Origin of the sequence: Nitratireductor sp., assembly GCF_017794765.1 — a bacterium.
Classification (GTDB): domain Bacteria; phylum Pseudomonadota; class Alphaproteobacteria; order Rhizobiales; family Rhizobiaceae; genus Nitratireductor.
The window spans coordinates 862357-1087747 of the sequence record NZ_CP051236.1; the positions used below are offsets into that span (position 1 = coordinate 862357).

The 225391-nt window shown below is 60.3% G+C and carries 213 protein-coding genes, 2 tRNA genes, 2 rRNA genes, 1 other RNA gene and 1 riboswitch (1 of these 219 cut by a window edge); of the genes, 128 read left to right on the plus strand and 90 right to left on the minus strand.

Annotated features, from left to right (window positions below):
• The 3 genes from HF949_RS04205 to HF949_RS04215 all read left to right on the plus strand — a co-directional run.
• Window positions 1–2556, plus strand: a 23S ribosomal RNA gene (locus HF949_RS04205) (it extends 317 nt beyond the left edge of the window).
• Window positions 2557–2791: 235 nt separating this feature from the next.
• Window positions 2792–2906: ribosomal RNA gene (gene rrf, locus HF949_RS04210) — 5S ribosomal RNA — on the plus strand.
• Between the two features lie 103 nt (window positions 2907–3009).
• Window positions 3010–3086: transfer RNA gene (locus HF949_RS04215), tRNA-Met, on the plus strand.
• 144 nt (window positions 3087–3230) lie between these two features.
• Here HF949_RS04215 and HF949_RS04220 read toward each other — a convergent pair.
• Window positions 3231–4229, minus strand: a complete 999-nt coding sequence (locus HF949_RS04220) for a dipeptidase (protein WP_292898446.1) — start codon at window positions 4227–4229, stop codon at window positions 3231–3233.
• The gene (locus HF949_RS04225) at window positions 4226–4909 is read right to left on the minus strand and encodes a helix-turn-helix domain-containing protein (protein WP_292898447.1); all 684 of its coding nucleotides are present in this window, start codon (window positions 4907–4909) and stop codon (window positions 4226–4228) included. The genes HF949_RS04220 and HF949_RS04225 overlap by 4 nt, the downstream gene beginning before the upstream one ends.
• Before the next feature lie 197 nt (window positions 4910–5106).
• On the opposite strand from HF949_RS04225, the gene HF949_RS04230 reads away from it, so the two are divergent.
• From HF949_RS04230 to HF949_RS04265, 8 genes are all read left to right on the plus strand, one after another.
• Window positions 5107–6618 carry an ABC transporter substrate-binding protein gene (locus HF949_RS04230; RefSeq protein WP_292898448.1) on the plus strand — a complete coding sequence of 504 codons (1512 nt, stop codon included), beginning with the start codon at window positions 5107–5109 and terminating at the stop codon, window positions 6616–6618.
• Window positions 6619–6690: 72 nt separating this feature from the next.
• A complete protein-coding gene (locus tag HF949_RS04235; protein WP_292898449.1) occupies window positions 6691–7608 on the plus strand; it encodes an ABC transporter permease in 918 nt (305 codons plus the stop codon).
• 10 nt (window positions 7609–7618) lie between these two features.
• Complete coding sequence (locus HF949_RS04240; RefSeq protein WP_292898450.1) at window positions 7619–8527, plus strand: ABC transporter permease; 909 nt, start codon at window positions 7619–7621, stop codon at window positions 8525–8527.
• 13 nt (window positions 8528–8540) lie between these two features.
• Window positions 8541–9551 (plus strand): dipeptidase, encoded by a 1011-nt coding sequence (locus tag HF949_RS04245; RefSeq protein WP_292898451.1) that lies wholly within the window; start codon window positions 8541–8543, stop codon window positions 9549–9551.
• Window positions 9548–10606, plus strand: coding sequence for an ABC transporter ATP-binding protein (locus HF949_RS04250; protein WP_292898452.1), 1059 nt, complete (start codon window positions 9548–9550; stop codon window positions 10604–10606). The genes HF949_RS04245 and HF949_RS04250 overlap by 4 nt, the downstream gene beginning before the upstream one ends.
• A gap of 1 nt (window position 10607) precedes the next feature.
• Window positions 10608–11591, plus strand: coding sequence for an ABC transporter ATP-binding protein (locus HF949_RS04255; protein WP_441338399.1), 984 nt, complete (start codon window positions 10608–10610; stop codon window positions 11589–11591).
• 38 nt (window positions 11592–11629) lie between these two features.
• Window positions 11630–12046 carry a tautomerase family protein gene (locus HF949_RS04260; protein ID WP_292898454.1) on the plus strand — a complete coding sequence of 139 codons (417 nt, stop codon included), beginning with the start codon at window positions 11630–11632 and terminating at the stop codon, window positions 12044–12046.
• 33 nt (window positions 12047–12079) lie between these two features.
• The gene (locus tag HF949_RS04265; RefSeq protein WP_292898455.1) at window positions 12080–12295 is read left to right on the plus strand and encodes a tautomerase family protein; all 216 of its coding nucleotides are present in this window, start codon (window positions 12080–12082) and stop codon (window positions 12293–12295) included.
• 79 nt (window positions 12296–12374) lie between these two features.
• Here HF949_RS04265 and HF949_RS04270 read toward each other — a convergent pair whose 3' ends face one another.
• A complete protein-coding gene (locus HF949_RS04270) occupies window positions 12375–13877 on the minus strand; it encodes an ABC transporter substrate-binding protein (RefSeq protein WP_292898456.1) in 1503 nt (500 codons plus the stop codon).
• 115 nt (window positions 13878–13992) lie between these two features.
• Here HF949_RS04270 and HF949_RS04275 point away from each other — a divergent pair, with 115 nt between their 5' ends.
• Complete coding sequence (locus tag HF949_RS04275) at window positions 13993–14610, plus strand: helix-turn-helix domain-containing protein (RefSeq protein ID WP_292898457.1); 618 nt, start codon at window positions 13993–13995, stop codon at window positions 14608–14610.
• 283 nt (window positions 14611–14893) lie between these two features.
• On the opposite strand, the gene HF949_RS04280 is transcribed toward HF949_RS04275, so the two are convergent.
• Window positions 14894–16066, minus strand: coding sequence for an OsmC family protein (locus HF949_RS04280; protein WP_292898458.1), 1173 nt, complete (start codon window positions 16064–16066; stop codon window positions 14894–14896).
• Between the two features lie 216 nt (window positions 16067–16282).
• Between HF949_RS04280 and HF949_RS04285 the strand changes: the two genes are divergently transcribed.
• Window positions 16283–17770: an aldehyde dehydrogenase family protein gene (locus HF949_RS04285; RefSeq protein WP_292898459.1), complete on the plus strand. Its 1488-nt coding sequence runs from the start codon at window positions 16283–16285 to the stop codon at window positions 17768–17770.
• A gap of 143 nt (window positions 17771–17913) precedes the next feature.
• A complete protein-coding gene (locus HF949_RS04290; RefSeq protein ID WP_292898460.1) occupies window positions 17914–21132 on the plus strand; it encodes a 4Fe-4S double cluster binding domain-containing protein in 3219 nt (1072 codons plus the stop codon).
• Between the two features lie 53 nt (window positions 21133–21185).
• Here the strand turns inward: HF949_RS04290 and HF949_RS04295 are convergent, their stop codons facing one another.
• The 5 genes from HF949_RS04295 to pobA form a co-directional block, all read right to left on the minus strand.
• Window positions 21186–22073 (minus strand): NAD(P)-dependent oxidoreductase, encoded by an 888-nt coding sequence (locus HF949_RS04295; protein WP_292898461.1) that lies wholly within the window; start codon window positions 22071–22073, stop codon window positions 21186–21188.
• Window positions 22074–22092: 19 nt separating this feature from the next.
• Window positions 22093–23028, minus strand: a complete 936-nt coding sequence (locus HF949_RS04300) for a Gfo/Idh/MocA family oxidoreductase (RefSeq protein ID WP_292898462.1) — start codon at window positions 23026–23028, stop codon at window positions 22093–22095.
• Window positions 23029–23050: 22 nt separating this feature from the next.
• Window positions 23051–23902 carry a class III extradiol dioxygenase family protein gene (locus HF949_RS04305; protein WP_292898463.1) on the minus strand — a complete coding sequence of 284 codons (852 nt, stop codon included), beginning with the start codon at window positions 23900–23902 and terminating at the stop codon, window positions 23051–23053.
• A gap of 9 nt (window positions 23903–23911) precedes the next feature.
• Window positions 23912–24322, minus strand: coding sequence for a protocatechuate 3,4-dioxygenase (locus tag HF949_RS04310; RefSeq protein WP_292898464.1), 411 nt, complete (start codon window positions 24320–24322; stop codon window positions 23912–23914).
• A 191-nt stretch (window positions 24323–24513) separates the two neighbouring features.
• Window positions 24514–25692: a 4-hydroxybenzoate 3-monooxygenase gene (gene pobA / locus HF949_RS04315; protein ID WP_292898465.1), complete on the minus strand. Its 1179-nt coding sequence runs from the start codon at window positions 25690–25692 to the stop codon at window positions 24514–24516.
• A 278-nt stretch (window positions 25693–25970) separates the two neighbouring features.
• On the opposite strand from pobA, the gene HF949_RS04320 reads away from it, so the two are divergent.
• Entirely contained in the window at window positions 25971–26765 is a 795-nt protein-coding gene (locus HF949_RS04320; protein ID WP_292898466.1) for a helix-turn-helix domain-containing protein, read from the plus strand.
• A 33-nt stretch (window positions 26766–26798) separates the two neighbouring features.
• On the opposite strand, the gene HF949_RS04325 is transcribed toward HF949_RS04320, so the two are convergent.
• Window positions 26799–28007 (minus strand): LysR family transcriptional regulator, encoded by a 1209-nt coding sequence (locus tag HF949_RS04325; RefSeq protein WP_292898467.1) that lies wholly within the window; start codon window positions 28005–28007, stop codon window positions 26799–26801.
• Window positions 28008–28184: 177 nt separating this feature from the next.
• On the opposite strand from HF949_RS04325, the gene HF949_RS04330 reads away from it, so the two are divergent.
• The 9 genes from HF949_RS04330 to HF949_RS04370 all read left to right on the plus strand — a co-directional run bounded on the left by HF949_RS04330 (window position 28185) and on the right by HF949_RS04370 (window position 37259).
• Window positions 28185–28919, plus strand: coding sequence for a PIG-L deacetylase family protein (locus tag HF949_RS04330; protein ID WP_292898468.1), 735 nt, complete (start codon window positions 28185–28187; stop codon window positions 28917–28919).
• A gap of 12 nt (window positions 28920–28931) precedes the next feature.
• Window positions 28932–29603 carry a 4-carboxy-4-hydroxy-2-oxoadipate aldolase/oxaloacetate decarboxylase gene (locus HF949_RS04335; protein WP_292898469.1) on the plus strand — a complete coding sequence of 224 codons (672 nt, stop codon included), beginning with the start codon at window positions 28932–28934 and terminating at the stop codon, window positions 29601–29603.
• Window positions 29596–30654, plus strand: a complete 1059-nt coding sequence (locus HF949_RS04340; RefSeq protein WP_292898470.1) for a 4-oxalomesaconate tautomerase — start codon at window positions 29596–29598, stop codon at window positions 30652–30654. Before HF949_RS04335 ends, HF949_RS04340 begins: the two co-directional genes overlap by 8 nt.
• Window positions 30651–31544 (plus strand): amidohydrolase family protein, encoded by an 894-nt coding sequence (locus tag HF949_RS04345; protein WP_292898471.1) that lies wholly within the window; start codon window positions 30651–30653, stop codon window positions 31542–31544. The genes HF949_RS04340 and HF949_RS04345 overlap by 4 nt, the downstream gene beginning before the upstream one ends.
• Before the next feature lie 49 nt (window positions 31545–31593).
• Complete coding sequence (locus HF949_RS04350) at window positions 31594–32607, plus strand: TRAP transporter substrate-binding protein (protein WP_292898472.1); 1014 nt, start codon at window positions 31594–31596, stop codon at window positions 32605–32607.
• Window positions 32608–32682: 75 nt separating this feature from the next.
• Entirely contained in the window at window positions 32683–33687 is a 1005-nt protein-coding gene (locus HF949_RS04355) for a TRAP transporter substrate-binding protein (RefSeq protein ID WP_292898473.1), read from the plus strand.
• 3 nt (window positions 33688–33690) lie between these two features.
• Window positions 33691–34203, plus strand: a complete 513-nt coding sequence (locus HF949_RS04360) for a TRAP transporter small permease (protein WP_292898474.1) — start codon at window positions 33691–33693, stop codon at window positions 34201–34203.
• Window positions 34193–35500, plus strand: coding sequence for a TRAP transporter large permease (locus tag HF949_RS04365; RefSeq protein ID WP_292898475.1), 1308 nt, complete (start codon window positions 34193–34195; stop codon window positions 35498–35500). The genes HF949_RS04360 and HF949_RS04365 overlap by 11 nt, the downstream gene beginning before the upstream one ends.
• Window position 35501: 1 nt before the next feature.
• A complete protein-coding gene (locus tag HF949_RS04370) occupies window positions 35502–37259 on the plus strand; it encodes a thiamine pyrophosphate-requiring protein (protein WP_292898476.1) in 1758 nt (585 codons plus the stop codon).
• A 62-nt stretch (window positions 37260–37321) separates the two neighbouring features.
• On the opposite strand, the gene HF949_RS04375 is transcribed toward HF949_RS04370, so the two are convergent.
• The gene (locus HF949_RS04375; protein ID WP_292898477.1) at window positions 37322–38113 is read right to left on the minus strand and encodes an IclR family transcriptional regulator; all 792 of its coding nucleotides are present in this window, start codon (window positions 38111–38113) and stop codon (window positions 37322–37324) included.
• Window positions 38114–38306: 193 nt separating this feature from the next.
• Here HF949_RS04375 and HF949_RS04380 point away from each other — a divergent pair, with 193 nt between their 5' ends.
• From HF949_RS04380 to HF949_RS04415, 8 genes are all read left to right on the plus strand, one after another.
• Complete coding sequence (locus HF949_RS04380; RefSeq protein WP_366931307.1) at window positions 38307–39878, plus strand: ABC transporter substrate-binding protein; 1572 nt, start codon at window positions 38307–38309, stop codon at window positions 39876–39878.
• A 100-nt stretch (window positions 39879–39978) separates the two neighbouring features.
• Window positions 39979–40830, plus strand: coding sequence for an alpha/beta hydrolase (locus tag HF949_RS04385; protein ID WP_292898479.1), 852 nt, complete (start codon window positions 39979–39981; stop codon window positions 40828–40830).
• Complete coding sequence (gene ggt / locus HF949_RS04390; RefSeq protein ID WP_292898480.1) at window positions 40827–42440, plus strand: gamma-glutamyltransferase; 1614 nt, start codon at window positions 40827–40829, stop codon at window positions 42438–42440. Before HF949_RS04385 ends, ggt begins: the two co-directional genes overlap by 4 nt.
• A 21-nt stretch (window positions 42441–42461) precedes the next feature.
• On the plus strand, window positions 42462–43436 hold the full coding sequence (locus HF949_RS04395) for an ABC transporter permease (RefSeq protein ID WP_292898481.1): 975 nt from the start codon (window positions 42462–42464) through the stop codon (window positions 43434–43436).
• 6 nt (window positions 43437–43442) lie between these two features.
• On the plus strand, window positions 43443–44375 hold the full coding sequence (locus HF949_RS04400) for an ABC transporter permease (RefSeq protein WP_292898482.1): 933 nt from the start codon (window positions 43443–43445) through the stop codon (window positions 44373–44375).
• Complete coding sequence (locus tag HF949_RS04405; RefSeq protein WP_292898483.1) at window positions 44372–45346, plus strand: ABC transporter ATP-binding protein; 975 nt, start codon at window positions 44372–44374, stop codon at window positions 45344–45346. The genes HF949_RS04400 and HF949_RS04405 overlap by 4 nt, the downstream gene beginning before the upstream one ends.
• Complete coding sequence (locus HF949_RS04410) at window positions 45343–46371, plus strand: ABC transporter ATP-binding protein (RefSeq protein ID WP_292898484.1); 1029 nt, start codon at window positions 45343–45345, stop codon at window positions 46369–46371. The genes HF949_RS04405 and HF949_RS04410 overlap by 4 nt, the downstream gene beginning before the upstream one ends.
• Entirely contained in the window at window positions 46368–47402 is a 1035-nt protein-coding gene (locus HF949_RS04415) for an AbrB family transcriptional regulator (RefSeq protein WP_292898485.1), read from the plus strand. The genes HF949_RS04410 and HF949_RS04415 overlap by 4 nt, the downstream gene beginning before the upstream one ends.
• A 137-nt stretch (window positions 47403–47539) precedes the next feature.
• Here the strand turns inward: HF949_RS04415 and HF949_RS04420 are convergent, their stop codons facing one another.
• Window positions 47540–48562: a LacI family DNA-binding transcriptional regulator gene (locus HF949_RS04420; protein ID WP_292898486.1), complete on the minus strand. Its 1023-nt coding sequence runs from the start codon at window positions 48560–48562 to the stop codon at window positions 47540–47542.
• A gap of 267 nt (window positions 48563–48829) precedes the next feature.
• On the opposite strand from HF949_RS04420, the gene HF949_RS04425 reads away from it, so the two are divergent.
• From HF949_RS04425 to cydX, 18 genes are all read left to right on the plus strand, one after another.
• The gene (locus HF949_RS04425) at window positions 48830–50161 is read left to right on the plus strand and encodes an ABC transporter substrate-binding protein (protein ID WP_292898487.1); all 1332 of its coding nucleotides are present in this window, start codon (window positions 48830–48832) and stop codon (window positions 50159–50161) included.
• 77 nt (window positions 50162–50238) lie between these two features.
• The gene (locus tag HF949_RS04430; protein WP_292898488.1) at window positions 50239–51186 is read left to right on the plus strand and encodes a carbohydrate ABC transporter permease; all 948 of its coding nucleotides are present in this window, start codon (window positions 50239–50241) and stop codon (window positions 51184–51186) included.
• On the plus strand, window positions 51183–52121 hold the full coding sequence (locus HF949_RS04435) for a carbohydrate ABC transporter permease (protein WP_292898489.1): 939 nt from the start codon (window positions 51183–51185) through the stop codon (window positions 52119–52121). Before HF949_RS04430 ends, HF949_RS04435 begins: the two co-directional genes overlap by 4 nt.
• The gene (locus tag HF949_RS04440) at window positions 52118–52345 is read left to right on the plus strand and encodes a hypothetical protein (RefSeq protein WP_292898490.1); all 228 of its coding nucleotides are present in this window, start codon (window positions 52118–52120) and stop codon (window positions 52343–52345) included. The genes HF949_RS04435 and HF949_RS04440 overlap by 4 nt, the downstream gene beginning before the upstream one ends.
• Window positions 52346–52348: 3 nt before the next feature.
• Complete coding sequence (locus HF949_RS04445; RefSeq protein WP_292898491.1) at window positions 52349–53446, plus strand: ABC transporter ATP-binding protein; 1098 nt, start codon at window positions 52349–52351, stop codon at window positions 53444–53446.
• The gene (locus tag HF949_RS04450; protein WP_292898492.1) at window positions 53439–54434 is read left to right on the plus strand and encodes an ABC transporter ATP-binding protein; all 996 of its coding nucleotides are present in this window, start codon (window positions 53439–53441) and stop codon (window positions 54432–54434) included. Before HF949_RS04445 ends, HF949_RS04450 begins: the two co-directional genes overlap by 8 nt.
• Window positions 54435–54446: 12 nt before the next feature.
• Window positions 54447–56069: a dihydroxyacetone kinase subunit DhaK gene (locus HF949_RS04455; protein ID WP_292898493.1), complete on the plus strand. Its 1623-nt coding sequence runs from the start codon at window positions 54447–54449 to the stop codon at window positions 56067–56069.
• Between the two features lie 304 nt (window positions 56070–56373).
• Window positions 56374–56570: riboswitch (cobalamin riboswitch) on the plus strand.
• A gap of 158 nt (window positions 56571–56728) precedes the next feature.
• Window positions 56729–57787 carry an LLM class flavin-dependent oxidoreductase gene (locus HF949_RS04460; protein ID WP_292898495.1) on the plus strand — a complete coding sequence of 353 codons (1059 nt, stop codon included), beginning with the start codon at window positions 56729–56731 and terminating at the stop codon, window positions 57785–57787.
• The gene (locus HF949_RS04465) at window positions 57784–58773 is read left to right on the plus strand and encodes an ABC transporter substrate-binding protein (RefSeq protein ID WP_292898497.1); all 990 of its coding nucleotides are present in this window, start codon (window positions 57784–57786) and stop codon (window positions 58771–58773) included. The genes HF949_RS04460 and HF949_RS04465 overlap by 4 nt, the downstream gene beginning before the upstream one ends.
• A 183-nt stretch (window positions 58774–58956) precedes the next feature.
• Window positions 58957–59964 carry a FecCD family ABC transporter permease gene (locus HF949_RS04470; RefSeq protein ID WP_292898498.1) on the plus strand — a complete coding sequence of 336 codons (1008 nt, stop codon included), beginning with the start codon at window positions 58957–58959 and terminating at the stop codon, window positions 59962–59964.
• On the plus strand, window positions 59961–60752 hold the full coding sequence (locus tag HF949_RS04475) for an ABC transporter ATP-binding protein (RefSeq protein ID WP_292898499.1): 792 nt from the start codon (window positions 59961–59963) through the stop codon (window positions 60750–60752). The genes HF949_RS04470 and HF949_RS04475 overlap by 4 nt, the downstream gene beginning before the upstream one ends.
• Window positions 60753–60945: 193 nt before the next feature.
• A complete protein-coding gene (locus tag HF949_RS04480; RefSeq protein WP_292898500.1) occupies window positions 60946–62265 on the plus strand; it encodes an O-antigen ligase family protein in 1320 nt (439 codons plus the stop codon).
• A gap of 171 nt (window positions 62266–62436) precedes the next feature.
• Entirely contained in the window at window positions 62437–63009 is a 573-nt protein-coding gene (locus HF949_RS04485) for a GbsR/MarR family transcriptional regulator (RefSeq protein ID WP_292898501.1), read from the plus strand.
• Entirely contained in the window at window positions 63006–64766 is a 1761-nt protein-coding gene (gene cydD, locus HF949_RS04490) for a thiol reductant ABC exporter subunit CydD (protein WP_292898502.1), read from the plus strand. The genes HF949_RS04485 and cydD overlap by 4 nt, the downstream gene beginning before the upstream one ends.
• On the plus strand, window positions 64763–66454 hold the full coding sequence (locus HF949_RS04495) for an amino acid ABC transporter ATP-binding/permease protein (RefSeq protein ID WP_292898504.1): 1692 nt from the start codon (window positions 64763–64765) through the stop codon (window positions 66452–66454). Before cydD ends, HF949_RS04495 begins: the two co-directional genes overlap by 4 nt.
• Before the next feature lie 46 nt (window positions 66455–66500).
• The gene (locus HF949_RS04500; protein ID WP_292898505.1) at window positions 66501–68078 is read left to right on the plus strand and encodes a cytochrome ubiquinol oxidase subunit I; all 1578 of its coding nucleotides are present in this window, start codon (window positions 66501–66503) and stop codon (window positions 68076–68078) included.
• Window positions 68079–68083: 5 nt separating this feature from the next.
• Window positions 68084–69241, plus strand: a complete 1158-nt coding sequence (gene cydB / locus HF949_RS04505) for a cytochrome d ubiquinol oxidase subunit II (RefSeq protein WP_292898506.1) — start codon at window positions 68084–68086, stop codon at window positions 69239–69241.
• A gap of 31 nt (window positions 69242–69272) precedes the next feature.
• Entirely contained in the window at window positions 69273–69392 is a 120-nt protein-coding gene (gene cydX / locus HF949_RS04510) for a cytochrome bd-I oxidase subunit CydX (RefSeq protein WP_065817381.1), read from the plus strand.
• A 43-nt stretch (window positions 69393–69435) separates the two neighbouring features.
• Here the strand turns inward: cydX and HF949_RS04515 are convergent, their stop codons facing one another.
• Entirely contained in the window at window positions 69436–70734 is a 1299-nt protein-coding gene (locus tag HF949_RS04515; protein ID WP_292898510.1) for a mechanosensitive ion channel family protein, read from the minus strand.
• Between the two features lie 118 nt (window positions 70735–70852).
• On the opposite strand from HF949_RS04515, the gene HF949_RS04520 reads away from it, so the two are divergent.
• The 13 genes from HF949_RS04520 to trmB all read left to right on the plus strand — a co-directional run bounded on the left by HF949_RS04520 (window position 70853) and on the right by trmB (window position 85802).
• Window positions 70853–72886: a hydantoinase/oxoprolinase family protein gene (locus HF949_RS04520; protein WP_292898511.1), complete on the plus strand. Its 2034-nt coding sequence runs from the start codon at window positions 70853–70855 to the stop codon at window positions 72884–72886.
• Window positions 72887–72979: 93 nt separating this feature from the next.
• Window positions 72980–75163 carry a malate synthase G gene (locus tag HF949_RS04525; protein ID WP_292898513.1) on the plus strand — a complete coding sequence of 728 codons (2184 nt, stop codon included), beginning with the start codon at window positions 72980–72982 and terminating at the stop codon, window positions 75161–75163.
• 61 nt (window positions 75164–75224) lie between these two features.
• The gene (tsaB, locus tag HF949_RS04530) at window positions 75225–75905 is read left to right on the plus strand and encodes a tRNA (adenosine(37)-N6)-threonylcarbamoyltransferase complex dimerization subunit type 1 TsaB (RefSeq protein ID WP_292898514.1); all 681 of its coding nucleotides are present in this window, start codon (window positions 75225–75227) and stop codon (window positions 75903–75905) included.
• Window positions 75905–76390 carry a ribosomal protein S18-alanine N-acetyltransferase gene (gene rimI / locus HF949_RS04535; RefSeq protein ID WP_292898515.1) on the plus strand — a complete coding sequence of 162 codons (486 nt, stop codon included), beginning with the start codon at window positions 75905–75907 and terminating at the stop codon, window positions 76388–76390. The genes tsaB and rimI overlap by 1 nt, the downstream gene beginning before the upstream one ends.
• 95 nt (window positions 76391–76485) lie before the next feature.
• The gene (locus HF949_RS04540; protein ID WP_292898516.1) at window positions 76486–77280 is read left to right on the plus strand and encodes a lysophospholipid acyltransferase family protein; all 795 of its coding nucleotides are present in this window, start codon (window positions 76486–76488) and stop codon (window positions 77278–77280) included.
• A 63-nt stretch (window positions 77281–77343) separates the two neighbouring features.
• Window positions 77344–78756 carry a tRNA (N6-isopentenyl adenosine(37)-C2)-methylthiotransferase MiaB gene (gene miaB / locus HF949_RS04545; RefSeq protein WP_292898517.1) on the plus strand — a complete coding sequence of 471 codons (1413 nt, stop codon included), beginning with the start codon at window positions 77344–77346 and terminating at the stop codon, window positions 78754–78756.
• 59 nt (window positions 78757–78815) lie between these two features.
• Window positions 78816–79784, plus strand: a complete 969-nt coding sequence (locus HF949_RS04550; RefSeq protein ID WP_404935017.1) for a PhoH family protein — start codon at window positions 78816–78818, stop codon at window positions 79782–79784.
• A gap of 13 nt (window positions 79785–79797) precedes the next feature.
• Entirely contained in the window at window positions 79798–80301 is a 504-nt protein-coding gene (gene ybeY / locus HF949_RS04555; RefSeq protein WP_292898519.1) for an rRNA maturation RNase YbeY, read from the plus strand.
• A 27-nt stretch (window positions 80302–80328) separates the two neighbouring features.
• Entirely contained in the window at window positions 80329–81384 is a 1056-nt protein-coding gene (locus tag HF949_RS04560) for a hemolysin family protein (RefSeq protein ID WP_366931278.1), read from the plus strand.
• 90 nt (window positions 81385–81474) lie between these two features.
• Window positions 81475–83058 (plus strand): apolipoprotein N-acyltransferase, encoded by a 1584-nt coding sequence (gene lnt / locus HF949_RS04565; protein ID WP_292898520.1) that lies wholly within the window; start codon window positions 81475–81477, stop codon window positions 83056–83058.
• 132 nt (window positions 83059–83190) lie between these two features.
• Window positions 83191–83604: a helix-turn-helix domain-containing protein gene (locus HF949_RS04570; RefSeq protein ID WP_229450153.1), complete on the plus strand. Its 414-nt coding sequence runs from the start codon at window positions 83191–83193 to the stop codon at window positions 83602–83604.
• Between the two features lie 184 nt (window positions 83605–83788).
• A complete protein-coding gene (metK, locus tag HF949_RS04575; RefSeq protein ID WP_292898524.1) occupies window positions 83789–85069 on the plus strand; it encodes a methionine adenosyltransferase in 1281 nt (426 codons plus the stop codon).
• 31 nt (window positions 85070–85100) lie between these two features.
• Entirely contained in the window at window positions 85101–85802 is a 702-nt protein-coding gene (gene trmB, locus HF949_RS04580) for a tRNA (guanine(46)-N(7))-methyltransferase TrmB (RefSeq protein ID WP_292898526.1), read from the plus strand.
• An 8-nt stretch (window positions 85803–85810) separates the two neighbouring features.
• On the opposite strand, the gene HF949_RS04585 is transcribed toward trmB, so the two are convergent.
• On the minus strand, window positions 85811–85975 hold the full coding sequence (locus HF949_RS04585) for a hypothetical protein (RefSeq protein WP_229450156.1): 165 nt from the start codon (window positions 85973–85975) through the stop codon (window positions 85811–85813).
• A 265-nt stretch (window positions 85976–86240) separates the two neighbouring features.
• Here HF949_RS04585 and rimP point away from each other — a divergent pair, with 265 nt between their 5' ends.
• The 10 genes from rimP to HF949_RS04635 all read left to right on the plus strand — a co-directional run bounded on the left by rimP (window position 86241) and on the right by HF949_RS04635 (window position 99211).
• Window positions 86241–86930, plus strand: coding sequence for a ribosome maturation factor RimP (rimP, locus tag HF949_RS04590; RefSeq protein ID WP_292898529.1), 690 nt, complete (start codon window positions 86241–86243; stop codon window positions 86928–86930).
• Between the two features lies 1 nt (window position 86931).
• Window positions 86932–88587, plus strand: coding sequence for a transcription termination factor NusA (nusA, locus tag HF949_RS04595; RefSeq protein ID WP_292898530.1), 1656 nt, complete (start codon window positions 86932–86934; stop codon window positions 88585–88587).
• Window positions 88588–88723: 136 nt separating this feature from the next.
• On the plus strand, window positions 88724–89359 hold the full coding sequence (locus HF949_RS04600) for an RNA-binding protein (protein WP_292898531.1): 636 nt from the start codon (window positions 88724–88726) through the stop codon (window positions 89357–89359).
• Complete coding sequence (gene infB / locus HF949_RS04605) at window positions 89356–91941, plus strand: translation initiation factor IF-2 (protein WP_292898532.1); 2586 nt, start codon at window positions 89356–89358, stop codon at window positions 91939–91941. Before HF949_RS04600 ends, infB begins: the two co-directional genes overlap by 4 nt.
• A gap of 137 nt (window positions 91942–92078) precedes the next feature.
• Window positions 92079–92483: a 30S ribosome-binding factor RbfA gene (rbfA, locus tag HF949_RS04610; RefSeq protein WP_292898534.1), complete on the plus strand. Its 405-nt coding sequence runs from the start codon at window positions 92079–92081 to the stop codon at window positions 92481–92483.
• The gene (gene truB, locus HF949_RS04615) at window positions 92483–93418 is read left to right on the plus strand and encodes a tRNA pseudouridine(55) synthase TruB (RefSeq protein WP_292898536.1); all 936 of its coding nucleotides are present in this window, start codon (window positions 92483–92485) and stop codon (window positions 93416–93418) included. The genes rbfA and truB overlap by 1 nt, the downstream gene beginning before the upstream one ends.
• Before the next feature lie 91 nt (window positions 93419–93509).
• Window positions 93510–95234: a sensor histidine kinase gene (locus tag HF949_RS04620; RefSeq protein ID WP_292898538.1), complete on the plus strand. Its 1725-nt coding sequence runs from the start codon at window positions 93510–93512 to the stop codon at window positions 95232–95234.
• A gap of 158 nt (window positions 95235–95392) precedes the next feature.
• The gene (rpsO, locus tag HF949_RS04625; RefSeq protein WP_007010185.1) at window positions 95393–95662 is read left to right on the plus strand and encodes a 30S ribosomal protein S15; all 270 of its coding nucleotides are present in this window, start codon (window positions 95393–95395) and stop codon (window positions 95660–95662) included.
• Window positions 95663–95969: 307 nt separating this feature from the next.
• Window positions 95970–98123 carry a polyribonucleotide nucleotidyltransferase gene (gene pnp, locus HF949_RS04630; protein ID WP_292898542.1) on the plus strand — a complete coding sequence of 718 codons (2154 nt, stop codon included), beginning with the start codon at window positions 95970–95972 and terminating at the stop codon, window positions 98121–98123.
• Between the two features lie 74 nt (window positions 98124–98197).
• Window positions 98198–99211, plus strand: coding sequence for a class I SAM-dependent methyltransferase (locus HF949_RS04635; RefSeq protein WP_292898544.1), 1014 nt, complete (start codon window positions 98198–98200; stop codon window positions 99209–99211).
• A gap of 20 nt (window positions 99212–99231) precedes the next feature.
• Here the strand turns inward: HF949_RS04635 and fabI are convergent, their stop codons facing one another.
• Genes fabI through fabA form a run of 3 tightly spaced genes read right to left on the minus strand, consistent with a single transcriptional unit; the run spans window position 99232 to window position 101844 of the window.
• A complete protein-coding gene (gene fabI / locus HF949_RS04640; RefSeq protein ID WP_292898546.1) occupies window positions 99232–100050 on the minus strand; it encodes an enoyl-ACP reductase FabI in 819 nt (272 codons plus the stop codon).
• A 10-nt stretch (window positions 100051–100060) separates the two neighbouring features.
• Window positions 100061–101281 (minus strand): beta-ketoacyl-ACP synthase I, encoded by a 1221-nt coding sequence (fabB, locus tag HF949_RS04645; RefSeq protein WP_292898547.1) that lies wholly within the window; start codon window positions 101279–101281, stop codon window positions 100061–100063.
• Between the two features lie 50 nt (window positions 101282–101331).
• Window positions 101332–101844, minus strand: a complete 513-nt coding sequence (fabA, locus tag HF949_RS04650) for a 3-hydroxyacyl-[acyl-carrier-protein] dehydratase FabA (RefSeq protein WP_292898549.1) — start codon at window positions 101842–101844, stop codon at window positions 101332–101334.
• A 263-nt stretch (window positions 101845–102107) separates the two neighbouring features.
• Between fabA and irrA the strand changes: the two genes are divergently transcribed.
• Complete coding sequence (irrA, locus tag HF949_RS04655; protein ID WP_292898551.1) at window positions 102108–102536, plus strand: iron response transcriptional regulator IrrA; 429 nt, start codon at window positions 102108–102110, stop codon at window positions 102534–102536.
• A 14-nt stretch (window positions 102537–102550) separates the two neighbouring features.
• Here the strand turns inward: irrA and HF949_RS04660 are convergent, their stop codons facing one another.
• Window positions 102551–103105, minus strand: a complete 555-nt coding sequence (locus tag HF949_RS04660; protein WP_292898553.1) for an SH3 domain-containing protein — start codon at window positions 103103–103105, stop codon at window positions 102551–102553.
• Between the two features lie 162 nt (window positions 103106–103267).
• On the opposite strand from HF949_RS04660, the gene HF949_RS04665 reads away from it, so the two are divergent.
• A complete protein-coding gene (locus HF949_RS04665; RefSeq protein WP_292898555.1) occupies window positions 103268–104269 on the plus strand; it encodes a 2-hydroxyacid dehydrogenase in 1002 nt (333 codons plus the stop codon).
• 278 nt (window positions 104270–104547) lie between these two features.
• On the opposite strand, the gene HF949_RS04670 is transcribed toward HF949_RS04665, so the two are convergent.
• The 10 genes from HF949_RS04670 to HF949_RS04715 all read right to left on the minus strand — a co-directional run bounded on the left by HF949_RS04670 (window position 104548) and on the right by HF949_RS04715 (window position 114753).
• Window positions 104548–105318 (minus strand): molybdopterin-synthase adenylyltransferase MoeB, encoded by a 771-nt coding sequence (locus tag HF949_RS04670; RefSeq protein WP_292898556.1) that lies wholly within the window; start codon window positions 105316–105318, stop codon window positions 104548–104550.
• A gap of 119 nt (window positions 105319–105437) precedes the next feature.
• A complete protein-coding gene (recF, locus tag HF949_RS04675) occupies window positions 105438–106607 on the minus strand; it encodes a DNA replication/repair protein RecF (protein WP_292898558.1) in 1170 nt (389 codons plus the stop codon).
• Between the two features lie 22 nt (window positions 106608–106629).
• Window positions 106630–107748 (minus strand): DNA polymerase III subunit beta, encoded by a 1119-nt coding sequence (gene dnaN, locus HF949_RS04680; RefSeq protein WP_292898560.1) that lies wholly within the window; start codon window positions 107746–107748, stop codon window positions 106630–106632.
• A 287-nt stretch (window positions 107749–108035) separates the two neighbouring features.
• Window positions 108036–109472: a chromosomal replication initiator protein DnaA gene (gene dnaA / locus HF949_RS04685; protein WP_441338400.1), complete on the minus strand. Its 1437-nt coding sequence runs from the start codon at window positions 109470–109472 to the stop codon at window positions 108036–108038.
• A gap of 970 nt (window positions 109473–110442) precedes the next feature.
• A complete protein-coding gene (rpsT, locus tag HF949_RS04690; RefSeq protein ID WP_292898564.1) occupies window positions 110443–110709 on the minus strand; it encodes a 30S ribosomal protein S20 in 267 nt (88 codons plus the stop codon).
• Between the two features lie 163 nt (window positions 110710–110872).
• Window positions 110873–111646 (minus strand): enoyl-CoA hydratase, encoded by a 774-nt coding sequence (locus HF949_RS04695; RefSeq protein ID WP_292898566.1) that lies wholly within the window; start codon window positions 111644–111646, stop codon window positions 110873–110875.
• Between the two features lie 32 nt (window positions 111647–111678).
• Entirely contained in the window at window positions 111679–112572 is an 894-nt protein-coding gene (gene mutM, locus HF949_RS04700) for a bifunctional DNA-formamidopyrimidine glycosylase/DNA-(apurinic or apyrimidinic site) lyase (protein WP_292898568.1), read from the minus strand.
• Window positions 112573–112942: 370 nt separating this feature from the next.
• Window positions 112943–113575 (minus strand): TadE/TadG family type IV pilus assembly protein, encoded by a 633-nt coding sequence (locus HF949_RS04705; RefSeq protein WP_292898570.1) that lies wholly within the window; start codon window positions 113573–113575, stop codon window positions 112943–112945.
• A 32-nt stretch (window positions 113576–113607) separates the two neighbouring features.
• Window positions 113608–114156: a TadE/TadG family type IV pilus assembly protein gene (locus HF949_RS04710; RefSeq protein WP_292898572.1), complete on the minus strand. Its 549-nt coding sequence runs from the start codon at window positions 114154–114156 to the stop codon at window positions 113608–113610.
• A 156-nt stretch (window positions 114157–114312) separates the two neighbouring features.
• The gene (locus tag HF949_RS04715) at window positions 114313–114753 is read right to left on the minus strand and encodes a pilus assembly protein N-terminal domain-containing protein (RefSeq protein WP_292898574.1); all 441 of its coding nucleotides are present in this window, start codon (window positions 114751–114753) and stop codon (window positions 114313–114315) included.
• A 312-nt stretch (window positions 114754–115065) separates the two neighbouring features.
• Between HF949_RS04715 and HF949_RS04720 the strand changes: the two genes are divergently transcribed.
• The 9 genes from HF949_RS04720 (at window position 115066) to HF949_RS04760 (ending at window position 124176) form a co-directional block, all read left to right on the plus strand.
• Entirely contained in the window at window positions 115066–115236 is a 171-nt protein-coding gene (locus HF949_RS04720) for a Flp family type IVb pilin (RefSeq protein WP_223019311.1), read from the plus strand.
• 142 nt (window positions 115237–115378) lie between these two features.
• Window positions 115379–115900, plus strand: coding sequence for an A24 family peptidase (locus tag HF949_RS04725; protein WP_292898577.1), 522 nt, complete (start codon window positions 115379–115381; stop codon window positions 115898–115900).
• Window positions 115901–116124: 224 nt separating this feature from the next.
• Window positions 116125–116940 (plus strand): Flp pilus assembly protein CpaB, encoded by an 816-nt coding sequence (gene cpaB, locus HF949_RS04730; RefSeq protein ID WP_292898578.1) that lies wholly within the window; start codon window positions 116125–116127, stop codon window positions 116938–116940.
• A 47-nt stretch (window positions 116941–116987) separates the two neighbouring features.
• Window positions 116988–118529, plus strand: coding sequence for a type II and III secretion system protein family protein (locus HF949_RS04735; RefSeq protein ID WP_292899990.1), 1542 nt, complete (start codon window positions 116988–116990; stop codon window positions 118527–118529).
• Window positions 118530–118558: 29 nt separating this feature from the next.
• A complete protein-coding gene (locus HF949_RS04740) occupies window positions 118559–119287 on the plus strand; it encodes a CpaD family pilus assembly protein (RefSeq protein ID WP_292898579.1) in 729 nt (242 codons plus the stop codon).
• 14 nt (window positions 119288–119301) lie between these two features.
• Entirely contained in the window at window positions 119302–120582 is a 1281-nt protein-coding gene (locus HF949_RS04745) for an AAA family ATPase (RefSeq protein ID WP_292898580.1), read from the plus strand.
• A 19-nt stretch (window positions 120583–120601) separates the two neighbouring features.
• Window positions 120602–122128, plus strand: coding sequence for a CpaF family protein (locus tag HF949_RS04750; protein ID WP_292898582.1), 1527 nt, complete (start codon window positions 120602–120604; stop codon window positions 122126–122128).
• Between the two features lie 41 nt (window positions 122129–122169).
• On the plus strand, window positions 122170–123183 hold the full coding sequence (locus HF949_RS04755) for a type II secretion system F family protein (RefSeq protein ID WP_292898584.1): 1014 nt from the start codon (window positions 122170–122172) through the stop codon (window positions 123181–123183).
• 3 nt (window positions 123184–123186) lie between these two features.
• Window positions 123187–124176: a type II secretion system F family protein gene (locus tag HF949_RS04760; protein WP_292898586.1), complete on the plus strand. Its 990-nt coding sequence runs from the start codon at window positions 123187–123189 to the stop codon at window positions 124174–124176.
• A gap of 73 nt (window positions 124177–124249) precedes the next feature.
• On the opposite strand, the gene HF949_RS04765 is transcribed toward HF949_RS04760, so the two are convergent.
• Entirely contained in the window at window positions 124250–125074 is an 825-nt protein-coding gene (locus HF949_RS04765; RefSeq protein WP_292898588.1) for a tetratricopeptide repeat protein, read from the minus strand.
• 121 nt (window positions 125075–125195) lie between these two features.
• On the opposite strand from HF949_RS04765, the gene HF949_RS04770 reads away from it, so the two are divergent.
• From HF949_RS04770 to HF949_RS04780, 3 genes are all read left to right on the plus strand, one after another.
• Window positions 125196–126575 (plus strand): leucyl aminopeptidase family protein, encoded by a 1380-nt coding sequence (locus HF949_RS04770; protein WP_292898590.1) that lies wholly within the window; start codon window positions 125196–125198, stop codon window positions 126573–126575.
• 98 nt (window positions 126576–126673) lie between these two features.
• A complete protein-coding gene (locus tag HF949_RS04775) occupies window positions 126674–127024 on the plus strand; it encodes a MarR family transcriptional regulator (RefSeq protein ID WP_292898592.1) in 351 nt (116 codons plus the stop codon).
• Window positions 127021–127875, plus strand: a complete 855-nt coding sequence (locus HF949_RS04780) for a C40 family peptidase (protein WP_292898594.1) — start codon at window positions 127021–127023, stop codon at window positions 127873–127875. The genes HF949_RS04775 and HF949_RS04780 overlap by 4 nt, the downstream gene beginning before the upstream one ends.
• Window positions 127876–127970: 95 nt before the next feature.
• Here the strand turns inward: HF949_RS04780 and HF949_RS04785 are convergent, their stop codons facing one another.
• The 7 genes from HF949_RS04785 to HF949_RS04815 form a co-directional block, all read right to left on the minus strand.
• Window positions 127971–128921: a 2-hydroxyacid dehydrogenase gene (locus tag HF949_RS04785; protein WP_292898596.1), complete on the minus strand. Its 951-nt coding sequence runs from the start codon at window positions 128919–128921 to the stop codon at window positions 127971–127973.
• A gap of 17 nt (window positions 128922–128938) precedes the next feature.
• A complete protein-coding gene (locus HF949_RS04790; protein WP_292898598.1) occupies window positions 128939–130570 on the minus strand; it encodes an ABC transporter ATP-binding protein in 1632 nt (543 codons plus the stop codon).
• Window positions 130567–131718: an ABC transporter permease gene (locus HF949_RS04795; RefSeq protein ID WP_292898600.1), complete on the minus strand. Its 1152-nt coding sequence runs from the start codon at window positions 131716–131718 to the stop codon at window positions 130567–130569. The genes HF949_RS04790 and HF949_RS04795 overlap by 4 nt, the downstream gene beginning before the upstream one ends.
• The gene (locus HF949_RS04800; protein WP_292898602.1) at window positions 131718–132830 is read right to left on the minus strand and encodes a microcin C ABC transporter permease YejB; all 1113 of its coding nucleotides are present in this window, start codon (window positions 132828–132830) and stop codon (window positions 131718–131720) included. Before HF949_RS04800 ends, HF949_RS04795 begins: the two co-directional genes overlap by 1 nt.
• A gap of 54 nt (window positions 132831–132884) precedes the next feature.
• Window positions 132885–134774, minus strand: a complete 1890-nt coding sequence (locus tag HF949_RS04805; RefSeq protein WP_292898604.1) for an extracellular solute-binding protein — start codon at window positions 134772–134774, stop codon at window positions 132885–132887.
• Window positions 134771–136651 (minus strand): extracellular solute-binding protein, encoded by a 1881-nt coding sequence (locus HF949_RS04810; protein WP_292898606.1) that lies wholly within the window; start codon window positions 136649–136651, stop codon window positions 134771–134773. Before HF949_RS04810 ends, HF949_RS04805 begins: the two co-directional genes overlap by 4 nt.
• Window positions 136652–136803: 152 nt before the next feature.
• A complete protein-coding gene (locus HF949_RS04815; RefSeq protein WP_292898608.1) occupies window positions 136804–137520 on the minus strand; it encodes a c-type cytochrome in 717 nt (238 codons plus the stop codon).
• 197 nt (window positions 137521–137717) lie between these two features.
• Between HF949_RS04815 and HF949_RS04820 the strand changes: the two genes are divergently transcribed.
• Together HF949_RS04820 and HF949_RS04825 are read left to right on the plus strand one after the other, a co-directional pair.
• Window positions 137718–138464, plus strand: a complete 747-nt coding sequence (locus tag HF949_RS04820) for a 3-deoxy-manno-octulosonate cytidylyltransferase (protein ID WP_292898609.1) — start codon at window positions 137718–137720, stop codon at window positions 138462–138464.
• Window positions 138461–139336 (plus strand): prephenate dehydratase, encoded by an 876-nt coding sequence (locus tag HF949_RS04825; RefSeq protein ID WP_292898610.1) that lies wholly within the window; start codon window positions 138461–138463, stop codon window positions 139334–139336. The genes HF949_RS04820 and HF949_RS04825 overlap by 4 nt, the downstream gene beginning before the upstream one ends.
• A gap of 17 nt (window positions 139337–139353) precedes the next feature.
• Here HF949_RS04825 and nudC read toward each other — a convergent pair whose 3' ends face one another.
• Window positions 139354–140298, minus strand: a complete 945-nt coding sequence (gene nudC / locus HF949_RS04830) for an NAD(+) diphosphatase (RefSeq protein WP_292898612.1) — start codon at window positions 140296–140298, stop codon at window positions 139354–139356.
• A 30-nt stretch (window positions 140299–140328) separates the two neighbouring features.
• Window positions 140329–140748 (minus strand): HIT domain-containing protein, encoded by a 420-nt coding sequence (locus tag HF949_RS04835; protein WP_292898614.1) that lies wholly within the window; start codon window positions 140746–140748, stop codon window positions 140329–140331.
• Window positions 140749–140878: 130 nt separating this feature from the next.
• Between HF949_RS04835 and ffs the strand changes: the two genes are divergently transcribed.
• The 6 genes from ffs to HF949_RS04865 all read left to right on the plus strand — a co-directional run bounded on the left by ffs (window position 140879) and on the right by HF949_RS04865 (window position 145701).
• Window positions 140879–140975: signal recognition particle sRNA small type (gene ffs, locus HF949_RS04840), an RNA gene on the plus strand.
• Between the two features lie 127 nt (window positions 140976–141102).
• Entirely contained in the window at window positions 141103–142938 is a 1836-nt protein-coding gene (locus HF949_RS04845; RefSeq protein ID WP_292898616.1) for a DNA polymerase III subunit gamma/tau, read from the plus strand.
• A gap of 17 nt (window positions 142939–142955) precedes the next feature.
• Window positions 142956–143279, plus strand: coding sequence for a YbaB/EbfC family nucleoid-associated protein (locus tag HF949_RS04850; RefSeq protein WP_229450204.1), 324 nt, complete (start codon window positions 142956–142958; stop codon window positions 143277–143279).
• Between the two features lie 48 nt (window positions 143280–143327).
• Entirely contained in the window at window positions 143328–143933 is a 606-nt protein-coding gene (gene recR, locus HF949_RS04855) for a recombination mediator RecR (RefSeq protein ID WP_292898619.1), read from the plus strand.
• 18 nt (window positions 143934–143951) lie between these two features.
• Window positions 143952–145184: a lytic murein transglycosylase gene (locus HF949_RS04860; protein WP_292898621.1), complete on the plus strand. Its 1233-nt coding sequence runs from the start codon at window positions 143952–143954 to the stop codon at window positions 145182–145184.
• Between the two features lie 256 nt (window positions 145185–145440).
• Window positions 145441–145701 carry a Kazal-type serine protease inhibitor domain-containing protein gene (locus HF949_RS04865; RefSeq protein ID WP_366931283.1) on the plus strand — a complete coding sequence of 87 codons (261 nt, stop codon included), beginning with the start codon at window positions 145441–145443 and terminating at the stop codon, window positions 145699–145701.
• 4 nt (window positions 145702–145705) lie between these two features.
• On the opposite strand, the gene HF949_RS04870 is transcribed toward HF949_RS04865, so the two are convergent.
• The gene (locus HF949_RS04870; protein WP_292898624.1) at window positions 145706–146371 is read right to left on the minus strand and encodes a GntR family transcriptional regulator; all 666 of its coding nucleotides are present in this window, start codon (window positions 146369–146371) and stop codon (window positions 145706–145708) included.
• Window positions 146372–146702: 331 nt separating this feature from the next.
• On the opposite strand from HF949_RS04870, the gene HF949_RS04875 reads away from it, so the two are divergent.
• From HF949_RS04875 to HF949_RS04900, 6 genes are all read left to right on the plus strand, one after another.
• Entirely contained in the window at window positions 146703–148160 is a 1458-nt protein-coding gene (locus HF949_RS04875; RefSeq protein WP_292898626.1) for an aldehyde dehydrogenase family protein, read from the plus strand.
• 15 nt (window positions 148161–148175) lie between these two features.
• Entirely contained in the window at window positions 148176–149435 is a 1260-nt protein-coding gene (locus tag HF949_RS04880; protein WP_292898627.1) for an NAD(P)/FAD-dependent oxidoreductase, read from the plus strand.
• Window positions 149436–149447: 12 nt separating this feature from the next.
• Window positions 149448–150449 (plus strand): 4-hydroxyproline epimerase, encoded by a 1002-nt coding sequence (locus HF949_RS04885; RefSeq protein WP_292898628.1) that lies wholly within the window; start codon window positions 149448–149450, stop codon window positions 150447–150449.
• A gap of 9 nt (window positions 150450–150458) precedes the next feature.
• A complete protein-coding gene (locus tag HF949_RS04890) occupies window positions 150459–151571 on the plus strand; it encodes a cis-3-hydroxy-L-proline dehydratase (RefSeq protein WP_292898630.1) in 1113 nt (370 codons plus the stop codon).
• Window positions 151572–151574: 3 nt separating this feature from the next.
• Complete coding sequence (locus HF949_RS04895; RefSeq protein WP_292898632.1) at window positions 151575–152603, plus strand: trans-3-hydroxy-L-proline dehydratase; 1029 nt, start codon at window positions 151575–151577, stop codon at window positions 152601–152603.
• Window positions 152604–152723: 120 nt separating this feature from the next.
• Window positions 152724–152927, plus strand: a complete 204-nt coding sequence (locus HF949_RS04900; protein WP_292898634.1) for a hypothetical protein — start codon at window positions 152724–152726, stop codon at window positions 152925–152927.
• Between the two features lie 103 nt (window positions 152928–153030).
• Here HF949_RS04900 and rpsU read toward each other — a convergent pair whose 3' ends face one another.
• From rpsU to cysG, 6 genes are all read right to left on the minus strand, one after another.
• Entirely contained in the window at window positions 153031–153258 is a 228-nt protein-coding gene (gene rpsU / locus HF949_RS04905) for a 30S ribosomal protein S21 (RefSeq protein WP_292898636.1), read from the minus strand.
• 295 nt (window positions 153259–153553) lie between these two features.
• Entirely contained in the window at window positions 153554–154075 is a 522-nt protein-coding gene (locus HF949_RS04910; protein WP_292898638.1) for a DUF934 domain-containing protein, read from the minus strand.
• A 10-nt stretch (window positions 154076–154085) separates the two neighbouring features.
• Complete coding sequence (locus HF949_RS04915; protein ID WP_292898640.1) at window positions 154086–154850, minus strand: phosphoadenylyl-sulfate reductase; 765 nt, start codon at window positions 154848–154850, stop codon at window positions 154086–154088.
• Window positions 154825–156495, minus strand: a complete 1671-nt coding sequence (locus HF949_RS04920; protein ID WP_292898642.1) for a nitrite/sulfite reductase — start codon at window positions 156493–156495, stop codon at window positions 154825–154827. Before HF949_RS04920 ends, HF949_RS04915 begins: the two co-directional genes overlap by 26 nt.
• Window positions 156496–156511: 16 nt before the next feature.
• Window positions 156512–156820 (minus strand): DUF2849 domain-containing protein, encoded by a 309-nt coding sequence (locus tag HF949_RS04925; protein ID WP_292898644.1) that lies wholly within the window; start codon window positions 156818–156820, stop codon window positions 156512–156514.
• Window positions 156820–158247 (minus strand): siroheme synthase CysG, encoded by a 1428-nt coding sequence (gene cysG / locus HF949_RS04930; protein ID WP_292898646.1) that lies wholly within the window; start codon window positions 158245–158247, stop codon window positions 156820–156822. Before cysG ends, HF949_RS04925 begins: the two co-directional genes overlap by 1 nt.
• Before the next feature lie 226 nt (window positions 158248–158473).
• Here cysG and HF949_RS04935 point away from each other — a divergent pair, with 226 nt between their 5' ends.
• Entirely contained in the window at window positions 158474–158920 is a 447-nt protein-coding gene (locus HF949_RS04935) for a host attachment family protein (protein ID WP_292898648.1), read from the plus strand.
• Between the two features lie 85 nt (window positions 158921–159005).
• On the opposite strand, the gene HF949_RS04940 is transcribed toward HF949_RS04935, so the two are convergent.
• The 6 genes from HF949_RS04940 to HF949_RS04965 form a co-directional block, all read right to left on the minus strand.
• The gene (locus HF949_RS04940; protein ID WP_292898650.1) at window positions 159006–159749 is read right to left on the minus strand and encodes an SDR family NAD(P)-dependent oxidoreductase; all 744 of its coding nucleotides are present in this window, start codon (window positions 159747–159749) and stop codon (window positions 159006–159008) included.
• Between the two features lie 75 nt (window positions 159750–159824).
• Window positions 159825–162056: a transglycosylase domain-containing protein gene (locus HF949_RS04945; protein WP_292898652.1), complete on the minus strand. Its 2232-nt coding sequence runs from the start codon at window positions 162054–162056 to the stop codon at window positions 159825–159827.
• Between the two features lie 111 nt (window positions 162057–162167).
• Complete coding sequence (locus HF949_RS04950; protein WP_292898654.1) at window positions 162168–162785, minus strand: ribonuclease D; 618 nt, start codon at window positions 162783–162785, stop codon at window positions 162168–162170.
• Window positions 162786–162800: 15 nt separating this feature from the next.
• Window positions 162801–164183, minus strand: coding sequence for a dipeptidase (locus HF949_RS04955; protein WP_292898656.1), 1383 nt, complete (start codon window positions 164181–164183; stop codon window positions 162801–162803).
• A gap of 127 nt (window positions 164184–164310) precedes the next feature.
• Window positions 164311–165303 (minus strand): BMP family lipoprotein, encoded by a 993-nt coding sequence (locus HF949_RS04960; protein ID WP_292898658.1) that lies wholly within the window; start codon window positions 165301–165303, stop codon window positions 164311–164313.
• Between the two features lie 276 nt (window positions 165304–165579).
• Complete coding sequence (locus HF949_RS04965) at window positions 165580–165891, minus strand: hypothetical protein (protein WP_292898660.1); 312 nt, start codon at window positions 165889–165891, stop codon at window positions 165580–165582.
• A 229-nt stretch (window positions 165892–166120) separates the two neighbouring features.
• Between HF949_RS04965 and HF949_RS04970 the strand changes: the two genes are divergently transcribed.
• Window positions 166121–166210: transfer RNA gene (locus HF949_RS04970), tRNA-Ser, on the plus strand.
• Between the two features lie 111 nt (window positions 166211–166321).
• Here HF949_RS04970 and HF949_RS04975 read toward each other — a convergent pair.
• The 11 genes from HF949_RS04975 to HF949_RS05025 form a co-directional block, all read right to left on the minus strand.
• Window positions 166322–167242: a DNA adenine methylase gene (locus tag HF949_RS04975; RefSeq protein WP_366931284.1), complete on the minus strand. Its 921-nt coding sequence runs from the start codon at window positions 167240–167242 to the stop codon at window positions 166322–166324.
• Between the two features lie 233 nt (window positions 167243–167475).
• The gene (locus HF949_RS04980; RefSeq protein WP_292898662.1) at window positions 167476–167763 is read right to left on the minus strand and encodes a helix-turn-helix domain-containing protein; all 288 of its coding nucleotides are present in this window, start codon (window positions 167761–167763) and stop codon (window positions 167476–167478) included.
• A 222-nt stretch (window positions 167764–167985) separates the two neighbouring features.
• Window positions 167986–169188, minus strand: coding sequence for a hypothetical protein (locus tag HF949_RS04985; protein WP_292898664.1), 1203 nt, complete (start codon window positions 169186–169188; stop codon window positions 167986–167988).
• A gap of 44 nt (window positions 169189–169232) precedes the next feature.
• On the minus strand, window positions 169233–170246 hold the full coding sequence (locus tag HF949_RS04990; RefSeq protein WP_292898666.1) for a succinylglutamate desuccinylase/aspartoacylase family protein: 1014 nt from the start codon (window positions 170244–170246) through the stop codon (window positions 169233–169235).
• A 54-nt stretch (window positions 170247–170300) separates the two neighbouring features.
• Window positions 170301–170645: a RidA family protein gene (locus HF949_RS04995; protein WP_292898668.1), complete on the minus strand. Its 345-nt coding sequence runs from the start codon at window positions 170643–170645 to the stop codon at window positions 170301–170303.
• A gap of 44 nt (window positions 170646–170689) precedes the next feature.
• Window positions 170690–172003 (minus strand): alanine racemase, encoded by a 1314-nt coding sequence (locus HF949_RS05000; protein ID WP_292898670.1) that lies wholly within the window; start codon window positions 172001–172003, stop codon window positions 170690–170692.
• Window positions 171996–172952 carry an amidohydrolase family protein gene (locus HF949_RS05005; protein WP_292898672.1) on the minus strand — a complete coding sequence of 319 codons (957 nt, stop codon included), beginning with the start codon at window positions 172950–172952 and terminating at the stop codon, window positions 171996–171998. Before HF949_RS05005 ends, HF949_RS05000 begins: the two co-directional genes overlap by 8 nt.
• Window positions 172949–173890: an ABC transporter permease gene (locus HF949_RS05010; RefSeq protein WP_292898674.1), complete on the minus strand. Its 942-nt coding sequence runs from the start codon at window positions 173888–173890 to the stop codon at window positions 172949–172951. The genes HF949_RS05005 and HF949_RS05010 overlap by 4 nt, the downstream gene beginning before the upstream one ends.
• The gene (locus HF949_RS05015; RefSeq protein ID WP_292898676.1) at window positions 173887–174852 is read right to left on the minus strand and encodes an ABC transporter permease; all 966 of its coding nucleotides are present in this window, start codon (window positions 174850–174852) and stop codon (window positions 173887–173889) included. The genes HF949_RS05010 and HF949_RS05015 overlap by 4 nt, the downstream gene beginning before the upstream one ends.
• A complete protein-coding gene (locus HF949_RS05020) occupies window positions 174849–176357 on the minus strand; it encodes a sugar ABC transporter ATP-binding protein (RefSeq protein ID WP_292898677.1) in 1509 nt (502 codons plus the stop codon). Before HF949_RS05020 ends, HF949_RS05015 begins: the two co-directional genes overlap by 4 nt.
• A 27-nt stretch (window positions 176358–176384) precedes the next feature.
• On the minus strand, window positions 176385–177422 hold the full coding sequence (locus HF949_RS05025) for an ABC transporter substrate-binding protein (protein WP_292899994.1): 1038 nt from the start codon (window positions 177420–177422) through the stop codon (window positions 176385–176387).
• 257 nt (window positions 177423–177679) lie between these two features.
• On the opposite strand from HF949_RS05025, the gene HF949_RS05030 reads away from it, so the two are divergent.
• Window positions 177680–178453: an IclR family transcriptional regulator gene (locus HF949_RS05030; RefSeq protein WP_292898678.1), complete on the plus strand. Its 774-nt coding sequence runs from the start codon at window positions 177680–177682 to the stop codon at window positions 178451–178453.
• A gap of 438 nt (window positions 178454–178891) precedes the next feature.
• Here the strand turns inward: HF949_RS05030 and HF949_RS05035 are convergent, their stop codons facing one another.
• The 7 genes from HF949_RS05035 to dctP form a co-directional block, all read right to left on the minus strand.
• A complete protein-coding gene (locus HF949_RS05035; protein ID WP_292898679.1) occupies window positions 178892–179476 on the minus strand; it encodes a TetR/AcrR family transcriptional regulator in 585 nt (194 codons plus the stop codon).
• Window positions 179473–180009, minus strand: coding sequence for a dihydrofolate reductase family protein (locus HF949_RS05040; protein ID WP_292898680.1), 537 nt, complete (start codon window positions 180007–180009; stop codon window positions 179473–179475). The genes HF949_RS05035 and HF949_RS05040 overlap by 4 nt, the downstream gene beginning before the upstream one ends.
• Window positions 180010–180096: 87 nt before the next feature.
• On the minus strand, window positions 180097–180996 hold the full coding sequence (locus HF949_RS05045) for a hydroxymethylglutaryl-CoA lyase (RefSeq protein ID WP_292898681.1): 900 nt from the start codon (window positions 180994–180996) through the stop codon (window positions 180097–180099).
• Window positions 180993–182270 carry a hydroxymethylglutaryl-CoA reductase, degradative gene (locus tag HF949_RS05050; RefSeq protein WP_292899996.1) on the minus strand — a complete coding sequence of 426 codons (1278 nt, stop codon included), beginning with the start codon at window positions 182268–182270 and terminating at the stop codon, window positions 180993–180995. The genes HF949_RS05045 and HF949_RS05050 overlap by 4 nt, the downstream gene beginning before the upstream one ends.
• 14 nt (window positions 182271–182284) lie before the next feature.
• Window positions 182285–183598 (minus strand): TRAP transporter large permease, encoded by a 1314-nt coding sequence (locus HF949_RS05055; RefSeq protein ID WP_292898682.1) that lies wholly within the window; start codon window positions 183596–183598, stop codon window positions 182285–182287.
• Window positions 183595–184098 (minus strand): TRAP transporter small permease subunit, encoded by a 504-nt coding sequence (locus HF949_RS05060; protein WP_292898683.1) that lies wholly within the window; start codon window positions 184096–184098, stop codon window positions 183595–183597. The genes HF949_RS05055 and HF949_RS05060 overlap by 4 nt, the downstream gene beginning before the upstream one ends.
• Before the next feature lie 63 nt (window positions 184099–184161).
• Window positions 184162–185196 carry a TRAP transporter substrate-binding protein DctP gene (gene dctP, locus HF949_RS05065; protein WP_292898684.1) on the minus strand — a complete coding sequence of 345 codons (1035 nt, stop codon included), beginning with the start codon at window positions 185194–185196 and terminating at the stop codon, window positions 184162–184164.
• 128 nt (window positions 185197–185324) lie between these two features.
• On the opposite strand from dctP, the gene HF949_RS05070 reads away from it, so the two are divergent.
• Window positions 185325–186734, plus strand: a complete 1410-nt coding sequence (locus HF949_RS05070; RefSeq protein WP_292898685.1) for an aminotransferase-like domain-containing protein — start codon at window positions 185325–185327, stop codon at window positions 186732–186734.
• A gap of 40 nt (window positions 186735–186774) precedes the next feature.
• On the opposite strand, the gene HF949_RS05075 is transcribed toward HF949_RS05070, so the two are convergent.
• The 3 genes from HF949_RS05075 to HF949_RS05085 all read right to left on the minus strand — a co-directional run bounded on the left by HF949_RS05075 (window position 186775) and on the right by HF949_RS05085 (window position 190238).
• On the minus strand, window positions 186775–187872 hold the full coding sequence (locus HF949_RS05075; protein ID WP_292898687.1) for a M24 family metallopeptidase: 1098 nt from the start codon (window positions 187870–187872) through the stop codon (window positions 186775–186777).
• A 91-nt stretch (window positions 187873–187963) separates the two neighbouring features.
• Window positions 187964–189550, minus strand: coding sequence for an ABC transporter substrate-binding protein (locus HF949_RS05080; RefSeq protein WP_292898689.1), 1587 nt, complete (start codon window positions 189548–189550; stop codon window positions 187964–187966).
• A 22-nt stretch (window positions 189551–189572) separates the two neighbouring features.
• A complete protein-coding gene (locus HF949_RS05085) occupies window positions 189573–190238 on the minus strand; it encodes a helix-turn-helix domain-containing protein (RefSeq protein WP_292898691.1) in 666 nt (221 codons plus the stop codon).
• 233 nt (window positions 190239–190471) lie between these two features.
• Here HF949_RS05085 and HF949_RS05090 point away from each other — a divergent pair, with 233 nt between their 5' ends.
• From HF949_RS05090 to HF949_RS05125, 8 genes are all read left to right on the plus strand, one after another.
• The gene (locus tag HF949_RS05090; protein WP_404933913.1) at window positions 190472–191548 is read left to right on the plus strand and encodes an ABC transporter permease; all 1077 of its coding nucleotides are present in this window, start codon (window positions 190472–190474) and stop codon (window positions 191546–191548) included.
• Window positions 191545–192441, plus strand: a complete 897-nt coding sequence (locus HF949_RS05095) for an ABC transporter permease (protein WP_292898693.1) — start codon at window positions 191545–191547, stop codon at window positions 192439–192441. Before HF949_RS05090 ends, HF949_RS05095 begins: the two co-directional genes overlap by 4 nt.
• Window positions 192438–193283, plus strand: coding sequence for an ABC transporter ATP-binding protein (locus HF949_RS05100; protein ID WP_292898695.1), 846 nt, complete (start codon window positions 192438–192440; stop codon window positions 193281–193283). The genes HF949_RS05095 and HF949_RS05100 overlap by 4 nt, the downstream gene beginning before the upstream one ends.
• A complete protein-coding gene (locus HF949_RS05105; RefSeq protein WP_292898697.1) occupies window positions 193280–194032 on the plus strand; it encodes an ABC transporter ATP-binding protein in 753 nt (250 codons plus the stop codon). The genes HF949_RS05100 and HF949_RS05105 overlap by 4 nt, the downstream gene beginning before the upstream one ends.
• A 12-nt stretch (window positions 194033–194044) precedes the next feature.
• Window positions 194045–194542 (plus strand): GAF domain-containing protein, encoded by a 498-nt coding sequence (locus tag HF949_RS05110; RefSeq protein ID WP_223004620.1) that lies wholly within the window; start codon window positions 194045–194047, stop codon window positions 194540–194542.
• Window positions 194543–194632: 90 nt separating this feature from the next.
• Window positions 194633–195964 (plus strand): histidinol dehydrogenase, encoded by a 1332-nt coding sequence (hisD, locus tag HF949_RS05115; protein ID WP_292898704.1) that lies wholly within the window; start codon window positions 194633–194635, stop codon window positions 195962–195964.
• Between the two features lie 169 nt (window positions 195965–196133).
• A complete protein-coding gene (locus HF949_RS05120; RefSeq protein WP_292898706.1) occupies window positions 196134–197306 on the plus strand; it encodes a transporter substrate-binding domain-containing protein in 1173 nt (390 codons plus the stop codon).
• A gap of 93 nt (window positions 197307–197399) precedes the next feature.
• The gene (locus tag HF949_RS05125) at window positions 197400–197978 is read left to right on the plus strand and encodes an AAA family ATPase (protein WP_292898708.1); all 579 of its coding nucleotides are present in this window, start codon (window positions 197400–197402) and stop codon (window positions 197976–197978) included.
• On the opposite strand, the gene HF949_RS05130 is transcribed toward HF949_RS05125, so the two are convergent.
• The 6 genes from HF949_RS05130 to HF949_RS05155 form a co-directional block, all read right to left on the minus strand.
• Complete coding sequence (locus HF949_RS05130; RefSeq protein ID WP_292898710.1) at window positions 197935–198624, minus strand: class I SAM-dependent methyltransferase; 690 nt, start codon at window positions 198622–198624, stop codon at window positions 197935–197937. The two genes, HF949_RS05125 and HF949_RS05130, sit on opposite strands and share 44 nt — an antisense overlap.
• A gap of 7 nt (window positions 198625–198631) precedes the next feature.
• Window positions 198632–199519, minus strand: coding sequence for an NAD(P)/FAD-dependent oxidoreductase (locus HF949_RS05135; RefSeq protein WP_292898712.1), 888 nt, complete (start codon window positions 199517–199519; stop codon window positions 198632–198634).
• Window positions 199520–199522: 3 nt separating this feature from the next.
• Complete coding sequence (locus tag HF949_RS05140; RefSeq protein WP_292898714.1) at window positions 199523–199966, minus strand: Rrf2 family transcriptional regulator; 444 nt, start codon at window positions 199964–199966, stop codon at window positions 199523–199525.
• A gap of 99 nt (window positions 199967–200065) precedes the next feature.
• Window positions 200066–200461, minus strand: a complete 396-nt coding sequence (locus HF949_RS05145; RefSeq protein WP_292898716.1) for a Fur family transcriptional regulator — start codon at window positions 200459–200461, stop codon at window positions 200066–200068.
• On the minus strand, window positions 200458–201279 hold the full coding sequence (gene znuB, locus HF949_RS05150; protein ID WP_292898718.1) for a zinc ABC transporter permease subunit ZnuB: 822 nt from the start codon (window positions 201277–201279) through the stop codon (window positions 200458–200460). The genes HF949_RS05145 and znuB overlap by 4 nt, the downstream gene beginning before the upstream one ends.
• Window positions 201272–202138 (minus strand): ATP-binding cassette domain-containing protein, encoded by an 867-nt coding sequence (locus HF949_RS05155; protein WP_292898720.1) that lies wholly within the window; start codon window positions 202136–202138, stop codon window positions 201272–201274. The genes znuB and HF949_RS05155 overlap by 8 nt, the downstream gene beginning before the upstream one ends.
• A gap of 154 nt (window positions 202139–202292) precedes the next feature.
• Here HF949_RS05155 and znuA point away from each other — a divergent pair, with 154 nt between their 5' ends.
• Together znuA and aztD are read left to right on the plus strand one after the other, a co-directional pair.
• Entirely contained in the window at window positions 202293–203348 is a 1056-nt protein-coding gene (znuA, locus tag HF949_RS05160; protein WP_292898722.1) for a zinc ABC transporter substrate-binding protein ZnuA, read from the plus strand.
• Window positions 203349–203522: 174 nt separating this feature from the next.
• Entirely contained in the window at window positions 203523–204746 is a 1224-nt protein-coding gene (gene aztD / locus HF949_RS05165) for a zinc metallochaperone AztD (RefSeq protein WP_292898724.1), read from the plus strand.
• A gap of 71 nt (window positions 204747–204817) precedes the next feature.
• On the opposite strand, the gene HF949_RS05170 is transcribed toward aztD, so the two are convergent.
• Entirely contained in the window at window positions 204818–205015 is a 198-nt protein-coding gene (locus tag HF949_RS05170; protein WP_229450304.1) for a CsbD family protein, read from the minus strand.
• Between the two features lie 166 nt (window positions 205016–205181).
• Between HF949_RS05170 and HF949_RS05175 the strand changes: the two genes are divergently transcribed.
• A complete protein-coding gene (locus HF949_RS05175; RefSeq protein ID WP_292898728.1) occupies window positions 205182–206555 on the plus strand; it encodes a cytochrome P450 in 1374 nt (457 codons plus the stop codon).
• Between the two features lie 731 nt (window positions 206556–207286).
• Here the strand turns inward: HF949_RS05175 and HF949_RS05180 are convergent.
• Both HF949_RS05180 and rsmI read right to left on the minus strand, forming a co-directional pair.
• Window positions 207287–207655: a YraN family protein gene (locus HF949_RS05180; RefSeq protein ID WP_292898730.1), complete on the minus strand. Its 369-nt coding sequence runs from the start codon at window positions 207653–207655 to the stop codon at window positions 207287–207289.
• The gene (rsmI, locus tag HF949_RS05185; protein WP_292898732.1) at window positions 207645–208553 is read right to left on the minus strand and encodes a 16S rRNA (cytidine(1402)-2'-O)-methyltransferase; all 909 of its coding nucleotides are present in this window, start codon (window positions 208551–208553) and stop codon (window positions 207645–207647) included. Before rsmI ends, HF949_RS05180 begins: the two co-directional genes overlap by 11 nt.
• A gap of 88 nt (window positions 208554–208641) precedes the next feature.
• On the opposite strand from rsmI, the gene HF949_RS05190 reads away from it, so the two are divergent.
• Window positions 208642–209859 carry a penicillin-binding protein activator gene (locus HF949_RS05190; RefSeq protein WP_292898734.1) on the plus strand — a complete coding sequence of 406 codons (1218 nt, stop codon included), beginning with the start codon at window positions 208642–208644 and terminating at the stop codon, window positions 209857–209859.
• Between the two features lie 3 nt (window positions 209860–209862).
• On the opposite strand, the gene hemW is transcribed toward HF949_RS05190, so the two are convergent.
• The 4 genes from hemW to rph are packed head-to-tail and all read right to left on the minus strand — an operon-like array spanning window position 209863 to window position 212815.
• Window positions 209863–211026: a radical SAM family heme chaperone HemW gene (hemW, locus tag HF949_RS05195; RefSeq protein WP_292898736.1), complete on the minus strand. Its 1164-nt coding sequence runs from the start codon at window positions 211024–211026 to the stop codon at window positions 209863–209865.
• Window positions 211023–211670: an RdgB/HAM1 family non-canonical purine NTP pyrophosphatase gene (gene rdgB, locus HF949_RS05200; protein ID WP_292898738.1), complete on the minus strand. Its 648-nt coding sequence runs from the start codon at window positions 211668–211670 to the stop codon at window positions 211023–211025. The genes hemW and rdgB overlap by 4 nt, the downstream gene beginning before the upstream one ends.
• Window positions 211667–212080, minus strand: coding sequence for a VOC family protein (locus HF949_RS05205; protein ID WP_292898740.1), 414 nt, complete (start codon window positions 212078–212080; stop codon window positions 211667–211669). The genes rdgB and HF949_RS05205 overlap by 4 nt, the downstream gene beginning before the upstream one ends.
• Before the next feature lie 18 nt (window positions 212081–212098).
• Window positions 212099–212815 carry a ribonuclease PH gene (gene rph, locus HF949_RS05210; protein ID WP_292900000.1) on the minus strand — a complete coding sequence of 239 codons (717 nt, stop codon included), beginning with the start codon at window positions 212813–212815 and terminating at the stop codon, window positions 212099–212101.
• Between the two features lie 176 nt (window positions 212816–212991).
• On the opposite strand from rph, the gene hrcA reads away from it, so the two are divergent.
• The 4 genes from hrcA (at window position 212992) to HF949_RS05230 (ending at window position 215863) form a co-directional block, all read left to right on the plus strand.
• A complete protein-coding gene (hrcA, locus tag HF949_RS05215) occupies window positions 212992–214077 on the plus strand; it encodes a heat-inducible transcriptional repressor HrcA (RefSeq protein ID WP_292898742.1) in 1086 nt (361 codons plus the stop codon).
• A 19-nt stretch (window positions 214078–214096) separates the two neighbouring features.
• Window positions 214097–214387 carry a putative quinol monooxygenase gene (locus tag HF949_RS05220; RefSeq protein WP_292898744.1) on the plus strand — a complete coding sequence of 97 codons (291 nt, stop codon included), beginning with the start codon at window positions 214097–214099 and terminating at the stop codon, window positions 214385–214387.
• A gap of 84 nt (window positions 214388–214471) precedes the next feature.
• Window positions 214472–215131: a nucleotide exchange factor GrpE gene (grpE, locus tag HF949_RS05225; protein WP_292898746.1), complete on the plus strand. Its 660-nt coding sequence runs from the start codon at window positions 214472–214474 to the stop codon at window positions 215129–215131.
• Between the two features lie 99 nt (window positions 215132–215230).
• Window positions 215231–215863 carry a trimeric intracellular cation channel family protein gene (locus tag HF949_RS05230; RefSeq protein ID WP_292898748.1) on the plus strand — a complete coding sequence of 211 codons (633 nt, stop codon included), beginning with the start codon at window positions 215231–215233 and terminating at the stop codon, window positions 215861–215863.
• On the opposite strand, the gene HF949_RS05235 is transcribed toward HF949_RS05230, so the two are convergent.
• On the minus strand, window positions 215855–216847 hold the full coding sequence (locus HF949_RS05235) for an adenosine kinase (RefSeq protein ID WP_292898750.1): 993 nt from the start codon (window positions 216845–216847) through the stop codon (window positions 215855–215857). The two genes, HF949_RS05230 and HF949_RS05235, sit on opposite strands and share 9 nt — an antisense overlap.
• Window positions 216848–217016: 169 nt before the next feature.
• Between HF949_RS05235 and HF949_RS05240 the strand changes: the two genes are divergently transcribed.
• Window positions 217017–217751, plus strand: coding sequence for a sulfate transporter family protein (locus HF949_RS05240; RefSeq protein ID WP_292898751.1), 735 nt, complete (start codon window positions 217017–217019; stop codon window positions 217749–217751).
• A gap of 16 nt (window positions 217752–217767) precedes the next feature.
• Here the strand turns inward: HF949_RS05240 and nth are convergent, their stop codons facing one another.
• Window positions 217768–218508: an endonuclease III gene (nth, locus tag HF949_RS05245; RefSeq protein ID WP_292898752.1), complete on the minus strand. Its 741-nt coding sequence runs from the start codon at window positions 218506–218508 to the stop codon at window positions 217768–217770.
• Between the two features lie 21 nt (window positions 218509–218529).
• On the opposite strand from nth, the gene HF949_RS05250 reads away from it, so the two are divergent.
• The 3 genes from HF949_RS05250 to HF949_RS05260 all read left to right on the plus strand — a co-directional run bounded on the left by HF949_RS05250 (window position 218530) and on the right by HF949_RS05260 (window position 220989).
• Window positions 218530–219015: a DUF2244 domain-containing protein gene (locus HF949_RS05250; RefSeq protein ID WP_292898753.1), complete on the plus strand. Its 486-nt coding sequence runs from the start codon at window positions 218530–218532 to the stop codon at window positions 219013–219015.
• 106 nt (window positions 219016–219121) lie between these two features.
• On the plus strand, window positions 219122–220006 hold the full coding sequence (locus HF949_RS05255) for a bifunctional helix-turn-helix domain-containing protein/methylated-DNA--[protein]-cysteine S-methyltransferase (RefSeq protein ID WP_292898755.1): 885 nt from the start codon (window positions 219122–219124) through the stop codon (window positions 220004–220006).
• A gap of 86 nt (window positions 220007–220092) precedes the next feature.
• A complete protein-coding gene (locus HF949_RS05260; protein WP_292898757.1) occupies window positions 220093–220989 on the plus strand; it encodes a ribokinase in 897 nt (298 codons plus the stop codon).
• Window positions 220990–221014: 25 nt separating this feature from the next.
• On the opposite strand, the gene HF949_RS05265 is transcribed toward HF949_RS05260, so the two are convergent.
• On the minus strand, window positions 221015–221956 hold the full coding sequence (locus HF949_RS05265) for a nucleoside hydrolase (protein ID WP_292898759.1): 942 nt from the start codon (window positions 221954–221956) through the stop codon (window positions 221015–221017).
• 114 nt (window positions 221957–222070) lie between these two features.
• Here HF949_RS05265 and HF949_RS05270 point away from each other — a divergent pair, with 114 nt between their 5' ends.
• From HF949_RS05270 to HF949_RS05280, 3 genes are all read left to right on the plus strand, one after another.
• A complete protein-coding gene (locus tag HF949_RS05270) occupies window positions 222071–222496 on the plus strand; it encodes an Hsp20 family protein (RefSeq protein WP_292898760.1) in 426 nt (141 codons plus the stop codon).
• A gap of 108 nt (window positions 222497–222604) precedes the next feature.
• On the plus strand, window positions 222605–222862 hold the full coding sequence (locus HF949_RS05275) for a DUF1150 family protein (protein ID WP_292898762.1): 258 nt from the start codon (window positions 222605–222607) through the stop codon (window positions 222860–222862).
• 250 nt (window positions 222863–223112) lie between these two features.
• A complete protein-coding gene (locus tag HF949_RS05280; RefSeq protein ID WP_292898764.1) occupies window positions 223113–224168 on the plus strand; it encodes a C45 family autoproteolytic acyltransferase/hydolase in 1056 nt (351 codons plus the stop codon).
• 53 nt (window positions 224169–224221) lie between these two features.
• Here HF949_RS05280 and ptsN read toward each other — a convergent pair whose 3' ends face one another.
• Window positions 224222–224686 (minus strand): PTS IIA-like nitrogen regulatory protein PtsN, encoded by a 465-nt coding sequence (gene ptsN, locus HF949_RS05285; RefSeq protein WP_292898766.1) that lies wholly within the window; start codon window positions 224684–224686, stop codon window positions 224222–224224.
• Between the two features lie 70 nt (window positions 224687–224756).
• Complete coding sequence (gene hpf, locus HF949_RS05290) at window positions 224757–225332, minus strand: ribosome hibernation-promoting factor, HPF/YfiA family (protein ID WP_292898768.1); 576 nt, start codon at window positions 225330–225332, stop codon at window positions 224757–224759.
• Window positions 225333–225391 lie beyond the last annotated feature (59 nt).

Below are 225391 nucleotides of genomic sequence, written 5' to 3' on the forward strand. Positions count from 1 at the left end.
GGGAACTGAAACATCTAAGTACCCGTAGGAAAGGACATCAACCGAGACTCCGCTAGTAGTGGCGAGCGAACGCGGACCAGGCCAGTGGCTATCGTTTAACAAGCAGAACCTTCTGGAAAGTTGGACCGGAGCGGGTGACAGTCCCGTATGCGTAATGTGAACGATAGTCCTCGAGTAGGGCGGGACACGTGAAATCCTGTCTGAACATGGGGGGACCACCCTCCAAGCCTAAGTACTCGTGCATGACCGATAGCGAACTAGTACCGTGAGGGAAAGGTGAAAAGCACCCCGACGAGGGGAGTGAAAGAGTACCTGAAACCGGTTGCCTACAAACAGTGGGAGCACGCAAGTGTGACCACGTACCTTTTGTATAATGGGTCAGCGACTTAATGTAACGTGCAAGCTTAAGCCGGTAGGTGTAGGCGCAGCGAAAGCGAGTCTTAACAGGGCGTTCAGTACGTTGCATTAGACCCGAAACCGAGTGATCTAGCCATGAGCAGGTTGAAGGTAAGGTAACACTTACTGGAGGACCGAACCCATATCTGTTGCAATAGATCGGGATGACTTGTGGCTAGGGGTGAAAGGCCAATCAAACTCGGAAATAGCTGGTTCTCCGCGAAATCTATTTAGGTAGAGCGTCGACCGAATACCCTCGGGGGTAGAGCACTGGATGGGCTAGGGGTCCTCACCGGATTACCAAACCTAACCAAACTCCGAATACCGAGGAGTACTAGTCGGCAGACACACGGCGGGTGCTAACGTCCGTCGTGGAGAGGGAAACAACCCTGACCAACAGCTAAGGTCCCCAAGTTATGGCTAAGTGGGAAAGGATGTGAGACTCCCAAAACAACCAGGATGTTGGCTTAGAAGCAGCCATCATTTAAAGAAAGCGTAACAGCTCACTGGTCTAATTAAGGGGTTTTGCGCCGAAAATGTACCGGGGCTAAAGCCATACACCGAAGCTTTGGGCTTGCTTTGCAAGCGGTAGCGGAGCGTTCCGTAGGCTGACGAAGGGAGACCCGTGAGGGCTCCTGGAGGTATCGGAAGTGCGAATGCTGACATGAGTAACGATAAAGGGGGTGAGAGACCCCCTCGCCGAAAGTCCAAGGGTTCCTGCTTAAAGTTAATCTGAGCAGGGTTAGCCGGCCCCTAAGGCGAGGCCGAAAGGCGTAGTCGATGGGAACCACGTTAATATTCGTGGGCCTGGAGGTAGTGACGGATTGCGGACGTTGTCTTTCCTTATTGGATTGGAGAGGCAGCCATGTGGTCCCAGGAAATAGCTCCTCCATATAGACCGTACCCGAAACCGACACAGGTGGACTGGTAGAGTATACCAAGGCGCTTGAGAGAACTCTGCTGAAGGAACTCGGCAAAATGCACGCGTAACTTCGGGATAAGCGTGACCCTTCGGTGGGCAACCATCGGGGGGTGGCACAGACCAGGGGGTAGCGACTGTTTATCAAAAACACAGGGCTCTGCGAAGTCGCAAGACGACGTATAGGGTCTGACGCCTGCCCGGTGCCKGAAGGTTAARAGGAGGRGTGMRAGCTCYGAATTGAAGCCCMGGTAAACGGCGGCCGTAACTATAACGGTCCTAAGGTAGCGAAATTCCTTGTCGGGTAAGTTCCGACCTGCACGAATGGCGTAACGACTTCCCCGCTGTCTCCAGCAGAGACTCAGTGAAATTGAATTCCCCGTGAAGATGCGGGGTTCCTGCGGTTAGACGGAAAGACCCCGTGCACCTTTACTATAGCTTTACACTGGCATTCGTGTCGGCATGTGTAGGATAGGTGGTAGGCTTTGAAGCGTGGGCGCCAGCTCGCGTGGAGCCATCCTTGAAATACCACCCTTATCTATATGGATGTCTAACCGCGGTCCGTTATCCGGATCCGGGACAGTGTATGGTGGGTAGTTTGACTGGGGCGGTCGCCTCCTAAAGAGTAACGGAGGCGCGCGATGGTGGGCTCAGAACGGTCGGAAATCGTTCGCTGAGTGCAATGGCATAAGCCTGCCTGACTGCGAGACTGACAAGTCGAGCAGAGACGAAAGTCGGTCATAGTGATCCGGTGGTCCCGCGTGGAAGGGCCATCGCTCAACGGATAAAAGGTACGCCGGGGATAACAGGCTGATGACCCCCAAGAGTCCATATCGACGGGGTTGTTTGGCACCTCGATGTCGACTCATCGCATCCTGGGGCTGGAGCAGGTCCCAAGGGTATGGCTGTTCGCCATTTAAAGCGGTACGTGAGTTGGGTTCAGAACGTCGTGAGACAGTTCGGTCCCTATCTGCCGTGGGTGTAGGAATATTGACAGGATCTGTCCCTAGTACGAGAGGACCGGGATGGACGTATCTCTGGTGGACCTGTTGTGGCGCCAGCCGCATAGCAGGGTAGCTATATACGGAACGGATAACCGCTGAAGGCATCTAAGCGGGAAACCGACCTGAAAACGAGTATTCCCTGAGAGTCGTGGGAGACCACCACGTTGATAGGCCGGGTGTGGAAGTGCGGCAACGCATGGAGCTTACCGGTACTAATAACTCGATCGGCTTGAATCATTCTCATTGCTTATGCTCATCTTGAGCGCTCACGCGAGCTTGCTACGCAAGCCGCTCAGCGGGCGCGGCGCATAAGCGCCGACGGCCAGTCGGCCTTGCGGCTTCGCCCGAAGGCGAACAATCAATGACCGGAAGGTCAACCAGCGAACAGTGAGGCTTGAGGCGCATGTTCTATTCGCCATTCGCTACTCACTATTCGCTTTTACCAGCTTCTCGATTACATGCGTTTCGCCGACCTGGTGGTTATGGCGGGGCGGCTGCACCCGTTCCCTTTCCGAACACGGCCGTGAAACGCCCCAGCGCCGATGGTACTTCGTCTTAAGACGCGGGAGAGTAGGTCGCTGCCAGGTCTGCTAAACGCATGGAAAGCTTCTCAAAACAAACMMAAMWCWSMAAAAGGCCGCAAAAGCGGCCTTTTGCCATGAAAACTGGCAAAAAACGCAAATAAATTGACGCGGGGTGGAGCAGCCCGGTAGCTCGTCAGGCTCATAACCTGAAGGTCGCAGGTTCAAATCCTGCCCCCGCAACCAAATATACAAAACCCCGCCAACCCCCGGTTCGCGGGGTTCTTTTGGCCCGCAAAACCACCCAGCCGCAAGGTCAGCCATGCGGCATTCAGCGTCAATCTGGTGATCTCCCGACCGCGCCGATCAAACGGCGCGGTCGAGGATCGTTCAGCTGCCCCAGATTTCCTTTAAAACGCGCATCCAGTTGCCACGCATGACCTTTTCAACCTGATCTTCGCTATAACCCCGCCTGCGCATAGCGTCCCAGATTGCGGGCGTGTCGGTCAGGGACTGAAAATCGGCGTTGAGCCGGGTCTCGTAGACATACCAGTCACCGAGAACACCGGTTATTTTCTGGTCCATGCCATTGGGGCCGTAGGACTTGTCCCACTTTTCCGGAGCAGGGCGCGGGGATTCCACCACATCACTCGCGAATGCCGCGTGATCGATACCGCCGACATTGATGAGGTGATCGAGGTGGTTGAGGTAATCGTCCATGGTCGGGCGCTCGTCGTGACGCACGGCGGGCGACCACATCACCGCGCCGATGAGACCACCTGTCTCGGCCACTCCGCGAATGTGCTCATCGGTTTTGTTGCGCAGGCTCGGGCAGACCACATAGGAATTGGCGTGGCTGATGACCAGCGGGCGCCCCTTACTTGCAGCGATGAACTCGCTGGTTGTTCGATGGCCGCAATGAGACAGGTCGACCACAAGATTGAGGCGGTGCATTTCTTCCAGCCATTCCCGACCGGCTTCTGTCATACCGGTATCTTCGGGACCTTCCTGTGGCGCCCCGCAGCCAAAACGGTTGGGTTTGTTGTAATTGGGTTGCAGAATACGCACGCCGAGCTGTTTGAGCGTGGCGAGCAGTTTCACATCCGCCTCGATCATCGTTGAATCCTGCGTGCCGATAATGATGGCGACGCGATTGGTTTCAGCGGCCTTGCGTATGTCCTCGGTCGTGGTGGCGATGAGCGCCACATCGCTCATTTCAGCCACCGTGTCACGCACATGCTCGATCTGCAGAAGACTGTCGGTCAGGTTGGCATAGGGGCGTGTGGTGGTGTAGTTGATGGCGTGTACGCCGCCCTTCAGCGTCTTCTCCATCTGCTCCCGGTTGAAACCGGCACAGTTCAGTCCATCAATTGCCCAGTTGGTGGTCATGGCAGATTTTCCCTCTCCTTGTTGATTTCATTGTTGCGCTTCACGGTGGTGAGACGCTCTGCATCCTGTGTGGACTGGTGGCGGAAGTTGGCCCAAAGAACCACCGCTTCCCGCTGGCCGGCGTTTCTGAAACGGTGAGGGCGGGTACTTTCAAAGGCGCAGGCATCGCCCTCGCCCAGAATGTGAACGCGTTCCTCCACCTCCAGCTCGAATCCCCCTTTCAGAACGTAACCGGCCTCCAGACCGCAATGGCTGTAGGGTGTGTCGCCGCTGGTATCGTTTGGCCCCATGCGGATCAGGAAAAGATCAAGGCCCCGTTTTTCGCCGTTGGCGGTCAGAAGGTCCTTGGTGAGACCGTCTGTGCCGAACTGGACACGGTCCCGTTCTCCAACCCGTGTGACGATGTTTTCGTTGTCGGTTCGGTCGCTGGAAAAGAAATCTGACACCCCCACTTTCAGCGCATCAGCAGTGACGGCCAGCGTCCTTACGGATGCTGAGGAAACCCCGCGCTCGATCTGGCTGAGATGTCCGACAGACAACCCGACCCGGGAAGCAAGTTGGCGCAGCGAAAGGCCCCGAACCTGCCGAAGATGCCTGATCTGTGCACCGACGCTTTGATCCGTAATGGACTTGCCCGGAAGCGCAATGGCCGATTTTCTTGATGATGGGGATTGTGGCACGATTACCAATTGTGAATTCGTTGCGATACGAAAAACATATATGTGAAATTCTATCTTGTAAATTCACTATCGCCATGCAAGACTAATATTCGTTCATTGTCTGGTGATGCGTGCAGGTCCCTATAGGGATAAAAATGAAAGCGCCGCCGGCACAACCGCGTGTTCCTTGTCTGGATCGCGCGACAGGGGAGAAAACCATGTTTTCACAGATCAAGCGCTCAATCGCAGCGGTTGCGCTGGCAGCGGTCCTTGTTGGGCCGGCGGCGGCAGAAACCTTGACCATTGCTCAAAATTTTGACCCGCAGACGCTCTGGCCGAATGGCACAACCGCTTCTGACAATCTCAATGCCGGTTCTGCGATGGTGGAGTCTCTTTTCTGGCAGGACCCGCGCAGCGGCGAAATAGAGCCTTTGCTGGCGACCGGTTTTGAATTGGAGACACCGACCTCGGTTCTTCTCGCGCTGCGTGAGGGAGTGACCTTTACGAATGGTGAGCCGATGAACGCCGATGCGGTGGTGCATTCCATCGGGGTCTTTATCGACAAGGAACTCACCCCGGCCTATGCGCAGGTGGCGCAGGCTTTTGAAGGTGCGGAGAAAGTGGACGATCTGACGGTGAGGATCACGCTCAAGAATCCATATCCGCCGCTCGCTCTTGCGCTCAGCCAGATTTATGTTGTGCCGCCGAAACACTGGGAAGAGGTGGGCCTGGAAGCCTTTGGTCAACAGCCCGTCGGAACCGGTCCGTTCAAGTTCTCGGAATGGGTGCGCGACGACAGGCTGGTGATGGAACTGAATGAAGACTACTGGGGGGAATTGCCGAAGGGAATTGACGGCCTTGTCTGGCGGCCGGTGCCTGACGATTCAGCACGTGTGGCCGGTCTGACGACGGGTGAGTATGATGTTGTAAAGGACCTCCCGGTCGCGGCCATTCCATCTCTGGAAGGGCAGGAAGGCGTTACGCTCGTTCCCGTGGCCAGTTATCGCATATACCAGATCGGCCTTTCATCCTTGCCACAGCATGAAAGCCCGCTTCAGGATAAACGTGTCCGGCAGGCACTCAATTATGCGGTCGATCAAAAGGCGATCATCGATGCCCTGTTCTTCGGAAAAGCCAAGGCATTGAACGGCCAGGTTCTCCGTGAACCCCAGCTCGGTTTCAACCCGCAGATCAAGGATTATCCCTACGATCCGGAAAAGGCCAGGGCGCTTCTGGCGGAAGCCGGTTATCCAGACGGTTTCGAGATCACCTTCAAGTTCCCCTCCGGGCGCTATGCACAGGACCGCGAGGTCTCCGAGGCGGTTGCCGGCATGCTGGGCAAGGTCGGCGTGAAAACCGAAATGATCGCGCTTGAACCGGGTGAGTTCCTCCGCCAGCTTCGGAGCAAGGAACTGGCGCCCATGTATTTTGTCGGCCTTGCGCCGCAGGACGACCCGGCATTTCAAGCCTCCCAGTATGTCTCCACGTGGCGTTACACAACGATTGCCAATGAGGAGCTCGACGCGCTTGCCGAGGCCGGGGCGAAAGAGATGGACCTCGAAAAGCGCCGCAGGATTTATCAGGACATGATGGCCCTGATGCATGATGAGGCCCCCATCATCTTCCTTTACCAGGGGCTCGATCTCTACGGCACCGATGCGAAGCTGAAGAACTTTCTGCCGCGTGGCGACGGGCGCATGTTCTTCTATGGCGTGACCTACGAAGACTGACCATCGTGAGTGGTGGCGGCGTTCAGCCGCCGCCCTCTTCGGCCCTGAGTACAAGATCCGGAGCGACGAGGAATGCTGAAATATCTTGCCAGAAGACTGATCCTGACCATTCCGGTCCTGTTCGGGATTCTGGTCATCTCCTTCCTCCTGACTCATCTGAGTGGTGATCCCACCGATTTGATCCTGCCACCGGACGTGACCGAAGAGGCACGCGACGCTTTCCGAAAGCGGCATGGGCTCGATCAGCCGATCTGGGTTCAGTTCGTCTCTTTCTCAACGCAGGCCCTGCAGGGAAATTTCGGCGATTCGCTGCGGTTTCACGAGCCAGCGCTCAAGCTGGTCATGGACCGCATGGCCGCGACGACTGAGCTGGCCGTGGCGGCCATGGCGCTGACCATTCTGATCGGCGTGCCAGCCGGTGTGGTCGCCGCTTACCGGCGCAACACGCCGGTCGATCTTTCAGTGCGCGGCACCACGCTGATCGGGCAGGCGATGCCCTCTTTCTATCTCGGCATCCTATCCATCATTATCTTCGCGGTCTGGCTGCGCTGGTTGCCGACTGGCGGGCGCGGTACCTGGTGGCATCTGGTGCTGCCCGCAACGACCCTTTCTTTTCAGCTTGTTGCGCTGGTGGCGCGTGTGACGCGGTCCTGCATGCTCGACGTTCTGGGGCAGGACTATATCCGCACGGCCCGGGCCAAAGGGCTTGGCGAGACCAAGGTGGTTTGGCTCCACGGGCTCCGCAACGCATTCATTCCCGTGTTGACGGTGATCGGCCTGCAGGTCGGCTTTCTCATGGGCGGCGTTGTGGTGACGGAGACGGTGTTCTCCTGGCCGGGGGTCGGGCGGCTCGCCATTCAGGCGATTTATGCGCGCGACTTTCCGGTGGTCCAGGCGATTGTCCTGCTCTTCGCGCTGATCTTCGTGGTGGTCAATCTGATCGTCGACCTTCTCTACGCGGTGCTCGATCCGCGCATCAGTTATCGGTGAGGCAGTGATCATGGCAACAGCCGAAACCCAAACCGTTCCAGAGGCAAAAAAGACGAGTGACAGCCAGCTTCGCCTCGTTCTGCGTCGGCTGTTCGGCAAGAACGTCGTTATCCTCAGCGTAGCGTTTCTGATCCTGTCGCTTCTGTGCGCGGTTCTACCGGGTCTTGTTGCGCCACACGATCCTTTTGAGCAGGATTTGCTGTTGCGCCTCAAACCACCTTCTTTCGTCGAAGGCGGGGTCCCTGGCTATTTTCTCGGAACCGATCACCTGGGGCGCGATACGCTGTCGCGTATCATTTTTGGTGCACGCATCACGCTGGTGGTGAGTGTGCTGGCAGTGGCCGTCTCCATGCTGGTGGGCGTCGCGGCCGGGCTCGCTGCCGGATTTTACGGTGGGCGCACCGATGCGATCATCCTGCGGCTGATCGATATGCAGCTTGCTTTTCCAGTCATTCTTCTGGTGATCGCTGTCGTCGCTGTCGTCGGCCCTTCGCTCACCAATCTGATCATCATCATGGGGCTATCGGGCTGGCCGCGTTTTGCACGCATCGTGCGCGGTGCGGTGCTTTCCGTGCGTGGGCTGGAGTATGTGGAGGCAGCACGCGCCATCGGCGCCGGACAGCTGCGCATCATGACCCACCACATCCTCCCCAATATCCTTTCGGCAATCATCGTCTATGCGAGTTTCGAGCTCGCGCGGATGATTCTGCTGGAAGCAACATTGAGCTTTCTGGGCCTTGGTGTGCAGCCGCCAACCCCGACCTGGGGCGGCATGATCAGCGACGGCAAGAACTACATTTCGATTTCCTGGTGGGTGTCGCTTTTTCCGGGGCTCGCCATCGGCGCGATCATCCTCGCTTTCAACATTCTGGGCGATGAGCTGCGCGATGCACTCGACCCGCAACTAACACACGAATGAGGGGCATGTGACAATGAGCGACAAGAACAAGAACGGTTTCGGGCCGGGGACCATTGTCGACGGGCTTTATTGCGCAACACTGACACGCGAACAGTTCGAGAAAACTCTCGCCGGCGGTGTGCGTGCGGTCAATCTGACCGCGACTGCGCCGAACACCGATCTGGCCGCTTGCATGTCGGCGCTGGCCAGTCTTTGTGCCATTGTCGAGGAGAATGTGGACCGTGCCCGTATCGTTACCTCGGCACGGGAGATGCGCGAAGCGGCACGAGACAATGTGCTTGGCATCATCATAGGCACGCAGGACGCGACCTTCCTCGATCATGACGTGACCTTGCTCCACATCATGAAGCGGCTGGGCATGCGCATCATCCAGCCCGTCTATAATGAGGAGAACCGTTTCGGCCATGGAGCGCTTGCGGACCGGGAGGGGCGACTGACCGGCGCCGGGCATCAATGGGTCGAACTGATGAATTCGCTGCGCCTGCAGATCGACCTGTCCCACTGCGGTTATGTCACGGCGCGTGACGTGCTGGCGGCATCGAGACGCCCGGTGATCTTCAGTCATTCCAACGCCCGCGCACTATGCGAAAGCCCGCGCAACATCCCTGACGATCTGGCGCGGAAGGCAGCAGAGACGGGGGGCACGGTGGGTGTGACGCTGTGGCCACCTCTACTGGGTATCGAGAAACGGCCAACGCTCGATGATTTCTGTGATCATGTGGAGCATTATGTCAATCTTGTCGGCATCGATCATGTGGCCTTTGGCAGTGATCTCTCCGAAGGTACGAAGACCGAAGAAAAATGGCTGTCGCTTTATGGACCGAAGCCGATCTGGCCTGAAGTCACCGGCATGCTGGGCGACTGGTACACCTATGAAAACAGGGCAACACCCGGTTTTGAAAGCATGGCGGAAGCTGGAAATCTACGCGATGCACTCACCAGGCGCGGCTATGGCGAAGATGCCGTCGACAAGATCATGCGAGACAATCTCCTGCGCGTCTATGAAGAGGTGTGGGGCGAATGATCTTTCAAGAAAGAAACGCGGTCACCCACCCGCCCGGACCGGCTCAGGACGAGATTCTACGTGTCAAAGGGCTGCGTGTGGAGCTGCGCGTCGAAAAGGGCGTGCTAGCCGCAGTTGACGACATCTCATTCAATCTGAAGCGCGGCGAAACGCTCGGCATTGTCGGGGAATCAGGTTGCGGAAAGAGCATGACCGCGCTTTCCATCATGGGCCTTCTTCCCAAGCCGATCGGGCGTATCGCACAGGGTTCCATTACGATCGAAGGCGTCGGCGATGTCGCGGCGATGAGTGAACGCCAGCGCATGCGGGTCCGCGGCAATCAGGTTTCGATGATCTTTCAGGAGCCGATGACATCGCTCAATCCGGTGTTCACCGTCGGCTTCCAGATATCCGAGGCGATCCGCACCCATGAGACCGTGGGCAAAGAAGCGGCGCGCAAGCGTGCTATCGAGATGCTCGATCTGGTGGGCATTCCCCTGCCGGAGATGCGCTATGATTCCTACCCGCACCAATTGTCCGGAGGCATGCGGCAGCGGGTAATGATTGCGATGGCGTTGGCTTGCCGTCCGCAGATCATGCTGGCGGATGAACCGACGACCGCACTCGATGTGACGATCCAGGCGCAGATCCTCAAATTGATGAATCGGCTGAAGGAAGAGATCGGCACCTCCATTCTCTTCATCACCCACGATCTCGGCGTGATTGCCAAGATGACACAGCGCGTCCTTGTCATGTATGCCGGCGTCATCGTTGAAGAAGCTTCGGTGCGCGATCTCTTCGCCAGACCGCTGCATCCATACACAGCGGGCCTCCTCCGCTCGATCCCGCGGGTCGACAAGGCGGCTGGCAGGCAGCGCCGGCTGCACACGATCAAGGGGGTCGTTCCCAACCTTCTTTCATTGCCACGCGGATGCCGGTTCTCCGACCGGTGTCCTGATGTGCACGAGCCCTGTCGCAAATGGGAACCCCCACTTGCCGAACCCGAGAACGGGTCGGGTGACGGCAGTCGCCGTGTCCGCTGCTGGCTTCACAACAGGCCACCTGCCCATGACTGACATGCAAACCACGAAACCGCTTCTCGAAGTGCGTAACCTGAAGCGCCATTTTCCGGTCGATGACGGCTTCTTTGTGCAGAGTCAGAAATCAGTGAAGGCTGTCGATGGCGTTGACCTTGCCATTGCGCCCGGTGAGGCGCTGGGACTTGTTGGCGAGTCGGGGTGCGGAAAATCGACACTGGGCCGCAACATCGTTCGGCTGGACAAGCCCACTGCGGGTGAAATCCGCTTTGAAGGCGTTGATATTGCACCTTTCGGTGACCGCGAGCTCAAGCCCTACCGCCGGCAGATCCAGATCATCTTCCAGAACCCGTTTTCTTCACTGAACCCTCGGCTGACCGTTGGCAACATGCTGATGGAGCCGCTCATGCTGCATGGCGAGGGCGATCGGGCAAAGCGTCGGCAACGGGCGCTGGAGCTATTGGAGCTGGTCGGACTGGGCGCGGATCATTTTGACCGCTATCCGCATGAATTCTCAGGCGGGCAGCGGCAAAGGCTGGGTATTGCACGGGCACTGGCGCTGAGGCCGAAGCTGATCGTTTGCGACGAGCCGGTCTCGGCGCTCGACGTTTCCATCCAGTCGCAGATCATCAATCTCCTGCGTGACCTGCAGGAAGAATTTCAGCTCTCCTATCTGTTCATCTCGCATGATCTGAGCGTCGTGGAGCATATGTGCGACCGGGTTGCGGTCATGTATCTCGGTCGGATTGTCGAGATCGCTTCGGCGAAAGCGCTATATGAGAAGACGTTTCACCCCTATACGCGCGCGCTGCTTTCCGCATTGCCGATCCCAGATCCGACAGTGCAAACGGAGGAAATTATCCTGGAAGGCAGTGTTCCGAGCCCGGTCAATCCACCGCCAGGCTGCCATTTCAGCACACGTTGCCCCTTCGCAACACCGAGCTGTTCGGAAAGCACACCAGAACTGCGTGAATTCGAGCCAGGGCATTTCGTGCGCTGCTCTCGGCTGGAGGAAATCCTTTGATGAGCCACGCGTTCAACAGACCGGAGACCTGAAGCAAAATGCCATTCATTACCTTCAAGATCGATGATGATCGCAGCGAAGAAACCTTCGAGAGACTGGCGAAGGCTGTAACGGATGCGGTGATGGCGACGCTGGGCTCGCAACCGCAATGGGTGACGATCGTCTTTGAGACCTATCCGCGCAGCCGCTGGTCGTCCGGCGGAGCGTTGCAGGATAGGGACAATGCGGTGGAGGGCAGCCGTCCCTTCATCTCGGTTAAGTTCCACAAAGGCCGGCAGGCCGACAAGAAGCGCCAGGTGGCGGCAGGTATCACGGATGCGGTGGTGTCCGTTCTTGGTGGTGAACGGGATTGGGTAACCGTCGTTTTCGACGACTATGCACAGGAAGACTGGGCAATCGGTGGCCGCCTTCAGCTTGACCGGCATGGGCCGGTGCCGCCGCCCGATCCTGTCTGAATTATCATTTGAACCTCAATGCAAGGAGAGCGCATGCCGTTTATTCGCATTACCCTCGACAAGGGCCGTTCGACCGAGAAGAAGCGCGCTGTGGCAGCCGCTGTAACCGATGCCATCGTGAGTACACTGGGTGGCGAGCGTGACTGGGTGACGATTGTCTTTGAAGATGTCGAACGGGAAGACTGGTCTATCGGGGGGCGGCTCCAGATCGACCGCAAGGGGCCTCTAAAGCCGGATGAACACGGTTAGCGGCAATCGACCAAAAAAACTAACCCGGCGGTTCTGAACCGCCGGGTTTTTTGTTGCCGGGTCGGAACTGCGCCAAAACCTATTTGGGCTCCAGCACGACATCGTAGAAGAAGTAGCGTTGGGCGGTGTTGGTCGCAAAATTCTTCAGCCTCTCGCTATGGCCGTAAAATTCGCGGCCGCCGAACAGGAACACGATGACGGCTTCGTCATAGATCAGTTTGCTGGCCTTGCGGATGATCTCCGCTCGCTCCTCCGGATCGACGGTTGAAGCGCTTGCATCGATCAGGGCATCGAGCTCGGGGTTCTGGTAGTAGGAATAGCGCCAGTCGGAGCGATAGACCGCAAGGCCGAAGCTTGGATCATCTGGAACGCCCAGACCCAGTATGCCCATGGGCGCATATTCCCGGTTCACCAGCTGACGGATGAACTCGCCTGATTCCAGTAGGGTTATGTTGGTCTTGATGCCCACCTTGGACAGCATGCCCGAGATCGCCTCGCAGGTCTCCTGCCCCTGCGGATAACGATTGGCAGGGCAGCGAAACTCAATCTCGATGCCATCGGCATAACCGGCTTCCGCCAGCAGTGCTTTCGCTTTTTCGGGATCATAGGGATAATCCCGCATGTCCGGGTCATAACCTGGCTGCGAGGGCAGAATCACCTGCCCGTTCAGCAGTTTGGCCTTTCCATAATAGAGTGCGTCGATGATCGCCTCTTTGTCGATGGCATGGTTGAGTGCCTGGCGAACTCGTTTGTCCTGTATCGGACCCTCGTGCTGAGGAAGCGAAGACAGGGTAAGCTGGAAAACCCTCGAAACATCGCCGGAGTAAATATCCACCCCGTCCAGGTTTTCAATTTCGATGGCGTCTACTGCCGGAATGGCGATGGCAAGATCATACTCGCCGGTTTTCAGACCCGCGGCGCGTGCATTGGCCTCCGGAACCGTCTTCCAGACAATCTTGTCAAAGCCATTGGGCGCTTCGCCCCAATAGTCGGGATTGAGGTCCATGACGATGCGATCGTCCTTAGACCATTCGGTGAGGACGAACTGACCGGTTCCTACGGGGTTTTGGCCAAAGCCTTTGGGGCCGACCTCCTCCCAGTATTTGGGTGGTATCACGAGAATCTGCGCCAGCAGAAGATCGACAATGGGGCTCGGCTTTGTCAGCGTCATCCGCACCGTATACTCGTCCACCACTTCTGCTGTGCCGACGGTGCTGGCGTAGATGCCGTAGGCGGGGACCGTTTTTGGATCGGCAAACAGTTTGATACTGTGCGCAACCGCCTCGGCATTCATCTTCTCGCCATTGGAGAATGTGACGCCTTCCCGCAGTTTGATAAGCAGCTCGGTGTCGGAAACCATTTGGTGCTCAAGCGCAAGAAGAGGCCTGATCTCACCGGTCGCGGGATCGTCCAGATAAAGCGATTCCAGTATCGGAAACATGGCATTGTTGGTTGAGCGGGTGCCATACAGATCGCTCGGATCGAAATCCTGCGCAATGGTCAGAGTTTGCGCTATGGTTGTATTTGGTGTCGTGAGGGAGCAGCCCAACGCCATCACGACAGCAGCAAGGGTCTTGTACATTTGTCTTCTTCCCCTTTATATAATTTAAAGATGCTATTAGCACATTGGTGAATTTACAAACTTTTTTTTCATGAATATGCAGTTGCGAGAGTCATGATTCAGCAAGGACCAGTGGATGCCGACGGATAGCCCGACGCCAGCACAAGCGAAGAACAACGGAGCTGCGCGCTCTACCGACCATATTGTGGGTGAGCGCATTCGTCATTTGCGCCAGGCGCGCAGCATGTCCATCAAGGAGTTAGCCTCGGGGGCTGGTTTGTCGATCGCCCTTATTAGTCAGATCGAGCGTGGCATATCCTCTGCTTCGGTCCGGGTGCTCGCCAAGCTTGCAGATGGGCTTGATGTGGCGATTTCTGATCTCTTCGAGCCCGCTCTGGAGGATGCGGTGAGTGACCGGATCGTTGCCCGCGTGCATGAACGGCGGCATATCGATCTGAACAGGACGGGAATACACAAGGAATTGTTGACACCTTTCGCCCGGCAGCCGCGGCTCGACCTGTACATGATGACAATAGAGCCTCACGGCTCTTCAAGTGACGAGCCGTTTGTCCATCAGGGCGAGGAAGCGGGTGTCGTTCTGGAGGGCGGCATCGAGCTCTATGTCGACGGTAAACGCTATATTCTCGGTGAAGGCGACAGTTTTCGCTTCGCGAGCGACCGTCCCCACCGTTACCTCAACGCCGGGTCAAAGACTGCCCGTGTGATCTGGGCGCTTTATCGCGAGAGTGAATAGCGCGCTTCTTCTGACGGCAAACAGCACAATGTGCCAATGGTGTTCTGGTAGTATTCGCTCAAGGAGCTTCGTGCCCACCTGGAGCGGGTGGCTTGACGTCGAGAGGTCGGCTGCTCGTCAAGACATTTCCCTTCGCTCGCCTTTCCCGATCGTGTGGATGAACGGTTGGCGGCAGCTTTTACGCTGACAGTATCCTTACTGCCGCTGTCTCGCTATTGAGGCCGCCCGGACCCTGTCACGTTCCCGACGGGACAGGTGTCCAGGGGCTTCTGAGTGGTTTCGCCTATTCACCCAAAGGAGAGATTGTAAGCTTGGCTTTCAAAGGGGTGCGGCAGAATGCATGGAGAAAACACGTCTGTTCCGCCACCTCGAGCATAGACTGGGCAAACGCGTCTGTTTCATCACTTCGAATGTGAACATGCGTCTCCAGTGGCGCTGCCTCGCCGGCCTTCCCGGTTTTGCCGGTAGCTCCCCCTCGCGAAAAATGAAAGTCCTGAATGATCTGATAGCTCTTGAGTGGCTTCTTGATCATCGCAGAGTAACGACCGAGCTGCGTCATAAAGCAGAATCCAATACCTGCGCTTATCAATGCCGCGGCTGACGGTGCTCTGCCCTCTTCATCCGAGGTGAAGTGAAAAACCGAACCGTGCGGATTGTAAACGTGCTGTCGGATCTTCACGATGCCGTCCGGCTGGCGCTTCGCATATACCCGCAGGTGAAGCATCCGATTTTGCGTTTCCGTCAATGCCCCGCCTGCAAATGTGGTGGTATCATTCATTATCGGGGAAGGTTGCCTCGTATGCTCAATAACACCTTCCCAGTTCCCATCCAGAATATCGAAGCTGTCTTCCTCGAAGGCAGGTAGAAGAGGATCAGAAATTTTCTTGCTGCCAGGTATATCGATCTCGGAACCGTTATGGCAAAGCCGGAAAAGACTTTCTTTCGCTCCCCTCATCAATCCGTTGAGTGGTGATGATGCAATAGAATCGAGGATCAGCGATCTGAGTGTGTCGGAATCGTGCCTGGAACTGATTTTGGCTTTCAGCTCGATGTCATGCGCAGATGCCTTCATTGTGCCTTTGGCAAATGAGCCATTCATCGAATAAAAATTGTCTTGTATGACTTCTATGTCATCAATCTCGATCTTGCGAATATCTGCCAGCGCGTGAATTTCATTCAGATAGGACGCCACCATTCCCGCAGAAAGATAAGCGAGCGGGGGAGGTGCTTCGTCATGGCCATTCAAATAAGCGCCCTCATCTGACAGGAGCCGCCAGGTCCGATCGGCGTTCGCCTCGGATATGAGCGCTTCCTTCTGCATCACTGTCAACGAACGCACAACAGTCCGCGTCGCGTTTCCCAGCCGGGGAGATGGAGGCCGAAGATTGCCTGGAGCAGACCGCAGCGGGATAGCCAGCGGGTGGTTTTGTTCAGCGATTACGTTGGCAGGTCTCATTTCAGCTGAAGTCCGTCTGTTGAACCATGGTCTGTTTTTGTAAGGCTGATTGTTGTGTGTCGTCAATGCCGAACGAGCACTTTCCCTGATCCAGGACGCGGCTCGCCACTCTTTTCCTGATTTTATGGACCATGGTCCAATAATTGTGTATGGCTTTGTTCCAAGCACGAAGGCCGCGAGGGCGGGTGTCTGATCTTGGTGCCGGGAGGAACGAATATGCGAAACGAGATAAACGTTGAAACAGGGTTGTTCATCGATGGTGTGGCTCGGTCCGCACAAGATGACCGAACCTATGCGATATACAATCCCGCTCGTCCTGATGAGCGTGTTGGCCATGCTGCAAGAGGTTCCGTATCCGATGTGGATGCGGCTGTCCGCGCTGCTCACACGGCGTTTCCGTCATGGGCCGAACGCTCCTATGAAGAGCGCGCCAGGTTGCTGAGGAAGATCGCTGAAGTTCTGGTCGCCGATGAGGACGATGTCGCTTTCCGATCCAGCCTGTTTTGCCGTGAGCACGGGAAAATTCTGAAGGAAACCCGGCTCGAGATGACGCGACTTGGTGACCGTTTCCTGCTTTCGGCATCCTATGCGGACCGGCTTCAGCAGGACGAGACGCTTCGCGGCCCTCCGTTTGACACGATCATCACGCGTCAGCCTCGCGGTGTCGCCGCGTTGATCGTGCCATGGAACTGGCCGCTCTCGATTCTCGGCGCCAAGTTGCCGCAGGCGCTCATCGCGGGAAACACGGTAGTCGTCAAGCCGTCACAGAATTCTGCACTGGCGCCGACGCTGACACTGCACAAGATGGCGGCGCTTTTGCCGCCAGGCGTGCTCAATGTGGTGACCGGAAGCTCAGGCGACATCGGCGACGCCCTGGTGGGGCACCCGCTTGTCCGACGGGTCAACTTCACCGGCTCCATTGAGGTGGGCAAGCATGTCATGCGTACGGCGGCCGAGCACCTGACCCCGGTGACACTGGAATTGGGCGGCAACGACGCGGGCATCGTGCTACCCGATGCGACGCTTGATAGCGGCGCCTTCATGCGCATGTATCTTGGCGCGTTCATGTCGACTGGGCAGATCTGCATGGCGCTCAAGCGGCTCTACGTTCATCGCTCGCGCTATGACGAGGTGGTGGACGGTCTTTCAGCAGCCTGCGCGCGGCAGGTGGTCGGCGACGGCATGCTGCCGGACACGACCATGGGGCCGCTGAACAACCGCAAGCAGCTCGGCATCGTGCAGGGCATGATCAAGGAGGCGCGCAGCGCCGGGGCGGAGGTTAAGGAGTTCGGCACCGTGCCTGACGCGGAACTCTACGCGAAAGGCTATTTCCAGAAGCCGACGCTGGTTTTCGGGCCGGAGCCGGGCCTCAGCGTCGTGCGCGACGAGCAGTTCGGCCCGGTACTGCCAATCATACCCTTCGACGACGAAGCGGAAGCCGTGCGGCTCGCCAATGACAGCGACTTTGGCCTCTGCTCTTCTGTTTGGACGGAGGATCGCGACAGGGCACTCGCCATCGCCCGGCAGCTTGAGGCTGGCTATACCTACATCAACGGACATGGTCCTACCGCGCAGGACAGCCGGGGGCCGTTCGGCGGGTTCAAGCAGTCGGGCATCGGCCGCAATCTGGGCTACGAAGGCGTGCTCGAGTTTCAGGGATATCATTCGATCTCGGCGCCCGCCGGCTGGCTGGACGGCGCCTGACGACATCCGCGCCCCTGCAGGCAAGAGACAGCCTGCAGGGGTATTGTTCACGCATTCAAATTTGTGGACCACGGTCCATTTTAATCAGAATGATGCGCTGCAGAAGATCAGAGGAGCGCGGCGCATCCATGGAGGAGACGTTCATGCGCCTTTTTTCTCACGCCCGACGCCCGGTTCATCTTGGCCCATATCCATCGGAGAGGCTGGGCCGCACGCAGGACATGCCAGACCTGACACGGGTGAGGGGCAACGGTACGCTGCGCGAAAGCTTCGACAACGATCCGCTGCATCTGGGCAAAACGGTCAGCGATTACATGTGCGCACTCGATGCCGTCCGTGATGGGGATCACAACCCGTTGCGCGCCGAAATTCCCGACAGCCCGCGCGAGCGGGCTCAGCATATGAAGGCGGCCGGCTATTTCCTTGACAGCGCTTTGGTTGGCATCTGCAAGATTGACGCCGCGCACCGGTTGGCCGAGCCTGTCGAGCACCCGCTGCTTCGCACCACCTCATATTCTCACTCCGAGGAAAAGCTCCGGCTGCGGTTCAATCCGGGTGCGGTGATCCGCCAGATGGGGCGGGCCCTGGAACTGGCCGACAGGCCGTTGGACCATCACACCGATGCGGTCGTCTTTCTGGTGGAATATCCGCGCGATCCCGGCGTCAATGAGCCGGGGGCCGGCTGGATCACAGATCTGCAGGAATGGCGCGCTGCCTTGCGCAGTGCCGAGACGGCGGCGGTGGTGGCGAACTACCTGCGGGTGCTGGGGTACGAGGCACGCAGCCATACGGCCACCACGACAAATTTCAACCTCAACCGGCTGGCGGTGTCGGCGGGTCTGGCGCAGGTTGGTCGTGATGGAAAGATCAGCAATCCTTTCATCGGAACGCGTTTCGGCCTGTCTGTCGTCACGACGACGCTGGAGATGGAGCCGGATGAACCGCTGAAGACGCAGAGCCTTGCTGATCGCATACGCGCCAAGGGTGCAGGCTGGTGGGTGGGCTATAGCAGTCCGAAAAACGCCCGCAACCAGATTGATTTCGCCAGGCGCAATTTCAAGGACAGCCGCTACCCGGTAGAGAAGCTGAAGCGTGTCGAGAAGACGACAACCTATATTGACGAGGAGCGAATTCCCCGCGTTCCCAAAAGCAGCGAGTTCTTTCTTCGTGCAGCCTTTGGCGATCTTGGCAAGGCCCCGATGGAGGCATCCAAGGACGGGTATTCGGTCGCAAAGGCACCGCTGGCGGCAGCGTTGCGCCTTGCACTCAATACCTATTCGCTGTTGCAGCGCGGCAAAGAAGCGCCGCAGCGCGCCGGCGGGTACGAAGATCCCAGGCGCAATGCGGACCTGATCAAGGCGACGATGCACTTCCTCGGGGCGGATATCTGCGGCATCTCGCGCGCGCCCGACTGGGTCTGGTACTCCCACCGTCAGGACGGCAGCGAGATGGAGGTTCAGCATCCACTGGCCGTTTCGGTGATGATCGATCAGGGCTATGAGACCATGGATGGTGCCAGCGGAGACGACTGGATTTCAAGTGCCCAGTCGATGCGGACCTATATGCGCGCCGGCCTTGTCTGTGGTGTCGTGGCACAGCATCTGCGGTATCTCGGCTTCTCGGCAACAGCGCATTCGGCAGCCGACAGCGATGTCATCCAGACACCGCTGGTGCTGCTGGCGGGCCTTGGGGAGGTCAGTCGCATTGGTGAAACCATTCTCAATCCGTTTCTCGGGCCCCGTCTCAAAACCGGTATTCTGACCACCGATTTCCCGATGGAGGTGGACCAGCCTATCGATTTCGGTCTCCAGAAATTCTGCGGCTCGTGCAACAAATGCGCCCGCGAGTGCCCGTCAGGAGCTATCTCATCGGGTCCGAAGGTTATGTTCAACGGGTACGAGATCTGGAAGGCGGATGTGGAGAAATGCACTCGCTACCGTGTAACAAATCTCGGTGGCTCCATGTGTGGACGCTGCATGAAGACCTGTCCATGGAACCTCGAAGGTCTCGTGCGCGAAGCGCCGTTTCGCTGGGCGGCAATGAACTTTCCCTCGGTGGCCAGGCTCATTGCCCGACTGGACGATGCTGTGGGGCGTGGCAAGATCAACCCAGTCAAGAAATGGTGGTGGGATATCGCCAGTGACGGAACCGGCAAGGTGGTGAAGGCGGTTGAGACCAACCGCCGCGACCTGAACCGCCACATCGACCTGAGATACGAGGATCAGACGCTTGCCGCCTATCCAGCCCCGCTGGCACCACCACCGCTGCCAATGCCCAATCCTGTCGACCGCGAGGCAGGCATCGCAGCTTACAGGGCACTGCTCGATCCCGATGAATACCAGGCGCGAGTCAAGCGCGGTGAGACGAAAAATCTGACCCCAGGCCTCACCAGACTGTCGGGACCGTCACCTGTCATCGTTGCCCGCGTCAAGCGGCGTTGGCAGGGTTCCGCGGATGGCAAGATCGACCTGTTCGAGATCGAGACCCGTGACGGCTCGCCGATGCCCGCTTTCACCGCCGGTGCGCATATCGATGTCACCGTTACCCCGCAGTTCATTCGCCAGTTCTCGCTGGCAGGCGACCCACAGAAGCTCGACACGTATCTTGTCGGTGTTCTGCGCGAGGACGAAGGGCGCGGCGGTTCGAAAAAGATCCACCAGATGCTGAAACCGGGCGTTCCGGTCGTCATTTCACAGCCGCGCAATCATTTCCCGGTCATCGCTGAAGCCAGACGGCATCTGCTGCTGGCCGGTGGCATCGGGGTGACACCGTTGATTGCCATGGGCCATGAGCTGCACAGGGCAGGTGCCGACTTCACCCTTTACTACAAGGCGCGGACACGCGCCCAGGCGGCCTTCATCGCGGAGCTGGAGGAAGTGCCATGGTTCGATCGCGTTCGCTTTCATTTCAGCGACGAGAACCGGCTCGACATCGCCGATGTTCTTGGCGACTATCGGTCCGGCGATCATCTTTACACATGCGGTCCTTCGCCCTTCATGGACGCGATCTTCGAGACGGCGAAGGCCAGGGGCTGGCAGGATGACGCTCTGCATCGAGAATATTTCTCCGTTCCCGACGGCATGGAATACGAAAACCACCCGTTCACACTGGAACTCGCCAGGTCCGGAGCGGTGATCGACGTGCCTGCAGGCCTCAAAGCGACCGAGGCGCTTGAGAAGGCTGGCTACGTCGTCGATGTCAAATGCTCGGACGGTCTGTGCGGCGTTTGCTCAACAGGCTATCTTGAAGGAGAAGTGGAACATCGGGACTTTGTGCTCAGCAGGGAGCAGCGAAAAAAGCGCATGATCTTGTGTTGCTCGCGCGCCGCTGCCGCCGAGGGGCGGATCGTTCTGGACCTTTAGGCACGAGAACGGCCCGGCTCACGTCATGCGGGCCGTTCTACAACAGCCAGGTATCAGCCGAGGCGCGCGAGGAGCTTTTGTGCAAGAAGCCGATAGTCGGCCTTTTCGGTCTCGCTCAGGTCGTCGATCTGCAAGGAACCGATGATCTTCTGCCATTCGGCAGTGGCCTGCGCCATGCGTCCCGACAGGCCGAGATCGGCGGCCGTCTTTGCGGCTTCCTCCATCTCGGCGGCGCGCCGCGTGCCATGCACCATGGCGCGCTCGAGCATGTAGGCCGAGCGCTCGGCCCAGCCGAAACCCGGAAAGGTTTTCTCAAGCGAAGAAAGAACCACCTCGTCGACGCCCTCGCGGGTCGCCGACAGAACGCATTCGAGCACCAGCGCCTCGATGCCCTTGACCATGATGCTGCGGATCATCTTGATCGCGGATGCCGTTCCGACCGGTCCCTCGGCCGGCGCCGGGCGCATGTCGAGAGTCTGAAGGGTGGCCAGCGCTTCCATGGCATGCGGGCCACTCACCAGGAGCGGTGCGTGATGGCGCAGGGGCAGAACAGGCGACATCACCGCCACATCGACATAGCGTCCGCCGGCAGTCTCGATTGCCTTTGCCGCTTCCCGCTTGGAGGACGGGGCACAGGAATTCATGTCGCAATAAAGGGCGCCAGCGCCGATATGTGCGGCCACCTCGCGGGCCGCATTTTGCGCCTGGTCGGCGGTTACTGTACTGAAAATGAGGCCGGCGCCTTGCAACGCTTCCTTGAGGGTTGGGCAGCCCACCACACCGGTGCGCCCGTAATCTGCGCGCTTGGCCGCCGCCACGCTCCCGATCGGGTTGTCGGTCTTGATGTCGAACGCCTTGACCAATTGGCCTTGGCGCGCACCCCATCCGCCGACGAAGGCGCTTGCCGCTTCGCCGAAACCGACAAAGGCTATGGTCTGCATGGTGTGTCCGTTTCCTGTTTCAGGGCTGGATAAGGGCATCAATACGATCGATGGCGCGCATGGCTGGCAGCACGTCGCCGATGGCCGATCGGACCGGTCCAACTCCGTTAATGGCGTCGATGAAGGCCTGATCCTGATCGAGAAAAGCCGCGCCGGACAACGGTATCGGCTGGCGCTCGTGATCCTCCAGCACATCGCGGAAGACATGGAATGTGCCGCTGTCGCCGATATAGCGATAGAATCCGCCGAACGGGCCGCGGTTGTTGAATGAGAGGGCGAGGGAGAGCAGCGGACCGCCGTGCGCCTTTAGCGCGACGCTCATGTCCATGGGAATGCCGAGTTCCGGATGCAACGGCCCCGCCTGGCCAAAGGCGCGGGGATCGGGATCGCCGGTCAGCCAGATAAACAGGTCGATCGTGTGGCAGGCATGATGCCACAGAAGATTGTCGACCCAACTGCGCGGTTCGCCATGCATGTTCAGATTGGTGCGCCGGAAGAAGAATGTCTCCGCCACAAGGTGCTGAAGTGTGAAAGAGCCATCGTCGATCCGCGCCTTCAGATGGCGGTGAGCCGGCGAGAATCGGCGGGTATGGGCTGCCATCGCCACCTGGTGGGGCCGGGAACCGGCGAGCGCGGCAAGCGCCTCGCAGGAGGCAAGATCAAGACCGATGGGGATCTCCGCGAGGACGTGCTTGCCGGCGTCAAGCGCCCTGGTCGCATGCTCCGGGTGGAGGGCGGACGGGCTGGCGACCATCACCGCATCGATGTCGTCGCGTTGCAGCACGGCGTCGAGATGGGGCGAGGTCGCAGCGATGTTCCATTTGTTGGCGAAGGCAGCCCCCGCCGTCGCCTCGCCATGGACCAGCGCCACGACCTCCACTCCGGCGATGCGCGACAGTGACTGCATATGCGTGTCAGCAATCGCGCCCTCGCCAATGACAGCGATCCGCACCATGTTTCGCCTGTTTGCCCGTACTCTACTTGTTGCGGTAACAGGCGAGGCCTGCCGCGGTCAGCGAAGCTGATACATGGTAGTGCTGATACACCTCCTCCACTTCCAGGTTCATGGCGCCGCGCGCTACAAGCCACATGATGAGCTCGGCGCCCTCATGGCCTGCTTCCTTCATGAAAACGCCGTTCGGGATCCTCGTCAGGGCCATCGGGTCGGAGACCATCTTGTCAAGGAACATGCGGTCGAAATTAGGCTGCATGAAGCCGGAACGCTCGCCCTGAAGCTGGTGCGACATGCCGCCCGTCCCCATGATCAGCACCCGCGTATCCTTGGGATAGGCATCGACTGCCTTGCGAATTGCCTGGCCCAGCTTGTAGCAGCGCGCCGCGAGCGGCAGCGGGAACTGGATGGTGTTGACGGTGATGGGGATGACGCGGGTCGGCCATTCCTCCACCTCGCCGGCGGGACCGCCGAAGAACACGCTCATGGGAACAGTGAAGCCGTGATCCACCGTCATTTCCTGGAACATGGTCATATCGAATTCCTGGGCAACCAGGTGTTCGATCAGATGCCAGCTCAGATCCGGGTCGCCCTGGAATGGCGGGATCGGGCGGGGGCCCCAGCCTTCGTCGCCCGACAGATATTGTTCGGCGGCGCCGATGCCGAAGGTTGGTACGCGGTCGAGGAATACTTCCAGTCCATGGTCGTTGTAGACGACGATGGTAACGTCAGGCTTTAGCTCCTTGACGAACTCCTTGGCTGGGAGATAGCCGTCGAACAGCGGCTTCCAGTAAGGGTCCTGCGTGATTCCGGTATCCATGGCGATGCCGATGGAGGGAACGTGGCTTGTCGTAACGGCGGCAATGATTTCAGCCATGGAAACCTCCTATTGATCCCGGTGGGCGTTGAGCTTGGCGCGGAATTCCTCAAGCGTCATGCTGTTCTGCTGCGCTCCCACATGCTGCATCGAAACATGGTCGATCGCCGCGAGCTTGAACACGTAGTAGATGTTGCCGCCGGAGCGGATCATGCCGATCCAGTCGCGTTCGAGAACCAGCCGTTTCGATTCCTCACTAAGGCCAAACCGGTCGCAATATGCGGCCTCGTCGGCTGCGAATGCCTCGCGATTTTCCTGTTTCGTCAGCGACATGCACATCTTGTTGAGCGGGTAGTTCTTCTGGCTGCGAGCGCCGTCGAACAGATACGTGCCTTCCAGCGAGCGGGCCAGCCGCTTGTCTTCCTCAATGCGTTCGGTGATCGATGGCGTGCTGCCGCTCTCTTCATTGGACGATGACATGAATGCCTCCTTGTTCGCACAGAAGCGGAACCTGTCGCTCCACACTGGCATCGGGGGAGCTGCAACTGAAATTGGAATTGCGCGCCCCATTATTCATTTCCTGCACAAGCCGTGATGCATCTCCCCGGAAAGCTTTTTGTTTTCCGCTAACAAGGCATTCATCGGCATTGATTTGTGTAGTGACTGCGAGTTCAATCCTCGAACGGAAGGCCGATATATTGCTCGGCAAGTGCTGCCTGCGCGCGCTCGGACACGCACAGATGATCGTAGTCGTTGATACGCACCTTCTTCTCGAACGGCGTTTCCTGCGGGAAGACGTGCAACAGTTTGGTCAGCCACCAGGAAAGCCGTTCAGCCGACCAGACGCGGCGCAGTGCCATCGCCGAAAAGCCGTCTAGATAGGCGTCGTCGCCTTTTGCGTAGTGGGTCTCGAAGGCTCGGGCCAGATAGTAAACATCCGAGACGGCCAGGTTGAGCCCCTTGGCGCCGGTCGGCGGCACGATGTGCGCGGCATCGCCGGCGAGGAACATGCGGCCGTAGCGCATCGGTTCGGCGACGAAGCTGCGCAGCGGAGCGATGGACTTCTCGATGGACGGGCCGGTGACGATCTGGTTGGACAGCTCGTCGGGAAAACGGATCTTCAGCTCTTCCCAGAAACGGTCATCGGGCCAGTCGTTCAGATCGGTGTCGAGGTCGCACTGGATATAGTAGCGGCTGAGCATGGGATTGCGCTGCGAAGCGAGCGCGAAACCGTTGTCATGCTGGGCGTAGATGATGTCGGGCAGGGGCGGGGTCTCCGACATGATACCGAGCCAGCCGAACGGATAGACCTGCTCGTAGGTTTTCAGAATATCGGCAGGGATCGACTGGCGACCGATACCGTGAAAACCGTCGCAGGCGGCGATGAAGTCACAGTTGATGCGTTCCTGCTTGCCGTCCTTGATGTAGGTCACATAGGGCTTGTCGCCCGTTAGGTCATGCAGCTTTACATCGGCGGCCTCGTCGATGATCTCCGCGCCCGCTTTCTCCCGTGCTGTGTATAGGTCCTCGGTGATCGCCGTCTGGCCATAGGCCATCATTGGCTTGCCCGTATATTTGACGGTATCGATGAAGAACGGATTGCGCCCTTCCCATACGATGTGGGTACCATCATGGAGATGTCCCTCGCGGTCCATGCGCTCCCCGAGACCCACGTCGCGCAGCAGCTTGATGGTTCCATATTCCAGCACGCCGGCGCGTATGCGCTTGAGCACATAGTCCTTGCTCTGCCGCTCCAGAACGATGCTGTCGATCCCCTTCAGATCGAGAATATGGGAAAGCAGCAGCCCGGCAGGGCCTCCACCGATAATGGCGATGCGCGTTTTCTTCATGGTTCGAAATACCAGTGTGGTGACTCTTGATGGCATTTGCCGCACCGGGGAGCCAGGCGCGACGGTCTGACCGGACAAACCGAGGCCGGAGGCATCAGTAAAGGCTAAGGTGACGGCGTTGTCAAGAAAATGAACTATGGTCTGTCTGGTGGACCGAAAGCCATCCAGTCTGGTCGGTTGCAAGCAAGGCAGATCGGACGCTGGCGATTTGACAGAATCGGATTTTTGGAAAAATCTCCCCTTTTTTCTCGCCACGATCCGGCGGGCATGGAGCTGGTATGATCGATACTGATGAAAAGTCTGCGTCGACAGGCGTACGGTCTTTGTTGCGCGGGCTTGAGATTCTCATTGCTGTGAATGAAAATCCGCCTGCTACGATTACCCGGCTCGTGACACTCACCGGGCTGCCAAAAGCAACGGTGATCCGTCTCCTGGCTACGCTTAGATCTGCCGGGTATGTGCGCCAGAACAGCGATACCGGGGCTTATGAGCCTCTGCCGCAGGTGCGACGTCTGGCCAGCGCCATGATGGTCGAAAATCCATTTCTCACCGAGGCGCGGCAGCGGTTGAACGTTTTCGGTCTGCAGGTTGGCTGGCCATCCGATCTGCTGATGGCCGAGCCCGATGCGATGGTGACTGCAGCCTCCAACCGCGATACCTCTCCCATCCATCTGCGCCGCTTCGAGCAACGCCGCTTTCCGATTTTGGATTCGGCTGCCGGTCTGGCGTATCTGGCTGCGCTACCGCAAGGGGAACGGCTTGAGATTGTCAAACGGCAGTGCGCTGCACTTGATGATGGCGGCAACGTTCAACAGCGCGTGGATGTGACATTGCAGGCGATTACCGAAGTCGGCAATCAGGGCTTTTCGATGCACGATTACAATGCGCCGATGGCGGGCACGCGGGCGGTGGGTGTTGCGGTGGTGTCGCAGGGCCGGCCCGTCGGTGCACTGGTTCTGATCATTCTCAAGGGAGCGGTCACGGACGGACAGCTGCACGAGCAGTATCTGCCGGCGCTGCAAGAGTGTGCTGCGGGTCTTGGTGCCGCCTATCATCTGCACAAGGGTGTTTAGAGAGCGCTTTCAGATGTCTGACCGCAAGACGCGTCAGACCTCTGCCACGATCGTTCTCAGGTGCTCGAGCAGTCTTTGCTGCGGTACTGAAGGCATCCACCCTTCGCGCATTGTGATGCCGATCGAACGCTCGCTGCCTTCGAGCGGGTACGGGACCTCGGATAACAGCCCCAGCTTGATCTCATAGTCCACCTGACGGGCGGAGATAATGGTCAGCCGGTCGCTGTTCATCAGCAAACCGCGCAAGACCGTAAGGGACCCGGTCTCTATTGGGTGGGCGTCCTCATTCGGCCGGTTCAGCGCGGCGTAAAAACTGTCGAAATAGTCTCTGGCAGGCGCTCCGGCGCGCGGCGCGATCCATGGAAACGCGGCCAGGCTCCGGCGCGTTATCGATTGTCCGGACAACAATGGATGACCGCTTCGCCCAACGATGATCAACGGGTCCACAAAGAGCTCTTCCTGCACAAGCTCTGGCGGCAACTGAGCACGCCGAAGCGCTCCGATGATGATTTCGATATCGCCGTGTCGCAGCGCTTTCGACAGATCCGCATAGGGGGCGTCGACCACGGTGATATCAAGCATCGGGTACTCGTCGGTAAGCCGCATGAGCGCGCTAGGCAGGAGGCTGGTCTTTGCCAATGGAAGGCAGCCGATGGCAAAGCGTCCGGCGAAGCTGCCCTTCCAGCCCTGGATGTCGGCTCGGGCTTGCGCGAACTCTCCGAGCGCCAGCTTTGAGAGCCGTGAAAATTCCACTGCCTGGCGGGTGGGCTTTATGCCTGCGCTGGTGCGTTCGAACAGGGCGCAGTCCAGTTGCGCCTCGAGTTCGCGGCAGGACCGATGAACGGTCGATTGTTGCACGGCGAGTTGCTGTGCCCCCAGGCGGAAACTCTCGTGCTCGACAACCGCGATCAGGGCTCGCAACTGGCTGAGCGTGAAGCGTCGGTGCAGGTGTGGCGGCGGTCTGTTGGCGAAGCGCGCCGCATACTCGCCGGCGCGCCGTAGATAATGCGTGCCGCGGCCGATGCGCTTCAGATAGACCTCTCCCGGTTCCGTCGTCAGCATGCCCCGCCGCCGGTTGAACAGCTTTACGCCGAGTTGCGCCTCGACCTTGGCGATCCCCTGTGTCAGTGCCGGTTGCGACAGGTTCAGGTGGTCGCAGGCGCGCGTGATGCTGTGGGTCGCAGCGATCGCTTCCAGTGCCTGAAGGTGCTTCAGATTTGGGATGTCGGCGTATGGGTCCAATGCAGGCCTCCGGATGATGGGTCGGTGCATAACGCGCATCTTCCCATAGCGCGAAATAGAAATTGCGCAAAATGAATAGTTCATCGAGCCCGGGGCAACATTCAAATTGGCGGATGCGCCGCGAATGGCGCTAGCTTTGCGAGCTGAAAGACACAACAGCAAGGTAGTGATCGCCCAATGGCCCACGACAAGACCGCTCTCGTAATCAGTGCCCATTCAGCCGATTTCGTCTGGAGGGCGGGCGGCGCAATCGCGCTGCATGCAAAGCTTGGATACCAGGTGACGGTCGTCTGCCTGTCCTATGGAGAGCGTGGCGAATCCGCGAAGCTGTGGAAATCTGAGGGCATGACCCTCGACAAGGTCAAGGCCGAGCGTCGCCGCGAGGCCGAAAACGCTGCCCGGGCGCTCGATGTTCACGATATCCAATTCTTTGATCTGGGCGATTATCCGCTCGAGATCGATCGCGATGCGAAGTACAGGCTGGTCGACGTGATCCGCGCCGTGCAGCCCCGTTTCATGCTTAGCCACTCGCATTACGATCCGTACAATCTCGATCATTCGCATGCCACGAAGATCGCCATGGAATGCCGGATGATCGCGCAGGCCTGGGGACACAATCCCGGCGAAAAGGTGCTCGGTGCGCCGCAGCTTTATCTCTTCGAGCCGCACCAGACCGAGCAGATGGGCTGGAAGCCGGACACGTTCCTCGACATCACCGACGTCTGGGACAAGAAAATGCAGGCCATCGAATGCATGGAAGGCCAGGAACATCTCTGGCACTTCTACACGAATGTCGCCGAGAACCGCGGCAATCATTTTCGCCGCAACTCGGGAGGTCAGTCGGGCGGCCGCCCCGCCAAATACGCGGAGGGCTTCCAGTCTGTTTATCCGCGCACCATCGACGAACTGTAGGGGCCTTTCCGCATGAATGTCGTGGTACAGAATATCGAGCGTGTGGATCCGGCAATCGTCGAGGGGCTCGGCAGATGCGGCGTTTCCACGGTGCATGAGGCTCAGGGGCGCAAGGGGCTCCTCGCCTCCTACATGCGGCCGATCTATCCGGGCGTACGGCTGGCCGCCTCTGCCGTCACCATTTTGGCGCCGCCCTGTGACAACTGGATGGTGCATGTTGCCATCGAGCAGGTGCGGGCGGGTGACATTCTGGTTCTCGCAACCACATCTCCGTCCGACGCCGGTTATTTCGGCGATCTTCTGGCCACGTCGATGCAGGCGCGCGGTGGCGTAGGGCTGATCATCGATGCCGGCGTGCGCGATGTGCGCGACCTTACCGAGATGCGCTTCCCCGTGTGGTCGAAAGCGATCTGCGCTCAGGGGACGGTCAAAGAAACGCTTGGTTCGGTCAATGTTCCGGTCGTGTGCGCTGGCGAGCTTGTTCATCCGGGCGATGTCATCGTTGCCGATGATGACGGTGTTTGCGTGGTGCGGCATGCGGAAGCGGCAGACGTGCTTGCAAAGGCCCGCGAGCGCGAGGCGAACGAGGACGCCAAGCGCGCCCGGCTGGCTGCAGGCGAACTCGGCCTCGATCTTTATGAGATGCGCTCGCGCCTGGAGCAGAAGGGGCTGAAATATGTCTGACGGCGTGCGCTGCATGTGGATGCGCGGTGGTACCTCGCGGGGCGGGGTCTTCCTCGCCGCCGACCTGCCCGCTGACACGGCTGCGCGCGACGCGTTCCTGCTGGGTGTGATGGGGTCTCCCGACCCGCGTCAGATCGACGGACTTGGTGGAGGCGATCCGCTGACCTCGAAGGTCGCGATCGTTTCCCCGTCCACGCGTGACGATGCGGATGTCGATTATCTGTTTCTGCAGATATTCGTCGATCAGGCGCTGGTAACCGACGCGCAGGGCTGCGGCAACATGCTGGCCGCCGTCGGTCCTTTCGCTGTAGAGCGAGGTCTGGTGCGGGCATCGAACGGCGAGACGCGCGTCCGGATCTATATGGAGAACACGGGCAAGGTGGCGGTCGCGCGGGTTGCCACGCCTGGTCGGAAGGTGACCTATCGCGGCGCGGCGCGCATCGACGGCGTTCCCGGTTCGGCGGCGGCGGTGCCGCTCGAGTTCCTCGACGTCGCCGGTTCGAGCTGCGGCGCGCTGCTGCCGACAGGCAGGGTGCTCGACATGATCGACGGGGTCGCGGTGACCTGCATTGACAACGGCATGCCAGTGGTAGTGCTCACCGCCAGCGACATGGGCATCACCGGGTATGAGACACGCGAGGAGCTTGACGCCAACACTGCGCTCAAGGCGCGCCTTGAAACCATTCGTCTGATTGCTGGTCCGATGATGAATCTCGGTGATGTCTCGCAGAAATCTGTGCCGAAAATGACTATGGTTGCGCCGCCCCGCGGCGACGGAGCGATCACGACGCGGACATTCATCCCACATCGCTGCCATGCCTCGATTGGTGTCTTTGGCGCTGTCAGTGTCGCGACTGCCTGCCTCCTGCCCGGTGCGCCGGCCGCCGCTATCGCGGTGGTGCCGGAGGGCTTTGACAAGGTGCTCCTCATAGAGCATCCCTCTGGCGCGACCCCTGCGATCCTTACAGTCGACGGGGAGGGTGTGGTGACCGGAGCCGGTATGCTGCGCACGGCGCGCAAGCTTTTCGATGGCGAGGTGTTCGCCCAATGACGATGGAAAAGACGATCATGACGGCCGAACCCCCGACTTTTCACCCGAACCCCTCGAAGCCGGCCTATGTGCCACCTGCGGGCGCGGTCGACGCGCATTGCCATGTTTTCGGTCCCGCGGCACGCTTTCCTTATGCGCCGGAGCGGAAATACACGCCCACTGATGCGCCCAAGGAAATGCTTTTCTCCCTGCGCCGGCATCTTGGTTTCACGCGTAGCGTCATCGTCCAGGCGAGCTGTCATGGCAGGGATAATGCCGCGATGATCGATGCGCTGGAGGCGGAACCGGAGACCACACGCGGCGTTGCTGTCGTCGCCCCTTCCGTTTCTGACGAGGACTTGCAGATGATGGACCGCGCCGGCGTACGCGGCGTACGGTTCAATTTTCTGAAACGGCTGGTGGATACCGCGCCGCGTGACGACTTCCAGCGCATCGCCGAACGGGTGGCTGAACTCGGCTGGCACGTCGTCGTCTATTTCGAGATGCAGGACCTGCCAGAGCTCGAACCCTTTCTGCGCGGCCTTCCGACGACGGTGGTCGTCGACCATATGGGGCGGCCCGATGTAGCAGCGGGTGTCGATGCTGCGCCGTTCCGTGCCTTTGTCGATATGCTTGAAGACGAGAAGTTTTGGGTCAAGGTCGGCTGCCCCGAGCGTCTGACGGTCGAGGGACCACCCTATCACGATGTCGCGCCCTTCGCGCGCAATCTCGTCGAGACCTATTCCGACAGGGTGCTGTGGGGGACTGACTGGCCGCATCCGAACATGAAAAGTCACATTCCCGATGACGGATTGCTGGTCGATCTCATTCCCTCGATCGCCCCAACCCCCGACCTGCAACGCAAGCTGCTCGTCGCCAATCCCTCGCGCCTCTATTGGGGCGAGATGTAACGGCATATCGGTTGCCGGTCAGGCTGCCGTCAGGAGATTGAAATTGAGAATGCGTCGTTTAACAACTATCCGTCTTGCCCTTGCGGCTGCCTTTGGCCTCGGACTGGTGGCAGCCTCGTCTGCCGCGGAACTCCGGCTGGCGCATTTCATGTCGCCGATGCACCACATGCAGAAGCGCATGATGCAGCCCCTCGCGGACAAGCTTGCCTCCGAGACCGACGGCGAGGTGACGATCCGGATATTTCCTTCGGGCGAATTGAGCAAAAGTGGCGCAGCCCAGTGGAGAACGGCTTTAACCGGTGTTGCCGACATCACCTTCGGGCTACAGGGCTATACGAGCGAAACCTTCCCACGCACCATGTTTGCCGTCGCGCCGGGCCTGTTTCACTCCTCGGCTGAAGCGACGACGGCGATGTGGGAGACTATGGATGCGCTGGCACCCGACTACGAACGCGCCAAGCTGCTTGCCATGTGGGCGGCGGAACCGGCGATCCTCATGACCAAGGATGTGCCGATCCGCACTATGGAAGACATGCAAGGGCTGAAGATCCGCACTGCGGATCAGGTGGGCGCCGCCATCGTGCAGGCGCTCGGCGGAACGCCCGTGCCGCTGCCCGCCAGCGAAATGTATACGGCGATCGACACCGGTGTGATCGACGGCATCATGAGCGATGCCAGCACGATCGAATCCTTCAAGCTGCATGAAGTCGCCAACTACTTCACGGTAGGCCTGCCTTCCAGTACCTCCGCTTATTTCCTCGTGATGAACCGCCGCAGTTTCGAGCGCCTGACCGCTGACCAGCAGGCCACGCTCGATGCATTGACCGGTCGCGAACTCAGTATGACGGCGGCGGGGTCCTATGCCACCGAAGCGGCGCGCGGCCTCGACATGGTGCGCGCGGCCGGCAAAACGATCATTGAGGTCGAGCCGGCGGTGCTCGAGGATTTCCATGCCAAATCGGATGCCGTCATGCAGTCCATGCTCAAAACAGCGGAAGCCGCCGGCGTGGATGGAAAGGCAATTGTCGAGGGGTTGCGCAACAGCGTCTCGACGACGCGATAAGCAGATTCGACTGGCTGGCGGGAGGGAGCCCGCTGGTGGCGCATGGGGCGCCGGACAACAACAGGGAGGAACGACATGAGACGTGCAGCAGCAGGATTTGCCGGATTGCTCGGCCTGGCACTCGCCGCGATGGCGGGGAGCGTCAGCGCTACCGAGTTGAAGGTGTCGCATTTCATGAGCCCGATGCACCACATGCAGGCGCGGGTTCTGGAACCATGGACCAGGACACTGACCGAAGAGGCTGGTGGCGAACTGACCTTCCGCATCTTCCCGTCGGGTGAGTTGAGCAAGAGTCCGGTCGCACAATGGAAAACCGCGCTGACAGGGGTCACGGATATCGCGTTCGGGCTGCCTGGTTATACGACCGAGAATTTCCCGCGCACCATGCTGGCTGTATCGCCCGGCATGTTCGAAACAGCGGCCGAGGCAACCAACGCCATCTGGGACAATATCGAAGATATCGCGCCGGATTATGAGCGTGCCAAACTGCTTGCGCTGTGGGGCAGCGAGCCGGCTGTACTGATGACCCGCAACAAGCCGGTCAAAACGCTGGCCGATGTGAAAGGCCTCAAGATCCGCACCGCCGATCAGGTTTCGGCGGCGATCATCGAAGCCTGGGGTGGGACGCCGGTCCCGCTGCCCGCGAGCGAGATCTACACCGCAATGGATACCGGCGTGATCGACGGGCTGTTCATCGATCCGAGCGGCGTTCCCTCTTTCCGCCTCGACGAGGTGGTCAACCATGTGACTCTTGGGCTGCCAACCCCGTCGTCGGCGTTCTTCCTGGTGATGAACCAGAATGCCTGGAATGGACTCAGCGAAGCCCAGAAAGCGGAGCTGGACAATCTTAGCGGCCGGCAACTCAGCCTGGATTCCGCAGCCTCCTACGCGAAGGAGGCCGAGCACGGCATGGACATTCTGAAGAAAGCCGACAAAGAGATCATTATGCTCGATGCCGAGGCGCAGGCAGAATTTGTCGCGGCGACCAAGTCCGTTAGCGACAAGCTCGTTGCCGAAGCTGAGGGGCGTGGCGTGGAAAACGCCGCCGACATTGCAGCAGCTCTCGACAACAAAAAATAGGTCATGACGACGATGATGCGTGCAAAGGAAACTAGACCGACGGTCGCCAGCCGTCTGGCGGACGGGTTCGGTCTTCTGGGCGGGATAGCGATCCTGTTTCTGGCCGGACTGGTCTTTTGTGATGTGGTCGGGCGAACACTGGGGTCACCGATTTTCGGTGCACGCGATATCATGGTGATGACGCTGGCGGTAATCGCCGCCAGCGGTTTTGCGAGCGGGGCGACACATGGAATTCATATTGCCATCGACGCCCTGCAGAATTTTCTGCCCCCCTGGCTAAGACGCGGTCAGCTGCTGCTGGCTGACTTCATCAGTTTAGCATTTCTCGCGATTCTCTCATGGCGCAGCTTCGTGGGTGGAATGGAAGCCGGGGATTTCGGTGAGCGGACGATGCTCCTGTCGTTTCCGCATGCTCCGTTCTACTTCACCCTGTCGTTCGGCCTGGGCCTTTATGCGCTTGTGGTTGCGTTCGATATCATCAAACAATTGAAGTCGGTGAGCAACGATGCCGAATGAACTCTATGGCCTGCTGGGCATCGTCGGCCTTGCGGTCCTCCTGATCCTGCGTGTTCCGGTTGCGCTCGCCATCGGCACGGTCGGTTTTGTGGGCATCACGGCGCTGAGCGGCGCCAACACCGCGTTCTACATGGCGTCGTCGGAAGCGTTCGCTACTGTCACGCAATACGAACTCGTCGTCATTCCACTGTTCGTTCTGATGGGCAACATTGCCAGCGCATCGGGGCTCAGCCGTGACCTCTACGATGCGGCCTTCGCCTGGATCGGCCGGCTGCGTGGCGGTCTCGCCTCGGCCACGGTGGTCGGCTGCGCGGGTTTCTCCGCCCTCAGCGGCTCGTCCATCGCTTCGGCCGTTACGATGGGACGTGTGGCCCTGCCGGAAATGAAGCGCTTTGCCTACTCCGATGCGCTGGCGACCGGGTCGGTGGCGGCCGGTGGCACCCTCGGCATCCTGATTCCGCCGTCGACCGGATTTATCATCTATGCAACGCTGACCGAGCAGTCGATCGGCCGTCTGTTCATGGCCGGCATCCTTCCGGGCATCCTGCTTACCACACTGTTCGTCGTTGCGATCTATATTGTCACGTTGCTCCGCCCGGCCGATGGGCCGGCCGGGGAGCCATTCACCTTAAAGGAGAGCATTCGCGCTGGCCTGCGTGCGTCGCTGATCGGTGGCATTATCGTCATTACCATCGGCGGCATCTATCTTGGCTTCTTTACCCCCGCAGAAGCCGCCGGCATCGGAGCGGTACTGACGTTGTTCGTCTCGTTCTTCCGCGGGCGGCTAAGCCTTGCGCAGTGGAAGAACGTGCTAATGCAGACTGTTCGTACCACGTCGATGGTATTCCTGATCCTCGTCGGCGCCAACATTTTCGCACCCTTTCTGGCGTTGAGCGACCTTCCGCACTTCATCAGCCAGGGGCTGACAGCTCTTGATGTCGGTCCCTACGGAGTGCTGTTCCTGATCCTGGCGGCATACATCATCCTCGGAACGTTTCTTGAGGGCCTGTCGCTGCTGGTCATCAGCCTGCCGATCGTCTTCCCCGCCATCATTGCTGCCGGCTTCGATCCGATCTGGTTCGGCGTCATCGCAGTGATCGTTCTTGAAATGGGGCTGATCTCGCCACCAGTCGGACTCAATGTCTTTGTCGTCGCCAGTATCGCCGACAACGTGCCGCTGTCGACGGTGTTTCGGGGGATCATTCCGTTCTGGATCGCGATGGCGGTCTGCACGGTCCTGCTGATCCTGTTTCCATCGATCGCCCTCTATATCCCGCAAACAATGATGGGAAACTAGCGTGACCGCGATTTCGCCGGTTCATTGCAACGTTTCCGCCAAAGCAAAGACTGCCTTCATGACCGATGCACTCGACAATCCAACAGGCGCCGATGCGGTGCTGTTCAGTCTCAAAGCCAACGGTGTTGACTATCTCTTCGCCAATGCCGGCAGCGATTTTGCGCCGATTATCGAGAGCTACGCCCGGCGTGGCGAGGATGGAAAACGCGCGCCGAAGCCGGTGATCGTCCCACATGAGGCGGCGCTGGTTGCTATGGCGCACGGCTACTATCTGGTTACCGGACGGCCACAGGCGGCCATGGTGCATGTCAATGTGGGGTTGGCCAACGCCGTCATGGGGCTGATCAACGCTCATGCCGACGACGTGCCCCTGATCATGATGTCCGGCCGCACGCCGCTTACCGAGCATGACCGGCCGGGCGCGCGCCGCACGCCGATCCAGTACGGGCAGGAACAGTTCGATCAGAGTGGCATGGTGTGCGAACTGGTCAAATGGAATTACGAGCTGCGCTATGCCGAGAACGCCGCCAACCTCGTATCGCGCGGTTACGCCATTGCCATGTCGGAGCCGGTTGGAGCGGTTTATCTGAGCCTTCCGCGGGAGCCGCTGTGCGAGCCCGCGCCAGCGCTGGGGGAGGGGAACGCGCCACTCCAGGTGGCGGCCAGCCCTACCGCTCCTGATCCACAGGCCATCGAACAGGCAGCCGCCTGGCTGGCGACTGCGAAGAACCCGCTTATCATTTGCCAGCGCGGCGATCCGGCGGGCAAGGTGGCGGCTCTTCTGGGAGCCCTGGCGGAGCGGCACGGCATTGCTGTCAGCGAAGTGTTTGCCACACGCAACGTCATGCCGAGCGATCATCCGATGCTCGTTGGTCCCAATCTGGCTGAGTTGCTGCCGGCTGCTGATGTCGTACTCGTTGTTGATGCGCCCGTTGCCTGGATTGAAAGTGCAGCGCAGCCGGCTGAGATGGCCAAGGTGATCCATGTTGGTCCTGATCCGCTGTTCGCGCGCATGCCGGTGCGCTCTTACCGCACTTCTCTTGCCATCGCGGGCAATACCGCACGCATCCTTGCTGCCCTGGACACTGCTCTGGATGCGCACCCGCCAGCAACGCGTATCCGGCGCGAAGCCGCGGTTGCCGACCATGAGGCCTACCGCGCAAGGGTGACAAAAACGGCTGAGGCGGGAAGTCGCGGAGCGGCCAGCAAGGCATGGGTCGCGCACTGCGTCTCCGAGATTCTAGGGGACGAAGGTATCGTCTTCAACGAAAGAGGAGCTCCCTCTCCCTTCTACACACTAAAGGCCGGCAACCGGTTTTTCGGCAACACGCCGGCAGGCGGTCTTGGCTGGGCGCTGCCCGCGGCATTGGGCGCTCAACTTGCTGACCGGGAACGTTTGGTCGTTTGTGTGGTCGGTGACGGCTCGTATATGTTCGCAAACCCCGTTGTTTGCCACCAGGTTGCAGAAGCTCACGATCTGCCACTGCTTACGGTGATACTCAACAATGGTGCCTGGGACGCTGTCAGGCTGTCGACACTGGAAGTCTACCCGGAAGGGTATGCCTCTCGCGCCAATGAGGTGCCGCTTTCCGACTTGTCTCCTGCACCCGACTACTGCGCGGTTGCCGCTGGTTCACGCGCCTGGACCTGTGTGGTGGAGGAAGCCGGAGAATTGCCCGCCGCCCTCGCTAGAGCAGTCGCGGTTGTTCGCGACGAGCAGCGGCAGGTGGTAATTGATGTGCGCGTGCGAGCCGAGTGACGGAGCGCGACCCCATTTTATCATACGTCTTTGACGGAGTGGATAAGCTCTGGCAGCGATGCCTAGGTCGGGAGATTATCCCTCCCACCTCGAATACCGTCCTCATCCGTCCACCCCAAAGCGCGGGATAGCCGCGCCGCCGATGATGTCGTCAGTCGGATAATGTGCTCCAGCTCGGATTCCTGAATCCTGAACGCAGGAGCCACCACATGCACCGTCGCCACGACCGAATTGTCCAGAGTAAAGACGGGGGCAGCGCACGAAACCTGATGGTCGCTCACCTCACCGCGACTGATACAAAAGCCCTGGCGGCGGATCCGCGTGAGCTCCGCGAGGATTGCCTTGCGGGAACGTGGCGTGTTTGCAGTGAGCGCGACGGGTCTCAACGGGACGCATTTATCGATGAATGCCTGTGACTGGAACGCCAGCAGGCATTTGGGCGATCCCGCGTAGAGGGGGCGACGACGCCCCACATTCGCGTGCACCCTCAGATCCCGTGAAGGCTCGGCCTTTGCGACGCACAGGGCTTCCATGCCGTCGATCGTCCGCAACTGTACGGTCTCGTTCACCCGCTGGCACAGCTCCTCGAGAATGGGCGTTGCAAGACGGATCATATCCGTTTGCGAACTGGCGGTGATTCCCAGAACCAGCATGGCGTCACCAAGACCATAAGCGCCATCTTTCGTCCGTTTGACGATCTGACGTTGTTCCATTGTGTGCAACAATCGATAGGCACGTGACTTGTTGAGGCCTGTTTTCCGCGCAAGATCCGTGACGCCGATATTCGGTCTCCGAGCGACTTCCATAAGAAGGTCTAAGGCCTTATCAACTGATTCTACTATATAATTTTGCATAGCGCTCTTAATCGAAGTCGATCTCTTTCAGGGCATTTTACGTGTTTTATCTGTCGAAACAAGCTCAGAATAAGTTTGACAGCCTCGTTCGAGCGACTGTTTACTCAGGCCTGTTGAAGAACACGCAGTTCAAAAATCACGGCCGCTCACAGGCTGCCGCGAAACAACCAGGGGGAAGAGATTGACCAAATACATGACCCGGCGGAATTTTCATGCTTCAGTGATCGCGCTGATCGTCGCTGGCGCCATTCCCGCATCTGCGCAGGAGGTCACGCTTTCAATCGGCATGGCTGCGCCCATCACCTCGCTTGATCCGCATGAGGATTCCAATTCACCGAACAACGCCACCAGCCGCCACATTTGGGACAGCCTGATCAATCGCGGCGGTTCGGCGGAAAACAAGCCCCAGCTCGCAACGGAGTGGGAGGTCGTCGACGACACGCACTGGCGCTTCACACTTCGGGAGGGCGTTACCTTTCACGACGGCTCGTCTTTTGACGCTGAAGATGTTGTGGCTTCGCTCATCAGGGCCCGGGACAAGGAAAGCCAGGCTTTCGCTTCCTACACCCGCAATATCGCCAATGTGACTGCCGAAGACGATCACACCGTTGTGGTTGAAACAACGGTTCCGGATCCGATGATTCTGAATTCGCTGAGCCGTATCCGCATCATCAGCTCGGAGTTTGCCGACGCGCCCGTCTCCGAATTCGAGAATGGCCCCGCAGCCGTTGGCACCGGTCCCTTCAAGCTGGTCTCCTACACACCGGGTGACCGGATCGAGTTGGAGCGGAATGACGAATATTTCGCCGGACCGGCGGATTGGTCCCGTGTGACCCTGCGCCTTGTGCCCGATGATGGCGGCCGTCTCGCGTCCCTTCTGGCTGGCGATCTGGATCTGATAGAGAACCTTCCTGCAGAGGGTGTGGCCCGCGTCGAATCCAATGATGATCTGAAGGTCATCCGCGGTCAGTCCACCCGCCTCGTTTATCTTGGTATGGATGTTTCGCGCGATCAAACACCCTTTGCCACCGCGAAGGATGGGTCGCCGCTGGACAGCAACCCCTTCAAGGATGCTCGCGTACGCAAGGCGCTGCTGATGGCCATGAATCGAGAGGCCATCGTTGATCGCGTCATGCAGAAGAACGGCACGGTTGCCCATCAATTCGTCGCCGAAGGCTTTTTCGGACATTCCGACGAGGTTGAGGAAGTCGGCTACGACCCGGAGGCTGCAAAGGCGTTGCTGGCCGAAGCTGGTTATCCGGACGGCTTTGCCCTTACCATTCACGGCCCGTCCGGGCGCTATGTGAATGATAGCGAAGTCTTGCAGGCCGCAGGCCAGATGTTCTCCCGCATCGGCATCGACACCAAGGTGGAAGTGATGCCGTGGTCGGTCTATTCAGGCAAATATTCCGATGGCGAGTATTCGCTCTTCCTTGGCTCCTGGGGCGTGAACACCGGAGAAGTCTCCAATCCGGCGCTGGCTCTTGTGGCAGCACGGAACGCTGACAAGGGCACCGGACGCTACAATGGCGGAGGCATCGATGTTCCCGCGATCAATGAACTCCTGGATCAGGCGACGTCCACGCTCGATGAAGAGGCACGAGAGCCTCTCCTTCAGAAAGTCTCGGCGGCGACATTCAACGATGTCTGGCTGTTGCCGATGCACTACGAGAATGTGGTGATGGGCGCGAAGAACGGCATCGAGTTCAAGCCGCGCGGAGACAAATACACGCTCGCTTATGAAGTGCACAAAGCAGGCGAGTGATGCACACTTTGCGGGAGGCGCCTGGATCGCCTCCCGCATACCTCTCCCAAAATAGGGCGTTCCTTCGGGCCCGCCTGCTTTAAACATCTCAGGAGTACACATGCAGGAGCTTGCATCCAGCGGTGCGGCTTTGCGCGCGCGCGCCATCTATGACTATGGTGAGACCGCAATCCTAGCGTCCACCATCGATCCCCGGTTCCACATGATGCTCTACGTGCCCCCGGCAGCCGCCGAGGGGAAAAAGGTCGATCTGCTTGTCGCAGTCCACGGAACAGGACGAACCTCGGCTTTCGAGTTTCGTGACGGGTTCGCCGAATTCGGTCTTTACAATGACTGTGCAATCCTGTGCCCGATCTTTCCGGTCAATGTGCGCGGTGATGGGGCTCGCTCGGGTTACAAGTACCTTCAGGAAGGTGACATCCGCTACGACAAAGTCCTTTTGTCGATGGTCGAAGAGATGGCGGGGAAATATGGGCAGGACTGGTCAAAGTTTGCGATTTTCGGCTATTCCGGCGGCGGTCATTTTGCGCACCGCTTCGCCATCCTCCATCCGGAAAAATTATGGGCCGCAAGCATCGGCGCGCCTGGCTCGGTGACGCTCCTCGATCCGGAGCGCGACTGGTGGGTTGGCGTGCGGGACGTGGCCGAACGCTTTGGCAAGCCCTTTGACGCATCGGCTCTGGCCCGTGTCGCCGTTCACATGGTTGTGGGTGATGCGGATCTCGAGACCTGGGAAATCGCCCACGCCCCCGGCTCGACATATTTCATGGAAGGCGCAAATGATGCTGGCGCCACCCGGCCGGAACGGCTGCGCAGCCTCAGGGCTTCATTCGAGGCGGTCGGAGTGAACGTGACTTTCGACGAGATTCCGGGCGTTTCGCATGACCGGATGAAATGCATCGGCCATACGAAAGCTTTCCTGACCCGCACTCTCAGGGAGATGCGCGCATGAACCGCAATGCTACGATTGTTGCTCCGCAGCCGGAGGCAGTGGAAGCCGGAGCCGAGGTACTGGAACGGGGCGGAAACGCCATCGACGCAGCACTTGCCTGTGCATTTGTTCAGGGCGTCGTCGACCCGCAGATGTGCGGTATTGGCGGCTTCGGGTCGATGCAGGTCTATATGCCGGGGCGTGGCATCCACGAGATGCTGGAGTTTTATGCGCTCGCACCTTCCGCGGCGACGCCGGATATGTGGCTCGACAAGCTTTTGGGTCAAAGCCGCGATGGATTTGGCTTTATTCTTGAAAACAATATCTCCGAGATCGGCTATCTGGCCTGTTGCACCCCCGCTTCGCTCAAGGGATATGAGCGCGCCCTGAAAGATTACGGCACCTGGGATTGGGGCGACCTCATCGCGCCAGCCATCAAATATGCCGAAGAGGGCTTCAAGATTCGTCCGCACATGCACTGGTACTGGACCAAGGACCAGACGAGCGACGGTCAGGTGAATACGCTGGACAAGCTGCGATACTCGCAAACCGGTCAGCGCGTCTATTTCCACAATGATGGCAGGCTTCGTGAAGTCGGCGAGATTCTGAGCAACCCTGATCTCGGACGCACGCTCCGGCGTATAGCCGAGAGCGGCTCGTCAGACATATTCTATCACGGTGAAATCGCCGAGCAGATTGCTGCGGATTTCGCAGCCAATGGCGGATTGATCGCACTCGAGGATCTGGCGCAATACGAGATCACCAAAGCGGCACCGGTATGGGGCAGCTACCGCGGTCGCCGGATTGCCTCCAGCCCCCCGCCGGGGTCCGGTTTCCCCATGATCGAGTTGCTGCACATTCTCGAAAACTTTGATCTCGCCGCGATGAAGCACGGCTCCACAGAGTATGTGCGCACGCTGTTCGAGGCGATGAAACGCATGACCATCGACAAGGACAAGCATATGGGCGACCCCGCCTATGTGGATGTTCCGGTAGAGCGACTGCTGTCCAAGGAGCACGCTGCGGAACTCGCCGCGCAGATCAAGCGGGGAGAACGGGCCAGTGTTGAGCGGCTGGATATGTCGCAGCGGGACACCACGCATATCTCGGTGGTGGACAAGCAGGGCAATGCCGTGGCTTTGACCCATTCGCTGGGCAGTCCCTCCGGCGCCATCACGGAGGGGTTGGGCTTCATGTATAACGGCTTGATGAGCCGCTTTGATCCGCGGCCGGGGAAGGCAGCATCGATTGCGCCCCGCAAGCGCAGGGCGAGTTCAGCAGCACCGACGATCGTGTTTGAAGGCGACAGTCCCTCGATCGTGATTGGCGCTCCGGGAGGCAGCTATATTGCGCCGACGGTCGCCCAGGGGATCATCAACATGATCGACTTCGACATGAACATTCATGCCGCGGTTTCCGCACCGCGACTGGTCGGTGTGTCCAACAGCATAGACATCTGCAACCGGATCCGGCGTTCAGTCGCTGAAGAGTTGCGCGGGCAGGGCTATGAAGTGCTGCGCTCGCCACAAGCTTATGCGTTCGCCGCGCTGCATGGTATCCGGATAACCGACGGGGTCTCTTCCGGTGCTGCAGATCCGCAGCGCGATGGTATGGCGATCAGCGTCGACTGAGCCGGAAAGCGACAACAAACCATGGTAACCACCCTCATACGGCGCATAATTCAGGCGGGGTTCGTCATTCTTGCGATGACGGTAATCGTATTCCTTGGTGTGAACGTCATCGGCAACCCGGTCGACATTCTCATCAACCCCGACCTGAACCAGGCGGAGCGGCTGCGCGTGATCGAGAGCCTGGGGCTCGATCGGCCGCTGTGGCAGCAATATCTGAGTTTCCTGCACGGTCTCACGGAAGGGAATTTCGGCAACAGCTTTGTCTATTCCAAGCCGGCGCTCGATGTGATTCTTGAGCGCTTGCCTGCGACGCTCGAACTGGCGCTCTGTGCGATGGTAATCGCAATCGTCGTGGGGCTGCCCCTGGGGCTTTATGCCGGCCTTTATCCGAACCGGGTGTCCTCACGGGTCATCATGACCGGTTCCATTCTCGGATTCTCGCTGCCCACCTTCTGGGTCGGCCTCATGCTGATCCTGCTGTTTGCCGTCCAGCTCGGCTGGTTGCCGTCCAACGGGCGCGGCGAGACCGCAATGTTGTTTGGCGTTCGCTGGTCATTCCTGACGTGGGATGGGCTGTCGCATCTGTTGCTGCCGGCATTGAACCTCGCCCTCTTCAAGACGTCGCTCATTCTTCGGCTCACCCGGGCGGGCGTGCAGGAGGTGATCATGCAGGATTACGTCAAGTTTGCCCGCGCCAAGGGTTTGCGGGAAAGCCGCATCATCCTGGTGCACATCCTCAAAAACCTGATGATTCCTGTCGTAACGATCATCGGGCTGGAGTTTGGCTCTTTGATCGCATTCTCGGTGGTGACCGAAAGCATATTTGGCTGGCCGGGCATGGGGAAGCTCATCATCGATAGCATCAACCTGCTCGATCGCCCGGTAATCGTTGCTTACCTGATGATGATGGTGGTGCTCTTCGTCTCGCTGAATTTCATCATTGATGTCTGTTATACCCTGCTGGACCCCCGGGTTCGGCTGGATGGCAAAGGCTGACGCGCCATGGAGTCGAAAATCGCTACTGAAGCTGAAAGCCCCACTGCGCAGACTGGTCGGAGTTCGATCGGCAGGCGCATCTGGCCCGCGCTGCGTCACTTCTTCTCGTCGCCGGCGGCACTTGTCGGATGCATCGGGCTGGTTGTCGTGCTGTTCACCGCCATCTTCGCGCCGTGGATCGCTCCCCAGAACCCCTATGATCTGCTGCAGCTCGACATTATGGATAGTCGTCTGCCCCCCGGTTCGGAGAGTTTCTCAGGCGTGCCCTACCTTCTGGGAACCGACGGCCAGGGCCGCGATATCCTTTCCGGCATCATGTACGGGCTGCGAACCTCGCTGATTGTCGGCATTGCGTCGGCATTCGCGGCCGCACTTATCGGCACCACATTGGGGCTCATGGCTGCCTATCTTGGGGCGCGCACCGAGAATTTCATGATGCGCCTGGTGGATCTGCAATTGTCCTTCCCCACCATTCTCATGGCGCTGATGGTGCTTGCGATCCTGGGCAATGGCGTGACGAATGTCGTGTTGGCAATCATCGTCGCGGAATGGGCAACCTATGCCCGCACCGCGCGAGGGACGGCGCTGGTTGAACGGGAGAAGGAATACATCGATGCGGCGCGCTGCCTGCGCATTCCCGGTCGTCGCGTGCTCTTGCGGCACCTCTTGCCCAACTGTCTTGCACCGATCATCGTGATAGCCACCATGCAGGTCGCCCGTGCCATCGGGCTTGAAGCGACCCTCTCCTTTCTGGGGCTGGGCGCATCGGTCACCCAACCCTCTTTGGGAATGCTGATCTCCAACGGCTACCAGTATCTTCTGTCTGGTCTCTACTGGATCAGTTTTTACCCTGGCATCGCCCTGCTCATCACGATCGTATCCATCAATCTTGTGGGAGATCGGCTTCGCGATGTGCTCAATCCGAGGAATGCCCGATGACCGCGCTGCTTGAAGTTCGCAACCTCGTCACCGAATTTCCCGGCGAGGCGGGAAACGGCCTGCGCGCGGTGGATGACGTATCGTTTCGTCTGGGGCGCGGTGAGGTGCTGGGGCTGGTGGGCGAGAGTGGTTCCGGCAAGAGTGTCACGGGGTTTTCCATCATGGGGCTGGTGGACTGGCCTGGGCGTGTGGCAGGCGGGCAGATCCTGTTTGATGGTGAGGATATCGCCAGGGCCGATGAGGAAACCCGCCGTTCCCTGCGTGGCCGGCGTATCGCCATGGTGTTCCAGGATCCGATGATGACGCTCAACCCGGTTCTCCGGATCGGCACCCAGATGACCGAGGCTTTGCATGCCCATGAGCGGATGAGCGCCACTGCGGCGCGTGAGCGGGCGCGTGATGCGCTGGGGCTTGTGGGCATACCCAGTCCGGAGGAACGCCTGGACGCCTATCCCCACCAGTTCTCAGGCGGCATGCGTCAGCGCGTGGCGATCGCTATTGCGCTGTTGCATCGACCCGATCTTATCATCGCGGATGAGCCGACCACCGCGCTCGACGTTACCATCCAGGCACAGATCATTTCCGAGTTCCAGAAACTGACGGAAGATCAGGGAACAGCGGTCATCTGGATTACCCACGACCTGGCCATTGTTTCCGGCCTCGCCGATCGCATTGCGGTCATGTATGGCGGGCGCATCGTGGAGACGGGCAATATCGAGGATGTGCTGGTTGCGCCCAAACATCCTTACACGCACGGTTTGATCCGCTCTGTGCCTTCACAAAACAGTCGCGGCCACAGGTTGGCGCAAATTCCCGGGGTGACACCAAGCCTCGCGCGGATGCCAGAAGGATGCGCGTTCCGCACCCGTTGTGAGCGCGCCACAGACGCCTGCACCGCGCGGCCGGGACGCTTTGGGGACGTGCTGGCCTACCACCGCTGTTTTCATCCCCACGAGGAGGCTCTGGTATGACGATGGCAGAGACAGTCGCCGGCGCCTCCACGCCGCTGCTTGAACTTCGCAAGGTGTCCTGCCGTTTTGGCGCGCGTCCTGACCTTGCTGCCCGGATTGCAATCGCACTCGGTGCGGCCAAACCTTTCCCGATTATCCATGCGCTGGACAAAGTGGATCTGACGATCCGCAAGGGGGAAGTGCTGGGCCTTGTCGGAGAGTCCGGTTGCGGGAAGTCGACGCTCGGCAGAATTGCCGCAGGAATATTGCCGCCTTCCGAGGGGCAGGTTTTCTGGAAGGGCGAGGATAGAGCCACGTTGCGGGGAAGCCGGCAGCGGGATGCCGATCTCGAAGCGCAGATGATCTTCCAGAATCCGATGGCAGCGCTCAATCCACGCATGACGGTCGAAAAACTGGTGGCCGAAGCCCCCGGCATCCACGGCCTGATCAAGGGCAGCACCGGCAGCTATGTGGATGATTACCTGACCAAGGCCGGGTTCGATCCGGCGATGAAGAAACGCCTGCCACACCAGTTTTCCGGGGGGCAGAGGGCGCGGGTCAACATTGCGCGCGCGCTTGCGGTACAGCCGGATTTTCTTGTCTGTGATGAGAGCGTCGCAGCGCTGGATGTGTCCATTCAGGCGCAGATACTCAACCTGTTTATGGATCTGCGAGAACAACTGGACCTGACCTATCTGTTTGTCAGCCATGATCTGGGGGTCGTGGAGCACATCTCCGACCGGGTTGCGATCATGTATCTTGGACGGGTCATTGAGGAAGCGCCTGTGGCCGAGATTTTCTCACGGCCAAACCATCCCTATACCCAGCAATTGCTGGCCGAGGTGCCACGCATCAGACCGGGAAAACGACGCTTTGCTGCAATGAAGGGGGAGCTGCCGAGCCCTCTCAATCCTCCGAAAGGGTGCCACTTTCATCCGCGCTGCCCTCACGCACATGACCGTTGCAGGATTGAAGTTCCGCAAAAGCGCGAAATTGCACCGGGGCATATTTCGGCATGCCATCTGAACGACAAGCAGGCGGTATGAGTGGAATAGGACGCATTCCCGGTTTCATCCTCGCATTGCTCCTCGGTGCTACCGGAGGCGCGCTCTTTACCTGGGTCGGGATGCCGCTTTCCTGGATGCTTGGATCGATGACCGCCTGCGGGCTTGCCTCGATCATGAGTCTACCGGTTCGTGGTTCCACCCTGGCTCGCCCGCCCATGTCGGCCGTGATTGGCACCATGCTGGGTTCCCAGTTCGGGCCGCATACTCTGGAGAGTGCAGCGATGTGGTGGCCGGCACTCCTTGCATTGGCCGGCTATCTCGCGGTGGCCGCCGTTCTGTGCAATGTCTATCTGCGCCGCGTCATACATCTCGATCGGCGCACCGCGTTCTTCTCGGCGATGCCGGGCGGGCTTGTCGATATGGTGCTGCTTGGGGCGGAAAAGGGCGGCGACGAGCGGACCATCGCATTGATGCACTCTTCGCGCATCTTTCTGGTTGTGTTGAGCCTGCCGCCTCTAATGACCTTGATCACGGGGGCTGACCCGGGAGCGCGTGTGGCGACCTGGCGGCCACTCTCCGACATGGGATCGGCTGATGTGGTCTGGTTCATCGCAACACTCGGGGCCGGGATCGGGTTCGGCAAATTGCTGCGATTGCCCGCGCCATATTTGATAGGTCCAATGCTGGTGAGCGCGGGATTGCATTGGACGGGTGCCTCCGGCTTTGTGGTCCCCAGTGCGGTGATGGCTGTTGCGCAAGTGGTTCTTGGAACCGTCGTCGGTTGCCGTTTCGCAGGTACTGCGCCAAAGCGAATTCTGCACATTCTGATGACGTCGGCCGGTGCCACGGCGATCCTGCTGTTGGTCGCCGTCATCTTCGCTTTCGCTCTCCATCGTGTCATCGAGGTTCCGGTTGAGGGCATTCTTCTGGCCTTCGCACCCGGTGGGCTTGCTGAAATGAGTCTCGTCGCGCTTGCGTTGAATCTCGAGGTGGCGTTTGTTGTGGTCAGCCATATCAGCCGGATAGGTATGGTTATTCTGGCGGCGGGCCTGCTCTCGTCCAAAGACTGAGCATGGCCCGGTTGCCGCCGACGTGCGGGCAGCGAAGCTGACGCTAGAGTATTTTGCAATCAGGCGGAAACACCTGACGTCAGCACAAATGCAGGAAATCAGACAGATAGAACAGGGCAGCGTTTCAGTGAAACGCTCTAAAGATTGTCTGCCAGCAATATTTCGATGCGGATCTTCTCCTGTGCGGCGAAGGGCTGGCGGCGGTCTCTGCGGGCACGCAGGATGCGCAAAGCACTACGTACGGCGTGGCCAGGGTTTTGAGCGATAATTGCGTCCAGCCGCTCGTCACGCAGCGCCTCCTCATTGAAGGGCGTGCGTTCGTGCGCCACCACGATCAGGTCGGTCAGGTCCGCGCAATGCGACAGCGCTTCCAGCGGAACCCGGCCTTCCGGGCTCATGATGTATGCTGCCACAATGTCCCGGTGGTTGGCGAAGGTCTGCTTGATGATGCGCTCCGCCCGCGCAGGATCGCCGTGGGTTTCGAGTGTTGGCAGGCAGGAAAGCGTGGGGAAATTCTGGTGGATCACGCGGTCGAAGCCCAGTCGTCGCTTGAGGCTGTCCTGCGCATGAATAGTCTCGGTGATGATGGCAATGGTGCCACCGCGCCCGGCGTTGAAACGGCCAATCAGGCGGCCCGCCGTGGCACCGGCGGCGATGTTGTCGATGCCGACAAAATCGTGATGTTCCAGATTTGCCTGACCCGAAAGGAAATGCACCACACTGATGTCGCGCTCGTTGAGGCGTAGCACGGCGTCGCGGGTCTGCGGCGATTCCGGAGCCATCAGGGCGACGCCGTTCACCTCATCGGTCTGAAGTGAGGATAGAAGGTTGGCGACGGCGTGAGGATCCTCGACATCGAGGCGCACGACCCCCACCTCTACCAGCTCGGATTTCAGGGGCGCGCGTGCCGAATCGATTTCGGCCAGCAGCTCAGACAGATACTGGTCACCGCGCTCGGGCAGGACGAACAGAAACCGATAGACCCTGTTGCGCGCCAGGTTAACCGCCGCGAGATTTCGCTCAAAACCGATACGCTTGATCGCATCCTGAACTTTTCGTACCGCGCGCGCGCTGACATTAGGCCGCTCGTTCAACACACGGTCCACCGTGGCCAGGCTGACACCGGCGGCTTTGGCCAAATCTTTGGTGGTGGGTCGCATCGGGCTCCGCGATCAGTGCATGAACAACGTCCTTATCGACCAGACAAGGGGGTTATGGCAAGGTAAATGAGGTGCGTACCTCAAAAATTACTTGATTTGAGGGGCGTACCTCATTTATGCCTAGGGATGAGAGGCAGCGTGGATAAGGCGCTGTCGGTCGCGTTGGGAGGAGAGGTTCCGGTTACCCGGTTCACCCGCGCAGATGAGGAGCGCCCGAGGGCGCACGCCACCTGTTTGCAGCAGGAGGCTTGGGAGGAGTGTATCTGCATGAAACATTCAATCTTGAATTCCGCGGCGATAGCAGGTCTGGCGATCGGCGCCGGTCTTGCGTCTTCTGCTTCCGCACAGGCGGACGAACTGACCCTGTGCTGGGCTGCATGGGATCCCGCCAACGCGCTGGTCGAGCTCTCGAAGGATTTTGAAAAGCAGTCCGGACACACGATGAAATTCGAGTTCGTTCCGTGGCCGAATTTCGCCGACCGGATGCTCAATGAGCTGAATTCGGGCGGGCAGCTTTGCGATCTGATGATTGGCGACAGCCAGTGGATCGGCGGCTCCGCCGAAAGCGGCCACTACGTCAAGCTGAACGACTTTTTCGAGCAGGAAGGCATCACCATGGATGACTTCATTCCTGCAACGGTGACCGGCTATGCCGAATGGCCCAAGGGCACACCGAATTACTGGGCGCTCCCGGCATTCGGTGATGTAGTCGGGTGGACCTACCGCAAGGACTGGTTCGAGAAGCCTGAGATACAGGAAGCATTCAAGGAAGAGTATGGCCGCGACCTGAAGGCTCCTGAAACCCTTGAGGAACTGAAGGACATTGCAGCCTTCTTCCAGGGGCGGGAAATTGACGGGCGCAAGGTCTATGGGGCGGCGATCTATACGGAGCGCGGTTCCGAAGGCATCACGATGGGTGTGACCAACGCACTCTACAATTACGGCTTCCAGTACGACAATCCGGACAAGCCCTACGAACTGGATGGTTTCGTCAATTCCGAAGGTGCCGTGAAGGGGCTCGAATTCTACAAGGAGCTCTATGACTGCTGTACGCCTCCGGGCTCTTCCGACTGGTATATGTCGGAGAACATCGATGCCTATAAATCCGGACAGGTCGCGCTTCAGATGAACTTCGCATTCATCTGGCCGGGCGTTGAGGCCGACCCGAATGTGGGCGGGGGAAAGTCCGGCTATTTTGCCAATCCGAAGGGGCCCGGCGGTCACTTCGCCCAGCTCGGAGGGCAGGGCATCTCCGTCGTCGCCTATTCCGACAAGCAGGATGCAGCGCTTGAATACATCAAGTGGTTTGCCCAGCCAGAGGTGCAGCAGAAATGGTGGGAGTCGGGCGGTTATTCAGCACTGAAAGCAGTGGTTGAAGATCCGGGTTTCGCTTCGAGTCAGCCTTATGCTCAGACGTTTCTCGACTCCATGGCCATTGTGAAGGATTTCTGGGCCGAGCCCGCTTACGCCTCGCTTCTTCTGGCGATGCAGGACCGGGTGCATGACTATGTCATCGCCGGAAACGGTACCGCGCAGGAAGCTCTGGACGCTCTGGTCGAGGACTGGACGGAAATCTTCGAAGACGAAGGCAAATACTAGCCGCCTCCCGGCTTTGATGGGCGATGCTGGCTCCTGTCAGCATCGCCGCCCTTACTCACCAGCGTGCAGGTCCGAAGATGTCCATCAAGCCGATCGAAAGAGCCGCTTCGGCCACGCCGCAGAGCGTTGCACGGAAAGTCCGCGGATTGTCGGACCGCGCCATCGCCTGGCTTTTCGTTGCGCCAACCATTCTGCTTCTGCTCGCCATCAACATCTTCCCGCTGATCTGGACGGTGCGGCTCAGTTTCACCAATTTCCGCGTGAACCGTCCCAACCGTGAGGCCGATTTCGTCGGCTTGCGCAATTATGAGCGCATTCTCACCGATGGCGACATCTGGGTGACCATGCAGGCCACCGCACATTTCCTGTTCTGGACCATCGTTCTTCAGGTCCTGATCGGTTTCACGCTCGCCTATCTGATCAACAAGAAGTTTCGCGGCAGCGATCTGTGGACCACCGTCATCGTGCTGCCGATGATGTTGTCACCGGCGGTGGTGGGGAACTTCTGGACCTTTCTCTACCAACCGCAAATCGGTCTGTTCAATTATGTGGTCGGCTTTCTGAGCGGCACGGATCCATCCGGATTTTCCATGATCGGCGAGGTCGCGCTTGCGCCGTGGGCCATCGTGATCGTCGACACCTGGATGTGGACCCCTTTTGTCATGCTGATCTGTCTCGCCGGACTGCGCTCGATTCCCGAAAGCATCTATGAAGCGGCCGAATGCGACCGTGCCAGCAAGTGGCGGCAGTTCTGGACAATCACGATACCGATGGTTCTGCCGTTTCTCATGCTGGCAGTCCTGTTTCGCGGCATCGAGAACTTCAAGATGTTCGATCTCGTGGTTCAGCTCACGGGTGGCGGCCCGGGCTCGACCACTGAACTGACCTCAATCAACCTGAAGCGCGAAGCGTTCGAGAAATGGCGGACCGGTTATGCATCGGCATACGCCGTCATACTCTTCGTGACGGTCTTCGGCCTCGCCTCGATCTATGTGAAGGCTCTGAACAAGGTGAAAGAGAGATGAGTTTCTCCGTAACGGAACCTTCCGCTCGTCAGAAGCTGTTCGCCGGCGTGCTGGTGTTGGTCTATGCGCTGGTCACCATCATGCCGCTCGCATGGATCATCGCCACTGGCTTCAAGACCCCGTCCGATGCCATCGCCTACCCGCCAAAGGTTGTCTTTGAACCTTCGCTTGAGGGCTATGTGAACCTCTTCACGACGCGGACGCGGGCAAGTGCGGAGACGCTTGAAAGTCTCGGTGAGCCACAGACCTGGTATGACAGCATTGTCCGCAAGAACGACATGGTGATCGTCGGTCCGTCCCGCTATGGCGAGCGCTTTCTGAACTCCGTCATCATCGGCTTCGGATCGACCTTCCTCTCTGTTTTTCTGGGAACCATCGCGGCTTACGCCTTCTCCAGGTTCAAGGTGCCGCTGAAGGACGATCTGATGTTCTTCATCCTCTCCACGCGCATGATGCCGCCCATTGCGGTCGCCATTCCCATCTTCCTGATGTATCGGGAGCTGGGGCTGAACGACACGCATCTGGGCATGATCCTGCTTTACACGGCGGTCAATCTTTCGCTCTCGGTCTGGCTCCTCAAAGGGTTCATCGACGAGATCCCGGTCGAGTATGAGGAGGCCGCGCTGATCGATGGCTACACCCGCTTTCAGGCCTTCTACAAGGTTGTGCTGCCGCAGGCGGCGACGGGCATCGCCTCCACCGCGATTTTCTGTCTGATCTTCGCGTGGAATGAATATGCCTTTGCGGTACTGCTGACCTCGGGCACCGCGCAGACGGCGCCGCCTTTCATCCCCACGATTATCGGTGTGGGCGGTCAGGACTGGCCGGCTGTTGCTGCTGGAGCGACGCTCTTCCTCGTGCCGGTCATGGTCTTCACCATCCTGCTGCGCAAGCATCTCCTTCGCGGCATTACATTCGGAGCGGTGCGCAAATGATCCTGTTGCAGACCAGGCCCACAGAAGGGGAAAGGGAGCGCAAGTCCACGGCGCCACGCCGCATATTCGTGCGCGGCCCGTGGGAAATGGGCGCCAGCATCCTGATTGGCCTCGGCGTTCTGATGCTGATGCAGCCCTTTTTCCTCTGGGCCTATACCTACAGCTTCATCGTGCTTCTTATTGGCACGGTCGGTTTCATCATCGTCTCACATTTTCCGGAGTAGGTGATGGCCAGGATAGAAATAAGAAATCTCCGCAAGGAGTTCGGGGATTTCACGGCAGTTCAGTCCTCCAGCTTTGTCATCGAGGATGGCGAGTTCTTCATGCTGCTCGGACCCTCGGGCTGCGGCAAGACGACCACGCTGCGCATGATGGCGGGGCTCGAACTGCCGACCTCGGGCGAAATTTTCATCGACAATGAAGAGGTGAGCCAGAAGCGCGCCAGCGAACGCGACATTGCCTTCGTGTTCCAGATGTTCGCTCTCTACCCGCATATGAATGTGCGCAAGAACATCTCCTACCCGCTTGTCAGCCAGGGCATGAAGCGCGCACAGGTGAAGGAGAAGGTGGCCGAGGTATCACGCATTCTCGGCATTGAGGACATTCTGGATCGTCCGGTCAGCGGTCTGTCGGGTGGTGATCGGCAGCGTGTGGCGCTTGGGCGCGCCATCGTTCGCGAGCCGAAGGCATTTTTCATGGACGAGCCGCTTGGCGCGCTCGACGCGGAATTCCGCGAGCACATGGCGCATGAGTTGCGCTCTCTTCACGACCGCATGGGAGCGACCACCGTCTATGTCACCCACGATCAGCTCGAAGCCATGCAGATGGGCGACAAGATTGTCGTGATGAACCATGGCGTTGTCGAGCAATTCGGCGTACCGCAGGATATCTATGACTGGCCGGCAACCATGTTCGTGGCCGATTTCATCGGCTCGCCCCCCATGAATTTTTTGAAGTTTGAGGGGGCGGTGGAAAAGGGGGGCACCAGCATCGACCTTGGTGGCGCCTTCGTAGAGGTCCCGCGCCTTCTGGAGGACGCGCGGGGACAACTGGCGCTTGGTGCGCGCCCTGAGCACATTCATTTTGATGATGCTGCATCCTATCGTGGCAAGATCACCGCGACGGAGTATCTCGGCACAACCCAGATCGTGTCCGTGGATACACCTCACGGTGCGCTCAAGGCGCGGCTTTCCTCCGAGCAGCCCGCGCGGGTCGGCGATGCTGTTGGTCTGCGCTTCGACAAGCGCACCCTGACCGTGTTTGACGCTGGGTCGGGTCGCGCACTCTTTTCCGAGGCAAACAGGGAGGTGCTTGGCCATGGGTGAGGTGATCCTGTCCAATGTCTCGAAAAGCTTCGGCGAAGATGTTGCCCTCGACCGTGTTTCCATGACGGTGCCGGATGGCGCGTTTGTTGTCCTGCTCGGTCCCACGGGTGCAGGCAAGACCACGACCTTGCGGGTTGTGGCCGGGCTGGAACGCCCCGACAGTGGTGATGTGCAGATCGCAGGCGTATCCGTTCTCGACAGAACCCCGGCGCAGCGCAATGTGGCAATGGTGTTCCAGCAATACTCGCTCTACCCGCATCTCACGGTCCGCCAGAACCTGGAGTTCCCGCTGAAATCGCCCCTGTTGCGCACACCAAAGGACGAGATTGAGCGCAAGGTTCGGGAAGTGGCCGAGGTGCTACGCATCGATCACAAGCTCGACAACAGGGCGACGGCGCTTTCGGGCGGAGAGATGCAGCGTGTTTCCATCGGTCGTGCTCTGGTGCGCAATCCGTCGATCTATCTGATGGATGAGCCACTGAGCTCGCTCGATGCCAAGCTGCGGGCCGAATTGCGCATCGAGTTGAAACGCATTCAGGCGCAGTCGGGCGCCACCCTGCTCTATGTGACGCACGATCAGGTGGAGGCGATGACCATGGCCACCCATGTCGGCGTGCTTGACCAGGGCCGGCTCGTGCAGTTCGGCTCACCCAGAGAAGTTTATGAGAGCCCGGTCAGCATCTATGCGGCAACGCGGCTTGGTCAGCCGCGGATCAATCTTCTGCCGGCGTCCGTTTTCGCCGACGCGCCCGAAGGGGCCAGGACCATCGGTCTGAGGCCGGAGCACATCGTGCAGGGTGAAGGGGAAGAGGGTTCGGTGGTTCGCGTTGAGCGGCTGGGCGACCAGACCCGCCTTCATCTCGACTTCAAGCAGCACGAAATTATCACTGTGACGGATCCCCACACCCCGCTCAAAACGGGTGATAGGGTGCAGATCCGTCCCCGCAACGCCTATTATTTCGACGCCGCCGGCGCACGCATCGTTTAGGAGAACCAGTCCATGACCCAGTTCTTGAATCGCAAGGAAGACGTCGTCACCGAGGCGGTGGATGGTGTTGTGGCCGCGTCTGGCGGAAAGCTGGCACGGCTCGATGGCTATCCGCATATCCGTGTGGTCGTCCGCAGCGACTGGACAAAGGACAGGGTCGCGCTGGTGTCGGGAGGGGGCTCGGGACATGAACCGGCTCATGCCGGGTTTGTTGGAAAGGGGATGCTGACCGCCGCGGTCTGCGGCGATGTTTTTGCATCCCCTTCGGTGGATGCGGTTCTTGCAGGAATTCTTGCCGTGACGGGCCCGGCGGGCTGCCTCGTGATCGTAAAGAATTATACCGGTGACAGGCTCAATTTCGGTCTGGCTGTCGAGCGCGCCCGTGCTTTCGGGCACAAGGTGTCCATGGTCATTGTCGATGACGACATTGCCCTGCCGGATCTGCCGCAGGCGCGCGGTCTTGCCGGCACTCTGTTTGTGCACAAGATTGCCGGCGCTCTGGCCGAAGAAGGAGCCGATCTCGATGCTGTGACGCAGGCAGCGGAACGCGTGATTGCGGGCGCAAAGAGCATAGGCATGTCGCTTGACACCTGCCGGGTGCCCGGTGCCGCGAAGGAAGACCGTATTCCCGACGGGATGGCCGAGCTGGGACTGGGCATTCATGGCGAGGCAGGTGTCGAGCAGGTCAGATTCGATAACGCGAGGGTGGCGGTTGATGCCATGTGCCAAAAACTCTCTTCTGTCATGACCGGGGATCGATATGTGGTGCTGTTGAACAACCTCGGTGGAACCTCCGCGCTGGAAATGGGGGTTCTGGCACATGAGGTGGCGCGCTCTTCGATCGGTGGCAAGCTGGAAGCGATGGTCGGGCCGGCGGCCATGATGACCTCCCTCGATATGCGGGGCTTCTCCATCTCGGTTCTGCCCGCGACCAAAGAGAATATGCGCCTGCTTGGCGCCTCGACGGAGATATCCGCCTGGCCGGGGGTCCGTGGCTTGTCCGACGTTGCGGTGGTGCCGCTTCCCGACGGGTTGAAACCGATAAAGCCACTGCCATCCGAGCATGCCCCGACACGCGCATTTCTCACCAGATGCTGCAATGTGCTCATTGAAGCCGAGGCGAAGTTGAACGCGCTCGATGCCAAGACCGGCGATGGCGATACGGGCTCGACATTGGCCGGTGCTGCCCGCGCTCTTCTGGATCGAATGGATCAATTGCCGTTGTCCGATCATACGCAGCTTTTGCGCGCACTGGGTCAGGAACTCAGCCAGACCATGGGCGGTTCATCGGGCGTGTTGCTGGCGATCTTCTTTGCGGCAGCGGGTGATGCTGCCTCCAGCGGCGAGCCGATGGGGGCCGCGCTGAAAACCGGGCTTGCGCGCATGCAGGAAATTGGTGGTGCAGGGCCGGGTGACCGCACCATGGTGGATGCGCTGGCACCTGCCCTTGAAGCCCTGCAGAACGGCCTTCCCGCCGCCGCTGAGGCAGCCCGTGCCGGGGCGCAGGAAACGGCCACGATGGCGCAGGCGCGCGCTGGTCGGTCTGCCTATATCAACGCCCAGCAACTGGAGGGAAATGTTGATCCGGGTGCGGAGGCTGTCGCTATATTGTTTGAGCAACTCGCCCGAGAATAGTACTGGCTCAGTGGCTGCCCGAATTGGATTCTGGGTGGCTCTGGTTATGGCAGTGACGATGTGCGCAATCGCGTTTATGAAAGCGTAGGTCAGTTCGGCTGTCAGCACTCAAGGAGCCTGGTTACCGGTGTGAACAAGACGATTGGCCATTCTGCCGGGGATATCCAGGCCCGCTTTAATCCAGTGTTCCCTGTTGTTTCTATGACATAACGCACATCCCGCCTGCGCCTGCTGACAATGTACGGTCGGAAAATCCGCATCATCCCGAAGGTCGAGTGTGTTGCGCTGCGTGCGCTTCGCCGGTAGGGTCGCTTTCGCATGCGGTTCCGCATCCTGCGGATGAAAAGGGAACCCGGTGCGATTTCCTTGCGGAATCAATCCCGGGGCTGCCCTCGCAACTGTAAGCGGCAAGTTCTTTCCAATGCCACTGGCCAGAGCCGGGAAGGCGGAGCGAACGTCCGAGCCGCGAGCCAGGAGACCTGCCTCATGCATTGACCATGAACGCCGGACGAGGTGCGCCGGCAGGAGGATCAGAATGCATGCAGGCACAGCCTTGCCGGCGATAAAGCGGCATTTCGTGTTCGAATTGACTCGATATGTTATATCATTTCATATAAGCATTTCAGGATTTCGTCGTCTGGTTCTGGCAGGTGTCCTGAATGCGCATTGATCTGGCTGGTTTTGCTCGGGAAGGGGTGTTGGGCGATCACTGCGCTCTTATGCGGCTCGTGGAACGCGCCGATACGCTTGGCTTCGACGGTATCTGGTTCAATGAATTCCACTTTTCCCGCGATACGCTGCCCTATCCATCCACGCTTCTGCTGGGGGCGGATATTCTGGCGCGGACCGAGCGTCTGCGATTTGGAACGTCGATCCTCGTTCTGCCGCTCTATCATCCGCTCCTTCTGGCGGAGCAGATTGCACAGCTGGATTTTCAGAGTGGCGGCCGGGTCGATGTGGGCATCGGACGAGGCACGGACCCATCGACCTTTAGCGCGCTGGGGGTCGCGCCGGGCGAGCTGCATCTGCGTTTCCGCGAAGCGCTGAAGATCATGATCGAGGCGTGGACAATGCCGCATTGCTCCGCCGATGCCGGCCCGTGGAAGTTCTCCAATGTCTCTGTGGGGCCGCGACCGGTGCAGCAGCCGCATCCACCCATCTATGTTGCGGGGGTTTCCGAAGAAACGGTCGACATCGCTGCGCGAAACGGGTTCCCGCTGCTCCTCAGCCTCGAGCCGAACGAGGCGCGGCAGTTGCCCGTGTTCGATGCGGCGCTGAATCGGCATGGCACCACCCGCGCCGCGCTGACCGCATCGTCGCTTTCACGCTACGTGGTGATCGCACCGACCCGGGCGGAAGCGGAGAGGTGTGTCGACGCGCTTCTTGAAAAGCTGAACACCCGTCGCGCCGAACGCGCGTTGGCGCGCGGAATGGCACCGCCACAGCCGCGCAGCCGCGCTGCGATGGTGGCTGATTTCACCATCTCGGGTACGCCGGAGGACTGCCATGCACAACTGTGCGCCCTTTCTGCACGCACGGGATCGCAGAGCATACGCTGTCTGTTCAGCGCCAATGGCCTTATTGCCAACGATGTGGCGCTCAGGGGCATGGAGCTCTTCGCCACAGAAGTACTCTCCGCTTTCCGGCAGCAACCCTCTTCTCCACCCCCATTCGAAAACGCCGTCAACAAGCCGGCTATCCAAGGAGTGATTTCATGATCCGTTCTCGCGGCTTTTCCGCGTTTGTTTTGGCAGGCATTTTCCTTGCATCAACATCTGTGTTCGCGGGCGAGCCCGGGTTTCCCCATACGGATGAGAACTGCGGGGTCACCACAGTCTATGAAGTGCCGCCGGCACGAGCCGTGACACTCAGCAACAACGCGACGGAGCTGATGCTGGCGCTGGGCCTGGAAGACCGAATGGCGGGCACCTCCTACATGGCGAACCTGAAGATCAGCCCACAGTATGAGGAGGCCTATAAAAAGATCCCGGTGCTTTCACCACTCGTTGCCACCACTGAGCAGCTTATCGAGGTCGAAGCCGATTTCGTCTATGCCGGCTATCCCGACGGGTTCAGCGAGAGCCGTCACACGCGGGACCAGCTGCACGATCTGGGCATGAAAACGCGGCTTAATACCGAGGGTTGCAATCTCGGCAGGTTTGGCTTCGATGAGCTCTACGCGGAGATCCGCTCTGTTGCAGCCATATTCGGTGTGCGTGAGCGCGGCGAAGCGCTGATTGCCGATATGGAAATGCGCCTCGCTGCAGTAGCAGAACAGCTGGAAGACGTAGAGGTTACGCCGGTCTTCATCTTCAATGGTGGCGAAGCCGCGCCTCGTGCAGTGCTTGGCAACACCATGCTGTCGCACGTCGTGTCGCGAGCCGGCGGCGAGAACATCTTCGGCGATGTCGCGAACCGCTATGGCCAGGTCTCGTGGGAACAGATTGCCGAGCGCATGCCTGAATACATAGTGGTCTATTATTCCGGCACTGCCGGCGGCCAGGTGGTGGGAGACCCGGCCGGGGAACTGGGCGAAGGGCGCATTGAGATCCTGAAAGCCAACCCGACCATCAGGGAGGTACCAGGCATTGCCAGGGAAAGATTCGTGACAATCGACTCCGTTTGGGGGCAGCCGGGGCCGAGTTCCATCGACGCGGTAGAAAAACTGGCGCGTGCTTTCCACCCCGATCGGATGGGCCATTAGCAGACCGGACGGAACCGAAAAATGCATGCGCCCGTCGCGAAACAAAACCAGCCTGAGAGCCACGAAGCGCTGCTGACAGTGCTTCGGTCAGCACCGCCAGTGCGAGGCACGGCACTTCGCTCCGTTGCGGCCCAGTGTGCCGCAAGCGGGGGGTCGCCGGGCTATGCTTTGGTTATTCTCCTCATGGTTGGACTGCTGCTGGGCGTGGCGATCGCAGGACTGATGTTCGGCTCAGTGCATATACCCGGGGAAACGGCGGTCGCCATACTCGCCAATCTGGTGGCCGGTGACGGTCTGGTGGAGCCTGGCTGGCGTGCGGTCTACGAGACGATTGTGGTCCAGACCCGTATGCCGCGCGTGGTGCTTGCCGCCCTTGTGGGCGCAAGCCTCGGAGTTACCGGGATGACGATCCAGTCCATCGTCCGCAATTCACTGGCGGGACCCGGCATTCTGGGAATCTCCTCAGGTGCGGCGACGGGCGCCGTGGTGGTGATGCGCTGGGGGTTTCTCGGCCTGGGCGTATTCACGCTACACATTTCGGCCTTCCTTGGCGGGCTCATAACATTGTTCGCTGTGTTCTGGGTTGCGCGAACGGGCGGGTTCATGACGCCGACGCGGCTCGTGCTTGCTGGCGTGGCGATGAGCGCGATCCTCAGCGCGTTGACAAGCCTGATCGTGCTGACATCGCCCGATCCGCAACTTGCCTCCCGGGTCCTGTTCTGGACCCTGGGAGGCTTCGGCACGGCGCAGTGGAAACTCATACCCATACCGCTTGCTGCACTGGCGATTGGGTTAGGTGTGATGCTGGTTCAGGCCCGGCGGCTGAACTTGCTGATGGCAGGAGATGAAAGCGCGGTCGCCCTGGGTCTCAATGTCCAGCGCTTCCGTCAGAGCATGTTCGTGCTGGCGGCAGCACTCACCGGGATCACAGTGGCCGTGGCCGGGGTCATCGGCTTTGTCGGCCTCATCATGCCTCACATCGTGCGTTTTCTTGTCGGAGCCGATCATCGTCGCGCCTTGCCGGCGGTAGCGCTTCTGGGGGCGAGTTTCACCATCGGCGCCGATCTCGTCGCCCGCACGGTAATCGCGCCGCTGGAACTACCAGTCGGTATCGTCACGGCGCTGGTGGGTGGGCCGTTCTTCATCTGGCTTCTGCGGCGCGATGCACGTGGGCTGGGTGGCGCGCGATGAGCATCCGGCCTGGCACGCTTGATCTGTGCTCCGTCACCTTGCTGGCCGGCGGCAAGGCGCTGGTGGATAATGTGACTATGAGCATTTCCGAAGGCGAGATGGTCGGTCTTATCGGACCCAACGGCGCGGGAAAATCAAGTCTGCTTCGAACAATCTATCGCATCAACAGGCCTACATCCGGCACGGTGCTCGTGAACGGAGAAGATGCGTGGCGGCAGCCCACCGAGTGGGTTGCGCGCAATGTCGGCGCGGTGCTTCAGGATATGCCCGCCGAGTTTCCGCTGACCGTGCGCGACGTTGTCGCCATGGGGCGTTCGGCTCACAAGAAGCTTCTGGAACCCGACACGTCGCACGATCACGCGTTGCTTGTTGCGGCACTCGCGCTTCTAGGGTTGACGCCTCTGCAGGACCGCGCCTTTCGCACGCTTTCTGGAGGTGAACGGCAGCGAGCCCTTTTGGCGCGCGCGCTGGTGCAGCAGCCGCGCCTTCTGGTTCTTGATGAGCCGACGAACCATCTCGACATCCATCATCAGCTTCAGCTTCTGCGATTCATGCGCGGGCTTCAAACCACTGTGGTGGCAGCCCTGCATGACCTCAACCTGGCAGCAATGTTCTGCGACCGTCTTTTTGTGCTTGATCGGGGCCGACTGGTGGCTGCCGGTACACCCGAAACGGTGTTGACACCGGATCTGCTCCGGAATGTCTATCGTATTGAAGCGACGATTGCGCGGCACCCTGAAACCGGCACGGTCTGGGTGATGCCATCGGTTGCTCCGCCCACCCGATAGCCGGGAAGGCTGGTGTAGGTTTCAAGCCTGACAGACAAGATGCTGATATAATTAACGCGGCCTTAAGCGCTCCCGCGCTTTATGGGGCAGGCGCAACAGGTTTCGGCTTCAAAATGACGAACGAAGCAGATTTTCCCGGATTCCATGGTAACAGTCTGCATGGCTTGTTGCCCGGTCGGGCATGCGAGATGCCATGAGCAGCCTTGCGGAACCGCGCTGGCCGGCTTCGTCATCCGTGGCGCGCATGGCTGCCACGGGGCAGCCTTCTACCGTCATCGCGGCCGTCCTGCTCACAGTGTTGGTGGTTTCGTTTCGGCCATTTCAGCCCTCAGGGCCGCAACTCGCCGGGGACGGCGGTGACATCGTCAATCAGCTGGGATTTGGCGCGCTGGGTGCAATCGCCGTGGCGTCGCTCCTCATGCTGGTCGACCGGCGGGTGCTGGTTTCGCTGCTCAGCCCGTGGTGGCTTTTGCTCCTGGGGTTTGTGGGCATCGCCACCCTCAACACGCCGGTTCCAAGTGACACGATCCGCACAGTCGCCTTCTCGATCATCGGCATTGTCACGGTGGGAGCAGTCCTGACCCTGCCGCGCGATGCGGATGCGTTTTCGCGTGTACTGACGTGTGCGGGTTTCGTGATTCTCGGGCTTTCCTACTTTGGTGTTATCGCCATGCGCGATGTGGCTGTTCATCAGGCCTATGATTTGGAAGCACAGCATGCCGGCCTCTGGCGGGGCGTCTTTACGCATAAGAATATCGCCGGACCGGTTATGGCCGGATTGGCGTTTGCCGGTCTCTATCTGTGGCGGCGTGGATGGCGTTGGTCCGGTGGAACGATGGCGCTTCTGGCGATGATCTTTGTGTTCCACACAGGGTCCAAGACAACCACTGCCACCGTACCGCTGGCGGGGATGCTGATCGCATTGCCCGGTATATTCGGCCTGCGGTTCCTGGTGCCCGTCCTGGTGGTTGCTGCAGTAAGTGCGTTGGCGGTCGCAACTCTTGGCATCGTCTTCATCGATCCGGTCAAAGAACTGGCCGCGACGCTTGCTCCTGATCTTACCTATACAGGGCGAACGCCGATTTGGGATTTCGCCGGCGACATGATCGTCCAGAGGCCGCTCTTCGGATACGGTTTCGACAATTTCTGGATGACGGAACTCGTTTTTACCTCAGACCAACCGTTCGACCGTCCATGGGATATTCGGGGCATTGTTCATGGTCACAACGGCTATATCGACATTGCTCTCGGGATGGGACTTCCAGCACTTGCCGTAGCCATTGCAACGTTTCTTCTCGTGCCGCTACGCGATTACATGCGCACACCGCACTATCGTGAAAACATCTTTCTCGCCGATTTTTTCATGATGGTGGTGACGTTCAGCATGTTCAACGCCTTCCTCGAGAGCTTTTTCTTTCGCCGGACGGACCCCGTGTGGATGCTCCTCGTGATGGGAGTGTTGGGGATGCGTCTTGTGTCACGCTTCAGGGTGCCCACGCATTCCGTACGCTGACGAGGTATGCACGCCTTTTAAGGTATGACGCTGCGCTGTCATCGAATGGCGAAAAGGTCGTGGCTTCCCTGCTGCAAAACCGCGCACCATCCAACACACGCTTGTCCCAGCGGTTCGGCACTCGTACATTGATTTCAGTAATTTCTGAAAACAATGTCAGGACCACTCATCATGAATCTCCCGCCACTCCTGCAATCCTTCGTGTTGCACTTTGGAGAAATGGGCAGCCGCTGGGGCATCAACCGCACGGTCGGGCAGATTTACGCGCTTCTTTATGCGTCTTCCAATCCGCTCTGCGCGGATGACATTGTCGAGGCGCTGTCCATCTCACGCTCCAATGTCTCCATGAGCCTGCGTGAGCTTCAGGCTTGGAATCTTGTCATTCTGAAACATATTCCCGATGACAGGAGGGATTATTTCACCACACCGGACGATGTCTGGCAGATCCTGCGGACGCTGGCCGAAGAGCGCAAGAAGCGCGAGGTCGATCCCACGCTTTCCGTCCTTCGCGAACTTTTGATGCAGACACCCGGCAGTGAGGAAGAGCGCCACGCGCAGGCACGGCTCGCCGAGATGCAGACCCTCATCGAGCAGTTGACGAAATGGTATGACGATGTGAAGCATCTGGAGACCGAGCAATTGGCGACCTTGCTGAACCTTGGCGCAAAGGTGACAAGACTGCTCGACGCCAAGGACCGAATTGTCTCGCTCGGCCGCAAGCGCACGGAGCCGAAGACGTCATGACAACGCTCGACGCCGGCATAGGACGACGACGCCCTCAGGCCGCCGGGCGCACCAGAGCGGCAATGCCGCAGGCGCATCCGGATGAGGTTGCGGACACGCTGTCTGCGCGCGGCGGGGTCAGCAGAGCCGTGGTGCTTCTGCAAACGACTGCATCGTTGCTCTGGCTTCCGCAGGCGGCGCTCCTGGCGCTGGCGGTCGGCGGCATCGCCGCCGGTAGCGACGCTTCCGCGGCATGGTTGCCGGCCCTCGGCATTCTTGTTCTCGGTGTCGCGCGCGCGATGATGGACGGTGCGGGCAATCGCCTGGCGTTTCGTCAGGCGCGGAGCCGATTAAGCGCGCTGCGCAAGGAGGCGGTGGCCGCCCTTGCCAAAACCTCGCCGCTCGATGCTACGCGGCCTTCATCTGGGCTTGCCGCAAGCACCCTTGCCGAGCAGGCTGAGGCCATTGTGCCCTATGTCGCCCGCTTCCGCCCGGCACGCTTCAAGGCGATGGTCGTACCATTGGCAATTCTTGCCTGCGTTCTGGCGTTCTCGTGGGCGGCAGCGCTTGTGCTGCTGATCGCGGCACCGCTGATCCCGATATTCATGGCGCTCGTGGGTTGGCGCGCCAAGCAGGCAAGCAAAGAGCAACTCGCCGAGATGGGCAGCATGAACGCGTTTCTCATGGATCGCCTGCGTGGACTGACAACGATCCGCAGCTTCGGTGCCGTGGATCGCACGGCAACGCAGCTGCGTGCCAGTGCCGAAGATCTTCGAGGCCGCACAATGGCGGTGTTGCGAATAGCGTTTCTTTCGTCCGCCGTATTGGAACTCTTTGCAGCGCTTGGCGTCGCCATGGTCGCAGTCTATGTGGGCTTCCACCTGCTCGGTGAGCTGAATTTCGGCGCATGGGGTAGCCGACTCTCCCTGGCGGAGGGGCTGTTCATCCTGCTTCTGGCGCCGTCCTTCTTCGAGCCGCTCCGCGACCTCTCCGCTGTCTGGCATGATCGGGCATCGGGCGAAGCTGCTTTCGATGCGTTGAAGAAGCTGGCCGCGTCGGGGCGAAAGACCGTGGCGGCGTCAGCTGCGAAGGGCAGTCGGATTGGGGCTCGCGGGGCGCTGTCGCTGTCAGTCGAAGGGCTTGTCTTCCGTCATACGGAAGAGGCTGCCCCGGTCTTCAACGATTTCGATCTTGAAGTGGAGCCCGGCGAGCGCGTCGCGCTTGTTGCACCAAGCGGCGAGGGCAAATCCACGCTGCTTGCACTCATCGCGGGGCTGATTGTGCCTGAGAACGGTACAATTCGCATCGGCGGAGTGGCCATGGATCGCGCAAATGTCCCGGACCTGCGCGCCTCCATCGCCTGGATTGGTCAGGATCCCCATATCTTTCCCGGCACGATCAAAAGCAATGTAACGCTGGGCCGCCCCGACGTGGATCAGGCCCGCGTTTCGGCGGCACTCGAGGTGGTAAGCCTCTCGGAACTTGCGGCTCGGCGCGGGCCGGCGATGATCGGCGAAGGCGGCTTTGGCCTTTCCGGTGGCGAAGCACTCCGGCTGGCGCTGGCGCGTGCCGCCGCGACACCGCAGGCCGGCCTTGTTCTGGCCGACGAACCGACCGCGCACCTCGACCGGGAAACCGCGCACGAGGTCACCGAAAGCCTTCTACGCATCAGCCGGGGAAAAACCCTGATCGTAGCCACGCATGATCCATTGCTTGCAGCCCGCATGGACCGCGTCATCACCCTGAAAGCACCAGAAACAGCCGGAGACGGGTCATGACCGGGAACAGCAGTCTTCGCGCCGTCGCTTCGCTTTTCTGGTCCGGCAACCGCAACAGGCTTCTCGCCGGCGCACTCCTCTCGCTCGCCACCGTTTTGTGCGGCATCGCGCTTCTGGGGCTTTCAGGCTGGTTCATCACGGCGACGGCCATTGCCGGGCTTTCGGTGGCGACGGCGCTCGCCTTCGACGTGTTCGCCCCGTCGGCAGGCATCCGCTTCCTGGCGCTCGCCCGCACGGCATCGCGCTATGGCGAACGTATCGTCACCCATGATGCAACGCTGGAAGTGCTTGCAGAACTGCGCGAAAGACTGTTTCGCGGCTGGGCGGTCGCGGGTGCTGCACGCGCCATGGCGGCGCGGCCGGCCCGTCTACTTTTCCGGCTGACCAACGATATCGACGCGCTGGACTCGCTCTATCTGCGCGTTCTCGTGCCGCTGTTCTCGGCAGCCGGTGCCGCTGTTGTCGCCGGGCTGGCGCTTGGCTTCATCGACATCCGGCTTGGCGTCGCTTCTTCGCTGTTCCTGCTGGCAGTTGGGCTCGGTGTGCCCACGCTAGCGGCGCGCCTTGCCCGAAAGCCGGCCCGCCGTCGCGCACATGCGCTGGAGGTTCTACGCGCTCGCAGCATCGACCTTGTCCGCGGGCAGAGCGAACTCACGATGGCCGGGCGGATCTTTGCCCAGCGCGAGGCAATTGCCGAGGCCGACCGGCGCCTGGCAGAGGCCGACGATGCAATGAACAGGACGGAAACAGGCGTCAGCATCACGCTCGGCATAGCCGGTGCAGTTCTGCTCGCCGCGATCCTGATCTTCGGTGCTGAACTTGCGGAACGTGGTTACATCAGCGCACCCGTTGCCGCATTGGCACTGCTCATCGGCTTGACTGCGACAGAACCGTTTGCCGCCCTGCGGCGCGGTGCTGTCGAGCTTGGACGCACGCTGACAGCCGTCCGCCGCGTCGGACCACGGCTGGGAGCGCAAGATAGCACGCCGGCAATCAATGCGCCGAATGCTGCCCGAACGTCGATATGCCTGAAGCATATCACCGCGGTCCATCCGGGATCGGTCCATCCCGCGCTCAAGGATGTTTCCCTGCAGGTCGGACACGGTGAGCGTATTGCGGTAATCGGGGCGAGCGGGGCCGGCAAATCGTCGCTTCTGGCAGCGCTTGCCGGTGAGATGATACCTGTCGGGGGCGCGGTCTCCAGCCTTCCCTCAGTCCTGTTCACGCAACGCACGGAATTGTTCAACGACACGCTGCGTGGCAATCTCGTGCTCGCCAATCCAGCGTCCCGCGACGGTCAGTTGCATGCCGCACTGGAAGCGGCAGGACTTTCACGACTGCTGGCTCGGTTGCCGGATGGGCTCGACACCATGCTGGGCGAGGGCGGTGCCGGGCTTTCCACCGGCCAGGCACGCAGGCTTGCACTCGCCCGGCTGGTGCTGCGGGACGCGCCGGTCTGGCTGCTCGACGAGCCGACTGAGGGGCTCGACCGTGAAACCGCGAACGATGTGATTGCGCGGGTCGGATGGTTCGCAGCCGGCAGAACCCTCGTGGTGTCAACGCACATCCGCCGTGAGGCCGAAGGCGCAGACCGCATCGTGCGCATGGCACAGGGCCGCATCCTCGCCGAAGCGCACCGCGGCACGGCCGAATACAATTCTTTGCTCGAAGGTCTGAGACCAGAATGAGCGCTTCCTCCCGACGACCAAAGGAGCCGGACAGCCGGATGGTACAATGGAACTGAACATCGTCGATCTCTCGCGGTTGCAATTTGCGATCACCGCGCTCTACCACTTTCTGTTCGTCCCGCTGACGCTTGGACTGTCGGTGCTGGTCGCCATCATGGAGACCGTATACGTCATGACTGGCCGCACCATCTGGCGGCAGATGACGAAATTCTGGGGCACGCTCTTCGGCATCAATTTCGTGCTCGGCGTCGCCACCGGCATCGTCATGGAGTTCCAGTTCGGTATGAACTGGAGTTACTACAGCCACTATGTCGGCGATATCTTCGGTGCACCTCTGGCCATTGAGGGCCTCATGGCTTTCTTCCTGGAGGCGACCTTTGTCGGCCTGTTCTTCTTCGGCTGGGACAAGCTCTCAAAGCTCGGCCACCTTGCCTCCGCCTGGGCGGTCGCCATCGGCTCCAATTTCTCGGCACTCTGGATCCTCATCGCCAATGGCTGGATGCAGAACCCCATAGGCTCCGCCTTCAACCCCCAGACCATGCGCATGGAAGTCACGGACTTTTACGCCGTGCTCATGAACCCGGTGGCGCAGGCGAAGTTCGTTCACACCGTGTCGGCCGGTTATGTCACGGCATCAGTTTTCGTTCTGGGCGTCTCCGCCTGGTACGTGCTCAAGGGCAGGCATCTGGAGCTTGCCAAGCGCTCAATGACTGTTGCTGCTTCTTTCGGCTTGGCAGCTGCTCTCTCGGTCGTGGTGCTGGGCGATGAAAGCGGCTATCTCGCCACCGAGCATCAGAAGATGAAGCTCGCCGCCATTGAGGCCATGTGGGAAACGGAGCCGGCGCCGGCTTCCTTCACCGCTTTTGGTTTCCCGGATCAGGAAGCACGCGAAACCCATTATGCCGTGCATATCCCCTGGGCCATGGGAATCATCGCGACGCGTTCGCTCGACACGCAGATTCCTGGAATTGAGGAACTGGTCGAACGCGCGGAAGAGCGCATCAGAAACGGTATCGTCGCCTATGATGCCCTGCAGAAAATCCGCGCCGCCGGCAGCACGGATGCCATTCCCGACGATGTGAAGGCAGCTTTCGAGGAGAGTGGCGCGGACCTCGGATATGCGCTGCTTCTGAAGCCGTATCTCGACGATCCGCGTGAAGCGACGGACGCGCAGATAACCCAGGCGGCAAACGACACGGTGCCAAACGTGCCGACGCTGTTCTGGACCTTCCGCATCATGGTTGGGCTGGGCTTTTTCTTCATCCTGCTGATGGCGGTGTTCTTCTATCTGTCGGCCCGGCACAGGCTGGATCGCTATCCCATTCTTCTGCGGATCGCAGTTCTTGCTATCCCGCTCCCATGGATCGCAGCCGAATGTGGCTGGATCGTTGCGGAGTTCGGGCGTCAGCCGTGGATCATCGAAGGCGTGCTGCCGACCGCCGTGGCGGTCTCGAACCTTGGTGCTTCCACGGTGCTGATGACGATCATCGGCTTCTCGCTGATCTATACCGTCCTCTTCATCGTCGAAATGACGCTGATGCTGCGCGCCATTCGCAAGGGGCCTGAACCAGACGAAGAGCCAGAGGCCGAGTTCGGCCCCCGCGCCTTCGTTCCGGCGGAGTAAGAACAATGATCCTGCACACTCTTATCGACTATGAAACGCTGCGTGTCATCTGGTGGGGACTGCTCGGCGTGTTGCTGATCGGCTTTGCCATAACCGATGGTTTCGACCTTGGAACCGGAACACTTCTGCCCTTCGTGGCGAAGACCGACACCGAGCGCCGCGTCGTGATCAATGCCGTTGGCCCCGTCTGGGAAGGCAATCAGGTCTGGCTGATCCTGGGAGGCGGCGCCATTTTTGCGGCCTGGCCGCCGCTCTATGCGGTGTCCTTCTCGGGCTTCTATCTTGCCATGTTCGCTGTGGTCTTCGCGCTCATCCTGCGCCCCGTGGCGTTCAAATACCGGTCGAAGCGCGAGAACCCCGCCTGGCGCGCGACGTGGGACTGGGCGCTGTTCATTGGCGGTTTCGTTCCGGCGCTGATCTTCGGTGTTGCGGTAGGCAATGTCCTTCAGGGTGTGCCGTTCCGGCTCGAAAATGATCTGCGTATTTTCTACGAGGGCACGACATTGTTCGAGCTGCTCAATCCGTTTGCGCTTCTGTGCGGCCTGCTTTCGGTGGCAATGCTCGTCATGCATGGCGCATCCTGGCTGATGGTGAAGACCGAGGGATCCGTTGCCGCGCGCAGTCGTACCTTTGGGAGCGTTGCTGCCACGGCCACCATCGTGATCTTCGCACTCGGTGGCCTCTGGCTATGGGCCGGTGTCGACGGTTATCGCATCACCAGCGCCATTGTCACCGACGGTCCGTCCAACCCGCTGGCAAAGACCGTGGTACAGGCGAGCAACGCCTGGTTTGACAATTATGCGGCGCACCCATGGATGATGATCGCACCGGGCCTCGGTTTTGCCGGTGCAGCCCTCGCGCTCGTTCTGTTCCGTGCCCGGCGTGAGGTGCCGACCCTGCTTGCCAGCGCGGCGTCGATCATCGGCATCATCTCCACTGTCGGCCTGTCGATGTTCCCCTTCATCCTGCCGTCTTCCATCGCACCCGGTGCAAGCCTGACGGTTTGGGATGCTTCGTCGAGCCATCTCACACTCTTCATCATGCTGGTTGTGACGGCGTTTTTCATTCCCTTGATCGTCGCCTACACGAGCTGGGTCTACAGGGTGCTGTGGGGCAAGGTCGACAAGAACGAAATCGAGCAAGGCAAGGGGCACGCTTACTGAGCGCTGCCGTGAGACAAAAGGAGTTCACGACATGTGGTATTTTGCATGGTTGCTTGGCTTCCCACTCGCCGCAGCTTTCGCTGTGCTCAACGCGATGTGGTATGAGCTGATGGACGACGCGGCGAAGAACAGAGAAGCCGGAAAGCAATGAATGTGCAGACGCCGGCCTTGTGCCGGCGTTTTGCTTTCGAGCTTCAGTCGGCGATCTGCCCGCTTGCCGGGCGTTTCATGATCACTTCGCGGTGTGGATAGGGGATCTCGACCCCGTTTTCCTTTAGCGTGTCCCACAATGCGAGCAGCACTTTGCCGCGCACATTGGTGAGACCCTGCTGCGGATCACGGATCCAGAAGCGCAGCACGAAATCGAGGGAGGATTCACCAAACCCCGTCAGCCAGCAGACCGGTCTCCGATCTGCATCGACACGACCAACACTCATGGCAGCTTCAATGGCGAGGGCCGAAACCTGATGCGGATCAGCCTCATAGGAAACGCCAAACGGCACGTCGAGGCGCACCATCTCGTCGCTGAACGACCAGTTGATCACCTGCTGGGTGATGAAGTCCTCGTTGGGGATGAGATACTCGCGCCCGTCTCGGGTGATCACGGACACGAAACGCGCCCGCAATTCCCGGATCCAGCCGAACGTGTCGCCGAGCGTGATCGTGTCGCCCGGTTTGATGGACTTGTCGAGCAGGATGATGATGCCCGAGATGAAGTTGGAAACGACCTTCTGCAGGCCGAAGCCGAGCCCCACGCCGACAGCGCCGGAAAACACCGTCAGCGCCGTCAGGTCGACGCCAACGGAGGAAAGGGCGATCGCGCCTGCGGCGATGACGAGCCCGATCTTGACCACCTTGCCGAGCAGCACGCGGATCGACGGTGTGAGTTCGTCGGAGCGCTGGACGCGCTCGTCGAAATAATTGCCAAGCACGACGGCAAGCCAGACAGTGCCGGTGAGCAGCACCGCGGCTTTCAGCAGCACCAGAGCGCTTAACCGTGTCGCGCCGAGCGGCAGGGCCAGCGTGTCGAGAAACGCTGCCGCCTCGTCGTCTATGCCGAGAATGACAATGGCCGCATAGGTCCACGCGATCCACCCAATGGTTCTGGCAAGCAGGCGGTTGCGGATGATGCGCGAGACAACCGACGTGAACAACCAGGCAAGTGAAAGCGACAGGGTGAGTGAAAGCAACAGGGTCCTGCTTGGCCATGTAAGCGAGCGCAACACCGTCAGTGCCGCGAAAAGAAGAAGCACAAACAGGATCCAGTCGGTGCGCCTCATCAGCGCCACGACAACGCGCAGAAGACCCTGATGACCCTTGATGCGCCTGGCGCGTGCCTCGAGCCGGCTTTCCAGTCCACGCGATGCCAGCTTTGCGATAAAGAAGAGCACCGCAATGATTGCGAACTGGTACAAGGTCCAGGGATCGGCGAGAGTGACGAGCTTGGCTTGCACCCAATTCGCAATCTCGATCAGAAGGTCCACGAACGCCATATCTGTAGTCTAGAGCAATTTCTGTCGGTGTGGAAACAGTGCGCGCCGCAAAAATGCGGCTAAAACAAGCAGATGGCGCTATGGTGCGAAACGCATTGCCGCGTGGCCGGGGCCTGTCATGATCCAAAAGGGGACATCGGACGAACCGCTATTGCTGGGTATAGACACCGGCGGCACCTATACGGATGCCGTGCTGTTCTGCGAGCGCTCGGGCGTTGTCGGCAAGGCGAAAGCGTTGACGACAAGGCACGATCTGGCAGAAGGCATTTCAGGTGCCGTCGATGCAGTGCTTGCGAAGGTGCCTACTCCCGTGGGCCGCATTGGCCTCGTCTCCATGTCGACGACACTCGCCACCAACGCGCTTGTGGAAGGTCAGGGTGGTCGCGTAGCGCTGGTGATGATTGGGTTCTCGGAAACCGATCTTATGCAGGCGGGACTGCGCAACGCACTGCGATCCGATCCGGTCGTTTTTTTACCCGGCGGACATGACGTGCACGGCAATGAAACGCCGCTGGACATGGGGCGGCTTGAAGCTGAGATTGATGCGCTGGCAGAAAATGTGACAGCCTTTGCTGTCTGCGCCTATTTTGCGGTGCGCAACCCCGCCCATGAGATTGCTGCCAGGGATTTCATTCGCACCCGCACCGATCTGCCGGTCACGATCAGCCATGAGCTTTCCGCCCAGCTTGGCGGGCCGCGCCGCGCTCTGACAACCCTGCTCAATGCGCGGCTCATCGCATTGATCGATCGCCTTGTGGTCGCCACTGAGAGTTTTCTTGAACAGCGTGGTATCCGCGCGCCGCTCATGGTGGTGCGTGGCGACGGCGCGCTTGTTTCGGCGGCGTTCGCCCGAGGCAGGCCGATTGAGACCATACTGTCTGGCCCGGCTGCGAGCCTCGTTGGTGCGCGTTACCTGACCGGCCTTGATCGTGCGGTTGTCTCCGATATCGGTGGCACGACCACTGACATTGCTGTCCTCGAAAACGGCCAGCCACGCATCGACCCGCAAGGCGCGCGCGTCGGCGGCCATCGTACCATGGTCGAGGCGGTGGCGATGCGCACTTTCGGGCTCGGCGGAGACTCCGAAGTCAGGATTGATGAGGGCGGGCTGAGCGGTCGCCTTGTGCTGGGACCACGTCGGTTGATCCCTTTGTCACTCGCCGCCCATCTTCATGGGGATCAGGTACTCGAGACGCTTCGGAAACAGCAGGACAGGGCGGTGTCCGCCCGGCTGGATGGGCGGTTTGCGTGTCGGAGTGGGATGCCGGAGCGCCACGCCGCGGGTCTCTCGCAGAGCGAGGCCGCGCTCTATGCCCGGCTGGAGCGAGAGCCGGTAGCGCTTGAGACGATCATCCTTTCCAACGCGCAACTGGCGCCGCTCGATCGTCTCGTCGCGCGTGGTCTGGTCTCCTTGATCGGATTTACTCCGACCGATGCCGCTCACGTTCTTGGACGGCAGACCGGATGGGATGTTGAGACGGCCCGCCTTGGCGCAGCGCTTTTCGCCAGACGCCGCGATGGCAGCGGGCAGCCGCTTGCGTTGGATGCGGAAGCGTTCTGCGAACGCGTGCTGGCGCGTCTGACCCGGTGTTCCGCAGAAGCCGTGCTCGAAACGGCACTGTGTGAGGATGGGCTGGACGGTGCATCGCTCGCCGAGCACGAGCTCATACGTCGTGCGCTCGACGGGACACAAGGCGTTGCAGGCTTCCAGGTTTCGCTAGACCGCGCTGTGATCGGCTTGGGTGCATCGGCGCCGCTGCATTTTTCCGGGTTGGGAGAACTGCTTCGCGGAGCCTGCGTGCTGCCTGAGGATGCGGATGTCGCCAACGCCATTGGCGCTGTTGTAGGTCGTGTGGGTGTGCGCAGCGAAGCGCATATCGGGCAACCGCGAGAAGGCGTCTATCGGGTGCGCGTTGCGGAAGAGCTGCGTGATTTTCCAGATGAGGAAGAGGCCTTGGCTTTTGCCGAGCGTGTGCTGAAGCGCGATCTCCGCGACAGGGCACATGAGGCCGGTGCCGATCAGGCCGAGCTCCACGTGACGCGCGACATCCGCGCTATCGATGTCGACGGCAGTCGCCGTTTTCTGGAAGCGCGGGTCGTGGTGCAGGCATCGGGACGCCCGCGTATGGCGCTCAACCACGATCGAGATTGAAACTTCTTCTCCATCCGGCGAATTGACCCCGTGCCGCTGGCATGGTGAAAGCAGTGCATCATTTCTGACATTGGGAAGAGGAGTGTCTGCCAAATGGAAAATCGCGTTGAGCTTCATGGGTTGAAGGTTGCGGAAGAGCTGCGCGATTTCGCCGTGAGAGAGGTGCTCCCTGGTACCGGCATAGAACCCGACAAATTCTGGAAAGCGCTCTCGGAGATCGTTCACGATCTGGCGCCGAAAAACCGTGCCTTGCTCGCCAAACGCGATGCCATGCAAGAGAAGATCGACGCCTGGTACAGGGAAAACGGCGCGCCTTCCGATCAGGAAGCCTATCAGGACTTCCTGCGCGAGATCGGCTATCTGCTGCCGGAAGGCGAGGCCTTCTCGGTCTCAACACAAAATGTCGATCCGGAGATTGCCAGTGTTGCCGGGCCGCAGCTCGTCGTGCCAGTGATGAATGCGCGCTACGCGCTCAACGCGGCCAACGCCCGCTGGGGTTCGCTCTACGATGCGCTTTACGGCACCGACGCCATTTCCGAGGAGGATGGGGCGGAAAAGGGCAAGGGCTACAATCCGAAGCGCGGCGAAAGGGTCATCGCCTGGGCGCGTGCCTTCCTCGATGGCAGCGCGCCGTTGGATGGTGCTTCCTGGGCAGACATTGCCGGCCTTTCGGTTGTCGATGGTCACCTCGTGGCGAAAACCGATGGCGGTGAAGCGCGCCTGAAGGATGCTTCGAAATTCGTCGGCTATCGGGGTGGGGCCGATCAGCCGACCGCCGTTCTGCTCGCCACCAATGGCATGCATGCGGAGATCGTGATCGACCGCAACCACCCGATTGGCAAGACCGACAAGGCGGGCATTGCCGATGTGGTGCTGGAATCGGCTCTGACCACGATCCAGGATTGCGAGGATTCCGTTGCCGCCGTGGATGCGGAAGACAAGGTCGTCGTCTATCGCAACTGGCTCGGCCTGATGAAGGGTGATCTTGAAGAGCAGGTAACGAAGGGCGACAAGACCTTCACGCGCCGCCTGAACCCCGATCGTGAATACACCGCGCCCGATGGCGGGACACTCACGCTTCCCGGTCGTTCGCTGATGCTGGTGCGCAATGTCGGTCACCTGATGACCAATCCGGCCATTCTCGACGCCGATGGCAATGAAGTGCCGGAAGGCATCATGGACGCGCTCTTCACTGCAGCCATTGCGCTGCACGATATCGGGCCAAATGGCCGCCGCATGAACAGCCGTGCGGGCTCCATGTATGTGGTGAAGCCGAAGATGCACGGGCCTGAAGAGGTGGCCTTCGCTGTGGAACTGTTCGGTCGCGTCGAGAAAGCCCTCGGCATGGCGCCCAACACCATGAAAATGGGTATCATGGACGAGGAGCGTCGCACCACGATCAACCTGAAAGAGTGCATCCGCGCCGCGCGCGAGCGGGTGGTCTTCATCAACACTGGTTTCCTCGACCGCACCGGCGACGAGATCCACACCTCCATGGAAGCCGGTCCGATGATCCGCAAGGGCGACATGAAGCAGGCCGCCTGGATCGCCGCCTACGAAAACTGGAATGTCGATATCGGCCTTGAGTGCGGTCTTTCCGGCCACGCCCAGATCGGCAAGGGCATGTGGGCCATGCCCGACCTGATGGCGGCGATGCTGGAGCAGAAGATCGGACATCCGAAGGCCGGCGCAAACACGGCATGGGTGCCGTCGCCTACGGCCGCTACGCTTCACGCCACGCATTATCATCAGGTGGATGTGCATGCCGTTCAGGCCGAACTGAAAAACCGCAAGCGCGCAGCGCTTTCCGATATTCTCTCGGTGCCGGTAGCGACGCGCCCCAACTGGACGCCGGAGGAAGTCCAGAAGGAGCTCGACAACAACGCGCAGGGCATACTGGGCTATGTGGTGCGCTGGATCGATCAGGGCGTCGGCTGCTCCAAGGTTCCCGATATCAATGATGTCGGCCTGATGGAAGATCGCGCGACATTGCGTATTTCCGCCCAGCACATGGCAAACTGGCTGCATCATGGCGTCGCAAGCAAAGAGCAGGTGATGGAAACGATGAAGCGCATGGCGGCGGTTGTTGACCGGCAGAATGAAGGCGATCCGCTCTATCGCCCGATGGCGCCGGATTTCGACAATTCCATTGCCTTTCAGGCGGCCTGCGACCTTGTGTTCAAGGGCCGGGAACAGCCCAATGGCTACACTGAGCCGGTTCTGCATGCACGCCGCCTTGAACTGAAGGCGCAAGACAGTGCAAGTAGAGCATCATGACCCGCTGATGGCGCATCGGATTCGCTGGCGGAACAACAACAGGTCGCCGGATTGTGCCTGAATGAAGATCCTTGCAATCGATACCGCGGCGGCGCTCTGCGCCGCCTGCGTTCTTGAAACCGATACGGATGAAGAGCTCAGTCGGCATGTGCTGGACCTGGGCAAGGGGCATGCCGAATACGTCATGTCCGTCATCGAAGACGCGCTGCAGACTGCCGGTCTCGGCTATGAGGCACTCGGAGCTGTGGCTGTCTCGGTCGGACCGGGATCATTCACCGGCGTGCGGGTCGGAGTGTCGGCAGCACGCGGCCTTGCACTGGCTCTCAATGTGCCTGCCATTGGCGTTTCCACACTGGAGGCGCTTGGCGAGGAGGCGCGCGCGGTGCTTCCCGGACGCATTGTTCTCGTGGCGCTTGGTCAGCGCGCGCCAAGTCTTTTCGCCGCGGGCTTCAACCGCGAGGGGCGCGTTCTTCTCGAACCTCAGAGCCAGCCAGCGGAGAGGCTGGCCGAATGGGCCTTTGCCGAGAATGCAGTCGTCTACGGCGTTGCCGCAGAGCTTGTAGCCGCGGCTGGCTCGCCGGCGCTCGACATCCAGCCAGCTGGCGCGACAGCGGATATTCTGACCTTCGCCCGGCTGGCGGCTGCGAAGGGGGCGAGTGGCGAGCTGCCGAAGCCACTCTATCTGCGCGCACCGGACGCCGCACCGCAGCAGAATTTCGCGCTCCCGCGGAAGGAAGGCTGATGGCGCTCTTTCCGAGAAAACGCGAGTTTGTCGTGCGACCGCTGGAGGTCGCAGACAGTCTTGTTCTGGCCGACATGCACGCCGAAGACTTTGCTCGCCCGTGGAGCGATGCGGAGTTTGAAGCACTCCTCACACAGGATGGCGTGTTCGGTTTCGCCGTTTCCGAAATCGGCAGAAAACCGCCGCAGCTTGCCGGGTTCGTGCTTGCGCGACAGGCCGCGGATGAGGGCGAGATCCTCACCATTCTTGTCGCCCGCAACCAGCGCCGTCACGGGCTTGGCCGTCAACTGATGGATGCGGTGCTTTTCAGAATGCATGGTGACCGGGTGGCGGCGCTGTTCCTCGAGGTGGATGAAACCAACACTGCTGCCATCGCGCTCTACCGTCGCCTCGGCTTCCGTCAGGTTGGAGGTCGGCCCGACTATTACCGCGATGCAAACGGCCGGCGCACCAGCGCTCTGGTAATGCGCCGCGACCTGCGTTGAGCTGGAGCCTGATGTTTCCCGCAAACGGAAAATGCTGTAGAGGGTCCATTCCTCGCAACGGGCCTCAAAGCTAATTCAGGGCTGATCAAAGGCTGATGTTCAGCACGCTACGTTTCGTCATCTCAATTCTGATTGTCGCGCTCTACACACTGCCGCTCATGGTGGTGCAGGAGATCGCGCTCAGAACCGGGTTTTTCAGCGACCGCATCGTGCCGCGCCTCTGGCACAGGCTCACCCTGCGCGTGCTCGGTGTGCGGGTGCGCATGGAAGGGCATCCGTCACGGGAGCGCCCACAGATGATCGTCGCCAATCATGTCTCCTGGCTCGACATTCTGGTGCTCGGGTCACTCGATGGCGTACACTTCATTGCCAAGTCAGAAATGCGGAACTGGCCCATCCTCGGCACATTCGCGCGGCAGCAGCGTTCAGTGTTCGTTGAGCGCGAGCGCCGCCGCACCTCGCCGGAGCAGGCGCGGGAGATTGCCGAGCGGCTTTCCGACGGGGATCCGATGGTGCTTTTTGCCGAGGGCACGACCGGTGATGGCAACAAGGTCCTGCCGTTCAAGAGCACGCTTTTCAGCGCCGCGCAGCTTGCGCTGGCGAGCGACCGGGCCGAAAGCGTCACGGTGCAGCCCGTGGCGATCACTTATCTGAGTAAGGGCGGGCTCCGCCTCGACCGGCGCGAGCGCGCCGCGCTGTCGTGGATCGGCGATACCGACCTCTTGCCCAACCTCATCACGGTTCTTCAGTCGCGGCCCGTCGATATTGTTGTGCGCTATGGCGATCCGATCCCGTTTCTGGCAAAAGGCGACCGCAAGACCGTCACGCGGGAAGCCGAGGCGCAGGTGCGCGCCATGCTCACGGCAGGCTTACGCGGCACCGAAATCTGACGGATTCATCACACAGCGAAGAATCGTCTGTTTTTTGACACGCAAAAACGTTAGGAAACCGGCATGGAACAGAATATCGCGCCGGAAACCGGCAGCTCCGAAAACACTGGCAACGCATCTGAAGTGCGCCCCGCCACCAAGAAGGTTTTCGTGAAGACCTATGGCTGCCAGATGAATGTCTACGACTCGCAGCGCATGTCCGATGCGCTCGCAGCCGACGGCTATGCGCCGACGGATCAGATCGAAGAGGCCGACCTCGTGCTTCTCAATACCTGCCACATCCGCGAGAAGGCGGCGGAGAAGGTGTACTCCGAGCTTGGCCGCATCCGCCAGCTCAAGGAAGCGCGCAGCCAGGCCGGCCGCGAGACCGTGATCGGCGTGGCCGGTTGCGTGGCGCAGGCCGAGGGGCAGGAGATCCTGCGCCGTGCGCCTGCCGTGGATCTGGTGATCGGGCCGCAGACCTACCACCGCCTGCCCAAAGTGGTGAAGCGCGCGCTTGGCGGCGAAAAGATCGTCGAGACCGAATACGCGATCGAAGACAAGTTCGAGCATCTGCCGCAGCCGCAGAAGCGCGTGGTGCGCAATCGCGGCGTGACGGCATTCCTCACCGTTCAGGAAGGCTGCGACAAGTTCTGCACCTTCTGTGTGGTGCCCTATACGCGTGGTTCGGAAATCTCCCGGCCCGTGGCGCAGATCGTTGCCGAGGCGGAACGCCTCGCCGAGGGCGGCGTGCGCGAGGTGACGCTGCTTGGACAGAACGTCAACGCCTGGCATGGCGAGGGTGCGGACGGGCGGGAATGGGGGCTTGGCGAACTTCTTTTCCGGCTGGCTGAAATCCCCGGTCTCGACCGGCTGCGCTACACGACCAGTCATCCGCGCGACATGGATGACGCGCTGATCGCCGCCCACCGCGATTTGCCCAAGCTGATGCCTTATCTCCACCTTCCGGTGCAGTCGGGATCCGACCGGATCCTGAAAGCAATGAACCGCAAGCATACGGGCGATGAATATCGCCGGCTGATCGACAGGATCAGAGAGGCGCGGCCCGACATCGCCATGTCGGGCGATTTCATCGTCGGTTTCCCTGGCGAAACGGATCAGGATTTCGAGGACACGATGCAACTGATCCGCGACGTGACCTATGCGCAGGCCTTCTCGTTCAAATATTCGCCGCGTCCGGGTACGCCGGGGGCGGATCTGGGCGGTCAAGTGCCGGAAGCGGTTAAGGATGAGCGGCTTCAGGCGCTCCAGGCGCTGCTCACCGAACAGCAGCGCGCTTTCGTTCAGAGCCTCGTCGGTACCGAGATGGACGTGCTTCTTGAAAAACCCGGTCGTCAGCCGGGACAGCGTGTCGGCCGGTCGCCCTGGCTGCAACCTGTGATTCTTGATGAAAAAGCCGGCGAAATCGGTGACATTATCAATGTTCGAATCACGCAGGCAGGCCCCAACAGCCTGTTTGCCGAGCCGGTGTCGTAAAGGAGAGGCGTTTGACCGCCAGCACTGAGTTGAAGAACATGCCCTCCGGGGCCTCCGACATGGCACACATCGTGCTGACCTTCGATGACAACAAGCTGGCCAGCGCCCTCTACGGGCCATTCGACGAGAATCTGGCCCAGATCGAGCAGCGGCTCGGCGTGGATATCCGCTCCAAGGGCAATCAGCTTACCGTCAAGGGAGAGAGCGTTGCGGCCGCACAGGCGCGCCGTGCGCTCGATTATCTCTACGATCTCCTCCAAAAGGGGACGGAGCTTGCCCCCTCCGATGTGGACGGTGCCGTGCGGCTGGCCATCGCCGCCGATGAACAGCTCACCTTCCCGACGATGGAGAGCAAGGGAAAGCTCGCCGCCGCGCAGATTTCCACGCGCAAGCGCACCGTGCACGCGCGCTCGGCCAATCAGGACGCCTATATGCGGGCGCTGGAGCGCTCGGAACTGGTGTTCGGCATCGGTCCTGCCGGCACGGGAAAGACCTTCCTCGCCGTAGCCTATGCCGCCATGCTTCTGGAGCGCGGCGCGGTGGACCGCATCATTTTGTCGCGGCCGGCTGTGGAAGCAGGTGAGCGGCTTGGCTTCCTGCCGGGCGACATGCGCGAAAAGGTCGACCCCTACCTGCGCCCGCTCTATGACGCGCTTTACGACATGATACCGGCGGAAAAGGTGGAACGCGCGCTGGCGGCAGACGTGATCGAGATTGCGCCACTTGCCTTCATGCGCGGCCGCACGCTGGCCAATTCAGTGGTCATCCTCGATGAGGCGCAGAACACCACGCCGATGCAGATGAAGATGTTTTTGACGCGGCTTGGCGAGAACGCCCGAATGATCGTCACCGGCGACCCGAGCCAGATCGACCTCCCGCCCAACACAAAGTCGGGCCTGGTTGAAGCGCTTGAGGTTCTGGGTGACGTGTCTGGTATCGTTACCGTCCGCTTCGACGAGAAGGACGTGGTGCGCCATCCGCTGGTGGCTGCGATTGTCCGGGCCTATGACAAGAAGGCGCGGGGCTGATCCGCGCGGGCTGATGGACGATATTCCTCCTGCCGGTACAAAGCCGGAAATCGTTGTTGAAGTCGCCATTGAGGCGGGTGACTGGACATCTGAAACTGCGCTTCAGACGCTGGCTGAGCGGGCCGTTCGCGCGGCTGTAGCCGTAATTGAACTTGAGCCGGATGAGGGTGGGGCGGTCAGCCTGCTTTTCACTGGCGACGCCGAAATCCAGGTGTTGAATCGCGAATGGCGCGGCAGGGACAAGCCCACCAATGTGCTTTCCTTTCCTGCTCCTGAGATGCTCAATCCGGGAGATGAATTGCAGCCCCTCGGGGACATTATTGTCGCCCACGAGACCGTCGCGAGGGAAGCTGCAGAAGAGGGTAAGCAATTCGATCACCATCTGACGCATCTCATCGTTCATGGATTTTTGCATATCATGGGATATGACCATGAAACCGATGAAGAAGCTGAAGAGATGGAAGAATTGGAGCGCAAAGCGCTGCAAACACTTGCCATTCACGATCCGTACGCCTAACTGAAGGGCTTAATTGAACAAACGGCCATGACAGAGAACACGATGATCGCGGCGGGAGATGTGCCCGCAAGCGAGACGAACTCCCCCGAGGAGGGGGAAGAGGGGTCTAGTAGGCCCCCGCAACGAAACACCGGCAGCCGCCTGTCCCTTTGGGAGAGAATGATGGCAGCGCTAGGCATTCGAAACGGCTCCTCGCTGCGCGATGATCTCGCGGATGCACTGGACGAGCACACCCACGACACGGCGGCCTTCTCCCCCGGTGAAAGGGCAATGCTGAAGAACATCCTTCGCCTGCGCGAATTGCGCGTCGAGGATGTGATGGTTCCACGCGCCGATATCGAGGCAGTGGATCTCAACACAACGCTGGGCGAGCTCCTGAACGCCTTCGAGCGGTCAGGTCATTCGCGCATGCCGGTCTACGGCGAGACGCTGGATGATCCGCGCGGGATGGTGCACATCCGGGATGTGGTGACCCACATCACCAAAACGGCCAGGGCCAAAAGAGGCCGGGCAAGAAAAACGCCTGAGCCTGCCGCGTTCGATCTAGGCAAGGTCGATCTTGACCGCACGATCGGCGAGTTGAGCCTGCCCCGTTCCATTCTGTTCGTACCACCTTCCATGCTTGCATCGGACCTGATGGCCCGGATGCAGGCGTCTCGCACACAGATGGCCCTTGTCATCGACGAATATGGTGGCACCGATGGTCTCGTTTCGCTGGAAGACATCGTCGAGATGGTTGTCGGCGATATCGAGGATGAGCATGACGACGACGCACCTCTCATCGAGCAGGTCGGCGAGGATGTTTTTGTCGTGGACGCCAAGGCGGAAATCGAGGATGTGGCTGAAGTGATCGGTGACGATTTCCACGCCGAGGAACATTCCGAAGATGTGGACACGATCGGCGGCGTCATTTTCAATGTTCTGGGGCGTGTTCCTGCGCGCGGCGAAGTGGTTCAGGCAATTCCTGGCTTCGAGTTTCAGGTTCTGGACGCTGATCCACGTCGGGTAAAGCGTGTGCGCATTGTTCACAACAGGGCGTCCGAACGTCGCAGAAGATCGGCGCGTGCCGGCGACAATTTGTAGCTCCTGACATCCAAACCCGCGATACGGTTTCAAAGCATGACAAACTACTGATACTGCTTGTCGTGTGATTCGGGTTTCACGGATGGGTGAATGGAACGCGTCGCCGAACGGGTGATTTTGCTGAGTGGATGGCGGCGATCGCTCGTAGCCTTCATCGCCGGTGGTTTCGCCGCGCTGGCACAACCGCCATTTGACTTCTTCGCCGCCTGTTTTGTGTCATTTCCTGTCCTGGTCTGGCTTCTGGATGGCGCGGTCGGAGATGGCCGCGGTCTGCGTGCGCTGGCGCTCCCGGCATTCAAGACGGGTTGGTGGTTCGGCTTCGGCTATTTTATGCTTGGGCTATGGTGGATCGGCAATGCATTGCTGGTTGACGCCGGAAATTTTGCTTGGGCTGTTCCTCTTGCGATTGTCGGACTTCCCGCGTTTCTGGCCATTTTCTATGGATTTGCAGCGCTTTTCGCACGATTTCTTTGGTCTGGTGGGATTCTGAGAATTGTTTCTCTAGCATTCTTTTTCGGTGTTTCTGAGTTGATCAGGAGCGTAATCTTCACGGGCTTTCCCTGGGGCTCCATCGGCTACGCCGCGATGCCCACACTGCTTAGTATGCAGTCGGCTAAAGTTTTCGGCCTGGTTGGCATGAATTTTCTGGCAGTTCTCGTGTTTTCGATGCCCGCATTGCTGGGTACGCGACGGCATCTCCTGGTCGGCAGTATTACGGCTATTGGCTTGGTAACAATACAGTTTACGTATGGTTATCTAAGTCTTTCGAGAGAAAGCGCCGCTGATAAATTTTTGCCTGTCCGCATCGTCCAGCCGTCTATCAAGCAGACTGAAAAATGGGATTCCTTAGAACAAACGCGTATCTTTAATATCCTGCTTGACCTTACCCGGCGTCAGGTCGCGGATGGCGGCGCGAAACCCCAATTGATTGTCTGGCCGGAGACTGCCGTTCCATTTCTGTTTACTGATCGCCCGGAAGCCCTGGTGCAACTGGGCGAAGCGCTGGATGAGGGGCAGATGCTTCTCACCGGCGCTGTCCGGGCCGAAGGCGGCGATGGCCTGGGGGCAACCCGCTATTACAATTCGGTTGTGGCGATAGCTCAGGATGGAACAATTGTTGACGCTGTCGACAAGGTGCATCTGGTGCCGTTTGGTGAATACGTGCCATTTGCCAACCTATTGAATAATATAGGTATAGAAGAAATAGTGCAGTCTGCAGGCCCGTTCACGGCGGGTGGTGCTCGACGCCCGATCACGGTTGAGGAGGGCACACGCGTGATGCCCTTTGTTTGCTACGAGATCATATTTCCGCATCTGGTCGCCGACGCGGCAGACCAGTCTGACATTCTTCTGAATGTCACCAATGATGCTTGGTTTGGGGTGTCGCCTGGCCCGTACCAGCATTTCCGTCAGGCCCGTGTGCGCGCGGTTGAAAGCGGTCTCCCGCTACTGCGTGCAGCCAACTCGGGCATCTCCGCTGTGATCGACTCATCTGGTAGGGTCGTCGAGGCGTTTGACCTCAATGCAGTGGGCAATCTGGATGTCCGGATGCCTATTCAGAAGCGAGAGAAACTTTATTTTGAGAATCCGGGAACCAATGGAATGTTTATTGCGTTTGGTTTTGGGGCCGTGCTTTTCGGTGCAAGTATTGTTCGACGTCTGAGAGCGAATTGACATCGTCCCTTTCGGCTACGCATAGTGTGTAAGCCGACTACATCGCAATTCGATTTGACAGGCTTGGGGCTCTGGGAGGTCGAAGAGGTAGATCGGTCAATGGCAACCCCGTGCCGGACGGCGAGGGAATATATGAACAAGAACAAGAAAAAACCGAATCCGATCGATATTCATGTTGGAGGTCGGATCAGACTAAGAAGAAACATGCTTGGCATGAGCCAGGAAAAACTTGGCGAAAGCCTGGGCATAACTTTCCAGCAAATTCAGAAATACGAGAAGGGTACGAATCGCGTCGGTGCGAGCCGGCTGCAGGCAATCGCGTCGGTTCTCAGTGCTCCGGTGTCGTTCTTTTTTGAAGGAGCGCCAGGCGAGGAAAGCGAGGCCGGAAGGGGGATGGCGGAGGACGGTGCGGACTTTGTCGTCGATTTTCTCAACAGCAGTGAAGGTGTTCAGTTGAACAGGGCGTTTGCAAAGATTTCTGATCCGAAGGTGCGTCGCCGCATCATCGATCTGGTTAAGGTACTGGCCGTCGAAAACCAGGACTGAGGGTTTGCCCACATAACGCTGAAAGCACTCCAGGAGCGCTGCTGAACAACAGGGAACGGGTAAATCCGTTCCCTGTTTTGCTTTGTGCTGCAACCGTTGTGCTTGACCTGACGCATCGAGCTTGGCTAACAGGGAGGCGCCTGTTGCCGACAGATTGATCGGCTTCTTCTCAGAGGGGATACCCGTGGCGCGCAAGAACTATCTCTTTACAAGTGAATCCGTTTCCGAAGGCCATCCCGACAAGGTCTGTGATCGCATCTCCGATGAGATTGTCGATCTGGTCTACCGGGAAGCCAAGAAATCCGGCATGGACCCATGGAAGGTCCGTGTCGCCTGCGAAACGCTGGCCACGACCAACCGCGTCGTGATCGCCGGCGAGGTGCGCGTTCCCGAGACGCTGCTCAAACGTGACAGGAAAACCGGCGAGATCGCAAAGGATTCGCAGGGCAATCCGCTCATCAATCCGTCGCGCTTCCGCTCGGCCGCGCGCCGGGCCATCCGCGCCATTGGCTATGAACAGGACGGCTTTCACTGGAAGACGGCGAAGATCGACGTGCTCCTGCACGGCCAGTCGCCGGACATTGGCCAGGGCGTCGATAACGCCGCCGACCGTCAGGGCGAAGAAGGCGCTGGCGATCAGGGCATCATGTTCGGCTATGCCTGCCGTGAGACACCGGACCTTATGCCGGCGCCCATCTACTACTCGCACAAAATCCTTCAGCTTCTGGCTGATGCCCGCAAGTCCGGGGAAGGCGACGCCGCAAAGCTTGGCCCCGATGCCAAGGCGCAGGTCACCGTGCGCTACGTCGACGGTGAGCCCTCCGAGGTCACCGAAATCGTTCTGTCCACCCAGCATCTGGATGCGTCGTGGAACAGCGCCAAGGTACGTCAGGTTGTCGAGCCCTATATTCACGAAGCGCTGTCTTCCGGTGGTATCAAGGTTGCAGAAAACTGCAACTGGTACATCAATCCGACAGGAAAATTCGTCATCGGCGGGCCCGATGGGGATGCGGGTCTGACTGGCCGCAAGATCATCGTCGACACCTATGGTGGCGCAGCCCCTCATGGTGGCGGTGCTTTCTCCGGAAAGGACACAACCAAGGTGGACCGGTCGGCAGCTTATGCCGCGCGTTATCTTGCCAAGAACGTGGTCGCGGCCAGTCTCGCCGAGCGTTGCACGATCCAGCTTTCCTACGCTATCGGCGTAGCGCAGCCACTGTCGGTCTATGTGGATCTGCACGGCACGGGTCGTGTCTCGGAGGAAGAGGTCGAGATTGCCATTCGTGAGGTGATGGATCTGTCACCGACCGGCATTCGTCGCCATCTGGATCTCAATCGCCCCATCTACGCCAAGACAGCTGCCTACGGTCACTTCGGTCGGAAGGCCAGCCGCGATGGTTCGTTTTCCTGGGAGCGCACCGATCTGGTGAAAACCCTCAAGCAGGCAGTCGCAAAAGCCGCGTGACGCGGCTTTTTATCAGTACCGGAACGTCCCTATGGCTGAAGAACGGCGCAAACGGGCTACCGAAGCCTTCTTCGGCCGTCGACATGGCAAGCGTCTGCGTCCAAAACAGGACGCGGCGCTTAGCGCTCTTCTCGATCACTCGCTGATAAAGCTCAATGTCGCTTCACCGGATCCTGCTACCTTGTTTTCCAAACCGGTCGAGCAGGTCAGGCTCGAGATCGGCTTTGGCGGGGGCGAACATCTGCTCAAAGAACTCACGCGCTTCCCGTGCACGGGTTTTATCGGGGTTGAGCCTTTCGTTAATGGCATGGCCAAACTTGCCTCCGCGGTAGACGAGGAGGGCGGTGTTCCAGCGAATCTAAGAGTGTACAACGATGATGCGACGGTGCTTCTGGACTGGCTTCCCGAAGCCTCCATTGCCGGAATAGATTTGTTTTACCCCGATCCCTGGCCCAAGAAAAAACACTGGAAACGACGCTTCGTGAACCGTGTAAATCTGGACCGGTTCGCCCGGGTGTTGAAACCGGGCGCGCGCTTCCGCTTCGCGTCAGACATCGACACCTATGTCGACTGGACACTGCAGCATTGCGAGGCGCATCCTGCATTCTGCTGGCAGGCAGAAAGTGCGGACGACTGGCGCCTGGCCTATGACGGCTGGCCTGGTACACGGTATGAGGCAAAGGCTATCCGCGAAGGCCGGACACCCGCCTATCTGACATTTCTACGGGTCTGAGCGGGGATTTACCGGCCGCTCATTCCATAAAACCGCTCGGGATCGATACCCAGCCGACGCAGATCGGCATCTTTCGCCCGACGGCGATTGCGCACTGCAGCAGAAACAGCCACAGCGCTTTCGATCACGCCGAAAAACTCTCCGATTCCTGAGATGAACTTGCGGGTAGACATCGAGTTACCTTTCATTGTGCAATGCAGCACAATCTACCGTAGCCCTCGGTTCCACAGAAGCGCCGTTCCAACAGGGCTGCTATGCATTTGTGCGTTGCATCATCACTCGAACCAAAAGCCTGCATAAGCTCCAGCTTCAGAACCTCAGCTCTTGAAAAGAAATGCCATCTCGGCTATATCCGGCTCAAATTCTTGGTCGCTACGACGGAGAGTGGGTCCAGCCGGTCCCGCTCTTTTTTGTTAGATGCGGCCGTCCGGAGGTTGGATGACGGCAGTTTCAGAAGACAGGAAGGGCGATGATCGCCTGATCCGCGAGAGCGGAATCGAGGCGCGTGTCGCTGCGATTATCATTCCTGTTCTGGGTGCAATCGGGTATCGCCTTGTGCGCGTTCGCATGACTGCGCAGGACGGCGCCACCTTGCAGATTATGGCTGAACGAACCGATGGCAGCATGACTGTCGAGGATTGCGAGGAAGTCAGCAGAGCGCTGTCGCCCGTTCTTGATGTCGAAGACCCGATCGACACGGCTTACCAACTCGAGATTTCCTCACCCGGTATTGACCGCCCGCTGGTGCGAAAGGCGGATTTTGCTGCTGCACAGGGGCATCTGGTCAAGATCGAGACTGCGGTTCTGCTGGACGGGCGCAAGCGCTTTCGCGGTTATGTGGTCGAAAGTGACGAAGCGACTGTCACGATCGAGCCGGAAACGGTCGAGGAAGAAGGGGACGAGGATGTCCTCTTTGGAATCCCCTTCGAGGCGATTGCCGAGGCGCGGCTTGTCCTGACGGACGAGCTGGTGCGCGACGCCCTGAAGCAGGAAAAGGAAGAGCGCCGCGAGCGCAATCGCAATCGCCGCCCTTCCGCATCGGAAAGGGCCGCTCAGCGGTCCGCCAAACAAAACGCAACTGAGCCGGCCGGGAACGAAGAACCCGGATCCCACGCCGAAGGAGAGTGACATGGCAGTCAGTGCGAACAGGCTGGAGCTTCTCCAGATCGCCGACGCGGTGGCCCGCGAGAAGTCCATCGACAAGCAGATCGTCATCGCCGCCATGGCCGACGCCATTCAGAAGGCCGCGCGGTCGCGTTACGGTCAGGAGACCAATATCCGCGCCGACATCAACCCGCAGACGGGTGAGATGAAGCTTCAGCGCTTGATGGAGGTTGTCGAAAACGTCGAGGAGCCGGCACGCGAAATTTCCGTCAAGGATGCACGCACGCGCAACCCCGACGCCCAGCCCGGCGATTTCCTTGCCGAGCAGCTTCCCCCCATGGATTTTGGGCGCATCGCTGCCCAGTCCGCAAAACAGGTTATCGTTCAGAAAGTGCGCGAGGCCGAGCGCGACCGTCAGTATGACGAATACAAGGACCGCATCGGCGAGATCGTCAACGGCACGGTCAAGCGCGTCGAATACGGCAATGTCATCGTCGATCTGGGGCGCGGCGAGGCGATCATCCGCCGCGACGAACTGATCCCCCGCGAGATCTTCAAATATGGCGACCGCGTCCGCGCCTATGTCTATGATGTGCGTCGTGAGCAGCGTGGTCCGCAGATTTTCCTTTCCCGCACGCACCCGCAGTTCATGGCGAAGCTCTTCACCATGGAAGTGCCGGAGATTTATGACGGTATCATCGAGATCCGTTCGGTGGCCCGCGATCCGGGCTCCCGTGCGAAGATTGCGGTCATCAGCCACGATTCCTCGATTGATCCGGTCGGCGCCTGTGTCGGCATGCGTGGTAGCCGCGTTCAGGCGGTTGTCGGCGAGCTTCAGGGCGAAAAGATCGACATCATTCCGTGGAACGAGAACGCCGCTTCCTTCATCGTCAATGCGCTGCAGCCGGCTGAAGTCGCCAAGGTGGTGCTGGATGAGGACGCAGAGCGTATTGAGGTTGTGGTTCCGGACGACCAGCTTTCGCTGGCCATTGGCCGCCGCGGTCAAAACGTGCGTCTTGCCTCGCAGCTTACTGGCTGGGACATCGATATCCTGACCGAGGAAGAAGAATCGAGCCGCCGTCAGAAGGAATTCACCGAGCGTTCCTCCCTGTTCATGGAAGCACTGAACGTCGACGAGATGGTGGGGCAGGTCCTGGCTTCCGAGGGCTTCACCAGTGTCGAGGAAGTCGCCTATGTGGAATCTGGCGAGATCGCGTCGATCGACGGCTTCGATGAGGAAACCGCCGAAGAGATTCAGACACGCGCCCGTGAATATCTCGAACGCATCGAGTCTGAGTTCGACGCAAAGCGTCAGGAACTTGGCGTCGAGGATGAACTGCGTGAAGTGCCCGGCATGACCACTGCCATGATGGTGGCTGTCGGGGAGGACGGCGTGAAGACCATCGAGGATTTCGCCGGTTATGCGGTGGACGATCTCGTCGGTTGGAAAGAGCGGAAGGATGGCGAGACGACGTTCGAGCCGGGGGTTCTTTCCAAGTTTGACGTGTCGCGTGCCGAAGCCGAGCAGATGGTTGTGGCCGCGCGTCTCAAGATGGGCTGGATAACTGAAGAAGACCTCGCTGCCGAAGCTGAAGCCGAAGAGGCTGCCGAGGGTGAGGACAGCGCGGACGTTGCCGAGGGGGCGCAGGCCTCCGAGGCTGCAGAAGGCGCGGAAGCCTGATATGGGCGTTGTCGAGCGCTTGGCTGTCGTCCCTGTGACGCCTGTGGTGCGCTCGACGGTCCTTGTTTCGCCGCATCCGTGCGGAGCTGCGTGATGGCATGCGGCAGCAGGATGCTCTGGAGTTGTTGTGGACGATATGAACGATCGCACATGCATTGTCTCGCGCAAGGCGCGGCCCGCGGAGGACCTGATCCGGTTCGTCGCGGGACCGGACGGCATGGTCGTACCCGATCTGAAGCGGAAACTCCCCGGGCGCGGTTGCTGGGTCACGGCTGACCGGGTCCATGTCGACAGGGCTGCGGAGAAAAACCTCTTCGCCCGCGCCCTGAAAACATCGGTCACGCCACCTGACAATCTGGGCGGACTGGTCGATGATTTGCTTTCAAAAGCCGCTCTGGGCGCTCTTGGGCTTGCGCGAAAGGCCGGAGCCGTGGCATTGGGTGCTGCGAAGGTCGAGGCATCGGTGCGCAGCGGCAAGGCCTATGGTGTGCTGCACGCTCGTGAAGCCTCGCAGGACGGGGTGCGCAAGATCACGGCCGCTCGTCATGCAGTGGCCCATCTGGGCGGACCAGCTATCCCGGCATACAAACTCTTTTCCGAAGAAGAAATGAGTTTGGCATTGGGGGCGACAAATGTGATACATGCTGCCGTGTTCGGGCGGGACGCGGGCAAGGCGGCGCTGAAACGCGTTAGTGCGCTCGAAGCTTTTCGAGGCGAATGCGCGGACAAACCGGCAGCGGTTGCAATGGGCACCGCAGAGGATGTGGAATGACGGATACGAAAACCGGTGACGACAAGACGCTGAGCGTCGAAACGAAGAAGACGCTGACGCTGAAGCGGCCCTCCGTTGAGCAGGGCACCGTGCGGCAGAACTTCTCGCATGGACGCTCCAAGTCTGTCGTTGTCGAAACGAAGAAGCGCAAGTTCTCGCGGCCCGATGAGCGCCCTGAGACGACACCTGCGCCTGCGCCGGCCCCCGCAGCGGCGAAGCCGAAACCTGCAGCGCCTCAGCCCGCGCCGCAGCGTCAGCGCGAACGTCCGCGCCCGGCGTCGGGCGGCAATCGATCTGGTGTGGTCCTCAATGCGCTCTCCAAGGACGAGATTGAGGCACGCCGCCGCGCATTACAGGATTCCAAGGTGCGCGAGGCGGAAGAACGCAAGCGCGCTGAAGAAGAGGCAAAGCGCCGCGCAGAGGAAGAAGCGCGCCGCGAGCGCGAGCGTGAAGAATCCGCTCGCCGCCAGGCCGAGGAAGAAGCGCGCCTGAAAGCGGAAGCCGAAGCTCGCCGCCAGGCGGAAGAAGAGGCACGTCGCCGCACACCGGCACCGGCTGAAATCAAACCGGAACCCGAAGTGGATGTGGACGATGAGGGACGCTCGAAGAGCAAGGGTGCGCCGGTCAAGCGCGCCGCTCCCAAGGCCGAGGTTCCGCGCCCGGCAGCCAAGCCTCGTGGAGATGAACAGCGTCGCCGCGGCAAGCTGACCCTCAATCGCGCACTTTCCGACGATGGCGAGACGCGCGGGCGTTCGCTGTCTTCGATGCGCCGTCGTCAGGAGAAGTTCAAGCGTGCGCAGCACCAGGAACCGCGTGAGAAGATCTCCCGTGAAGTGGTGCTTCCTGAAACGATCACCATTCAGGAACTCGCTCAACGCATGACCGAGCGCGCCGTGGACGTGATCAAGTTTTTCATGAAGCAGGGCCAGATGCTGAAGCCCGGCGACGTGATCGATGCGGATACAGCCGAACTGGTGGCCGAGGAATTCGGTCACACCGTCAAGCGCGTTGCTGAATCCGACGTCGAAGATGGCCTCTTCAATGTTGAGGACAAGGCGGAGGATCTGAAGTCGCGTCCGCCTGTCGTCACGATCATGGGTCATGTCGATCACGGCAAGACTTCGCTGCTCGATGCCATTCGCCAGGCAAATGTGGTCTCTGGCGAAGCCGGTGGCATCACACAGCATATCGGTGCTTACCAGGTCGAGCAGGGTGGCCAGACAATCACCTTCATCGATACCCCTGGTCACGCTGCCTTCACGGCCATGCGTGCACGCGGCGCTGAAGCGACCGACATTGCCATTCTCGTTGTCGCAGCTGATGACAGCGTGATGCCGCAGACCATCGAGTCCATCAACCACGCCAAGGCGGCGGGTGTTCCGATCATTGTCGCGATCAACAAGGTCGACAAGCCGGAAGCCGACCCGAGCAAGGTTCGCACCGAACTCCTTCAGCATGAAGTGTTCGTTGAATCCATGGGCGGTGAGGTGCTCGACGTCGAGGTTTCCGCCGTCAAGGGAACCAATCTCGACAAGCTTCTGGACGCGATCCTGCTGCAAGCCGAGGTGCTGGAGCTCAAAGCCAACCCGGACCGTTCTGCAGAAGGCGTCGTCATCGAGGCCAAGCTCGACCGCGGCCGCGGTTCGGTTGCCACGGTTCTGGTGCAGGCTGGTACGCTTCGCACCGGCGACATCATCGTGGCCGGCAATGAATGGGGCCGTGTTCGCGCGCTCGTGAATGATCGCGGCGACCAGTTGAAGGAGGCTCCGCCCTCCATGCCTGTCGAGATTCTCGGTCTTCAGGGCACCCCGCTGGCCGGCGACCGTATCGCGGTTGTCGAAAGTGAGGCGCGTGCTCGCGAGATTTCCGAGTACCGTCAGCGGTTGGCCCGGGAGAAATCCGTTGCTCGCCAGGCGGGTCAGCGTGGCTCGCTCGAGCAGATGATGTCGCAGCTCCAGGATTCAGGCCTGAAGGAGTTCCCGCTCATCGTGAAGGGCGACGTACAGGGGTCGATCGAGGCCATTGCCGGTGCTCTGGACAAGCTGGGTACCGACGAGGTCCGCGCGCGGATTGTCCATTCCGGCGCTGGCGCGATCACGGAGAGCGACGTTTCGCTCGCCGAGACTTCCGAGGCGGCGATCATCGGCTTCAACGTGCGTGCCAACAAGCAGGCCCGTGATGCGGCCGAGGCTGCCGGCATCGAGATCCGCTACTACAACATCATCTACGATCTCGTGGATGACATTAAAGCGGCCATGTCGGGCCTCCTTTCGCCGGAACGCCGCGAGACTTTCCTCGGCAACGCCGAAATTCTCGAGGTCTTCAACGTATCCAAGGTCGGCAAGGTCGCCGGCTGCCGGGTCACCGAGGGCAAGGTCGAGCGTGGTGCCGGTGTGCGCCTCATTCGCGATAGCGTGGTGATCCACGAAGGTAAGCTGAAGACGCTCAAGCGCTTCAAGGACGAAGTGTCCGAAGTGCCGGCCGGTCAGGAATGTGGTATGGCGTTCGAGAACTACGAAGACATTCGCCCCGGCGATGTCATCGAGGCCTATCGCGTCGAAATGGTCACACGCACGCTTTAGTGCACGCACGTCCTGGTTTCACGGGATGGGGCATCACATGCCTCATCCCGCATACCGGCGCCAGACGCTCCAATTTCCTTGATTTGCCGATATCCGCGATGCGGATACAATAGGGTTTTCCCGCAAGAAGGTGCTTCATGCCGTCTTCCGCCCCCTCTCAGCGCCAGCTTCGCGTCGGCGAGCAGGTGCGTCATGCAATTGCGCAGGCTCTCCAGCGCGGCGATGTGAGTGACGATGCGCTCGCAAACACCGTTGTGTCGGTGTCCGAAGTGCGAATGTCACCGGATCTGAAGATCGCAACCGCCTATGTCTCGCCACTCGGTGCCGCCGATAAGGAGGCAGTTGCTGCGGCGCTCAACCGTCATGCGCGTTTCATCCGCGGGCGGATCACGCCTGCTCTGCGTCAGATGAAGTACATGCCGGAACTGCGCTTCCGGGTGGACGACAGTTTTGAGAATTTCAACAAGATCGACCGACTCCTGAAATCTCCGGAAGTTGCCCGGGACCTGATGGATGACGATCAGAACGAAGGTGATGATTGATGGCGCGGCGCGGCAAGCGGAAGGGACGCCGTATCAATGGCTGGCTGATCCTCGACAAGCCGGCGGGAATGGGATCGACCAATGCGGTTTCAAAGATCAAATGGCTGTTCAATGCGGAGAAGGCGGGCCATGCCGGCACGCTCGACCCACTCGCCTCGGGGATGTTGCCGATTGCACTGGGAGATGCGACGAAAACCGTACCATTCGTGATGGATGGCGCGAAGGTTTATCGTTTCAAGGTGGCATGGGGCGAGGAACGCGCCACCGATGACCTGGAAGGCCCGGTGACAAAAAGCTCCGACGAGCGTCCCACAGAAGAAGCCGTTCGCGCTCTCCTGCCGAACTACACCGGCATCATCATGCAGACACCACCGCAATTCTCTGCCATCAAAATCGATGGCGAACGCGCCTATGATCTTGCACGCGAGGGCGAAACGGTCGAGATCGCCGCGCGTGAAATCGAGGTTGGGCGGCTCGATCTGGTATCTTTCACGCCCGATGAAGCGCTGTTCGAGATCGAGTGTGGCAAGGGCACCTATGTACGCAGCATCGCCCGGGACATGGGGCGCGACCTGGGTTGCTTTGGTCACATCGCCGAGTTGCGACGCACGGAAGTTTATCCCTTTCTTCCCGCGCAGCTTGTGGAACTCTCTACGTTGGAAGATGCGGCAAAAGAGGGAGACCGTGAGGCTGGCGATTTCGCGGCGCTCGACGAGTATCTTCTCAACATCGCCACCGCTCTCGAAGGTTTGCCCGAGGTGCCTGTGACTGACGATGCTGCGACCCGCATCCGTCTGGGTAATCCCGTGATCGTGCGCGGCCGTGATGCCCCCGTGGAAGCACCGGAGGCCTGGGCCAGCGCGCGCGGGCGTCTGGTGGCACTTGGGGCGGTCGAGGCCGGCATGTTCAAACCCAAACGGGTTTTCGCTGCATAAAATAATAAGGTGGTGATTTCCTGCGATCGGCGAGGCAACCCTTGGCCGTTTCGTGCATTATGTACGAGATGATCAACGGGACGGGTACTGAATGCAAGCGAGAGATGATGCGCTTTCGGGAACGTGGTCAGAGCGCATAAGGGCTTTCGCATCGGGCCCGAAGTCTATTGGCTTTTTTCTGTTTTTGCTGATCGCGGTGACCGTTATCCCCGCGATAGGTGTTTCTGTTGTTTTGCTTCAGCGAAACAATGAAGCGCAGCGCGAGGTCGTAACGACGCTTGCTGAAGCCATGGCCGGCTCGATCGCCGAGGCCGTGGACCGCGAATTGAGCGGTATGGCGACAACCCTGCGCGTGCTTTCGACAACCCCTTCGCTTTCCAGTGGCGACATGAAGGATTTCTACGACCGGGCGAGGCTCGCCCTCGCCGGAAGTGGCTCCTACCTGCGCGTGCTCGACGAGAATTACAGGCTGCTGATCAATACGGGGGTCCCGTATGGCGAACCGTTGGCCCCTCAAAAGGAGCCGGAGACGGCCAGGGTGGCGCTGGAGGGAGGAGTAACCATCACTTCGGGCGTGTTCTTCGGCCAGCTGGACGGGAAGTGGAGCTTCAAGGTCGTCAAGCCGTACTTCCCGGAGAATGGCCCACCTCGCCTCCTCGTCATGACCCGCAACGCGGATTCGCTGGTCGATGTTCTGTCTCAGCAGATGCTTCGCGGAGGCTGGAATGCTTCGGTCGTTGACAAGAACAACATTGTCGTCGCGTCGTCCCTGATGACATCGGACGTTGGAAAGCCCTTCTTTCTGGATCTCGAGGGGACCGGCATCTATCATGAGGCCGAGCCGGCTGAAGAACGCGAAGGCGGTACCTACACCACGATCGTCGATGAATCCGGTGTCAGTGGCTGGAAGGCTGTGGTCTGGGCTTCGACTGCGACGATAGAAGAGCCAATGCGCCATTCATTGCGCATGCTGCTTGCCGGAGGCCTCCTCGTGATCGCCATTGGCGCTTTTGCGGCCTGGTTGCTCGGTCGGCAGATTGCTGGTCCTGTCCGCCGTCTCGCACGCGATGCCCGTCGGCTGGGTGCCGGAGAGCCGGTTCATGCAATTGAATATCCGATCGCAGAGGTCGCGACCGTGTCGACCGCTCTGGCAGAAGCGGCGCTTGATCGCGAACAGGCGGAGAATGAAATCCGCCTTCTGATGCGTGAAGTTGCGCATCGCTCGAAAAACCAGCTTACGGTCGTGTCGTCGATGGCGAAGCAAACCGCTCGCAGTTCAAGGACTTTTGCGGGGTTCCAGGATGCGTTTCAGAAACGCCTGCACGGTCTTGCGCGCTCGACAGATCTGTTGATTGCCGGCGGCGCAGCAGGCGTGGAACTGCGTGAATTGCTGGCGGCACAAGTTGATCCTTTCCGGCCCGATGGTGCTGAGCGTTTCAAGATGAGCGGTCCCAAGTTTCGGCTGGCCAATCAGCCCGCGCAGACAATCGGCCTCGCCGTACACGAACTGGCAACCAACGCGTCCAAATACGGTGCGTTTTCCAGCGATAGCGGCAGTCTTGAGATTTCCTGGAAGATCAAGGACGATATGTTGACCCTGACGTGGCGGGAGTATGTGGTAAAGGGCCGTCGGCGCAATGTTCGTCGGCGCGGGTTCGGTACCGAGATCATCGAACGCATGGTCGGCGGCACGCTTGATGCCGAGATATCCCGTGTCTTCCACCGTGATGGGCTGGAATGCGTGTTCAAGGTCCCAGTCGACAGGCTTGTGCCGGATTTTCAGAAAAACGCCATGGGTGAGGAAGAGACCGGCTGACGGGCACAAGGTGGGGAATGTTTGGGCTGGTAATTCCATGCGTTTTCGCTTATATGCCGGCCATCATTGCGCTTTGAATGCGCTTTGTTGCATGGCCCCGGCTGGACGACATCCCGGCTGAGGGCGTCCCTTTTCCCCAAATTCGAGAAAGGAAGCCGATGTCGGTTACTGCAGAGCGCAAACAGGATTTGCTGAAAGAATTTGCCACCGCCCAGGGCGATACCGGTTCTCCGGAAGTCCAGGTCGCTATTCTGACCGAGCGGATCAAGAACCTCACCGAGCACTTCAAGGACCACAAGAAGGACAACCACTCCCGTCGTGGCCTCCTGAAGCTCGTCTCCCAGCGTCGCCGTCTTCTGGACTATCTGAAGAAGAAGGACGAAGGCCGCTACAAGACGCTGATCGAGAAGCTCGGACTGCGGCGCTAAGCTGATTTGGCCGGCGGATACCAACGGGTGTCCGCCGGTCTCATTTGGGCATGCGGTGTGTCCGTGTGCCCGACGGCTCGGGTAAGGTGCGAAAGTGAAAGCGGTTCCGCCGCCATCCCGCACCGGATTGCCGGATGCCGGGGCCCCATGGGCAGGTCATGGGGCAGGATTGCAGGATGCTTGCGGCCGCAGCGGCCGACCAGGAGCCTCCCGTTGTCTTGCCCGTGGCTCGTCCGACAAATGAAGCCAGACCGAAGGGGAAACGCCGCCAGACAATGGCGCGCCCTTCGGCGTAAAAGGACAAGATATGTTTAAAGACCACAAAGTTGAGATCGAATGGGGTGGGCGTCCGCTGACCCTCGAAACCGGCAAGATCGCCCGTCAGGCTGACGGTGCGGTTCTGGCGACCTATGGCGAGACGGTGGTTCTGGCCACGGTTGTTTCTGCCAAAGAGCCGAAGGCTGGTTTCGATTTCTTTCCGCTGACCGTCAACTACCAGGAAAAGACCTTTGCTGCCGGCAAGATCCCTGGTGGCTATTTCAAGCGCGAGGGGCGTCCGAGCGAGAAGGAAACACTGGTTTCCCGTCTGATCGACCGTCCGATCCGCCCGCTCTTCGTCGATGGCTACAAGAACGATACCCAGGTGATTGCCACGGTGCTCCAGCACGATCTGGAGAATGATCCGGACATCGTTGCCATGGTCGCTGTTTCCGCGGCGTTGACGCTTTCAGGTGTGCCCTTCATGGGCCCGATCGGCGCTGCACGCGTTGGCTATATCAATGGCGAATACATCCTGAACCCGCATGTCGACGAGATGGAAGAGACCAGGCTCGACCTCGTTGTTGCCGGTACCGGCGATGCCGTTCTCATGGTTGAATCGGAAGCTCAGGAACTCCCCGAGGACGTGATGCTCGGTGCGGTCATGTTCGGTCACAAGGGCTTCCAGCCGGTGATCGACGCGATCATCAAACTCGCTGAAGTTGCTGCCAAGGAGCCGCGCGAGTTCACGCCGCCGGATCTCTCCGAGCTGGAAGGCGAGATGTTGAAGATCGTCGAGAACGAGCTTCGTGAAGCGTACAAGATCACCGACAAGCAGCAGCGTTACGACGCCGTGGACGCTGCCAAAGCCAAGGTGAAAGAGGCCCTGCTGCCCGAGGGCGAAGAAGAGACCAAATGGTCGGCCGAGCAGGTCAACACCGTCTTCAAGAGCCTTCAGGCCAAGATTGTCCGTTGGAACATTCTTGACACCGGTGGCCGTATTGATGGCCGTGATCTCAAGACGGTTCGTCCGATCGTCGCCGAGGCCGGGATCTTGCCGCGCACCCACGGCTCCGCGCTTTTCACGCGTGGTGAGACACAGGCGCTTGTGGTTGCCACGCTCGGCACCGGCGAAGACGAGCAGTATATCGACTCGCTTACCGGCACCTACAAGGAGACATTCCTCCTTCACTACAATTTCCCGCCCTATTCCGTGGGCGAGACGGGCCGCATGGGGTCGCCCGGCCGCCGCGAGATCGGTCATGGCAAGCTCGCATGGCGTGCTATCCACCCGATGCTGCCGGCCGCGGACCAGTTCCCCTATACGCTGCGCGTCGTCTCCGAGGTGACCGAGTCCAACGGTTCGTCATCCATGGCGACCGTCTGCGGCACCTCGCTTGCTCTCATGGATGCTGGTGTACCGCTGGCCAAGCCGGTTGCCGGCATTGCCATGGGGCTGATCAAGGAAGATGAGCGCTTTGCCGTTCTGTCCGACATTCTGGGTGACGAGGATCATCTCGGCGACATGGACTTCAAGGTCGCCGGCACGGATGAAGGCATCACCTCCCTCCAGATGGACATCAAGATCGACGGCATCACCGAGGAGATCATGCAGATCGCCCTCGATCAGGCCAGGGACGGTCGCCTGCACATTCTCTCCGAAATGGCCAAGGCTCTTTCGGAGAGCCGCGGCGAGCTGGGCGAGTTCGCCCCGCGCATCGAGGTCATGCAGATCCCGACTGACAAGATCCGCGACGTGATCGGCTCCGGCGGCAAGGTGATCCGCGAGATCGTCGAGAAGACCGGCGCCAAGATCAACATCGAGGACGATGGCACGGTTAAGATTGCTTCGTCCAACGCCAAGGAAATCGAGGCCGCGAAGAAGTGGATCCACTCCATCACGGCAGAGCCGGAAGTGGGCGAGATCTACGAAGGAACGGTTGTGAAGACCGCCGATTTCGGCGCCTTCGTGAATTTCTTCGGTCCGCGCGACGGTCTGGTGCATATCTCGCAGCTCGCTCAGGAGCGCGTCGGCAAGACCACCGATGTCGTCAAGGAAGGCGACAAGGTGTTCGTGAAGCTGATGGGCTTCGATGAGCGCGGCAAGGTTCGTCTCTCCATGAAGGTCGTCGACCAGGAGACCGGCGAAGAGATCGTGCAGGAAAAGAAAAAGAAGGAAGAAGCCGAGGACGCCGAAGGCTGATCCCGCTCCCCTTCTGAATATCAAGCGGGCGCGTGCCTTCATGGCCGCGCCCGTTTTCACATCCGGAACCCGACATGAACGACACGCCGCTACCCACACTCCTCTTCCCCTTCGAGCGCGGGCTCATCGATCCGCCGGGCGAGGGGGAGCGTGTGCTTTTCCTCGGCGCGCCGGGAGCGTTGCATCTTCCTTCCGATTTTGCCGGTGACATGACAGCCGTCCAGGGCTATCGACCCGACTTTCTTGCTCTCCAGAGGGCAGGCGTCCCGGTCCTTCCCGAGGCGGAAGGAAAGGGCTACGACATGGCGCTCGTGCTGCTTGGCAGGCACCGGCGTGAGAACGAGCAGAGGCTGGCCGAAGCGCTGAAGCGAACCCGACCGGGCGCCTGCATTGTGGCCGCCTGCACCAAGAAGGACGGTGGCGGCAGCGTGCGCAAGCGCGTGGGCAACCTGATTGACCTCGAGGATCATGCTTCGAAATATCACGGTGTCGTATTGTGGCTGCGCCGCCCGGATACCGTGGACACAGTTCTTGGTGTACTCGAAGCTTGGGAAAGTAGGACGGACGGCTATACCACCGCAGCCGGTGGCTTCTCCGATGATGGCATCGACCCGGGCTCGGCTTTGCTGGTCGAGTGCCTGCCGGACAATCTATCGGGCGCGCTTGCCGATTTTGCCGCCGGCTGGGGCTATCTTTCTGTAGCAGCTTCCGAGCGTGTAACGGGCGTGAAGAGCATCGATCTTTACGAGGCGCATCACGCCTCGCTGGAGGCGGCCCGGCGCAACATGGCCGCCAGAGCACCGCAGATGCCGGCGCGCTTCTTCTGGCATGATCTTTTGGGGGAGCCGGTGAACGAGCGCTATGACGTGATCCTGATGAACCCGCCATTCCATCGCAGCCGCGCTGCGGAGCCGGATATGGGGCATGGCATGATCGCAGCGGCGGCAAAGGCGCTCAAGCCACGCGGGCGGCTCTTCCTTGTTGCCAACAGGCAGCTCCCCTATGAAGAGAGCCTTGAAAAGCATTTCGCGGCACAGGGTGAGCTGCGCCGCGACAAAGTGTTCAAGGTTCTATGGGCCCGGAAGTAGCGGGGCCCATCTGATCGATCTCAGTCGTCGCCGGTTGCAGCGCTCAGGCGCTTCAGCTCTTCCATGGTGGGCATGGAAACCGTGTTGTAGCCCGAATCCACATAGTGGATCTCGCCGGTCACGCCGGACGACAGATCCGAAAGCAGATACAGCGCGGAGCCGCCGATTTCGTCGATCACCACGGTGCGCCGCAGCGGAGCATTACGCTGCTGATAGGAGAACATGTAGCGCGCATCGGAGATGCCCGCGCCGGCGAGCGTGCGCACGGGGCCGGCTGAAATCGCGTTGACGCGGATGTTACGCGGACCGTAATCGCTCGCCAGATAGCGCACGCTTGCCTCAAGGCCAGCCTTGGCCACGCCCATCACGTTGTAGTTGGGCATGACGCGGGTGGAACCGGCATAGGTCAGCGTCAGCATCTGCCCGCCATTTTCCATCAGCTCCGCCGCCTTGCGGGCAACCTCCGTGAAGGAGTAGCAGGAGATCACCATGGTGCGCACGAAGTTCTCGCGCGTGGTGTTGGCATAAAGGCCCTTCAGCTCATTGCGGTCGGAAAAGCCGATCGCGTGAACGATGAAGTCGAGTGAACCCCACTCTTCCTTCAGCCCATCGAAGACGGAATTGATGGAACTGCTGTCTTCCACGTCGCACGGGAAGAGCAGTTTGGAGTTCACCTTCTCGGCCAGCGGCTTCACGCGGCGGCCAAAAGCATCGCCCTGATAGGTGAATGCCAGCTCTGCGCCGTGCTCGGAAAGCTTTTTGGCAATGCCCCAGGCAATCGAGTGATCGTTGGCGACCCCCATGATGAGGCCGCGCTTCCCTTTCATCAAACCGTCCATGGACCCTATTTCACCCTGCGTAACGCTGGAAAACGAGCGTGGCGTTGGTGCCGCCGAAGCCGAAGGAGTTGGAAAGCACCGTATCGATCTTTGCATTGTCGATCCGGCTGCGAACGATCGGCGCGCCCTCGAACTCGGGATCGAGCTCTGTGATATGGGCGCTTTCGCCGATGAAGCCTTCCTGCATCATCAGGATCGAATAGATCGATTCCTGCGCGCCTGCACCGCCAAGCGAGTGGCCAGTCAGCGACTTGGTTGAAGCGATGTGCGGCATTTTATCGCCGAATACCTGCCGGATGGCGTCGATTTCGCGGGAATCGCCCACCGGCGTCGCCGTTCCGTGTGTGTTGATGTAGTCGACATCGCCGGTCACTGTGGAGAGCGCCTGCTTCATGCAGCGCACAGCGCCTTCGCCCGAGGGAGCCACCATGTCGAAACCGTCGGAGGTAGCGCCATAGCCGGTCAGCTCGGCATAGATCTTCGCGCCGCGCGCCTTGGCATGCTCCAGCTCTTCCAGAACCAGAACGCCAGCGCCGCCGGCGATGACGAAGCCGTCACGTGTCGCGTCATAGGCGCGCGAGGCGGTGGCCGGCGTGTCGTTGTGCTTGGAAGACATCGCGCCCATGGCGTCGAAGAGGTTCGACATGGTCCAGTCGAGATCCTCATGGCCGCCGGCGAACATGATGTCCTGCTTGCCCCACTGGATCATCTCCGCCGCATTGCCGATGCAGTGTGCGGAAGTCGAGCAGGCCGACGAGATTGAGTAGTTCACGCCGTGGATCTTGAACCAGGTGGCGAGCGTCGCCGAAGCCGTGGAAGACATGGCCTTCGGCACGGCGAACGGTCCGATGCGCTTGGGCGAGCCCTTTTCGATGGTCGTCTGCGCCGCTTCAAAGATGGTGCGGGTGGAGGGGCCGCCGGAACCCATGATGATGCCGGTGCGCTCGTTGGTGATGTCGCCTTCCTCGAGGCCGGAGTCGGCGATCGCCTGCTCCATGGCCACATGGTTCCACGCCCCCCCCTTTGAAAGGAAGCGCATGGCGCGACGGTCCACGACTTCTGCGGGATCGAGCGTTGGTGCGCCCCAGACCTGACAACGAAAACCATGCTCGGCGAAATCTTCCGAAAACGAAATGCCCGATTTCGCTTCACGCAGTGAGGCGGTGACCTCCTTCGCGTTATTGCCAATCGAGGAAACGATGCCGAGGCCGGTAACGACGACGCGTCTCATGATGCTCTCCTTGGGCCACCTCAGGCGGCCGCCAGTCAATTGGTTGAAACTCAGGCTTCCTGCTTGGCCAGCCCGACACGGAGGTCCGTGGCAGTGTAAATCTGCTCTCCGTCAGCCTTCAGCCAGCCATCGGCCGTGCCTAGAACGAGGCGGCCCTTCATGACGCGCTTGAAGTCTACGCCGTATTCGACAACCTTCGTCTCCGGCGTCACCATACCCTTGAACTTCACTTCCCCGGTCGAAAGCGCCATGCCTTTTCCGGGAAGGCCGAGCCAGCCAAGGTAGAAGCCGGTCAACTGCCAGAGGGCATCAAGGCCGAGGCAGCCCGGCATGATCGGGTTGCCGGGGAAATGGCAGGGAAAGAACCAGTGGTCAGGCTTGATCGCGAATTCGGCACGAACATAACCTTTGCCGAACTCACCGCCTTCTTCCTGAATATCGGTGATGCGATCGAACATCAGCATGGGTGGAGCGGGCAACTGCGCATTGCCGGGGCCGAAAAGCTCACCCTGCGCGCAGGCCAGAAGGTCTTCGTAATCGTAGCTGTTTTTCGTTTGCGCCATCAATCGCCATCCCGTCGGAGGTCCGGATTGCTCCGGAGCCGTACTTTTCATTGTTCGAACTCCCTATCACAGCTTGTTTCTTGCTGGAAACCGCAGTTGTGGGAATTTGCGCTGCCTCTTTTGGCTGCCCCCGGAAATCTGCTGCCGAAAACCGGCGCTATTGATCGCTTTGAATGGAGCGAATATATGTCAGGAAGGAACGACTGCAGCGAGAGTCCCGCCGTGGGTCGGGATTCGGGCAACAGGAAAGACGGACGGATTCATTGTCGATCTCTAATGAAGCGCAGAACATTTCGCTCGAAGAGCGATTGAGGAATGCGGGCCTGCGTCCCACGCGCCAGCGTGTGGCTCTGGCCGATCTTCTGTTCGCTGCCGGTGATCGTCACGTCTCCGCTGAAGCACTGCACGAGGAAGCTCAGAATGCGGGCTTCTCTGTCTCGCTTGCCACCGTTTACAACACGCTGCATCAATTCACTGAGGCCGGCATGTTGCGCATCGTTCAGGTAGAGGGCGCGCGCACCTATTTCGACACCAATGTCTCGGATCATCATCACTTCTTTTATGAAGACGATGAAACGGTGTTTGATATCCCCTCAGGCCAAGTCGAGGTTCGCCACCTTCCGGAACCGCCAGAGGGCACGGAAATCGCCAATGTGGATATCGTGGTGAGGTTGCGCCGCAAGCGCCACTGAAACGGGTTTCGCCGCTAGTCCTTCACGGTCTCGCCCGGATATGCGCCCCAGATGAGCGATTGGTCTACCCAGCCGGAATGGCCTGCAAACTCCATTTCGCACCAGTCTCCATTGCAGGCCTTGATCGAGCCGATGGCACCGGGCTCGACACGAGCGACAAGGCGGGCATCCTCGCGGGGATCGGCTTTGAGTTCGATGTCGGCCTCTTTGCCCTTGAACCATGGAGCCGCGATCCCGGTACGCCGCCCGGAAAGAAGGGCCTGGTTGATCCAGCCTTCTGCCCCTTCGGCATCGCGTACCCGCCGCCAGTTATCATACTCCTGAATGATCTCCATCGGCAGACCGGATTTCAGATACATCCAGTTGACGGCGTAGTTGAGCCCCGGGCCGATGCGCATGTTCACGCGGCTTGATTTCAGGCTGACGAAACGCGGCAATGGAAGGCCGCTCGGGCCCACCTTCACATTCTGTTCGGTGTTTGCCTGCGCCTGTGTGGAAATCGGCATTGCGGTCAGCATTGCAGCGAGGAAGGTGGCAAACAGCAAGCGGAATGGCGCCTTGGCCGGCATTACAAACTCCCGGTAACCTTGTTCTGGCGGAACGAGCTCTTCCACCCTTTTTCTTTGTCTTGGCGGCCCCCGCTTGATAGAGAGAAGGCAGCCTGGCTCGGCATTGCAGTGTCGTGCATCTTGGTTAAAGAGGTATCAACAGGGCGTTATTTTGGAGACCATATGACCGTCAGGAAGAAGCCTCTCGTCGTTATCACCCGCAAACTGCCGGACCAGGTCGAAACGCGTATGCGCGAACTTTTCGATGCGCGTCTCAATCTCGACGATAAGCGCATGACGCAGCCCGAACTCGTTGCAGCGGTCAAGGAAGCTGACGTTCTTGTTCCCACAATCACCGATCGCATTGATGCCGCGCTTATCGCCCAGGCCGGCGAGCGATTGAAGCTCATCGCCAATTTCGGCAATGGCGTGGACAATATCGACGTCGCAGCGGCAGCCAGGAAGGGCATCACCGTCACCAACACGCCCAACGTGCTCAACGAAGACACTGCCGACATGACCATGGCGCTGATGCTTGCTGTGCCGCGGCGTCTCACGGAAGGTGCGGAACTCTTGCGCAGCGGCGAGAAATGGGGCGGATGGTCGCCCACCTGGATGCTGGGCCACCGTATCTGGGGCAAGCGTCTCGGCATTGTCGGCATGGGCCGCGTGGGAACTGCGGTCGCGCGGCGCGCCAAGGCCTTCGGTCTCTCGATCCACTACCACAATCGTCAGCGTGTTGCGCCTTCCATCGAAGATGAACTGGAAGCGACATACTGGGACAGCCTCGACCAGATGCTTGCCCGCATGGACATCATCTCCGTCAATTGCCCTTCGACACCCGCCACCTTTCATCTCTTGTCCGCGCGACGGCTGGAGCTCATGCAGCCGCGTGCCTACCTTGTAAACACCGCGCGCGGAGACGTCGTGGACGAGGATGCGCTGATCCGGCTGATAGAGGAAGGCAAACTCGCAGGCGCAGGGCTCGACGTGTTCGAGCACGAGCCTTCGGTTAATCCCAAACTCCTGAAACTTGCCCAGAAAAACAGGATCGTCATCCTGCCGCATATGGGATCGGCCACCATTGAGGGCCGCATCGACATGGGAGAGAAGGTGATCATCAATATCCGCACCCTCTTCGACGGCCACCGGCCACCGGATCGCGTTCTGCCCAGAAACGTATGATTGCCTCATCGGTTGGCTGATCGCGTGGCACGCATGATCCGGCGGCAGCTGTGTTGTGCGTGGTTCGACAAGCTCACCATGAGGGATGGTTGCGTCTGGCAGGGGCCGTTTCAGATACGGCGCTGATGTGCTTTGACGTCAACGCTGTCCTTCTTCCCACCCTTGTCATCTCTCAATGGTGAGCTTGTCGAACCACGCACTCCGTCAATGCAACAGGGCGGCGTGCGCCTTGGTCGCGGCGCGAACCAGGCTCGTCAGCCGCAGGCAAAAACACGCTCTCAGCCAGCGCGCCGCCTGTATTTCACGGTTTCAAAGCGGGCCGCCAGCGCATCATAAAGCAGCAGGCGACCGGTGAGCGGTTCACCAATGCCGGTGATCAGCTTGATGACCTCCATGGCTTCGAGCGTCCCCATCACCCCGGTCAGTGCGCCGACAATGCCCGCTTCCGCGCAGCTGGGCACTAGCCCGGTTGGTGGTGGCGCGGGAAAGAGGTCCCGGTAGCCGGGCAGCAGGTTGCCGTCGGCATCGGTTTCGAACGGCTTGAGCACGGTGAGCGACCCGTCGAAGCGGCCAACTGCCGCCGTCACGAGCGGTCGTTCCACCACTTCGCAGGTATCGGCCAGCAGGTAGCGCGTGTCGAAATTGTCCGACCCGTCTACCACCAGATCATAGGCGCTGATGATCCCGGCTGCGTTCTCCGCATCGAGCCTGACCGGGTGCGTTTCGACCGTCACATGCGGATTGATGCGCGCAATGCTCGCCCTGGCGCTCTCCACCTTCGAAAGCCCGACCCCGTCGGTATCATGGATCACCTGTCTCTGCAGGTTGGAAAGCGAGACGATATCGTCGTCGATGACGCCCAGCGTACCGATGCCAGCGGCAGCAAGATAGGCGAGAACCGGAGCGCCCAGCCCGCCGGCACCAATCACCAGAACACGGGCTTTCTTCAGCTTCTGTTGCCCTGCTCCACCGATTTCCGGCAGCACGATATGGCGGGCATAGCGTTCGAGTTCGCTCTCGGAAAGGGGGAGGGGTGTCATCTCGGCCATGGCGCGACCTTAGAGCATCGGTGGGAAATGTGGAGCCCGGTGTTTGGCCATTCTGGTACTCGACCGAAGAATCATATGGCTCGATCGACCTGGAAAGGTGAGGTTTGGCGAGAGGGCTTTCAATCTTGTCCGTGGACGGCGCCACCTGAGACAGACAGAAACTGGGCGCGGCCCTCAAGCGCCGAGAAGAGGTTGGCTTCCGTGCCTGTCATGAAGGCCTGACAGTTGAGCTCTTCGAGGATAGCGAAGAGTGCTGCCCGCCGGTCTGGGTCGAAATGCGCGGAAATCTCGTCCAGAAGCAGAATGGGCGCGCTTCCCGAGAGCTCGCCGGTCAGTCGTGCGTGGGCCAGTATCAGCCCCACCAGAAGCGCCTTCTGCTCGCCCGTAGAGCAGCGCGCAGCCGGCATGTCCTTTGGTACATGCCGGACCACCAGGTCACTGCGATGCGGACCCTCTAGCGTGCGCCCGGCTGCGCGGTCGCGCGGTCGCTGATCGCGCAACACGGCACGGAAACCTTCCTCGACGTCTATGGCTGCATTTTTTGCTATTGCCTCGTCGATGGTCCCCTCCAGCGCAATCTCGGCGGTGGGAAACGGACCGTTCTCAGGCAGTCGATCATTCATGGCTGCGAGGAGGCGCACCATCTCGGCGCGTGCGGCGGCGATCGCCACTCCGGTTTCGGCCATCTGCATTTCAATGGCCTCGAACCAGCTGCCATCGCGAGAATTTTCCGAAAGCAGCCGGTTGCGCGCGCGCATTGCCTTTTCATAGTCGAGCGCGCGGCGGCCATGCGCCGGGTCGATGGCAAGCACCAGGCGATCGAGAAAGCGCCGGCGATCGCCTGCAGGCCCCGTGAAAAGCGCATCCATGGCCGGTGTCAGCCACAGGACTCGAACCCATTCGAGCATGGCATCTACGGTGCGTGCGTTCTCTCCGTTGATGCGGAGGCGACGGCCACCTGTTTCCGTGCCCGGCTGCAAGCCGGCAGTTCCCGTTCCGATCTCGCATTCACCGAATGGGCCTTCGAGTTTTGCATGGATGGCAAAGCCCGTTTCCCCGCCTTCGCGCGCCACGTCGTCAAGCGTGGCGCGCCGTAATCCGCGGCCTGGTGACAGAAAGGAAACCGCCTCGAGCAGGTTTGTCTTGCCCGCACCGTTTTCGCCGGTCAGCACAACGGCTCCCGGAGAGAGATCCAGCGCCAGGGAATGGTAATTGCGAAAGTCGGTGAGGCTCAGCCTGGTAACACGAACCTGGGCTGCGGCCTGTCTGCCGGGTGTCTGGTGGGCCAAGGGAAAGCCAGGGCGGCGCGCTCTAGACGCGCATCGGCATCAGAACGTAGAGTGTGCTTTCGTCGCCTTCGTCTTGCACGAGGGTGGGCGATCCGGCATCAGCCAGCAGAAAGCGCGCCTCACTGCCCGATAGCTGGGCCGCCACATCCAGAAGATAGCGGGCATTGAAGCCGATCTCGATCGGATCTGCCTCATATTCGGCAGCGAGCTCTTCGGTGGCGGAACCCGAATCCGGGTTGTTCACCGTCAGTGTCACCTGGCCTTCGGCGATGCTGAGCTTCACGGCCCGCCCACGTTCCGATGAAATGGTCGACACGCGGTCGACAGCCGACGCGAAAGTCTGACGGTCAATCACCAGCTTCTTGTCGTTGCCGGTGGGTATGACACGCTGATAATCGGGGAAAGTGCCATCGATTAGCTTCGAGGTCAGGATGACGCTGCCGATGGTGAACCGGATCTTCGTGTCGGAAAGCTCGACGGTGACGGCCACATCCGGATCGTCAACCAGTTTCTGCAGCTCACCGACGGTCTTGCGCGGAATGATGATGCCGGGCATGCCCTCAGACCCCGCCGGTGCCTCCATTTCGGCGCGGGCAAGACGGTGCCCGTCGGTTGCTACGGAGCGCAGTTTGAGCTCGCCGTCGGCCTCGATCGTGTGCAGGAAGATGCCGTTGAGGTAATAGCGCGTCTCCTCGGTGGAGATTGCGAACTGGGTCTTCTCGATCAGCCCTTTCAGAGCTTCTGAATCGAGTCGGAAGATGTGGGAGAAATTTCCCGCCGAAAGCTCCGGAAAGTCGGACTGCGGCAGGCACTGGAGACGGAAGCTCGAGCGCCCCGCCACGACGGACATGGCGTTGCCGTCCTCATCGGTCTTCAGCATCACTTCTGCGCCATCGGGCAGCTTGCGCACGATGTCGTAAAGCAGGTGTGCGGGTACGGTCGTGGCGCCGGCCTGTTCGATGCTTGCACCCGCGGCCTCTGTCACTTCCAGGTCAAGGTCGGTTGCCTTCATCTGCAGGCTGGCGCCGTCCGCGCTCAGAAGCACGTTGGAAAGAATCGGAATCGTGTTGCGGCGTTCCACCACGCGGTGAACATGGTTCAATGACTTCAGGAGGGTGGAGCGTTCGAGAATAACACGCATGACCAATCAATCTCACTTGAATGAAGAAAAGCCCTGCAAACATGGCGCATGTTCAGGACAGCCGTGAACAGGCTTCGATTTCCGTCAAAATGACAGGAAATCGACAAGAAACGCAAGCCTTTCACGGCGTTACGTCCCGGTTCCACCGGGTTTTTGGGGAAAACAGGCGCCCCGATGGGAAGCAGGACGGGATGGCGACACAAAAAGACCGGCGAACTTGCCGCCGGTCTCTCAAAATCGCGCGTTCAGAGGTTCTGGCAACAAGGGATGCCGCAGCCTTGATCGCCTTAGGCCTGATCGCTGATGAGGCGTTTCAACAGCTCGATTTCCTGCGCGAGCTGCCTGTCATCATCGGTTAGCCCCTCGATCTTGCGCACCGCATGCAGCACCGTGGTGTGATCGCGCCCGCCGAAGCGACGCCCGATCTCCGGCAGGGAGCGTGGGGTCATGACCTTTGAAAGATACATGGCCACCTGCCGTGGCTTGACGATGGTGCGTGTGCGGCGGTTCGAAAGCAGCTCCGTCTTGGACACGTTGTAATGTCGCGCAACGATCCGCTGAATGTCCTCGATGCGGACCCGCTTGGGTTCTCCGGCGCGGCAGACATGGCCGAGTATCTCGTCGATCCGGTCTATGGTGATCTGCGGCTCGAAGGAATGACGGAAGAGCAGTTGATTGAATGCGCCCTCCAGTTCGCGACCGCTGCCGGTCACCGAGCGCGCCACATGCACGAGAATCTCTTCAGGAATTTCGAGCGAGCTATCCTCTGCCTGGGCGCTTGCAAGGCGCTGCTTGAGGATCGATAGCCGCATGGCGAAATCCGGCGCACCGATCTCAAGCGAAACGCCTCCATTGAGGCGCGACTTCACACGCGGCTCAAGCGATTCCAGTTCTGAAGGCGGGCGATCGGCCGCGACCACCACCTGCCGGGCGCTGTCGAGCAACATGTTGAGCAGATGGCAGAACTCGTTCTGGATGGACTTGCCCTGCAGGAACTGCATGTCATCGATGATGAGGAGGTCGATGTCGCGCAGTTGCTCCTTCAGGGTCAGAGCGTTGTTGTCGCGGATCGCCGTGGCGAAGCGCCACATGAAATACTCTGCAGTCAGATAGACGACGCGGGCCTGTGGCTTGCGGCGCAGCGACTCCGCAGCAATGGCCTGCAGCATGTGCGTCTTGCCCAGTCCGACCGAGGCATGAAGAAAAAGCGGATTGAAGCGAATTGCATTGGAATCCGACTCAGCCACCGTCCGTGCTGCGGCGCATGCGACACGGTTGGATGCCCCTTCAATCAGGGAATCGAACGTGTAGCGGCTGTCGAGCGGCGAGCCCAGAATGTTCGAACGCCCGTCCGTCTCGGGCATTTTTGCCGGATTTGCACGAGCAGATGGGTTGCCGGCGAGTGTGCCGGAAGCGAGCGCCGTTTGCGGCCGGCTCGTCACCTTGCGAGCAGCTGCCGACTTGCTTTCCTGTGTGGTCCGCACATTGCGTGTAGCGGTCCGCACCACGATCTCCACTTTCAGGGTGTCGGGCGCTTCCTGCTTCCACAGCTCGGTAATGAGGTCGAGATAGTGACCGTTGATCCAGGAGCGCAGAAATGCCGTAGGAACAGAAATCCGGACACAGCCCTTGGATGCTTCCATTAGCTTCATGCGGCCGAACCAGCTGGAGTAGACCTCGCTTCCCAGACGCGCACGCAGCTGCGTTTTCACGCGCTCGAAGATTGCATCGGATGGCCCCGCCTTGCTGTCGTTCTTTTTCGTCTCTGCTGTCTCTTTGCCTTCCTGCTGAGACATTTGCTCCTGAAAAGAAAATCCCCCCGTCGTTTCCCTTTCCGCGCCGCTTTGCATTCCTCGTGTCCCTGTCGTTTTGAGTGGTGTTTTTACGGATGGGTCCGCGCCTTCAGGCGATTTACCCCTACCCGATCCGTTTTTTTATGATGATTGTATGTCCGCCTGGCCTCTGCCTAAAAAATCTCCTTCGCTCTCTACAGCGCTAAGGTCGCTGTTGAAATACAATATTTCAATCACCGGTTGCTTTTCTTTTCCGGCGACGATGCCGCTCTTGCTCGTCTGACTTCGGCGCGAACGCGCCTCCACTGGGTCCCCGACAAACGAGCTGGCGAGGCTCCTTCGAGAGCGCACGAAAACCCCGCGCGGAAGAGAAAACCGCGTCGCAATGAGTGCCGATTTGGGCTTAAGTCGCCGGGCTTTTTCCTGCCCTCTCGATGGCCTGACATTACCGAAATCCTTGTGGAAAGGGCAAGGGCAAGGCTGCCGCTTTTTTCTCGAATCTGGTCTTGTGCGAAATTCAAAAATCGGTATCGCCAACGGGGCGGCTGGATAAGCCTTTTGGATTCAAAAGCCTTTTCCAGATAAACGCACTTCATGTGCGCATCGAAAAAAAATCATAAAAAAACGCTTGACATTTCCGCGTGCTTTCGGCGTCGACCGTGACATGAGCAACCTGTGGATAAACATTTGTAACTACATGAAAAATATAAGGAATATCGATCGGTGTACTAATTAACGCCCTGCTTATGTGACGAAAATAATACGATTCTCAAACACTTACGGTCGCACATCAAAAAAGGCCGCCCTGCAACAACACAGGGTTGTCGCCAGCCGGCCTTCTGAAGGGCAAAGAAAAACCCGGCTGTATGGCCGGGTTCTTCGAAACGTCTGGTGAGGCGTATTACGCGCCAAGCGCCTTTACGCGCTGGGCAAGGCGCGAGACCTTGCGGGATGCCGTGTTGCGATGCAGCACGCCCTTGCCGGCGGCGCGCATCAGCTCTGGCTGAGCTGCCTTGAACGCGCTCTCCGCTGCTTCCTTGTCGCCGGAGGCCAGAGCTTCTTCGACCTTGCGAACGAAGCTGCGCACACGCGAGCGACGGTTCTTGTTAACCGCAGTGCGGCGAGCAATCTTGCGCACCGCCTTCTTGGCCGAAGTCGTGTTGGCCATGTTTCCTCTCTTGTCTCTACAGATCCTGCCGCGATAAATGCCTCGCGGGCGCAAAACAAAAAGGGCAGCCGCAGGGCCACCACAGTCGTGGCGGCTTATAGTGGAGCTTTCGGACAACGTCAACGCCTATTGGCGTCTATCCGTCTGCTTCCCTCCAGGGCCGTCACCGATTTTTGAAATTGGCGGAGCGTTTCTCTGTAAATGCCGCCATGCCTTCCTTCTGATCGTCCAGCGCGAACATTGCATGGAACACCCGCCGCTCGAAACGCAGACCCTCGGCGAGAGTGGTTTCGTAGGAGCGGTTCACAGCCTCCTTGGTCATCATCACTGCCGGTAGAGAGAACCCGGCGATGGTTTCCGCTGCCTTCAGGGCTTCCTCAATCAGTTCTCCGGGGGGCACCACCCTTGAGACCAGGCCGGAACGTTCGGCTTCCTCTGCCTCCATGAAGCGGCCCGTCAGGCACATGTCCATGGCTTTCGACTTGCCCACGAAGCGGGTCAAACGCTGCGACCCCCCCATACCCGGCATAACTCCAAGCGTGATCTCGGGCTGGCCGAATTTCGCGTTCTCTGCGGCAATGATGAAGTCGCACATCATCGCCAGCTCGCAGCCTCCGCCGAGCGCATATCCCGCAACTGCGGCGATGATCGGCTTGCGCACGCGTGTCAGACCCTCCCATCCTGCGAAGAGGTCTTCCATATAGGCGTCAACATAGGATTTTGATGCCATTTCCTTGATGTCGGCGCCGGCAGCGAAAGCTTTTTCCGACCCGGTGATGACGATGGCGCCGATCCGGGGGTTCTCGTCGAAAGCCGCCAGTGCAGTGACCACCTCGTCAAGGACCTTGGAATTGAGCGCGTTCAGCGCCTTCGGCCGGTTCAGCGTGATCAGCCCGACGCGTTCCCGCGTTTCAACCAGAATCGTCTCATATGCCATGATCTGAATTCCTCTCCGTTGTTCGTGAATTGCTAACGCTGGCAGGTCGGACAATAAAAGGTCGACCGCCCGCTCTGCACAATGCGGCGAACGGTGCCGTCGCATTCATCATGAGCGCATGATTGTCCCTCGCGGCCGTATACCTTGAAGGAATGCTGGAAATAGCCCAGAGACCCGTCCGCTCTCACGTAGTCCCGCAGTGATGACCCGCCTGCCGCGATTGCCTCGGCGATAACGGCTCGGATCGAGACCGCCAGTCGTTCGCATCGTTCGGACGGTCCGCGCCGGGCAACGATCGTGTCGGCGCTGCGCTTCGGTGAGAGCCCTGCGCGCCACAACGCTTCGCAAACATAGATGTTGCCAAGCCCGGCGATCACCCTCTGATCCAGCAAAACGGCCTTCAGAGGCGCTCGCTTCCCACGCAGACGCTCGGCGAGCAACTCACCGTCGAGAGTGTTTCCAGTTGGTTCGATGCCGAGTGTGGCCAAAAGTGGATGGCTGTCCAGAGGCCCCTCGTCATGCAGAAGCATGAAACCGAACCGACGCGGATCATTGTAGACGACGCGAAGACTGCGCCCGTCGCCCGCCGTCAGGTGAAAGACCGCATGATCGTGCTTCTCCGCTTTGGAGCGCGGGTGATGAAACTCGCCAGGGGTGTGTTCCGTGCTGTCATCCTCATCAACACGAAATGAGCCTGACATTCCCAGATGGCACAACACCACCTCGGAGGTTTCCAGATGGATGAGGAGGTACTTTGCGCGCCGGCCAAGCGCGATGATCTCCTGTCCGCGAAGCCGTTCGGCGAACCCTCTGGGAAAAGGGAACCGCAGATCCGGACGCCGCAACTCCATGGAATCGATCTGCGCTCCCTCCATGATCGGCTGCAGTCCTCGGCGGACGGTTTCGACCTCGGGCAGTTCAGGCATGTCGGGAATGCTCACTAGGGAAAGGTTTGCCATGGGGCAGGGCGGGAACGGGCAGATGCTCCCGGATATGGGAAACCGAGCTGGGCCGGCGAGCGGCTATCGGTTTACCGTCGAGGCCTTTCCGGTCGTCCGGGGAAAGTCTTTCGCCGAAAAATTCCCTTACGAAAAGGAATGCGCGCACCATATCCAATCACCGTTGCTACCCTTCGCCAAAGACATAGAGCATTTTACGATGCGGTGGAATCACCCGATCTCACCATAGATGCGGACAAACCGGGAGAAAGAACGTTCCGTATGCATTCTTCGGATAGAAGGCGTGCTGGATTGCCCCTGGGTCGGGCTTTGAGCCTGTGCGCGGCCTCGTAGCCTGTCAGCAATCGTCGCAGGGGATGGTGCTGCTCATGCGCGGGCGCAGGTAGAACCGTTCGCTCATCTGCAGATTGTCAAGGCCCGCCATGGCCGTAAGGCCGGTGGATTTAGCGCCATCCTTCGACCAGGTAAGAATGGGCTTGTAGCCGAGCGCTGCGGTGGCGCGGATATAGAACGCCCCTTTGATGTTCAGTTCGGCGGGCAGCGTGGTGGTGCTGCCTTTGGGAAGGCCGGGGGAAGCCGTCCCATTTTTCAACTCGCGCGACCAGACCACCTTGATCTTCGGAGTTGTCTCGTCCGTAACCTCGATCGCGGTAAGTGTCATCGTCGGCATCGACCGATTGTAGGGCTTCATGATGGCGCTGCCGATCTTCATGACGGCATCGACCTCACTCGCGGTGATCGAAGGCTGCTGCGCTACAAGGTCACCTGCCATGTTGGCAGCACGACTGAGCTTCTTGTTGACGTCGATCGCCTGACCGAACTCCAAAGTCAGAAAGTACATCGCAAAAAGGATGGGCGCGATGATGGCGAACTCGATCGCAGCCACGCCCCGCCTGTTGCGCGCAAAGTCCCCTAGAGTGGACAAGAAGCCGGCTTTCACGGCGGTCGGTTTGTTTTGATCGATTGTCATTGCCTGGTCCCCCAACGACCTATTGCCAACAGTTAGAACGGCTCGTTTTGCCAGGTGTTTGATGAGAAAAGCAGAAGCTTGCCGTCAGGAAGCCGGTCCGCCAGCAGGTTTGTGAGCACCGGCCAGCGGTAGTAAACACGCATCATGTTCTTCGTCAGTGCGGGGCCCAGATCGGTTTTCGTATCGATACTTCCGTCGTCATTGAAGCCGAGGCTCGACTTGGCCGCGTCTTCGAAAGTGTCGAACTGCCGCAGATCGACCTCAAGGCCGGGACAGGTCTCCGACATTAGTATGGACATGCGGTCGCATAGCAGATCGCGCAGCTTCGTCTCGTTCAATTCACTGCTGCGCACCTGTCCGGTACGGAATAATCGCGCAACGTCGTCCGTTGCGTTCGCAAGCAGTTGTTGTGCCGCAAAGCCGATGCAGGCCTCCAGAATCACAAAGATCAGAAAGAAGAACGGAAGACCGAGAAAGGCGACCTCGATGGCCGCCACGCCCTCCTGGTTCTTGATGAACCGGCCCAGCACGCGGCGCCGGTTCGGCGCGCGGCACGCTTTGCCTTTTGTCTGATCGTCCATAACTGGCCCCTGAAGTGTGCGTTGTCAGGGAGGACTATAACCAGCCCCGGTTGCATTCCGGTTTTGACTGCAGGTCAAATTGCGGGGTTTTGGTTTACGCTTTGCAAACCTTGTTCGGCCTGTTCGAGCGCCGCCAGCCCCGCGTTCTCGCATGACTTACTGGTTGGCGCTGATCTCGGCTTCCGAGGCCCGCTCCGCATCAGTCTTGTATGAGCTCTCGCAGTAAGGCGTACAGGAAAGCGTCTGGACGTTCGCGCGGCGGTAAATGCGTACGGAACTGGCGGACTGCCGGCTGACCATGATCTGTTCATCGACTATGGGTTGGCCGTCAATGTCGAGGACGACGAGATTGGTGACACCAAACCCCTTGCCCGTGAGAACGATCGTCGTGGCGTCCTGTACGGCCGCGTCAGCGATCTCGGGGTTGCCGATAACGATCGTGTCGGCCTCTCGCGCGAGTTTGACGATTTTCGCCTGGTTCATCACGACTTCGATTGCCGCCTCATTTGCCGAGGTGATTCCCGGCAGTGCAACCAGACCGGCGGTCAGGCAGACTGTTTTCAAGGCAGTTCCGGTTTTGGAAAATACGGCGCGCATCACCCTGCTCCCCACGTCAAGCTGAAGAGAGTATGAACCTGATTGGTGAACCAAGGGTTAAGTGCCGGCCGAACAGGTGCGAAGGCGGCAGCATTTCCGATTATATATATAAAGTGTTCTGGCGAACCGCGTGCGGCCCCGTGCTTTATGAACATGTTAACCAACACCCGCGCTTTGAGGCGGCAAGGTTTTGGTAAGGGTGTTTCTTAAGCAGGTTGAAAGAGCTCCCTCGTATGGTCAGGCCATCCGATCAACACAACAAAAAACGTTGACGGTCTTGCTGAACAAAACGCGGAAGAGGAGTTTTCCCAAATGGCTAATCTGTTTGCACGTTTCATGAAAGACGAGTCCGGCGCAACCGCTATCGAGTACGGCCTTCTGGCTGCTCTGATCGCTCTTGGTATCGTTGCTGGCGCCACCGCACTCGGCGGCAAGCTGAGCGACACCTTCCAGGGCATCGCGGACGACCTGCCGGGCAACTAAGAACGTCCGACTGGATTGTTCCAGAGATTGGGGCCGCTTCTCTACTGGAGGAGCGGCCTTCTTCGTTTGATGTCACAATCGTCAGTTCATCAAGTTTTAAGCGGCGATCCGGATAATCCAAAGGAAACTGAGGTGTCATGGCATGCTTGAAGCAATCGTTCTTGTGGTGTTTCCCTTCTGTATGGTTTTTGCCGCGGTCTCGGACCTGTTGTCCATGACCATTGCGAACCGCGTGTCTGTATTGCTTCTCGCGACCTTCGCTGTCGCGGCGCCGATGATAGGCATGGACTGGGCGCAAATTGGAATGCATCTGGCAGCAGGCGTGGTTGTTCTGGCCGTGACCTTCGCCCTTTTTGCCTTCGGCGGCATGGGTGGCGGCGATGCAAAACTGATGGCGGCCACCGCCATCTGGTTTGGGTTCAGTCCGGTTCTCATTCAGTATTTTCTGACCGCAGCGCTCCTGGGGGGCGCCCTCACACTCCTGATCCTCAAATTCAGGAACTCGTATATCGGATACGTGTCGGTCAACAATCTCCTGTTGCGAAATCTTGCAGATCACAAGGCGGGGATTCCCTATGGCATTGCATTGGGCACTGCGGGCCTCTTCGCCTATCCCGAAACGCCTTTTGTCCAATGGGCGCTCGCCAGGCTGGCGGGGCTCTAGGGGCTCACTCCGGTCGCCCGAGACATCCAGCCCCGAAGCCTCCGGCAGCTCAAAACCGTGATAGCGCCCCGATTTTGGTCGGGGCGTTTTTGCGTTTCGCGCCTCGCGGGACAGTTCAACTTTGAATTAATCATTTTTGTAAGGTTCACGTTAACCATAATTTGACGATTGACGCTCCATTCTCCGCTTCACGCAACGGAAGTCCGAGTACAAGGGGCGGAGTCATGAGCAAATCCCGGATCGTCATCTTAGGTGTGGCCGTGCTGGCCGCCCTTGGCGCCGGTTATGTCGCCAAGAACCTGACGGCACCGGCTCCGCAGCAGCCAGTCGCGAGCGCAGGACCAGAAGAACCGGCAATCGATCTCGTCGATGTTCTGGTCATCGGACAGGATGTTCCGATGGGAACCGAGCTCGGCAGCGCCCTGTCCTGGCAGTCCTGGCCTGCGGACAACATCAACGCCAACATGATCACCAGGAACGAGAGCCCCGAGGCGCTGGAAGAGCTGCGCAGCTCCATTGCGCGCGTCGCACTCTATACGGGGGAGCCACTCAGGCGTTCCAAGCTCATCGGCGAGGGGATGAGCTTCATGTCTGCGATCCTGCCTGCGGGCAAACGCGCTGTGGCAACCCAGATCGCTGCTGATACGTCAGCGGGCGGCTTTATCCTTCCCAATGATTACGTAGACGTCATTATGACGCGCCGCTCGCAGGAGAACGGCACCGCGAACGGTTTCATCACTGAGACCATCCTCAAGAACATCAAGGTTCTGGCGATCGACCAGACGATCCAGGAAGACGAGGAAGGGCGCCGCGTCAAGGTGGGCGAAACCGCGACGCTCGAACTTACGCCGGAGCAGGCGGAGATCATCACGGTTGCACAGCAGATGGCTGATCGTCTCACGCTTTCACTGCGGGCAATTACCGATACGAACGAAACATCGGAGAATGACGGGTCCTACCTTGTTTCAGGCAGAGGCCGGGGCAACAGCGTCCGTCTGATCAAATCCGGTGAAGTCACCGAAGTGGGGACCCGGAAATGACGAAGCGCATGGATGAGGCGAAGGCCGTGAAACAGTCGGAGCGGGGAATGCGCAGCACTCTGAAATTGACCGCGCACCTACTATTGGGGTGCGTCACGGTGTTGGCTGCACAATCCGCTCTGCCGGATGGCGCGGCCTTTGCCCAACAGAACGTTGTCAAGGCGCGCGGCGGACCCAGCGTGAACCAGCGGGTAAAGCTTGGTCTCAACAAGTCGCTTGTGCTCGACCTGCCGAGCGACGCTTACGATATTCTGGTTGCAAATCCGTCGGTCGCCGACGCCGTGACCCGCACCGCACGACGCATTTATCTGTTCGGCAAGCAGGTGGGCGAGACCAACATCTTCGTGTTTGGCGCCAATGGTGAGCAGATCGCAAGCCTGGACCTTGCGGTGGAGCGAGATGTTGCCGGCCTTGAAGAGTATCTCAAGCGCTTCATTCCCAACTCCGCTATCGATGTTGAACTCATCAACGACAACGTCGTTCTCACCGGAACGGTTGAGACACCGCTTGATGCCGCCCGTGCCGCGCAGCTTGCGCAGATCTTCGTCACCGGTGGTGAGGCCACGACCGGCCAATACTCGCAAAGCGCGGCCGCACCGACAGATGGCGGCGGTGTAGCGATCAACAACCCCGACCAGAAGCGCCAGACGAGCCGGATCGTCAACATGATCCAGATCATCGGCGAGGACCAGGTCACGCTCAAGGTCACGGTGGCCGAGGTCAGCCGCTCCGTCATGAAGCAGCTTGGCGTGAACATGATCGGCTCGGGAAGTGCTGACGGCATCTCTTGGGGTGCCGTGGTGGACAATGCCTTCGGGCTCGGAAAGCCGCTTTCCCCCACACAGTTTTCGGTCGGTGGATCGCTGATTGACGCCTATATCAACGCCATGGAGCAGGCAGGCGTGATGAAGACGCTGGCCGAGCCGGCTCTGACGGCTGTCTCCGGCGAGAAAGCCACGTTCCGTGTTGGTGGTGAGTTCAACATCGTCACCTCGCAGGAAATCGACCCAGACACGAACGCGCTGAAATACGAGGTCGAAAAGATCGACTACGGCATTGGTCTGGAGTTCCTTCCAACAGTTCTTTCTGCCGGCCGCATCAGCCTGAAGATCCGCACTCAGGTTTCCGAACCCACCATGCAGGGATCCCAGACCTTCTTCTCTGGCATGGGGCGCGGCCAGCGCTACCGCAACGCTTCGAGCATGAACGCAATCTCGATCCGCAAGCGCCTGGCCGATACCACGGTCGAACTGCCCTCCGGCGGATCGATGATGATCGCCGGCCTCGTGCAGGATGACGTGCGCCAGGCGTTCAACGGGGTGCCGGGGCTCTCCAAGGTCCCCGTACTTGGTGCGCTGTTCCGCAGCCGTGATTTCGTTCGCAATGAAACGGAACTGGTGATCATCGTAACGCCGTACCTGTCCAAACCGACCGCGCGCAATGCATTGGCGAGGCCGGACGATAATTTCACACCCGCCAGTGATGGCGCGGGAATGTTCCTTGGCCGCGTAAACCGCGTCTACGGAAGCATGAAAACCAACCTGCCCAATGGCCGCTACCACGGCGTTGTCGGCTACATCTACAAATGAGCTGGGGAAAGGTTATGCCGGGGGTGGTCATGATGAAGAACACGACACGGAACACACATCGGGCCAGGCTCGCCGGCACGGCAATGATTGTCTGCGCGGCCGCGGTCATGGCCGGATGCGCCGCAAAACGGGATTCGGTCATTGTCGGTTCGATACCGGACGACTATCGCACCAATCATCCGATCGTCATCTCCGAGAAGGCGCAGCAAATCGATCTCCCGGTCGCCGCTTCCGCGCGGAAAATGTCGCGTGACCAGATGAGCACGCTCGCGGGTTTCATGAGCGGATATGACCGCCGCTCCGGCAGTACGGTTTCCGTACTCGTGCCGTCGGGCTCTACCAATGAACTCGGTGCGTCCAACGTCGCTTCGCAGATTACGCATCTGCTGCAGAAACAGGGCGTTCCGCCGGAGAGTATTTCGGTGATCTCATATCAGGCGCCTGCGCCGGATACCGCGCCACCGATCCGCGTCTCCTACCCGGTAGTCAAGGCATCCACCAGTCAATGCGGCAGCTGGCCGGCAGATATCCTGGATACGACCGACAACAAGCACTACGCGAATTTCGGTTGCTCCTATCAGAACAATCTCGCCGCACAGGTGGCCAATCCGAACGATTTCCTTGGGCCACGCAAACAGGGTGAGATTGATGCCGAGAACCGGATGGGTGTGATCGACAAATATCGTGGTGCTGAGAGCATTTATAAACCTGGTCAGGTATCCGAGGATTTCCGGGCCGCCAGAGAGATCGCATACTAGGCGAGGGGCATGACATGAGCAATCTGGCCTACGAAACGGACCACGAGGATCTCGCTCCCGAGGATGGCGCGTCGCCAGCGCTGCAGAAGTTGCGGCCGATCCCGAGGATCTCGATTCAGGCATTCTGCGAGACCGACAGCGTTGCCAATCCGATCGAGCGGGCAGGCGAAGACCGCCGCATGGCGAAAACCCATCTGAAGGTGCATATGGGCGGTGTGGCGACTGCCGTCGAGTTTTATCAGACTGCGGCCACGCCGAACCTTGTTATCGTCGAATCCTCCAGCGAGCCGCGAGAATTGCTGGCTTCGCTGGAACAGTTGGCGACGGTCTGCGACCCGTCGACGAAGGTCATCATCATCGGTCACTACAACGATGTCTGGCTATATCGGGAACTGATCCGCGCAGGCATCTCCGAATATGTGGTCGCGCCGATCTCGATGGCGGACATCGTCAGCGTGATCGCCAACATTTTCGTCGATCCTGAAGCTGAGCCGCTTGGACACTCTATCGCGTTTATCGGAGCAAAAGGCGGGGTTGGCTCTTCTACAGTTGCCCACAACGTGGCCTGGTCGATCTCCAGTCTGTTCGAAAACGAAGTCGTGGTGGCCGATCTGGATCTGCCTTTCGGCACGGCGAACATCAACTTCGATCAGGACCCCGCACAGGGCATCGCTGAAGCGGTGTTTTCGCCCGAGCGCATAGATGAAGTCTATCTGGATCGATTGCTGGCCCAGTGTGCGGAAAGGCTTTCCCTCCTGGCAGCACCCTCCACGCTCGACCGCGTGTATGATTTCGATCCGGAGGCATTCGCGCAGATCATCGACACCACGCAGCGCACGGCGCCGGTCCTGGTTCTCGACGTTCCGCATGTCTGGAACGGTTGGACCAAGACAACTCTTGCACAGGCCGATGAGATAGTCATCACGGCCACGCCCGACCTCGCCAATCTGCGCAATACAAAGAACCTAATCGATACTTTGAAGAAGCTGCGGCCGAATGACAAACCGCCAGTGCTGCTGCTCAATCAGGCGGGCATCCCGAAGCGACCGGAAATATCGCTGGAAGACTTTGCCGAACCGCTCGGTGTGATCCCGGCAGCGACCATTCCTTTCGAGCCGCAACTGTTTGGCAATGCAGCCAACAACGGGCGCATGCTGGGCGAGATGGACGCAAACAGCCCGATCGTCGAGACGATCAATGAACTCGCACATATCCTGACTGGTCGGCGTGATGTGAAGCCGAAAAAGAAGAGTGGCTTGTCCGGCATCCTGGGCAGGTTGAAACGCAAAAGCTGATACGGATTGGTAGCGTCAGATGTTCGGAAAGAGAGGGGCAGGCGTCCCGCATCCCACAGCGCCGCACACCGAAACCCCGAATTCCTTTTCGGGCGGCACCGACGTATTGACGCCGGAACGGCCGGCTCCTGCGAGCTCGCAGAACGCAGCGCCGGCGTCGCAGGAGCCCGCGCCGCGTCAGCGCACGGAGGCCCCCAGGCCCACGCCGTCCGCGCCGCCACCACCGCCGCCGGCGAGAACGCCTCAGCCCGCCCGGGCGCGCAGCGAGTCATACTACGACACCAAGAGCCAGGTGTTTTCGGCGCTGATCGAAACCATCGATCTTTCGCAGCTCGCCAATCTCGACCCTGATAGCGCGCGTGAGGAAATCCGCGACATCGTCAATGACATCATCGCGATCAAGAATTTCGCGATGTCGATATCCGAGCAGGAGGAACTGCTCGAAGACATCTGTAACGACGTGTTGGGCTACGGTCCGCTCGAGCCACTTCTGGCACGTGACGATATCGCCGATATCATGGTCAATGGCGCCGAGCATGTTTACATCGAAGTCAACGGCAAGGTCGAACAGACCGGCGTCCGCTTCCGCGACAACCAGCAGCTTCTCAATATCTGTCAGCGCATCGTCAGCCAGGTCGGTCGCCGCGTCGATGAATCGAGCCCGATCTGCGATGCGCGCCTGCCCGATGGTTCGCGTGTCAACGTCATCGCACCGCCACTTGCCATTGACGGCGCATCGCTGACCATTCGTAAGTTCAAGAAGGACAAGTTGACCCTCGATCAGCTTGTGCGTTTCGGAGCGATTTCCCCGGAAGGCGCCGAGATTTTGAAGATCATCGGTCGCGTCCGCTGCAACGTTTTGATCTCGGGCGGCACGGGTTCGGGCAAGACGACGCTGCTCAACTGTCTCACCAGTTTCATCGATCTTGATGAGCGTATCATCACCTGCGAGGATTCCGCGGAACTCCAGCTGCAGCAGCCGCATGTGGTCCGGCTCGAAACACGCCCCCCAAATCTCGAGGGCGAGGGTGAGGTCACCATGCGTGACCTCGTGCGCAACTGTTTGCGCATGCGCCCCGAGCGGATCATTGTCGGTGAGGTGCGCGGTCCGGAGGTTTTCGATCTCCTTCAGGCGATGAACACGGGCCATGATGGTTCGATGGGAACCATCCACTCCAACAATCCGCGCGAGTGCCTGAATCGTATCGAATCCATGGTCGCCATGGGTGGCTTCACGCTGCCGCAGAAAACGGTACGCGAAATCATCGTCGGTTCGGTCGATGTCATTATCCAGGCAACGCGTCTGCGCGATGGCTCGCGCCGCATCACGCACGTCACCGAGGTAATCGGCATGGAAGGCGATGTGATCATCACGCAGGATCTCGTCCTCTACGACATGAAAGGCGAGGACGCGAACGGCAAGATTATTGGCGAGCACGTGTCGACCGGTATTGCGCGGCCGCATTTCTGGGACCGTGCCCGGTATTATGGTGAAGAGCAGCGTCTGGCGAATGCGCTGGAAGCGATGGAACGGAAGACCGACTAGCGTGTCGATGCCTTTCTGTTTCGGTTTGGGCAGGTAAATCCATGTTTGGAATGGACATCACTCTGATAGCATTTGTTCTTCTGGCCGGTTGCAGTGCCGGGGCGGTGGCTTATGCGCTGATGTTCAACAACATTACCGCGGAAAAGAAGGTCGGGCGCCGGCTGGACTCCGTCAAGCGGGCGCAGACCGATCAGGTCTCCATCAAAGCCTCGCGGGACCGTGTTGCTGAAACGGCAAAGCGCCGCAAATCCATTCAGGACTCCCTGAAGGATCTGGAAGAGCGGCAGAAGAAGCGCGACAGCAGGGTTCGCAAGCCGCCACTCAAGATGCAGCTTAAACAGGCTGGGATGAGTGTAACACCGGAGCGGTTCTACATCATTTCGGCAATCTGCGGATTGGTGTTTACCGTGGCGGTTTTCGTCATGGGTGCTCCGCTGCTTGTGCTGCCGGGGGCGTTGATAGTCGGAGCTCTGGGCTTGCCGCGCTGGTTCGTGTCCTGGAGGCGTCGCGGCCGCGTGAAAGCGTTTCTGAACGAGTTTCCGAATTCGCTTGACGTGATCGTCCGTGCGGTGAAATCGGGCCTGCCGATCAATGATGGCATACGCTTGATCGCTAGTGAGTCGCAGGAGCCCGTGCGCACCGAGTTTCGCCGGATTGTGGAAGCCCAGCAAATGGGCGTTTCGACACCGGAAGCCTGCGTTCGCATGGGCGAGACGATGCCATGCCCGGAAGCGAACTTCTTTGGCATCGTCATTCAGATTCAGTCTCAGGCAGGCGGCAATCTCTCCGAAGCGCTGTCAAACCTGTCTCGCGTTCTTCGCAACCGCAAGAAAATGAAGGCGAAGGTGCAGGCGCTGTCGATGGAGGCCAAGGCATCGGCCGTGATTATCGGGGCCCTGCCTTTCGTCGTCGCTTTCCTCGTCTATCTCACCAGCCCGAGTTACATCATCCCGCTCTTCACCACCAGCGCGGGGCATCTGATTCTCGGCTTCGCTGCAATGTGGATGACGATCGGCATTCTCGTGATGCGGAACATGATCAATTTCGAGGTTTAGACAATGCCTTCAAACGTCATCGGAAGTATCATCGAACCCAGTTTCCTGATCGCGCTTCTGGTTGCGGTGGCGGTTTTCGCAACTGTTTTCACGCTTCTGCCGGCCTTCGGCGGAGATCCGCTGAAAGCGCGCATGAAAAGTGTTGCGCTTGAGCGCGAGGAATTGCGTGCGCGGCAGCGTGCGCGTCTTGCCGCCGAGGCCGACAAGCGCCGGCGGGGCCTGCGTGAGCATCAGTCAGAAGGCATGCGGGCGATCGTAGATCGGCTCGATCTGCGCCGTGCGCTGGCCGATGATGCGGCGGTAGCGAAGTTGCGCACGGCCGGCTTTCGAGGCCAGAACCCGCTCACGAAGTTTCTTTTCTTTCGTCTTATTCTCCCCTTCGTCACGCTGCTTCTCGCAATCGTCTATATTTTCGTCCTTGGTGGACTTCCCGAGCAGCCCCTGTTTGTGAAGCTTTTTGTCTGTGTCATCGCCGCCTATGCAGGCTTTTACGCACCCGTTCTGTATGTCAGCAATCTGGCTTCGAAGCGAAAGAAGTCGATCCAGATCGCGTGGCCCGACGCCCTTGATCTGATGTTGATCTGCGTTGAATCGGGCATGTCCATTGAAGCGGCTTTCCGGCGCGTGGCGGATGAGATCGGCATTCAGTCGGTCCCGTTGGCCGAGGAGCTGGTGCTGACGAATGCGGAACTCTCCTTCCTTCAGGAACGCCGTCAGGCCTATGAGAATTTTGCCACGCGTACAGGGCTGGAAACCGTGAAAAGCGTCACCCAGGCGTTGATCCAGGCTGAGCGCTACGGCACACCGGTAAGCCACGCATTGAGAGTGCTCGCGGATGAAAGCCGGGAAATGCGGATGAATGAGGCGGAAAAGAAGGCTGCCGCTCTGCCGCCGAAACTTACCGTCCCGATGATTCTCTTTTTCATCCCCGTCCTGTTTGCCGTGATTCTTGGGCCGGCAGGTATCCAGATCAAGCAGCAGGGACTGTTCTGAGCTCAACCCAGCTTGGCAAAAAAGGCCGCCTGAGGCGGCCTTTCCAGGGTCGGTCTACAAAGGGAAAGCGCTGTTACTGGCGCTTCTTCTTGTCTTCGTCCGCGATTTGGCTCCACGCATTCTGTTGCGCAAGCATTGAGCGAAGATATGCGACGTTGGCTTCGGCCTGCTCAGGCGAGAGTTCCTGCCGGGCCAGTTGCTCTGCTTCGCCAAAACGCCCCTGAAGCCCGACGACGAGGGCCAGATTTTGCCGCACGCGGCTGTCGGCACCGGAAGCCTGTACAGCTTGCCGCATATAATGCTCGGCTGATTTCAGGTCACCCTCAAGCAGATATGACATTCCCATGTTCGAAAGCACGGAGGGTTCACCCGGTTTGAGATTGAGCGCCTGGCGATAGAGGGTGCGGGCAGCTTCTTTCTGCCCGAGTTGATCCAGAATTGCGCCTTCGGCTGATTGCAGCCGCCAGTCCGGATATTCCGGGGTCTGGGCCCGGCGTACCGCGTCAAGCGCTGGCTGAAGCTCTCCGGCGGCAGCCAATGCCTTGCCGTAGGCGGCCAGCACTTCGCGGTCCTTGGGGTGGTCGATCGCAAGTTTGCGCATCACCGCGAGAGACTGGTCGACCCGCCCGGTCATCTGAAGAACAGAAGCGTATTGCAGTGCTGTGCCTTTGTCCTTGGTGTTCTGCGTGTAGGCGCGCCCGAGGGAATCGGCGGTGTTCCGCAACTGCGGTTCGCTCATGGTCGCAACATTGGAAACCGGTTTGGGCGTACTGCGGCTGATCGAACCGGTCGTGATCCGATCCTTTGCGCAGCCAGCGACTGACACCGCCATAACCAGCGCAATCGCTGTCATGGAGATCCTGTTTGCGGTTGCATTCGTGCGCTGTTCGGTAAACATCTGCGCGCGCCCTCCGGTTGGCTTCGGCCGCTGTCCGGCCCACTTTCAACAGAGAGAAATATTCTGTTAACCCTAACGGAGCGTTAAAACGCGCCGCAAAATGTAAACGAGGAGATACCAAATGCCCGTCACGCTCCTGAGCACGCCAAAAGCTTCATCCCTGCCGGTCTATCTGGTAGAGGCGGACGCCTTGGATGCTTGCAAAGCACCGAAGGCAGCCATCGGGTGGGCGAAGGCAAACGGCTTTTCAGGGGCCACGGCCACGGTTTTGACTATACCTGGTGACAATGGCGCAATCGCCGGCGCTTTTTTCGGGCTTGGCAAATCCGGTACACTCAACCCGCTCGCTGCAGGAGCGCTGGCGCGGCATCTGCCGGAAGGCGACTGGCACTTTGCCGACGCGCCGGAAGAAGCGGAACTAGCAACCCTCGGCCTGTTGCTCGGGTCATACGCATTCACACGCTATGGCAAGAAACCGCGCAATGCCCTTCGCTTCGCCGTTCCCCAAGGGGTCGACGTGAGCCGTGTTGAGCGGTTGGCCAATGGCTGCATTCTCGCACGCGATCTCATCAATACGCCTGCAGGCGATATGGGGCCTGATGCGCTTGAAGATGCCACCCGCGCACTCGCCTCGGAACATGGTGCGATGCTCTCAGTGACGCTTGGTGATGACCTCCTCAAGGAAAACCTGCCCATGATCCATGCGGTCGGCCGGGCAGCCGAGGCCGCGCCGCGCCTTCTCGATCTGCGATGGGGGCGGAACGATGCGCCGAAGGTCACTCTTGTCGGCAAGGGCGTCTGTTTCGATACAGGCGGCCTCGATCTAAAACCTGCGGCGGGCATGCTGCTCATGAAGAAAGACATGGGCGGTGCCGCGAATGTGCTCGGCCTGGCCTCGATGATCATGGCGGCAAAGCTCGATATTCGCCTTCGTGTCCTCATCCCGGCCGTGGAGAACGCTGTTGCAGGCAATGCTTTCCGCCCTGGCGATGTGTTGACCAGCCGAAAACGGCTCACTGTGGAGATCGGAAACACCGATGCCGAAGGTCGGCTGGTGCTTGCTGATGCGATGGCCCTGGCAGACGAGGAGGAACCGGAACTTCTGATAGACATGGCGACGCTTACCGGAGCCGCGCGCGTCGCTCTGGGGCCCGATGTGCCGCCATTCTACACCGATGATGAAGCGCTGGCGGGCGCGCTGGTGCAGGCCTCGGAGGCGGTCGCCGATCCGCTCTGGCGCATGCCGTTGTGGAAGCCTTATCTCTCACGTCTCGATTCGAAGATCGCCGACATAAACAATGTTTCGCTCGACGGCTTTGCCGGTTCACCGATTGCCGGTCTCTTCCTTGGCCGTTTTGTAGAGAAGGCGAAGAACTGGGCGCATTTTGACATCTATGGCTGGAACCCGGCCGACAAGCCGTATGCGCCGGTCGGCGGCGAGGCACAGGGTATCCGCGCCATCGAACGCGTGCTGACAGAGCGTTATGGAGCTGTATCCTAGCAAGAAGCAGCTGGCGCTTGCGCCTACCCGCCTTTCACGGCATGAATAAAACGGAGCCGAAACGGTTTCCGGCTTTATCCGCGAAGGCAGGTCCTGATATGTCCGTTCAGCTAAGGCCAAGCCAGGCGCTGCGTCTGTGGCAACAGGTCAGCCTTGCCGAGGTGCGCGGCAAGGCACCGGACCTCACCGAGCGCCAGCTGGCTGTCCTCCTGACGATCTATCTGGACCCGCCACCACACACCGTGCGCGGGCTGGCCGAGAAACTGGATGTCTCCAAACCCGTTATCACGCGAGCTCTGGACACGATGGGTGCCCTGAAACTCGTTTCCCGCCATCGCGACCCGAACGACCGTCGGAATGTCCTGATCAAGCGCACCGTCGAGGGCGCTCTGTTTGTGGAACGGTTTGGCGATGTGGTGGTGGCAAAGTCCGCGGAGCTTCCCTTATGACGACACTTGATCGCCGCCTAAATGCCCACCGGGCCGATCTTGCCGACGCCAGCCTCGAGGGCAGGGTAAAGGCGAACCGTTTCATCGCCGGCACACCCGCCCGCATTGGCGCCCCCATTGCCGACGTACACAGCGCCCCGCGTCTCGACGCCGGAATGGACACCCAGTTCCTCCATGGTGATGCGGTGCGTGTGTTCGAAAGGCGCGAAGGCTGGGCCTGGGTGCAGGCAGGGCACGATGGCTATGTGGGTTATGTGAATGCCGCGGCGCTGGCAGCGGAAGATTTCACGCCCACCCATCGTGTTCGCGCGCAGCGCAGCTTTGTCTACCCCGAGCCGGAGTTGAAGAAGCCCGCAATCGCCGCCCACAGCATGGGTGCGGCGGTCTGTGTGACGGAGACTGTCGAAAATCGGGGCACGCAATATATGCTTCTCGCGTCAGGCGGTGCGATGATTGCCGGCCACCTGCAGCCTCTCGGTGTGCATGCGGAAGACTACGTTGCAGTCGCCGAAACCTTCCTGCACACACCCTATCTGTGGGGCGGGACAAGCGGCTTCGGCATCGATTGCTCGGGTCTTGTGCAGCTTTCCATGCGCATGGCCGGAAAAACCGTCCTGCGCGATACCGACATGCAGGCCGACAGCATCGGCGACCTGATCAACCCCGCGGAAACCGCACTTAAACGAGGCGATCTCGTGTTCTGGAAAGGCCATGTGGCGATCATGCTCGACCCCGAGATGATGCTTCACGCCAACGGCAACACCATGAACGTCGCACGCGAACCGTTGAGCGATGCGATCGAGCGGATCGAACGGCTCTATGGCCGTCCATCACACTACCGTCGCCCTTAGAGCGGTTCACGGTTTCACGGAACGCCGCTCCGTTCAATCTGTCGGTTTTTCCGCCTTTTGCGGGTGTCAGGGATCCCACCTGACCGCAAGATGCTCTAGTAGCCCGCTTTCCGGTCGACGAGATTTTTCAACGCCTCGCCACGTTCAAACGCCTCCATCTGCTGCAGCATGAGAGGCGCCAGATGTGCCGGGTCTGAAGTGGCGGCCGCATGTGGCGTCACGAAAACCCGGGGATGCGACCAGAGCGGACTTTCCGGCGCCAGTGGCTCGCGCTCGAACACGTCGAGGCTCGCTTCCTTTAGCACGCCCTCTTCAAGCGCTTTGAGGATGTCAACCTCGCGCTGAAGGCCTCCGCGCCCCGCATTGATAAGGCAGGGGCCGCCCAGCGGGCCATCCTGTCGCAGCTGTGAGAGCAGTGAATAATTGACGATACCGTGGGTCGCGGCTGTCAGCGGCAACAATACCACAAGGATGTCCGTGGCGTTGAGGAAGGGGGTCAACCCGTCCTCGCCATGAAAGCCCCTGACCCCGTCAACGTCCTTGGGTGTGCGGCTCCAGCCATTCACTGAAAAACCAACCGCGCGCAGCGCCTGTGCGGCCCGTGTACCGAGCTGACCGAGTCCCATAACGCCAACCGAAACTTCGTTGGCTGGCGGTTGCCGCGGTTCGTGCCAGACCTTCCGGGCCTGTTGTTCCCGGTAGACGGAGCCCTGCCTGTGATGATCGAGCACACGCCACGTCACATATTCGCACATGTATTGCGTGAGATTGTCCGCCACCACCCGCACGATGGGCACATCTGGCACCTGGTCATCGGCGAAGATGTGGTCCACACCCGCTCCGATGGAGAAGATCACCTTCAGGTTCGGTAGTTTGGCGAGCACGCCCTTCTGGTGTTTCCACACGACCGCAAAGTCGATCGAAGGGTCCTCCGTGCTCTCGGGCTCCAGCACGATCTCCCTCTCCTTTGAGAGGAGGTCGTACCAGCGCTGGGGATTGAAACCGGTAACGGAAAGAAGGACGCGACCGCGTTTTGGTGTACTCATGGTTTGCCCCTCGAACTTTATTCGCTTACCACGCCTCCGGGCGTGGCTTCGATGTTGAATGCGGCTGCGATCAGCGCGCGTGTATATTCGGTCTGCGGCGCATCGAAAATCTGTTCCGCCGGACCGGCCTCCACCACCTTGCCCGCGCGCATGACGATCACCTCGTTGGCTAGCGCACGAACGACTTTCAGATCATGGCTGATGAAGAGATAGGCCAGGTTATGCCGCTTCTGCAAATCGCGCAAAAGGTCCACCACCTGCGCCTGCACACTCATGTCGAGCGCCGATGTGGGCTCGTCCAGCATCACGAAGCGCGGTTTCAGCACCATGGCGCGCGCGATGGCGATGCGCTGGCGCTGCCCACCGGAGAACTCGTGCGGGTAGCGGAACCGACTGCCGGGGTCGAGGTCGACCTCCTTCAGAACATCGACCACCATCGCGTCGCGCTCGGCTGCTGAAAGGCCGGGTTCATGAATGCGCAAACCTTCCTCGATGATCTCGGCAACCGACATGCGCGGGCTCAATGACCCGTAAGGGTCCTGAAACACCACCTGCAAGGCGTGCCTGTAGGGGCGCATCTGCCGGAACGAAAGCTGATCGATCTCTTCGCCGGAAAAGCGTATATGCCCCTCCGAGCCAATCATGCGGGCAAGGGCCAGACCGAGAGTCGTCTTGCCGGAACCCGATTCACCCACCACGCCGAGCGTCTGGCCCGCGCGCACCGTCACGTCCACCCCGTCGACACCCTTGATGTAGTCAACCGTGCGGCGCAGAAGCCCCTTTTTAACAGGGAACCAGACCTTGATCCCGTCACCTTTCATCACTGTTTCTGCAGTAGGGTCTGCTTTCGGCGGGCGGCCCTTCGGCTCGGCCTCGATCAGGTGGCGTGTATAGGCATGCTGCGGGTTGGTGAAGATATCCTCCGTCCGTCCACTCTCCACGATTTTCCCGTCGGTCATGACGCAGACCCGGTCGGCAATCTTGCGCACAATGCCAAGATCGTGGGTGATGAAGAGCATCGACATTGATTTTTTGCGCCGAAGATCAGCGAGCAATTCCAATATCTGCGCCTGCACCGTTACGTCGAGGGCGGTGGTCGGTTCATCGGCGATCAGGAGGTCGGGCTCGTTGGCCAGCGCCATGGCGATCATCACGCGCTGGCGCTGGCCGCCGGAAAGCTGGTGCGGGAAGGAATCAAGCCGCTTCTCCGGCTCGCGTATGCCAACCTGATTGAGCAGCTCAAGGGTCCGCTGCCGCGCCGCCTTGTCGCCCATGCCGCGATGCAGTTTGAGCACCTCGCCGACCTGCCGTTCGATGGTGTGCAGCGGGTTCAGTGAGGTCATCGGCTCCTGAAAGATCATGGAGATCTCGTTGCCGCGTACCTTGCGCTGTGTCGCTTCATCGGCGGCAAGGATGTCCACGCCGTTGTAGAAGATCTGGCCGGACGGGTGGCTCGCCGCAGGATAGGGCAGAAGCCGCAGCACCGAAAGTGCTGAAACGGACTTGCCCGACCCCGATTCCCCGACCAGCGCGACAGTCTCGCCGCGCGCGATGTCGAACGAGATGTGATCGACCGCAAGCGTTTCCTGAGCGCCTTGCCTGAAGGAGACGGAAAGATCACGGATCGAGAGGAGGGGGGCGTCACTCATTTGAACGTCTTCCGCGGGTCGAAGGCGTCACGCACGGCTTCGCCGATGAAGATCAGCAGCGACAGCATGATCGAGAGGCTCAGGAAGCCTGCAATGCCGAGCCATGGCGCGTTGAGGTTGCGCTGGCCCTGCCGGAGGAGTTCACCGAGCGAAGGGGAGCCGGGCGGCAGCCCGAAACCCAGAAAGTCGAGCGATGTCAGCGTCGTGATCGAGCCGTTCAGGATGAAGGGCAGGAAGGTGAGGGTGGCCACCATCGCATTGGGTAGAAGGTGGCGGAAGATGATCGTGCGGTTGGAAACGCCAAGCGCCCGCGCCGCACTCACATATTCGAAATTGCGCGCGCGCAGGAATTCGGCGCGCACGACGCCCACAAAAGCGACCCACGAGAAAAGCAGCATGATGCCGAGGAGGATGAAGAAGCCCGGCGGCAGAACGGCGGCGATGATCAGGATCAGATAGAGCACCGGGATTGACGACCAGATCTCGATGAAGCGCTGGAAGAGAAGGTCTGTCCAGCCGCCGAAATAACCCTGTATCGCGCCGGCGCTCACGCCGATCAGCGCCGAGGCGCCGGTCAGGATGAGGCCGAACAGAACCGAGATGCGGAACCCGTAGATCACGCGTGAAAGCACGTCCCGGGCCTGGTCATCCGTCCCGAGCCAGTTCCAGTTTCCGGGCGTACAGGCCGGATCGTCAACACCCTGCAGATAACGCCCGCAGCGTTCCTCCGTGGTGTACATCCATGAGGGCTTGGCGGGCGCCGCCTCGGGAATTTCGTTGTTCACCGTGCGGTAGGAATAGCGGATCGGCGGCCACACCATCCACCCATTGGCCTCGATCTCCTCGGAGATGATCGGATCGCGATAGTCCGTCACGGCGAGGAAGCCGCCGAACTTCTCTTCCGGGTAGTCCACCAGAACCGGAAACAGAACCTCACCCTTGTAATAGGCGAGCACTGGCTTGTCGTTGGCAAGAAACTCGGCAAACAGCGACAGCACGAACAGGATCAGGAAGATCCAGAGGGACCAGTAGCCGCGCCGGTTGGCGCAAAAGTTCTGCCAGCGGCGCCTGTTGATCGGCGAGAGCCACGGCCTTCTGCCGGGGCGGCGCACCGCTGCCACCTCGCTTTGCACCTGAATGTCGGACATCACACATCCCTCCGCTCGAAGTCGATGCGGGGGTCTATCAGCGTGTAGGTGACATCCGAGATGAGGCTGATGACCAGTCCCATCAGCGAGAATATGTAGAGATTGGCGAACACTACGGGATAATCGCGGTCGATAACCGAACGGAAGCCCAGCAGACCGAGCCCGTCGAGCGAGAAGATGCTCTCGATCAGAAGCGAGCCGGTGAAGAAGGCGGAGATGAACGCGCCGGGAAATCCGGCGATGATGATCAGCATCGCGTTGCGGAAGACATGGCCGTAGAGCACCTGTCGCTCCGAGAGCCCCTTGGCGCGCGCGGTCACCACATACTGTTTGCGGATTTCATCGAGAAACGAGTTCTTGGTCAGAAGCGTCGTCGTGGCGAAGGCCGATAGCACCATGGCCGTCAACGGCAGGGCAAGGTGCCAGAAATAGTCCAGTATGCGCTCCGGCCAGGAAAGGCTTTCCCAATTGTCGGAAGTCAGGCCGCGCAGCGGAAACCAGTCGAAGAAAGACCCGCCGGCGAACAGAACCATCAGGAGGATCGCAAACAGGAAGCCGGGAATGGCATATGCGACGATGACCACACCGCTGGTCCACACGTCGAATGCCGAACCGTCCTTCACCGCCTTGCGGATGCCGAGCGGAATGGAAATCCCGTAGGAGATCAGCGTGATCCAGAGGCCGAGTGAGATCGAGACCGGCATCTTCTCGAGGATCAGGTCGATCACCGAAATGTCGCGGAAATAGCTCTCGCCGAAGTCGAACCGCGCATAGTTCCAGATCATCAGGGCGAAACGCTCGAGCGGTGGCTTGTCGAAGCCGAACTGTTTTTCAAGCGACGCAATGAACTCTGGATCGAGACCCTGCGCGCCGCGATATTTCGAGGTTACGCCACTGCCTTCGACAGAACCGCCGCCGAATCCCTGATTGCCGAAATCACCGCCGCCACCGGATATGCGTGCATCGGCGCCGCCAGCCTGCCCGGTGATCTGGGCAATCACCTGCTCCACGGGACCGCCCGGTGCAAACTGCACGACGATGAAAGAGATTGCCATGATGCCAAAAAGCGTCGGGATCATGAGGAGCAGTCGACGGAGGATATAGGCGCCCATCAGTCAGCCACTCTCTTCACGTTTGGGATTGAGGAAAATTCTGCCACGCCGCCCTTACGCCTTGCCAATCGCTCTCGCCTTTTCTTCCTCGAACCACCACAGAGATTCCACCGGGAAAAAGTAATCCGGCTTGTTCTCGCTGTAACCGAACATGTCCCAGTGGGCCACGCGGTGATTCGTCAGGTGCCAATTTGGAATCCAGTCGCGCCTCGCACGCAAGACCCTGTCCAGCACCTTTAGCGTCACGGTCAGTTCGTCGCGGCTTTTCGCCCTGCCGGCAATTTCGATAAGTTCATCAACCACCGGATCGGCCGTGCCCGCAAAATTGTAGGTCCCTTCGACGCTTGCCGTTCGCGAATGGAATATCTGTTCGAGCCCGTTTGCATCCGGTGTGGCCGTCAGCCCGATCGCCATGGAGATCATGTCGAAATCGAACGCACTTTGCCGGCTCTGATACTGCGAGGCATCGACCACACGGGTGGACGCATCAATGCCGATGGCGCGCAGGTTCTCGCCGAAGCTGGCATCCTGACGCAGGAAGATTTCATCCCGCACCAGATATTCCAGTGTGAAGCGCGTGCCTTTCTCGTTGTGGAGAACACCATCGCGCGGCGTCCAGCCTGCTTCTGTCAAGAGCTGGCGCGCCCGACGCAGATTGTTGCGGTCGCGGCCCGATCCATCGGATGTCGGCTGTTTCACCGCATCTCCGAATGCTGCCTCCGGCGCTTCGCCGCGAAAGCGGTCGAGCAGCGCCTGCTCCTCGGGGGAGGGTTCTCCTTCGGCCATGTAAGGTGAGCGTTCGAAAAAGGAATGCGACCGCGTGTAAGCGTCGTAGAACAGGTTGCGGTTGGTCCATTCGAAGTCGAAGCACAGGCTGATGGCCTCGCGCACCCGCACATCCTTGAATTGTTCCCGTCGCTGGTTGAGCACGAGACCATAGAGCTGCGGGCGCTTTTCACCGGGTATCTCGGTCTGAAGCACGCGGCCATCGCGAATCGCGGGAAAGTCGTACCCTGTCGCCCAGACGCGCGACGTGAACTCCTCGCGCCAGTAGACGTCACCCTTCTTGAAGGCTTCGAAGCCGGCATTGCGGTCGCGGTAGAAGTCGATGCGGATCGTGTCGAAATGGTTGAAACCCTTGGCAGGGCCGAGGTCTCGGGCCCAATAGTCTCCCACTCGATCATATTCCACGTAGCGCCCGGCCGAAAAACGACCCACCTTGTATGGGCCGGAGCCGAGCAGTGGCACCAGCCGGGAGCTGCCGAAGCCGTTTTCTTCGACAAAGGACTTTGAGAAGATCGGAAAACCCGCAACGGTGAGAATGTTGCGGCGTGATTGCGCGCCGGAAAACCGCAAATTAACGAGATCGGTCCCGTCCGCATTGGCTTCGGTCATCTCGGCGAGTGGCAGTTGCAGCTGGGGGTGCCCCTTCTCCTTCAGCAGGTTGTAGGTAAAAGCCACATCTTCGGCGGTGACCGGCGAGCCATCATGAAACCGGGCCTCCGGCCGCAGTTTGAACATAAATCCGTTGCGGTCGTCGGAAAGAGTCACGCTTTCGGCCAGAAGCCCGTAGATCGCGTCGGGCTCGTCATAGGCCCGAACCATCAGGGAATCGAAGCATATCTCCATGCGCGGCGGTGCATCGCCGGTGCGCACAAAGGCGTTCAGCGTGTTGAAGGTCAGGACGTTCTGATTGAAAAACCAGTATCCGGGCTGAAAATTGAACGTACCACCTTTTGGTGCCTCCGGACTGGCATAGTCGAAATGGCTGAAGTCCGGGGCATATTTGAGATCGCCGAATGCCGAAAGGCCGTGTAGTGGCGTGCCGGTCCCGACACTGGCGAAAGCCTCGTACGGCAGCAGCGGCGCGGCAATTGCCGCACCGGCGAGCGACAGGAAGTCCCTGCGTGAAGGCTGCTGCGGAGGCTCGCTGCGCCCGCTCAATTCTGGCTCCGGTATTTGGCTGAAAGCGCTTTCTCGCGCTCCGGATCGATCCACCAGGAATCAAGGTCGACACCGGCATATTCGGGCTGCTTTTCCGGCATCCCGAACTTGTCCCAGTAGGCGATGCGAACGTAAGGCGCATGCCATTGAGGCACCCAATAATAATTCCACAGGAGTACTCGGTCGAGCGCCCGGCTTGCCGCGACAAGCTCCTCGCGGTCCTGCGCGTAGATGATCTTTTCGACGAGTGCATCCACGATGGGGTTCTTGACCCCGGCAAGATTGCGGGTGCCGGGGGTGTCGGCCGCTTTTGAACCCCAATATTCGCGTTGCTCGTTCCCCGGTGAAAGCGAGTTTACGAAGATGCTCGCGACCGCGTCGAAGTCGAAATTTCGGATGCGGTTCACATATTGCGACGGGTCGATAATGCGCAGCGATACGTCGATACCGATCTTGCGTAGTGCCGCCATATATGGCCCGGTCGTTATCTCGTCAGTGGGGCTGTTGCCAAGAAACTCGATGGTGAATTGCTGGCCGGTGCCGTCATTCGTCATCTTGCCGCCCTTGATGCTCCAGCCCGCTTCGGAGAAGAGCCTGATTGCTTCGCGCAGATAGGTCCGCTCCGCCTGCGGATTGTCGTAGACCGGGAGCTTGAACGCATCAGTAAACACTTCCGGTGGCAGTTTGTCCTTGAACTCCTTGAGAATCTCAAGTTCGCGCCCTTCTGGAAGGCCGGTAGCGGCCAGCTCGGTTCCCTCGAAATAGCTGTCTGTACGGGTATAGCTATCGAAGAAGAGTGTCCGGTTCATGTCCTCGAAATTGAACGCAAGTGTCAGCGCCTGCCGAATCCGGCGGTCCTGAAATTTCGGTCGGCGCGTGTTGAGGACGAAGCCTTGCATCGGCTCCGCTCCGCCGGTCGGAAACTCATTCTTGATGACGTCGCCATCCTTGACCGCCGGAAACGTGTATTCCGTCGCCCAGCGGCGAGAGCGGTTTTCCACGCGAATATCCTGCAGGCCACCCTTGGTGAAAGCGAGCCAGGCGGCGTTCTCGTCCTGAATGTAGGTGTATCTGCGGCGGTCGAAATTGTAACGTCCCACATGCACAGGCAGGTCGGCCGCCCAATAATCCTCCACCCGCTTCCAGACGATCTCGGAGCCGGGTGTAAAGCTCTCGATCATGTATGGACCGCTTCCCAGTGGGGGCTCGAGCGTGGGCTGCGTAAAGTCACGCTTTTTGCCCTCTGCGTCTGTGCCTTCCCACCAGTGCTTCGGCAGAACTGGAAGATCGCCCATAATGTGCGGCAGTTCCTTGTTGCCTGCCTGATCGAACCGGAATTCCACCTCGCGTTCGGAAAGGGCCACCGCCTCCTCGACGCTGGAAAAATATCGAGTGTGCTGCGGACTGTGTTTCTTGAGCATGTTGAGAGACCACACCACGTCTTCCGCTGTAATTGGTGTCCCGTCGTGCCAGCGCGCCTTGGGATTGATGCGGTAGGTGGCGGAGGAGTTGTCCTCGGGATGCTTGAAGGCTTCGGCAATGAGCGGATAGCTCGTGCTGGGCTCTGTCAGGGACTGCTGCATGAGCGTGTCCCAGAGAAAACCGCCGAAATAGTTGAGTCCGGCTGCCTGGGTGCCACGCACGATGAACGGATTGAAACTGTCATAGGTGCCGAGCGCGACGGAGTTCAGCGTCCCGCCCTTGGGCGCGTCCGGATTTACATAGTCATAGCGCTCGAACGTGCTCTCTTGGCTTTCAGACTTGATGAGTGACGAACTGGTGAGCCATTCGTCTTCGGCGCTTGCGGGATGGCTGGCGAACAGAAGAGCTGCGGCGAGGCAGACCGCCCTGGTTGCTGTCGCACCGATCACCCGCATGGCATTCTCCTCATATTGTTTTGGTTCCCAGTCGAAAGGTAGACCATCCCCCACGCATGGCAAGGGCCTAAGCTCTTTCCTGAAGCTTCTTTTGGGCAACAAAAAAGCCGGTCGAAACCGGCTTTTTCAAGCTTTGCAAAATTAAATTTTCGTTAGTTGCCTGATGACGCATTTTCGCCTTCAGCCGGAGCTTCATCCGTGGACGTTTCTTCCGCAGGAGCTGCCTCTTCTTCAGCCGGAGCCGTCTCGCCTTCGGTTACAGGAGCAGCCTCTTCACCTTCCGCCGGTGCCGCCGCGGCGTCGTCGTCATTCCCGGCCTCAGGGTCAGGCAAAGGAGCTGGGCTCGAAGCGTGCTGGCGCAGATAGGCGATCAGATCGGCCCGGTCTTCGATTTTCTTCAGACCGGCGAATGCCATGGCGGTTCCGGAAATGAAACCCTTGGGGTTCGCCAGGAAATGATCCAGGTTTTCATAGGTCCAGGTGACGCTGCCGCCCTGCGCAAATTCCTGCATGGCTGCCGAATAACCGAAGCCTTCATGGCTGGCGATCGGACGGTCCACGATCTCCCAAAGGTTGGGACCAACCTTGTTTGCGCCGCCTTCATCCACGGTATGGCACGCTTGACAGCGCTTGAAGATATTCTCGCCCTTTCCGGCGTCGGCGGAGGCGAGCAGCGGGGCAATGGGCTCCGGCTCGGCCGGTCCGTCGGATGCGCCGGCACCAGCGTCCTCAGTCACCTCGATCGCATAGCCCGGTGTGGCTGGCGGCGGCGAGGAGAAAATCGCGTCCGAGAGAATGCTGACCGAGAAGATTACGAAAACGGCGCCCAGAAGCGCGCCGAGGATTTTGTTGAGTTCGAACGAGTTCATACGCCCTGAGGCTCCCTATTCCGGACGCTCGCGGCGGCGAGAAGAAAGAAACTTCAGCGCCAGTGTCCCCCGCGTTCGGCCGTTGCCGGTAAAATCGCGCGGAAACTAGGTCTTTTGCTCCGCGCATGCAACACATATAAGGCACTTCCCAGTGAGACTTTTTGCCACTTTAGCAATTCAAAAGAGTTCCGGCCTCCATGTCCAGCCTGATCATAATTCCCGCGCGTATGGCCTCGACCAGATTGCCGGGCAAGCCTTTGGCCGATATCGCCGGTGCGCCGATGATTGTGCACGTCGCTCGTCGCGCAAGCGAGAGTGAAGCCGGCGAAGTGGCCGTCGCGACCGATTCGACCGAGGTGGCCGCGGCCGTCCAGAAAGCCGGTTTCACCGCCATCATGACGAGCACCGATCATCAGTCCGGTTCCGATCGCATCTTCGAGGCCCTGGACACCCTTGATCCGGACGGCCGCTTTGAGAACATCATCAATCTGCAGGGCGATCTCCCGACCATCGCTCCTGAGGACATCCGCGCCGTTGCCGGTCCGCTCAACGATCCGCAGGTGGACATCGCCACCCTCGGCGTGGAGATCCAGGATGAGACAGAGAAAACCAACCCGAACGTGGTGAAGATCGTGGGCGCCCCCCTGGATAGCGATTCGTCTCGCTTGCGGGCGCTTTATTTCACCCGCGCGACCGCCCCCTGGGGGGAAGGGCCGCTCTATCATCATGTTGGCATCTATGCCTATCGGCGCGCAGCGCTGCAGCGTTTCGTTTCCCTGCCCCCCTCTGTTCTGGAGACACGCGAACGGCTGGAGCAGTTGCGGGCTCTCGAGGCGGGAATGCGCATCGATGCGCAGATCGTCGCTGCGGTTCCGCTTGGTGTCGACACCCCTGAAGACCTGGAAAAAGCCAGGCAAAGACTCGCATTGAAAACGGACACATGATCATGGCAGCCAAGACAAACAAGATCGCTTTCCAGGGCGAACCCGGTGCAAATTCAGACACCGCCTGCCGCAATATGTTTCCCGACATGGAGCCGCTTCCCTGTCCGACCTTTGAAGACTGCTTCACCGCTGTCGAAACCGGCGGAGCCGATCTGGCGATGATCCCGATCGAGAACACGATTGCTGGTCGGGTGGCCGATATCCACCACCTTCTCCCGCGCTCGAAGCTTCATATCGTAGGGGAATATTTCCTGCCGATCCACTTTCAGCTCATGGTGCTTCCCGGTGTGAAGACCGAGGAAATCAAGACGGTCTACAGCCATATTCATGCGCTGGGACAGTGCCGGAACATCATTCGCAAGAACCGCTGGAAGGGCACGGTCGCGGGCGATACCGCAGGTGCCGCCCGCCTCGTGGCCGAGATGGGCGAGCGCTCCAATGCCGCGCTGGCGCCCCGGCTTGCCTCAGAGCTCTACGGCCTCGACATCGCCATGGAGAATGTCGAAGACACCGAGAACAATGTCACCCGCTTCGTCGTGCTCTCGAAAGAGCAGAAGCTGGCCGCGCGGACATCGCCTGACCAGTTGATGATGACCACTTTCATCTTCCGGGTGCGCAACGTTCCCGCCGCGCTGTACAAGGCCATGGGCGGTTTTGCCACCAATGGCGTCAACATGACGAAGCTGGAAAGTTATCAGCTCGGGGGGAAATTCTTCTCCACCCTGTTCTACGCCGATGTGGAAGGGCATCCCGACGACCGCAATGTCGCTCTGGCGCTTGAGGAACTCGGCTTCTTCTCGCGTGAAGTGCGCATTCTTGGTGTCTACGAGGGGCATGCCTTCCGCGCCACGCAGACCGAAGACGACGATTAGTCACCTGGGCGACATATTCACGCTGCGAACACCCAGTCGCGGATGAGCGTGTTGGCTATCGCGCCCGTGGGGGGCACGCGATAGCCCTCCGGATGCGCATCTTCCAGCATGAGGCGAACCTCGTCGCGGGAAAACCACCGGCATTCCTCCAGTTCGTTTTCGTCCATGGTGATCGCCACGCTCTCGGCCTTTCCATAACACCCGATCATCAGCGAATAGGGAAACGGCCAGGGCTGGCTGGCATGGTAGGCGACAGAGCCCACAGTTATGTTGGCCTCTTCCTGGGTTTCGCGGCGAACGGCAGCCTCGATGGTCTCGCCGGGCTCCACAAACCCGGCAAGACAGGAAACCATGCCGGGTGCGAAATGAGGGCTGCGGCCCAAAAGGCATTGCTCACCACGCACGGCAAGCATGATCACCACCGGGTCGGTGCGGGGGAAATGATCACGACTGCAAGCCGGGCAGTGCCTCTTGTAACCACCGTCGCGCATCACCGTCTCGTTGCCGCAGCGACCACAGAACCGGTGGCTGTCGTGCCAGGCAAGCAGCGCTGCTCCCTGCGCCAGCGCGCCAAGTTGAGACGGTTCCAGAAGTCCCTGCATATAAATGGAACGATAGTCGATCGCCTTGAGAGGTTCGGGCAGGGTTTCGATATCTGCCGTCGAAGGAACGGCCAGAATAGGTGTGCCGTTCTCATGGCCAAGAAGCACTGCGCCCTTCAGATCGGCTGCCAGGCGAGAGGCCGTTTCCCGAGTGAAGTATGGATCGAACGCATCGTCGCCTGCAACGCGAAGAAAAAGCCGCCCCTGTGCGAACAATAGCAGGCGCGCATCCGGGTTCTCCAGCGCTCTGTCGCCGGCATCGTCTGTGCGAGCCTCCGCCTGCCGGTCGATGCGGTTTCCGGAGAAAGCGACACGCTGGCTCGCCTCGTCGCGTATGTTGTCGAAAAATGGAAAGGTCATGAAGGGCGATCTATCGGGTTTCAAACAAACTCATAGCTTGCCGCGAATCGTCTCGGCAAACTGGTGCAGGTCTTCGCGTCGATAAGGTTCGCGGACACCGTATCCCCAGACGGGGCCGGGCCAGCCGGGGTCGTCCTCGCTGCGCGCAACCACATGTATATGTAACTGGCGAACCACGTTGCCGAGTGCGGCACTGTTGATCTTTGTGCAGCCCGTCATATCCTTGAGCATCTGCGCAACCATGTTGGTCTCGAAGCTGACCATGGCCTGATCGAGAGGCGTCAGGTCATGGATCTCCTCCGCGCCCGGGCGCTGCGGAACAAGAATGAGCCACGGCCATCGACTGTCATCACAAAGGCGTAGCTCACACAGGCCGAGCCACATCACATGGAGGCTTTCAGCCTCCAGCTTTGGATCAAGCTCGAAACCCTGTTTTGCGTCTGGCAGCATCGGCTTTCCTTATAATGTGCGTCAACGCTAGAGGGAGCCGACTGCACCTGCAAGCGAATGATTGGCCGTCGGCAGGAAAGCACATCTCTTCCCCTTGCATTTGTCCTCACAATTTCCGATATGGGGGCCGGGAGGTTGGTGGTGGACGCGCCACTCGCCAACCGGGTCAGGTCCGGAAGGAAGCAGCCCTAACGAGCCAGGCACGGGTCGCCGTGCCAGCCTCCCACCTTCTTCTTGCTTTCCTGGCCGCATTCATCGGATTTCAGCCTTGCAGTCCACATTGTCCATTGACGCAGAACCTTGTCCAAGGGGACACTGCCGGCGTCAGGACAAAACACGGAGCGCGAGAGGGCAATGACCGAGGCCGGCACCAGGACAAGCGACAAGGCCGGCGGCGCCTACCGGGTTCTGGCCCGCAAATACCGTCCCAGCGATTTCACCGGATTGATCGGCCAGGAGCCGATGGTGCGTACCCTCACCAACGCGTTCAATGCCGGACGCATCGCGCAGGCATGGATGCTGACCGGCGTGCGGGGTGTCGGCAAGACGACGACCGCCCGCATCCTGGCGCGTGCACTCAATTACAAGACCGACACGATCGACAAGCCAACCGTCGATCTGTCAGAGGAAGGCCAGCATTGCCGCGCCATCCTCGAAGGCCGGCATGTGGACGTTGTGGAGATGGATGCCGCCTCCCACACTGGTATCGATGATATCCGCGAGATCATCGACCAGGTGCGCTACGCACCAGTTTCCGCGCGCTACAAGGTATTCATCATCGATGAGGTTCACATGCTCTCCAACCAGGCCTTCAACGGCCTGTTGAAGACGCTTGAGGAGCCGCCGCCGCATGTGAAGTTCATCTTCGCCACCACGGAAATCCGCAAGGTTCCCATCACCATCCTCTCGCGCTGTCAGCGTTTTGATCTGCGTCGCATCGATGCGGCGATGATAAAGGCCGATCTCGGCCGTATTGGCGGGCTGGAAGGCGTGGAGGCAGAGGACGAGGCTCTGGCCATGATCGCGCGCGCCTCGGAAGGCTCGATGCGCGACGCCCAGTCGATCTTCGATCAGGCGATTGCCCATTCCTCAGGCAAGGTCACGGCGGAAACCGTGCGCGACATGCTGGGGCTGGCCGACCGTAGCCGCATCATCGGCCTGTTCGAACATCTGATGAAGGGCGATGTGGCTGCCGCACTTGCCGAATTCCGCGCCCAATACGATGTCGGCGCCGACCCGGCCACGGTGCTCAACGATCTGGCCGAGTTCAATCATCTGGTTACCCGCCTGCGCTTCGTGCCGGAAGCCGCCGATGATGCGGCGCTTTCGGAAGACGAACGCACGCGGGGTCTGGAATTTTCGAAGACACTTTCGGTGCGGGTTCTCTCGCGCACCTGGCAGATGCTCCTGAAAGGGATTCAGGAGGTGCAGTCTTCTGGCAGGCCCATGGCCGCTGGCGAAATGGTGTTGATCCGCATCGCCCACGCCGCCAGTTTGCCCACGCTTGACGAGGCGCTGAAGCGACTGGACGACCTGTCATCAGGTGCGGGCAACGGGCAGGGCCAGCCTCCGGCGCCCGGTGGGGTTTCACCGTCCGGCAATGGCGCCGGTGGCGCAGTGGCATCCGCAGTTGCGACCCAGCATGCGCCGGTCTCCGGTGGCGGTCAGACCATGCGTCTCGTCCAGCCGGAAGCAGCGCCCGTGGCGATGCAGCCGCCGGTGGTTGCCGAAGAGGCGGTGCCCGATGCGGTTCCGCTCAACTCGCTTGAGGACATCGCCAAACTCGCCGATGCAAAGCGGGACATGGCCTTCAAGGTGTTGCTCAAGCGGTGTGTGCGGCTTGTCTCCATTGAGCCGGGTCGCCTCGACATCAGCCTGACCGAGGATGCGCCGAAGACGGTGATGGGTGACCTCACCAATCGGCTGAAGGAATGGACCGGCCGTCGCTGGATAGTCTCGCTGTCGAGTGAGGCCGGAGGGCAGACCCTTGCCGAACAGGAAGAGGGTCGCCGTGAAAGCGCGATAGCCGATGCCAAGGCCGATCCGGCGGTGGCCGCCATTCTGGAGAGGTTTCCCGGTGCGAAGATCATCGACATCCGCATCCCGGATGCGACCGATCCCGATGCCGTCGAGGAAACTGAAGACGCCATTGTTCCGGTCGATCCGGACGATGATGACGACGATTTTTGAATGAACTGGAGATCAAAATGCGCGATCTGATGGGCCTCATGGGCAAAGCCAAGGAAATGCAGGCCAAGTTTCAGGCCATGCAGGAAGAAATGGCCGAAATGGAAATCGAGGGTCAGGCCGGCGGCGGCACGGTCAAGGTGACGCTGAGTGGCAAATCCGAGATGAAGGCTTTGAAAATCGACCCGTCGCTATTCAAGGAAGACGACGTGGAGATTCTCGAAGACCTGATCCTTGCTGCACACAACGATGCTAAAACGAAGCTCGAAGCGGCCATTCAGGAGAAAACCCAGGAAATGACCGCCGGCCTGCCGATCCCTCCCGGCATGAAGCTGCCGTTCTAGCAGCAAGAGTGGCCGGCCTCGTCTTGGCCATGTGTGGGCGGAACAGTCATGTCAAAATCCATCGCCGGACCGGAAATCGAACGTCTTATCCAGCTTCTGGCCCGCGTGCCGGGGCTTGGGCCGCGCTCGGCCCGGCGGGCGGCATTGCATCTGATCAAGAAGAAGGATCAGCTCTTCGCTCCGCTCACGGCGGCGATGGCCGAGGCAGTGGATAAGGTGCGGGTCTGCTCCACCTGCGGCAATGTCGATACAAGCGATCCCTGCACGCTTTGCACCGATCCGCGCCGCGATGGCAGCACGATCATCGTCGTGGAAGACGTGTCCGATCTCTGGGCGCTGGAGCGCGCCGGCGCCATGAATGCGCGCTATCACGTTCTCGGAGGCACGCTGTCGCCGCTTGATGGGGTTGGGCCCGACGATCTCAACATCAAGGGGCTGGTCAGCCGTGTGGCCGAAGGCGGTGTGTTGGAACTGATCCTCGCTGTCAACGCCACAGTGGAGGGACAAACAACGGCTCACTACATCACCGATCAGGTCGCGGGGATGGACGTGAAAGTCACGCGCCTTGCCCATGGGGTGCCGGTCGGTGGCGAACTCGACTATCTGGATGAGGGAACGCTTTCGGCAGCCCTGAAGTCGCGCACGAGTTTTTAAGGAAGCGGGAGAAACGTCATGAGATTTCGCCACACGATCCGCCTCATGGCCCTCCTGTTCATGTGCCTGATCGCCATCCCGGTGTCGGCGCAATCCGTCGAGGCGCAGTTCCGCAACTGGTTGACGAGTGATCTCTGGCCCGAGGCGCAGCAGCGCGGCATTTCTTCTGCCACCTTCAATGCAGCCTTTGCCAATGTCTCCCCCAATCTGAAACTGCCCGATCTCGTTCTCCCGGGACAGGGCAAGCCACGGAGCGACACCCAGCATCAGGCCGAGTTCCGTGCTCCATCCGCCTATTTCAAACATATTGGCGGCGTTGTTTCGGGTGGCCGCTCCCGCGCCGGTCAGCTTTCCGGCGTTCTTGCTGGGATCGAGAAACGTTATGGCGTTTCTCGCGGCATCCTGCTTGCCATCTGGGGTCGTGAATCCGGGTTTGGTCGCGCCAAGATCCCTTACGACGCCTTTGAGGTTCTCGGCACCAAGGCGTTCCTCGCCACACGAAAAGAGATGTTCCGACAAGAGGTTTTGGCGGCACTCGAAATGGTGGAGCGCCGGGGCGTTTCACCACGGACCATGCGCTCCTCCTGGGCCGGTGCGATGGGGCAGCCACAGTTCATGCCCTCGTCCTATCTGAAATACGCGGTGGATGGCGACGGCAATGGCACGGCCGACATCTGGAATTCCGAGGCGGACACGTTGGCGTCCATTGCCAATTATCTGGCTCAGCATGGCTGGGTGCGCGGGCGCGACTGGGGTTTCGAGGTTACCGTCCCGCAATCCGTGTCCTGTGCGCTTGAAGGCCCTGATCGTGGAAAACGCATAGCAGACTGGCAGGCGCTCGGCATTCGCCGGGTCGGTGGCAAGGCGTTTCCCGAGCACGAACTGAGGGGCGAAGGTTACCTGATGATGCCCGCCGGCCGCTACGGCCCGGCTTTCATAGTCACGCCGAATTTCTATCGCCTCAAGGATTACAATGAGAGCGACCTTTACGCGCTCTTCGTCGGCCATGCGGGTGATCGTATCATGTATGGCAAAAGCGAGTTTGCTGCATCCTGGGGTCGTTTCGGCGGGTTCACTCGTAGCGATGTAGCTGCGATGCAGCGCGGGCTCGAACGTCTTGGCTACGACGTAGGCGGATCAGATGGCCTCGTCGGATTCAAGACGCGCCGTTCCATCGGCGATTGGCAACAGAAGAACGGGATGTCACCCACTTGCTTTCCCGCAGGAGATACGATTCGTCGCCTGCGTTGAAGATGGGTCTTCTGTTTACGATCTTTGTACAACGGGATGGAATCGTTCCACAAATCGGCTAATCTGCTTTCGGGGATTGAGCGGAGTTTCCGCACCGAGAGTCGAGAGAGGGTAGACCGTGTTCATTGCAAAGATCGTGTCCCGGATGGGCGCACTCGCGGGCGCCGCGATTATTCTGGCGAGTTGTACCGTCGTGGTTGAGGAAGGCCCCAATCGTCCTCGTCCTCCGCGGCCGGATCGGCCACAGATGTGTACGATGGAATACAACCCCGTCTGCGCGCGACGCGGCGGAGAGCAGCGCACCTTCGGCAATGCCTGTTCGGCGCGCGCTCAGGGGTTCAGGATCGTGCGTCCGGGCACCTGCCGGCCTCAGTCGAACCGTCCAGGTCGTCCGCAGGCCTGCACGCGTGAATACAGGCCTGTTTGCGCCCGCAAGGGCGGCCAGCGTCGGACATTCGGCAATGCGTGCAGCGCGCGTGCTGCCGGCTTCCGGGTGGTCCGTCCCGGCCAGTGCTGACCATCTAGCCGCGCCGCTTTTCCAGTATCGCAAGGAGCGAGCGGCCGGCGTCGAGAATATGGGAGCGGGTGAGGTTCGCGGCCTCATCCGCATCGCCTTTCCTGCAGGCTTCGAATATCGCCAGGTGCTCCCGGTTGGCTCGCTGCACGCCATCCGTAAGGGTGAGCTGGGCGCGCAGATAGCGATCGACCCGATCGAGTGAGGAGCGAATGATCTGCAGATGATAGGGGCGGGCTGCCGCCTCATAGAGACCGTAGTGGAAGTTTCGGTTCGCCTCGCCCCAGCCGCCGGGATCGGCAGTCTCTGCGAACGCCTGCAGGTGTGCCCGGGCGATCTCCAGTCGCTCCTGTGTGAGCTCCGGAACGGCAAGCCGCATCATTTCGCTCTCCAGCAGCGCGCGAAACTCGAAGATCTCCTCGATTTCCGAGACCGAGAGTGCCGCGACCACCGTTCCCTTGAAGCGCTGCGTGGTGACCAGGCCGTCCTGCTCCAGGCGCTGGAATGCCTCGCGCACGGGAATGCGGCTGGTATTGAACATCTGTGCGATATGATCCTGCCGCAGATGCTCGCCCTCCGCCAATTCACCTTCGATGATGGCCTTGCGCAGAGCTTCAAAGACCAGATCGGTGGCTGACGCTGTCTGTCTTATGTCAACGCTGTCCAGCTTCATCGTTTCAATCCTGCCCGTGGCAATATCGGCAACCCTTGGCTGCGTACACGCGCTTTTGCCATACGCTAACGTTCTTCATGCCGCCGCTGATTTTATAATTGTATATTGGATCCAATATGAGTTAAAGACTTCGATACAATGTTTGTTCGGTTTCCCGTGGGCGTTTGGCCCGCTGGGCCAAAAGGCGTCTTATGTCCACAAGAGGCATCTTATGTGCAAATGGCAGGCTGGCATAACGAACCATCGCATGACTGGCAGGCCGCGTCTGCGTTAGGCTGCCCGTCGAATTGAAACGGCCAACTGAAACTTAAAAAAACGGGGTACTCCACAAATGGCGCTCAGCGAGACAGGCACCAACCATTTCAAGAATTACATCGCCGGAGATTGGATCGAGGGCGACAGCCAGGTTGAGAATATAAACCCGTCCGACACGCGCGATATCGTTGGCCTGGCAGCGCGTTCCGGTGCCGCCGATCTCGACCGCGCCATCGATGCCGCCCATGATGCCGCGCCCGGCTGGGCGCGTTCCACCCCGCAACAGCGCTTCGATATCCTCGATGCCGTCGGCAATGAGATCATCGCCCGCAAGGACGAGCTTGGCCGTCTGCTTTCGCGCGAGGAGGGCAAGACGCTGGCGGAAGGCATCGGCGAGGTGGTGCGTGCCGGTCAGGTGTTCAAGTTCTTCGCCGGCGAGGCTGTTCGCCTGCCGGGCGAGCGGCTCGATTCCATCCGCCCCGGCGTCGAGGTGGACATGCGCCGCGAACCCATGGGGGTTATCGGCATGATAACCCCGTGGAACTTCCCCATCGCCATTCCGGCGTGGAAAATCGCCCCGGCGCTCGCCTATGGCAATGCAGTCGTGCTGAAGCCGGCAGAGCTGGTCCCGGGCTCGGCCTGGGCGCTGGCGGAAATCCTCTCGCGCTCCGGCCTGCCCGAGGGCGTCTTCAATATGGTCGCCGGACGCGGCTCCGAGCTTGGCCCCCGCATGATCGAAAACCCGAAAGTGCGGGCCATCTCCTTTACCGGCTCCGTGCCCACGGGTCGCGGCATCGCGGCAGCCTGTGGTGAGCATCTGAAAAAGGTGCAGCTTGAAATGGGCGGCAAGAACCCGCTTGTGGTTCTTGACGATGCCGACCTCGATGCGGCGGTGGGCGTTGCGCTCAATGGCGCATTCTTCTCCACCGGCCAGCGCTGCACGGCTTCAAGCCGTCTCGTTGTGACGGAGGGCATTCACGATCGTTTCGTTTCTGCCCTCACCGAGAAGCTCAGGACCCTCGTCGTCGGCGATGCGCTCGACCCGAAGACACAGATGGGTCCCGTGGTCGATGAAAAACAGCTCGAACAGAACCTCTCCTATGTCGAGATCGCTGGGCAGGAAGGCGGAAAGCTCGCAATCGGCGGCGATCGCCTGACGCTGGAGAAGCCTGGCTTTTACATGGCGCCTGCGCTCTTCACCGAGACTGGAAACGATATGCGCATCAACCGCGAAGAAGTCTTCGGTCCGGTCGCCAGTGTTATCCGTGTCAGGGATTACGAGGAGGCGTTGCATGTCGCCAACGACACAAGTTTCGGCCTCTCCTCGGGCATCTGCACCACCTCGCTCAAATATGCGAGCGACTTCAAGCAGAAATCGCAGGCTGGCATGGTCATGGTCAACCTGCCAACCGCCGGTGTCGATTACAACGTGCCCTTCGGCGGCACCAAGGGCTCGAGCTTTGGCTCGCGCGAGCAGGGTCGCTATGCCGTCGAGTTCTACACGACGGTGAAGACGGCGTACACGCAGCCCTGATCTATCGGAGGGAACATGGGCAAAACCCGGCAGGGAGACAACTTGGATGTCGTCATCATTGGCGGCGGCATCATCGGCATCGCCACCGCGTTCCGCCTGGCGGAGACAGGCCGGCAGGTCGTGCTCATCGAGCGCGATGCGCCGGCCAATGCCGCAAGCCGGGGCAATGCGGGTGCATTCGCCTTTCCTTCCATTCTCCCGCTGGCGTCTCCCGGCATCCTCCTCAAGGCGCCCAAATGGCTGGTCGATCCGCTGGGGCCGCTCTCCATTCCACCGGCGCAGTTCCCATCGGTTCTGCCCTGGCTCCTGCGTTTCTTCCGCGCCTCCCTGCCAGACCGCGTCGAGGCGAGCACGGCGGCGCAGGCAGCGCTGAATAAACTCTCCGAAGCTGAAACCGCATCCCTCACGAAAGAAGCCAGTCTCGACCATCTGGTGCGCCACGATGGCGCTCTGGAACTTTACGAGAGCGAGGCGGCATGGCGCGCGTCGCTAAAAAGCTGGGAGCGCTGCGAGAGGGCCGGCATCGAGGTGGAGCATGTGGAAGGCGCGCGCCTTGTCGAATTGCAGCCGGGCCTCTCGCCCCGCCTGGTGAAGGGCGTGTTCCTGCCGCAATGGAAAACGGTCAGCGACCCGCGCGACTATGCGCTTGCCCTGCTGGAAGCAGCTCAGGCGCGGGGCGTCCACCTTGTCGAGGGAGCGGTCTCTCATCTGGCCGATAGCACCGAAGGCGTCATTGTCACCTTTGAGGATGGTCGAACCCTCAAGGCAGACCATGCCGTTCTCGCCGCCGGGCCGTGGTCGAACAGCCTCACTGCCCTCCTTGGCGACAAATTGCCCGTCACACCCGAACGCGGCTACAACACCACGCTGCCACCCGGCAGTTTCGATCTGAAACGTCAGGTTATTTTCCCTGCGCATGGCTTCGTGGTCACGCCTCTTGCCACCGGCATCCGTGTCGGCGGCGCGTCCGAGCTCGCGGGCTTCGATGCCCCGGTCAATTTCAGGCGCGCACAACACATGCTGGACAAGGCTGCCGGCTTCCTGCCGGGGCTGAAGCGCGAAGGCGGAACGGAGTGGATGGGCTCGCGCCCCTCCATGCCCGATTCGCTTCCGGTCATTGGGCGGGCCTCCTCCAGCCCCCGCATCCTCTATGCCTTCGGCCACGGCCATTTGGGGCTCACCCAATCGGCCGCCACGGCTCGACTCATCACTGATCTGATCCTCGAGCGAAATCCACCCATCGACATATCGCCCTTCCGGCCCGACCGGTTTTGACAGGAAAACACCATGGCGGTCAGCACCTTCACCTGCATCGACGGACACACCTGCGGAAACCCGGTTCGGGTCGTGGCCGGTGGCGGTCCGCAGCTTCAGGGCTCCACAATGCTGGAGCGCCGCGCGCACTTCCTCGCCGAGTATGACTGGATCCGCACCGGCCTGATGTTCGAGCCGCGCGGCCACGACATGATGTCGGGCTCCATTCTCTATCCGCCCACGCGGGATGATTGCGACATCGGCATTCTCTTCATAGAAACCTCCGGCTGCCTGCCCATGTGCGGGCATGGCACGATCGGGACCATCACCATCGGCATCGAAAACGGCCTCATCCGTCCGCGCGAGCCCGGCGTGGTCCGCCTCGACACGCCGGCGGGGCTCGTCGTGGTGGAATATGAACAGAATGAGCGTTTTGTTGAAAAGGTGCGCCTCACCAATGTGCCTGCCTTCGTGCATTCCACCGGTCTGACCGCAGAGGTCGAGGGGCTTGGCGAAATCACGGTCGATGTCGCCTATGGCGGGAATTTCTACGCTATTGTCGAGCCGCAGCCTGCCTTTGAGGATATGGCAAACCATACGGCGGGCGAGCTAATCGGCTGGAGCCCGAAACTGCGCGCCGCCCTCAACGCGAAGTACGATTTCGTCCATCCCGAAAAGCCGGACATCAAGGGCCTGAGCCACATTCTGTGGACTGGCAGTCCCACGCAGCCGCAGGCCCATGCGCGCAATGCGGTGTTCTATGGAGACAAGGCGATCGACCGTTCGCCCTGCGGCACCGGCACCTCGGCGCGCATGGCGCACTGGCATGCGAAAGGGCTCCTGAAACCCGGCGATAATTTCGTCCACGAAAGCATCATCGGGTCCGTGTTCGAAGGCCGCGTGGAGGCCGAAGCGCAGGTTGCAGGCAAACCCGCCATCGTGCCCTCGGTCGCCGGTTGGGCGCGTGTCACGGGCTACAACACGATCATGATCGACGACCGCGATCCCTACGCCCATGGCTTTGTTGTCGTTTGAGGAGAGACCATGAAAATCACTGCCATCCACGCCTATCAGGTCGACCTGCCGCTGAAGGAAGGGCGCTATTCATGGTCGAACGGAAACTTCGTTGAAGTCTTCGATTCCACCGTCGTCGCCATCGAGACGGATACGGGCCTCACCGGCTATGCCGAATGCTGCCCGCTGGGCTCGGCCTATCTGCCGTCCTATGCGCGCGGTGTGCGCGCGGGCCTTGAAGAGATCGCACCAAAGCTGATCGGCCTCGATCCCACCAATCTCGGTCTGGTCAACCGAACGATGGATGCCGCCCTCAACGGGCACCCCTATGTGAAAGCGCCGCTCGACATCGCCTGCTGGGATATTCTGGGCAAGGCGAGTGGCTTGCCGCTGGTCACGCTTCTTGGCGGCAGCGCGCAGGACGAGGTGCGCCTCTACCGCGCCATCTCGCAGGAAGACCCCGATCAGATGGCAAAGAAGATCGCCGGCTACAGGGCCGAGGGCTACACCAGGTTCCAGCTCAAGGTCGGCGGCAATGCGGATGATGACATCGCCCGCATCCGCGCCTGCCGCGAAATCCTCGACGACACGGACATTCTCGTGGCCGACGCCAACACCGGCTGGACGCGGCATGAGGCAGCACGCGTGGTCGATGCGGTGGCCGATCTCGATGTCTATATCGAGCAGCCATGCCCCACCTATGACGAGTGCCTGTCGATCCGCCGCCGCACGGCAAAGCCTTTCGTGATGGATGAAAACATCACCGGCCTGGATATGCTCGTGCGCGGTTTGGCCGACGACGCATTCGACGTCATCAACCTGAAAATCTCCAAGGTCGGCGGCCTCTCGAAGGCGCGCACCATGCGCGATGTCTGTCTCGCACACGGTATCCCCATGACCATCGAAGACACATGGGGCGGTGACATCGTCACCGCCGCAATAGCGCATCTTGCGCAGTCCACGCCATCCGACTTCGTCTTTTCGGCAACGGACTTCAATTCCTACGGCACCAAAACCATCGCCGCCAATGCACCGAAACGCGTCAATGGTGGCATGAAAGCGCCGTCAGGGTCGGGTCTTGGCATCGAGCCTGATTTCGAAACGCTTGGCGCACCGGTCCTGTCGTTTGGAAAAGGCGCCTGAGTCGTGCGTACCAGCCGGGCAATCCACATCGTTTCCTGTCATGCCGAGGGCGAGGTCGGCGACGTCATTGTCGGCGGTGTGCTCCCTCCGCCCGGGGATACGCTGTGGGAGCAGCGCAGTTTCATCGCTCGCGATCAAAGCCTGCGCAATTTCGTTCTCAATGAGCCACGCGGCGGTGTCTTCCGCCATGTCAATTTGCTGGTTCCGCCAAAAAACCCGGCAGCCGATATGGGCTTCATCATCATGGAGCCGGAAGACACGCCGCCCATGTCGGGCTCCAACTCCATCTGTGTCGCCACCGTGTTGCTCGACACTGGCATCGTGCCCATGACCGAGCCGGAGACAAAACTCGTTCTGGAAGCGCCGGGCGGTCTCGTTCACGTGGTCGCCGAATGCCGCAATGGCAAGGCCGAGCGTATCCGCGTCACCAATGTGCCCTCCTTCGCCGACCGGCTGGACGCACCGCTTGAGGTTGCGGGTCTCGGCACGCTGACTGTCGATACCGCCTATGGCGGCGACAGTTTCGTCATCGCCGATGCCGCCGCCCTCGGCTTCTCCGTCACGCCCGATGAAGCCCGCGATCTGGCCGAAACCGGGGCAAAGATCACACGGGCGGCAAATGAGCAGCTTGGCTTCTCCCATCCCGAGAATCCGGAATGGGATCACATCTCCTTCTGCCAGCTCGCCCTGCCGGTGGAGGAAACCGCGGAAGGTCTGATCGGCCGCAACACGGTCGTCATCCGCCCGGCCAAGCTCGACCGGTCCCCGACCGGCACAGGATGTTCCGCCCGCATGGCCGTGCTCCACGCGCGTGGCCGCATGAAGGTAGGAGGTCGCTTCACGGGCGTGTCGGTGCTGGGCTCGCGCTTTGAATGCCGGATCCTCGGCGAAACACTCGCAGGAGATAAGCCGGCTATCATGCCTGAGGTCGCTGGGCGAGGGTGGGTCACCGGAACGCATCAACTGATGCTCGACCCTTCTGATCCGTGGCCCGAAGGATACCGGATGTCAGATACCTGGGCTGATATCTAGAATTTTAGGAAAAGTTTACCCTGTTGCTCAAACATGGCCGAAGTGCCTCATTTCTCGGAACAAATCCTCATCTGGGGGTTTAACTCCATAAGTGCGATTTGAAACGATTGAGCAAGGACAATGACGCAACACGAAAAACGACAGGAGCGCCAGAGCGACGCAAATCGCGCTGACACTGCGCGCAGTGTCAGACAGCGTCTTGGTCACCCTGAAAACACGCGGTTTCTGAACAGAATGCCGCATTTCTCGCTGGATACCGACATGCCCGAGGAGTTCCATGACCTTCTGGGCAAGCTCGATGAAGCCGAGCGCCGTGCCGGCTGATCCATTTCAAACGAACCCGTGAATCAAGACAGGGACGGGGCCTGAGCCGCACCGTCCCTGTTCTCAAATCCAATAAAGCCAGGTTGAGCCTGGTCGTCAGCCCTCAGGCTGCGCGGCGCTTCTTCGGCAGAAGGCCTTCGCGCTGGGCCTGCTTGCGGGCCAGCTTCCGAGCCCGGCGGACAGCTTCGGCACGCTGACGTGCGCGCTTTTCCGAGGGCTTCTCATAAGAACGACGGGCTTTCATTTCCCGAAAAACACCCTCGCGCTGCATCTTCTTCTTGAGCACTTTGAGGGCCTGATCGACATTGTTGTCGCGAACGATAACCTGCAATGGACTTCCTTCTTCAGTTGGCGTTTCAATGGTTGAGCATGTCCAATGCGCTGGAAAGCGCGAAGAGCAGCTCTCGGTCAATCTTATTCTACATCGGTGCAAGGGCCTGGCATCAGCCGGCACAAAGATGCAAAAGCGCCCAAGCATAGGGCGACTCAAGATGGGGCGCACCATAACAGAAGTGGCACGGAATGCACCCCTTGGCAGAGATATAGGTCAGAACCGGAGGATTTCGAGATGAAATGACGCAGAGCGGAGCGCAAACCCCACAATTTCCTCGAATTTTCCGAGATAATCAGGCGGAAACACGCCTCCACGCATAGGATCCTGGGGCGGCCGCTGCCTTCGCTGCTGGTTGATAGTAGAGCGGGATGCCCGCTTCTTTTCCAGCCTCAAGCTGGCTGATCGTAAGGGGATTGACGATCTCAAGCGTCGAAAACCCGACCCGGAACATATGTGCGACCTGATCGATCAACACGTCGCCCGTTGCCCGGATTTCTCCTCGGTATCCGTGACGCGCGCGTAGAAGTTCTGCCTTGGAATAGCTCCGCCCGTCATTGAAAGCGGGAAAAGCCAGGGCCACCAGCGGGAGGCGTTCTAGGTACGGCAACAGTAGATCCAGCGCCTCACCTGGTTGTAGCTCGACACCAATGCGCTTCGCGGCTTCCTCGCGTGCTTCTTCCTCGAGTTCGAGAAAAGCAGCCAGCGGCAGGATAAAACGCTGGCCGTCGCCCGGCACTACAGCCTCTTCATGCTTCTGCCAGACATTCTTGCGGAATGCTCTGCCGTCCCAGAGCTTTGGCTGTGTATCGTTCATGATGCCACTCCTAGCGCGATGGGGAGAGCGCGGCCTCGAGGCCGGGCAGGTGGATACCGCATTCGATCTTGGCTTGCCCTGCCCAGCGCCCCGCACGGGGGTCTTCTCCCGGGCTGACAGGACTGGTGCACGGAAAGCAGCCGATGGAGAGATAGCCGAAAGCCACCAGCGGGTTCTGCCGCAGCTTATTCTGGCGCATGTAGCTGGCCTGGTCTTCGGTGGTCCAACGCGCAAGGGGGTTTACGCGAATCCGCGGGCCCACCGCCTCGAACACAGGCATCTGGGCACGGGTTGCAGCCTGGTTTCGCTTCCTGCCTGTAAACCACGCACGATATGGCTCGACCGCACGTGCCATCGGTTCCACCTTGCGGATGTCGCAGCAGAGATCCGTGTCGCGCTGGTGAAGGGTCCCATCCGGATCCTGCTCGGCGAGCGCCTTGGCGCGCGGAGCGACGATCTTGAGATTTGTCAGTCCGAGGTCGGCGACCAGCTGATCACGATAGTCCAGCGTTTCACCGAAATGCTGGCCCGTGTCCAGAAACGCCACCGGAATCCCCGGTTCAACTTTCGCGATTAGGTGCAGCAAGGCGGCCGAATCCGCTCCGAACGAAGAGGTCGCTCCGATGCCGCCCGCATCCCGAAACAGATCGATCGCGACGGCGATGATTTCTTCGGCAGGAAGATAGCCGTACCGATCGTTCAGCGTGACGGCAAGTTCGGTTGCATCGCCGTTGGCTGCGAAATCGCGGTCAAGCTGCCTTGGCTTCGTGGCCATAAAGAGCCTCCTTGAATGGTGCTGGACCAAGCCGGCGATAGGCGTCGAGAAAGCTCTCTTCGCGGCTTTCGCGTCTGGCGAGATAAGTGTCGACAATGGTCTCCACCGCGTCGGTGATCTCGTCCGGCTCAAAGCCGCGCCCGATGATTTCGCCGATGGTCGAGCCCTCACGCGCCGAACCGCCAAGGGTTACCTGGTAGAGCTCCGTGCCCTTCTTCTCCACACCGAGAATGCCGATATGGCCGACATGGTGATGCCCGCAGGCATTGATGCAGCCGGAGATCTTGATCTGCAGATCGCCGATCTCGTCCTGTCGGGCCTGGGAGGCAAAGCGCTGGGAAATCTCCTGCGCCACGGGGATGGATCGGGCATTGGCCAGCGCGCAGTAGTCAAGCCCGGGGCAGGCGATGATGTCGGTGATGAGCCCGGCATTTGAGGTTGCAAGACCGATCTCGACAAGTGCTGCATGCACCGCCGGCAGGTCGGCGCGCGCCACATGCGGCAGGATCAGGTTCTGCTCATGGCTGACACGGATTTCGTCGTTGCCATATTGCTCGGCAAGGTCGGCAATCGCATCCATCTGTGCGTCGCTCGCATCGCCCGGCACTTCGCCTATGCCCTTCAGCGAAACGGTCACGGAAGCATAGTCGGGGTTGCGATGCGTATGCGCGTTGCGGCGCAGCCAGTCGGCGAAACCCGGATTGGCCTTTACTGCCCTGCTCACCACCGCGTCACCCTCCGGGCGCGCCTTCAGTTTCGGCGGTGCAAAATATGTTTCGATGGCGCGGATGTCGGCGGCAGGCAGCTTCAGCTCGCTTTCGCGGAGTTCTTCGAACTCCTTTTCCACCTGCGCTTTCAGCTCTTCCGTGCCGGTCTCGTGCACGAGGATCTTGATCCGCGCCTTGTATTTGTTGTCGCGGCGCCCGTTCAGATTGTAGACGCGCAGGATCGCGGTCACATAGGTGAGCAGGTCTTCCTCTGGCAGAAAATCGCGGATCTTCTTGGCCACCATGGGTGTGCGGCCAAGACCACCACCGACAAACACTGCAAAGCCGAGCTCGCCCCTGTCGTTCTTTTTCAGATGCAGGCCGATATCATGCACCTCAATGGCCGCACGGTCGCGTGCAGCACCTGTCACCGCAATCTTGAACTTGCGCGGCAAATACGAAAACTCCGGATGCAACGACGACCATTGCCGCAGGATTTCGGCGTAGGGGCGGGGGTCTGCCACCTCATCAGCCGCAGCACCGGAAAAATGATCGGCTGTCACATTCCGTATGCAGTTTCCGGAGGTCTGGATGGCGTGCATCTCTACCTCGGCGAGCTCTTCCAGGATTCGTGGAATGTCGACCAGCTTTGGCCAGTGGAACTGCAGGTTCTGGCGCGTCGTGAAATGGCCGTAGCCCTTGTCATAGGTGCGCGCGATATGGGCGAGCTTCCGCATCTGGCGCGGTGACAATGAACCGTAGGGAATGGCAATCCGCAGCATATAGGCGTGTAGCTGCAGATAGACACCGTTCATCAGCCGGAGCGGCTTGAACTGATCTTCCGTCAGCTCGCCTGCGAGGCGGCGCTTCACCTGGTCGCTGAACTCCGCAACGCGGGCTTTCACGAAGGCTTGGTCGAATTCGTCATAACGATACATGGAACGTGACCTGGCTTTAGGCGGCGTTGAGCGCAGCGTTGCGCGCTTGCTTGCCGATCTCGGGATGAATGGAAGGGCCGCCGGCGCGAATGCGCTCGCGCAGGCGTTTGGGGAGAATGCGGCCTTCCACGATCTCCACGTCGACCAGCGTGACATCGACCACGATGTTGGCCGAGAGTGCCGCGTTTCCGGCCGCGGCAATACGGGCCTCGTCTTCGGCATCTTTTGCCACATGGGCGGCGTCGATCGTGTCGACCCAGCGCTCGCCGGCTCCCAGCCACACGGTTTCACCATCGGTCAGGCGATTGGCGGCTACAATCTTCATCACGCGCGCTCCAGCTGGTGCTTGTAGGTGGCGAGCGCCTCCGAGCGCTCGAAATTTGCGCCGGCCACCGCGTCGCCGATCAGCGTCATCACGGGGCCGGTCAGTTCGCTACGGTCGGCGAGCGAGGGCAGGTCATTCAGAGTTCCGTGCAGAAGCCGCCTGTCGTCACGGCTCGCATTCTCGATCACCGCCACGGCCGTATCCGGCGAGAGCCCGGCCTCTACAAGCCGACCTGCTACATCTGCAGCCACCGAACGCCCCATATAGACGGCGATGGTCGCACCGGAGACGGCAAGGCTCGCCCAGTCGGGCAGGGTGCGGCCCTTCAGGTCATGGCCGGTGGTGAACACGATTGAAGAGGCAATGCCGCGCAGGGTCAGCGGCAGTTCGAAATCGGCGGCGGCGGCGAAGGCGGCAGTGACGCCCGGAACAACTTCATAGGAGACGCCCGCTTCGCGGAGTGCTGCCATTTCCTCGCCAGCGCGTCCGAAGATCAGCGGATCGCCGGATTTCAGCCGCACGACACGTTTGCCATCGCGCCCCAACGCCACGAGCAGATCGTTGATCTCATCCTGGCTCTTGGAGTGGCAGCCCTTGCGCTTGCCCACGGAGATGCGCTCGGCATCGCGCCGGCCCATCGCCACCACGGCCTCCGGCACCAGCGCGTCATAGACAATGACATCCGCCTCCATCAGAAGGCGCTGCGCGCGCAGTGTCAGAAGGTCTTCCGCGCCGGGACCGGCGCCCACCAGTGCGATGTGGCCCGGAATGTCTTCACCAGCCGCCAGAAGGCTGGAGGCGCTGCGGCGGGCAGCGGCCACGTCTCCCCGCTCGACCGCGCGGGCTGTGTCGCCGGTGAAGAAGGCTTTCCAGAACCGACGCCGCGCTAGGCCGCGCGGCACCAGCCGGTCCACGGCATCGCGGTATTGTGTGGCGAGTTGGGCGAGTACGCCAAGCGATGGGGACAGCATCTGGTCGACGCGCGCCCGCACCATTTGCGCCAGCACCGGTCCGGCACCCTCGGTCCCGATGGCAACCGCAAGCGGAGCCCGGTTCACAAGGGCCGGTGTATAGAAATCGCAAAGCTCGGGCCGGTCCACTGCGTTGACGAGGATGGAGCGCGCCCGCGCATCCGCGACAATGACGCGATCCTGCGCCTCGTCGTCGGTTGCGGCGAAAACAAGCGCTGCGTTTTCGATGTAGCGCGGAGCATAGGGCGCGCGGATCAGATGGGCTCCATTTTCCGCCGCCCACGCGGCGAGCGCTTTCTCGGGCGCGTCTGCAACCAGCGTGAGTGCCGCTTTCGACTGGCCCAGCAACCGCGCCTTCGCAAGCGCTTCGTCCCCATTGCCGATAATGACGACAGCACGGTTCTCCACCCGCAGGAACACGGGGAAAGCGGCAAGCTTTTGGACCTTTGTCGTCATGGTTTACGAGCCTTCTCGAACGATGCCCGCAATAATGGCGGTTTGCAGCGTTGCCTGAGAAGAAACACACTCGCTGCCTCATGATTGTGACAAGATTGCTTTTTCGCCGCACCGCTTCGCGGCAGGAAATCCTTCCCCGGCCCTGCGCGGATACCCATATCCACTTTGTGGAACGGGAAGCGACAGGCTGCGTTTCCTCAGAACCATAGAAGCAATGGAGATTGATATGGCTGAGTTCCGGCTCGTACACGATGCTTGGGTTGTCGTCGCCGATGGTGAAAAGGCGCTGTTTCTTCGCAATGAGGGCGACGCGACCTATCCCAATCTTCAGGTGGTGCGAACGATCCATGAAGAAAATCCGCCAAGCCGTGAGCAGGGCACCGACAAGCCGGGACGCTTCAACGACGGCCACGGCGTTCACCGCAGCGCAGTGGACGAAACCGATTGGCATCGTATCGAGAAGGAGCGGTTTGCCGCTGACGTCGCCGAACGGCTCTACAAGCTTGCGCACAGGGGCAAGTTCAGCAAGCTGGTGCTCGTCGCCCCGCCGCTGGTGCTGGGTGAGCTGCGCAAGGAAATGCACAAGGAAGTGGAGGACAAGGTGATCGGCGAGGTCGCCAAGACGCTGACCAATCACACGGTCGGCGATATCGAGAAGGTGCTGATGCAGTAGATGATGCAGTGTTGGGCGGCGCCTGCAAACGCGCCGCCGAAACCCCGTTGAGAGGCGCCGCCAAAGTCAGCCCCGCTTGGAGGCCTTAAACGTGCTGTCCGCCGTTGATATGGATCTCCGCGCCAGACACATAGGACGACTGATCCGAGCAAAGGAAATAGATCGTCTCGGCCACTTCCGACGTCTGCCCAAGCCGGCGTAGCGGGATGGTTTCGACGATCTTTTCCGTTCCGGGCGAAAGGATTGAGGTTTCAATCTCGCCCGGTGCGATAGCGTTGACGCGAATGCCGTGCGGGCCGAAATCGGCTGCCATCTCGCGGGTGAGCGCCACCAGCGCTGCCTTGGAGGTTGCGTAGGCTGTTCCAGCGAAAGGATGCACGCGGCTGCCGACAATGGAAGTGACATTCACAATGGAGCCCTTTGCATTGCCGAGTTCCCTGAAGAGCCCGCGCGCCAGCATGATCGGTGCGAAGAAATTCACCTGAAACACATCGCGCCACATATGCATGGGCGTTTCGATGGAGTTCATCCGTTTGCCGCCTTCAAGCTTGGGCGAAATCGCAGCGTTGTTGACCAGCGCATCGAGCCGCCCGCCATTGGCCTCCAGCCGATGGCGGATTTCAGCGATGGCGTTGCCCACGTCTTCCTGATCGGAAAGATCGAGCTTGATGTGGTCTTCCGGTCCCGCAGGCCATGGACAATCCTCGGCAAAGGCCTGTCTTGAGCAGGTGATCACCCGCCAGCCTTCTCGGGAAAAGCGCTTCACTGTCGCGTGACCAATGCCCCGGCTTGCGCCGGTCAAAACCAGTGTCTTGCGTTCGTCGGCCATGCCCTGCTCCCTGTTCCGCTCCTATGTAAGCGAGAGCGCAGGGGAATGCGATAGGCAAAAGCGGAGCGTCCGGCTCTAATTTCCCAGAATGATGTCCAGAATGGAGGTCTGCTTCCTCTGCACTCCGCCACCCACATCGGCTGGCGGCACGGGGCGGCGAACCGAAGCGGTGTGATCCGGATCGCCGCCAGAGGGCACCGCAGCGGGTGGTGTGGGGTGCCCTTGCGGAGCCTGCGTCCCGCCGCCAACGGAAGCCTGCGGAACGGGGCGGGTCTGAGGCTCTCCTGCTGCAATGCCGGGCGCCGGAGCGCCGGGGCTCCAGGAGCCTGGCAACCGTTTGACCGGCCGTCCCTTCTCTGCTTCCTCCATGAAGGCTTTCCAGGCCGGAACGGGCAGGGAACTGCCGGTTGCCTTCGTCGCCTTGGAGGCGTCGTTGCCGAACCAGACGCCTGTCACCAGATCGGCCGTATATCCAACGAACCAGGCATCGCGCGATTGCTGGGTGGTGCCGGTTTTGCCCGCTGCCGGACGACCGATGTTCGCCGCGCGCGCACTGCCATATTCCACTGTTCCCTGCATCATCGCATTCATCATGCCGATGATCTCGGGGCTTGCCACCCGTGTCATACGCGGGCGGTCGTGCTGGTAAAGCACCTTGCCGGAGGATGTGGTGATGCGCTGCACGAAATAGACCTCTGGCCTGTACCCGCCGGTGGCGAAGGGCACATAGGCCGCAGTCAGTTCCAGCGGCGTCACCTCCGAGGTCCCAAGCGCAATGGAGGCATTGGCTTTCAGATCGGATTCGATGCCCATTCGGTGCGCGAGCTCGACAACGGATTTCGGTCCGACTTCCATGGCAAGCTGCGCGGCCACCGAATTGAGCGAGCGCGCAAGGGCTTCCGAAAGCGTCACCCGGCCATAATACTTGCCCTTGTAGTTTTCCGGCGTCCAGTTCCCGATCTTTACCGGCGCGTCATTACGCACACTATCGGGCCGCTTTCCTTGTTCCAACGCTGCCATGAAGACAAAGGGCTTGAAGGCCGAGCCCGGCTGCCTGCGCGCCTCGGAAGCGCGGTCGAACTGGCTGTTGGCATAGTCATAGCCACCCACCATCGCCCGCACCGCGCCTGTGGTGTCGATGGAGACGAGGGCACCCTGGCTAACGGCGAGCTTGCCGCCTTTCTCGTCGATCAGGCTGCGAATGGTCTTTTCGGCCTGTTTCTGAAGACGCAGATCGACCGTGGCCTCCACGATGATGTCGCTCTTCACGTCGCCGATCAGCGCCGGCAGTTCCTCCATCACCCGGTCGGCGAAATAATGTTCCGAGCCCGTCCAATAGGCTGCAGCGCGGGTGGCGGGCCGGCTCATGGCCGTGGTCATCTCGCTGTCGCCGATCATGCCCTGGTCGCGCATGGCGGTCAGCACCACCTGCGCCCGTGTTTCGGCGGCCTGGGGATCACGTGCGGGTGAAAGGCGCGAGGGCGCTTTCAGCAAACCGGCCAGAAGGGCTGCTTCCGAGAGTGTGACATCCCGTGCGGGCTTGTTGAAGTAGCGTCGCGAGGCAGCCTCCACGCCATAGGCGCCCGAGCCGAAATAGACCCGGTTCAGATACATCTCCAGGATCTGGTCTTTGGAATGCTTCTGCTCCAGCCACAGCGCCAGAAGCACCTCCTGCACCTTGCGCTCAATCGTCCGGTCGGGCTTCAGAAAAAGGTTCTTGGCGAGCTGTTGCGTCAGAGTGGAGCCACCCTGAGTCAGACGCCCAGCCATGACGTTTTCTGCCATGGCGCGTGCAAGGCCGATCGGGTCGACACCGAAATGCGAGTAGAAGCGTCGGTCCTCGATGGCGATAACCGCCTGTGGAATGTGTGGCGACATCTCATGCAGGCCCACCGCCTCGCCACCGGTCATGCCGCGATTGGCAATCATGTCCCCGTCAGCCGAGACAATCTTCACATTGGGTGGCCGGTCAGGAATTTCCCATGTGGTCGCCGACGGCATTTTGGCGCCATAGTATGCGGTGATGCCGGCAGCGGCGATGCCGCCCCACAGGGCCAGAACGAGCGACCAGTAGACTGCAGTGCGCAGGAAGCCGAAGAAACCGCCGCCCCCGCCACTCTTGCGCCGCGTGCCGGTGCGGCGAGCGCTTTTCGCCCCTTTGGCGCTTTTGCCCTTGCCAGGCCTGCGCCGCTGACGTGAAGGCACGACGCGATCGCTGTCACCGAGCTTCAGATCGTCTCCGCTCCGGCGCGCCGCTGGCGCGTCGAAAGTCGGCTCGATCCTTCGGTTTTTCGTCCTGCGCGCCATACGCTCACAAACCCCGCAACCCTGCACCCGCACATCTCATTGCGGGCACAGTAAGAGGCAGCGGTTTAAGGCGCAGTTAAGTCAAATTAAACAAAATCGGCCGGGCGGCGCTCAGCTATGGGCGAAAATGTCCGCCTCTTCCCAGCCCATCAGATCCAGTTTCGCCCGTGTGGGCAGGAAGCGGAAGCAGGCTTCGGCCTCGCGCGTGCGCTTCTCACGCGCCAGGCGTTCATTGAGCTTTTCGCGCAGCTGATGCAGGTAGAGCACGTCGGACGCCGCATATTCGAGCTGTTCGGGCGTAAGCTCTTCTGCTGCCCAGTCAGACGATTGCTGCGCCTTCGAAAGCGAGACGCCAAGCAGTTCGTTGCAGAGATCCTTTAGCCCATGCCGATCGGTGTAGGTGCGGGTGAGGCGCGAGGCGATCTTGGAGCAGAACACCGGCTCCGGCATCACGCCGAAGCTGTGATAGAGCACCGCCAAATCGAAGCGCGCGTAGTGAAACAGCTTGGTGATCTTGCGGTTCTTCAAAAGCGCGACGAGGTTTGGAGCCTTCTTCTGCCCGGCGTCGATCTGCACCACATCAGCCGTGCCGTCGCCCGGCGAGAGTTGCACCACGCACAGCCGGTCGCGGTGTGGTTTGAGGCCCAGCGTCTCCGTGTCGATTGCGACGGCATCGACATTGTAGTTGCTGAGATCGGGCAGGTCGTTCTTGTGAAATCGGATCGTCATGGTGCTTTTTCCGGCTTATTGCTTGCTCAGGGCGTCGAGAATGCGGACCCAGGAGCGCTGGCCGCGATGGAACGAATTCAAATCGTATTTCTCATTCGGCGAATGGATGCGGTCATCCTGAAGCCCGAAGCCGACCAGAAGCGTTTCCATATCGAGCATGCGGCGGAACTCGCCGGCAATCGGGATGGAGCCGCCCATGGCGATCGCCACTGCGGGCTTTGGCCATTCGTCGCTCAGCGCACCCTGCGCCTTCGTCACCAGCGGCATGTCATAGTCGAGCTGGAAGGCGGGCGAGCCGCCATGCGGATGAAATTCCACGCGGCAGTCGGCCGGCAGTCGCTCTTCGACAAAAGCGCGGAAGGCGGCGCGGATCTTGACCGGATCCTGCCTGTGAACCAGCCGGAACGAGACCTTGGCGGAAGCCTCAGCCGGAATGACAGTCTTGAAGCCTTCGCCGGTATAGCCGCCGGTAATGCCGTTCACTTCCGCCGTCGGACGGGCCCAGACAAGCTCCAGCGCCGAGCGGTCTTTTTCGCCAAAAAGCTTCGACAGGCCGATCGGACCGAGAAAGTTTTCGGTCGTCTCACCAAGACCTTCCCAGCTCTTCAGGATTTCCGCCGGTGTTTCCTCCACACCTTCATAGAAACCGGGCACGGTCACACGCCCGTTCTCATCATGCAGGTCGCCCAGAATGCGGGCGAGAACCGTGATCGGATTGGCCGCCGCTCCGCCGAAAAAACCCGAATGCAGGTCGCGATCCGCCGCCTTGATGGTGATTTCCTCGCCGACAAGCCCGCGCAGGCCGACACAGACGGCCGGCGTCTCCGGGTCCCACATGGCGGTGTCGCACACGAGCGCGTATTCGGCCGAAAGCTCTTCTCGGTTTTCTTCCAGGAAAGGACGCAGCGAAGGCGAGCCGGATTCCTCTTCGCCCTCAAACAGAATGGTGATCCTGCAGGGCAGCTTGCCATGCACCGTCTTATAGGCGCGGCAGGCTTCTACAAAAGTCATGAGCTGACCCTTGTCGTCGGAAGACCCACGCCCGATGATCGCCTTGCGGCCGGGCTCGATCTCCTTGACAGACGGGTCGAACGGGTCGTTCTCCCACAGGTTCAGCGGATCGACCGGCTGCACGTCGTAGTGTCCGTAGAAGAGCACGTGCGGGCCGTCGCCATCGTGATGCGCCACCACCATAGGATGGCCTGCCGTATCACGCACGCTTGCCTCGAAGCCGATTGTCTTCAGGTCTTCCACCAGCCACTCGGCCGCCTTCCGGCATTCGCCGGCGAAGGCCGGGTCGGTAGAGATCGATTTGATCTTCAGAAGGCGGAAAAGCCGCTCCAGACTCTGATCGATGGAACGATCGAGCTGATCGAGAACCGGGGCGATATCGGACATGGAAAGCTCCTGAAGACTGTTCGGAGAAGATGTTGAAGCGACCTAACACATACCGGCTGGGATGAGGAATGGAAAAAGGGCCGCACAGGCGGCCCTTTGGATCGGTTCTGACGAAAGCGGCTCTGCCTCAGTAAGGGCAGGCGTTGTCGCTGAGGTAGTCATGCACCTCGATTTCGCCGTCGATGATTTTCTGTTTGGCTTCTTCGACCGCCGTTTTCATCTCGGCGGTGATCAAAGCCTCATTGTGCTCGTCCACTGCGTAGCCAACGCCGTCCTCGGCCAGTCCCAAATTCTGCAGGCCATAGGAAAATTCACCGTTCTTGGCGTCCATGAAGGCATTGTAGACGGCGACGTCCACCTGCTTGACCATGGAGGTCAGAACATGGCCGGGATGCAGGCCGTTCTGGTTGGAATCGACGCCAATGCCGAGCTTGCCGGCATCCGCAGCTGCCTGGAGCACGCCAACACCGGTGCCGCCTGCCGCATGATAGATCACGTCCGCACCCTGGTCGATCTGCGTGCGGGTGATCTCGCCGCCTTTTGTCGGGTCGTTCCATGCGGACGGCGTGTCGCCCGTGTAGTTGCGGATCACCTTCGCGTCGGAGCGGGCAGCCTTGGCGCCGCCGACATAGCCGCATTCGAACTTGCCGATGAGCGGAACCTGCATGCCGCCGACGAAGCCGACCGTGCCGGTCTCCGAGGCGAGTGCGGCCAGCATGCCGACGAGATAGGAGCCTTCCTGCTCCTTGAAGGTCACGGAGCGCACATTGGGTGCGTCGACCGCGTCATCGATGATGGTGAAATCGGTGTCGGGATATTCCGGGGCGACCTTCTTCAGGTAGTCGACCCAGGTGAAGCCGGCCATGACGATGGGGTTGCGCCCGTTCTCGGCAAAACGGCGAAGGGCCTGCTCGCGCTGGGCATCGTTGGAGATTTCGAATTCGACATACTCGATCCCGGTTTCTTCCTTGAACCGCTCGGCGCCGTTATAGGCTGCCTCGTTGAAGGATTTGTCGAACTTGCCACCCAGATCGTAGATGAGAGCCGGAGCGATGTCTTCCGCGAATGCGTTGGCGGATAGTGCGGTGGCGGCCAGAAGGCCGAGAACAATACGCTTCATGTGATCCACACCCTGTCGGTTGTCTTGCGTTTCTGTCTGCGCCGCATGAACGGGCAGCCTCAAATGGCAGATCCGCTCAAGCGCTCCTGCGAGCGTCCCGCAACGGCCGTGGACCATCGGGAACGGCATGGAGAAAGTCTTCCGCTCTCCCCTTATGGGCACTCTTGCACGGCTGAAATGAAAATTCACGCGGAATTTTGACCGTTCGGAAAAACGACTTGAGATGGTCTTGCAGGCTGCGCTGCAACCGAAGCAGTGTCAGGCTCTTTGCTGCATTCAGACAAGAACAGTCCGTCGTCGCCGGTAGCCGGCGATGTAGAAAATGAGGGAAAGAGCGAAGAAGACCAGCCAGCCCGGAAAGGTCAGGATCTGAACGATCAAGGGATCCCAGATGAAGGGAAGTGTGTAGCGTTGGATAATCGCCTGCGACAGATTGAGGGTGTCGGGTGATGCTGCGTACCAGCTTTCGCCCAGTGGAGTGAACGTCAGGGCGTCAGCCGCGATGGAGCGTGTCGCGTCGATCACGGCCATGACGACGGCGATTGCAAGAGCAACAAGAGCCAGTATCCGAAAGAACAGACGAAACATTCAGGCCTCACCTCTGTGCCGCTGCCGGCATGGATCGCCAAACAAAAAACGAACCGTGCGAGACATAGGCCCGGCGGCCAGACTTGGCAATCGCCTTACAGAAAGTTGAGCGTATTGGAGGGCTGTGCGCAGGAAAGTGCGGCAAATTGCAAAACTGTCACAGACTGGACTTGGCATTCTCGATCAGATCGACTAGATGACCCTCGCGCGGAAGATAAAGCTGCGCCGTGGAGAGGTGGCCGAGTGGTTGAAGGCGCACGCCTGGAACGCGTGTATACGGGAAACCGTATCGAGGGTTCGAATCCCTCTCTCTCCGCCATTTCCTACCGGGTCTGTAGCCGGTCGCCGCTTTTTGGATTTTTGTCAGCGCTTTTTAGACCAGCCACAACTCTTTGAAGCCCCCTCAAAGGGTGTTTGAAGGGGCTTCTGATCAACCTTGATCTTCGGCCGAGAAAATAATCAGTTCCTTCGCCCTCGTACCGTTGCCGGCTGAGATGGAATAGGTCAGCTCGGCGCCCTCCATATCAAACCCTGAGAACAGTTCCCGGATCTGCGGCACATCGTTGATCGAGAGGATGAACCGTCCCTTAAGCTGGCCGAGCCGATCGGCCATGAGGGCGAACTGGTCGCGGTCGAACAGGGCGCGGCCGTAGTCGCCCTCCGAGCCGTAATAAGGCGGGTCGAGATAGAAGAGCGTATCCGGCCGATCATAGCGCTCGATGAAGTCCAGCCAGTCCAGGTTCTCGATGATCACGCCCGCAAGGCGCTCATGCGCCTCCTCCAGCATGGGAGCGAGCCGCGTGAGGTTGAAGCGCGACGGGCCGTCCCGGTTCACGCCAAAATTCTGCCCGGCCACCTTGCCACCGAACGCCAGGCGCTGGAGGTAGAGAAAGCGGCCGGCGCGCTCCAGATCGGTCAGCGTTGCGGGGTCGCTCGCCTTCAGACGTTCGAACTCGCGGCGTGAGGTGATCTGGAAGCGAAGCGTGTCCATGAACTGCGGATAGTGGCGCTGAAGGATGCGGAAGAGATTCACCACTTCGCCATTGCGGTCGTTGATGATCTCGGCGTGGGGCATCAGCTTCCTGCGGAAGAAGACGCCGCCCATACCGACGAACGGCTCCGCGTAAAGTGAATGAGGCGTAGCGGCGATGCGCTCGCACAGACGGCGGGCGAGAGCGTATTTGCCTCCGATGTAGCCGGCGACGGGCCGGACGGGAGCGACGGTTATGCTTATATGCTGTCGGGCGGGATTGGTTGGGCGACTTGACCCGCTGCCGGGGCTTTCCGGCCCCGTTTCACGATGAAGAGTTGATTTCGACTTGTGTCCCCTGGAATTGAAGAGATGGGACATGAGATGTGCGTCCGACGTTCACCTTGACATGCTTCTGCATGTCGAATTTCCATTGCGTTTTAGACATTGCCGAGACCGGCTCGTTCCGAGAGGACCGGTGTTTGGCGCTGACGTCGTGCAAGCGGCTGACCGCGGGCGCGGACATGTCTCGTAAGAGTGCGTTCTCGCGTTGCCGGTACGCATGACCGGATAGCAAAGGCCAGAGCAGCCTGGCGAACCGCCAGCGCCACGCATCACGCGGTTTCCTTCCGTTGGGCGGATGAAGGCTTGCCGCGCGAAGACGCATATTCAGCTTTGAGGATGCGGTTGCGGGTTATCGGGTACCGATCCGCAGAGACGTTTTCGACGGGCTGGCCGATGAAATCGGCAATTGCCCTTTCGGCTCTCTCGTTCGGCCGCGTCCAGATATTCTTGACGCTGGAAGCGGCAAACCCATAGTGCGTCGCTAGGGCGGCGAGTGTCATGCCCTCTCGTCGTAGATGGGCAAGGATTGAATGACGGTCCCAAGCGGGATTGGTCATCGGCTTTTCCTCAAGAAGCGTGCGCTGCAACATCAATTTGATTTGGTTGCTATCCGGGGTGATGGAGAGTTGCTAAGCAACGCAGTAAGCCTGCAACCACACTCGCTGGACGATTGGATTATTTAAAGACGGGCCTCGGTCGTTACCTCGACCTACGAGACTGCTCAGATCCCAATCTCTCCAGAAAATGTAGCGGTGGAGGCTTCCCGCCTGTACAATGTCCTAGTTACGATCAATCCCTTGCGAAACGCGATCCCGTGCAAAGCGCACCCAATCGAGCCGCTTTTCCGGAACAAGGCCGTAATTGTAGAAGTTCACTGCATTAGCGCCTGCGGTAATAGCCGCATCGACCCGCGCTGCAAGGGCCGCAGCGTTCTCCATCTCGGGGTAGTAAAGACGCAAGCCGACACCCAGGAAACTGTCGGTGGGTACGACGCTGCGCGCATTCTCGAAAAGCGTCCTCACTGTTTCGGGCGCCATGGAATAGCAGCACAGAATGACCCCATCGCAAGCGCGAACTGCATCATGCAGGTCGACGCCACCAAGCCATCCATCGGCCAGATCGATCAGCAGAACACGCGTTTCCGGATGCGTGGCCTCCCGGATTTCGGCAATCAGTGAGGTTACGGGTTCGCTACGCCAGTCGAGGAAGGCCCGGAGATCGGCATGAGCGTTGAATGCATCCAGACCAAGCTCGGGAAAATCAGGAAACTGCTTTTCGGGAATCTCACGCGCGCACATCTCGGCTATGAAGCCGGCGACTGTTCCACGTGCGGCCTCGACATTGATCCCTGCCGACTGTGCTCGTGCCGTGCAATGCCGGCAGAAACACAGCGACAGCAGGAAGTCGTCCTCCGGATTGAGGCCGACACCATCCTTCTCGTGGTGATACTCGTGCGCGAACCCCATGAAGTTCGGGCTCTCAAGTTCGATCATGTCCGGCCGATACCGCGCGCTGACGTCCCGGACGAGCGTCGTTACATAGGTACGCGCCGCCGGGCTGGAAGGGCAAAGATTGTAGTAGTTCGGGTTCCCGAAGGCATTGCGGGTAACATGCTCGGGATGCGCCGTGCCCAGGCGCGTGTTGTGCAGACAGACTGTCCAGCACGAAACCTTGACGCCTGTTTGCTCGCGCGCGCCGATAAGTGCACTGAGGATGTCGCCCCTCTCGGCAACATTCCGCGCCACGAGCGGTCTGATCTCCATGTCGGCCCATAACGCCTCGTTCGGCTCGAAGTAGATTGTCCCATCCTCGGGAAAATAGGCCTTCTGGTGCGGACTGCGCGGCTGGAGAAAACGGCCGGCATGATAGGAGGTTGCAAGGCTGATCGTGTTAAGCCCTGCGCGGTCCCGCAGATCAGCAATGGTGCGCTCTACCCCCTGATCCTGAACGTCCCACGGATAGGTCCACATCGAAAGGTGCATTGTCGATCCTCCATATGTTTCGGTAGTGACTGCCCAAAGCGTGTTCAGGACTCCAGCGTCTCGGCTACCTGCATCAGGCAATCGCCTGCCTGACTGTCGCAATGAAGGCGATGGGAGATGACGACGCCCGCCTCGGCGAAATGCAACGCTTCCTCGGCCATGTCTATCCGTTCGAGGTCGTGGTACCAGCCGGCGAGATCGCCCGCTGCAACGCGCGCGCCGAGTCGGACGGCGGGTTCGAACCAACCGCGGCGCGTGGCATGGATGCCCTGACTGTGACGTGACAGCGAAAGAAACTGGAGCGGAGGGGTTTTGTCTTCAAGCGGGGTGGAAAGCACCGGAGCGGAGACTAGGCCGAGCGCAAGAAGGAGGCGGTCGATTGCTCCAGCGGTAAAGGCCATGCTCTCGGGCGTGACCGTGCCGCCACCACCGAACTCACCGGAGAGGCCGATCGCCCCTGCTCGACCCGCCGCGCCCATCGAGGTTGGCGCGGCTTGCCCGTTGTCGGCGACGAAGGCGTGGGCGGCCCCCATCCTTCGCATGAGATCGAGCGAACGCTCGAAACGCTTGGTCTCTGCCTGCCGCTCCATCAGGAGGCACGGCAGATGCGCCATGGACGTTCCGCCAGAGTGCAGATCGAATACCACGTCGTGACGCGGGAACAGTTCGTGCTCGAGAAAATGAGCGATCCGCTCGGTCGGCGTTCCCGCTGGATCGCCTGGAAACGCGCGGTTGAGGTTCCCCCCGTCGAGTGGCGAGCAGCGGCGTGCAGCCATGACCGCCGGCCGGTTCACAACCGGCAGCACGGTCACGGTTCCGCTGATTTCAAGCGTCTGCAATCGACGCATGAGCCGGGCAAGCTGAAGTTCGCCCTCATACTCGTCGCCATGATTGCCGGCCATCAGGAGCAGACTCGCACCCTCTCCCCTGCGCACCCGCAGATAGGGAACGCGGATCTGGTAGTAGGGCGACCGGTCCACCGAGTAGGGAACCGACAGAAAGCCAGGCTGGACGCCCTCGGCCTCAAAATCGATGGAATGAAAAACGCCCGTATGCATGGCTGGTCTCCGGTCGCCAGATCTGAAGCCGGCGCGCGAGCCGCCGGCCGGTTGTTAAACTGCGGCGACAGCCGTCATTTCGACGCGCAGGTCAGGGTCGGCAAGACGTGCCTCCACGCAGGCGCGGGCCGGCGGGTTCTCAGGGTTGATCCAGGCATCATAGACGCTGTTCATCGCATCGAAATCAATAATCGAAGGCAGGAACACATTGACGGCCAGAAGCCTGGAGCGGTCGGTGCCGGCTTCAGCCAGAAGCGCATCCAGCTTCCGCAGAACATCTGCTGTCTGATCCTCGATGCTCGCCTTTCGGTTATCGGGCACTTGCCCTGCAATGTGGACTAGACCGCCATAGACGACGGCCTGGCTCATTCGAGATCCTTTCTGGTAGCGCATGATCATTCTTCTAAAATTCCTTCTTTGCTTGGGTAAGGGTTTGAACCGTTTCAGCCGAAGTTGGTGAGATAGGCCGCAACCACGCAATGATCGTCGTCTAGACCGTACACGATTGCGTGCCGGTCAAGGCAGGTGCAGGGATGCGAGATGCCGAACTCCACCACATCACCGACACGCAGATCGACGCCACCTCCCAGAGAAACGAAGGCATGCTGATCGTTGAGCGCGGTGACGTGAACCGTGTCGGCGAGCGCCGTATTTGTACCGTCGCGATAGAACGCCAGCGGGCGCGGCAGGCCCTGATCGGCCGCCACATCGCGCAGGCCCATTCCGCAAACGGCAAGCCCTGGCTCTGGCCGCGAAAGAACCTCGGCCCAGACGCGAAGCGCGGGGCGAAAACCGCTGGTCGCCGAAACCGCTTTGCCGCCAATCACGAAACCGGAGCGGTCATCGAGACCGGTGAGGCCGCGTTCATAAATACCGTGATCATGAAAGAAGATTGCGCCGCTGCGCAAGACCAGAACCGCGTTTGGGTCTGCAACGATCGCCGATTTCAGGCCGCGAACCACCATGTCGAAGTAAACCGATCCGCCGGCGGTGACGATCATCGGGCGCTCCGGTCCGAGCCGCTGGCGCAGGGCAGAAATGAGCGTTGCCGAGCGTTCGACCAGAGTCGAAATGCGCAGCGCCGTCTCAGCCGCATCGGGCGTTGCAGCAACGCCTTCATAAGCCGCGACGCCGGCAAGCCGGAAGGTAGCGGTTTCGCGTTCGAGAATGGCGTCTGCAAGTTGCAGCGCGGCCTCGCTGGAGCGGAGTCCGCCGCGGGCAGCGCCCAGCTCGACCAGAAGTCCAAGCGGCGGAAGATCAGTTGAAGTCGACCACGCAGATGAGAGCGCCTCCATCATCTCTAATGAATCGACGAAGATCGAAACGTCAGCATCGGGATAGGCGGAAAGCAGGTAGGCGAGCCGTCTCGCCGCGGCCCGGCCACCGATCTCGTTTGCAAGGATCAGGCGGCGGAAGCCCCCCTTGAGCATGACCGAGGTCTGACGAATGTCGGCGACCGTGACACCCGATGCCCCGGCTTCAACGAGACGGGCGGCGATGGTCGGCGACATCGGCGTCTTGGCATGCGGTGCGATCTCGACCCCCTGCTCGCGCACATAGGTCATCATCAGATCAACATTGCTGGCGAAAGCCGCTTCATCGAGCGAGATCAATGGCAATGACATGTCGCCATCGAAGGGTTTCCAGCCCTGTCCGGCGATGGCGCTGAGGCGAAGACCGGGATGGCCTGCGGGATAGCCGCGAACGCGGTCATCGATGACGGGATCGCTCGCATTGGTGAGCGTGGCGTCAGACATGGGTAGGGTCCTGTGAAGTCTGTGAAGGCGACAGGTGGAGGCGATAGATGCGGTTTGCCGTCGAGAAAAACAGGGCCTCCTGCTCATCTGGCGAAAGGCTGGCGGCAATGGTTCTGAACGCGTCGTAAAGCGCATTGAAGTCCGCATGCAGACCCGCAACGGGAAAATCGCTGGCGAACATGGCCCGCTTCGGCCCGAAACAGGCGATACAGTGGTCGATCACCAGGCGCAGACTTTCGACCGTCCAATCGTGATCATAGGCCACGGGGTTGGAGATCTTGATTACGATGTTCGGCGCGGCAGAAAGCTCTGTAAGCCCGTCGCGCCAGAGCATCATGCCTTCTTCGCTGCGATCCACCGGACTACCGCAATGGTTGAGCACGAATCGGGTGTCAGGATAATCAGCGATCAGGCGCAGGGCCTCCTTCATCTGCCATGGGAAAAGCAGAAGATCGAAACTGAGGCCGAGCTCGGTTGCTCTGGAAAGCCCTTCGCGCCAGCGCCGGTCGCTCATAATGCCTTCTCGGGAGGCAAAGCTTTTTTTCGGATCGGGATGCCAGCTCACGATATCGCGAATGCCGACCACAGCCTGGTTTTCGGCCTCCCGTTCAAGCAGGTCCGGTGCTTCCTTCGCCGACAGCGGCACGCGCGCCACATAGCGGGCAGCGACACCGAGACGCCTGTCGAGACTGTCGAGCCAAGAGGTTTCCTCAAGCGGAAAGTCATCCGACCAGCCGGCCTCGACATGAACGGAGGCAACGATGTTCTGCCCGGCCGCGTCGCGCAGGTACTCGCGTACGCCGTAATTGCGCCGGATCGGCGCTATGTTGCCGAACACCATTTCGTTCTCGCCGGCCTCCGGCGGCGCAAGCCATGGATGCCGGCCGAGCGACAGATCCCACAGATGGTGGTGCGGATCGATGATCGGCCCCCCGTAACCACAACTCATCGCCGCGCCTCACGACCCGAGATCAACAGCAGGCCCAGAATGAGCGAACCGAACATGATCGACCGCCAGCCGGGCGAAGCATTTACGACGGTGATTAGCGCTGTGGTGGTCACCAGAAGGATCGCGCCGGGTATGGTCCCCGCATAGGTACCGCGGCCGCCGAGAATAGACGTGCCTCCAAGAACGACAGCGGCAATGGACGTCAACAGATAGGGGGCGCCAATGCCCACATAGCCCTGACGGTTCATGCCCAGGATGAGTATACCGGCGAGCCCGGCAAAGAAACCCGACAGAGCAAATACGAGCAATGTGTTGCGCCCGACGCTGACGCCCGAAAGCCGTGCGGCGAGCGGATTCGCGCCCAGCGCCAGAAAACGCGCACCGACAGGCATGCGATGGATGATGATCAGCATCACGATCGATACGACCACCCACAGGAGCACGCCTGCGGGAACTTCGAAAGGACGTGCCTGTCCCAGCCAGATAACGGCGGCATTGGTTACCGATACCGCGCTGCCGCCAGCGATAATGACGAGCATGCCCTGCAGAAAGGTCGCCATCGCCAGAGTCATTATGATTGGCGGCACCTTGAGATAGGCCGCGCCCGCACCATTCAGCAGACCGATGCCCGTGGCGATACCCAGGGTGAGAACGATGCCGACAAGCCCGGTCGGATCCGCCTCCGGTGAAATAAGTGGCAGCAGAATGGCCGTCACAGTGATGATCGCACCGACCGAGAGGTCGATACCCCCCATGAGGATCACGAGCGTCTGGCCGGCGGCAACGATGCCGATCACCGCGGAAAGCTCCAGGAGATAGCGCAGATGGCCATAGGCACCGAAGCCGCGCAGCGTGAGGCCGGCTATGATCCAGACGAGGACGACGAGGATCAGTGTGAGAAGCGGCGGGTTGCGGAGCGCTGCTTTGATGGCGTTCAAGGCTTCGCCCTCCACTGACTGGTCAATTGCGGAACCGCAACCGCGCCGACTATGATGAGGCCCTGCGCGACATACTGGGCGACGGGCGGAAAGCCAAGAAAGAACATGACATTGATCATGACCGAGAGGAGCAGGCTCCCACAGATAACGCCACGCATCGTGCCTCTTCCACCCAGAAACGCGACACCGCCAAGCACGGCGCCCGCAATGGAATTGAGCGTGAAGGGTGTGCCGATCACCGGATCGCCCGAGCCGGTTTGCGCCGCCACAAACAGGCCGGCCAGAGCCGCCAGCAGACCCGACAGCGCAAATGCGAAAACCTTGACGCGCTCGACGGGAACACCTGAACGATACGCCCCGACGGGATTGTTTCCCGCAGCATAGATTCCAATGCCGAGCGGTGTCGCGAGGTAGACTTTCCAACCGATGAGGAACAGGACCAGAAGACCAAAGGCGACCGGCGTATGCCCGGCAAGCAGATCGGAAAACCAGTCGGGGATGTAGCCGCCCGGACGCGGCAGGAGAAGCAACGCGATACCCGTGATGATGAACGAGCCCGCCAGCGTGACGATGATGGCGGGCAGGCGCAGATAGGCGACGATGCCGCCTGTCGCGGCACCTATAAAGAGGCCGGCGGCCGAAACCGCCAGCAAACCGCCAAGAACGCCCAACGGCCCGCCCATCGTGACCGCGGCAATGACAGCGCCAAGGCTGACCAGCGGACCGATCGCCAGAGAGATGCCACCATTCAGCATCATCAGCGCCTGCGCCATTGTCACCAGTGCGAGCGGGAACCAGTTCTGCGTGAACTTGGAAAAGCCGCCAATGGTGAAAAGACCAGGAAACAGGATCGCGTACACCACCAGGAACGCAGCAACGACCAGATAGAGACCCGTAAGGCCGCGATTCCGCCGCCGTTGGACGGCGGTATAGAGATTTGCTGGAACCCGCGTGACAGTCATGCCGCTGCTCCTTTTGCCGAGAGGCCCATGGCAGCGCCGACGATCGCTTCTTCGGAGATTTCGGAGCGTGGCAGCATGGTCGCGAGCCGCCCTTCGCGGAACACGGCCACACGATCGCAAAGGTGTACAAGTTCGGGCGTGTCCGAACTCAGGAGAATGACCAGCTTTCCTTCACGCGCGAAGGATTGCAGCATCAGGTAAATCTCACGCTTCGTCTCGATGTCGACGCCGCGGGTCGGATCGTTGAGCAACAGCACAGACGGATCGAGCGGCAGCCATTTGGCCAGCGCCACCTTCTGCTGATTACCGCCTGAAAGCGCCTGGACGGGCCGGCCCACATCGCCCTTGATGGTAAGGCGTCTGGTGAGATCGGCGACCCGTTTGCGCTCGGCAGCGCGATCACGCAGACCGTGCTTCACAAGATCCCCGAGCGAGGGGAGAAGCAGGTTGGATGCGATCGAATGAGGCAGCACCAGCCCCTCATGTTTCCGATCAGCAGGCACATATGCCAGACCGGCTCCGTTTGCTGCCTCGACGTTCTTGAGTGGCCTGTGGCGACCCGCGATCTGCGCCGTTTCGGCGGAAGCGGGTATTGCGCCGTAAAGACCAAGCAGGAAATCTTCCTGCCCTTGCCCCACCAGGCCGCCAATGCCCACGATCTCACCGGCGCAGGCCCGGAAATTCACATCCCGCGCCATGCCGGCAGAGAAACCTTCGAGGCCAATCAGTTCGTTTCCAACGGGATTGTCCTGCCAGGCCGGAAAAAGATCGCCCGCATCGCGCCCCACCATCAGACGCACAAGGCCTTCGTCATTGACGCCCGCGAGGGGCTGGTCTGCGGTGACCACCCCGTCCTTCAGAACGGTCACATGGGAGCAGAGCGCCTGCACTTCGTTGAGGCGGTGGGAAATATAGAGAAGCGCTATCCCTTCATCACGCAACTTGCGGATCAGGCCCGCCAGAATACCTGCTTCATGGGCGGACAGCGACGACGTCGGCTCGTCCAGGATCAGCACGCGTGGTTTGCGGAAGAGCGCCTTAGCAATCTCAACCATCTGACGGCGGCCAAGCGAAAGATCGCCGACGGGCATATCGAGCGGCTCGGTCAGGCCGACCCGCTCGCAGACTTCCGCCACAGCGGTCGAAAGCGCCCGGTAATCGATAAGTCCGAAGCGTCGCGGCAAGGCCCCCAGGCCGATATTCTCGGCGATGGAAAGTTCGGCTGCGAGACTGAGCTCCTGTTGAACGACTGCAATCCCCGCCTCGCGCGCTGCGGCAGGGGAGAAGCGCAAGACCGGCTGGCCATCCACGACAACATTGCCCTTGTCGGGTTGCAACGCACCCGAAAGCAGATTGATGAGCGTCGATTTCCCAGCACCGTTCTCCCCCAGAAGGGCGTGAACACGTCCTGGCTCAAGGGCGATGTCAACGCCCTTGAGCACCGGATTGCCGAAAAATCCCTTGAACACCCGCCTGGCTTCAAGCAGGGGCTTGGTTTTCGTCATCGGGAACTGACCTTTTCTCTTCGTGTTCTACTGAGCAAGAAGCTCGTCGAAGAGTGCGCGGTCGTAATCGGAGTAGATGTATCCGTCGGCCGGGAACTGCTCGGCGCGCGCCAGGTAGCTGTCGATGGTGTCGTCGCTGATGACGGGCAGCGGGACCTTCACGAAAGCGGGAACATCCTTGCCTTCAAGTGCCTGCACTGCCGTGTAGACCGACAACGCACCTAGCCAGTTAGGCTGCATAGTTGCCCAGCCCTTCAAGCCCTTCTCATTCCAGAGCTCAAGAAACTGGCGTGCGTTCTCGCCTGTGGTTGGTACCTGTTCGCGGCCCTGACGATCGAAGGCGAGAATGGAACCAGCCGAAAGTGCACCGCCTAGCGAAAGAACGCCATCAATCTCCGGATTGGCGAACAACAGGCTGGTCATCGCCTCCTGCGCAGGGGCAACATTGTACTCGGTGTTCGTCTCGGTGAGTATTTCGATGCCGGGATTGGCGTCCAGAACCGGTTGCGCACCCTTGCGGCGATCATCGCTTACCGAAATGCCGGCGGGACCATTCATGACGATGACCTTGCCCTCACCGCCAAGCTGATCAACCATCCACTGTGCGGCGGAAGCACCCCATTCGCTGGAATCCGTATTGATCTTCGCGGTCACTTTGTCGGTATTGACCAGACTGTCGAAATTGACGACCGCTATGCCCTTGTCACAGGCATCCGAGATCACACGGTCAAGCGCATTGGATGAGCCAGCGATAACAATGACGGCGTCAACATCGGCATCGATCATCGACTGGATGTGCTGAATCTGCGTCTGTGCATTGCCCTGGGCGTCGGTGATCATGAGCTCGTCGACTAACCCTTCCTTCTTCAACCTCTCCACCTCGGCAGCAATCGTGCCTTCGGTCTGTTTCATCCAGGTCGGTACAGAATAGATGTTCGCCCAGCCGATCGTGTACGGCGCCTCGCGATCGCCCTTGATGCAATTGGCAGCCGCCGAAGCAGTGCCGCTCCCCGCGGCCAGCATGGCCACAACCCCTGCGCTCACCATCAGGCTGCGGTGGCGCATTGAACCTAGAAACTTCATGATTTCCTCCCTCAACACAATTGCGATGCGACAGAGGTTGTCGCTCTTGCATGTCCATTATAACGAACATATGATCCTTATAACGGATATGGATCCTATCAACTTTTCTCCATCCCGCAAGCCGCCATTGCCGGATTACCCAAATCACGGCGGTCGGCGAAATTGAAGGTGGTGGAGATTGACAGGGCGCGGGCAGTTCAGAAGAAGAAGAACGTTGCCCGAAGTTATGGAGCAGGTCCTTGGAAGCAGCCGAAACGAATTTGACCGCCAAGCGCGCTCGCGGACTCGACCGTGCATTTGAGATTCTCGAGTTTCTCCGCAATCAGAAGAATCCGATGCGTCCCAATGAGATCGCCAGCCAGATTGGCGCGCCGCGCTCTTCGGTGTACGAGCTCGTCAACCTGCTGCTGCGCAATCAGATTCTTGAGTTTGCCGACGGCGATGGACGCGTCTATCTGGGCCGCAAACTCTATTTTCTGGGCGCAGCCTATGAGAAGCAGTTCGATTTCACGCGGGAATGCGAGAACGCACTTGAAACAATCGCACGTGAAACGCGTGAAACGGCTCAGTTCTGCATGTTGGACGGCAACAAATACACAGTGGTGCGCATGAAAGAGGGGGCACGACCATTCCGCATTTCTTCCGATGTTGGGCAGTCCGTCCCTATACCATGGACTGCATCGGGGCGCTTGCTGGTGGGGCATATGTCGGATCAGGAGATCCTCGATTTCATTCCTTCACAGGACTTCCAGTTGCCAAATGGCGAGTGGCTCGATCCCAAAGAGTTCCTGCGCGAGGTTCGGGACGCTACTCAACAGGGCGAGTTCACGTTCGACAGTATTGTCGACAGTTTCACCCATTGCTTCGCGGTGCCGGTCGTGAATGCGGAGCACCGGTGCGTGGCGACGCTCTGTCTCGTCTCTCCGCGGGAGGACGGATTAGCAAACAGGGAAAAATACTTGCAATGCCTGAAGAAAGCAGCATCTGCACTGGGTTTCCCAGCCCCTCCTTGACGTGGTGTCGCCATGAGACGCTCGCTCTGTGTTTCTGGAGGTGTCGCAGTACTCAGTGCAATATTGATGTTCATGACCCGACGGCGACGTTCTCGAACCAGTCAACCTGACGATCTCGTCGACACCGTCAAAAGCATGAATTCCGTACCGATCTAGCGATGAACTTCTACCGGCGAGTCTCAGGACTAAGGCACGACGGGATCGCAGCCCGGACGGCCAACCTGCCACAACTTCTATGTCGCACGGGAGCGTGAAGGCGTATACCGGGATCGACGTTGCTGACGAAACGAAAGCCCGAAGGGTAGCCGCTCATTCGGTGGAGAACGTTTGATCCCGGTTCGACCCCCTCCGCCATTTGCCGCCGAATCCAAGCTGTCGACCAATATTGATTGGTAAGCCGCGACGCTCCTTGCAGCCGGCGTCTCCGGAGCGGGCGCGCTAGGCGGGATCACCTTTCAGAGATTTCTCAAATGCCGCCAGAAGTTCGGAAAGTCCGCATTCGAAGTCGTCGAGCATGGCTTCATTTGAGCGCTGATGCCCTGCGTTTCCATCTCGGCTGGCCACCGCGAGAGCCGCACCATGCGTATAGTCGACGAGTATGTGCGTCCAAAGCAGGGCGTTGTTGTGTCTGCTCAACAGTCGGGTCAGTTCATCGGTGATCCGCCGGGCGTGCTCCGGAAAAATGGCCGGCTGGGCAAATATCGCCAGGGTCAGTGCCGGATAATGGACAACCTTGGAGTAGTAAGCCGTGAGGAGAGCTTGCGCGCGCGCAAGCGCTTCACCCTTCTCAGGTGCGGCCACGTCCGCATAAGCACGCTCTGCCAGAGCCCTGATAAGTCCATCCCGATCTTTGAAGTGGTGATATATGGTCATGGGATTGATGCCCATGCGCGTTGCCAGAGCACGCATTGTCAAGCCGGTGAGGCCCTCGGCATGGAGTATTTCCAAGGCTTCCGAGAGAATGCGATCAGGAGAAACAGTCCTTCCGTCGGCGGGTGGCCGACCGCGCCGCCTTGCGATCACTTGATGACCTCATAGTGAGACTGAACCAGTCCGGAAGGGAAAGACCTTGTACCCTTGTGTGCGAGGGCCACATCGCGGGGACCACCGCCAAACAGAGGCCGTCCCTTACCCAGAAGGATCGGCACGCGCGTGATCACCATGTCGCTGATCATGTCGCGTTCGAGAAAGGATTGAATGACCTGCCCGCCATCCACATAGGCGCGGCGTACACCCTCGGACGTCAGCATCGCCATCGCTTCCTCAGGGGATTTGTCCGAAAAGCGCACCTTTCCGCTGAGTTCATGCGGCATGTCTTGTGGCGCAAGCCGTCTCGAAAGAACCAGCACCGGACGGTTGTAAAGCCACGCGCCCATGCTTCGGACTGCTTCATAGGTGCCACGCCCCATCACGATGACGTCGATGTCTTTTATGAAGTCGTCATAGCCATGATCTTCGTTAGCCTGGTCGTGCTTGAGCAGCCAGTCGATATCCCCGTTTTCACGGGCAATAAAGCCGTCGAGGCTGGTGGCAATGAATACGTGACCAGTGACCATTCGAAAACTCCATAATTATACGGTGTATAAATAAAGGAAGTTCCATATGTGTCAATCAGCCCGCCTGGATCTGCTCTCCCGTTCAACTCAGGAATCGGCAGAGCGCAGCGCCTTGTAGACTCTGCTTGTTGGGGCAATGCCCATCGTGTTCGCGCAGAAAGCGACGGCATCCAGCAGCGGATCGAGCGCGATGCCGGTTTTTATGCCCTGGCCATTCAGAAGATAAACCACATCCTCTGTCGCCACATTGCCTGCAGCGCCGGGCGCGAACGGGCAGCCGCCAAGGCCCCCCGCCGCCGCGTCCACGGTGCGGATGCCCAACCTCACCGCCTCCCAGACATTGGCGATACCCATGCCGTAGGTGTCGTGGAAATGCGCTGCCATCTCGTTTATCGGAACGTCGCTTGCCACCGCTTCAACCACGGCGGCGATGCGCGCAGGCGTCGCCTTTCCCAGTGTTTCGCCGAGAGCGATTTCCTGGCAACCCATGTCGCGCAGCGCTTTGGCCACCGGCGCAACGGCCGTGGGGTCCACCGGGCCGGCATAGGGACAATCGGTGATGGTGGAGACGTAGCCGCGGACGAAGACACCCGCATCGCGCGCCCGCGCGACGATGGGCGCGAACCGTTCGAGGGAGGCGGTCACGGTAGAACCGATGTTCTTCTCGGCGAAAGCATCGCTCGCCGCGGTAAAAACGGCGATGGCACGCGCGCCTTCTGAAAGCGCCTGTTCGAGCCCGCGTTCATTTGCCACCAGCACCATGTCGCCGGCGTGTCGTGAAGCGCTCACGGCCTGCATGACCTCCGCCGTGTCCGCCATGCGTGGCACACGCTTTGGCGAAACGAACGCGCCCACTTCCATCCGTGTCACGCCGGCGCTGCGCAGCCGCTCGACCAGTTCGATGCGGTGGGCGGTTTCGATATGCTCGTTGCGCGCCTGCAATCCGTCGCGGGGAGCCACCTCGACGATGGAGACCTGTGTGCTCACCGTTCGCCCCGAATGCGGTTGAGGATCTCTTCGGCCAGATCCTGTCGCACCTTGCCGAGGGCTTTGAGTTCACTTGCCACCAGATCGATCTCATTACCGACCGCACCGACCATCAGGGCGACATTCTGCGCATGCAGCGCCATATGGCCCTTTTGAATGCCGGTCGTGGCAAGCGCGCGCATAGCGGCAAAATTCTGAGCAAGACCGATGGAAACGATGATGCGTGCGAGTGCGTCGGCGGTTTCGACGCCCAGCAGTTTCAGATGGGCCTGCGCGGTCGGGTGCACCTTGGTGGCGCCGCCGATCAGGCCGACCGCCATCGGCATTTCCAGTATGCCGACCAGGTTGCCGTCCTTGTCCTTTTCCCAGCGCGACATGGAGCGATAGCGGCCCTCGCGTGCGGCATATGCATGTGCGCCGGCCTCGATCGCGCGGGTGTCGTTGCCGGTCGCCAGCACGACAGCGCTGACGCCGTTCATAATGCCCTTGTTGTGGGTCGCCGCGCGGTAGGGGTCCGCATCGGCAAAACGATAGGCGGAAAGCATATCGTCGCGCACCTGCGCGCCGCCGATCTCGTCGAGTGTCCACACCGCGCGTGCACGCGCTACGCGACGGTCTGCCAGATTGGTAAGAATGCGCAGCAACGTCCGGGCGCCGGTCCATTCGGCGAGCCTTGGGGCAAGCGCCTCGGCCATGCTGTTGACCGCATTGGCGCCCATCGCGTCGCGCGTGTCGACGATGATGTGCACGATGGTCATAGGCCCTTCGTCGCTGTCGATGACGCGCACGTCGATGTCGCGGAAACCACCGCCGAATTTGACGAGAAGCGGATCGGTTTCGTTGCAGATCGCCCGGATTTCATTGATCTTCTCATAAACCTTGAGACGGACATTCTCGGGGTCGCTTGCGCCGAGAAGCTGGATCTGCGCGGCCATGACGGGTCCGCTGCCCGATGTGAAGAAGCCGCCGGTGGAACGGCATCGCTTGGCCGCGTTGCAGACGGCGGCCACGACGGAGGATTCTTCTGTCGCCATCGGCACCAGAACTTCGCGCCCGTCAACGATCATGTTGGTGGCGATGCCCACCGGGATGGCCATGGTGGTGATGGCGTTTTCGACGAGACGATCAGCAAGCTCGATTTGTCCCTCGGCTGCTGCCGCGAGGTTCGATAAGGCCTCGTTGCCGAGCTGCGCCTGTCGCGCAACGGCCTGAAGCCGCTCCGCAGGTGTCATCTTGTGAAGGCCTTCAATACGGGACGATTGGACGTCGCTCATCATGTGTCCTGTGGTTACTGAATCATGGTTTTGGGAAGCCAGAGCACAAGCTCCGGGAACAGTGCGCAGATCAGGATGCCGAACGCCTGGAGCAGCATGAACGGGATGATGGCCCGATAGACCGTCCCCATGCCGATCCCGGCCGGCAAAACGCCTTTCATGTAGAAGAGCGTGTAGCCGAAGGGCGGCGAGATATAGGCCATCTGCGCGGAAACGAGGAACAGAATGCCGAACCAGAGCCGGTCGAAATCCAGAAAGTCGATGACCGGCAGGAAGACGGGTACGCAAAGGAGGATGATGCCGATCTCGTCAAGGAACATGCCGAGAAAGAACAGGATCGCCAGCATGACGGCCAGAACGATCCAGCGATTGGCCTCCATGTCCTGAATGAAGCCGAGCAGGAAGTCGGCACCGCCGGTGCCGGTGAAGATCGCGACAAAGGCCCGCGCGCCGATGGTGATCCAGAGGATCATGGTCGTGACCTTGACCACATCCATGCCGACCCCGCGCAGCAGTTCCCAGCCGAAACGGCGCTCGATCAGGGCGGAAACGAAGGCCAGCGCCACACCCACGGCGGCAGCTTCGGTCGGTGTGGCAATGCCCATATAGATGGTGCCCAATACGCCGACGATGATCAGCATTGGCAGGATGAGCGACTTCAGCGCCGCGATGCGCATCGCCCAGGTGATGTCTTCATTCTCTTCCGGGCGCGGCGCAATAGTCGGGTTGAGTGCGGCCCGCAGCACGATGTAACCGATGTAAAGCGAGGCGAGCAGAAGGCCGGGCACCACGCCGGCGATGAACATCTGGCCGATCGAGGCTTGTGCGGTGACGGCATAGACGATCGTGATGACGGAAGGCGGAATAAGGATACCGAGTGTGCCGCCGGCGCAGATCGTTCCGATGGCAAGTTCCGGCTGGTAATTGCGCTTGAGCATGGAGGGCAGGGCGAGCATCCCCATGGCGGCCACGGCCGCGCCGACAATGCCGGTCATCGCCGCGATGATCGTGCAGATGGCGATGGTGCCGACGGCAAGCCCGCCGGGCAGGCGGCGCGACCACAACTCCATTGCCTTGTACAGACTTTCGATCACGCCGGAACGCTGCAGCACACTGGCCATCATGACGTAGAGCGGAATGGCGAGCAGCGATTCCGACTGCATCGTGTCGAAGAGGTTGAGGACGGTAACAGAGAGGGCTGCCGGTCCCCAAAGGGTGATCGTGAAGACAAGGGCGAGCGCGCCCAGCGTGAAGGCGAGCGGAAGGCCGGTCAGAAGAAGCCCGACCAGGCTTGCGAACATGATGACCAGAACGAGTTCGGAGCTCATGGGCGCGCCTCCGCGCGTGCATCATTGCGCAGGGCCGACACTGCCTCGACCAGCGCCTGTGCGCACAGCATGACAAACGCGAAGGGCACGACAAATTTCAGCCACCAGATGGGTGGGTTCCATGCAGAAAAGCTTGTCTCTCCAAGCGACCAGGCGTTTATTGCCAGTGGCCAGCTCACGGCCGCGAAAACTGCCGCGAAAATGGCGATCACGAGAAAGGCGAAGACATCGAGCATGCGGCGCGCCGGTGCGGGAGCCTTCTCGCTCACAATGTCGACCGCCACATGGCCGCGCAGATGCAGAAGGTAAGGTCCGGCCAGCATGAAATGGGGGCCGAAGACAAGCGTGCTCGCTTCCATGGCCCAGACGGTGGGCGCATCAAAAGCATAGCGCGCGATCACCTCGTAGAGGAGCATCGGCACGACCGCGAAGATGATCACCGCGGCGACAACGAAAAGAACCCGGTTCACACCGGTGACAAAGGCGCAAACTGCCTGCATGGAACTGATATTCAGCCTGGGGTTGGTAGCGGGCGGCGTTTTGGCCGCCCGCCTGATACAAGGTCAGATGAGACCGAGCGACTGCATGAAGCCGATCTGGCTGTCGACGATCTTTGTCGCCAGCGGATCTTCCTTCGTCGCAGCTTTCCAGGAAACAACCGCCTTGGAACGGGCCTCGGCCACATCCGCCGGGTCGAGATAGATCACCTCGACCCCCTGTTCGCGGTATTTGTCGAGCACCTGGCTGTTCTGCACGATGATGCGCTGGCGCAGGGACCCGGAAATCTCGCGGGCCGCGACGGCGAGAGCCGCCTTGTAGTTGTCCGGCAATGCGTCATATGCCGCCGAATTCGCGACGTAGCTGGTCGCCGTGGTCGGCTGGTGGACACCGGGTAGAATGATGAATTTCGCGACTTCTGCGAGACCGGCCTCATAGTTGGCCGTGAGGTCGCCGCGGTCGGCGAAGTCGATCAGGCCCTTTTCGAGGCCGGAATAGACTTCCGCCGTCGCCATCGGCGTCACCGCCACACCGAGATCCCCCATCACGGCGGAGGCGAGGCCGACAAAACGGCCCTTCTTGCCGGCCATGTCTGCAATGCTCTCGATCTTGACGGTCGAATGCATCGGCTCTTCGCCATAGACAGTTGGCGCGACGTAGGTAAGACCGGCCTTGCCATAGGCTTCACGGGCCATGTCCAGGCCGCCCAGTTCATAGAACCAGGCTTCATACTGGTCGGGGTCCGGGAAGCCGAACGGGATGGTCGAGGTAAAGGCAAAGGACGGAATTTTTCCGGCTTCATAGCCGTCAAAAGTCTTCATCATCTGAAATGCGCCGCTGCGGACCGCATCGAAGGCCTGATTGGCCGGCACGAGTTGCCCTGCCGAGAAAAGCTTGATGTCGAACTTTCCTCCGGTAAGTTCGGCAACACGCTCGACGAACTTCTTCTCGAACTCAAAGGGTGTGGTTCCGCCGTCCCACAGCGCTTGCATGCGCCATTGCACGGACTCCTCTGAGCGTGCCACTGCCGGCATTGCCAGCGTTGCTGCGCCACCCAATGCAGAAGCCGTCAGAAAACGGCGCCTCTTCAAATCTGTCATTGCTTCCTCCCAAGACAGCAAGTTTGATCGTAAACCCAAATTGTCATAAAATTAATTGGGACAATCAAGGGACAGTTTGGCCCAAATTGGCGATGACTGTCCCGGTAATGTAAATGGGACAATACGCGATGACCGCAGCCGATACACGCCTCTCCCGTGTCGATCGAATTGTCCAGCAGGTGAGTGGGCTGCTCGCCGCCGGTGCCTATAAGTCGGGTGAACGGTTGCCCTCCGTGCGCCAGGCTGCCCGGGAGCATGGCGTTTCCAAGAACACCATGGCGGAAGCCTATGACAGGCTCGTTGCACGGGGGCTTCTTGAGGCGCGTCCGGGGTCTGGCTATTACGTTGTCCAGTTTCAGCTCGACCGGCCTTCGCCTCCCGCCCCGCATGTTGCTGCGGCGGTGGACGTGGTTTCTCTCCTGCGGGAGCAGCTTGACCAGCACTATGAGGTGCGGCCGGGTGATGGCAGGCCGCCGGCATCGTGGATGGAGGGCGCGGAACTCAAACGATACTTTTCCAGCTTCAGGACGGCAGACGTCGACACGGTGGATTTCGGTTATGGCAGTTCCTGGGGGTATGCGCCCCTGCGCGAACGTCTGCGTGTCTTGCTTCTGGAGCGGTCGATCACCGCCCAGCCCGACGGGCTTCTCCTCACGCACGGGATCAATCACGGGGTCGACCTGATCATCCGGCATCTCATTGAGCCGGGCGATACGGTGTTTGTCGATGATCCGGGCTATTACCCGCTTTTTGCAAAGTTGACGCTCGCCAAGGCAAAGATCATCGGCATCTCCCGTGGTCATGACGGGCCGGATCTGGAGGACCTGGCAGCGAAGCTGGCGCTTCACAGACCAAAGGTGTTTTTCACCCAGTCGCTGGCGCACAACCCCACCGGCAGCACCTTGTCCCCGGCGGTTTCGTTCGGCCTCATGCAACTTGCCGAGCGCTGGGGGTTTTTGCTCGTGGAGAACGACGCTCTGGCCGATATTCTGCCCGCGACACTGCCGCGCCTCGCATCCCTCGATCAGCTCAACCGGGTTCTGTATGTCGGCACCTTCTCGAAAACGCTTTCAGCCAGTCTGCGTTGCGGCTTCGTCGCCGGCCATCCCGCGATCATTGGCGCTCTTGGTAATCTGAAAATGCTGACCACGGTGGCCACCTCCGACTATGTCGAGCGTTTCGTGTTTCATCTCATCCAGGGCGGCCAATATCTGCGGCATCTGCGAAAGCTGAAATCACGTGTCGAGGAAGCGCACAAGACCTCGCTTGCGCGGCTCGAGGGGCTGGGGCTGACGGTCCGCAAGAGTGTCTCGCCGGGTTTTTATCTCTGGGTGGAGTTTCCCGATTCAATTGACGAGATGGCGCTGTGCCGCGCGGCTTCGGAAGAAAGCATTTTCCTTGCGCCCGGCAGCGTCTTCCGTCCGGGAAGGCCGGCGAATGGCAAGGCGGCGATCCGGGTGAATGTTGCCTATGGCGCGCATCCGCGCTTCCTTGCCTTTCTGGCGGAGCAATTGAGAAACGCGCCCCGGGGGGGCTAGAGGCGCGTCAGGTAGAGTGGCAGGGGGCTGTCCCGCGGAGCTAACCCCGGATCTGCACCGTCCGTGGCATGTCCGAGAGGATCTCCGCACCGTCGGCACGCAGGATGACGATCTCTTCCAGCCTGAGCCCGAATTTTCCGGGCAGGTAGATACCGGGCTCGATGGAAAACACCATGCCTTCGTCCAGAATGGTCCCGGAGGTGGCGGTCAGGTAGGGCGGCTCGTGAATGTCGATGCCAAGCCCGTGGCCGGTGCGGTGGGTGAAGTATTCGCCATAGCCGGCTTCCGTGATCACGTCGCGCGCGGCCTTGTCGATGGCCTTTGCGGTGACACCGGGCTTGGCTGCATTCAACGCTGCGGTGACCGCCCGCTCCACGATGGCATGGACCTTCTCAAACTCCGCATCGGGCTTTCCATAGAAGCCAACGCGCGTCATGTCGGAGGGGTAGCCGTCCAGCCGCCCGCCGGTGTCGATCAGCACCGCATCGCCTTCTTTCAGCTTCGTCGCGCCGGTGTGGTGATGCGGAAAGGCGCCATTGCCGCCAAAGCAGACGCTGGTGAACACCGGCACCGCACCCGCCGCCTTGTAGACGTCGCGGATCGCGGCGGCCACTTCCAGCTCTGTGATGCCCGGCTTCAGCGCATCGAAACCGGCCATGGCGGCCCTGTCGTTCAGCACCGCGCTTGCCTTCAGGCGTTTGTACTCGTCTTCGTCCTTGCGGGCGCGCAGATGGCCGACCGTGTCGTCGGTGAAACGGCGCTTTGCGCCCGGCAGCGCGTCGAGCAGAAGCAGCGCGAAATCGGCGCGCATCGTCTCGTCGATCACGACGCTCGGGGCCTCCGGCAGGTTCGATGCCTTCAGAAGCTCCGCAAGCGCGGCGTCCGGGCCGTCATCGTCGCGCCAGGGGAAGAATGGCAGGTCGGTCTTCTGGCGCGAGCTGTCGACATTGAGCGCGGGCATCAGGAAGCCGGCATGATCCTTCGAGACCAGCAGCATGACGGGGCGTTCGTCACCATGCGGATCGAGGCCCGCCACATACATCATGTGGCTAGACGGGCCGATGGCGACGAGATCGGTGCCGGTTTCGCGCATGCGTTCGCGCAGGGCCTCAAGCCGCCGGTTGGAGGTGGTGGACATGGACAAACTCCAGAAATGAGAGAGAGAGGCGCTTTGAAAAGAAAAGAGGCCGCCACGACTGGCGGGACGGCCTCGGATGCTATGGCGTTTGTCAGTCTTTCGTGACGAGCCGGTAGTAGACGAAGTCGGAGGTGGCGCCGTTGACATAGCCGTTCACCTTCTTGTCCATCGCCACCTGGTAGGCGGCCTGGAACATGATGATGATCGGTGACTTGGCCTGCACGTCCTTCTGCAACTCGACGTACATCGCATTGCGCGTGTCGGCGTCGGATTCGGCAAGAGCTGCCGCCGTGCGGTCGTTCATCTCTGCCGGCACGGCCCAGGCGTTCCGCCACGTGGTGGTGGCCTGGTAGTTGTCGTCGGAATTGTCGCGGTTATAGGCGAATGCCTTCGCGTTGGAGTGCGGATCCATGAAATCCGGACCCCAGTAGAGCAGCATCGCCTCGTGGCTGCGCTCACGGTACTTGGTGATGACCTGCGAGCCCGTGCCGGGGATGATGTCGAAATTGATGCCGGCTTCCGCAAAGCTCGCCTGCAATGACTGCGCCATGTCGGTGAACGGCGTCGAGTTGATGACATCGAGCGTCACGTTGATCGGCGTTTCCACACCGGCATCGGCGAGGATCTGCTTCGCCTTCTCCGGATCGTAGGTGTAGGGCGTTTCGTCATAGGAGCCGGGGAAGCCCTTCGGCCAGAAGGCCTGGTGGATCTCCATCTGTCCCTTGAGGAAGCTTTCGGTCATGCCCTCGTAGTTGACGAGGTAGCGTGCGGCCTCCCAGACCGCTTCGGGCTGCAGAGCTTCCGTCTTCTGGTTGAAGGAGACGAAATGCACGGCGGCCTGCGGATAGGTCTCGACCTTGATGTTTTCGGCGCTGATGCCGTTGATCTGGTCCGGCGTCAGGTTGCGGGCCATGTCCACATCGCCCGACTGAAGCAGAAGCTGCTGGGTTGCTGCTTCCGCCACGTGACGGATGATGACGTTCTCGACCTTCGGCGCACCCTTGAAGTAGTCGGCATTGGCGCCCATGCGTACCAGCTCGCCGGGGCGATAGGCCGTCAGCTTGAACGGGCCGGAACCGGCGGAGTTCGAATTGAGCCACTTGTTGCCCATGTCGCCGTTTTCTTCATGCTCCATGACCGTCTTTTCATCAACGATGGAAGCCGGGCGGGCGGCCAGAACGTTGAGCACGAAGGCAGGCGAGAAGTCGCCCTCGTATTTCACGACAACCCTGTTTCCGTCGACGGTGACCATCTGGTCCACATTCTCCGCCGTCCAGCCGAGCTGGGCGAGGATGAAGGCAGGGGTCAGGTTCAGCTTGATGACGCGGGCAAAGGAAAACGCCACGTCTTCCGCGCGCACCGGGTTGCCCGAATGGAAGGTCGCGCCGTCGCGCATGGTGAAGGTGATGGTCTTTGCTTCCGCATCGGCTTCCCACTCGGCTGCAAGGCCGGGAGCGAGCACCGTCGGGTCTTCGGCGTCGTACTGCACGAGGCGGTCATAGATGTTGGTGACCAGCTCGCCCGACGAGAACTCGTAGGCCTGAGCGGGATCGATGGCGACGATGTCGTCGATGTTCTGCGCGACGACCAGCACATTGTCCGGCGTGGCTGCGAGCACATGCTGCGAAAGCGGCATGGTGAGGGCGGCGGCAAGGAGCGCCGTTTTGAAGAGCTTCATCTTGTTCTCCTCCTTTTCTGGATCAGGAATTGCTCTTGGTTTTTCTTGGTGGTTTGCCGGAGGCCTTGTCCGGCGAAACCAGTTCGATGCGATTGTTGGCCTGGCCATTGGCGCTGAACACGGTCAGCGTACCGGTCCACAAAAGGCGGGCCGGCATATCGGTGGTGTTCTTCCAGGCATGCGGGGTGTTGCCGCGATAGTGCAGGCTGTCCCCGGCCTTCATCACCATTTCCTCTCCGTCGAGATACTGGGTGATGGTGCCTTCGAGAATGTAGATCAGCTCTTCGCCTTCATGGCTCACCGTCTCTGACGAATAGCCCGGCGGCACTGTCAGCACGAAGGAGGAAAGCTGGCTTCCGGGAAACTCTGTCCCGAGCCGCTCATAGATGATCGAGGAGCCGGCAATTGAGAATTGCTGGCGGCTTTCAGCCCGCGTCAGCCCGTCCTCGGCGCGGGGCTGGGCGACGAAATAATCGAGCCCCACACCCAGCGCGCGGGCAATGCCGGCAAGCGAACCGAGCGTCGGCGTGGCGTTGTCGCGCTCCACCTGGCTCAGATACCCAACGGAGAGGCCTGAAGCCTTGCCGAGCTGTTGCAGGGTGAGGCCGAGCTGCCGGCGGCGGGCGCGTATCAGCACACCAATTCTGGTGTCTACATCGGGCGTGGCACGGGCCGGCTGCGTACTCAAAGATTTTTCCCCCACAAAAATTTTTTTGATGTAACCAGATTTTTTTGTATGATCCAAGCTCTTTTTTGGAGGTATTGCAGGGCGCGAGACGAGCTTTGGCGCCGCAAAACCGCATGAAATCAGAGTGTTGGCTTCTTGGTGGTGCGTGCGCCGCCTTGCAGGTCAGCCAGGGGAGAGGGGCGCGCTTTTGGGGCATCCATTCAACGAAGCAGCAGCCAGAGAGCGAAAAAGCCATGGCGTTTGAACCATCCGCAGGGGCTGCCACCGCCCGCATGGGCATGCTGGCCGGCCGTGCCTTCGAGGGCGTTGCGAGCGTTCTGCGTTTCGCCATCGTCGTCGCCGGCACTTTTCTCGGCCTTCTGGCCATCACCTTCTTCATCGGTCGTGTCGTGCCGATCGATCCCGTGCTTTCGGTCGTTGGCGACCGGGCGACACAGGAAGTCTATGAGGCAGCGCGTCAGGCCATGGGCCTCGACCGCCCGCTCATCGTGCAGTTCTTTTCCTATGTGGGCGACGTTCTGACGGGCGATCTCGGCATGTCGATCTCCACCGGGCGCCCGGTGGTCGACGATCTGGCACGCGTTTTCCCCGCGACGCTGGAAATGGCCACCATCGGCATCATCATCGGCGTCGTATTGGGCGTGCCCATGGGCGTTGTCGCCGCCACGCATCAGGGCAGCTGGATCGACCAGGTCATCCGCGTGCTCGGCCTGCTCGGCTATTCGGTTCCTGCCTTCTGGCTCGGCCTTGTAGGTCTCGCCGTGTTCTATGCCGGGCTCGGCTGGGTTGCCGGTCCCGGCCGCGTCGATATCTTCTATGACGGCCTGCTCGATCCCGTGACCGGGCTCTATCTCATCGACAGCGTGATCGCCGGCGAGTGGGACATTTTCTGGAACGCGCTCGACCACCTGATGTTGCCGGCATCGATCCTCGGCTTCTTCTCTTTGGCCTATATCGCCCGCATGACGCGCTCCTTCATGCTCGACCAGCTCGGGCAGGAATATGTGACGACCGCGCGGGTCAAAGGCGTATCGGAGCGCCGCGTCATCTGGCGGCATGCGTTCTATCCGATACGCATCCAGCTCATCACCGTGATCGGCCTGTCCTATGCAGCACTCCTGGAAGGATCGGTCATGATCGAGACCGTGTTCTCGTGGCCGGGCATCGGTAATTATCTCACGACCGCGCTTCTGACCGCCGACATGAACGCCGTTCTCGGTGCGACGCTGGTGATTGGCGCTGTCTTCATCATGATCAACAAGATTTCCGATGTGCTTTACCGCATCCTCGACCCGAGGGCACGCCGATGATTGACTGGCTTCTCGACGATTCGCCCGCCTCGCGCCTGCAGGCCAATATGGGCCGCGCATGGCGCGTCTGGACCGCACTGTTGCGCAATCCGCTCGCCGTTGTCGGCGCGCTGATCGTGCTGGTGCTGGTCGTCATGGCGATCTTCGCGCCGCTGATTGCACCCTACTCCCCCGTTGGGCAGGATCTCGCAAACCGCCTCATGCCGCCCTCCGCCGAACACTGGATGGGCACGGATGAGCTTGGCCGCGACATCTATTCACGCGTCGTCTACGGGGCGCGCATTACGCTTCTGATCGTCACCATGGTGGCCGTCATCGCCGCCCCCATCGGCCTCGTGGTCGGTGCGGTGTCCGGCTATTTCGGCGGCTGGGTCGACCGCGTCCTGATGGGCGTGACCGATATCTTCCTGTCGATGCCGAAGCTCATTCTGGCGCTTGCCTTCGTGGCAGCACTCGGGCCGGGCATCGAAAACGCCATCATCGCCATCGCCATCACCGCATGGCCGGTTTATGCGCGCATCGCTCGCGCCGAGACGATCACCTTTCGCGATTCGGAGTTCATCTCGGCGGTCAGGCTGCAGGGCGCTTCGGCAACGCGCGTCATCCTGCGTCATGTTCTGCCGCTCTGCGCGTCCTCGACCATCGTGCGCGTGACGCTCGACATGGCGGGCATCATCCTCACCGCAGCGGGCCTCGGCTTCCTTGGCCTCGGGGCGCAGCCGCCTTTGCCTGAATGGGGGGCGATGATCTCGCGCGGGCGCAACTTCATCCTCGATCAGTGGTGGGTCGCCACCATGCCCGGCTTTGCGATCATCCTTGTCAGCCTCGGCTTCTGCTTCCTGGGCGATGGTCTGCGTGACGTGCTCGATCCCAAGCAGGGAGAAAAGCAATGAGCGCACCGCTGCTTGAAATCGAAAACCTGACCGTCACCTTCCCCACATCCCGCGGACCGGTCGACGTGGTGAAGGGCATTTCCTTCTCGCTCGGCCGCGAGCGTCTGGGCATCGTCGGCGAGTCCGGTTCCGGCAAGTCGATGACGGGTCGCTCCATCCTGCGGCTCATTCGCAAGCCGGGCCGCGTTGCGGCGGACCGGATAACCTTCGACGGCATCGACCTTCTGTCGCAGAGCGAACGGCAGATGCGCGAGCTTCGCGGCGCGCGCATCTCCATGGTGATGCAGGACCCGAAGTTTTCGCTGAACCCGGTGATGACCATCGGCGAGCAGATCGGCGAGGCGCTGCTCACCCACAGGAAGCTGCCGCGCAGCGAGCTGAAGGCGCGGGTGCTTTCCATGCTGGAAGCCGTGCGCATCAATGAGCCGGAGCGGGTGGCGAACCTCTATCCGCACGAGGTGTCCGGCGGCATGGGCCAGCGCGTGATGATTGCGATGATGCTCATCCCCGAGCCCGACCTTCTGATCGCCGACGAGCCGACGTCGGCGCTCGACGTTTCGGTCCAGGCGCAGGTGCTCGACATTATCGACGATCTCGTGACCGGCAAGGGCATGGGGCTGATCCTCATCAGCCACGATCTGAACCTCGTCTCGCGCTATTGCGACCGCATCCTCGTGATGAACAGCGGCGAGATCGTTGAATCGTGCAAGGCCAGCGATCTCAACAAGGCGACGCACCCCTATACAAAGGGCCTACTTGCGGCCATGCCGCGCATGGACGAGGAGCGCGACGAACTGCCGGTGCTCGACCGAAGCACCTGGACCACGGGAGCCGGCACATGAAGAACGCCGCCATTCATCTCGAAAACCTGTCGATCAGCTACGGCACGACGCCGGTGGTGTTCGATGTCGATTTCTCGGTGTCCGAGGGCGAGAGCTTCGCGCTGGTTGGCGAGTCAGGTTCCGGCAAATCGACCATCCTCAAGGCGATCAGCGGGCTTGCACCCGACTGGAGCGGTCGCATCTCCGTGCTCGGAAAGCCGCGCGGCCACAAACCTGACCGGGAATTCGCAAAAACCTGCCAGATGGTGTTTCAGGATCCGTATGGATCGCTGCATCCGCGCAAGACGGTGGACGATTGCCTGGCCGAGCCGCTTGCCGTGCACGGTATCGGCGGGCGCGACACGCGTGTGAAGGACATGCTCGACGCGGTCGGTCTCGACCAGCGTTTCCGCTTCCGCTTTCCGCACCAGCTTTCGGGCGGCCAGCGGCAGCGCGTGGCGATTGCCCGTGCGCTGATGCTGGAACCGCGCGTGATGCTGCTCGACGAGCCCACCTCGGCGCTCGACGTCTCGGTGCAGGCGGAAATCCTCAACCTCCTGAAGAAGCTGCGCCGCGAGCAGGGGCTCACCTATCTGATGGTGACCCACAATCTGCCCGTGGTCTCCTTCCTCTGCGACCGGATGGCGGTCATGCGTCATGGCCGCGTTGTCGAGATCGCGGAGGTGGATGCGCTGAAGACGGGTCGGCTTTCCGATCCCTATTCGCGCGAACTCTACGCCGCCAGCGGCGGCACGCTCCAACCCGCATAACAGAGACTGAAAATGACCGACTACACCGGCCCGCTGGCCGAATTCGACCGTGCGCTTTCACGCGCCACGACCCCGGATGCACCCTTCGATGCGCTTCTGGAGCTGACGCGTGCCGTGGTCGGCACGAAGCTGTTCACCTTCATGACCGCCGACATGAAGACGGAAACGGCAAGCCGTTCCTACACCTCGCATCCGGAAGAATATCCCGTCTCCGGCACCAAGCCGATCCATTATGACCGCTGGTTCGAGACCGTGCACAAAAAGCGCGAATGCTTCGTCGCCAACACGCTGGCCGACATCGACACCGTGTTCCCCGACGCCACGCTGATCGGCAAGCTCGGCTGCGGTTCGGTCATCAACCTGCCGGTGGTGCTGGGCGATACGCTGGTCGGCACCGTCAACATGCTCGATGTCGAGCACCACTACACGCCCGAGCGTGTGGCGCTGGCGAAGGCCTGGCTCTCGGTGCCGGCAAAGGCAGCCTATCTCGCCAGCCGGGCTTTGGGCTAAGCCGTTTCCCACCTTTGCCTCGGGAGAAAATAGGGTATACGTGCCGCGGGCGGCGAAGCCGCCTGTCGCACAACCCGAGGAAGAGCAAAGATGTCGAACCGCGTTGCCTGGCATGAATTGTCCAAACTGTCCGCTGACGAGCGTAGGACGCTGCTGACGCGAACGGAAGACGATCTCACCCATTTCCTCGAAAATGTCGCCCCGATCATCGACGCGGTTCGAGAAGAGGGCGATACGGCTCTATCCCGTTTTGCGCGCCTGTTCGACAAGGCACAGGTGGAGCCTCACGAGATCGCGGCGACGGAAGACGATTTCGATGCCGCCTTCAGGGCGCTCGATCCAGAAATGATCGAGACGCTGGAATTCTGCGCCGACAATATCCGCCGTTTCCACGAGGCACAGCGGCCGCAGGAAATGTGGATGAAGGAAATCCGCCCCGGCGTTCTGGTCGGAGAACGGGCCACGCCCATCGACAGCGTTGCGCTTTATTCGCCGCGCGGCAAGGGCACCTTCCCTTCGATGACGCTCATGACGGCGATCCCCGCCGTGGTGGCCGGAGTGCCCCTGCCCATCGTGCTCACACCGCCCGGACCCGATGGCAAGGTGGATGCCGCAACGCTGGTTGCCGCGCGCATTGCCGGCGTCAGGCACGTCTACAAGGCCGGTGGTGGCCAGGCCGTCGCCGCCGCCGCCTATGGCACGGCTACGGTGCCGCGTTGCGCCAGGTTCGAGGGGCCGGGCAGCCCGTGGATCGCCGCTGCCAAGCGTCTGCTGCAAGGCCAGATCGCCTCGCGCCTTCCCGCTGGTCCTACAGAAAGCATCGTGCTTGCCGACGAGACAGCTGATCCCGAAATCGCAGCGCTCGATCTCTTGGTCGAGGCCGAACACGGCAGTGACAGCTCCAATTTCCTGGTCACCTGGTCGCGCGACGTGGCGGAAAAGGTGCGCGATGCGCTGCCGAAATACTGGGCCGAGATGAATGCCGAGCGCGTGCGCTATTCTTCCGATGTTCTGGGTGGAACGAGCGGTGGCATCGTGCTCGCGGACACGCCCGAACAGGCGTTCGACTTCATTAATGACTACGCACCGGAGCATTTGCAGATCCTCTCGAAGACGCCGTTCGAATATCTGTCTCGGGTCCGCAACGCGTCCGAAATCCTGCTTGGTGAATATGCACCGGGCTCCATGGCCAATTACGCGATGGGCCCCAACGCGGTTCTGCCCACCTCCGGCATGGCGCGTGCGCACTCGCCGCTTGGCGTTCATGATTTCATGAAAACGGCGTCCATTGGCCATGTGACGGCGGAAGGTTATGCCGAATTCGCCCCCCACACCCTGCGCTTTGCCCGCTATGAAGGTTTCGACGCGCATGGAAACGCGGTGACCAGGCTCAGGAACAATCACGTGGAGAAGAAGGGGTAGAGCAGGCGCTTCGGCAGCCAAGCTGTTGGCTGAACCGGCTTCGGAACGCTTCTGTGGACGTCATGAACTGCCCCGGCCCGGCAACAAACGGCAAAAACCGATTGTAAAGGTCTCCGGGTCATCCTCACTGCATCCCGTGGATTAACACCGGTACAAACAGGAGGGGTTGATGTATTGGAGGGGCGGCCATCCGTTTCAATACTGCGCAGTTGACGAGGCGGTCAGAACGTTGCTTCGCAAAGCGCTATGGCTGGTCCGGTATTGCCTGCTCCCGGTTCTGCTGTTGGTGCAGCCTGTTGTTGCGCAGGAGCCTGCCCCGGAAATCGTCCCCCAAGCTGAGATCGCCTCCCAAACTCAGATAGGCATCTTTCAAAGTCCTCCCTTTGTTTCCGGCACAGCCGGCCATTATGAGGGGATGGCTATTGAACTCTGGGAAATGGTGTCTACGGAACTTGGGCTGACGCCACGTTACACAGCCTATCCAACCCTGCGCGAACTGGTTACGGCGGTCAGTAGTGGTGAGGTCGATGCTGCGGTCACCAATCTCACCATTACCCGGCGGTGTGCCGAGGCAGTTTCATTCAGCCAGCCCTGGTATGATTCGGGGATGCGCATCATGGTTCCCGACGAGGGAACGTCCAGCTTTGGAAGCGTCGTGTCGGGCTTGCGCAATGCGGGCCATCTACGTGCCTACGCATGGCTGGCGTTGGTGATCGTGGTGTCCACCATTCTGTTGACCCTGTTCGACCGCCGTTTCGACAAGGATTTCCCGCGTCGATGGCGGGAAGGGATCGCAGAGAGTTTCCATCATGTGATGTCCATTGCCACCACGGGCAAGGCTTCACGAAAAAACCTGTTTGGTTGGGTGGGGCGGATCTGGTCCGCTCTCTGGCTGGTCTGCGGCGTGGCGGTTGTTGCATATATTACATCGTCCGTAACGAGCGTCATGACCGCCGTTTCTCTCGAACAGCAGATTGATTCCCTGGCCGATCTTCCCGGGAAAACCACAGGTGTCATTGCCGATAGCTCGGCTGAGGACTATCTCGCCGAACTCGGCATTGCGACACGACCCTATAAAGACCTCGACGCAGCGGTTGCGGCGATGAAAAGCGGCCGTGTGGATGCGATCGTCGGCGATGCTCCCGTGCTGGAATATCATGCGCACCACAATCCGGACGACCAAATGACGGTGGTGGGCAGTCTCTTCCACCCCGACAAATATGGCTTCGCTTTCCCCCACGATAGCGCATTGGCGCGGGAGGTGACGCTCAAGATACTCGCATTGCGGGAAAGCGGAGAATTGGAAGAACTGCGCCTCAAATATTTCGGCAGCACTCCCTAGGTCGGCCGGGCCTTATTGTGCGCATCCAACGGGGTTGACATTGCCAGGAGCAAGGCGCATTTCAGCCGCCCCGCGCAACTCACCGGTGATCCCATGCAGCCTCTTGCTTCGCTCGGCGAGCGGATTGTCATTCTCGGCCCGTCCAACGCTGGAAAATCAACGCTGGCTGTCGCCCTGTCCGCAAAACTCGGTTTGCCGGCGGTTCATCTCGATCAGTTGCAACATCTGCCCGGCACCGACTGGCAACCGCGGTCGGAGGCCGAGTTCAAGGCTCTGCATGATGCAGCAATCGAAAAAGACCAATGGGTGATGGAGGGCAATTATTCCCGCCTCATGCCGCAGCGGCTGGCCCGTGCCACCGGCATCATTCTCATCACATCCAGTCCGTGGCTGCGCATCGGTCGATATCTGAAGCGCACCCTGATCAACCGGGCTGATCGCGCCGGGCATCTTGAAGGTGCCCGGGACAGCATCAAGTGGGAGATGATCCACTGGATCCTCGTCAAAACCCGCGGCAGCGACAAAAAATATGCGGAAACTGTCCGTGCCTCGGCTCTTCCGGCAATTGAATGCCACACGGCCCATGCACTGAACGAACTTTACCGCGTCTGGGGACTGTCTTCTTCGGTCATGAAACCGGAAGCGCGCGGCATACCCAACCCCGGAAGCTAAAGGCCGCATAGAACAGCTCCACATCTCCAAAGCCCGCTTCCTGAAGCAGGGCTTCGTCTTCTTCGGGTGGCAATGCCGGCAAGCTTTTTCGCATGGCTTCGATCTGCGCCATGACCCGGTTTGACGCTTCCCCCGATGCGGCGTGAAAGCGGGCATTGCGCCTTAGCCATCGTTCGCCGGCAGATGTATCGATGGGAAAGGAGTGATGCGCCACGACAAGAGGTGCTCCGGGTTTGAGCCGGTGGTGCAGTGCCCGTAACGTGTCGAGCCGGGCTGCGCGCGGCAGGAAGTGAAGGGTTAGGAAACAGGAAGCCCCGTCGAAACGCTTCTCGGGTGCATCCTCGATGTAGCCGTGGTGGAAGGTCACCCGCTTTTGGAGATCGCCAAGCGTGGTATGGGCCAGCGCCAGCATATCGGCGGAGGGGTCAATTCCATCGAAGCGCCAGCCGGGATAAGCGCGAGCGAAGTTGCGTAACTCCAGCCCGCCACCCGCGCCGAGGACGAGAACCCGTCCGTACTGAGGAACGTTCTCCGCCAGAAGAATGCCTGCCATGCGGTGCATGTCGGCGAGGCCCGGCACCTGCCGCGTCACGCGCTCCTCATACCCTTCCACCGGAGTAGTGGCTGTCATGCGTGAAGGAGGCATGTATGTCCTATCCGGGCCAGACCAGCGAGCGGTGAACCTGTGCGCCGGCCATCGCCCCGTCCGCCACGGCAAGCGATACGGAATGCGGCGCCAGCGCGACATCGCCACAGGCAAAGACGCCGGGAATGCTGGTTTCCTTGGATGCATCCGTTTTGATTTGCGTCCCCATGGGCGTCTCCTGAAGCGCGCAGCCGAGCGCCACCGGAAGGTCGCTTGCAGGCTCTACACGCGGCGCGACAAAGAGACCGGAAAAGGAGAGCTTCCGACCATCTGTAAGTTCCACATCCGCTTGCCCGGCAATCCGTGAAATTCCGGCGGTTTCGATGTTCACGCCGCGCTGTACGAGCCGGTCGCATGTTTCAGCGTCCAGCGTCAGCGCATCGTTGGGCAGGAAGGTGACGGCCCCCCACTCGGTCAGAAGCTCTGCCTGATGGGCAGACATCGCCCCGCTGCCGATCACGCCGATACGGCCCCGGTTCAACTCATAGCCATGGCAATAGGGGCAATGGAAAATGCTCCGGCCCCAGCGCTCCGCGATACCTTCGATGGCCGGCAGATGATCCCGCACACCTGTTGCAAGGATCACGCGGCGGCCGGGGTGGTGCGCTCCATCAGCACATTCGACCACGAAATGGTCGCGTTCTCCGGAAACGGCAGTAGCGTTTCCGGTTACAACGCTGATTGTGGAATAGGCTTCAAGCTGCCGCCTGGCTTCGAGTGCGATCTCCGCCGCGCCGGCACCGTCGCGGCTCAGGAAACCGTGGGAGTGGTTGGCGGTTCTGTTTCGTCTTTGGCCCGCATCCACGATCAGAACCCTGCGTCGTGCTCTTGCAAGCTGAAGTGCTGCAGCCATGCCTGCATAGCTGCCGCCGATGATGATGACATCCTGATCCATCGTCTAGCGTCCTTGTTTTCGGTGCTCGGCGTATCGGCGCGAGAAATCGGCGGCGAGATCGGCGAGCGAAATTTCTGAAAAGCGTTCCAGAAGCAGCGCTTCTGCCTTGATGAACGTGTCGTCGAGTGCTGCGTTGACTGCCTGTTCCACCAGGCATTCGGGCGTCTCGTTGCGGTTTCCAATCGCAAAGAATGCCGGTTCCCCAAGGGCTGAATGGAGCTGGCGCAGCGTCACGGTGCTAAGATCGACCGCAATACGCCATCCGCCAGCATGCCCGCGATCCGACGTCACGATCCCTGCTTCGCGCAGAAGCCCCATTGTACGCCGCACCACGACGGGATTGGTGCGCAGACACTCGGCAAGCTTGTCGGATGTCATTGGTCCGTCCTCTTCGGCCATGTGAAGAAGCGCGTGCAGAACAGAGGAAAGGCGGCTGTCTCGTTTCATGTAACTTATGTAGTTACGATTCGAGGCGCGCGTCAAGAAGCGGGATCTGAAATACGTTTAGAAAATGTTTGAAGACGTGAGCAGCTTGTGTGACGGAGATCAGGCCTTGCCCACACACCCGCCACAATTTCCGCGGATCTCGATCGTCGTCTTGGCCGGTCTGAAACTGTGCGCGCGCGTCCAGCCGTCGAGCCGGTCCTTCACCACCTCGTCGGAGAATTCTTCCACCTTGCCGCAGGTCTCGCAGATGGCGAAGGCGATCAGTTCCTGCTGATGGCAGTTCGGGTGTGCACAGGCGACAAAGGCGTTGAGACTTTCGAGCCGGTGCACCAGTCCCATCTCCGTCAGCTTGTCGAGCGCGCGATAGACCTGCAGCGGCGCGCGCAGCCCGTCATCGCGCAGCCGGTCGAGGATCGTGTAGGCACTGAGCGGCGCCTCGGCGCCCGACAGCGTTTTCATCACCAGCGTCTGGTTACGGGTCAGATCGGCACTCATGGTTTGGTCTCCGCAGAGGACGTTTCCGTTTTCAACACGGGCGAGGGCGCGAGGCTGAGCACAAAGAGCACGAGCGCCGCCACCACGATGGACGGACCCGAAGGTGTATCGAATTGCAGCGAGGCCGTCAGCCCGCCGGCCACCGAAATTGCGCCGATCAACGCGGCAAGCGCGGCCATGATTTCGGGACCGCCCGCAAAGCGGCGCGCAGCTGCGGCCGGGATGATCAGCAATGCCGTGATGAGAAGAATGCCCACCAGCTTCATGGCAATGGCAATCACGGCTGCCATCAGCAGCATGAAGATGAGTCGCGAGCGTTCTGGCCGTAGCCCTTCGGCCTGAGCGATATCGGGATTGACGGTCGCAGCCAGCAATGGTCGCCAAAGCCAGACGAGCAGGGCAAGAACGATGGCGCCGCCGCCATAGATGATCGCGATATCCGTCTTCGATACGGCGAGGATGTCGCCGAACAGGAACCCCATAAGGTCCACCCGCACCCAGGTCATGAAAGCGACCATGACAAGACCGAGCGCAAGGGTTGAATGCGACAGGATGCCGAGCAGAGCGTCCGTGGAAAGCGCGCGACGGCGTTCCAGAAGGATAAGCGCCAGCGAGGCAAGTGCAGCCACCAGAAAGACGCCGACCATGAGATTGATCTCCATCACCAGCGAGAGCGCCACGCCCAGCAGCGCGGAATGCGCCATGGTGTCGCCGAAATAGGCCATGCGCCGCCAAACGACGAAACAGCCGAGCGGACCCGTGACAAGGGCAAGCCCGACACCGGCTACAAGCGCACGGATGAAGAAATCGTCAAGCATCACGGCCTCCATTTGCCGGCGTCTCGGCGGCCTCATGGTCGTGGTGGTGACCGTCATCCTTGTGGCAGTGCGCGGTTATCGTCCCATCGGCATGGCGCACACGGCCATCGGCCAGATGCGTGTGGTCATGATGGTGGCGATAGAGCGCCAGCGATTCTGCCGCGCGTGTGCCGAACAGTTTTCTATATTCGGGACTGTCCATCACGCTTTGCGGTTCCCCGCGGCAACACACATGGCCGTTAAGGCAGATCACCGTATCGGTGTCGGCCATCACGATGTGAAGATCGTGCGAAATCATCAATATGCCGCAACCGGTCCGGTCCCTGATGTCGCGGATCAGTTCGTAGAGCGCCACTTCCCCGGTAAAATCCACGCCCTGTACCGGCTCATCGAGTACCAGAAGATCAGGCTTGCGCAGCATGGCCCGCGCCAAAAGCGCACGCTGGAACTCGCCGCCCGAAAGCGCCGCCGCCTGACGTCCCGCCAGATGCGCCACACCTGCTGCCTCGAGGGCCGTAGTAATCTCGCTGCGGCTTGCCGGTGCCGTCAGTGTCATCAGCCGCTCCACGCTGAGGGGCAGCGTCCAGTCGAGCGCCACTTTCTGCGGCACGTAGCCGATAGTCAGGCCTTCCGCGCGATGCACATGGCCTTCGCTCGGTTCGATAATGCCGATTGCCGTCCTGGCCGTCGTGCTTTTCCCGGATCCGTTGGGACCGATGAGCGTGACGATTTCGCCACGGCGGACCGCAAGGTCAACGCCGCGTACCAGCCAGCGCCCACCGCGGTTGACGCCGGCATTGTGCATCTCCACCAGCGTATCGCTGGATGGTTGAGCGCGTGGTTTTGATTTTTCCAGCATGTGATTTTTTCCGACTTGTCAGCGGATATGGCACACGTTATAGCGTAACGCAAGGATATGTAATGTCATAACATTCAAGCCAATCCGGACCCGATGGTCTGAGTGTTGTGGCTGCGCATCCATCTGTTCGTTCGACATCTGACAGGAGCCAGCCATGAGATCGTTTCGCCTCTTATTCGCCGCCGCCGCATCCTCCCTCGCGCTGCTGGCGCCAGCCGGCGTTGGTGGCGCTGCAGCGGTCGGCCAGGCAGTGGTGGCTTCCATCAAGCCGGTGCACTCCCTGCTGGCCGGCGTGATGGAGGGCGTCGGCGATCCGCAGCTCATCCTGCAGGGCGCGGGCTCGCCGCATACCTATTCCATGCGCCCGTCCCAGGCGCGCATGCTCGCTGGAGCTGATGTCGTTTTCTGGGTTGGGCCCAACATGGAAGTTTTTCTGGCGAAACCTCTTGAAACCCTGGCCAGTGGGGCAAAGCTGGTGACGCTCTCCGAAAGCGAAGGCATCACACTGCTCGACATGCGCGAGGGTGGTGCGTTCGAGGCGCATACCCATGGCGATGAAGGCGATCATGAAGATCATGAGGCGTATCACGACCACAAAGATGGCCATGATCATGAGAAGGATGAGAAGGAGCATGCCCATGAGGGCGGGGCTCAGGATCACGGAGCACATGAAGGCCACGATCACCATGACCATGGTCCGGACGCGCATATCTGGCTTGATCCCGAAAATGCAAAAGTCATCGTCAATGCCATTGCCGAGACGCTGAGCGAAACCGATGCAGAGAATGCATCGACCTACGCAGCCAACGCGGCGAAGCTGAACGAGCGCATCGACGCGTTGAGCGCCGAGATTGCGGAAGAACTCGAGCCTGTCAGGGATCGCCCCTTCATCGTTTTCCACGATGCCTATCAGTATTTCGAGAAGCGCTTCGGTCTCGCCGCTGCCGGTTCCATCACCGTCAGCCCGGAAGTGATCCCCGGAGCACAGCGCGTCGATGAGATCCGCACAAAGGTAGGCGAGCTCGACGCCGCCTGCGTTTTCGCCGAGCCCCAGTTCGAGCCGCGTCTTGTAGAGGTTGTCACCGAAGGCACCAACGCCAGATCCGGTGTTCTCGATCCGCTTGGCGCCGAGATCGCCGATGGCCCGGATCTCTACTTCGAGCTGCTGCGCGGCATGGCGGCGTCTTTCAAGAACTGCCTCGCCAGATAAACGGTAAGCCAGCGACCCGCGAGCTAAGCCGCAGTGCGTCTCTGGCGCGGGCTCCAGAGCTGTTGTCAGTCTGCCCGCCAAGCACGCTGACCTGGCTGCCACGGCAGGCCTTCTAGACAAGACCAGAACTCTCACAACCAAAATTGTAATGTTATAACAAAAAGGAGAATTGGAATGCGACCGTTCAGTTACCTCATGAAAACGGGCGCGCTCGCCCTTGGCACGGCGCTCGTCGCATTGCAGCCCCTTCACGCAGATGAAAAGGAAGTCTGGCGGCTTTTCATCGCCGACCACAGCGAACCGGTCTTGCGCGCACTCGACGCGGAGAAGGGCGCGGTGCTTGAAACCTTCCCGCTCGAGTCTCCCGCGCGCCTCTATGCCACTGAAAGCAATGAAACCGTTTTCGCCGTCCAGCGCGACGCCAACACGATTACCGCCTTTTCCACTGGCATTCACTTCGATGATCATGGGGATCATGCGGATATGGAGGTCACCGAGCCCAAGGCGCTGGAAGGCTCCGTAGATGGCGATCGGCCGGTGCATTTCGTGGCGCATCATGGCGAGATAGCACTCTTCTTCGACGGCGAGGGGGTTGCGCGGCTGGTTTCGGAAAAATCCATCTCGGAGGGAAAACCCGATATCCGGGAAATCAGGACTCCGGCCCCTCATCACGGCGTTGTCATCCCCTATGGCGCACACGCGATCGCAACGGTGCCCAACAGCAAGGACCCGAGCGAACTCCCGGAGGGTGTTCAGGTGGTGGATGCAAAGGGCGCAGCCATCGGCGAGCCCGCTGCCTGCCCCGGTCTGCACGGTGAGGCCACCTCCGGCAACATCACGGCAATCGCCTGCGACACCGGTCTTCTTCTCATCACGGGCGGCCGCAACGATGTCCCGAAAATCCGCCACATGGCCTATTCCGATGGTCTGCCGGATGATCTCAAGGTCTCCACGCTCGCCGGTGGCAAGGCGTTGCAGTACTTTCTCGGAAACTTCGGCAAATCTAACCTCGTGTTGATCGACCCGGAAGACGAAGATGCCTTCCGCCTGATCGAGCTGCCGGTTCGGGCTGTCCACTTCGTGGTTGATCCAGTAAGGCCCAAATTCGCCTATGTCTTCACAGAGGATGGCAAGCTCAACCGCATCAATGTCCTGTCCGGCAAGATCGACCAGTCGCTTGAGCTGACGGCGCCCTATTCCATGGACGGGCACTGGTCCGACCCGCGCCCGCGCATTGCCGTCACCCATGACGAGATCATGGTCACCGACCCGCTCAAGAGCGTTGTCCATGCCATCGATGCGGCAAGTTTCGAGAAGGCCCGCGACATCGCGGTGGAAGGCATGCCCTACAATATCGTCGCGGTTGGCGGTTCTGGCGAAAGCCACGAAAATCACTGATTGTGGCCAGCCTCTCAAAAACAAGCCCCGCTGTTTCCGGCGGGGCTCTTCGTATTCATGCCAGGGTTCGATCAGTGGCGTGAAAGCCAGTCGTCGATCTCGCGCTCGGCCTCTTCCTCGGCCTTGCCATAACGTTCCTGCAGCTTGCCGGCGAGCTCTTTTCGATTGCCGCGAACGACATCCAGGTCATCATTGGTGAGCTTGCCCCACTGCTGCTGGACCTTGCCCTTGAACTGTTCCCAATTGCCTTCGATCTGATTCCAATTCATGTCGGTATTCCTTCCGCATTTGAAAGGAGTGCACTCCGGTTGAGGTCATCGGCCTAGGTGCCTCGATAATGCATGAACAATGATGTGGTTCCCGCCTTGTTTTCGCCATCAGCGGATTTGAACGTCGGGTCTCCCGCGCCTAGATTAAGCGGGAAAGGAAAACCTCATGGAAAGCCAGCCTGCGCCTTTCGTGCCGCCAGCGCCGCGCCCGCGCACCAGCCCGCCTTCCACATTTGAGATGATGCGCATTGTCTATCGCAATCCGCTCGAACTGTGGGGTGAGCCCTCCTACAACGAACCGTGGATTTCCATCGACAACACGATCGGCGGCCCGCTCGTCATCGCAAATGATCCGGGCCTTATCCGCCATGTCCTGGTCGACAATGCGAAAAACTACAAGATGGCCCGCGTGCGCCAGAAGATCCTGCGGCCCATCCTGCGTGACGGGCTCCTGACGGCGGAGGGCGCGGTCTGGCGCCGTTCGCGCAAGGCCATGGCGCCGGTCTTCACTCCGCGCCATATTGCCGGCTTCGCCAGACCGATGCTTGAGCGCACGCAAGCCTTCGTCGCGCGATACGAAAACGTGAACCAACCCGTCGATGTCTCCCGCGACATGACGCTGCTCACCTTTGACATTCTTGCCGAAACGCTCTTTTCCGGAGAGATCGCCGGCGAGCCCGGCAGTTTCGCGCATCAGGTGGATCGTCTGTTCGAGACAATGGGCCGTGTCGACCCCCTCGATCTTCTGGGCGCACCCGATTGGCTCCCGCGCATCACGCGCCTTATGGGCCGCAATTCGCTAAAGTTCTTCCGCGACATCGTTGCCGAGACGATGGCCATGCGCCGGAAAAAGATGGCATCCGGCCACGACGTGCCGGAAGATTTCCTCACGCTCCTCCTGCGCGCCGAAGGGCCGGAAGGCCTCACCCGCGCGGAGATAGAGGACAACATCATCACATTCATCGGTGCCGGCCACGAGACCACGGCGCGTGCGCTGGGCTGGACGATCTATTGCCTCGCCTCAGCCCCATGGGAGCGTGAAAAGGTGGAGGCAGAGATCGACGCGGCGCTGGTCCACGAACCCGACCCGGTGAGATGGCTCGACGCCATGCCCTTAACCCGTGCCGCTTTCGAGGAGGCGATGCGGCTTTATCCGCCAGCACCCTCCATCAACCGCGAGGCGCTGTCCGAAGATCGCTATCAGGATTTCACCATCGTCAAGGGCGCGCAGGTGCTCGTCATGCCCTGGACGGTGCATCGCCACCGGCTTCTGTGGGACGAGCCGGACGCCTTCATGCCCTCGCGTTTCCACCCTGAAAACCGCGAAAAGCTCGACCGGTATCAGTATCTGCCCTTCGGTGCCGGCCCGCGCGTCTGCATCGGCGCTACCTTTGCCATGCAGGAGGCGGTCATCGCGCTCGCGGTCCTCCTCTCTCGCTTCCGCTTTGAGACCTTGCCGGAAACGAACCCCTGGCCGGTTCAGAAGCTCACCACCCAGCCGCAGGGTGGCCTGCCCATGCGCGTCTCCCACCGCTCCTGAATCCGTTCAGTAAAATCGCACCAGTGTCGAAGACCCTTGTCGCCACATCTCACCCGGCTCCTTCGTCATCATCTCCCCACACCTTCGTTATCCTCGGACCTGATCCGAGGATCCATGCCGGGACGCCGGGGATAAACTTCGACCCGTCCTGGGCACGTACATTTTTTCTCACCCGCACCCCGTCACCACCGCAACGGCATGGATCCCATGGTCAGGCCATAGGATCACGAGGGAGTTGAAGCGCGTTCCCTACTCGCTATTCGCTACTCCCTATTCGCTCTTTTCTCCCCACCCTCAAAACCTCCGCTACACTTCCCCCATCGCCCCTGTCGGGAACCGGGTCCGGAGCCGGGGATCAGGAGGGGCGACGGCAGCCTCCCCCTCGGGTTCGGTAACCCGGGGCCTGTGAGGGCCCGCGAAAGGCCGGCGGCCGGCATCATGCCGGTTGCGGAAAAGCCGCTAGGGCACAGATCGCCCGAGTGACCGGCCGGCAGACGGGACAGCGGCCGGCGGGGCGCGCTTTTCGCGCCACTTATTTCACAACAGAGAGGCACGAAAAACGCGCCCCGTTTCCCGAACGATCCAAACCCCGGCGGCAACCCCGCGCGGCAACGATGGAGCCTGTCTTGAAATGCCCGCGCCACACCACCCCGTCATCCCAGCCTGTCATCCCGGAAGCCGCAGGCTATCCGGGACCCATTGGCAGAATGCGCAGGAACATGGCCCGGTGTTCAACCACGCCCCTGGAAGAAATTCTCCACATGCACCGGCCATCGGCGGGGGAGGATGGCGACAAGATCGAAGCGCAGCGAGAGCCGTGCGTGATCGGGTTGGCGGGCAAGCCACAGGTCAGCCGCGCGTTCGATACGGCTCTGCGCATGATAGGCCACCGCATCCATCGCCGCTTCCACAGTCGGGCGCGCCTTCACCTCGACAATCGCCACCAGATCGCCGCGCCGGGCGATCAGGTCGATCTCGCCAAGCTTTGTGCGATACCGCCGGGCCAGAATGCGATAGCCCTTCAGCCGCAGCGCCATGGCCGCCAGCCACTCGCCGCGATGGCCGAGGCGATAGGCTTTCTGCCGCGCCTCAGCCGGCATCACTCTTTGCCTTCAGATCGAGAAGCCGCTGATAGAGCTCGGACTTGCGTCCGCCCGTCATGCGTGCGGCTTCACCCGCCGCCTTGGAGGCGGACATCTCATCGGAGAGCGCTATGAGTAGCCGATCCACATCTTCCGCGCTTGTCTTTTCTTCGCTTTCCGGCGGCGCAACGCACACCACCACTTCGCCCTTGGGCGCACCGGTATCGGCATAATGCGCGGCCAGATCCGAAAGCGCGCCGCGGCGCAGCTCCTCGAAGGTCTTGGTGAGCTCGCGCGCCACACAGGCCTGCCGCTCCCCGCCAAGCACGTCCGCCATCGCGGCAAGACTGTCGTCGAGACGGCGTGGCGATTCGAAGAAAACCAGCGTCGCCGGGGTCTGGCGAAATGTTTCGAGCCGCGCGCGGCGCTGCCCGTCCTTCACGGGAAGAAAACCGGCAAACAGAAATGCATCCGTCGGCAGGCCGGAGGCCGAGAGCGCGGCAAGAACCGCAGAGGGGCCGGGAATGGGCACAACCCGCAGGCCCTTTTCGATTGCTTGGTCCACAAGACGATACCCGGGATCGGAGACGAGCGGCGTTCCGGCGTCGGAGATGAGCGCAACGCTCTGGCCCGCTTCGAGAGCGGCGAGCAGACGCGGTCCGGCCTTGTCCGCATTGTGCTCGTGATAGGCGGTGAGGCTCTGGCCGATGCCGTAGCGCGCAAGAAGCACGCGCGAAACGCGGGTGTCCTCGCAGGCGACGATATCCGCCCCGGCAAGCACTTCGAGCGCGCGCAGCGTGATATCGCCCAGATTGCCGATGGGGGTTGCCACCAGATAAAGCGCCGGCTCCAGCGGCCCGGCGCCAATACGGGCATTGCCGACGACGAAACTTTTCTCTCCGCGCGGGTTTTCCATAACTCTTTGATCCTTATTCGCTCATCTCTTTGACATGGAGGCATGTGGGTTGCAAAGTCGCGCGCTGAATTTGGGACGGATGCGACGTATGAAATTATCGACATCGCCCGGTCGCAGAACCGGGATCATCTCACTGGCGCTGGCCGGCCTTCTGGCGCTCGGTGGCTGCGTGGGGGCTGACGTGCCCTATGGCATGCCGCAGCCCGTCGACCAGTCCATCGCCACACGACCCATTGCGGAAACTGCGCCGCGTGTAGCGGCCACAGGTGAGGTGATCGGTACAGGTGAAACGCGTGTGGCGCTGCTCCTGCCGCTGACCGGCGAAGGCAATGCCAGCCGCATCGCGGCCGAGCTCAAGAACGCCGCGCTGCTTGCCATGGACGATGCTGGCTTGAACGCGCTGGAAATGGTCGTCAAGGACACGGGTGGAACCACGGAGGGCGCTGCAGTCGCAGCAGGACAGGCATCCGCCGAAGGTGCTGCCGCAGTGCTAGGCCCGCTCTTTTCGGCCAATGTGCGCGCTGCTGCGCAGGCGCTGGGCACGTCGCAGACACCGATGATCGCGTTTTCCTCCGACCGTGCGGCGGCGTCGCCTGGCGTCTACCTCAACTCCTTCCTGCCGCAGGGCGTGGTCCAGCGCACGCTTTCCTACGCCGCCCGGCAGGGGGTGCGCACCGTGGTTGCTATCCTGCCTGATGGGGCTGCCGGCGATATCGCCGAAGCCGAAGCGCGTCGCACCATGCTTTCCATGGGGGGCGAAGTGACTGCAGTGGCCCGCTACGCTTATGACAACATGTCGGTTTTTGAGGCCGTGCAGCGCGTCGCCGATGCAGTGCGGGGGGCTGATGCGGTGTTCATCCCCGATGGCGGCACGAGCCCGGCGACCATCGTCTCGACGATGACGGAAGCGGGCATCGACATTTCCGGCAAGAAGCTGCTGGGAACGGGGCAGTGGGCGAGCGCCAATCTGGCAGATCCTGCGCTTCAGGGCGCGTGGTTCGCCGACACGGACCAGGGTCGCGTCAGCACTTACAAGCAGCGCTATCAGGCACGGTTCGGCGCCGAGCCGTCCCTGACTTCAGCGCTTGCTTATGACTCGGTTGTGCTCGTCGCCAACATCGCCAGGGGCGGCGGCGGAATCCCGCGACATGCCTTGGAAACGCCAGTCGGGTTCAATGGCTATACGGGCCTGTTCCGCTTTCTGGCCGACGGCACGACCGAGCGCGGATACGCGATCTATGAAGTGCGTGGCGGCAAGGCCGAAATCATTGACGCAGCCCCGTCACGATTTGGTGGAGGCAGTTAGGTCCTACCGAGCCAGATCGGCGACCACGGCATCCAGCACGATCATGCCTTTCGGCGTCGCGCGCAGCCGGGTGTTGCCAACGGGCTCGACAAGGCCTTCTTCCTGCAGGACCGCAATGCGGGCGTTGGAAAGGGCCTTGCCTGAAAGCGCTTCATAGCGCGGCAGGTCGATGCCTTCGACGAGCCGAAGCCCCATCAAAAGGAACTCATCGGCTTCCTCGTCGCGGGTCAGAACCTCACCGCCGATCACGCCATGGTTCTGCGTCTCGACGCGTTCGAGCCATGTCTCAGGCATCTTCTCGGTGAACGTCACATGGCGACGGCCATCCTCGATGAACCGCCCATGGGCTCCGGGGCCGGCGCCGACATATTCGCCATAACGCCAATAGACGAGATTATGCCGGCTCTCCGCACCCGGTCGGGCGTGATTGGAGATCTCGTAGGCGGGGAGACCGTGCGCCGTCGTCACCTCCTGCGTGATTTCGTAGAGACGCGCGGCATGATCTCCATCCGGCATGGCGAGCTTGCCGGCCTCATGGAGAAGCTGGAAACGTGTGCCTTCCTCGATGGTGAGCTGGTAGAGCGAGAGATGATCTGCTGCATGCCCGATGGCCTGTTCAAGCTCGCTGGCCCAGGCTTCCTCGCTCTGGTGCGGACGGGCATAGATCAGGTCGAAAGAGAGACGCGGGAAGATTTCTCGGGCAAGTCCGATCGCCTTCAGCGCTTCGTCAACATTGTGCAGACGACCGAGAAATCTTAGATCCGGGTCGTTGAGCGCCTGAACGCCGAGCGATACACGGTTGACGCCGGCCGCGCGATAGCCGCGGAAGCGGTCTGCTTCCACCGAACTCGGATTGGCCTCCAGCGTCACTTCGATCCCGTCCGCAACGCTCCAGTTGACCGCAACGGCATCGAGCAGCGCTCCGACTGTTTCGGGCTCCATCAAAGAGGGGGTTCCACCACCCAGAAAAATACTGGTGACCGTACGCGGGCCGGTGCGGGCGCGCATGGTTGCCAGTTCGCGCCGAAAGGCGGCGGCAAAGCGCTCCTGGTCCACCGGCTGGTGGCGTACATGGCTGTTGAAGTCACAATATGGGCACTTGGCTGCACAGAACGGCCAGTGCAGATAGACGCCGAACCCCGGAATGTTGTCAGGCGCGGAAATCACGCAGCGCCCAGTCTGGCGCGGGCGAATTTCTGGAAAGCGCGGGCGCGATGAGAGAGGGCATGGTCTTCGCCCGGCTTCCAGCCATGCTTTTGCTCAGCCGTCATCTCGCCAAAAGTGATGTCATAGCCGAGCGGTTGAAATACGGGGTCATAGCCGAAACCATCCGCGCCGCGAGGCGGCCAGACCAGATGGCCTTCTGCTTCACCGCGATAATACTCGGTCTCCCCGTCAGGGAAGCAAAGGCAAAGCGTCGCGACAAAGCGGCCGGTGCGTTTCTCCGGTGTGTTGGCCCCGTTCTCCGAAAGCAGCTTCTCGGTCTTCTCCATCGCCATCATGAAGTCGCGGCTGCCGTCGTCCTTCGTGGCCCAGTCGGCGGTGTAGACGCCGGGCGCGCCATCCAGCGCATCGACGCACAGGCCGGAATCGTCGGAAAGCGCCGGCAGGCCCGTTGCCTGGGCGGCAGCCAGCGCCTTGATGCGGGCGTTCTGTTCAAATGTCGTGCCGGTTTCTTCCGGCTCAGGCAAGCCGAGTTCAGCAGCGGAACGCACCGTATAGCCGAATGGAGCCAGGAGGTCTGAGAACTCCCGCAGCTTGCCCTTGTTGTGGCTGGCGAGCACAAAGGTCTTGTTTTCGATCGGTCTCAAGTCAATCCCCAGATACGTGGCTCGGCGAATTCGAGCGAATTACCGAAAGGGTCGCGAAAATAGATGGAGCGGCCGCCGTTCGGCCATTCAAAATCCGCTTCGATGGCAATACCAGCCGCGTCGAGATGTGCCTTCCAGCGACCGATCTCTTGGGCGGTTGCAGCAAAACAGAGATGCCCCGGCCCCTTCGCTCCGTGCGGCGGAACGGGAAGCCGTGCGTCGGGAGGGGGCGGCTCGGCCGTTGCTGCGGGATCAAACAGCAAAAGCACTGCCTGCCCGCAGCGGAAGAACACATGCCGACCCTCGATTTTCGCGATCCTCTCAAGCCCGAGCGTCTCGCCGTAGAAGCGCTCGGCTTGGTCAAGATCGCTCACATAGAGCGCGGCTTCGAGAATTGCCGAGGGTCGCATGGTCCGCTTTGCGTCGGTTCAGGAGATGGCCATCTTCTGCATGTCTATGAGCTTGGTGATACCCTTGCGGGCAAGCCCCATCAAGGCCGCGAACTCTTCCTCGGAGAAAGGTTCGCCTTCCGCAGTGCCCTGAATTTCGACAATGCCGCCCTTGCCGGTCAACACGAAATTGGCATCGGTCTCTGCGGCCGAGTCCTCGGCATAGTCGAGATCGAGGACCGGGGTCCCCTGGTAGATGCCACAGGAAATGGCGGCGACGTGATCTTTCAGAACCTTGTCGCGGCTCACCATCTGGCGCGCTTCCATCCATGAAAGGCAGTCCGAAAGAGCGATGAAACCACCCGTGATGGCTGCCGTGCGTGTCCCGCCATCGGCCTGGATAACATCACAGTCGATGGTGATCTGCTTTTCGCCCAGGGCCTGCAGGTCGACTACCGAGCGCAGCGAGCGGCCGATCAGGCGCTGGATTTCCAGTGTACGGCCGCCCTGCTTTCCGGAGGAGGCTTCACGGCGCATGCGGTCGCCGGTGGAGCGCGGCAGCATACCGTATTCCGCCGTCACCCAGCCCTGGCCGGAATTGCGCAGCCATGGCGGCACACGCTCCTCAAGGCTTGCGGTGCAAAGCACGTGGGTATCGCCGAAGCGCACCAGACACGACCCCTCCGCATGCTTTGAAAAGCCGCGCTCGAAACTGACAGCGCGCATTTCATCGGGTTCGCGTTTGGAAGGGCGCATGAGCAATTTCTCCAGTGTCATTCAATGTTTCCGGCCAGTCTTGCCGGCTTGTAGCTTTCCGCATTCATGAACGCAAAGGAATTCCGGAAAACGAGGGGAAACCGCACATATGGCCACCAACAACACTGTTGTTTTCCCGCCGGCGGCGCTTATATTCAGGTGATCAGAGGTCGCGAATGACGAAACCGGTCTTGGACAGAGAATTTCAGGAACACGCGCTGCAATCGCTGGATAGTCGTTCCCGCGAGATTTTTCGGGTCATCGTCGAAACCTATCTGAGAGATGGTGAGCCACTCGGCTCGCGCAATCTTTCGCGTATTCTGTCGACACAGCTTTCCCCGGCCACAATCCGAAATGTGATGAGCGACCTGGAGCATCTGGGGCTCATCTATGCGCCGCATGTTTCTGCCGGCCGCATGCCCACTCAACAGGGGCTGCGGTTTTTCGTCGATGCATTCATGGAAATCGGTGATCTTTCCGACAATGAACGCCGGATCATCGAAACCCAGGTGAAGGCGTCGAGCAGTGGCCATTCGCTGGACCATATGCTGACAGAGGCAAGCCAGCTTCTCTCAGGCCTTTCAAGGGGTGCCGGCGTGGTCCTTGCAACCAAGTCCGAGGCAGCGCTCAAGCACATCGAATTCGTCCAACTGGAACCGCGCAAGGGGCTGGCTATTCTTGTTTCGCAGAACGGTGACGTGGAAAACCGCGTGATCGACCTGCCCGAAGGCGTCACCATATCGCAACTGCATGAAGCCTCGAATTTCCTGAATGCGCATATCCGTGGGCGCACACTGGCCGAAACGCGTGCCGAGCTTTCGCGTTTGCAGGAGCAAACGCGTGCCGCGCTCGACACGCTATCGCAGGAACTCGTGGAGCAGGGGCTCGCCGTCTGGGCGGGTGCAGAAAGCGGCCAGCCGGCACGGTTGATCGTACGGGGGCGGGCCAATCTGCTTGAGAACCTCACGGCGGAGGCTGATCTGGAGCTCCTGCGGCGCCTGTTTGAAGATCTGGAGACCAAGGAAGGTCTGATTCAGCTTCTCGACATGGCAGAAGAAGGCTCTGGGGTGCGTATCTTCATCGGTTCGGAGAACAGGCTTTTCTCCTTGTCCGGTTCTTCATTGGTCGTGGCCCCCTATCGCGACCAGGAATCGCGCGTGATCGGCGCGCTGGGCGTAATCGGTCCGACGCGGCTGAACTATGCGCGCATCGTGCCAATGGTGGATTATACTGCGCAGATTGTCGGGCGTTTGCTTCGATAATTTTTCAATGGGGGGATCAATGTTTGGCCTTATCGGCAAGATGCGAGCGCATCCGGGCAAACGCGACGCGCTGCTCAACATACTCTCGAAAGGCACCAGGTCCATGCCGGGTTGCCTGAGCTATGTGATTGCTCTCGATCCGGAGGATGCGGAGGCGATCTGGATCACAGAAGTCTGGGACAGTGAGGAAAGCCATAAGAGGTCTCTCACCCTGCCATCGGTTCAGGCGGCGATCGCTGAAGCCCGGCCCCTTATCGCCGGTTTCGACAGCAGCGTGCGAACCGAGCCGGTGTATGGGATCGGAAACTGAAACCGTCTCCCCTTGATTTTGCCGTCGCGAACCTCGATATCGGGCGCAACATCCGAAGAATTCTAAAACCATAGACGGACTGACATGACCAATCAGGCTAAGGACAACGAACAGGCCAGAACCGAAGCGGCAGAGGACCCGAACGTGAAGGCGTTTGAAGAAAATGCCGGCGAAGAGCCGATCTCGGAAGAAGACGTCCTTGTACGACTGGCCAAGGAGAATGAAGAGCTGAAGGAGCGCGCCCTTCGCCTCGCGGCGGAAATGGAGAACCTGCGCAAGCGCACGGCGCGCGATGTCGCCGAGGCGCGCAGCTATTCCATCGCCGGCTTTGCACGGGACATGCTTACGGTTTCGGACAACCTGCGCCGCGCGCTCGAGGCAGTTCCCGCGGAAGCCCGCGCTGCTGGAGATAGCGGGCTTGCGTCCCTCATGGAGGGTGTCGAAATGACAGAACGCGCCATGCTGTCCACGCTCGAGCGTCATGGCGTTAAGCAGATCGACCCTAAGGGCGAGCGCTTCGATCCGCATTTCCATCAGGCAATGTTCGAGGTGCCGGATCCCGAAACCCCGGAGAACACTGTCGTTCAGGTGGTGCAGCAGGGCTATGTGATCGGTGAGCGCGTTCTGCGTCCGGCGATGGTTGGTGTTGCCAAAGGCGGTCCCAAGGCCGGTGCGGTCCAAAACGGCGAAAATGCCAGCGCCGAACCCGGTCCGCCCAATCCGCAGGCCGAGCGCGACGCCTGATCTCCGTTCCGCTGCATCCGATGTGCGGCAAGCGGCAGTGAGGCAACGGCTCACTTCCTATTCAGGGGGCCTTCGGCTATCCAGAACGTGGAGGGCCCCATGGACCTGATTCAGCTTCTCGATTATGCCGGTGTGGCCGTGTTCGCGGCCACCGGGGCGCTTGCGGCCTCGCGCAAGGAACTCGACCTTATTGGCTTCATTTTCCTTGCCGGCGTGACAGGCACCGGCGGCGGCACGCTGCGCGATCTGGTGCTTGATGTACCTGTCTTCTGGGTGGAAAATCACACATACATCATCGTCTGCGCCGTGGTTGCGGTCCTCGTTTTCTTTGCCGCGCCGCTGGTGGAGTATCGCTACAGGCTGCTTCTGTGGCTGGATGCGGCGGGACTTGCGGCATATTCGGTGTTGGGCGCTGCCAAGGGGCTGGAGGCATCCGGATCGGCCATTGTCGCGTTGGTTACAGGCGTTCTGACCGCGACTTTTGGCGGTGTTCTGCGCGACGTGCTGGCTGGGGAGCCCTCGGTGCTGCTCAGGCCCGAGGTTTATGTGACCGCGGCACTCGTCGGCGCAGGCGTATTTACCGTGGCCGACTTTGCCGGAATTGAGGGTGCAATGGCAGCGCTGATCGCCGTCACTGCCGCATTTCTGGTGCGCGGCGGGGCCCTCCGCTTCGGATGGACCATTCCGCGCTACCGATCCCGTCCCGGCCGACCGCCAGAAGAGCTAGAGTAGACCGGCCTGCTGCGCTTCGTAGCGCAGATCCTTCTGCGGGCGCGGGCCGATCTGCTGGATGACGAGGCCGGCTGCGAAAGAGCCGAGACGGCCGCAATCGGCGAGGCTGTGGCCGTTGGTGTATCCGTAGAGGAAGCCTGCTGCGTAGAGATCACCTGCACCTGTGGTGTCCACCAACTCATCGATCTTCGTCGCTTCGACAGGGATGGTCTCGTTATCCGTTACGACAACCGAGCCCTTCTCGGAGCGGGTGACGATTGCAAGGCGGGTATCCTTGCGGATGGCCTCCACCGCACTGTCAAATGACGAGGTCTGATAAAGAGACAGCAACTCGTGTTCATTGGCGAATACGATGTTGACCCTGCCCGAACGCATCAGCTCCAGGAACTCGTCGCGGTAGCGATCGACGCAGAATGGGTCGGACAAAGACATCGCCACTTCGCGGCCCGCTGCATGCGCCGCATCGGCGGTCATCCGAATCGCTTCCTTGGCCCGCGGCGGATCCCAAAGATAGCCTTCGAAATACGTGACCCTGGAGCCCTTCGCCTTGTCTTCCTCCACGTCTTCCGGGCCAAGCTCCACGCATGCGCCGAGATAGGTGTTCATGGAGCGCTCACCGTCGGGCGTGACGAAGATCATGGACCGCGCAGTTGGCGGATGACCTTCAAGCGGTCTGGTATCGAAGGCGACACCCTGAGCGCGGATGTCGTGGGCGTAAATCTCGCCAAGGGTGTCGTTTGAAACCTTGCCGAAGAACGCGGCTTTTCCGCCGAGGCTGGCGATGCCGGCTGCCGTGTTGCCTGCGCTGCCGCCGGACGCCTCGATGGCCTGCCCCATACGCTCGTAGAGCAGGGTGGCGCGATCGACATCGATCAGGTTCATCGCACCACGGATGATATTGTTTTCCTCCAGAAACGCTTCGTCGCAGCGGGCGATGATGTCGACAATGGCGTTGCCGATGCACAGCACGTCATATTCGCTCAAGTTCAGATCTCCAGATATGCAAGGGAAGCGTTGTTGGCTTTAGGCTTCGGGCGGTTTACCGGTTTGAGCACGATTTGCAAGCCATTGGTGTGAAGGGTTTTGCTTGCGTCGACCCGAAAGGGTTCCTATCTCGAATGGGAAATCAAAACTCGAAAGGCCCTGACCTTCAATGATCTTCGACGCGGCACGCGCCGCAATCAGCCGTCTGTTTTCCAGTGAATTCCGCAGCGTTTTTATCAAGACACTGGGTCTGACGTTGCTGGTCCTTGTGGGCTTGTGGCTGGGAGCCAAGGAACTCTTCGAATATATCGCGCTGCCATGGCTTGATGCTTTCTTTCCTGATCTTCCTTCCTGGCTCGGTTGGATGAGTTTCGTCGCGCTGATCGCTGCCGGTCTGGGGCTGGCCGCCGGTCTGGCGCTTCTGATCGGGCCCGTGACCGCTGTGATCGCGGGTCTATTTCTCGACGATGTGGCTGAAGTTGTCGAAAAGGAAGATTATCCGCAGGATCCGCCGGGCAAGGCGCTGCCGCTGGGCGCTGCGATCGCCACATCGATCAAGTTTTTCGGTATTGTGATTCTCGGAAACATCGTCGCGCTGTTCCTGCTGCTAGTGCCGGGCATCAACATCCTCGCCTTCTTCCTCGTTAACGGTTATCTGCTCGGTCGGGAGTTCTTTGAGTTCGCTGCCATGCGGTTCCGTAGCGAACCTGAGGCGAAGGCGCTGCGCCGGCGCCATGCAGGCACGATCTTTTTGGCCGGTCTGGTGATCGCGGGTTTTCTGGCAGTGCCGATTCTCAATCTGCTAACGCCGCTTTTCGCAGCCGCCATGATGGTTCATCTGCACAAGATGATTTCAATGGAAGACGCAGCGCGCGCTGCGCAGGGTGTAGAGCAGCGCGGATAGTCTGGACCGATGCGCCTCAGGCCTGCGGCGCCAATTCGACCAGCGGCGCCGGTATGTCGGTCACCTTCTCCTCCGATTTGCAAATGTCCGCGATCACACAGGCCGTGCAATCGGGTTTGCGCGCCTTGCAGACATAGCGCCCGTGCAGGATCAACCAGTGGTGAGCGTGACGCATGAACTCGTCCGGGATGATGTTCACCAGGGTATCCTCCACCTGTTCCGGGGTCTTGCCGGGAGCAAGCCCGATACGATTGCCGATACGCAGAATATGAGTGTCGACAGCCATGGTCGGCTGGCCGAATGACATATTCAGCACCACATTGGCCGTCTTGCGGCCCACGCCCGGCAGGGTGACGAGCGCCTCGCGGCTGTCGGGCACCTGCGATCCGTGATCGCGGATCAGTGCTTCGCTGAGGGCGATGACGTTCTTCGCCTTGTTGCGCCATAGCCCGATGGTGCGGATGTACTGCCCCACCTTTTCCTCGCCGAGAGCCAGCATTTTCTCCGGCGTGTCGGCGACCTTGAAGAGATCGCGCGTCGCCCTGTTGACACCTGCATCGGTGGCCTGCGCCGAGAGCACGACGGCCACGAGCAGCGTGAAGGCATTCACATGCTCAAGCTCGCCCTTCGGCTCCGGGCGCTGGACCGAGAAGCGACGGAAGATCTCGTGGACCTCCCCGGGTGAATAGGCGGTTCTGCGTTTGCGGGAGCGAGCGGGTTTTCGGGCCGCGGCAATTTTCTTCTTGGGCTTTTCCATGGTGCTTCTATAATCGGGATCATGGCCGAAACAAACAGTGCAGACGCTCCCGTCTTTCAGGCGTTGCTGACGCCTTATCGCTCTCTGGGTACGCGCGGCTTCACGATTCTCATGGCCGTTCTGCTGCTCGTCTGGCTGACCATCGGTGCGGTGTTCCTGAAGCTCGGCGCCTGGCCGGTGGTCGGGTTTTTCGGGCTCGATGTACTGGCCATCTATGTGGCCTTCCGGCTGAACTACCGTGCTGCCCGTGTCCGCGAGGAGGTGCGGCTGTCGCGCACCAGTCTCGATATCCGCAAGGTACTGCCCTCCGGCAAGGCCGAGGAGCACCATTTCAACCCGTTCTGGACGCGGTTTCGCATAGAACGGCACGACGAGATCGGCATCATCGACATGACGGTCGAGATGCGTGGCAAGCGGGTGGGGCTCGGCAGTTTCCTGAATCCGGATGACCGGGAGAGTTTCGCCGCCGCTTTCGGAGAGGCGCTCGCCACCGCCAGGGGCCGGTGAACTCGGCAGGAAACGGGTGGTTGACTGGCCCGAAACGCGGCATGGTCATGCTCAGGAAAAATGTCATGTGGCACCAGCGCAAAGGCGGGTGCCGGGAGTTAACACCATGAACGTGCAGACAGCCCTGTTGCAGCGCGATGTGACCCCGGAAGGCAGCGACTACGAGGTCGTGCGCCGGGTGATTGAGAAGATCAGTCTCGACTATCGGGATCAGCCCTCGCTGGAGGAAATTGCCCGGGAGGTGGGCGATACGCCGAACGGACTGCAGAAACTGTTCACCCGCTGGGCGGGGCTGACGCCCAAGGCGTTCTTGCAGGCAGTTACACTGGATCATGCGCGCCGGCTGCTCGATTCGGGCATGCCGCTGCTCGACGCGGCACTGGAGCTCGGCATGTCAGGACCGGGGCGTCTGCATGACCTGTTTGTAACGCATGAGGCGATTTCGCCCGGTGAATACAAGGCGCGGGGCGCGGGGCTGACCATGCGCTACGGTTTTCATCTCTCGCCCTTCGGTCAGGCACTTGTCATGGTCACGGAGCGCGGTCTTGCCGGGCTCGCCTTCTGCGATCCGGGCGATGAGCGCGCGGCATTCGAGGATATGGCGTCACGCTGGCCGAACGCCGATTACGAGGAAGACATGGCCGCCACCGCGCCCTATGCGGCACGGGTGTTCGATCCCTCGCGCTGGCGCGCCGAAGAGCCGCTGCGCGTGGTATTGATCGGGACAGACTTCCAGGTGCGGGTGTGGGATGCGCTTTTAAAAATTCCGATGGGCCGGGCCTGCGCCTATTCCGATATCGCCGAGCGGATCGGCAAACCCAGCGCCTCACGCGCCGTTGGTGCGGCGGTCGGAGCGAACCCGGTTTCCTTCGTGGTGCCATGCCATCGCGCGGTCGGCAAATCCGGCGCGCTGACGGGCTATCACTGGGGTCTGACCCGCAAACGCGCGATCCTTGGCTGGGAAGCGGGACAGCTTTGCCAGGCCGATTGATCGAGCCTTGGATGTTGGGGTTCGAATGGATTCCACCGTGCTGAAAAATGGTCTAGGTTCGCCGCGAATCTGCGTGGGAGTGTGCCTTGATCATCGTCATCGGTTCCATCAATCTCGATCTGATCGCAACCGTTCATCGCCTCCCGAAGCCGGGGGAGACGGTGCCTGGCGACACGTTCGTCACCGCACCGGGTGGCAAGGGGGCAAACCAGGCACTTGCCGCAAGGCGCGCCGGCGCGCGCACCCGCATCGTTGGGGCTGTGGGCAACGATCCGTTTGCCGGTGAGGCGCTGGAGCTTCTGAAAGCGGCGGGCGTCGATCTTTCCGCCGTACATCAGGCCGAAAGCGCCACGGGCACGGCTCACATCCTCGTTGATCGGGAAGGTGAAAACACCATTGCCGTGGTGCCGGGCGCCAATGCCGACGTTCTGCCGGGGCATGTGGCGCAGGCAGCGCTCGCAGCCGGAAACCACGTGCTCCTGCAGTTGGAGGTTCCCATCGAAACCGTGGCCGCCTCAATGGAGGCTGCGCGGAAGGCGGAAGCGATTTCCATTCTCAACACGGCGCCCTATCGACCTGAGGCAGCGGGTCTTCTCACAGCGGCCGATTACGTTGTAGCAAATGAGACCGAGTTCGATCTTTATGCCGATGCACTCGACCTGGGCGGCGAAGGGCGCCGCGCGCGTATGGAAGCATTCGCGGCGAAGACCGGACGCACCGTCATTGTTACGCTGGGCGGTGAAGGAGCGTGGGCTGCCACGCCTGACAGTTTCGTGACCTGCCCTTCAATGAAAATCACGCCCGTTGATACGGTCGGTGCCGGCGATACGTTTTGCGGCTATCTGGCGGCGGGACTTTCCGAGGGACTTGACCTCGAGGCAGCGCTGCGGCGCGCAACGGTGGCCGGAGCGCTGGCCTGCCTGAAGCCGGGCGCGCAGCCGGCCATCCCGCTACGCAAGGATGTCGACGCGGCACTCGCGTGAGTGCTTTTTCCATCGGCGGCGCGGTTTATAAACGCGCGAGGCGTTCTGTCAGAAGCGTGAAGAAGCCGTCAGCGTCGATGTCGCGCATCACAAGGGCGTTCTTCGGCCGGTCGGTCACCTGCCACCAGTCGATCACCGTCATGCCCATGGTGAGTTCGGAGCCAGTCTCCACGGTCACGTTGCAACTGCGTCCCTGGAAGAGCTCAGGCTTGAGAAGGTAGGCAATGACGCAGGGGTCATGCAAAGGCCCGCCATCTGTGCCGTATTTCTCTTCGTCGAAGCGTTCGAAGAACTCCAGCAATTCGGCACAGGCTTTGCCGACCCTGGTGCCGAGGCCGCGAATGGCTGCGATGCGCGCGCGTGTGGTGAGTGCCTTGTGGGTGACATCCAGCGGCATCATGACAATGGGGACGCCGGAGCGCAGCACCACATCGGCCGCATGAGGGTCGACATAGATGTTGAATTCGGCCGTAGGCGTGACATTGCCACCCTCGAAGAAACCGCCACCCATCAGGACAATTTCGCGGATGCGGGAGGCGATGCGTGGCTCGCGGTTGAGCGCCAGCGCGATATTGGTGAGGGGCCCGAGAGGGCACAGGGTGATTTCGCCCTCGTCGTGAGCCATCAGGGCCTCAATGATGAAATCCACTGCATGTTTTTCCTGGAGCGGTATCTGCGGCTCGGGCAGTTCAGGCCCATCGAGCCCGGTCCGGCCGTGAACATGTTCTGCTGTTACGAGATCGCGAACCAGCGGGCGGATCGCCCCGGCGAAAACTCCTGTCTCGGGTTTGCCAGCGAGTTCGCAAATTTTGCGTGCATTCTTCTCCGTCAGGGCCAGCGGAACGTTGCCGGCGACGGCGGTGATGCCAAGCACATCCAGTTCCGGACTGCCCAGTGCCAGCAATATGGCCAGCGCGTCGTCCTGGCCCGGATCCGTGTCGATAATGATCTTTCGCGCTGACGTCATACAGAAGCTCCAAAATGCTTGAAACGCGTGTTTTGAGCGACCATATCAGTTGGGAAGAGAAAAATGCCAACCGGGTTTTTCTCTATCCACGTCGCTCTTTGAGGACTGTTTGAAATGACGCGTATGACTCCTTTTTCGAACCCGCTTCTGCTTGGGTTCGACAGTATGGAAAAAACGCTCGAGCGCATTGCGAAATCGGGCGATGGCTATCCGCCTTACAATATCGAGCGCATTCGCTCGGAAAGCGAGCAGGGCGTTAAGCTGCGTATAACGCTGGCCGTCGCAGGCTTCAGCTCAGACGATCTGGATGTTACGACGGAAGAAAACCAGCTCATAATTCGCGGCCGGCAGGCGGACGAAGGCGAACGCGAATATCTTCACCGTGGTATTGCGGCACGCCAGTTCCAGCGCATGTTTGTGCTTGCCGAAGGGATGCGTGTTCTGAGTGCCGAACTGAAAAACGGCCTCCTGTCCATCGATCTCGACCGCCCCGAACCCGAGCGGCTTGTACAAAAAATAAACATTTCCGTGAAAGACTGACATACTGGTCTTATTCGGGAGGAACCCGGGCGGGCTGACCCGTTCCGGAACCTTGGGCTCTTCAGCGGGTTGGTTTCTCAGGGAAACGCCTGCGCTAAGGAGGCTTGCATGACCGAACATGAGCATAAATTGGCGATTACTCAGCAGCAGCTTGCACACATCGGCGAAGGCGCGGTGGCTTACATGCGCGAGATGAAGGCCGAGGATTTGCAGGGCAAGTTCCCCGGGATGCCTGATTTGAAGCCGGGCACACGGTTATGGGCGCTTTTCGGTGCCGATGGCCAGCCGATCCTGCTGGCGGATGCACGCGATGCGGCGCTCGCAGGCGCGATGCAGAACGATTTGGAGACTGTCAGCCTCCACTAGAACATTTTGCAGTCAGGTGGAAACACCTGGCGTCCGCACAAATGCGGAAAATCTGATGGATAAAGCGGAGCAGCCTTTCCGTGAAACGGTGAACCGCTCCTGGGCCGGACATTGAGGACGAAGCAGGGCGCGTTGGAGACCACGCGCCCTGACGCTTGTCTGTCCCGATCGCTTCCGGGTCTTGACAGCAGAGCCAATCTTCCAGGCAATGGTGTCGCGCCTTTCGCGCACCAGAAATGGAGGAGAGGCCATGCGGGCTAGCAAGACCGGATTTCCGCTTATCGATGTTTGGGGCAGGCCGGAGGAACGCGGCCGTCAGATAGGCGCCGCCTTCGGCGAGCGTATCGACCAGACGCTTTCCCTCTACAAGGCGTATTTCGCGCGGCCCGACGATGAACTCCTGCCGGTGGCGGCCCATTTTCGCAGTGTTGTCGAAAGGTTCGACCCTCAGTACACGGCCGAAATAGACGGTATCGCCGAGGGCGCGGAGGTCGATCCTTTGTGGATTTATGCCCTCAATGCACGCAGCGAGCTTCTTGCTGCACTTTCAGCCTCAGAATGCACGGTGGTGCACTACACCGGCACACCCTTTGCCGGGCAAAACTGGGACTGGTCGGAAAAGCTCGAGGATCTGGTCGTTTTGATCCGCTCAGAAGACGAGCGGGGTCGGCGCTTTTTGACCATGACCGAGCCGGGCATTCTGGCAAAGGTGGGTTTGAATGACGCGGGCTTTTGCGTGTGTCTGAATTTCCTTCCCACGCTCAAACCAACGAACGGGCTACCCTCGCACGTGCTCTTACGCGCTCTCCTGGACGCGGGATCCTGGGCAGAGGTGGAAGAAACGCTTGAGCGTGCCGGCACCGGCCGTTCGCTGAACCTGCTGATCGCAGGTGCAGATGGACACGGTATCAACATTGAATATGAGGGCGATGCCGCGCGGCGCATGGAGGTGGGTGGCGCCGCCACGACCCACACCAACCACTACCTGACCTGTGACGCGCCTGTGGATGCCGAGTTGCTGGAAAACTCGACGGCACGCCTCGACCGCATCCGCACCCTGACGGCTCCAGGTTCGCCGACGGACCTTGCCCGGCTCAAATCGGTTCTTTCCGATCAGGAGCACCCCGAGCACGCCATCCTTGCACCCTACAGGGACAGCGAAGGGTTCCTTGGCCGCAAGGGCACGGTCTGCACGATCGCGATGGATCTGGCCGAACGGCGCATGCACATCCGCCGCGGCAACGATCCGGCCAATCCGTTTCACCAGCTTCCGGTCGTCGAAAAGGAAACGGCCCTCTCCATGTGAGAAAGCCGTCTACGAGGAGAACCAATGGTCCCGCCGCCGCAAGCGCTGAGTGTTCAGGCGGCGTTGGAGGCGGGCGTCTGCGACAGGAAGCTGTGAATGGCAGCCGCGTCCTTGGTGCCGCGTATCTTGGCCGTATTGTCGGTATCGCGCAGAACGCGCGCGATACGCGACAGTGCCTTGAGATGATCGGCTCCGGCTCCTTCGGGCGCAAGAAGAAGGAAAACGAGGTCGACGGGCTGGTCGTCGATGGCCTCGAAGTCGACAGGGGTTTCCAGGCGCGCGAACACGCCGGTGATGCGGTCGATGCCGGGCAGTTTGCCGTGCGGAATGGCGACGCCATTGCCAACGCCGGTGGAACCCAGGCGCTCTCTTTGCAAAATGGTATCGAAAACTTCGCGTTCCGGCAGGCCGGTCACTGCGGCGGCCTTTTCGGCCAGAAGCTGCAGGAGCTGCTTCTTCGAATTGGCCTTCAGGGCGGGGATCACGGCCTTCTGGTCGATCAGATCGCTCAGATCCATGTCTATGCATCCTCTGCTTTGTCTGTTCGCCGGTCATGCTGCATGACCGGCGCTGAGGCTGGCACGGAACCTATGCGCTTGCCACTGCCGATGGGTCGATCCAGCCGATGTTTCCATCGGCGCGGCGGTAGACAATGTTCACTTCGTTGTTTCCGGCATTGCGGAACACGAAGACAGGATTGTCCTTGGTGTCGAGCTCGATGACGGCGGAGGCGACAGACATGGTCTGCAGAGCCATCTTCGATTCGGCGACCACGGTGGGCGCGTAATCTTCCGGGACCTCTTCTTCATCTTCGGCCACCGGCGCCATGACGCGATACGCAATGTCCATCGGATCGACAGTCTGGCCGTTGTTGTGGGACTTCAGCCGGCGCTTGTAGCGGCGCAAACGCTTTTCGATACGCTCGGCGGCAGCATCGAAAGCGGATTGCGGCTCCTGCGCTTGGCCAGTGCCCTGCAACACCATGCCTGTGTCGAGATGGATCATACAATCGGCGGCAAAACGAGAACCCGACTTTTCAACCGTTACGCGACCGGCAAACCCACCATCGAAATACTTGTCGACGGCTTCGCCGATCCGCTCCTCGATACGCGAGCGAAACGCCTCGCCGATGTCCATATGCTTTCCGGAAATACGTAAGCTCATCTGAAAACAGACCTTTCCTGATCAGACACCGAACGAATCGAGTTTATACGTGTGGCTTG

What these genes read in the sequence shown, in the direction of transcription:
- HF949_RS04280 (WP_292898458.1), bottom strand. Translation starts at nt 16,066, where the DNA reads ATGAGACCTGCCAACGTAATCGCTGAACAAAACCACCCGCTGGCTATC.
- znuB (WP_292898718.1), bottom strand. Translation starts at nt 201,279, where the DNA reads ATGCTTGACGATTTCTTCATCCGTGCGCTTGTAGCCGGTGTCGGGCTT.
- HF949_RS04925 (WP_292898644.1), bottom strand. Translation starts at nt 156,820, where the DNA reads ATGAAGATTGTAGCCGCCAATCGCCTGACCGATGGTGAAACCGTGTGG.
- rbfA (WP_292898534.1), top strand. Translation starts at nt 92,079, where the DNA reads ATGCCGTCTTCCGCCCCCTCTCAGCGCCAGCTTCGCGTCGGCGAGCAG.
- HF949_RS04365 (WP_292898475.1), top strand. Translation starts at nt 34,193, where the DNA reads ATGCCGAATGAACTCTATGGCCTGCTGGGCATCGTCGGCCTTGCGGTC.
- HF949_RS04550 (WP_404935017.1), top strand. Translation starts at nt 78,816, where the DNA reads ATGGCACACATCGTGCTGACCTTCGATGACAACAAGCTGGCCAGCGCC.
- HF949_RS04485 (WP_292898501.1), top strand. Translation starts at nt 62,437, where the DNA reads ATGAATCTCCCGCCACTCCTGCAATCCTTCGTGTTGCACTTTGGAGAA.
- HF949_RS04720 (WP_223019311.1), top strand. Translation starts at nt 115,066, where the DNA reads ATGGCTAATCTGTTTGCACGTTTCATGAAAGACGAGTCCGGCGCAACC.
- HF949_RS04275 (WP_292898457.1), top strand. Translation starts at nt 13,993, where the DNA reads ATGCCGACGGATAGCCCGACGCCAGCACAAGCGAAGAACAACGGAGCT.
- HF949_RS04500 (WP_292898505.1), top strand. Translation starts at nt 66,501, where the DNA reads ATGGAACTGAACATCGTCGATCTCTCGCGGTTGCAATTTGCGATCACC.
- HF949_RS04525 (WP_292898513.1), top strand. Translation starts at nt 72,980, where the DNA reads ATGGAAAATCGCGTTGAGCTTCATGGGTTGAAGGTTGCGGAAGAGCTG.
- HF949_RS04320 (WP_292898466.1), top strand. Translation starts at nt 25,971, where the DNA reads ATGATCGATACTGATGAAAAGTCTGCGTCGACAGGCGTACGGTCTTTG.
- HF949_RS05275 (WP_292898762.1), top strand. Translation starts at nt 222,605, where the DNA reads ATGACCGAACATGAGCATAAATTGGCGATTACTCAGCAGCAGCTTGCA.
- HF949_RS05180 (WP_292898730.1), bottom strand. Translation starts at nt 207,655, where the DNA reads ATGCCGGCTGAGGCGCGGCAGAAAGCCTATCGCCTCGGCCATCGCGGC.
- HF949_RS04945 (WP_292898652.1), bottom strand. Translation starts at nt 162,056, where the DNA reads ATGGCGCGCAGGACGAAAAACCGAAGGATCGAGCCGACTTTCGACGCG.
- HF949_RS04460 (WP_292898495.1), top strand. Translation starts at nt 56,729, where the DNA reads ATGCGCATTGATCTGGCTGGTTTTGCTCGGGAAGGGGTGTTGGGCGAT.
- ggt (WP_292898480.1), top strand. Translation starts at nt 40,827, where the DNA reads ATGAACCGCAATGCTACGATTGTTGCTCCGCAGCCGGAGGCAGTGGAA.
- HF949_RS04395 (WP_292898481.1), top strand. Translation starts at nt 42,462, where the DNA reads ATGGTAACCACCCTCATACGGCGCATAATTCAGGCGGGGTTCGTCATT.
- hrcA (WP_292898742.1), top strand. Translation starts at nt 212,992, where the DNA reads ATGACGAAACCGGTCTTGGACAGAGAATTTCAGGAACACGCGCTGCAA.
- HF949_RS04560 (WP_366931278.1), top strand. Translation starts at nt 80,329, where the DNA reads ATGACAGAGAACACGATGATCGCGGCGGGAGATGTGCCCGCAAGCGAG.
- miaB (WP_292898517.1), top strand. Translation starts at nt 77,344, where the DNA reads ATGGAACAGAATATCGCGCCGGAAACCGGCAGCTCCGAAAACACTGGC.
- HF949_RS05050 (WP_292899996.1), bottom strand. Translation starts at nt 182,270, where the DNA reads ATGAGCGACGTCCAATCGTCCCGTATTGAAGGCCTTCACAAGATGACA.
- dctP (WP_292898684.1), bottom strand. Translation starts at nt 185,196, where the DNA reads ATGACAGATTTGAAGAGGCGCCGTTTTCTGACGGCTTCTGCATTGGGT.
- HF949_RS04770 (WP_292898590.1), top strand. Translation starts at nt 125,196, where the DNA reads ATGCCCGTCACGCTCCTGAGCACGCCAAAAGCTTCATCCCTGCCGGTC.
- HF949_RS04935 (WP_292898648.1), top strand. Translation starts at nt 158,474, where the DNA reads ATGGCTGAGTTCCGGCTCGTACACGATGCTTGGGTTGTCGTCGCCGAT.
- HF949_RS04350 (WP_292898472.1), top strand. Translation starts at nt 31,594, where the DNA reads ATGCGTCGTTTAACAACTATCCGTCTTGCCCTTGCGGCTGCCTTTGGC.
- HF949_RS04740 (WP_292898579.1), top strand. Translation starts at nt 118,559, where the DNA reads ATGATGAAGAACACGACACGGAACACACATCGGGCCAGGCTCGCCGGC.
- HF949_RS04875 (WP_292898626.1), top strand. Translation starts at nt 146,703, where the DNA reads ATGGCGCTCAGCGAGACAGGCACCAACCATTTCAAGAATTACATCGCC.
- HF949_RS04880 (WP_292898627.1), top strand. Translation starts at nt 148,176, where the DNA reads ATGGGCAAAACCCGGCAGGGAGACAACTTGGATGTCGTCATCATTGGC.
- HF949_RS04950 (WP_292898654.1), bottom strand. Translation starts at nt 162,785, where the DNA reads ATGACGATCCGATTTCACAAGAACGACCTGCCCGATCTCAGCAACTAC.
- HF949_RS05075 (WP_292898687.1), bottom strand. Translation starts at nt 187,872, where the DNA reads ATGTCCACCACCTCCAACCGGCGGCTTGAGGCCCTGCGCGAACGCATG.
- HF949_RS04985 (WP_292898664.1), bottom strand. Translation starts at nt 169,188, where the DNA reads ATGCACCTTTCGATGTGGACCTATCCGTGGGACGTTCAGGATCAGGGG.
- HF949_RS05230 (WP_292898748.1), top strand. Translation starts at nt 215,231, where the DNA reads ATGGACCTGATTCAGCTTCTCGATTATGCCGGTGTGGCCGTGTTCGCG.
- HF949_RS04290 (WP_292898460.1), top strand. Translation starts at nt 17,914, where the DNA reads ATGCGCCTTTTTTCTCACGCCCGACGCCCGGTTCATCTTGGCCCATAT.
- pobA (WP_292898465.1), bottom strand. Translation starts at nt 25,692, where the DNA reads ATGAAGAAAACGCGCATCGCCATTATCGGTGGAGGCCCTGCCGGGCTG.
- HF949_RS04980 (WP_292898662.1), bottom strand. Translation starts at nt 167,763, where the DNA reads ATGACCAATCCCGCTTGGGACCGTCATTCAATCCTTGCCCATCTACGA.
- tsaB (WP_292898514.1), top strand. Translation starts at nt 75,225, where the DNA reads ATGAAGATCCTTGCAATCGATACCGCGGCGGCGCTCTGCGCCGCCTGC.
- HF949_RS04380 (WP_366931307.1), top strand. Translation starts at nt 38,307, where the DNA reads ATGACCCGGCGGAATTTTCATGCTTCAGTGATCGCGCTGATCGTCGCT.
- HF949_RS05220 (WP_292898744.1), top strand. Translation starts at nt 214,097, where the DNA reads ATGTTTGGCCTTATCGGCAAGATGCGAGCGCATCCGGGCAAACGCGAC.
- HF949_RS05205 (WP_292898740.1), bottom strand. Translation starts at nt 212,080, where the DNA reads ATGCGACCCTCGGCAATTCTCGAAGCCGCGCTCTATGTGAGCGATCTT.
- cysG (WP_292898646.1), bottom strand. Translation starts at nt 158,247, where the DNA reads ATGACGACAAAGGTCCAAAAGCTTGCCGCTTTCCCCGTGTTCCTGCGG.
- HF949_RS04725 (WP_292898577.1), top strand. Translation starts at nt 115,379, where the DNA reads ATGCTTGAAGCAATCGTTCTTGTGGTGTTTCCCTTCTGTATGGTTTTT.
- HF949_RS05025 (WP_292899994.1), bottom strand. Translation starts at nt 177,422, where the DNA reads ATGCGCCACCGCAGCCTGATGGTGAGCGCAGGGGTTGTGGCCATGCTG.
- HF949_RS04470 (WP_292898498.1), top strand. Translation starts at nt 58,957, where the DNA reads ATGGTTGGACTGCTGCTGGGCGTGGCGATCGCAGGACTGATGTTCGGC.
- HF949_RS04295 (WP_292898461.1), bottom strand. Translation starts at nt 22,073, where the DNA reads ATGCAGACCATAGCCTTTGTCGGTTTCGGCGAAGCGGCAAGCGCCTTC.
- HF949_RS04515 (WP_292898510.1), bottom strand. Translation starts at nt 70,734, where the DNA reads ATGGCGTTCGTGGACCTTCTGATCGAGATTGCGAATTGGGTGCAAGCC.
- HF949_RS05170 (WP_229450304.1), bottom strand. Translation starts at nt 205,015, where the DNA reads ATGAATTGGAATCAGATCGAAGGCAATTGGGAACAGTTCAAGGGCAAG.
- nth (WP_292898752.1), bottom strand. Translation starts at nt 218,508, where the DNA reads ATGGAAAAGCCCAAGAAGAAAATTGCCGCGGCCCGAAAACCCGCTCGC.
- HF949_RS05265 (WP_292898759.1), bottom strand. Translation starts at nt 221,956, where the DNA reads ATGACGTCAGCGCGAAAGATCATTATCGACACGGATCCGGGCCAGGAC.
- HF949_RS04965 (WP_292898660.1), bottom strand. Translation starts at nt 165,891, where the DNA reads ATGTTTCGTCTGTTCTTTCGGATACTGGCTCTTGTTGCTCTTGCAATC.
- mutM (WP_292898568.1), bottom strand. Translation starts at nt 112,572, where the DNA reads ATGCCTGAACTGCCCGAGGTCGAAACCGTCCGCCGAGGACTGCAGCCG.
- HF949_RS04570 (WP_229450153.1), top strand. Translation starts at nt 83,191, where the DNA reads ATGAACAAGAACAAGAAAAAACCGAATCCGATCGATATTCATGTTGGA.
- HF949_RS04960 (WP_292898658.1), bottom strand. Translation starts at nt 165,303, where the DNA reads ATGAAGCGTATTGTTCTCGGCCTTCTGGCCGCCACCGCACTATCCGCC.
- HF949_RS04910 (WP_292898638.1), bottom strand. Translation starts at nt 154,075, where the DNA reads ATGAACGATACACAGCCAAAGCTCTGGGACGGCAGAGCATTCCGCAAG.
- HF949_RS04920 (WP_292898642.1), bottom strand. Translation starts at nt 156,495, where the DNA reads ATGTATCGTTATGACGAATTCGACCAAGCCTTCGTGAAAGCCCGCGTT.
- HF949_RS05080 (WP_292898689.1), bottom strand. Translation starts at nt 189,550, where the DNA reads ATGAAGCTCTTCAAAACGGCGCTCCTTGCCGCCGCCCTCACCATGCCG.
- HF949_RS05145 (WP_292898716.1), bottom strand. Translation starts at nt 200,461, where the DNA reads ATGAGTGCCGATCTGACCCGTAACCAGACGCTGGTGATGAAAACGCTG.
- HF949_RS04260 (WP_292898454.1), top strand. Translation starts at nt 11,630, where the DNA reads ATGCCATTCATTACCTTCAAGATCGATGATGATCGCAGCGAAGAAACC.
- HF949_RS04955 (WP_292898656.1), bottom strand. Translation starts at nt 164,183, where the DNA reads ATGTCCGATATCGCCCCGGTTCTCGATCAGCTCGATCGTTCCATCGAT.
- HF949_RS04760 (WP_292898586.1), top strand. Translation starts at nt 123,187, where the DNA reads ATGCCTTCAAACGTCATCGGAAGTATCATCGAACCCAGTTTCCTGATC.
- cpaB (WP_292898578.1), top strand. Translation starts at nt 116,125, where the DNA reads ATGAGCAAATCCCGGATCGTCATCTTAGGTGTGGCCGTGCTGGCCGCC.
- HF949_RS04835 (WP_292898614.1), bottom strand. Translation starts at nt 140,748, where the DNA reads ATGCTGCCAGACGCAAAACAGGGTTTCGAGCTTGATCCAAAGCTGGAG.
- trmB (WP_292898526.1), top strand. Translation starts at nt 85,101, where the DNA reads ATGGCTGAAGAACGGCGCAAACGGGCTACCGAAGCCTTCTTCGGCCGT.
- HF949_RS04285 (WP_292898459.1), top strand. Translation starts at nt 16,283, where the DNA reads ATGCGAAACGAGATAAACGTTGAAACAGGGTTGTTCATCGATGGTGTG.
- HF949_RS05135 (WP_292898712.1), bottom strand. Translation starts at nt 199,519, where the DNA reads ATGGATCAGGATGTCATCATCATCGGCGGCAGCTATGCAGGCATGGCT.
- HF949_RS04810 (WP_292898606.1), bottom strand. Translation starts at nt 136,651, where the DNA reads ATGCGGGTGATCGGTGCGACAGCAACCAGGGCGGTCTGCCTCGCCGCA.
- HF949_RS04220 (WP_292898446.1), bottom strand. Translation starts at nt 4,229, where the DNA reads ATGACCACCAACTGGGCAATTGATGGACTGAACTGTGCCGGTTTCAAC.
- hpf (WP_292898768.1), bottom strand. Translation starts at nt 225,332, where the DNA reads ATGAGCTTACGTATTTCCGGAAAGCATATGGACATCGGCGAGGCGTTT.
- ybeY (WP_292898519.1), top strand. Translation starts at nt 79,798, where the DNA reads ATGGACGATATTCCTCCTGCCGGTACAAAGCCGGAAATCGTTGTTGAA.
- lnt (WP_292898520.1), top strand. Translation starts at nt 81,475, where the DNA reads ATGGAACGCGTCGCCGAACGGGTGATTTTGCTGAGTGGATGGCGGCGA.
- HF949_RS05140 (WP_292898714.1), bottom strand. Translation starts at nt 199,966, where the DNA reads ATGAAACGAGACAGCCGCCTTTCCTCTGTTCTGCACGCGCTTCTTCAC.
- HF949_RS04425 (WP_292898487.1), top strand. Translation starts at nt 48,830, where the DNA reads ATGAAACATTCAATCTTGAATTCCGCGGCGATAGCAGGTCTGGCGATC.
- HF949_RS04240 (WP_292898450.1), top strand. Translation starts at nt 7,619, where the DNA reads ATGGCAACAGCCGAAACCCAAACCGTTCCAGAGGCAAAAAAGACGAGT.
- HF949_RS04990 (WP_292898666.1), bottom strand. Translation starts at nt 170,246, where the DNA reads ATGCATACGGGCGTTTTTCATTCCATCGATTTTGAGGCCGAGGGCGTC.
- HF949_RS04340 (WP_292898470.1), top strand. Translation starts at nt 29,596, where the DNA reads ATGTCTGACGGCGTGCGCTGCATGTGGATGCGCGGTGGTACCTCGCGG.
- HF949_RS04900 (WP_292898634.1), top strand. Translation starts at nt 152,724, where the DNA reads ATGACGCAACACGAAAAACGACAGGAGCGCCAGAGCGACGCAAATCGC.
- fabI (WP_292898546.1), bottom strand. Translation starts at nt 100,050, where the DNA reads ATGGACGGTTTGATGAAAGGGAAGCGCGGCCTCATCATGGGGGTCGCC.
- HF949_RS04400 (WP_292898482.1), top strand. Translation starts at nt 43,443, where the DNA reads ATGGAGTCGAAAATCGCTACTGAAGCTGAAAGCCCCACTGCGCAGACT.
- HF949_RS05120 (WP_292898706.1), top strand. Translation starts at nt 196,134, where the DNA reads ATGTATTGGAGGGGCGGCCATCCGTTTCAATACTGCGCAGTTGACGAG.
- HF949_RS05130 (WP_292898710.1), bottom strand. Translation starts at nt 198,624, where the DNA reads ATGCCTCCTTCACGCATGACAGCCACTACTCCGGTGGAAGGGTATGAG.
- HF949_RS04780 (WP_292898594.1), top strand. Translation starts at nt 127,021, where the DNA reads ATGACGACACTTGATCGCCGCCTAAATGCCCACCGGGCCGATCTTGCC.
- HF949_RS04940 (WP_292898650.1), bottom strand. Translation starts at nt 159,749, where the DNA reads ATGGCCGACGAACGCAAGACACTGGTTTTGACCGGCGCAAGCCGGGGC.
- ptsN (WP_292898766.1), bottom strand. Translation starts at nt 224,686, where the DNA reads ATGGATCTGAGCGATCTGATCGACCAGAAGGCCGTGATCCCCGCCCTG.
- HF949_RS04405 (WP_292898483.1), top strand. Translation starts at nt 44,372, where the DNA reads ATGACCGCGCTGCTTGAAGTTCGCAACCTCGTCACCGAATTTCCCGGC.
- pnp (WP_292898542.1), top strand. Translation starts at nt 95,970, where the DNA reads ATGTTTAAAGACCACAAAGTTGAGATCGAATGGGGTGGGCGTCCGCTG.
- HF949_RS04890 (WP_292898630.1), top strand. Translation starts at nt 150,459, where the DNA reads ATGAAAATCACTGCCATCCACGCCTATCAGGTCGACCTGCCGCTGAAG.
- dnaN (WP_292898560.1), bottom strand. Translation starts at nt 107,748, where the DNA reads ATGCGTGTTATTCTCGAACGCTCCACCCTCCTGAAGTCATTGAACCAT.
- HF949_RS04755 (WP_292898584.1), top strand. Translation starts at nt 122,170, where the DNA reads ATGTTTGGAATGGACATCACTCTGATAGCATTTGTTCTTCTGGCCGGT.
- HF949_RS05000 (WP_292898670.1), bottom strand. Translation starts at nt 172,003, where the DNA reads ATGTCTGACGCCACGCTCACCAATGCGAGCGATCCCGTCATCGATGAC.
- nudC (WP_292898612.1), bottom strand. Translation starts at nt 140,298, where the DNA reads ATGACCTTTCCATTTTTCGACAACATACGCGACGAGGCGAGCCAGCGT.
- HF949_RS04255 (WP_441338399.1), top strand. Translation starts at nt 10,608, where the DNA reads ATGCAAACCACGAAACCGCTTCTCGAAGTGCGTAACCTGAAGCGCCAT.
- HF949_RS05090 (WP_404933913.1), top strand. Translation starts at nt 190,472, where the DNA reads ATGGCGTTTGAACCATCCGCAGGGGCTGCCACCGCCCGCATGGGCATG.
- HF949_RS04420 (WP_292898486.1), bottom strand. Translation starts at nt 48,562, where the DNA reads ATGCGACCCACCACCAAAGATTTGGCCAAAGCCGCCGGTGTCAGCCTG.
- HF949_RS05255 (WP_292898755.1), top strand. Translation starts at nt 219,122, where the DNA reads ATGAACGTGCAGACAGCCCTGTTGCAGCGCGATGTGACCCCGGAAGGC.
- rph (WP_292900000.1), bottom strand. Translation starts at nt 212,815, where the DNA reads ATGCGCCCTTCCAAACGCGAACCCGATGAAATGCGCGCTGTCAGTTTC.
- HF949_RS04620 (WP_292898538.1), top strand. Translation starts at nt 93,510, where the DNA reads ATGCAAGCGAGAGATGATGCGCTTTCGGGAACGTGGTCAGAGCGCATA.
- HF949_RS04335 (WP_292898469.1), top strand. Translation starts at nt 28,932, where the DNA reads ATGAATGTCGTGGTACAGAATATCGAGCGTGTGGATCCGGCAATCGTC.
- HF949_RS04860 (WP_292898621.1), top strand. Translation starts at nt 143,952, where the DNA reads ATGAGATTTCGCCACACGATCCGCCTCATGGCCCTCCTGTTCATGTGC.
- HF949_RS04670 (WP_292898556.1), bottom strand. Translation starts at nt 105,318, where the DNA reads ATGGCCGAGATGACACCCCTCCCCCTTTCCGAGAGCGAACTCGAACGC.
- HF949_RS05040 (WP_292898680.1), bottom strand. Translation starts at nt 180,009, where the DNA reads ATGGTCACTGGTCACGTATTCATTGCCACCAGCCTCGACGGCTTTATT.
- HF949_RS04310 (WP_292898464.1), bottom strand. Translation starts at nt 24,322, where the DNA reads ATGTCATCGTCCAATGAAGAGAGCGGCAGCACGCCATCGATCACCGAA.
- HF949_RS04975 (WP_366931284.1), bottom strand. Translation starts at nt 167,242, where the DNA reads ATGTCCCATCTCTTCAATTCCAGGGGACACAAGTCGAAATCAACTCTT.
- HF949_RS04345 (WP_292898471.1), top strand. Translation starts at nt 30,651, where the DNA reads ATGACGATGGAAAAGACGATCATGACGGCCGAACCCCCGACTTTTCAC.
- HF949_RS05125 (WP_292898708.1), top strand. Translation starts at nt 197,400, where the DNA reads ATGCAGCCTCTTGCTTCGCTCGGCGAGCGGATTGTCATTCTCGGCCCG.
- HF949_RS05270 (WP_292898760.1), top strand. Translation starts at nt 222,071, where the DNA reads ATGACGCGTATGACTCCTTTTTCGAACCCGCTTCTGCTTGGGTTCGAC.
- rimI (WP_292898515.1), top strand. Translation starts at nt 75,905, where the DNA reads ATGGCGCTCTTTCCGAGAAAACGCGAGTTTGTCGTGCGACCGCTGGAG.
- HF949_RS04885 (WP_292898628.1), top strand. Translation starts at nt 149,448, where the DNA reads ATGGCGGTCAGCACCTTCACCTGCATCGACGGACACACCTGCGGAAAC.
- HF949_RS05190 (WP_292898734.1), top strand. Translation starts at nt 208,642, where the DNA reads ATGAAATTATCGACATCGCCCGGTCGCAGAACCGGGATCATCTCACTG.
- HF949_RS05110 (WP_223004620.1), top strand. Translation starts at nt 194,045, where the DNA reads ATGACCGACTACACCGGCCCGCTGGCCGAATTCGACCGTGCGCTTTCA.
- HF949_RS04870 (WP_292898624.1), bottom strand. Translation starts at nt 146,371, where the DNA reads ATGAAGCTGGACAGCGTTGACATAAGACAGACAGCGTCAGCCACCGAT.
- HF949_RS04250 (WP_292898452.1), top strand. Translation starts at nt 9,548, where the DNA reads ATGATCTTTCAAGAAAGAAACGCGGTCACCCACCCGCCCGGACCGGCT.
- grpE (WP_292898746.1), top strand. Translation starts at nt 214,472, where the DNA reads ATGACCAATCAGGCTAAGGACAACGAACAGGCCAGAACCGAAGCGGCA.
- HF949_RS05105 (WP_292898697.1), top strand. Translation starts at nt 193,280, where the DNA reads ATGAAGAACGCCGCCATTCATCTCGAAAACCTGTCGATCAGCTACGGC.
- HF949_RS04430 (WP_292898488.1), top strand. Translation starts at nt 50,239, where the DNA reads ATGTCCATCAAGCCGATCGAAAGAGCCGCTTCGGCCACGCCGCAGAGC.
- HF949_RS05070 (WP_292898685.1), top strand. Translation starts at nt 185,325, where the DNA reads ATGACCGCAGCCGATACACGCCTCTCCCGTGTCGATCGAATTGTCCAG.
- HF949_RS04475 (WP_292898499.1), top strand. Translation starts at nt 59,961, where the DNA reads ATGAGCATCCGGCCTGGCACGCTTGATCTGTGCTCCGTCACCTTGCTG.
- HF949_RS04305 (WP_292898463.1), bottom strand. Translation starts at nt 23,902, where the DNA reads ATGGCTGAAATCATTGCCGCCGTTACGACAAGCCACGTTCCCTCCATC.
- rpsT (WP_292898564.1), bottom strand. Translation starts at nt 110,709, where the DNA reads ATGGCCAACACGACTTCGGCCAAGAAGGCGGTGCGCAAGATTGCTCGC.
- HF949_RS04995 (WP_292898668.1), bottom strand. Translation starts at nt 170,645, where the DNA reads ATGATCATGCGCTACCAGAAAGGATCTCGAATGAGCCAGGCCGTCGTC.
- rsmI (WP_292898732.1), bottom strand. Translation starts at nt 208,553, where the DNA reads ATGGAAAACCCGCGCGGAGAGAAAAGTTTCGTCGTCGGCAATGCCCGT.
- HF949_RS04375 (WP_292898477.1), bottom strand. Translation starts at nt 38,113, where the DNA reads ATGCAAAATTATATAGTAGAATCAGTTGATAAGGCCTTAGACCTTCTT.
- HF949_RS04495 (WP_292898504.1), top strand. Translation starts at nt 64,763, where the DNA reads ATGACCGGGAACAGCAGTCTTCGCGCCGTCGCTTCGCTTTTCTGGTCC.
- HF949_RS04850 (WP_229450204.1), top strand. Translation starts at nt 142,956, where the DNA reads ATGCGCGATCTGATGGGCCTCATGGGCAAAGCCAAGGAAATGCAGGCC.
- HF949_RS05155 (WP_292898720.1), bottom strand. Translation starts at nt 202,138, where the DNA reads ATGCTGGAAAAATCAAAACCACGCGCTCAACCATCCAGCGATACGCTG.
- HF949_RS04450 (WP_292898492.1), top strand. Translation starts at nt 53,439, where the DNA reads ATGGGTGAGGTGATCCTGTCCAATGTCTCGAAAAGCTTCGGCGAAGAT.
- HF949_RS04455 (WP_292898493.1), top strand. Translation starts at nt 54,447, where the DNA reads ATGACCCAGTTCTTGAATCGCAAGGAAGACGTCGTCACCGAGGCGGTG.
- HF949_RS04465 (WP_292898497.1), top strand. Translation starts at nt 57,784, where the DNA reads ATGATCCGTTCTCGCGGCTTTTCCGCGTTTGTTTTGGCAGGCATTTTC.
- HF949_RS04715 (WP_292898574.1), bottom strand. Translation starts at nt 114,753, where the DNA reads ATGCGCGCCGTATTTTCCAAAACCGGAACTGCCTTGAAAACAGTCTGC.
- HF949_RS04355 (WP_292898473.1), top strand. Translation starts at nt 32,683, where the DNA reads ATGAGACGTGCAGCAGCAGGATTTGCCGGATTGCTCGGCCTGGCACTC.
- rpsO (WP_007010185.1), top strand. Translation starts at nt 95,393, where the DNA reads ATGTCGGTTACTGCAGAGCGCAAACAGGATTTGCTGAAAGAATTTGCC.
- HF949_RS04440 (WP_292898490.1), top strand. Translation starts at nt 52,118, where the DNA reads ATGATCCTGTTGCAGACCAGGCCCACAGAAGGGGAAAGGGAGCGCAAG.
- HF949_RS04520 (WP_292898511.1), top strand. Translation starts at nt 70,853, where the DNA reads ATGATCCAAAAGGGGACATCGGACGAACCGCTATTGCTGGGTATAGAC.
- HF949_RS05250 (WP_292898753.1), top strand. Translation starts at nt 218,530, where the DNA reads ATGGCCGAAACAAACAGTGCAGACGCTCCCGTCTTTCAGGCGTTGCTG.
- HF949_RS05020 (WP_292898677.1), bottom strand. Translation starts at nt 176,357, where the DNA reads ATGACGAAAACCAAGCCCCTGCTTGAAGCCAGGCGGGTGTTCAAGGGA.
- HF949_RS04230 (WP_292898448.1), top strand. Translation starts at nt 5,107, where the DNA reads ATGTTTTCACAGATCAAGCGCTCAATCGCAGCGGTTGCGCTGGCAGCG.
- znuA (WP_292898722.1), top strand. Translation starts at nt 202,293, where the DNA reads ATGAGATCGTTTCGCCTCTTATTCGCCGCCGCCGCATCCTCCCTCGCG.
- HF949_RS04775 (WP_292898592.1), top strand. Translation starts at nt 126,674, where the DNA reads ATGTCCGTTCAGCTAAGGCCAAGCCAGGCGCTGCGTCTGTGGCAACAG.
- HF949_RS04800 (WP_292898602.1), bottom strand. Translation starts at nt 132,830, where the DNA reads ATGGGCGCCTATATCCTCCGTCGACTGCTCCTCATGATCCCGACGCTT.
- HF949_RS04410 (WP_292898484.1), top strand. Translation starts at nt 45,343, where the DNA reads ATGACGATGGCAGAGACAGTCGCCGGCGCCTCCACGCCGCTGCTTGAA.
- HF949_RS05055 (WP_292898682.1), bottom strand. Translation starts at nt 183,598, where the DNA reads ATGAGCTCCGAACTCGTTCTGGTCATCATGTTCGCAAGCCTGGTCGGG.
- infB (WP_292898532.1), top strand. Translation starts at nt 89,356, where the DNA reads ATGACGGATACGAAAACCGGTGACGACAAGACGCTGAGCGTCGAAACG.
- HF949_RS05060 (WP_292898683.1), bottom strand. Translation starts at nt 184,098, where the DNA reads ATGCAGGCAGTTTGCGCCTTTGTCACCGGTGTGAACCGGGTTCTTTTC.
- HF949_RS04265 (WP_292898455.1), top strand. Translation starts at nt 12,080, where the DNA reads ATGCCGTTTATTCGCATTACCCTCGACAAGGGCCGTTCGACCGAGAAG.
- HF949_RS04585 (WP_229450156.1), bottom strand. Translation starts at nt 85,975, where the DNA reads ATGTCTACCCGCAAGTTCATCTCAGGAATCGGAGAGTTTTTCGGCGTG.
- HF949_RS04245 (WP_292898451.1), top strand. Translation starts at nt 8,541, where the DNA reads ATGAGCGACAAGAACAAGAACGGTTTCGGGCCGGGGACCATTGTCGAC.
- recR (WP_292898619.1), top strand. Translation starts at nt 143,328, where the DNA reads ATGTCAAAATCCATCGCCGGACCGGAAATCGAACGTCTTATCCAGCTT.
- HF949_RS04665 (WP_292898555.1), top strand. Translation starts at nt 103,268, where the DNA reads ATGACCGTCAGGAAGAAGCCTCTCGTCGTTATCACCCGCAAACTGCCG.
- HF949_RS04705 (WP_292898570.1), bottom strand. Translation starts at nt 113,575, where the DNA reads ATGACAATCGATCAAAACAAACCGACCGCCGTGAAAGCCGGCTTCTTG.
- HF949_RS04785 (WP_292898596.1), bottom strand. Translation starts at nt 128,921, where the DNA reads ATGAGTACACCAAAACGCGGTCGCGTCCTTCTTTCCGTTACCGGTTTC.
- HF949_RS04330 (WP_292898468.1), top strand. Translation starts at nt 28,185, where the DNA reads ATGGCCCACGACAAGACCGCTCTCGTAATCAGTGCCCATTCAGCCGAT.
- HF949_RS05175 (WP_292898728.1), top strand. Translation starts at nt 205,182, where the DNA reads ATGGAAAGCCAGCCTGCGCCTTTCGTGCCGCCAGCGCCGCGCCCGCGC.
- cydX (WP_065817381.1), top strand. Translation starts at nt 69,273, where the DNA reads ATGTGGTATTTTGCATGGTTGCTTGGCTTCCCACTCGCCGCAGCTTTC.
- HF949_RS04695 (WP_292898566.1), bottom strand. Translation starts at nt 111,646, where the DNA reads ATGGCATATGAGACGATTCTGGTTGAAACGCGGGAACGCGTCGGGCTG.
- aztD (WP_292898724.1), top strand. Translation starts at nt 203,523, where the DNA reads ATGCGACCGTTCAGTTACCTCATGAAAACGGGCGCGCTCGCCCTTGGC.
- HF949_RS04600 (WP_292898531.1), top strand. Translation starts at nt 88,724, where the DNA reads ATGAACGATCGCACATGCATTGTCTCGCGCAAGGCGCGGCCCGCGGAG.
- HF949_RS04360 (WP_292898474.1), top strand. Translation starts at nt 33,691, where the DNA reads ATGACGACGATGATGCGTGCAAAGGAAACTAGACCGACGGTCGCCAGC.
- HF949_RS05095 (WP_292898693.1), top strand. Translation starts at nt 191,545, where the DNA reads ATGATTGACTGGCTTCTCGACGATTCGCCCGCCTCGCGCCTGCAGGCC.
- HF949_RS04795 (WP_292898600.1), bottom strand. Translation starts at nt 131,718, where the DNA reads ATGTCCGACATTCAGGTGCAAAGCGAGGTGGCAGCGGTGCGCCGCCCC.
- HF949_RS04635 (WP_292898544.1), top strand. Translation starts at nt 98,198, where the DNA reads ATGAACGACACGCCGCTACCCACACTCCTCTTCCCCTTCGAGCGCGGG.
- HF949_RS05005 (WP_292898672.1), bottom strand. Translation starts at nt 172,952, where the DNA reads ATGAGTTGTGGTTACGGGGGGCCGATCATCGATCCGCACCACCATCTG.
- HF949_RS04710 (WP_292898572.1), bottom strand. Translation starts at nt 114,156, where the DNA reads ATGGACGATCAGACAAAAGGCAAAGCGTGCCGCGCGCCGAACCGGCGC.
- HF949_RS04845 (WP_292898616.1), top strand. Translation starts at nt 141,103, where the DNA reads ATGACCGAGGCCGGCACCAGGACAAGCGACAAGGCCGGCGGCGCCTAC.
- HF949_RS04270 (WP_292898456.1), bottom strand. Translation starts at nt 13,877, where the DNA reads ATGTACAAGACCCTTGCTGCTGTCGTGATGGCGTTGGGCTGCTCCCTC.
- HF949_RS05240 (WP_292898751.1), top strand. Translation starts at nt 217,017, where the DNA reads ATGATCTTCGACGCGGCACGCGCCGCAATCAGCCGTCTGTTTTCCAGT.
- rimP (WP_292898529.1), top strand. Translation starts at nt 86,241, where the DNA reads ATGACGGCAGTTTCAGAAGACAGGAAGGGCGATGATCGCCTGATCCGC.
- HF949_RS04820 (WP_292898609.1), top strand. Translation starts at nt 137,718, where the DNA reads ATGTCCAGCCTGATCATAATTCCCGCGCGTATGGCCTCGACCAGATTG.
- HF949_RS04415 (WP_292898485.1), top strand. Translation starts at nt 46,368, where the DNA reads ATGAGTGGAATAGGACGCATTCCCGGTTTCATCCTCGCATTGCTCCTC.
- HF949_RS04435 (WP_292898489.1), top strand. Translation starts at nt 51,183, where the DNA reads ATGAGTTTCTCCGTAACGGAACCTTCCGCTCGTCAGAAGCTGTTCGCC.
- HF949_RS04765 (WP_292898588.1), bottom strand. Translation starts at nt 125,074, where the DNA reads ATGTTTACCGAACAGCGCACGAATGCAACCGCAAACAGGATCTCCATG.
- HF949_RS05015 (WP_292898676.1), bottom strand. Translation starts at nt 174,852, where the DNA reads ATGACTGTCACGCGGGTTCCAGCAAATCTCTATACCGCCGTCCAACGG.
- HF949_RS04790 (WP_292898598.1), bottom strand. Translation starts at nt 130,570, where the DNA reads ATGAGTGACGCCCCCCTCCTCTCGATCCGTGATCTTTCCGTCTCCTTC.
- cydB (WP_292898506.1), top strand. Translation starts at nt 68,084, where the DNA reads ATGATCCTGCACACTCTTATCGACTATGAAACGCTGCGTGTCATCTGG.
- HF949_RS04815 (WP_292898608.1), bottom strand. Translation starts at nt 137,520, where the DNA reads ATGAACTCGTTCGAACTCAACAAAATCCTCGGCGCGCTTCTGGGCGCC.
- HF949_RS04735 (WP_292899990.1), top strand. Translation starts at nt 116,988, where the DNA reads ATGCGCAGCACTCTGAAATTGACCGCGCACCTACTATTGGGGTGCGTC.
- fabB (WP_292898547.1), bottom strand. Translation starts at nt 101,281, where the DNA reads ATGAGACGCGTCGTCGTTACCGGCCTCGGCATCGTTTCCTCGATTGGC.
- HF949_RS04385 (WP_292898479.1), top strand. Translation starts at nt 39,979, where the DNA reads ATGCAGGAGCTTGCATCCAGCGGTGCGGCTTTGCGCGCGCGCGCCATC.
- fabA (WP_292898549.1), bottom strand. Translation starts at nt 101,844, where the DNA reads ATGGCGCAAACGAAAAACAGCTACGATTACGAAGACCTTCTGGCCTGC.
- HF949_RS05100 (WP_292898695.1), top strand. Translation starts at nt 192,438, where the DNA reads ATGAGCGCACCGCTGCTTGAAATCGAAAACCTGACCGTCACCTTCCCC.
- HF949_RS04445 (WP_292898491.1), top strand. Translation starts at nt 52,349, where the DNA reads ATGGCCAGGATAGAAATAAGAAATCTCCGCAAGGAGTTCGGGGATTTC.
- HF949_RS04825 (WP_292898610.1), top strand. Translation starts at nt 138,461, where the DNA reads ATGATCATGGCAGCCAAGACAAACAAGATCGCTTTCCAGGGCGAACCC.
- cydD (WP_292898502.1), top strand. Translation starts at nt 63,006, where the DNA reads ATGACAACGCTCGACGCCGGCATAGGACGACGACGCCCTCAGGCCGCC.
- HF949_RS04865 (WP_366931283.1), top strand. Translation starts at nt 145,441, where the DNA reads ATGGAATACAACCCCGTCTGCGCGCGACGCGGCGGAGAGCAGCGCACC.
- HF949_RS04300 (WP_292898462.1), bottom strand. Translation starts at nt 23,028, where the DNA reads ATGGTGCGGATCGCTGTCATTGGCGAGGGCGCGATTGCTGACACGCAT.
- HF949_RS04660 (WP_292898553.1), bottom strand. Translation starts at nt 103,105, where the DNA reads ATGCCGGCCAAGGCGCCATTCCGCTTGCTGTTTGCCACCTTCCTCGCT.
- hisD (WP_292898704.1), top strand. Translation starts at nt 194,633, where the DNA reads ATGTCGAACCGCGTTGCCTGGCATGAATTGTCCAAACTGTCCGCTGAC.
- truB (WP_292898536.1), top strand. Translation starts at nt 92,483, where the DNA reads ATGGCGCGGCGCGGCAAGCGGAAGGGACGCCGTATCAATGGCTGGCTG.
- HF949_RS04745 (WP_292898580.1), top strand. Translation starts at nt 119,302, where the DNA reads ATGAGCAATCTGGCCTACGAAACGGACCACGAGGATCTCGCTCCCGAG.
- HF949_RS04480 (WP_292898500.1), top strand. Translation starts at nt 60,946, where the DNA reads ATGAGCAGCCTTGCGGAACCGCGCTGGCCGGCTTCGTCATCCGTGGCG.
- HF949_RS04540 (WP_292898516.1), top strand. Translation starts at nt 76,486, where the DNA reads ATGTTCAGCACGCTACGTTTCGTCATCTCAATTCTGATTGTCGCGCTC.
- HF949_RS05280 (WP_292898764.1), top strand. Translation starts at nt 223,113, where the DNA reads ATGCGGGCTAGCAAGACCGGATTTCCGCTTATCGATGTTTGGGGCAGG.
- HF949_RS04750 (WP_292898582.1), top strand. Translation starts at nt 120,602, where the DNA reads ATGTTCGGAAAGAGAGGGGCAGGCGTCCCGCATCCCACAGCGCCGCAC.
- HF949_RS04915 (WP_292898640.1), bottom strand. Translation starts at nt 154,850, where the DNA reads ATGGCCACGAAGCCAAGGCAGCTTGACCGCGATTTCGCAGCCAACGGC.
- HF949_RS04235 (WP_292898449.1), top strand. Translation starts at nt 6,691, where the DNA reads ATGCTGAAATATCTTGCCAGAAGACTGATCCTGACCATTCCGGTCCTG.
- nusA (WP_292898530.1), top strand. Translation starts at nt 86,932, where the DNA reads ATGGCAGTCAGTGCGAACAGGCTGGAGCTTCTCCAGATCGCCGACGCG.